Source organism: Arthrobacter sp. AG1021, assembly GCF_003633665.1.
GTDB classification, from domain to species: domain Bacteria; phylum Actinomycetota; class Actinomycetes; order Actinomycetales; family Micrococcaceae; genus Glutamicibacter; species Glutamicibacter soli.
Genome location: NZ_RBLB01000007.1, coordinates 342,146 through 572,831, shown reverse-complemented (window position 1 = coordinate 572,831; position 230,686 = coordinate 342,146). Strand labels below are relative to the sequence as shown.

Genomic DNA, 230,686 nt, shown 5'->3' with positions numbered 1-230,686 from the left:
CCGTCAAGGCCTTTTGCAAGTTCGGGTAAGGGAGTAATCTCTGGACATGGGAGTAGATTGGACCGCTCTCGAAGAGGCGATACGGGTTGCAGCCCTTCGACACGCGGCTGAAGTAATTGAGGCACACCCGGAGCAGACCTTTTATGCGATTGCCCTGCATGGGGTGAGCACCGAAGAGAGCGAAGCCATTGCGATGCCGCTGCTGGCCCTGAACTCGGTTCAGGCCCTGGCGCGCGACCGGGCCGCCGAATCCCGCGAACAATTGGTCGAACGCGGCGAAGACGTGGATGAGCCGGACGACTACGAGGACCGCCCCGACGCTGACGAGCACAACACCCTGGAACCTGAGCCGCCGGTTGCCGACGAGGATTCACTGGTGATTTCGGATGCAGAGAACGACGAGGAATCCGAGGACGACGAAGACGCGGACGACGGCGAGGATCTGGATGCGGTGCTCGCGGTCATCGAAGCGGATCTGGACGAGGACGACGCGGAGAGCTTCTACTCGGACAAGTGGGAGCCCAGCGACTGGCACTGGTCCTCCATCGACCTGTGCGAGGAACCCGCGGCCGGCATCTGGTCCGAGGCCCTGACCGACCAGGCATCCCGCGAGGGATGGGAACCGACCATCAAACGCTATTACCACTGCCTGGTGGCGGTGGCCCACTCGCTGCGCGACGAGTTGAACGAACGGACCTCGGTGGATCTGGTGTCCTACGTCGCCGACGAGGACCATGCGGAGAAGCTGCTGCGCCTGTGCCTGACCGATCAGCAGCTGGCTACGCATTTCCCGCAGCTGGGTGATCTGGTCCAGGGGCACTGACACGAACTGAGGGGCAACCGGCAGATTTCGCTAGAATAGGGGCGGCGGCCTTTCCGCCGCCCGCCCCATTCATTCTCACCGCCGGGAGAAAATTTTCGTGAGTAAGACCGTCTTGGACAAAGTCGCTATCCGCCGCGCATTGATTTCCGTCTACGACAAGACCGGCTTGGAGGAACTGGCCGCTGGACTGCACAACGCAGGCGTCCAGCTGATTTCCACCGGTTCCACCGCCAAGAAGATCGCCGCCGCAGGCATCCCAGTGACCGAGGTCGAGCAGGTGACCGGTTCGCCGGAAATGCTCGACGGCCGCGTCAAGACCCTGCACCCCATCATCCACGGCGGCATCCTGGCTGACCGCCGCGTGCCCGAGCACATGGACACCCTGGCCGAGCGCAACATCGGACAGATCGACCTGGTGGTCGTGAACCTGTACCCGTTCGTGCAGACCGTCGCCTCCGGCGCCGCGCAGGACGAGGTTGTCGAGCAGATCGACATCGGGGGCCCGGCCATGGTCCGCTCCGCCGCGAAGAACCACGCCGCCGTGTCCATCGTGGTCGACCCGAGCTTCTACCCGCAGGTCATCGAGGCAGCCGCAGCCGGCGGCTTCGAGCTGAAGACCCGCCAGCGCCTGGCCGCCAAGGCCTACGCGCACACCGCCGCCTATGACACCGCGGTCGCCACCTGGACCGCCAGCCAGTTCCTCGACGAGGACGGCGACGGCGTCATCGACTGGCCTGCCTACTCCGGCGTCGCCCTGCAGCGCGCCGCAGTGCTGCGCTACGGCGAGAACCCGCACCAGCAGGCCGCCCTGTACGTGGACGAGGCGGCCCCTGCCGGCATCGCCCAGGCGGACCAGCTGCACGGCAAGCCGATGAGCTACAACAACTACGTGGACGCCGACGCTGCGCTGCGCGCGGCCTTCGACTTCGACAAGCCTGCCGTAGCAGTCATCAAGCACGCCAACCCGTGCGGCGTAGCGGTGGCCTCCGAGGACGCAGCAGACCCGATTGCCGACGCGCACCGCAAGGCGCACGCCACCGACCCGGTGTCGGCCTTCGGCGGCGTCATCGCGGCCAACCGCACCGTCACCAAGTCCATGGCAGAAACCGTGAAGGGCATCTTCACCGAGGTCGTCATCGCCCCCGACTTCGAGCCGGAAGCCGTTGAGATCCTCTCGGCCAAGAAGAACATCCGCCTGCTCGCCCTGCCGGACGGCTACGGCCGCAACAGCAACGAGCTGCGCCAGGTCTCCGGCGGCATGCTGGTCCAGGCCGGCGACAAGATCGACGCCGCCGGCGATGAACCGGCCAACTGGACCCTGGCCGCCGGCGACGCCGCCGACGACGCCACCCTGGCGGACCTGGCCTTCGCCTGGCGCGCGGTGCGCGCCGCGAAGTCCAACGCCATCCTGCTGGCCAAGGACGGCGCCGCGGTGGGCATCGGCATGGGCCAGGTCAACCGCCTGGACTCCTGCAAGCTGGCAGTGGAGCGCGCCAACACCCTGGGTGTGAAGGTCGAATCCGGTGCGGATGCAGCCGGTGGTGCGGAGAACGCCGATACCGCGGCCTCCGAGCAGCGCGCCGTGGGCGCAGTCGCCGCCTCGGATGCGTTCTTCCCGTTCGCCGACGGCCTGCAGATCCTGATCGACGCCGGCGTCAAGGCAGTTGTCCAGCCGGGCGGCTCGGTCCGCGATGAGGAAGTCATCGCCGCCGCGAACGAAGCAGGCATCACCATGTACTTCACCGGTGCACGCCACTTCTTCCACTAGGAACCAATCGCGCCGTTCCGGGCGGTGCCGCCAACGCTTTGCGCGCTGGCTGCACGGCCCGCGGTGCTTAACCGAGCACTGCAGCTGGGGGAGCGCCGCCCGCAGCTGCAGTACAGTCATTGGTTCGGAAATGATGTTCGGCAGCGAGCAGTGCCGGAGCTTGGGCCAAAGCCGTGGAAGCGTTCGCGGGAAAAGCGCGACAGAGCACGGTGCGGCCGCTTATCCGGAACCCCGGAGTCGGGTCCGGAGCAGCCGAAACACCGTCCGTCCTGCCGTCAAAAAGCATCTTTTTTCTGCGGTTGGCGAATCCCCATTTCACCCCGTGATCATGGGGCAGGATCGCTGCCCGAGATGCCTGAATCCAGCCCGGAGAGGTCCAAAAAGCCCGGGATTTCAAGGTTTTCATAGTAAACTTGTACGCTATGGAATCTCACACGCCACGTCCGCACCCGTCAGGTACGGGATCGAAAGCGACCGAAAAGGGAAGTGAAAAAGACCCAAAACAACACCGGGAACGCAAGGGTGAACGCGTGCTCAAAGCCCTGCGCCATGCCAAGGAACCGTCCTTCGGCATCCATCCGGGATTGATCCCCGGCATCAGCGTTGAAGACACCGGAGCCACGTTCCCGACCCGCCGCGGAGTATTCATTTCCGCGTTGGTTGCCGTCCTCGCGGTACTGCTCTGGGCCATCATCGCCCCGACGAATTTGAACGAAGTCGGCGTGGGCATGCAGACCTGGGTCGTCACCCACTTCGGCTGGCTCTTCAACGTCATCGTCCTGGGCATCGTGCTGTTCATGCTGGTAGTCGGCTACGGGCCCACCGGCAAGATCCGCCTCGGAGCGGATGACAGCACTCCCGAATTTTCCACCACGTCGTGGATCTCCATGCTGTTCGCCGCGGGCCTGGGCATCGGCTTGATCTTCTACGGCCCGCTGGAACCGCTGAGCCACTTCAAGACTCCGCCGCCATCCACCGATGCGCAGGCAGGCACCAACGACGCGGTGCTCCCGGCGATGACCGACTCCTTCCTCCACCAGGCGACCTTCGCCTGGTGCATCTACGCCTTGGTCGGCGGCGCGCTGGCGTACGTCTCCTACCGTCGTGGGCGCCTGCCGCTGATCTCCTCCCTGTTCGAACCGGTGTTCCCAAACGGCAACAACCGCGTGCTGGGCAAGATCATTGACGTTTTCGCCGTGCTGGTGACTTTGTTCGGCACCGCGACCTCGCTGGGCATCGGCGCACTGCAGATCCGCACCGGTACGAGCATCGTCACCGGAGCGGAACTGGGCAACGGGTTCGTGGTCGTCGCGATCAGCCTGCTGACCGTCGTCTTCACCATTTCGGCGGTGGCCGGCATCAAGAAGGGCATCCGCCTGCTGTCCAACACGAACATGGCGCTGGTCATTTTCATGGCGATCTTCGTGCTGGTCACCGGACCGACCATGTACATCCTGGACCTGCTTCCGGCCTCGGTCATCGCCTTCTTCGACAACCTGCCGCAGATGCTCACGGTCTTCGCCAGCGAGGGCACCGTCGAGAAGGAATACCTGACCGCCTACACCACCTTGTACTGGGCCTGGTGGATTTCCTGGTCGCCGTTCGTGGGCATGTTCATCGCCAAGATTTCCAAGGGCCGTTCGCTGCGCCAGTTCGTTACCGTGGTGATGCTGGTTCCTTCGGCGATCTCCATGATGTGGTTCACCGTCTTCGGCGGCTCCGCCATCTGGATGAACCTCAACGGCCAGGACATCGAAATCCAGGGATCCGGCGAGAACGTGATGTTCGACCTGCTGGCCAACCTGCCGATGAGCCCGGTGATGTGGATCGTCGCCCTGCTGGCGATCCTGGTGTTCTTCGTGACCGCCGCGGACTCCGCGTCGAATGTCATGGGTTCCATGTCGCAGTCCGGCCGCCCGGTGCCGTCCAAGCCGGTCACCATCGTCTGGGCCGTGGCGTTGGGCCTGATCTCCATGTTCCTGCTGCTGGCCGGCGGGCGCAATGCGCTGTCCGGGCTGCAGTCGATCATGGTCACCTGCGCGTTGCCGTTCGCGATCATCCTGATCGGCGTCATGATTTCCTGGGGCATCGAACTGCGCAACGACCCGCTGATGATCCGCCGCCGCTATGCGCTGGAAGCCATCAAGGGCGGTGTCCGCCAGGGCATCGACGAGCACGGCGACGACTTCGTCTTCGGCATCTCCCAGGTTCCGGAAGAACTCGGCGCAGGGGCCGATTTCGACAGCGAGGACCCGGCGCTCACCGAGTGGTACACCGACAATGCTCCGGAATTCACCGGCGAGCAGCCACAGGTCGAGGCCGGTGGCCCGAAGCCTGCCGAGCTGACAGGGAAGGACGTGCAACCGAGCCTCGAAAAGGCAGAGGACGACGACGCCCCGGAAACGGTCAAGAGCTGACCTGATCCAAAAGTCGTTCCAATGAAGTCCACCGCTTTTCGGCGTTTGCCAAAAAGCGGTGGACTTCTGTGTTCCGATCCGGGGAATGCGCTTGGCGGCGTATTCCCAGCGCTATGCCAGCGTTCTACTGCGGCGTGATGGCAGCCTGCTTGAGGTAGACAGCCAAGCCACCTCAGTGTTAGGCGCCGCCGTTGAGCAAGGCGTGAGCGGAAAGGAAATTGTTCAACAACTACTTGCCCAGATTGTTCAACAACCTGTATTGTCTTGTGCGTTACATTAGTTCTGTGACAGCAGTCACCGCTACCGCAACGGATGAAATCATGTCTACTCCCGATTCGAAGCCTCAGGCTACGTCAAAAGCCCGGCGCACAGCGCTGCTGGGCGCCATGTTCCTCATGGCCACCAGCGCCATCGGCCCTGGTTTCATTACCCAGACCACTGAGTTCACCGTGCAAATCGGTGCGGCCTTCGCCTTCGCCATCGTCGTATCGATCCTCGTCGACATTGCGGTGCAGCTCAACGTCTGGCGCGTGATCGGCGTCAGCGGCCTGCGCGCCCAGGAGCTGGGCAACAAGGTCCTTCCCGGCGTCGGCTGGCTGCTGGCCGCCTTGGTCTTCATCGGCGGCATGGTGTTCAACATCGGCAACATCGCCGGCACCGGCCTGGGCCTGAACGCGATGCTGGGTGTGGACGCCAAGATCGGCGGTGCCATTTCCGCAGTGATTGCGATCCTGATCTTCCTGTCCAAGAAAGCGGGCATGGCGCTGGACCGCATCGTGCTCCTGCTGGGCGCCATCATGATCCTGCTGATGCTTTACGTCGCGATCGTCGCCGCGCCTCCGGTGGGCGATGCGCTGCGCAACGTGGTGCTTCCCGAGCAGGTCGACTTCCTGATCATCACCACCCTGATCGGCGGCACGGTCGGCGGCTACATCACCTATGCCGGCGCGCACCGCATGCTGGACTCCGGGACCACCGGCGTCGAGCACGTCAAGGAGATCTCCAAGACCTCGGTGCTGGCCATCATCGTCACCGGCATCATGCGGGTGCTGCTCTTCCTGGCAATCCTCGGCGTCGTTGCCGGCGGCGTGGCACTGACCAGCGACAACAAGGCAGCCGAGGCATTCGGCGCCGCGGCAGGAGATATCGGCCTGCGCTCCTTCGGCATCATCCTCTGGGCCGCCGCGCTGACCAGCGTCATCGGCGCCGCCTACACCTCGGTTTCGTTCATCACCAAGAGCACCACCCCCGAACGCACCCGCAACCTGATCACCGTCGGCTTCATCGCCGTCTGCGCCGTGATCTACGTCTTCCTGGGCAAGGCTCCTGCGACCCTGCTGATCTTCGCCGGGGCCTTCAACGGCCTGATCCTTCCGGTCGGCCTGGCCGTCCTACTCTGGGTGGCCTGGCGCCGCCGCGACCTGATGGGCGGCTATAAGTACCCCAAGTTCCTGCTCTTCATCGGCGCCCTGGCCTGGCTCCTGACCGTGTTCCTCGGCTACAACTCCCTGTCGGGGCTCTCGGCCCTGTGGAATGCCTAAGGCGGATTACCCATGGCAAACGTTCGAGACCTGAGCATCAGCGAGCGGGCGGCCCTGAGCCCCCGCGAAGCGCGCGAGTACTTCCGCCAGGGACAGGTGGTGCCCACCGCGGGCTTCAGCGCCGGCTACGCGCAGGCGAACCTGATCATCGTGCCGCAGGCACTGGCCTTCGACGTGCTGCTTTTCGCCCAGCGCAACCCCAAGTCCTGCCCGATCCTCGGGGTCCTGGAAGCGGGGCAGGTGTCCAACGAGCTGCTGGCCGGTGGCGACATCCGCACGGACGTCCCCAAGTACGTGGTGTACGAGAACGGCGAAAAGGTCGCCGAGCCAACGGATCTTGCCGAGTACTGGCGCGAGGATCTGGTGACCTTCATCGTCGGGTGCTCCTTCACCTTCGAAGCGGCGCTTATCGAGGCAGGCATCTCCGTGGCCCACATCGAGCAGGACGTCAACGTGCCCATGTACAAGACGACGCGGCGCAGCGCCTCGGCAGGATCCATGTCCGGGCCCATGGTGGTTTCGATGCGGCCGATTCCGGCCTCGCAGGTTGCCGACGCGGTGCGCATCACTTCCCGCTACCCAGCGGTGCACGGGGCGCCGGTGCATATCGGCAACCCGGAGGAGCTGGGCATCACGGATCTTGGCAAACCGGACTTCGGCGACGCCGTGCAGATCCCGGAAGGCTGCATTCCGGTGTTCTGGGCCTGCGGCGTCACTCCGCAGGCGGCGGTCATGGAATCGCGCCCGGCTTTGGCCATCGGCCACGCGCCAGGGCACATGCTGATCACTGACGTGAAGGATACGTTCTACCAGGTGCCATAGGCTCCAAATACGCAGCAAAGCCGCAGGCGGCGCACCCCATTGGGGATGCGACGCCTGCGGCTTTGCGTTCTGTATCGATCAGTCGACCGGCGCGGCAGAGCGCTGGGCCGCGCGCAGCTTCTCGGCCACTTCGATGGCGTCATTGCTCGGCGCATCGGACTTGGCATCGGGGCGGGCGATGAACAGGTACAGCGCACCGGTTCCTGCCACCACTGCAAGCCCGATCAAGACGATCCAGTCGGCCAGGACATCGCCGCTGGAACCGGGGACCGCGAGCAGCACCATGGCGAAGAGGCCGTAGGCCAGGGCCAAGATGTTGACCAGCATGCCGGCGGCGCCCAGCGAGAACGGACCTGCAGGCTTCCAGCCGCGAAGCCGCTGGCGCAGGGCTGCCAGCACCACTGACTGGAAGGCGACGTAGATGCCCAGAATGGCGAAGCCGGTGATCTGGGTCAGCAGGGTCTCCGGCCCGAAGTAGATGAATACGCACAGCAGCAGCGGGATGCAGCAGGCCACGAGCAGGGCATTGGACGGCACCTTGTTGCGCGGGGAGACCTTTGCGAGCCAGCGGTGGCCCGGCAGCATGCCGTCACGGGCGAAGGAATAGATCAGCCGGGATGCGGCGGCTTGCAGCGAGAGCACGCAGGACAGGAACGCGGTCAACGCAACCACCAGGAAGATCTTGGCGCCCACGGCGCCCAGCGAAGCTTCCAGGATGGCCGGGATGGGGTCCACGTCTTCGCCGTTGACGATTTCCTGGAGGTTCGGGGCTGCCAGCACGTAGCCGGTGAACGAGATGAGTGCCGACACGCCGCCGACCAGGATGGTCATCATCATGGCCTTGGGGATGCGCCGGGCTGGGTTGCTGACCTCTTCGGCGACGTCGCCGCAGGCCTCGAAGCCGTAGAAGAGGAACAGGCCGGCCAGCGCCGCGCCCATGAAGGCCACGCCGTAGCTCCCGTCGCCCTCAACACCCATGGAGTCGAAGAAAACGCTGAACGGTTGCTCGCGCTTGAAGACCAGCAGGTAGAAGCCCACGGCGATCACGCCGATCAGCTCTGCGGCCAGGCCGATGCGGGCGATGCGCGCGAGCATCTTGGTGCCGGAGAAGTTCAGCAGCAGGGCGATGAGCAGCATGGCCGTGGCGAACCAGAAGGTGGTGGCCTCGGTCAGCTCGACATTGAAGGTGCTGGCCACGAACCCGGAGCCGAACTGGGCCACCGAGGTGATGGTGACGATCATGGCCCAGATGTAGATCCAGGCTGCCATCCAGGCATAGCGCTTGCCCCAGAGCCTGCGGGTCCACGGGTAGATGCCGCCGTGGATCGGGTACTGCGAAACCACCTCGCCGAAGACCAGCGAGACCAGGAACTGCCCCGCGGCCACGATGAGGATCCAGAAGACCGAAGGCGGACCACCGGTGGCCATGGCCAGGGCGAAGAGCGAATAGACGCCCACCAGCGGAGACAAATAGGTAAAGCCCAGGGCGAAGTTGGCCCAAAGGGACATTGAACGGTCAAAGGACTGTTCATAGCCCAGGACGGCCAGATGGTTCCCGTCTTGGAGATCGTGTTGTGAATTCATGCAATCCTCGTTGCGAGCGTACGCAGAAGCTGCGTGTGAAGTGTGACACACCGAGAATAGCACTTAAAGATTCTATATAGAAGGTTTAATTTTGGCTGCGCACCACCAACAGGCTCGTACCTGTCACCACGTCCGAATTTTCAAGGGATTCAGGGGCAATCAGGGCACCCAGGCCGTCCCGCGGATCAGAGGAAGTGATCACCCGGCCGTGCGCGGAGACCAGCGCGGCTGGCCCGTCCAAGCCCAGCAGCAGGCGTTGGAGCGCGGGTTCGACATCCCTGACCCGAAGATCCAAACCGACAATTCCTTCGGCGCTGCCGGTGACCGGAATAGTCAGCGTCAGCACGTAGTCGCAGATGCACAGGTGATCGACGAACGGACCGGTGATATGCCGGCGTCCCGAGGAGTGGGGGACCGAATACCATTCAAGGCTGCGGTAGTCGCGAACATAGTCCGCGTACTCGCGCTGCTCCAGCTGCAGCCGATTGATTTCGGAACCGGCAGCGAACAGCGGATTGTCCTGCATCGGTGCCAGCCACCATTCGAACCGCATCTGCCCGGCGCTTTCGCCAATGTAGCCGGCGCCGACGATGCCGTTGGCATCATCCAGAAGCCATGGGCGCACCAGATCCTGGACGGTGGCGCCCAAGTGCTCGGCAGGTAGTTGCGCGATCTGGGTGTGCAGCGCATCCAAACGTTTAAAATACCGCTCGAACCATTCTCCAAGCTCGGCTGCGACGGCCATCAGGCCACCTCCAGTTCTTGTTTGCGGCTGATGAGCCAGGTGGACAGCAGCGTGAATGATTCCTGGCATGCGGCGCGGCCTGGCGCCGCATCGCGTGATGCCAGGGCCTGCGCCATGGCTCGGTCCAGTTCTGCGATCCGTCCGGCGAGCGCTTCATCGCGCAGACCCAGCCACATGAGCTGCCCGTACTGCGCTTGGAAGCCGATTTGCTCGCGGACCAGCCGCGGGGACTGGGACAGCACGCACAGTTCCAGCAGGAATCCTCCGTGGTCGCGGGCGGCGTTGGCCGGGGTCGAGAAATCCGCGCGGTCGAGCCAGGCTTCCAGGGCTTTCGCTTCGGCCGAAGTGCACACGTGGGTGGCCCGGTCGAGCGCACCGCTGGTGATGACGTCGAGGTAGACCGCGGCATCGAGCAATTCGGTGCGCGAGATGCCGCGCAGCCTGGAGGTCATCAACTGCTGGGAGGCATTGGGGGCTTCGGCGCGGACGAAGGAACCGCCTTCGCGGCCGCGGCGGGTTTCCAGCAGACCATCCTTGCGCATGTCCGCCAAGGCTTCGCGTGCCGTCACCACGGCAACACCGAACTTCTTGGCCAGATCCGTTTCGGTGGGCAGGCGCTCGCCGGGAGCCAGCACACCCAGCAAGATGGCATCCGTGAGCCGCTGGGCGACCTGCGCGGTGCGGGTGTCGGAGCTCAAGGGAGCGAAGACCGCCGTCCGGGAGCCCTTGGCTGGTGATGTCTGCTCCGTCATCAGGCCGCCTGTCGCCCGGGGCGGAAGGCGGAGTGGCGCTGGCTGGTCCGCCTCGTGAGTGCGCTGCGCATCTGTCGACCTCTCTGACGCTGGAATGTATCGGCTGTCCTTCTCCTGGGAGGGGAAAATATCCAGCCCAGGTTTGATCATATCGACAAGCGCTGGACGCCGGATTGCCAGCTGTGCCGCTGGGGCGCGTGGAAGCGGCGTCATGAATCCGTCATTGCGCTGTGAATCATGACACACTGGCGTGAATGGTGGACGGTTGGTCGCCATCACTTCTTGAACGTGAAAGAAACATCGGTCCATGGCGCAACAGGCAAAATATTGGTTTCCCGCAGCACTGTGCCTGCTTCTGGTGGGATGGGGAGCCAACCAATACGTCGCGCTGCTGGTGCATTACCGGCAGGACCACGGCTTCTCGGAAGTGCTGGTGACCTCCTTGCTGGGCATCTACGTGCTGGGACTGGTACCGGCACTGCTGCTCGGCGGGCGCGCCTCTGACCTGCGTGGACGCAAACGCCTCACGATGATCGCGGTGCTGATCTCCATTGCCGCGAGCCTTGCCTTGATGCTCTCGCACCTCGGTCCCTTGCCGCTGTTCGCCGGCAGGCTGCTGGCCGGCACGGCGACCGGCCTGGGCATGGCGGCTGCAACAAGCTGGGTCAAGGAGCTCTCCCAAGCACCCTGGGATCCGAACTCGACGGCCGGATCCGGGGCCCGGCGTGCCTCGCTGCTGACCTCCACCGGATTCTGCCTGGGCCCGGTGGCCGGGGGAATGCTGGTGGCGTGGGCGCCGATGCCGGATGTCCTTCCCTACGCAACTCACATCCTGTTGTGCCTGCCGGTCCTGATCCTGCTGCGCAAGCTCCCCGAAACCAGGCAACGCCAACTCCCGCAAGCCACGGCACCCGGTACCCAGACCCGGCCAATACCGGGCGGTGCGGCGCAGCAGCGCGGCGGCAAACGGTTCTGGGCGGTCATCGCACCCGCCGCCCCGTGGGTGTTCGCGGCGGCGACCATGGGCTTCGTGGTGATTCCGGAGATGGTTCCCGCCATGGGCGGTGCGGCACGCCATACCTACACGACCGTGGCGGTGGCGCTGACCATGGGATGCGGTGTGCTGATCCAGCCGCTGGGACGCAGGGTCGATACCGTCAACAGCGCCCGCACCCTGCTGCTGGGCGTCGCAGTGGTGCTTGGCGGCATGCTGGCCATCATCGGTGCGATCCTGCTCAACAGCCCGGCGCTCGGCCTGGGCGCTTCGGTGCTGCTCGGTTGCGGCAATGGCCTGTTGATGGTGGGCGGGCTGCTTGAACTGCAGCGCGCCGCGGGCCCGGACGAGCTTGGCTTGCTGACGGGCTTCTTCTACACCTTTGCCTACGCCGGGTTCCTGGCGCCCACGGTGATTGCCCTGGTGGCCCAGTGGGTCTCCAGCCTGTGGATCATGGGCGCCGTAGTGCTCTTGTGCCTGCTGTCCCTTGCCGTGGTTGCCGTGAATTCACGCAAGCACCTGCCCCGTGCGCTGGAGCGCATCGACTCCGGGGCCGCGCTCGCGGCTCCCGAGAACGCCTGAACGTAATCGGTGCCGGCAGGGCTAGTTGTCGTCGGAGTCCATCCGCTCCTCCAGATGGGAGAGCAGCTCGGTTTCCGCGACGTCCAGGTAGTTGCGCAGCGCGGTCGCGGCCTGCTCGCGCTCGCCGTCGCGCAGCATCTCGACCAGCGACGCATTGAGCTCGACGTAGTGCGAGTGGAAGTCCGGGGCATCGCTCATGGCGTGGAAGACCAATCGCATCTGGGCCAGCACCCGGGTCATCAGCTCCTGCAGCTGGGCGCTGCCGCTGGCGCGCACAACCTCCTCGTGGAAGCGCTGGTTGGCGGTCGCCATCGCCTCGATCTTCCCGGAGGCCAGGGCGGTGCGGGCCTTCTTGATGATCCGTTCAAGGGCTGGCACGTTGAGCTTCGGGCCCCAGTGCAGCGCCGCGGGTTCGATCATGCGGCGTACCGCATAGATTTCCTTGACATCGTCCATGCCCGGGGAGGCGACAAACACCCCGCGGTTGGGGATACGCGTAATGATCAGCTCGTTGCCCAGCACGGTGAATGCCTCGCGCAGCGTGTTGCGCGAGACGCCCAGGGCCTGGGCCAGAGCCTGCTCGGAGAGCTTCGTTCCCGGGCGCAGCTGCCCCTCGGCGATTTTGGTGCGCAGCACCGAGGCAACCCAGGCGCCGGTATGGGCGTGGGTTGCCTCCTCGTCCAGCGGGAGAGCACGAATCAGGTCATTCACGAGCATGCTTCCAATCTAATTCACCCTGAAGGACGCAGTGCAAAGCGTTAAGCGATGCGCCCCATGTCTTCCCCGCGGGAAATCATGGTTCCCGGGGTCTGCGCGCCCCGGGTGAAGGTGCCGGAGGCGTGCGCGGTGACGTTGGATTCCATTTTCATGGCTTCCAGCACTGCCACGGTGTCGCCGGCGGCGACCGCGGCGCCGTCCTCGGCCACCCACTTGACCAGGTTCCCGTTCATCGGGGCGTTCAGAGTGGCTGCGCTGGCGGCGGCCTCGACGTTGTCCGCGGCGGCTTCCATGGCGGCCCCGTGCCCGCCATGGCGGATGGAATCCACCAGCGAGGCCGGCAGTCCGATGTTCATGGCCTTGCCCTCGATTTCGATGGTGAGGGTTTCTCGTTCGGCGCCCGGCTGGGCGGCGGCGATTTCCGGGCTGGACGCGAGGTCCTCGGCGAACTCCGCCTCGATCCACGTGGTGTAGACCCCGTAGGCGTCATCCCGGGTGAACTCGGCGTTGCGCACCACGGCGCGGTGGAAGGGAAGCACCGAGGGCACTCCGGTGATGACCATTTCATCCAGGGCCTGCTTCGCGCGGCGCAGCGCCTGGGCGCGGGTGGCGCCGGTGACGATCAGCTTGGCCATCAGCGAATCGTAGTAGGAGGGGACCACCGAGTTGGTGCGTACTCCCGAATCCACGCGGATGCCAGAGCCGGTCGGGGCTTCGAAGCCGGTGATGCGTCCGGGACCCGGCAGGAAGCCGCGCGCCGGGTCCTCGGCGTTGATGCGGAACTCGAAGCTGTGCCCGGTCGGGGCCGGATCCTCGGTGAAGGACAGCGGCTGCCCGGCGGCGATGCGCAGCTGCTCGGCGACCAGGTCCACGCCGGTGGTTTCCTCGGTGATCGGGTGCTCCACCTGCAGGCGGGTGTTGACCTCCAGGAAGGAGATCAGCCCGTCCGGGGCCACCAGGTATTCAACGGTTCCGGCGCCCACGTAGCCTGCCTCCAGGCAGATGGCCTTGGCCGAGGAGTGGATCGATGCGCGCTGCTCATCGGTGAGGAACGGGGCCGGGGCCTCCTCGACGAGCTTCTGGTGGCGGCGCTGCAGCGAGCAGTCGCGGGTGCCCACCACCACGGCGTTGCCGTGCGCATCGGCCAGCACCTGCGCCTCGACGTGGCGCGGCTTGTCCAGGAAGCGCTCGACGAAGCATTCGCCGCGGCCGAAGGCGGCGGTCGCCTCGCGCACCGCCGATTCGTAGGAGGCCTCGATGTCTTCCATCGCGCGGACCACCTTGATGCCGCGTCCGCCGCCGCCGAACGCGGCCTTGATGGCCACCGGCAGGCCGAACTGCTCGGCGAAGGCACGCACCTGCGCGGCGTCGGCCACCGGGCCGTCGGTGCCCGGTACCAGCGGGGCTCCGGCGCGCACCGCGATCTCGCGGGCGGTGACCTTGTTGCCCAAAGCCCGGATCGCTTCGGGGGACGGGCCGATCCAGGTCATGCCCGCATCGATGACCGCCTGGGCGAAGTCTGCATTTTCGGACAGGAAGCCGTAGCCCGGGTGCACCGCGTCGGCGCCGGCGTGGGTGCCGATTTCGATGATCTTGGCGATGTCCAAATAGGTGTCGGCGCTCTGCGAGCCATTCAGCGCGTAGGCCTCGTCGGCGCGGCGCACGTGCAGGGCGTCGGCATCCGGATCCGAGTAGATGGCCACCGAGACCAGCTGGGCGTCGGTGCAGGCACGGGCGATGCGGACGGCGATCTCGCCGCGGTTGGCGATCAGTACTTTTTTCATGCGCGGGATTCCTTCACGGGAGTGCGGGTGCCGGGGTGGGATGTCAGTTCAAAGCGGATCAGCGAGCCCGGGGGCAGCTGGGCGGCGGCGGGCAGGTCTTCGTCGATGACCGTGGCGATCACCGGGTAGCCGCCGGTGACCGGGTGGTCGGTCAGGAACAGCACCGGAAGACCGGAGGGCGGGACCTGCAGCGAGCCCAGGGCCACGCCCTCGGAAGGCAGCTCGCCCGCGCGCACCCGTTCCAGCGGCCGCGCGTCGTCCTGGCCCAATTCCAGCCGGACGCCCACGCGGTTCGAATCCGCGGAGGCCTTCCAGAGCTGGCCGGTCAGCCGGGCCAGTCCCTGGGCGCCGAACCAGTCCTCGCGCGGGCCGGGGGTGATGCGCAGCGTGAAGACGCCGTGCTCGTCGGGAACCGGCAGCGGCGAGGGCTCGGGGTTGCCCACCACCTGCAGGCCGGAGACTTCTCCGACCGGCAGCAGCTGCCCAGCACGCAGTGGCGCGGGGCCGATGCCAGACATCGAGTCGCTGGAGCGGGAGCCCAGCACCTGCGGGACGTCGAACCCGCCGCGCACGCCCAGGTAGCTGCGCAGTCCGGCGCCGTTCGGGGTGAGGGCGAGCAGCTCGCCGTCGAGCAGCGCGAAGGGCGTGTCCATGGGGATCTGCCGGAATTCGTGGAAGTCGTCGCCGTCCACCGGGGTGATGTTCACGGTGGCGCAGGCTCCGGAGACCGCGAGCACCGCATCCCCGCGGGCGCGCAGGGTGAGCGTGCCCATCAGGTTCTCGATGACGGCTGCGCCTGGCTGGTTGCCGACCAGGCGGTTGGCCTGGGCGGCGGAGATGGCATCGGCCCAGCCGGCGGTGCTGACTCCCAGATCGCCCAGGCCCGGACGGCCAGCGTCCTGGATCAGCGACTGCAGTCCCGGATCCAGGATCTCCAGCTGGGCGGCGGAGGACGCCGGGCGCTCGGTGTCTGGGGCCGGTTCGGCGGCGGGGGCGTCCGCCACGGTCAATGCGGCGCGGCTGGGGATGAACTGCACGCGGTCCTGCGGGCGGATCAGCGCGGGGTTCTCGCGCTCAAGGTCCCACAGCACTGCATCGGTGTGGCCGATCAGCTGCCAGCCGCCGGGGGACTGGCGGGGGTAGACGGCCGAGTACTCTCCGGCCAGCGCCACCGCGCCGGCGGGGACCGCCTTGCGCGGGGTGGCGCGGCGCGGCACGTTCAGCAGCTGGTTCTCGCCGCGCAGGTAGGCGAAGCCCGGGGCGAAGCCACCGAAGGCCGCCCGCCAGGTCTGCTGGGAATGGGCGTTGATGACCGCCTCGGGGCTCAGCGAGGTCAGCCGGGCCACCTCGGCCAGGTCTTCGCCGTCGTAATGGACGGGCACAGTGATCAGCGAACCGGTCGCGGCCGCGGAGGACCCCAGTTCCAGGGTGCGCACGGTCTTGGCGATGGCCTGCGCGTTGGCCGCGCAGTCGGCCTTGATGAACACGGTGCTCGCCGCGGCGAGTACGTCGAGCTGTCCGGGCAGCGGGCTGGTGCGCAGCAGGGCCGACAAGCCCAGCACTGAATCCAGGTCCGGGAGCTCTACCAGCACCGAGCGGCTGCCGGCCAGCCGGGCTTCGCGCTGGCTCATGCAAAGCTCTTAATGCTCACGCCGGCGGATTCCAAGCCTTCGCGGACCGCGGCGGCCATGGCCACGGCTCCGGCGGTGTCGCCGTGCAGGCAGATGCTTTCGGCGGGCATGGTGATGGTGCTGCCGTCCACTGCCTCCAAGGTGCCCTCGGTGGCCAGACGGATCATGTTCGCGGTGACTGCCGCCGGGTCGTGCAGCACGGCGTTGGCTTCGCGGCGCGAGACCAGGGTGCCGTCCGGGTTGTAGTTGCGGTCGGCAAAGGCTTCGGCCACCCCGCGCAGCCCTGCCTTCTCGGCCTTGGCCAGCGCCACGGATCCGGGCAGCAGCAGCACCGGCAGGTCTTCGCCGAAGGCCTTGATGGCGTCCACGACGGCCTGGGCGTGCACCTCGTGGTGCACGATCGTGTTGTAGAGCGCGCCGTGCGGCTTGACGTACTTGATCTCCCCGCCGGCCGAGCGGGCCAGAGCCTGCAGGGCGCCGAGCTGGTAGAGCACGTCGTCGGCCAGTTCCGTGGCCGAGCAGTCAACGAAGCGGCGGCCGAATCCGGCCAGGTCGCGATAGCCCACGTGCGCCCCGATGGTCACCGAGGCGGCGACCGCGTCCTTGCAGGTTTGGCGGATGGTGCTGGGGTCTCCGGCGTGGAATCCGCAGGCGACATTGGCCGAGGAGACGGAGGTGAAGATGGCGGCGTCGTCGCCCATGCTCCAGTTGCCGAAGGACTCGCCGACATCGGAATTCAGGTCTATGAATGGCATTGTGATCCCCGTCTCGATAAATGTGTTGCTTACAGAATGCACCAAAAACCAAGATTGTTCAACAATCTCTCGTCGTATGGCGCTGGGAGCACCAAGGCTGGAAAGAGCATGGGAATTAGCAGGCTTCATGGAAACGGCCTGCCCGAACCCATAGCGTGGCAAAGACCTTGCTGTTCACCGTATCGCGGAGCACCGCGCGGGACAGCCGAAGGCATTCCGAAAGAATTCCAGGACGAAGGAGCACGCAATGACGACCGAATCAGCACATCCCACCAATCCGGAAGCGGACCGCCGGGACAAGGCTCCGGGGCAGACCTCGAAGCACCTGACCACGAGCCAGGGATCCCCGTTGACGGATACCGACCACTCCTTGAAAGTGGGCGAGCGGGGACCGATCCTCCTTCAAGACCACCATTTGCGCGAGAAAATCATGCACTTCGACCATGAGCGCATCCCGGAGCGCGTGGTCCACGCCCGCGGCGCCGGCGCCCATGGAAAGTTCGTCAGCTACGGCAATGCCGCAGACTTCTGCGTTGCGGATTTCCTGAAGCCGAACAAGCAGACCGATGTCTTCGTGCGCTTCTCCACGGTAGCTGGCTCCCGCGGTTCGATGGACACGGCCCGCGACACCCGAGGCTTCGCCACGAAGTTCTACACCGAGGAAGGCGTTTTCGACCTCGTGGGGAACAACATCCCGGTCTTCTTCATCCAGGACGGAATCAAGTTCCCGGACATCGTCCACGCGGTGAAGCCCGAGCCGGATCGGGAAATTCCGCAGGCTCAGTCGGCGCACGATACCTTCTGGGATTTCGTCTCCCTGCACACCCCGGCGCAGGCCCACACCATGTGGAACATGAGCGACCGCGGGATTCCGCGGTCCTACCGCATGATGGAAGGCTTTGGCGTGCATACCTTCCGCATGATCGGACCGGGCGGCAAGGCCTCCCTGGTCAAGTTCCACTGGAAGCCGAAGCTCGGTGTCCACTCGCTGACATGGGAAGAAGCCCAGCTGGCCGCAGGAGCGGACCCGGACTTCCACCGCCGGGACCTGGCTGACGCGATTGATGCCGGCGCCTATCCGGAATGGGAGCTGGGCGTCCAGCTTTTCGAGGATGACGGCACCGCGACCTTCCAGGGCATCGACCTGCTCGATCCCACCAAGTTCGTCCCGGAAGAGCTGTGCCCGGTGCAGCTGATCGGCAAGATGGTGCTGGATCGCAATCCATCGAACTACTTCGCCGAAACCGAGCAGGTTGCCTTCCACCCGGGCCATCTGGTGCCGGGCATCGACATCACCGATGATCCCTTGTTGCAGGCGCGCCTGTTCTCCTACCTGGATACCCAGCTGACCCGTCTGGGCGGGCCGAACTTCGCCCAGATCCCGATCAACAGCCCGAAGAACCCGGTCAACGACATGTTCCGGGATGGCTATCACCAGCACAATATCCATGAGGGCATCGCGCCCTACAAGCCGAATTCGCTGGACGGCGGATGCCCGTTCATGGCGGAGCTGGCCAACGGCCAGGAATTCCCGGCCTTGGAGTACCCGCAGGAAACCGCGGGCACCAAGCAGCGCAGCGAACCGGTGAGCTTCTCGGACCATTACTCCCAGGCGCGGCTGTTCTACCGCAGCCTCAGCGCCCAGGAACGCGACCATATCAAGCAGGCCTACAGCTTTGAATTGGGCAAGTGCGCGGATAACACGATCCGCGAGCGCCAGGTCCAGTGCCTGGCGGAGATCGACGCGGACCTCGCCGCCGCGGTGGCCAGCGCGCTCGGGCTGCCGGCGCCTGCGCCGCAGCAGGACATCGAAGATCTGCCGTTGAGTCCGGCCCTCTCCCAGGTTGGCGGCACCTGGCCGGTGGACGGACGCCAGATCGGGATAGTCGTCGGCTTGCCGGGCTACCCGCAGGACAAGGAGCTGGCCGAGGCGATCCGCGCCAAGGGGATGACCCCGCTGATTGTCGCGCCCCATGGCGGGAAGACCGAGTCGGGGATGGAAGTGGACCGGACCTATTTCACTACCCGCTCGATCGAGTTCGACGCGCTGGTGCTTGCCGGCGCGCTGCCTCCGGCGGCCGATGCGCAGGTTCCCCTGGACACCAAGGCGGGAGCCGGCGTGGACGTGCCGCAGTCGGCGGATCCCCGCGTGGTCCTGCTGGTGCAGGAGGCCTACCGCCAGAGCAAGCCGATCCTGTGCTTGGATGAAGCGGCCTATGGCGCGGTGAACGCCGCCGGGCTGCCAAGCGGCGATCCGGGCGTGGAACTGGTTGACGCGGATTCACTGCCCGGGGTCTTGGAGGATCTGGTCTCCCGGCACCGCGTGTGGGGCAGGTTCCCGGCCGAGGGCTAACCAGTCCTGCTGCACAAGCCAGCGGGCCGGCAGGTACGAATCTCGTACCTGCCGGCCCGCTGTCCGTTGCGAAGAAGCGTGCAACTCCTACCGCTGGGTCGAGTCCTTCTTCTGCTCGTCGTCGTCTTCGTGGCCGAAAGGAATCGGAGACGAGGTCGGGGAATCCGGGACGGTGGTGTTCTTGCCCTGCGGATCAGGGGTCTTGTCTGGTGCGACGGTTTCGTCGTGGTTGTTGCCCATGTTCTCTCCCTTGTCTTCGGTAGCGTGCCGACCGCTCAAGCTGCTCGGCCTCCGCCTGGGTTTGGCAGATGACCTAACCCTAGCGAGCTGCGCTTCACGAGGCTCCCAACCTTGGCGGAGGCTGGGAAACTGCCCGAGGTCCTCCCTCGGAGGGATGCGGCTACCTGCCCGTGGGCGCGGTGCCGCGTCCGATGAACAGCGAGAGAACCACCGTTGCGCTGGCCAGCACCGCGCCGATGAGGAAGGCCATGTGCGCGCCGTCGAACAGGGCCTGGACGGCGCTGGTTCCGGAAGCCTCCTGCGCGGTGGACAGCAGGGTCAGGACGGTGACGAACAGCGTAGTGCCGATCGCGCCGCCCAGCTGCTGGCCGGTATTGAAGATCGCGGAGCCATGGCCGAACAGGCGCGGATCCACCGAAGCCATGGCCGAGGACATCAACCCGGTCATGAGCAGCGCGAATCCGATGGAGAAGACCACGTGCGCGGTGGCGAACAGCCACAGCGGGCTGTCGGCGCGCACGCCCACATAGAGCCACTGGCCCAGGGCCAGCATGGCGGTTCCCGGGATCAATACCGGGCGCGGGCCGAAGCGGTCGTAGACGCGCCCGAAGACCGGGGAGGCCACCGCCTGGGCCAGCCCGCCCGGCAGGAGCATCAGGCCGATGGTCAGCGAGTCCAGTCCCCGCCCGGATTCGAGGAGGATCGGCACAACCATGAGCGAACCGAGCAGCGTGCCGAAGGCGATCATGATCAGGATCATGGCTAGCCGGAAGTTGCGCGAGGCGAAGGGAGCGAGATTCAGCAGTTCGCGCCCCTCGCGCGCCAGCCCCCGCTGGCGGCGGATGAACAAGACCAGGGACAACGCGCCGATGGCGAAGCTGGCGATGGCCATGGCGGGGTTCTGCGAGGCATGCTCGATGCTTGAAATGCCGTAGACCAGCAGGCCGAAGGCCACCGCGGAAAGGAGCACGGACGCTGCGTCGACGCGGGTTTTCTGCGCGCTGGCGGGAACCTTGAAGAAGACGGCGCCGAGAATGAGGACCAGCACCGAGATCGGCAGCATCATGGCGAAGATGTAGTGCCAGCCCCACGCGTGGACCACCGCGCCGGAAACGGTGGGTCCCACGGCCGGTCCCACGCCGATGACCACGGAGTTCAGCCCCATGACCGTGCCGCGGCGCTGTGCCGGCACCAGCCGCAGCGTGGTGGTCATGAGCAGGGGCAGCACAATGGCCGTGCCCAACGCCTGGACCATGCGGGCGGCCAGGAGCAGCACGAAGCTGGGAGCCAGCGCCGCGACGGCGGTGCCGATGATGAAGCTGATGATGGCGAACATGAACAGCGAACGGTGGTTGAAGCGCTGCAGCAGGAAGCCGGTCGTCGGAATCACCACCGACAGGGTCAGCAGGAATCCGGTCGTCAGCCACTGCCCCGTGGCAGCTGAAATCTGCAGGTCGTTCATGATGCCGGGCAGCGCCACGGTCAGCACCGTCTCGTTGAGGATCATCATGAAGGCGGCCAGCGCCAGGGCCGCGATGATCCCGGTCACCTGCCGGGTGGACAGCTGGGGGCCGGCCGGCGGCGCGCCCTGGGCGGTTTGGATGTGTTCGGTGGACACGGTTACCTCGTTCTTGAAGGGAAGACTCAAAAATTCTGTCATAGTCTGACACATTTAAGGGATGAATCTGTCAGAGTGTGACAGGAAATATGCTTGGATACCCGGGATACCATGGCGACAGGCAACCGAACGCGAGGAGTGCACGGTGGGAATCCGAGACGAACGCAAAGCCGCGACCCTGCAGGGCATCCGGTCCGCGGCCTTGGACATTTTGGAAGAGCAGGGCTTCGACGCGGTGACGGTGGGGCGCATCGCCAAGCGTGCCGGAATTTCCGAACGGACCTTTTTCCGTTACGTTCCCTCCAGGGAAGCGGCCATGCTGCCTGCCGAGCGCGGACTGTTTGAAGCGGTGGAGGGCTGCGACATCCCCGACGGCGCGGATGGGGCAAGCATTCTGCGCCTGCTGCTGGCCGCCTTCCGGAGCATGCTGCTGGAAGAAGTCCAGGGCAATGAATTCCGCCGTGTTTCGCGGCTGATGGTGGCCGAGCCGCGGTTGCTGCTGGTGGCCACGCGGCAGGAGCAGGAGCTGGTGGCCGCGGTTTCCGATTACCTGACCGGACGCGGGCTGCTCGCGGCCATGCCCGCGCTGCTGATCGGCGAAATGCTCGCAACCTGCTGGCGCGTGACCTGGCAGTGCTTCGGCCTGGCCGAGCGGTCCGGCGAATCCGCGGAGCCTGCCGGCATCTTCGATGAGGTGGCGGCATCGCTCGGCGTGCTGACGGCGCAGCTGGCCGAATAGCGAACATGGCGCTTGAGTTATCGACGATTAACTTAAATGTGACGAACTGCTCGTAGCCCCTCCCGCCCGGCGATTGGGCGAATTTTAGGGCTCTTTCGGCGTATTTTCCGGGACTGGAAAGTGTGGCGCGGAGCAAAATCGGGTAGATTTGGAACGTTGAGTTCAGGGCGGATAACCCCGCTTCCGCACGACGTTCAGGGAGAAGCCACACCTATGGCCAAGATTATTTACACCCACACCGACGAAGCGCCGATGCTGGCGACCCACTCGTTCCTGCCGATCGTGGAGGCCTTCGCCTCGACCGCCGGTGTGGAGCTGGAGACCCGCGACATCTCGCTGGCCGGCCGCATCATCGCCACCTTCCCGGACTACATCACCGAAGAGCAGCGCATCGGCGACGCCTTGGCTGAGCTTGGCGACCTGGCCAAGACCCCGGAAGCCAACATCATCAAGCTTCCGAACATCTCCGCGTCGATCCCGCAGCTGAAGGCCGCGATCGCCGAGCTGCAGGCTGCCGGCTACGCCCTGCCGGATTACCCGGACAACCCTTCCTCCGACGAAGAGACCGACGTCCGCGCCCGCTACGACAAGATCAAGGGCTCCGCCGTGAACCCGGTGCTGCGCGAGGGCAACTCCGACCGCCGCGCGCCGCTGAGCGTGAAGAACTACGCCCGCAAGTACCCGCACTCCATGGGCGCCTGGGCCGCGGACTCGAAGACCAACGTCGCCACCATGGGCGTTGACGACTTCGCCTCGAACGAGAAGTCCATCGTCATCGACAAGGACAAGTCGATCTCCATCCGCTTCGTCGGCGAAGACGGCGAAGTCAAGGTCCTGAAGAAGCCTTTCAAGGTGCTCAAGGACGAGGTCATCGACGGCACCGTCATGCACGTGGCAGCCCTGCAGGACTTCCTGAAGGCCTCCGTGGCCCGCGCCAAGGAAGAGGGCATCCTCTTCTCGGCACACCTGAAGGCCACCATGATGAAGGTCTCCGACCCGATCATCTTCGGCCAGGTCGTCAAGGCCTACTTCTCCGAGCTGTTCGACACCTACGGGGACGAGCTGGCGGCAGCCGGCCTGAACCCGAACAACGGCCTGGCCGCCATCCTCAACGGCCTGGACGAGCTCTCCGACGACGTGCGCGCCGGCGTTGAGAAGCTGATCGCCAAGGGCCTGGAAGAGGGCCCGGCAGTTGCCATGGTCGACTCCGACAAGGGCATCACCAACCTGCACGTCCCATCGGACGTCATCGTGGACGCTTCCATGCCTGCCATGATCCGCCTGGGCGGCAAGATGTGGGACGCCAAGGGCGAGACCGCAGACACCCTGGCCGTGCTACCCGACTCCTCCTACGCAGGCGTCTACCAGGCCGTGATCGAGGACTGCCGTGCCAACGGCGCCTACGACCCGACCACCATGGGCACCGTGCCGAACGTCGGCCTGATGGCCCAGAAGGCCGAGGAATACGGCTCCCACGACAAGACCTTCGAGCTGGCGGCCAACGGACATGTGCAGATCGTCGACGAGAACGACACCGTGCTGATCGAGCACCAGGTCTTCACCGGAGACATCTGGCGCGCCTGCCAGACCAAGGACGTCGCCATCCGCGACTGGGTGAAGCTGGCAGTGAACCGCGCCCGCGCCTCGCAGACCCCGATCGTGTTCTGGCTGGATGAGAACCGCGCCCACGACGCCGTGCTGATCGCCAAGGTCAACGAGTACCTCAAGGAGCACGACACCGAGGGCCTGACCATCGAGATCCTGTCCCCGATCGAGGCCACCAAGTACTCGATCGAGCGCATCCGCAAGGGCGAGGACACCATCTCGGTCACCGGCAACGTGCTGCGCGACTACCTGACCGACCTGTTCCCGATCCTGGAACTGGGCACCAGCGCCAAGATGCTGTCCATCGTGCCGCTGCTGGCAGGCGGCGGACTGTTCGAGACCGGCGCCGGCGGCTCCGCTCCGAAGCACGTGCAGCAGCTGGTGTCCGAGAACCACCTGCGCTGGGATTCGCTGGGCGAATTCATGGCACTGGGCGCTTCCTTCGAGCACCTGGCAGTCACCACCGGCAACGCCCGCGCACAGGTTCTGGCAGACACCCTGGATGCCGCCACCGGCACCTTCCTGCTGGAAGACAAGTCGCCGAAGCGCAAGGTCGGCGAGCTGGACAACCGCGGCAGCCACTTCTACCTGGCCAAGTTCTGGGCCGAGGAACTGGCCAAGCAGGACAAGGACGCCGAGCTGGCATCGGCCTTCGCCGACGTCGCCAAGGCACTGGGCGAGAACGAGGAAACCATCGTGGCCGAACTCGCCGAGGTCCAGGGCAAGCCGGTCGAACTGGACGGCTACTACCGTCCGAACGAGGAAAAGACCTCCGCTGTGATGCGTCCAAGCGCCACCCTGAACAAGGCTCTTGAACTGCTGACCCAGGCTGTTTCCAAGTAGCCCTCACCTGCTAAAGCCGCACGGCACCACCCCTTCGGGGATGGTGCCGTGCGGCTTTTAACGCGTCGCGGGTGCTTCTTGCGGCGGCGCGGAGAAGGGAGCGATGACCCCCGGCTCCGCCACTTCAGCGGCTCTGGCCAGCAGTGCCGCGACGATCTTCCTGTCCTGTGCTGGAGCGCGCAGGATCTTGCCCTTCTTGTGGCTGAAGTCGCGGTAATCAATGACGAGCAACGTCAACCCGTGCTGCGGAATCAGCGCCGCCTTGCGGGCATCATAGAGCTTGCGCTGCGCTCCGCGCAGCATGCCGGTGGTGGTCAGCTTGTTGTCGAAGAACGGGACGGGTTCCGAATGCTGCCGTTCGTGGTACTCCACAACCAGGCCGAGCTCCTCGAAATAGCCGTCGACCGGCAGCGCCTTGCGCGCCCCGGTTTTCAGCGACGGCTCGCCGCGCAACCAGTCGAAGGTCTGCTGTCCGACGTAGGGCAGGCCCAGCACCTCGGCGCACAGACCCAGAACGTAGTGCTCGTCGCGCTGCCCGGCCTTGTCCGGCACCGGCGATGCGTCCGGTTCGGGTAGAAAGCGCGGCGGCGCCTGGAAGCGTCGGCCGCTGCCCCACCCCAGTTCCCAGCCCTCGGCATCTTCGAAGTAGTCCGCATACGCCACCGGCAGCTCGCTGAGACGGGTGACTTGCGAGAGCAGCTGGGCATACCATCGCACGTAGTCCAGATTCCCGGTCTCGCCCGGGGTGCTGCGCTGCAGCGAGGGCAAGGCGGCGAGGATTGCTTCGGCGACGCTGATGCGGCTGACGTCCTCGGGGAACTGCACGTCGTTGTTGAAGACATTGCCCCCGGCCGTTGTGTAGAGGCAGGTCTCCGAGGCATTGTACGGGTCGCCGAACTTGTCCTCGGGATTCCATTCGGTGACGTTGAAGATGACGATGCGCCAGGCGGTTCCGGAGGCGTTGATGCCGGGCAAGATCCGCAGCCCGAGGTAACCCAGCCGGTGTAGCAGCCCGACCGCTTCGAGGATTCTGAGGGGAAGCTGCGAGTCCACTATGCTCCTTACCGTGGGGTGATGTCGATACCCCGATCATGCCACGGCGCCCCGACAACTCGAAACGCCCTCATAGGGCACCGGGGGAGAAGTTGCGGGGAAGCTCACATTCTCCTGCCCCGTACCTTGCAAAGACGGGGACAACAGGCGGCATTCATAGCTGATCGACAGATTGGAATCGGGGGACTCATTGGCCGTTCCCAGCCTCGGATACTAAACTCGGTTTGTTAGGCGTTTTTCGCGCTCACCGAATTCAGGAGAAGTATGGCTCTACGTGAAAATCCAGTGGTAGTCCGTGCCCTGCGTTTCCTCGGCGTCGGTGGGTTCTGCTTCATCGTGACCTTGGCCGTGAACTACGGCCTGAAGTACACCGTGATGGAAGACCACCCGACCACGGCATTCCTGATCGCCAACACCGTGGCGACCATCGTGTCCTACGTGCTCTCGCGCCAGTACACCTTCCAGGATCGCAATGATGCGCACCGCAAGCGCATCCAGGTCACCGGCTTCTTCGCGGTATCCGCGATGGGCATCGTGATCAACTCGGCTCCGCTGTACATTTCGCGTTGGGTCTTCGGCCTGCACTACCCGAACGTTTCCTTCCTGTTCCAGGAAGCCGCCGACTTCATCTCCGGACCGATCATCGGTACCGCGTTGGCGATGGTCTTCCGCTGGTGGGCCCTGCACAAGTTCGTCTTCCCGGATGTCTCCAAGAAGGAGCAGAAGGTCGAGCTGGCCGCCTAGCCCAGACGCCGCTTCGCGGGAATGTCTCCCGCAAGCCCTTGGATATTTGAAAAGCCGCCGTGCGGAAAGTTGGAAAACTTTCAGCACGGCGGCTTTTCGTTCTTCACCAGCGGGTGCACCATCTTGTCGAAGCGCTCGACTGCGCAGACCGAATCCGCGGGAAGGCAGGCTCCGCTCGCTGGCCGGCCTAGAGCCCGCGGCCTGCTTCCCATAAGTTGTCGGAGGTGCCGGTGAGCAGCGCATTCAGCGATACCGCCTGGGCATCGGTGAACGAGGCGATGTAGTCAACGATGGCCCGCGCCTGCCCCAGCCGCTGCACTTCGTCCGGGCCGGCCTGAAGGAACAGGTGCGGGGTGTTTTCGCGCAGCTGCCGGTATTCCTCCGTCGTAGCCTCCACCGAATCCAGCAGGCGGCGCGGGGCGCGTCCGGCGTCCTCGGGATCATTGAGCCAGATATGGAATCCTTCGGCGAGTGAGCGGATGATGCGGGTCTGCCCGCGCTGGTACACGGCCAGGTCCGGGCGCTCCAGCACAAAGCGCGCATGCACGAACTTCAACACGATTACGTCGTGCCAGGCGGCGTCGCCCAGCCGGACGTGGCCGCTGCGGATAGTCGGGGTGCGCTCCACTGTCACCGATTCCTGCAGCCGGTCGATCCAGCGCCGGGTGAAGGCGGTGACAGCCCGGTCCGCTTCCAGTCCGCCGTCGTAGGGGACCGAGAGCAGGCCTTCCACCAGGTCGTGGCCGACCCGCTCGACGGATTCCCGGAAGGCCTCCGCGTCCGCGATCCAGGGGTCCTTGGCGCGGGTACGGCGCCAGGTCAGCTCCAGCGCGTGGCCCGGGCGGCGGGCATCCAGCTCGGACTGCTTCAGGGAACTGAGCTGGCTGGAATGCTCCAGCCAGGCGCGCAGCTCGGCGGAGACGCTGGTGTACTGCAGCACCCCGGCGCGGTAGAAGTCGTCGAGGTCGTGCACCGCGTAGGCGATGTCGTCCGCGATATCCATGACCGAGCTTTCCACGGTCTGCTGGTGCTTGGCGATGCCAGGGAACACCGAGAGCACGTCCCGCATCTCGTCGGCATCCACGTCGTAGGCGGAGAACTTCAGCGCCCCGGCGGCGGGATCGATGCCCACCCCGCGCGGCAGCAGCTCCGGGGCCAGCGGGGCCAGGGCGCGCCACTCGTTGCGGGTCCACGGGTATTTCAGCACGGCGGCGCGCACTGCCCTGGTGAGGTTCATGCCGCGCGCGGTCGCGTCGCAGCTGTCCAGCGCAGTGAGGATGCGGAAGGTCTGGGCGTTGCCCTCGAAACCGTCCGGAAGCTTGAGCACGCCGCGGGCCACCCGGTCCAGCTCCTGCTCGCCCAGATGGCCGAAGGGCGGGTGGCCGAGGTCGTGGGCCGCCGCGGCTGCCTGCACGACCACTGGGTCGCAACCGCCCAACTCGCTGACTAGTCCTCTAGTTGCTTCGTCGACCGTCCGCAGCCGGATGGCGATGGAACGCGCCACCGCGGAAACCTTGAGCGAATGGGTCAGCCGGTTGTGCACCAGCGTGCCGGAGCCTGCCTGCGGGATCACCTGGGTGACCGAGGAAAGGCGGGAGAAATAGGGGGAGAAGCGGATCCGCTCGATGTCGACGCGGAATTCGTCCTCATTGGGGCCGCTTTGCTCGGCGATCGTCCGGTCACGGCCGCCGCCCTGGTGTGTCTTTTCCCTGATATCCATCGTAGGCACCAGCCTAGAGGACGCCGGGCGCGCCCGGGAGATTTTCCGGGCGGTTGCGTGTCTGCACACGGCTGCGGGGCCGTCCCCGAAGGGGCGGCCCCGCAAAAAGGAAGAGCTTATCCTTGGCTGGCGAAATGTTCATGGACGCCTACTGCGACCACGAGATCCTGCCAGGCCATGCCAGTGCCCTTGAAGATGTTCGGCCGCCGGGTGCTGCGCGCGACCTCGCCCCTGACCAGTTGGCTGACCGTTGAGAAACCGTCGCGGCCCAGCGTGCCGTCGGCAATGGCCTGGATGACGTCGCCCGCTTCGCGCAGGGCGGTCGCAGGGTCCTCGACGATGACAACCGAGCGGCCCATGAGATCCGCATCCAACTCCCGTGCTCCTGGTTCATGAGATCCCATCGCGACCACGCAGGCACCCGGCTGGACCAGGGCGCCGTCGAAGAGCGGTTCCCTGGCGCTCGTGGCGCAGACAACGATCTGGGCCTGGGCCACCTCGGCGGGATCCGCCGCGCGCGCCTGCAGCCCGAACTGCTTGGTCCGCTGGACCAGGTCCTCGATTCGCTGCTCGTTGCGGGCCGAGACCAGCGCCTGGCTGATGGGACGGATACGAGACATCGCCTCGATATGTCCCCAGGCCTGCGGGCCGGTGCCGAAGACCATGAGAGTGCACGCCCCTGCAGGGGCCAGGTGGTCGGCTGCAACAGCGGACATGGCGGGCGTGCGAAGCTCGGTGAGCATGGCGCCTTCCAGCAGCGCTTGGGTGGACAGCGTCTTTGAGTCCATCAGCAGGTAGGTTGCCTGGATGCGGGGCAGGCCGTGCTCCGGGTTCTCGGGCGCCACCGAGACGACCTTGATCCCGGACCAGTTGCCGATGGTGGCCGGCATTAGCAGCAGCTCTCCGGAACCGGCCGGCTTGCTGGTGCGGTCGGGGTCCGATGCGGGATCAAAACCGCCCGCCAGGGCGTTCTCCAGCAGGCGCCGCGCATCATCCGGGCTGACTGCTTCGCGGACCTGCTCCGTGGAGTACCAGGTCGGTGCGGTGCTTGCAGTGGTTTGCATTGGTTCTCACTTCGTTCTTCGGAATTTGCGGTTTTGCTAGTTTGCTGCGGGGTGGCCGGCCGGGCTGGCAGCCTGAGGTGCGGGGGCCGCTGCTTCGGGCTGGGGTGCGAAGCTGCGCGGTTCTTCCTTGCGCATGCGCGCAACGACATACCCCAGGCCGGCTCCGATCAGGGCTGGGATGATCCAGCCTCCGCTCTGGAGGAACATCGGAATGAATCCCAGAGTGCTGTCGATCTGCTCGACGAAGAATCCGGCGGATTTCACGGCGTCGAAGACTGCGATGAATCCGGCTCCGACCATCGCGCCGACGTAGACGGACTGGTATCCGGAGAAAAGTCGGTTGCACAGGACCAGCAGGATGAGTGTGATGGCCAGCGGGTAGAGGAACATGAGCAGCGGAATCGCGGTTTCCAGGACGGTTTCCAGTCCGAAGTTGGTGAAAAGCAGGCCTGCCGCGCCGAAGATGTATACCCACACGCGGTAGGAAATCGATGGCATGGTATTGCCGAAGTATTCGGAGACCGAGGACAGACAGGCGATATTGGTAGTGACGCCGGTCAGGAAGACGATCACGCCCATGGCGACAACGCCGGCGGTGCCCAGCAGGTAGCGCGAGGACTCGGCAAGCACTGCCCCGCCGTTGTCCAGATACCCAATGGCTTCCACGCTGGAGGCGCCGATCCATGCCATGGAGATGTGCAGCAGCGACAGGCCGATGACGGTGATGATGCCGGCCTTGATGAACACCTTGGTGATCTCACTCGGCTTGGTTACGCCCACGGCTCGGATCGACTGGATGAACACGCCGCCGAATACCAGAGCGGCCAAGGCATCCATGGTGAAGTAGCCCTCGGTGAAGCCCTTGAGGAAGGCTCCCGACAGGTATGGTTCCACGGGATCCTGCGGGGTTCCCATCGGGGTGACCAGGGACTTGCCGATGATGAGCAGCAGCAGGACCGAGAAAACGGGGGTGATGAGCTTGCCCAACCGGTTCACGAGCTTGCCGGTATCCAGCGACAGGTAGATTGTCAGCGCGGTGAACGCGGTGGAGAAAATCAGCAGGATAACTCGGCTTGCATCCGCTGAAACTTCCACGTGCGGCTTGATGGCGATTTCATATACTACTGAGCCGGTGCGCGGAATGACATACAGTGGGCCCAGCGCGAGGAACATCAAGGCGCAGAATCCGCGGGAGAACCAGGGATGCACGCGATCGGACAGCGGTTCCACACGCCCTCCGGCCCGGGCGAGGACGATGATGGCCAGCACTACGAGTCCAACACCTGTCAGCAGAAATGCCGACATGGGGACGAATGACGACCGTCCGGCCTGCTGCCCGACAAGGGGCGCGAAAATGATGTTGCCTGCGCCGAGGAACATGGCGAGGAGCATTAGTCCGATGGTGAATGTCTGCATCGGAGAAAGCTTGGTGTTCATATGTGTTTCCTTCGAGACTGATCTTGTGATCAGCTCTGCCAAAGTGCACGGGGCAGGCTGTGATCCACATCAAGTGTTGTGTTATATGTTACACAACACTTTCCGAATGCCAAGAAGGCGAGAAAAAGGCCGGAACGGCATGCGTTCCGGCCTGTGGGTTCCAGCTAGGCCTCTGAAGGTTCCGGGCGGTCGGCCCAGATGCCACGGCTGTGCGCCAAATGCTTGTTCATGAGTGCGGCAGCTCGCTCGCCGTCATGGGCGGTGATCGCCTCGAGGATTTCCAGGTGTTCGACTGCGGACTCGGTCAGGTCGCCGTGGTCTGCCAGCTTCTGCAACCCCTGCATTCGCGCCTGGTCGCGCAGCTGCTCGACCGTATTCACCAGGCGCCGATTTCCGAGGGTTTCAAGCAGGGCCTTGTGGAACATGCGGTCGCTTTCCAGGAATGCGCGGACATCGCCTGACTTGGCGGCAGAGATGATGTCCTCGGCAAGGAGGCGGAATGGCTCGGGATCGCGATCCCCGAATTTTTCCGCGGCTTCGTGCATCGCTGGAACTTCGAGCATGGTGCGAATCTTGAAGATTTCATCCAGATCCTGATCGGTCAACTGGGGTACTCGGAACCCCTTGTTCCGGATGACTTCTACGATCCCCAGGTTGGCCAGATCCATGACTGCTTCGCGGACGGGGGTGATGGAGACGCCTAGTTCCGCTGCGACCTTGACGACGCTTTCCACCTGCCCGGGGGCAATCTCGCCCATGACGATAGAGGTGCGAATCGCATTCCGCGCCTGCTCTCTGAGGCTGACGGCTCGGAGGGGAGCGTGGCTGCTTGTAGTCATACTACTTGTTTATCACGTTCGTTTGACGCGGCAATCATCCGCGAACCCTGCGATGCGTGAATCGCCGAAAAACTTAAATTTCGCAATGATGATGTGTAAGGTATAACACAATACTAAATTCATGAAGTGGGTGTCCGGCCGCTGATGCAGGCCATCACACGCATGGAGCGCAGCAACTTGAGGAGCACCTTCATGAGCCTTGAACGGGCGGACGTCGCAATTATCGGCGGCGGAATCATCGGATCCGGCCTGGCGAGTGCGCTCAGCAGGGAAGGGTTGGATGTCGTAGTCATTGATCCGCATCCCGGGCTGGGCTCATCCCTGGGAAATGCCGGATTAGTGGTCCCGAGCTACTCCACGCCGATGTCGACCCCCGGAAATCTCTGGGAAGGCGTCAAATCCTTCGGCAGCGACCATGCGCCGGTGACCTTCTCGCGCCCGCTCGGCCTTGAGACGCTGAAGTTCCTGGCAAGCTTCGCCGCCGCTTCCCGTCCGGGGCGGGTGAAGCGGGATACCGCCAAATTGCATTCGATGGCGACCCGGAGCCTTCAGCGCTATCACGAGCTCCAGGACAGCGGTCTCGATCTGGGGCTTACGGTTCAAGGCTGGTTGTGGCTGTCGACCTCCCAAGGCAATCGCGATGCCCTGCGCGGCGATTCCGAGCGCATGCAAAGCGCCGGAGCGAAATGCGAAGTGGTTAACCGCGCCCAGGCGGACGAGCTCCAGCCCGGCTTGGGCAGCGAGGTCTCCGGCGGGATCTGGTTCCCCGATGAAGCATTCCTTGATCCGGAGGCCGCATCACGCCGCTGGCTGCAAGACGCCATGGACCACGGGGCCAGGCTCATTCGTGCGGAGGTGACAGGATACCGGAAGCAAGGCGAGCGGATCACGGATCTCACGACCACCGCAGGCGATCTTGGCGCCAAGCAGGTAGTGCTCGCCACCGGAGCCGACAGCCGTGCCGCAGGCAGGCTGCTGGATATCCGGGTACCTGTCGAACCGGGCTATGGCTGGTCGGTCACCTTGTCGGATCCCCAGAACCAGCTGAATCGCGCGCTGATGGGGATGGAAGATCATGTGGTGATCAGCCCCATGCCGGGCCGTGTTCGTATCACCGGCGGCATGCGGTTCGGTGCGGCGTCGGGGCAGGATCCCGCCGATCATGACATTGCCAAGCTGCGGGAGCACGCGGCGGCAGTCGTTCCAGCACTCGCAGATTTGGAAGAGCTGACACGTTGGCAGGGCGCGCGCCCGATGACAGCCAGCGGCGTGCCGATCATTGAACGCCGCGGGTTCGACAACCTGGTGGTTGCCGCCGGGCACGGTCCGTTGGGTGTTACCCTCGCGCCGATTACCGTGGATCTGGCCAAGGAGTTGGTCACTGCCGGGTTGAACGCGGCGCGATCGCGCTAGTTCCTGTCGGTCACCACGTTGAACGGCTTCTTGCCAGCATGTATCCCGCGGATCTGTTCGATGGCCAGCTCGCTGACCAGCTTGAGGAACTCCCCGGTGTCCCCGGCCATGTGCGGGGTGATGATGCAGTTCGGTGCGGTCCACAACGCGTGGTCGGCCGGCAGGGGCTCGGGGTCCGCGACATCCAGCGCGGCGCGGATGCGTCCGCTGTTCAGCTCCGGCAGCAGCGCGTCGGTGTCGACGATGGGGCCACGGCCGATATTCACCAGCAGCGCGCCGTCGCGCAGGCGGGCAAGGAATTTAGCATTGACGAGTTTTTCGGTTTGGGCGGTGTGGGGCAGCGCCACAATGACAACGTCCGCCTGCGGCAGCAGGGCCACGATTGAATCGATCCCGTGGATGACGTTCCCATCGGGCAGGGATCTGGGCGTGGAGGCCACCGTGATGACCTGCGCAGGCTTGAACGGGGCGAGGCGCTCGGAAATGGCGCTGCCGACGCCCCCGGCGCCCAGCAGCAGAACCGTCGAGCCGTGCAGCGAAGAAGTCCAGGTCCGCTCCCATCGCCGTTCCCGCTGCTGTTCCAGGGCCTTGGGCAGTTCGCGCAGGCTGGCCAGGACCAGGGTCAGGCAGTGCTCCGCGGTGGCGTCTTCCACTGCGCCGCGGGAATTGGTCAGCGTGGCCTGCTCTGGCAGGTGCTCCAAGACCCACTCGTAGCCGATGGACAAGAGGTGCACGTGCTGCAGGCCCTTGATGCGTGCGACGCGGGCCCGCCGCTCGGGGTACACCGGTCGTTCGGTCACCAGCACATCGGCTTCCGGGGCATCGTGCGGATCATCGTTGATGTGCCAGAGGATCGGTTCGATTCCGGGAAGCTTCAACCCGTCGACGAGTTGTTGCCAGGGGACGAGAACACGCAGGGTCACGGAGCTTCCAATCGTTGGTGGGTACCTGGCTATTGTGTCTGCTGGGACCGCACGTGGACAAGCTGGAACGCCGGCAAGGAACCCAGAAGTCCAATTTCCGTGCTTTTGGCCTGTATAGAAATGATCCAGCGGATAGAATCTGGCCATGACCCAAACTTCAGAGCGTACTGGCAAAAAGGGCACGGCAGGTTCCACCGCGACGATGGTTGTCGGCTGGACACTGGTATTGATCGGCTTGGGCATATTCGTCCTGGGTGAACCGGTGGGCGGCGGACTGCTGGTGGTATCCGGGGCCGTGCTTCATGCGGGAGCAATGATTGCCGAGTCCGTCAGACGCTAGGCCTTTAAACAGTTCAGGCCCCGGGGCAATATCCCGGAGCCTGAAATGTAGGAAAGAGGTCTAGAGGTTAGTAGAGCTTATTGGCACCACCATCTGCCATGAGAGTCTGGCCTGTGACGTACTTGGCGTCATCCGAAAGCAGGAATGCGACAACCGGTGCGACGTCGGTCTCGGGATCGCCGAAGCGGCCCAGCGGAACCTTGGTCAGCGACTGCTCGTACAGGTCTGGGAAGGCCTGGCTCCAGGCCTTGACGCCGTCGGTCAGTGCCATTGGCGAAACTACGTTGACTCGGATGTTGTTGGCCGCCCATTCGTTGGCAGTCACGCGGGACAAGCCGCGGATGGCTTCCTTGGCCGAAGCATAGGCGGCCTGGGTCGGCTGGCCGACCATGGCCGAGCCGGAACCGAAGTTCACAATCGAGCCGCCGTTGTCCTTCAGGTGAGGGTAGGCGGCGAGCATGAACTGGCGGGTCGCCAGGAAGCCGGTGTTGAACGAGAGGTCCCAGGCAGCCTGGTCCAGATCCGTGAAAGGTGCCTGGCGCGAAGCGTGGGCGTTGTTGACCAGGCCGTTCAGTCCGCCGAAGTTCTCCACGGCTGCGGCTACGGCTGCATCTGCGGTTTCCTGCTTGCTGACGTCGCCGGCGATGAAGGCCAGTGAATCTCCGGCTTCTTCCTTGAGCTTGGCTCCCGCTTCGGCGTTGAGGTCCACTGCGACGACCTTGGCTCCGCGGCGCAGGAGCACACGTGAGATTGCTCCGCCAATGCCGGAAGCGCCGCCGGTGACAATGATGACCTTGCCTTCAAGCTGCATTCTGAACTCCCTTCGAGAATCGTGGCGATCCGAGGTAACTCATCTCGGATCGGTGGAGACAACCCCCTGAATAACTCCGAGTCTACTCGCTATATTCGACAGCTCGTAGAAAAGGTCACCTAAGTCAATCGTTCAGCTGACGGCGGAGCAAAACCCTTGCCCGATCAAGGTGTTTCGCGATTCAATTCAGAGGCGAATCGCTCCAACCTGTTGCTCCCGGTTTGCTAGGTCCTGGCAATCATCAGTTGGTGCAGGCTGTGGCACCTCGGCTGCGATTTCGATGCGGTGAAGTTCCGGGAACAGCAACAGCCTGATGGTTAGAGCAGCTGTTCGTTTTCCCGCACAAATTTCACCATGCTCCACTGATGTGAAACCGGTGTGGAGACCACCTAAAGGATTCTTCATGAAGCCCAGTCAAGCCGCCAATGGACCATTCGAGAATACTAGGAAATTTTATTTAGCGCCCGTCACTCGGACTTTTCGCCCAATTGGGCAACAAAACGTGCGATGCGCGCGGCTCTGGTCTTCGCGGTCTTGGCAATCATCAGTTGATGCAGGATGTGATAGCGCGGCTGGGACTTCAGCGATTCGAAGGCGGCTTTGGCAGTCGGATGCGCATCGAGGGTGCGTTGCAGGTCTTCGGGCACCTGGGCAGTGGCCTGCCCTTGGTAGGCGCGGTCCCACCTGCCGTCGGCCTTGGCCTTATCGATCTCCACCTGTCCGCGTGGGCGCATCCTGCCCTGCTCGATCAGCGCCTTCACGAACTGAGTGTTCTTTTCGGACCAGACTGAAGCTTTACGCCGGGGAGTGTAGCGCTGCAGGAATGTTGTTTCGTCGCGGCTGCGGCGCTGCCCGTCGATCCATCCGCTGCACAATGCTTCCTGCAGCGCGTCGGTAACCATCAGGGAGGTTGGTTCTGTGGTGCCCTTTTTGGCTACGAGCAGCCACACTCCGTCGTTGGTTTCTTCGTTTTCATCAAGCCAAGCACGCCATGCATCGACATCTTTGAGGATCAGCGGGTTGTCATAGTCCATGGCAACTATTGTGCTGCTTGGTATTTAAGTTGGAAAGCAAAACCATGTGACGAGGAGACAAGCAGGTGAGCTCTTTGCTGCAAAGCGAACATGTGTTTTCCTCAGATGTACCGGCTCCGGAGCGACTACTGCCGATCTGTGCTACGTAATCATGCCCGGGCTTGGCCCCTGCAAAGGGGCTAACGCGTGTCGTGGTAACTGTTTCGAGTTGTTTTAGGCTCCACATAGCCTTGCGCTAGGTTAGTTATGGAGTGTTGTACTCCGTTGGCATAGATTGCATGGAGAGTGTAAGTGGTTTCGGTTTCCGCGCCTACCGCTGGCGATATGAAAGTTTTATTGGGATCGGACACCCGCGTACGGGTAGCCGAACCGGCCTCTGTGTGGCGTGTTGACACACCAGCAATGGAGATGCGCCGATGACCGCCCAACTGAAAGCAATGCCAGGCCTACCGAAGCCTGGTGACATCGTCGAGGTTCGCGGTGCGAACTGGGCTGTCGCGGACGTCCGCGAACAGGGGCTGCCACGCAGCTCGGCTGACGATGGAACCCCTCAGCTTAACCACGTGATCGCGTTGCAGTCCCTAGCCGAAGACCGGATGGGTGAGGAACTCAACGTCATCTGGGAGCTGGAAGTTGGACACTCGGTCGCCCCGGATCAGGGTCTGCCAGAGATAATCACACCTGAGGGGTTCGATGATCCGAACCGGTTGGCGGCGTTTGTCGATGCCGTCCGTTGGGGAGCGGTGACTTCGGCGAATGAGGGAGCGTTCCAGGCGCCGTTCCGTTCCGGTGCAAATGTCGAAGCCTATCAGCTAGAGCCGCTACGTCGAGCCTTGCGGGCGCCACGTACCAACTTGCTTCTGGCTGACGATGTTGGCTTGGGCAAGACGATCGAAGCCGGACTTGTCATCCAGGAGCTTCTGCTGCGGCATCGCGCTCGCACGGTGATTATTGTGTGCCCACCGAGCCTGTCACTGAAATGGCAGGACGAGATGCGTGAGAAGTTCGGTCTGGACTTCGTCATTGTCAACTCCGAGGTGATGTCTCGAGTGCGTCGGACCCATGGCCTGAATGCCAATCCCTTCCGCCTGTTCCCGAGGGTGATTGTGTCGATGGCATGGCTGCCCGGGCTTCGGGCCCAGCGGTTGATGCGTGACGTCTACTCCGAGTCCGGCAAAATCAACAGTGCCCGCCAATATGCATTCGACGTGCTCGTAGTCGACGAAGCTCACCATGTGGCGCCATCGAGTCCGACGTCGCTTGGCGGCGCCCGGGGATATGCCGTGGATTCCCAGCGCACTGCCGCCGTCCGTGAACTTGCCAAGGTCTGTGAACACAGGCTCTTCCTATCGGCAACACCGCACAACGGGCACTCGGAATCCTTCACTGCGCTTCTGGAGATGATCGATAACCGCCGCTTCTCCCGCGGAGCCACGGTTGACGTCCAGGCGCTTAAGGAAGTAACTGTGCGCCGACTTAAGCGCGACATCAAAGAAAAGGGATTTAAGGCCCGCCAAATGGAGACGATCCATTTCGTGCCCTGTCAGGACGAGCAGGAAGCGTTCGAGACCCTTGACGGCATCTTGGAAGCGAGTGCTCGGGCCAACGGGCAGAAACGTTCCGGTGACATCGTCTCGATGCTGCTCAAGAAGCGGTTCCTGTCCAGCCCTTACGCTTTCGGGTCCACCTTGGCAGGCTATCGCGACGCTAACTCGGCGACCCAACAGGAATGGGATGACGAGGATGAGTATTATGCAGAGGTCCTAGGATCGGACCAATCGGATGAGGAAGAGGGCGGTGCTGAGCACCCAGAGTTCGACGCACTTCGTTATTCCAAAAGGACCGACCCGCTTGTGACAGCCACCCCGGAACAGATCTCACGACTCGTAGACTGGGGGCTGGGCTATCAGTCCAAGCCTGACTCCCGATTGAAGGCCTTGACCGGATGGCTAAACGCGATCTGCAAGCCCGACGGTCAGACATGGACTAACGAGCGCGTGGTGATTTTCACCGAGTACGCAGACACTCTGAATTGGATCGTGGAAAATCTGCGTCAGCGTGGCTACGACGAATCCCGACTTGCCACGATTGAGGGCTCTACAGACACCGAGGAGCGCGAGTTGACCCGCGCCCGATTCAATGCCGATCCCAGTCGTGAGCCCATCCGTGTCTTGGTTGCCACCGACGCGGCAGGTGAAGGGATCGACTTACAGTCATACTGCCATCGTCTGGTGAACTTCGACGTCCCGTTCAACCCGTCGCGGCTGGAACAACGTATCGGTCGAATTGACCGGTACGGGCAAACTGAGATTCCTCGGATATATCAGTTCCTGCCAGAAAAGACGGCTGGCACCTACGGGGCGGATATGGATTTCATGCGTCGCATCGCCGAAAAGGTCGCCACCGTTGCTGACGACCTGGGCTCGGTCAATCCGGTCATCGACGCCGATATCCAAAACCACTTCGGCCGAATCAAGGTCACCGCGCGGTCCCAGAAACTCAAAGATAATGACAACGCCATTATCAACAAGGCGATGGCCGGTGATCAGGAGGTCAACCGGGTTCTGACCGAGTTGGCGAACACCTACGACCTTCAGAAGGAGCGCATGCACCTGACGCCGTTCAACGCTCGACGCGTCATCGACACAGCGCTAGCTCTGACCAACCAGCCCACCCTGGTCGAAGAAGGCTCGCAGGACTATGACGCCGAGATTTTCCGCGTACCAGTCCTTGGACGTTCATGGCAAGATGCCATCAAGGGCCTGGATACCCGCCTTCAACCTGGGATGTACCGACCCATCACCTTCGACGACTCCGTGTTACAGGGAGGCATCGAGGACGTTGTCCATGTGCATCTTGGGCATGGCTTGATGCAGAAGGCCTCCCGTATTCTGCGCGCTTCGTTGTTCAGCACCGAGTCTTCCATCAACCGGGTGACCGCAGTCATCGTGCCCGGCCTTGAAGAATCCTGCGTCGCGGCGATCTCCCGTCTTGTGCTCGTCGGAAGAGGTGGACTGCGTCTGCATGAGGAAGTTTTCGTGACCGGTATCCGAGTCAAGGGACAACGTTTGGCGGAGGCCAAAGCAGATGCCCTACTCGAGCAGACCCTCGACTCAACTCACCTCAGTTTGGCCGACGAACACATACGAACTCGTCTGGCGCAAGAGTGGAACGGCGACAACGGACGGTTGCGCTCCCGCTTGGAGACAGAGATGCGTAACCGCGCGCTCAAGCACCAGGAATCGGTCACCGCGGATCTGGAGAAGCGCAGGGATGCAGACACCGAGCGGGCCAAGCAGATTTTCGCCAGCTTCCGCCGCAACTTGCAGGACTCCCTACGTGAACGGCGGGAGAACCAGCAGGAACTCGAAGGCATGCTTTTCGATCTCGACCCCAAGCAGGCTGAGCAGTACAGGCTGGACATTCGGTCGATGGAGAATCGTTTGGCCAACCTCGCCGAGGAAGAAACACGCGAGATTGCGGCTATCGCGGAGCGATACACCGATATCCGTCCGTTCGTATCAGCCGCGGCAGTGGTGTTCGCGCTGACCGAGCAAGACGCCAAGCAGGGAGAACTTTCATGAAGCCACACGGTACCCAGCGGCGAACTAGGGAACACCGGGACTGGCTCGAACTCGTCGACCGTGATGGCCCGTTTGTAGCTATCCCCGCAATCAAGCGCGTTTGGCCCCAGGGGATGCCCCAGCTTGGAGCGAGTTCGAAGGCTGCATTGCGCGACGCCAAGCCAGACTTCGATCGCGCTTGGGACACTTGGAACAAGGCACCTGCGGACGACGATGCGGCTGTAGGAGCTTACCGTGGTGCGCGAAACAAGTGGATCGATGCCGTGTTGCGTGACGTTGCCCGGTGGGATGCACATCTCGTTTGGGACGACGAGGAGCTCGGCGGGAGTCCGTCGCAGGGGCCGTCCGCGAAGACGACGGCCGGCATCAAAGCATCAGGGAAGTTCGTTCGCGATGGTGTTGCCGCTGCCCTGGTGATGGTCTTTGACCCGGTAGAGTCGCTGCGTGACCCGATGAACGATTCCTGGACCGCGAGCCCTATCGACCGGATGGATGCGCTCCTGCGCAAGTCCGGGCAAAAGGTCGGCGTGCTCACTGACGGACGCTGGTGGGCAATCGTCTGCGCCCAAGACGGAGTCATGACGGCCTCGGGCATTGTCGATGCTCAGACGTGGATTGAAGAGTCCGATGTCCGTGACGCCTTTCTTGAGCTCATCTCGCCTCAGCGCCTGGCTGGAGGCAACGAGAAAGACCGGCTGCCGGAGTTGTTCAAAGAATCGATTACTGCTGCGGAAGACATCACTGTTGCCCTGGGCACTCAGGTACGCCGAGCCGTCGAACTCTTGGTTACCGCGTTCTCCGAGGAAGCTTTCGAGGCACGGGAGGCCGGCTGGCCCGATCCGCTGCCGTCCGACCGTGAACTCGTCTACGAGGGAGCAGTTACCGCGATGATGCGAGTGGTGTTCCTGCTCTTTGCTGAAGAACGCTCGATGATGCCCCAGTCGCCCTTGTTTACCGAGGCCTACGGGGTCAGCGGTCTGCTGGATGATCTGGACAAACGCATGCGCGACGAGGGAGCTGAGGCTCTTGATGCCACGCATTACACGTGGCATCGTCTGTTGGCCACGTCCAAAGCATTGTATGGGGGAGTGACATCCGAGGATATCCGTCTGCCAGCCTATGGTGGATCGCTCTTTGACCCGGAACGCTTCCCATTCCTCACGGGCGTCGACGATCGTGGTGCCTTAGCAGTTGCCGTTAGCGATCGTGTCATGCTCGAAGTATTGCGTTCGGTGCAGTACGCAGTCATCGGCACGGGCAAATCTGCCGAACTCCGCCGAGTGTCCTTCCGCGACGTCGACGTTGAGCAGATCGGTTACATCTATGAGGGGCTGCTAGGATACACCGCCCAAGACGTCGACGAGATCGTTGTGGGTCTAGTCGGCAAGGACGGTGAAGAACCTGAAATTCCGCTGCGGGTTATCGAGCAACTCGCAGTAGCAAGCTCCAGCCCTGCCAAATTTGGTGCTGCGGTAATCGCGTGGGTCAAGAAGAATCAGCGGGCTGCAGAAACGAAATCGGCTGCTGCATTGGCAAAGTTGCTGAATGGAAAAGTCGAAGATGGCGAGCGTGCACTGTTGTCCGTGACCCGCGATGAGTCTCTACTTGCACGACTACGTCCATACGTGGGCATCATCCGTCGTGATCTTCGCGAGCGACCGGTGGTCATTCAACCCGGAGGGCTCGCAGTCGTAGAGACCCCGTCACGCGCTAACTCAGGAGCACACTACACACCTAAGTCGCTTGCCCAAGAAGTCGTGCGCCACGCACTCGAACCGCTAGTCTTCCAACCCGGTCCGTACCAGACCGCCGACGAGTCACAGTGGAAGCTTCTCGATTCCAATGAGCTTCTAGACCTTAAAGTCGCAGACATTGCTTGCGGATCGGGAGCGTTCCTCGTGGCGGCAGCTGAGTATCTGGCTGAGAAAGTACTTATAGCGTGGCATTCCGAAGGCGTTACAGGTTCCCCGCACGCGCTAGAGACCAAGGCCAGACGACAAGTTGTAGCCCAATGCCTGTACGGGGCCGACATCAATGGCATGGCCGTAGAGATGTGTAAGATCTCCCTCTGGCTTGTCTCCCTAGACCCCAAGCTCCCGTTCTCCTTCGTCGACGACAAGGTTCTTCACGGCAACTCTCTGCTTGGCATAAACGATCTCCGCCAGCTCGAGGCCGCGCACATCGATCCGTCCCGAGTAAAGGCGCTTTCGGACGGCTCGAGGTTTTCCGAGGGAACACTCTTTGGCGAGGGATCCGAGGCTCAAGGCATGGAGATGCTCGATGTCCGAGCGGTGATCCAGAAAGCTGTCAAGCTGCGGCAACGCTTGGCCAGTGAGGTTGACGAGAACGACCCTGCTCGCTCGAGTAGGACCAAGCGACGGCTCTGGAACGAGTATGAAGAACAGATTTCGCAGCTTGATGACGTTGCGGACGGCATAATCGCCGCAGGACTCGTGGAGGGTGGTAAACCGGGCAGGAAGCTTGATGAACAGTATGAAAATCTGAGGATCGCCATAGACCTTGCATTCGCTTCAAGCGGGGCAGGCACCGGTCAGATGCTTGAAGGCATTATTGAGCGAGGACTGACTCCAACGGTCGAGACAGACTACGAAAAGTGGAAGCCGCTACACTGGGCGCTGGCTGTTCCGGATGTCATGGAGCGCGGTGGATTCGATGCGATTATCGGGAACCCGCCATTCCTAGGTGGGCAGAAACTCACCGGCGCCATGGGTACGAATGTGAGGGACTGGTTCGTACATGTGCTAGCTCAAGGTGCCAGAGGGTCGGCAGACTTCGTTGCCTACTTCTTCCTTCGTGCCCTTTCCTTGCTTACAAACAACGGTAACCTAGGCCTAATCGCGACCAATACAATCGCCCAAGGGGACACTCGTCAGGTGGGGCTGGACCGCATGGTGGAATCAGGATTCACAATCATGCGGTCGGTCCAGTCGCGATCCTGGCCAGCGAAATCTGCCAATCTCGAATACGCTGCGGTTTGGGGGAGTACCGGGCTGGTCTCTGAATCAGCAGCCAGAGTCTCGGATGACATTGTGGTGCAGGCCGTATCCACACTTCTGGAACCTTCCGGCCGGACGATAGGAGATCCAGCGCGACTCGAAGAGAATCTGAACGTTGCTTTCCAAGGGTGCATAGTCCTCGGTAAGGGATTTGTCATCGAGCCCGAAGAAGCACACCAATGGATTTCCGATGACGCCCACAATGCCGAAGTACTTTTTCCTTATCTTAACGGTGAGGACCTCAACCAGCGGCCGGACAGTTCGGGCTCACGGTGGGTGATTGATTTTACCGGGCGCTCCGACCATGAAGCGGCGACCTTCAAAGAGCCATATCGAAGAGTTGTGCAAGAGGTGCAACCTGAGCGAAAAGGAAAGCCGAAATCTGTTAGCGATCTGCCATGGTGGCAATTCCTACGTACGAGAGGTGCAATGCGTCGAAGTATCGTGGAACTCGATGAGGTGTTGGCGATCGCACTTGTCAGTAAGAGCGTGATGCCTATGAGAGTACCTACTGGACAAGTCTTCAGCCACGCGCTTGGTGTATTCGCGACGGAGGATTATGCCGATCAGGCAGTTCTATCCTCATCATTGCATCAGATGTGGGCTATCAAGTACGGCTCCGGAATGAGGAACGACCCCCGCTACACTCCCTCCGACGTCTTCGAGACTTTTCCTCGCCCTCTGAACACCGAATGGTTGACCGAGGTAGGAAGGATGCTCGATACCGAACGTCGTGAAATCATGCTTCGCCGCGAACTTGGAGTGACGAAGCTGTACAACCTGGTCAACGACCCTGAAACTGCGTGCTCAGCCGATCCCGATATATCCCGCTTACGTGAGATTCATGTCGAGCTCGACAACGCGGTCATGGCCGCCTTCGGCTGGGAGGATGTCGCGCTCGACCACGGATTCCACACCTATCGCCAGATGGAGCGCTGGACTGTCAGCCCGTCGGCTCGGGTCGAAATCCTAGACCGACTCCTGGAAGAGAACCACCGTCGTGCTGGAATACAGGGGCAGGACGATTCATTTGAAAATTCAGAGGATAGTGATGGCGAATGACAGTTGAGTCTGGGGCCATCGGCCCGAAACGTTTACCTTTCCCGGACTACGACCTAACGAACAGGCCAGATGGATCATCGTGGACGGATCGTGAGAACCTCACCGACATTCTGGAACGTGAACTGCTCGGCCCGGCCCATGGGGATGATGAGCTCCTCGACGCCCAACCGGATGCCCTATACCTCGTGGGCCGCATTGCCCCAGCGAAACTTATCGGTAAGGGTGGAGCGACACTGGCTGAGGACGCCGAGAGCGCTGCTGACGAGGACGTTGTGCCGGTGGAAGAGACCGACCTCGGACGTGGAGTACCAGCCGTGCAAGAAAGTGAGACAGCCGGCTCCGACGATGAGGGTGCGGAGGACGTTCCGCTGCGTCGCGGCCTGATGATTCCAGCCTCGATGGGGTTGCGCTTTCAAGTTGGTCTTGACGTCGAGAACGTAGTGATCCGTGCAGAGTGGGGCACCTACCGCTCAGAGAAAACCGACGAGGTCACGGCATCGGGCCGGCAGAAGCGCAAGTACCGCCGTACCCAGCATGTGCACTCTGCAATCGTGCCGGTTGGTTCTTTACAGCCAGGCAAGACGGTGGACTTTCCACTTGAAGACTCGATCCTCATCCGCGTAGACGTCATGGAATTTGAAGACAAGCGCATCGTCGAAGCGGCACTGTGCAACGATCGAGAAACACCAAGACAGATACCGGTGGATGCCTGGCTCTACCAAACCAAACTCTACGTCGAGGCAGATACCAATGCTCCGCAGAAAGACGTCTTCTTGCCGGTGACGGACATTTTGGCGGAAGCTCGGCTGGATAGCCACCAAGAACTCGCCCGACTTCAGCTTCAGTACATGGATCGCTTGGAATTTTCCATCGGTCGCACCTGCTCAGCCGACTGGACCGTTGCTGAAGGGGAACGCCGAGCGACTCAAGTGCGGACCACCTGGCTGCCGATGTCCGAGACTCCACAAACCAAGGCGCGGGACATAGACGGCGCACTGCTTGACATGAAAGAGCTTGAAACTGCGAGCGCTACGGAGCTGGACGCCGGGCTTCGCCCGATTGTGGAAGGCTACCAGGGGTGGCTGTCAGGGCAGAAATTACTCGCCGCCCGGCTGCCAGCGCACCTTCAGGACGTCGCAGCCGAGGCGATCCAGGACGCCGGGTTGGTTGCCAAGCAGCTGGAACGCGGCCTCGATTTCCTGCTGGGTGATGCAGAAGCGCTACGGTGTTTCCGGTTCATGAACCGAGTGATGGCCGACCAGCGAGTGCAGTCCCAAGTGGCCGAACTACGTGCGTCAAACCCTAGACTCAGTCTAAATGCAGTCAAGTCGGAGGTCCTCGCCCAGGGACCAGACGCGCATTCATGGCGCACATTCCAGCTGGCGTTCGTGCTGATGCAGCTTGAAGCTCTTTCGCGCCCGGAGATCAAACGTCGCTCATCTTCCAAGGCCAAGGCCGAGCTCTTGTTCTTCCCCACCGGCGGTGGCAAGACCGAAGCTTATCTTGGTCTGGCGGCCTTTACCTTCGCGATCCGGCGCCGGCACGGTGTCATCGATGGAGTTGATGGACGGATCGATGGCAACGCGGGTGTCGCGGTCTTGATGCGGTACACGCTGCGCCTGTTGACCGCCCAGCAGTTCCAGCGTGCGACCGCGCTGGTCTGCGCAGCCGAGGTTGCACGGCGGGAGGACGATGCAACTTGGGGCAAGGAGCCGTTTCGCATTGGACTATGGGTCGGCACAGCGGTCTCGCCCAAACGATACGATGAGGCAGCTGAACAGCTTGCCGAGGCCAACGACGGACGCAAGTACGGACTGACCGTTTTGCAGTTGCAGAGGTGCCCATGGTGCGGGACTTCGATCGAGCCGAAGAACGTCAAGGGCGATGACGTACAACGGAGAATTCGTGTCTATTGCGGTGACGACTTTGGTGACTGCCCATTTTCCGAGGGCGCGCAGGGTAGCGCCGACGGGCTTCCGGTCCTGACAGTTGACGAAGAAATCTACAGGCTGGCGCCATCGTTCGTCATCGCAACAGTAGACAAGTTCGCCCGACTGGCTCGCGAAGGCGAGGCCGCAGCGCTCTTCGGGTACGTACGCAAGTGGTGCGAACGGCACGGGTATGTGCACGACGACCAACACAAGATCTGCAAGATCGACATCGGGGGTAAGCATCCAGCCATGAAAGGCAAGCCCGCTGCTTCTGTACGGGCAGTGGACAGGCTGCGGCCACCGGATCTGATCATTCAGGACGAGTTGCACCTGATTACCGGTGCGCTTGGTACTGCCGTGGGGGCATTCGAGCTGGCAGTTGACGTGCTGACCACATGGAAAGACGCCGACGGGAACCAAGTCCGTCCTTTGGTGGTGGCCTCGACCGCGACAGTGCGTAACGCAACGGAACAGATCAGGGCACTTTATGGGCGCCGGGTGACGATCTTCCCGCCACAGGTGCTGTCCGTGTCTGACACGTATTTCTCCACAGAGGTTCCTGTGACGCCAAAAACGCCCGGACGCCGTTACATCGGTATCAGCACCACGGGTGTGAGGTTGACCTCGGCCGAGATCGTGGTTGCCAGCACCCTGTTGTCGGCGGGCCAAGTGCTGATGGACCAGGCAAAACCACCCATTGCGGACAAGCCTGTGTCGGCTGACCCATACATGACTATGGTGGGCTATTTCAACGCCACGCGAGAGCTGGCGGGCATGGCTCGCTACATTGCCGATGACGTTCAGACAGCAGTCAAGCGGCGACGACCGGGAAAGAACTTCCCTCCCCGGTGGGGCACGCAGCCGACAGGGCTGAATGTCGCGGAATTGACCTCACGTGTCTCCTCTTCGGACATCACCGGAACCCTGGATCAGATGGGATCCGCCTTTGACCCGCGCTGGGACTCGACAGAGGGCAAAAAAGAACGTGCCCTAGAGTCTCGGGCCGCGCGGGAAGCCGGCAAACGTTTTGCCTATCGCACGCCTGAACCATTCGACGTTGTCCTTGCAACGTCGATGCTCCAAGTAGGCGTTGACGTCACCCGGCTTGGGCTGATGCTCATGGTCGGGCAACCGAAAAACACTGCCGAGTACATCCAGGCATCTTCCCGTGTGGGACGAGACGCCTCCAGACCTGGTCTGGTGGTCACACTGGGTAACTGGGCTAGGCCTAGGGATCTGGCTCACTTCGAGCAGTTTCGCCACTACCATGAGACCTTCTACTCGCAGGTTGAGCCTTTGTCCGTCACGCCTTACTCATATACGTCGATCGACCGCTCCCTCGATGGCGTGCTAGTTAGCGCGGCTCGTGTGTCGGACGCAAGCCGTGCCGAGGGTCTTTCTCCTGAACGCAGTGCTTGGCGAGTCGACGAGGCCTTGGACCGGCTCGACCAATTGATCGAACAGATCGTGGAGCGGGCCAAGATCGCCGGGGGAGAAGAAGCCGCACACGTGGTTATGGAACGGTTGAAGAACCGCCGTGACCAGTGGTCCAAACGACGTGCCTTCGTGCACACGAAGCATCACCAATTGGTGTACGAGAAGATTCCGGAGGGCAAAGGCGGGGAATTCAGCGCCCTGCTGCTCTCCCCGGAGAACCAACGGAGAGACGTTGGAACTGCGGATAGTCCACCATTCAGCGTGGCCAACTCAATGCGTGAGGTGCAGCCGGAAATTAATTTGCTTGTCACGCCAAAAAAGGAGAATCTCATGTCTGGGGAACTGCAGTACCAGCCGAAGTGGATGTCTGCCCCTACCCAGGATGGTGAATTCGATGACTGAACTTCTTGACTTGGACGAGGGATTGGACCCATTGGGAGACCTGGACTCAGGGGATTCCCAGACGGCAACGAAGAACCGCGCTAAAGTCGGTTCTGCGAGGCCTTCGTCGTTGTTGTACACCTACGGTCCTGGCGCCACGATGGACCTGCCGTCATTCACGATCATGCCAGCCGGATTGGACACTTGGGAAAAGATTTGGGCTCGTCGTGGCTCCGTGCCGACGGTTCCTGCGCCGCGTCTGTTGGACGCAGTCAAGGTGCATCTTGGACCGCAGGTATCAGAGCTTAGGCCGTTCCCATGGGCTCCGAAACCGACGTCACACAGCAAGGAAGGTGACGACTTGGGTGTGCCGGCGAGGGTGTTCCCACAGTGGCTGCGCTGCACCAACTGCGACATGCTCGCCCCACTCACCCGATACGCCTACCGCAATACCAACCCTTACAGGCCAGACCAAGCGCGGTTTGAACACGAGAAGTGCCCCGGTCGCAAGGGTAAAATCTCAAAAAAGCCGATGCCGGCTGTTCCTGCTCGGTATCTGCTTGCTTGCCCCGACGGACACCTCGACGAGTTCCCCTACGACTGGTGGGTGCATGAGGGGGCCCAGTGCACCGAAGCAAATATTCCTAGCTTGGCCATGCATGACCAGGCCTTGGGCAAGGGGGCATCGGCAACGATTGAGTGCCGAGCCTGCGGTCTGAAACGTCCGATGAATCAGGCTCAGGGTGAAGCTGGCGCTGCCAAGATTCCCCGCTGTCGTGGCCGTCACCCGCATTTGGGTTTGTTCGACAAGGATGGCTGCCCCAACGCCACCAAGCTCATGCTCCTAGGTGCCTCAAACCTGTGGTTCCCCGCAACCCTCTCCATCATTGTCATGCCTGAGGCAACCGCCAAGACCCATGAGACGATAGCAGCGGAACTTCTTAAAGTCGTAGGGCAAAAGCGCGTTGAGAAATATGGGAATAACCTCGAGAAATGGCGCGAATACCTGGACGAAGAAGAATCGCCGTTATTCGACCTCCCTGATGATGAGCTGGCAGCAGCAATCGCCCATCTGTTGGAACCGCCCCCCTCGGAGGAGGAACTTGCCGAACAGAGACGGAATTTCGATCCCGTCAGTCTGCTTGTGCCTGAATGGAACTTCCTACAACGAGATCCACTCGGCAAGTTGCACAAAGCTGATGAGCAAAGCGGCTTGGTACTATCTCCACCCGAGGGGGGAATTCACCCAGACCTAGTCGATCGGCACGTCACTCGCGTCATGGCAATCGATAAACTGCGAAAAGTCAACGCAGTCCTCGGTTTCACCCGCATTGACGAGATGGAACGCGCCAACGATATCGGCCAGCGTCTGGTCCGACTGACGCGCAGCGGCCACCCTACATGGACGGTAGCCACGGAAGATCGCGGTGAAGGCATCTACCTTCAGCTTGATGAAGAAGAAGTGGCTACTTGGGAAGCGAAGATTGAGTCGACCGACCTGTGGGAGGCCCATCGTGCCGCGCACGAACGCAACTTCAACGCCCGTTTCTCGGACACAGCCAAAGATGTCGGGCCCGAGACTCGATTCCGGCCTGCGCGCTACTGGCTGATACATACCCTAGCCCACGTACTCATCCGGGAGATGGCCATGTATGCGGGATACTCCGCGGCCTCGCTATCCGAACGGATCTATGCTTGGAAGGAAAACAAGGAAGAAAACCGTCCGGCTGCTGCGGGACTGCTGATCGTGACGACCGCCTCGGATTCCGACGGTACACTCGGCGGGCTGGTCCAGCTGAGCTCCCGTGTCAACTTGGAACGGGCTATGAGCCGAGCACTTGAACGCGCGCTTCGGTGCTCGTCGGACCCGGTGTGCGCGCACCGGACTCCGAAGGAACCCGAAGAGTTCCTTCACGGGGCCGCATGTCACACCTGCGCCATGGCTTCCGAGACCTCGTGTGAGCGAGCCAACCGCTTCCTCGACCGCAGATTCCTTGTCGATTTGCCTGGGTCGGTGGGACTTGGCTTTTTCAGCTGAGGGGTTCCAGAGCAGAGCAGACGCGTTACGCCACCTCGGAGTTTTGCTCACAGGAACTGAAGCAGGCTTGGTTGCAGAGGCACTGGAGGATGGGGAAAGCTTGACATCGGCCGTTGGGGCGATCGATGTAACCAAGCGATTAGAGGTCACTAGCATTCTTGCCGCTGTGGGCCTACGCTTCGAAGGGGACCTTGTGGCGGCGGTGCTGCGCGGTGTTGAAGGTGCCCGGTCCACGACTCGTGCGGTCGAAACGTTGTGGACATCGCCGGGCCATGTCTTTGGGTTGGGTGCATTGACGACATCCTTGGTGGCGTTGGTTGAGGGGGCTCAACGGTCAGTTGTGTGTTCGACTTTCAACTTCCAGAAGACTTCAGGCATGTGGACTGCGCTCCACGACGCCGCGAATCGACCTGGAATGTCAGTCCGCGTCTACATCGATGCGGAGGCCAACACTGGCGGAAAAGGTCCGAGCGCCGTTGACGTGGCGTGGTGGCTGTCTCCAGGCACAGTGCTACAAACAAAACGGTTCGGTGGCAAACCTGTCCGAAACCATGCGAAGTTCGTGTCCATCGACCACCGATTTATCGTCATCACAAGTGCAAACTTCAGCTGGAGCGCCGAGTATGGAAACGTGGAACTCGGCGTTGTCATCGACGATGAAAATCTGGCAGAGCGCATAGAAAATGAACTTTGCGCGGCCGAGCCGTACCTCTACGAGCGCCTGACAAGGGCCGAGCAACGGAATCGCATTCGCTGAGTACTCGGGAGCTGTTCGAGGTCAAGGAACGCTATGAAATCCCAGCGTTTCTATGACCTTAAAAGTTGCGTGCTTTTACACCGTAAAACTGATGAGTTTGATCTCTGGAATATTGGTTCTGTGTTGTGGCGACTTTCAGATGTCGAGCTGGAAATGTTCGCCGATCCGGTGCTACGTCACGGTCGATATGCGACTCCATAGCTCGTGCGACGTATATCGTGGATTTTCCAGCCTGCACGTGTTCGGTAACCTCACAGTGCACCCAGGCCTGAACGCCGTCATATACGGTTTCGCTGCACTCCAGCGTGCTCCAGGACTGGGCCAGGGGCAAATCTGTCGATGCCGCTGGTTGTGCCTAACTTAGCCACGCCGATGTCTTGGGCATCCAGAAAATGCACAACATGCCATTTCAGCGTTTGCGAGCGCTCCGGAGGCCGCGGACAGTGCGGAAATTGAGTACAGCAGTAGCGGCGGCTGCGCGCTCACTGATGCCACCAAGGACTCGGTCAGCGCCACCGGGCCCTGGCCTACATCGGTGGCGCCGCCACCGCGGTTTAAACGCAGGCGCCGACAAGCTCCTCGCGCAGCACGGCGGCTCCAGCGCTCAGCGCACTGAGCTTGGCCAGCGCCACATCACGCGGGAACGGCGCCATACCGCAGTTGGTGCTCGGGATGAGCTTGTCGGCATCCACGTACGCAAGCGCCTTGCGCAGGGTTTCCGCCACTTCGTCAGGGGTCTCGATCTGCTGGTTCGCCACGTCAATCGCTCCGAGCATGACCCGCTTGCCGCGCACCAGCTCCACGATCTCCAGCGGGACGTTCGATCGGTGGGATTCCAGCGAAATGGTGTCGATCGAGGAACGCTGCAGCATCGGGAAGGACTTCTCGTAGTGGCGCCACTGGGTGCCTAGGGTCGCCTTCCAGTCGTTGTTCGCCTTGATGCCGTAGCCGAAGCAGATATGCGCCACGGTCTCGGCCTTCAGGCCTTCGCAAGCGCGTTCCAGTGCTGCCACGCCCCAGTCGGCCACCTCGTCGAAGAAGACGTTGAATGCCGGCTCGTCGAACTGGATGACATCCACGCCTGCGGCTTCCAGCTCCTTGGCCTCCTGGTTCAAGATGGCGGCGAACTCCCAGGCCAGCTTCTCGCGGCTGCCGTAGTAGGCGTCGTGCAGGGTGTCCACCATGGTCATCGGGCCGGGCAGGGTCCACTTGATCTGGCGGTCGGTCAGCGTGCGCAGGAACTTCGCATCCTCCACGAACACCGGGGCCTTGCGCTCCACTGCGCCGACTACGCTGGGCACGTTGGCCTCGTAGCGGTCGCGGATCAGCACAGTCTGCTTGTTCTCGAAGTCAACACCTGACAGATGCTCGATGAAGGTAGTGACGAAGTGCTGGCGGGTCTGCTCGCCGTCGGAAATGATGTCGATCCCGCGCCGAGTCTGCTCCAGCACCGCGGCGCGCATCGCGTCCTGCTTGCCCTCGGCCAGCGCCGCCCCCTCAAGCTTCCACGGCGACCACAGGGTCTCGGTTTCCGAGAGCCAGGAAGGCTTGGGCAGGCTACCGACGATGGAGGTGGGAAGCAGGGTATTGGTCATAACTGGTCCTTTGAGTTCGTGAGGTGTTCAGGGGTGCTTAGGCGGCGGGGACAGCGTAGCCGGCGGCCCAGGCGTTCAGCAGTTCGCGGTTCGGGGTGATGAAGTGCTCTTCGGTGTACCTGCCCTGGCTTGCGCCCAGGCGGGTACGTTCCTCGCGGTCGTAGGAAACCTGGGTGCGCGAGAAGTCCTGCGCGCCAAGGCTTGGACGGTAGACCGCAGGAGCGGGGGAGTTCGCGTTGTAGATCTCCGGACGGTAGATCTTCTGGAAGGTCTCCATGGTGGCAATCGTGCTGGACAGCTGCAGGTTGGTGTAGTCGTTCAGCAGGTCGCCGCGGAAGTAGAAGGCCAGCGGGGCAACGGAGCCGGCGGGCATGAAGTAGCGCACGCGCAGGCCCATCTTGGCGAAGTACTCGTCGGTCAGCGAGTAGTCGTCCTGCTGGTATTCCAGGCCCAGCACCGGGTGGCTGTTGCCGGTGCGGCGGTAGGTCTTGGAGGTGGAGACGCTGATGCAGATCACCGGCAGCTGCTCGAAGCGCTGGCGGTAGGCCTCCGAATCAAGGAAATGCTGGAAAAGCCGGCCGTGCAGCTCACCGAAATCTTCCGGGACCACCGGCTTGCCGGAAGCGTCGGCAGTTGCCGGCAGCAGCACGCTGAAGTCGTAGTCCCGTACGTAGGAGGAGAAATTGTTGCCCACGATGCCGTGGGTGCTCGTCCCGGTGTACCGGTCCAGGATGCTGGTGTTCAGCACCTCCAGCAGCGGGAAGTCCTGCGCCCCCTGCGCCGAGTCGAAGTGCACGTTGGCGGAGATGATTTCCAGCTGGAGCGTGAAGCGCTCGCCGTCCGGATTGTCCCAGTGCATCAGGGAATTCAGGCGCCGGTCGATCATCGTCAGCGCGTTGCCCAGGTTCTCCCGGCGGTTCTCGCCGTGGGCCAGATTCGCGAAGTTCGTGGTGATGCGCGAACTCTCGGCTGGAGTGTAGTCCTGGTTGAAATCGGTGCTGGAAATGCTGAAGGTCAATGCGTCTGCCATGGCGGCCAATCTGTTGCTCATGGGCCTGGACAGGCCTGAATCAAGTGGATGCCTCCATCATGCAGGGCCTTTTTCGATATCGGGTAACTGGGGCTAACTATGGGTTGATATAGACTCAACCTATGGTTCAAAAGGCAAGCGGCCTGACGCTGCAACAGCTTCGCTACTTCACCGCGGTCGCAACCGAGGGATCGATCTCCGCGGCAGCCGACCTGCTCTACGTGGCCCAGCCGAGCATGTCCTCGGCGATGAAGGAGCTCGAAGCCCGTCTGGGGCGCACGCTGCTGGTGCGCTCGGCCAAGGGCGTGACGCTCACCGTGGAGGGTGCCGAGTTCCTGGGCTACGCCCGCCAGGTGCTCGAACAGGTGCAGCTGCTGGAACATCGCTACCTGGGCCGCCCGCCCTCCCGCCGCCTGCTGGGCATCTCGACCCAGCACTACTCGTTCTCCGTGGATGCGTTCGTGCGCATGGTCCAGGCCAGCGGGGCCGAGGAATACGAGTTCTCGCTGCGCGAGACCCGCACCGAGGAGATCATCGAGGACGTGCGCACGCTACGCAGCGAAATCGGCATCCTCTACCGCAACGACTTCAACCGCAAGGTCATCGACAAGCTGCTGCGCGAATCCCGGCTGGTGTTCCACCCGCTGTTCCTGGCAGATCCGCACATCTTCATCTCGCGCACCAACCCGCTGGCATCCCGCCGGCGCGCCACCTTGGAGGATCTCGAGGACCTGCCGCGGCTGACCTTCGACCAGGGCGCGAACAACTCCTTCTACTTCGCCGAGGAAATCCTCTCCACCCTCTCCAGCAAGCGCGAGATCAGGGTCTCGGACCGTGCGACCATCTTCAACCTCATGATCGGCTTGGGCGGGTACACGATCTCCACAGGCATCATCAGCGACGAGCTGGACCCCTCCATCGTTGCCATCCCGCTGGACATCGACGAGCGGATCGAGATCGGCTGGATCGACCACGCTGCGATTCCGCTGACCGAACAGGCCCAGCGTTACCTTGAGGAAGTGCGCTCGGTGGTCTCTGAGTTCGACGTGCACCTGCTGGGCTGAAACGTCATAGTGCGTCTTCAATTCGTCCTCACGCGACACATATAAACCCCTAATCCCTGGAATCCAGGGGTTTTTGCCTCATTTGGCGCGTCACAAAGGCCATACGGGGCCATGCCCAGCATGACGAAACCGCGACATATGACGGGCCGCGGCGCTGCATGAAGCGTCGGCCGCACTCCCGCTTGCGCCTGGCGGTGCCGGTGCCCAACCATGGAACTACCTACCCATCAAGAGCGACTAAGAGATCTGGCTCGTCGACGTCGCAGCAACCATCGGGAAACCGAAAGGTGCTAATGCCAGGAACGATGGAGCAGCTCCGAGCCGCGTGATGAACCGCGGCGCTGTGCCTCGTACCGTGATGTCCAGGCCGGTAATCGGTCTGGCGCCGGCGGTGCGCGGCACCGTGTTCGGTGCACTCTCTCGTGGACTACACAACGAGAAGGAGTACTGCCATGGCCCAGCCACGAGACCTCGCACAGCAGTCAACCGCGGCGATCCACGCCGGATACACCCCGAGCGGGGACTACCGACCGCTGACCGTGCCGCTGTATTCTTCCGCGGCCTACGAATTTCCCTCGCACGCGGATGCGGTGGAGAAGTTCGCGCTGCGCCAGACGGGCTTCACCTACTCGCGCACCGGGAACCCCACGGTATCGGTATTCGAGCAGCGCGCCGCGGCCCTGGAGGCCGGAGCCTTTGCGGTGGCCACCGCCACCGGCCAGGCCGCCGTGGCGCTGGCGCTGCTGGCGCTGACCCAGGGCCCGAAGCACATCATCGCCTCCAGCCAGCTCTACGGAGGCACGGTTGACCTGCTCACCGATTCATTCAACGACTTCGGCATCCGCATCAGCTTCGTGGACCCGGACGACCCGGCGGCCTGGGAGGCCGCCATTGAAGAAGACACCCGCGCGTTCTTCCTTGAATCGGTCACCAACCCACTGTCCACGCTGCCGGACCTGCCGGCGCTCAGCGAGATCGCCCACCGCCACAACATCCCGGTGGTCGTTGACAACACCTTGGCCACTCCGGCCAACTTCAGGCCACTGCTGCACGGCGCGGACATCGTAGTGCACTCGGCCACCAAAGCCCTGGCAGGCCACGGCCAGGCGCTTGGCGGCGTAGTCGTGGATTCCGGGACTTTCGATTTCTCGGACCCGGCCCGCTGGGCGCAGATCGCTGCGCCGCGGGCCCGCTACGCCGGCACCTCGCTGCTCGAACGCTACGGGGCCGGAGCCTATTCAATGCTGGTGCGTTCCAAGTTCCTGCACGACTTGGGCCCGACCCTGCCGGCGGCCAGCGCCCATGGCATCCTGACCGGCATCGAAACGCTGTCAGTGCGCACCGCCGCGGCGCAGCAGAACCTGCTGCTGCTGGCAAACTTCCTGCAGGCCCACCCCGCGGTGGCGCAGGTGCACCACCCCAGCCGTCCCGGGCACCCGCACTTTGAACGGGCCAAGCGCTTCTTCCCGCGCGGCACCGGCAGCGTGCTGGCGGTGGAGCTGCATGACGAGACCCTGGTTTCCGCGTTCATCGACAGCCTGGAGGTGATTGTGCTGGCCGCCAACATTGGCGACACCCGCACCATGATCGCCCACCCGGCCACCATGACCCACTGTCGTCTCTCCGAAACGCAGCTGGCCGACGCGGGCCTGAACCGCGCGGTGCTGCGGATCTCGGTAGGGCTGGAAGACCCCGCAGACTTGATCCGCGACCTGGACCGCGCGCTGAACGCGGCCCAGGCCGCGACCCGAGAGGAGAGCTTCGCATGAGCGGCTTCAATACGCTGGCGGTGCACGCCGGCCAGGAAAAGGATCCGCACACCGGTGCGGTGATCCCTCCGATCTACCAGACCAGCACCTTCATCCAGGACGGCATCAACGTGCTGCGTGCCGGCCACGAGTACTCCCGCGGCTCGAACCCGACCCGCAACGGGTTCGAAACCCAGCTCACCGCGCTGGAAGGCGGAGCCGCAGGCTTCTCCTTCGCCTCCGGGATCGCGGCGGAAGACGCGCTGCTGCGGGCGCTGCTCGCCCCGGGCGACCACATCGTGCTGGGCGCCGACGGCTACGGCGGCACCAACCGGCTGATCACCCGCCTGCACCACAAGTGGGGCATCACCGCCAGCGCCGTGGACATCACCAACCTCGATGCGGTGCGCGCAGCGCTGCGCCCGAACACCGCGCTGCTGTGGGTGGAAACCCCCTCCAACCCGCTGCTGGGCATCGCTGATCTGGCAGGCTGGGCCTCCGTGGCCGCAGAAGCCGGCGCGCTGCTAGTCGTGGACAACACCTTCGCCACCCCGTACCTGCAGCGTCCGCTGGAATTCGGCGCGCACGCGGTGGTGCACTCGACCACCAAGTACATCGGCGGGCACTCGGACGTGCTTGGCGGCGCGGTGATCGTGGGGGAGCACCTGCACCGCGGGCAGTCGCTGGCCGAGGCCGTGGGCTACCAACAGTTCGCCGGCGGCGCGGTGTCCGGGCCGCAGGACAACTACCTGGCCTCGCGCGGGCTGAAGACCCTGGGCCTGCGCATGGAACGCCACTGCACCACCGCCTCAACGCTGGCCGGATGGCTGGAGGACCGGCCGGATGTCACTCGTGTCTACTACCCGGGGCTGCCCGGGCATCCAGGACACGAGCTCGCCACCCGGCAGCAGCGGGACTTCGGCGGGATCCTCTCGCTGCAGTTGGCTGACGAGGCAGCCGCCCGCGCCTTCGCCGAGTCTATGGAGCTCTTCCAGCTCTCGGTGTCGCTGGGCGGGGTGGAATCCCTGGTCTGCTATCCGCGGGAAATGACCCATGCGTCGTTGATCGGCACCCCGCTGGAAATCCCTGCGAATCTGGTGCGGCTGTCGGTGGGCATCGAGGAAGCCGACGACCTGTTGGGCGACCTGGAACGCGGGTTCGCTGCAGCAGCAAAGGCGTCCAGGGCCGGCAGTATTCAGCACCAGAGCTTTGCTACCGCTTGATCTGCCGTCAGAAGATTGTCCGGTGGTCTTCCGCACCGGAAAGCTCGCGTCGACGGCAAATCGTTGGCACGGCTCAGTTAATTCTCTCCTGTGGTGCGCGCCATGCACGGAATACTGGGTTCCAAATGCGATGATCTCCGGTAACTGTGATTGGGGAACCAAAATGACAACTGCATTCCGGGAGCCGAACAGGTCGCAAAATCCAATGAAAACACTTGGCATCGCGGGTGCGGTGGACATGGTCGGTTTGAACATCACCGTGCTGGCCTTCTTTGCCTTGTGGCTGATTGCCGACAGCGCCGCCATTGGCCGCATGGAATCGGAATCCAGTATTGATCCGGGCCAGATGCTTCCGAACTCGGAATTGATGTGGTTGGCAGCGCACGGTTCCGTGCTGATGGTTGTCGTTCTGGATTTGCTGGCTATTGTGTTGCTGGTCAAGAACACAGGTGTCCTGCAGCATGCCGCCATGGAAAATAGGTCTCATGTCTCTTGAAGAATCCAATGACGTTGAAAGCCACTCGCGTGGGTACCGCAATCCTCAACGGAGGCCGGGGTAGGTCTGGGACGCTGAGAACGGCCAGCTAGCCATGTAGGGCGACCGGTTTACGGGCACCATAGCCATCCGCCGTTAGTGGTTCGGATGAGCGCAACGGACCCTCGGTAGTCCTAGCGTGGGTGTATGAAGCACATAACTCTGGAGATCATTAATGTAATTGATCTTCCTGCCGCTCCGATTTTCGTCACCATGTCGGTCGCTGGCGGCCTCGTGAAGTCCGAGAACGCCGTCGCCGTGGCCAATCCGTAGCTCACCGACCAGTGCCATCGAACATGAGTGACCTCTCATTCTTTGCGCGGTGGCAACACCTTGGAGCTAACGCCTGAGTTTCCTGATCGCCCAAGCTACTGTAGATCCAGCAAGGAATAGAAGCGCGGATGCTGTGAATAAGCGGGGGTAGGCAGAAGAATCCGGGACATCGGTCCTACTGCCTAGATCCGGCGTCAGTTCTCCTGCCACGTCTGCTGCAGGTGCTCTGCGATTCCGTCGGTTCTGGACAACTTTATTGAACACAGGGCCTATGGTTCCAACTAGCCAGATCAAACCACCCCCGGTGATACCGGCCGCTGCGGAGGCGAGGAAGAGCTTGCGCTGGACGTTTGTCTCCTCTTGCTGGTCGATGCCGGCTAACCGAAATCCCGCGCTGGTGTCAGCACTTCGAATGGGAAGCCTCCATGTGGGAGCAGTCGGGTCTACTACCTGTGGGCTTGAGATGGTCGGTACGTACTCGGCTGGGAGATCTCTGGGTTGGATGCTGACCACAGATTCAGTAGCTACCGACTGAATGTCCAGAAGGTCAGTGACAGCGGGCAATGTCATGGTAGCGATACGAGGGAAGGCATAGCGATGATGGGATCCCGCAAAGGCTTCAGTGGGCGCAGACGTATTGCCTTGGAGAGACACAGCCCAGCCCATACCAGCTTCTCCGATGGTCGTATCCCGGAAATCCGTTGGCCAGATACGGGTCATAACGCAGTCGTCATCAATTGAAAATTCGAGTCCGATCCCACTTACCCTCGGATTCGAATCCGTCGGCGGTATCGGAGGCGCAAATCTGAGCTCTTCGCCGTTGCTCGTCTTGCGCAGATGAACGTCCTTCATCGCTCCACAAAACCCAACCATCAGCTCCCCGGCTTGGTCTGGCGGCACAGCAGCGGCGCTATCTCCTTTCAGGACCATGTCGAATTTAGTCAGGTTCGGAGAAGGGTAGAAGCGCAAGTCAATATCCACGCGGACGGGCGCCGATGCTGATCCATGCTTCACGCCGACGAAAATCGCACCGGGCATATTCAGCTTTGGGACGGAAGTGAGGGCTGGCTCAGAAAAGTGCCATGCTCCGAAAGCAGACAGGGCAGTCACGAAGAGCGCTGCCACCATTTGCGTCTTTTCATACGTCTTCACCATCCAAGCAGTCTATGAGAACGCGCTTGATGTTGGGTCCCATTGGGTTGGGTACGTCATGACGTCGGAGTGATTGGCTTCCGCTCCTATGCTGAAGGGGGTCGTGTTACCGGCGGTATGCATCGCATGCCTCCTGCGAATGGGACGGCCCAGTTTATCAATCGATAACCGTCGGGAATGGTGGTCAAATGGGCCCCTACCGGCAGGCCAGATAGCGCCAGGGTTACAGAGATTTCCAGCCCGAAAGCGCCTGTGAAAGTACCCACGCGTGTGGTTTCTCAATTCTGTGTCATCGACTATCTCTGCGGTCGTAGCCATATGGAGGGGGAAACGATGCATCGGACGGTGACGGAGAATTTCAACATCTTAGGTCCGATCCGATTATCGTAGCCTTCAGTAGCGTAGTAGATAAAGCATTGGCTGGCGTCAGTCCATGATGAATTCATGGTAAGGCGTTTGGTGTTACCGGCATCAGAAGTCTTGTATTCCCTGGAGTGCAGGCTGGAGAAACCGGCCTGTGTCGGAAGCGCCGCGACGGTGAGGCCGCCGGTGGTCAGCGCTCGAGCGGCGGCAGGCATGGCAACACGTGCCAGATTTTGCAGTTCATGATGCCTCGCGGAACCGCCCCGGCGCGGGAAAGCCGGAACCGGCACGCAACACAACATGCAGTGATACGCCCCGTACTGACTGCTGTCGCAAGCTGGTGCCATCGGACGACCTGATCTGAACGAACCGCAAAAGTCGGGCGCGACTATGCTTCCCCTCGGGATAGTGGATGGTGAAGGGTGGGAACATGAGCGGAATTCTGAATCGGCTCATGGAGCAGATCGAACAGCACCTTGATGCCGAGATTGATTTCGGCCAGTTGCTGGCGGGCTCGGGTACCACCGTGTACCACGTGCGCCGCATGTTCTCTTCGCTGGCAGGAATGCCGCTGTCCGAGTATGTGCGCCGTCGGCGCATGACGGTGGCGGCTGCAGACTTGCTGGAAGGCCAGGATCTGCTGGGCCTTGCCGTGCGCTATGGCTACGGCTCGGCAGAGGCCTTCGGCCGGGCGTTCCGTGCGGTGCACGGTGCGGGCCCGGGCGATGTCCGCCGTGATGGCGGCCCCCTTCGAAGCCAACCAATACTCAGGTTCAGCCTGACCGTCGAAGGGAGTGTCCCCATGGATGCCCGAATTGTTGAACGCCCGGAATTCAAGCTGGTGGGCCACGCTGCCCGTGTGCAATTGATCCACGAAGGGGCCAACCCGCAGATCCAGGCCCATATCGCCTCGTTGCCAGTCAGCGAGCATGCCCGGCTCAAGGAGTTGGGCAACACCGGGCCGGCAGGCCTGCTCCAGGTCAGCGCGGATGTGGATGCAGACTACCGGGAGGGCACCGAGCTCACGTACCTGCACGGTGTCGCGATGCTGGATGGGAACGTGCCAGAGGACCTGGATGCCATCATGGTTCCCGCCGGGACCTGGGCGGTGTTCCGCACGTCGGGACCCTACCCTGCGGCCTTGCAGAACGTCTGGGCTTCCACCGCTACGCAGTGGTTCCCGTCGAACCCGTGGCTGCTGCGCGAGGGGCCGTCCATCGTGGCGGTGCTTGAGCGGTCCGAGGACTTCAGCACCGCCACCTGCGAGCTGTGGCTGCCCGTGGAACGCGGATAGGGCAGCCGGCCCGCCGCGGATCAGGAATTGGCGACCAGATGCTTGGCGGCCAGGCCCAGATAGGTGTCGGCGTTCTTCTTCAGTCCGGCGACCTCTTCCTCGGTCAGTTCGCGGCGCACCTTGGCCGGGACACCGGCCACCAGCGAACGCGGCGGAACCTGAGTGCCTTCAAGCACCAGGGCTCCGGCGGCCACCAGCGACTGCTCGCCGATGACCGAGCCGTTCATGATGGTGGCGCTCATGCCCACTAGGCAGCCGTCACCCACGGTGGCCCCGTGGACCACTGCGCTGTGCCCGACGGACACCCCTGCGCCCACGGTGCAGGGGTATCCGGTGTCGGCGTGCAGCACCACGTTGTCCTGCAGGTTGCTGCCTTCGCCCACGCGGATCGGCGCCGAGTCTCCGCGCACGGAAACGCCGTAGAACGCGCTGGAACGATCGCCCATCACCACGTCGCCGCTCAGGGTAGCGGTAGGGGCGGTGAAAACATCCTGCCCAACCTGCGGCGTATGGCTGTCGATGGTAATAATGTGAGTCATGGCACCACTGTAATAGGGGCGGATAGGACCCTGCGACTATTACGAGAAGACGATGGTTCGCTGGCCGTCCAGCATGACGCGGTGCTCAGCGTGCCACTGCACGGCGCGGGTCAGCGTGCGGCCCTCGACGCTGCGGCCCAGGGCCACCAGCTGCTCCGGAGTGCGTGCGTGGCTCACCTGAGTGACTTCCTGGTCGATGATCGGGCCCTCGTCCAGATCCGAGGTGACATAGTGGGCGGTGGCGCCGATCAGCTTCACGCCGCGGGCGTAGGCCTGGTGGTAGGGCTTGGCGCCCTTGAAGGACGGCAGGAACGAGTGGTGGATGTTGATGACCCGTCCCTCCATGCGCTGGCACAGCGAATCGGAGAGGATCTGCATGTAGCGGGCGAGCACCACGAGCTCGATGTCGTAGTCGTCAACCAGCTTCAGCAGCTCGGCCTCGGCCTGCGACTTGTTGGAGGGGGTGACCGGAAGGTGGACGAAGTCCACGCCGTAGAACTCGGCCATGGACTTCAGGTCCAGGTGGTTGGAGACGATGACCGGGATATCGATGGCCAAGGTGCCGGCGCGCTGGGCGAACAGCAGATCGTTCAGCGCATGCCCGGCCTTGGAGCACATGATCAGCGTTCGGGTGCGTGCGGTGGTGTCGTCCACGCGCAGCGACATGTGGAACTCGTCGCGGATGGGAGCCAGCGCCGCACGCACCTGCACCAGGGACTGCTCGGTTGCCACCTCGATGCGCATGAAGAAGGTTCCGGACTCGGGGGACTCGTATTGCTGGGACTCGGTGATGTTGCAACCGGCACCCAGCAGACCTCCGGAAATGGCATGGACGATGCCGGGACGATCTACGCAGGACAGGGTGACGGTGTACTTGTTCATGCATTGAGGTTAACCGTCTAATGCCCTGCGCGCACATTCGTCTCGGCCGGGTTACACAGCTATGCATCGGGAATGCTTGGCCATCAGTAGTTTTCCGTATCTGCTCGAAGTGGTTGATGCACCTTTGAAAACACCCTTGGCATTGATAGTTAGTACCGACCGGAACTGTGGCATGATGACTATAAATTTTGTCGCTTTCATTCTTGGGGAAACACATGAAGCTGCTGCATCGTTGCGCGTCGGTACTCGGCGTCGCCGCCCTGGTCATCTCAGGGCTCGTGCCCGCGGCGCAGGGTGCTACCAGCACCGCTGACTGCAACGAGTACACTGACGAGGCCAGCAGCGTCGTGGTGGGCCTGTACTGCAAAAACGTTGCATCGCTGCAGGAATTGCCGATGACCGGCGACATCCAGTGGATCGGCGTCGACACCAAGAAGGGGCAGGTGCTGGGCGGACTCGAAGTCCTGGCGGCCAACCCCCAGCTGCAACAGGTCCGGATCGACAAGGCTCCGCAGGAGGTGATCCCGGAACTTGCCAAGCTACCGGCGCTGGAAACCCTGTCCCTGGTCTTCCCCGAAGGGCAAAAGGTGCAGCTGGCAGGGCTGGGCAAGCTGTCCGGCCTGAAGGAACTGGAAGTGCTGGCGACCAGCCCGACCGACTACCGCTGGGCCAAGAACCTGACCAAGCTTCAAGTGCTGGATCTCGCCAGCTACAGCAGGCCAGAAATCGAGCTGAAGGTCGGTGACAGCGCGCAGATCGAACCGCTGGTCACGGTGGAGGGCACGGTGCTCACGCCGCGGGAGCGCTCCTTCTACGGACGAGTCCTGGACCAGATCAGCCCCACCGGCTTCACCGCGCACAAGGCCGGGTACACGGGGTTGAGCGCAGCCCTCACCGACGACGAGGCGGTGGTCCCGGGAATGCCGAACCTGACATCGGTCAGCTACGCAGCCAGCTGGCGGGTCGGCGTGCGCGACACCGCGAGGGTCGGCCGCATCAAGCTGAGCCAGAACCCGTCGCTGGAGGGCCACAACGCGGCTGTCGTGGGAGATATCCTGCTGGTCCCGCCGACCAACTACCCGTACTGGTCCCTGCAGTGGACCCGCAACGGGACGCCGATTCCCGGTGCGGTGGGGGAGACCTATGCGCTGGGGCGCGAGGACGTCAATACGGTGATTGCGCTGGACTACCAGACCACCTCGGTCATGCAGTTCGGCGAGGTGTGGGTGCCCGCGACGCAGGGCACGATCACCTACGGGGCGCCGATCGCCGCCACGGTGGCATCGATTGCCAAGCCGAAGATCAGCGGAGGCAAGATCGTCGGGCAGAAGCTCACCGCCGCCGTTGACGCGTCCTATTTCCCCGATTTCTCGCGCAGCTACCAGTGGCTGGTCGACGGCCAGATGATTTCTGGGGCCACGGCGAAAACCTATACTCCTCCGGCGTCCTATGCCAACCGCAAGATCTCGGTGCGGGCCACCCTCGACGCGGCGGACGGCGACTGGGTGCAGATGCAGGACAGCACCGCGATCAAGGTCGTCAAGGGCACGTTCACTGTGGCCAAGCCGAAGGTCACCGGAACTGCACGGGTCGGCTCAAAGCTCAGCGCCAAGGCCGCTGCACCGGCTCCCGCCGCCCAGTCCACCACATACCAGTGGCTGCGCAGCGGCAGGGCCATCAAGGGCGCCACCTCGAAGAGCTACACGCTCACGCCGGCGGACCAGAACCAGCGGATCTCGGTCTCGGTGAAGTACTCCAAAACCAACTACACCACCAAAACCGTGTCAAGCACGGCGACCGGCAAGGTCGCGTCCATCAAGCTGAAGGTCGTCAAGAAGCCGGTGATCACCGGGAAGAAGGCCACCGGCAAGACCCTGAAGGCCACTGCCGGCAGCTACAACACGAAAAACGTGAAGGTCTCCTACCAATGGTTGCGCTCGGGGAAGATCATTTCCAAGGCCACCAAACCCAGCTACAAGGTAACCAAGGCCGATGCGGGCAAGACACTGACCGTGTGGGTGAGCGCCTCGAAACCCGGCTACACCTCTCTGGTCACCACGCTGAGCAAGAAATAGCCCGGAAGCCTATGCCGGGACAGCCGCCAGGAACTTGCTGGCTGCAACCGCGGCCTTGCGCCCGGCACGGGTGGCGCCCAGCGTGGAGGCCGAGGCACCGTAGCCGACGAAGTACATACCCGGAAGCTCAACCGCGCTGACCGAATCCTCGGCGATCAGGATGCCGCCGGCTTGCGTGTGCAGGTGCAATGGGCGCAGGTGGTCGTGCGCATGGCGGAATCCGGTGGCCCAGAGGATGGCGTCGATTGGCTCGGTGCTGCCGTTCTGGAAGTGCACGCTGTGCGGGCCCAGGAAGTCGATCTTTCCACGGGAAACCAGCGCACCGGAGTCGATGGCCGCCTGCATCACCGGGTTCAGCATCAGTCCGGTGGCGCCCACCACCGACTTCGGCGGCAGGCCCGCGCGGGTACGCTCGTTGACCTCGCGCTCCACCTGGATGCCCCAGTCGGCGCTCGGCGTGCGCCAGTCCGGCTCGGATCGGGTGGACCACAGGGTGTCCACGCCGGCAGCGCGCAGCTGCACGATGAACTGGGTAGCGCTGGCGCCGCCGCCCACCACCAGGACGCGCTGGCCGGCGAACTGCTCAGGGCCGATGAAGCCATTGGTGTGCACCTGCGGGCCGCCGAAGCGGCCCGGATAGCTTGGCCAGTTGGGGTTGGTCCAGGTGCCGGTCGCGTTGATGATGCTGCGCGCTTGCAGCGTGCTTCCCTCGGCCAGCTGCACCGTGAAGATGCCGTCCTCGTGGGTGACCGCGAGGACCTCGGCGTCATGGCGCACCGGCAGGTTCTTCTCCCGCTCGTAGGCGCCGTAGTATTCGGAGACCACCTCTGAAGCGGGTCGGGTCGGGTCCTGGTTATCGAAGGGGAACTCGGGCAGCGAAGCCACCGCGTGGGTCTTGCCCAGGGTCAGCGTGCGCCAGCGGTGCTGCCAGGCGCCGCCCGGACCCGGATTGGCATCCAGCACCACGTAGTCCTCCCAGGGCTTCAGTCCCCGGCGCTGAAGATGGAATGCGGCGGACAGTCCCGCTTGCCCCGCACCGATCACGATGTTCTGGTAATACACTGCTGCCTCCTTACCCCTGTAACCGGTTCCGCAGGACCTTCATTCCGCGTGAGGCGGTTGTCACACGGGCTATGGCTGGGCATTGGATAGAATTGAACCCGTGACTGGCGTTTGGTGGACTACCACCGGGGAGCTAATCGTGGGAGCCGCGCGCCTGGGTTCGCACACCACCTGCCTTGGCAACAGGGCCCCTACGGAAGGATGAGCGTGAGCGCACGCATTCTCGACGGCAAGGCCACCGCGGCCACCATCAAGCAGGAACTGACCGAGCGCGTTGCCAAGCTGAAGGCCGCAGGCCACAGCACCGGACTGGGCACCATTCTGGTCGGCAACGATCCTGGCTCGGCCTGGTACGTGGGCGGCAAGCACAAGGACTGCGCCGAGGTGGGCATCGAATCCATCCGCGTGGACCTGCCGGAGGAAACCACCCAGGACGAGCTGCTGGCCAAGGTGCGCGAGCTGAACGAGAACCCTGCCTGCACCGGCTACATCGTGCAGCTGCCGCTGCCCAAGCACATCGACCAGGACGTCATCCTGGAAGCCATGGACCCGGCTAAGGACGCCGATGGCCTGCACCCGATGAACCTGGGCCGCCTGGTCGCCAACGTGAACCGCCCGATGACCTCCCCGCTGCCCTGCACCCCGCTGGGCTGCGTCGAGCTGCTGGCCCGCCACGACATCGACCTGAGCGGCAAGCACGTACTGGTTGTCGGCCGCGGCGTGACCATTGGCCGCCCGGTCGGACTGTTGCTGACCCGCCGCGACGTGAACGCCACCGTCACCCTGGCGCACACCGGCACCACCAACCTGGACGAGCTGCTGGCGCAGGCCGACGTCGTCATCGCCGCCGCCGGCTCGGCCCACATGATCAAGACCGCCAAGCCGGGCGCCATCCTGCTGGACGTGGGAGTTTCCCGCGTTGACGGCAAGGTCACCGGCGATATCGACCCGGCCCTGTACGAGGTTGCCAGCTGGATCTCCCCGAATCCGGGCGGCGTGGGCCCGATGACCCGCGCGATGCTGCTGAACAACGTGGTGGAAGCCGCGGAGCGCAACGCCGCGAAGTAGACGCGAAAAAACCAAAACCTACAGCCCGCCAGTTCATCACTGGCGGGCTGTCGGCTTTCTAGTATGCGCGCGTGGCGGTCTTTCCTGGACCTACAGCGCGTCCTGGGCTACGGGTTGCGCCGCGGTGCGCTTGTCGAATACCAGCGCCCCCACTTCCTGCTCGGCCTGGTTGCTGATGGACAGGTCGATGCCGCTACGGTCGCGGACCAGCGAAACCGCAACCAGTGAGATGGCGGTTAGCCCGATCAGGTACCAGGCCACCGCGTCCGTACCACCGGTCGCCTGCACCAGGGCGGTGGCGATCATCGGGGCGAAGGCGCCGCCCAGGATCGCACCGAAGGCGTAGGAGATCGAGACTCCGGAGAAACGCACCGAGGCGGGGAAAAGCTCGGAGTACAGCGCCGCCTGCGGACCGTAGGAGAAACCGAGCCCGACCGCGAACAGCGCAAAGGCCAGGTAAAGCAGCGGCAGGCTTGCGGTGTTGACCAGCCAGAACAGCGGAAAGATGCACAGCAGCTGGCTGACGAAACCGATCTGGTAGGTCCGCTTGCGGCCGATCTTGTCGGCCACCAAGCCGGAAAGCAGAGTGAAGACGAACCACATGACTGCGCCGAAGGACACGGCTAGCAGCACCTGGGTCCGGTTGAAGCCGACCGGACCTTCCGGATCGGTCATGTAGGCCTGCAGGAACCCGCCGGTGGTCATGTAGCCAGCGGCGTTGTTTCCGGCGAAGACCAGCGCGGCGATCAGCACCAGCAACCAGTGCTTCTTGAACAGCACGACGATCGGTACCCGGGTCTGGGCCTTCTTCTGGGCGATTTCCTCGAACACCGGCGACTCGTCGACCGAGCGGCGGATGAAGTATCCGACTATGACCAGCACGAAGCTCAGCAGGAACGGAACGCGCCAACCCCAGGCCACGAACTGCTCGCCGGGGGAAATCACGCCGGTCATCAGTGCCATCATGGCCGAGGCCAGCAGCATGCCCAGCGGAACACCCAGCTGCGGGTAGGCGCCAGCCCGACCGCGGCGGTTCGTGGGCGCATGCTCAACTGCCATCAGCACGGCGCCACCCCATTCGCCGCCCGCCGAAATACCCTGCAGGATACGCAAGAGCAGCAACAGGACCGGAGCGATGATGCCGGCGGTCTCATAGGTCGGCAGCACGCCGATGAGCGTGGTGGAGGCACCCATGAGTGTCAGCGTGAGCACCAGCATGGCCCTGCGGCCGATCTTGTCGCCGAAGTGACCGGCCAGGAATGCACCCAGCGGACGGAACAGGAAGGAGATGCCGACGCTGGCAAAGGAGAGCAGCAGGCCGATCTGCGAACCGGCGGGTTCGAAGAACAGGTGGGCGAAGACCAGACCAGCCGAGGTGGCGTAGATGAAGAAGTCGTACCACTCGATGGTGGTGCCGATGATGGTGGCAAAAGCGACTCGTCGCTGGCTGGCGGTGGCGCCGTGTTGCCGGGGAGGAACAGTACTCACGGGGTTACCTCTGAATGTGTGAACGAACAGTGCAAGTGCGAACCATCGGGCTCCTCGTGGGAGTGTCCGGTTCATGGCAGCCGTGGATCAGGCCGGGATCGGGGTGCTTCGGGCAAGCTCCTTCAAGGAGGCCGACGCTTCCAGCATGGACGTGGTGATTGGCGTCCCGCTGGAGAGGAGTTTTCGGGCGGAAATATGGTCCGCGGGACGGTTGACGGATTCCACGGCGGCCAGGACGCCGTCGCGGAACAGGGCGATGGAGAATTTGCCGGTGTTCGGCTCGCCCAGCAGCACCGCGTCATCGGTTGGCGCGGACAACCCGGCGATCTGCAGCCGGTGTTCGCCTTGGACGCTCCAGAACCAGGGAAGCTCGCGGTATTCGGTTGGCTGGCCGGTCAGGGTGAGCGCAAGCGCCCGGGCTTGGTCATTGGCGTTCTGCACGGATTCCAGCCGCGCCCGCTCCGAGGTCGCAGCCAGAGGGAAGTTTGCGCAGTCGCCCAGGGCGTAAATCCGTTCATCCGAGCTGCGCAGGAAAGCATCCACCAGGATGCCATTGTCGCAGGCCAGCCCCGAATCCGCCGCGAGCTCCGTATTGGGCAGGACGCCGATGCCGTAGACCACCAGGTCTGCCTCGTAACCATGTCCGGCAGTGGACAGGACCTGAAGATGACCATCTTGCGCTTCGATGCGCTCCACGCCTTCGTTGCAGCGCAGGTTGATGCCGCTGCCGCGGTGCGCCGCGGCAAACCAGACGGACAGCGGCTCGGATGCTGCGCGTCCCAGCGGGCGCGCGGCGAATTCCAGCACTGTGACCTCCAGCCCGCGCTTCCTGGCCGCAGCGGCGAACTCCAGTCCGATGAACCCCGCGCCGATGACTACCACGCGGCGCGCCTCGGCCAGCCGGCGCTGGAGAGTACGTGCATCATCCAAGGTGCGCAGGCCGTAAATTCCCGGCAGCTCGCTTCCGGCACAGCCAAGTGGGCGGTTGCGGGCGCCGGTGGCGATCACCATGCGGTCGTAGGACAGCTGGGTGCCGGTGCTGAGCGTGACGATGCCGGCGGCCCTGTCGATGGATTCGACCCTTGCCCCCGGGATCAAATCGATATCGTGCTCGGCGTAGAAGCTTTCCGGGCGCAGGGCCAGGGGCCCGGACGCGGCATCCGCCGCAACATAGTCCTTGGACAGCGGAGGGCGCTGATAGGGCAGTTCAGTTTCCTGGGTTATCAGGGAGAGCGGGCCCCGGTGTCCTGCCTCGCGCAGGGAAGCCGCCAGCTGCACTCCCGCGTGCCCGGCCCCGATGATGACGATGCGTGGTTCCATGGCTAGACCTGGTCGCTGGGCACGGTGACGCGCAGCTGCTGGGTGGCTCCACCGAGGCGGACCTGGCAGCCCAGTCGGCTGAATTCCGTGCGTTCTGCGGCTGTGCAGTCGAGCATTTCGTCTTCGTCCTCGGAGATGTCCGAAAGGCTTGCGGCATCCTCCGGCGCGACATAGACATGGCAGGTGGCGCACATGGCCTGTCCGCCGCATTCGCCGACGATTCCGGCAATGCCGTTGGAGACTGCGGCGCGCATGATGTTGCAGCCGTCAGTGACCTCGACCTCGGTAGCGGTGCCGTTGGGCTGTTCGAAAATAATGGTTGGCATTGAAAGCTCCTATACGAATGTGGTTACGAATCCCAGATGACCGGCATCTTGGTCATGCCGCGGAAGACCCAGCCGGCATCGATGCTGGCCGACTGCGGATCCAGTCGAAGATTTGGAAGGCTGCGGAACACTTCGGGAAGCGCTATTTGCGCCACCTGCGCGCGGGCGATCCAGGTGCCGGCACAGAAGTGCACTCCGCCGCCGAAGGCCAGGTGAGGCTTCTTTTCCCGGAAGATGTTGAACTCCTCGGGATCGGTGAAGACCTTCGGATCGCGGTTGGCCGCGCCGAGCACAACACCCAGACGCGCCCCGGCAGGCAGCTTGATGCCCTCCAGCACGAGATCCTGCGTGGTTTCGCGGGGATACATTCCGATGGGTGCCACCCAACGCACCGATTCCTCGAAGGCACGTGAAAACAGGCCCGGGTCCTCCAGCACTGCATCCAGCTGTTCCGGGTTGGAGAGCAGGGCCCACACTGTGGTGGCCAGGACATCGCGCGGTTCGTTGAGCCCGCCCCCGATGGTCATTTTCAGATTCGCTCGGATGGCTTCCAGAGGGATGGGCAATGACGCCAGATTCGAAAGCAACGACCGGTCCGGATTGGCAGCGAGGTAGGGGAGCATTTCATCGATGGCGGCGTCAACTTCCGCCGAGGATGCGGCAGCCTTGGCCCAGACCTCTGGATCATCCGCGTAGTTGCCTGTCCCGTCGATCAACGTCTGGCTCCAGCGCTGCATGTCCGCCTGCGTGGAATTGTGGAAGCCGCAAATGAGGCGAAGGTTCTCCGCGGTGTAGGGGGCCGCGTAGTCCCATACAAAGTCGGCGCCGGGGCCCTTGGCGACGAGCTGAGCCAGGTACTTTTCGTTGTTGGCAGCGAAGATGTCGTTCCAGTGCTTCTTGATGGTGGCCGGGCGAAGGGTTGCGCCGTAGGAATCGCGGTCGACCTGGTGCTCCGGGTTGTCCTTGCGCAGCATTGAATGACCCATCGAACGCTTCATCAAGGAATTGCGTTCGTCGGCGGAGAAGAGCGCCTCGTTTTGCTCGATTTCGTGGCATGCGCTGTACGAAGTCACCATGTACCGGTTCACTTCCGGTACCCAGTGCACCGGAGCTTCTTCGCGCATGCGCTTGTAGATCGGGAAAGGATTGGTGTAGAGGTCGGAGATTTTCACCCAATCCGCAACCGGAGCTTCGCGTCCTTCGCCAGTCGAGGTCTCGATAGCCGCGGGGACGGTCTGCGCTGACTGCGCCCCGGTGAACGGGCAGGTGGCCGGTGTCTGGGTCATGGGAATGTGCTCCTGGATTGAAAGGCTAACTTGGTATCAAGTGTGAGGCGGGACATAACCACGGGTAAAATGGTTATATTCGTTCAATATCCACGGTTCTAGTGAGGTTGCGTGCCGCGTTTTACCCTTCGACAGCTTGAATGCCTCGCCGCAGTCGGCCATGGCGGATCCATCGCGGCGGCAGCCGAGCAATTGAACCTGTCCGCCTCTGCAATCACAGGCGCGCTCAATGAACTGGAACGCATACTGAATACGCAGCTGACCATTCGTCGAAAAGCGCACGGGGTGAGCCTTACTCCTTCCGGCAAGTACGTGCTTGAAGAGGCCCAGGGAATTCTGCAGGCCTCCAGCGACCTACAGGAGATGGCCAATGGCGCAGGCACGCTGCTTGCCGGTCGGGTGCGGGTGGGCTGCTACTCTTCCCTCGCTCCCACCGTGCTGCCAGAGCTGCTGGCTGAATACAGTTCCAGATTCAACCAGGTGGAAGTCGACTTTTTTGCCGGGACGCAGCAGGAAATATTTCACCGGCTCGCCAACGGCATGCTGGACTTGGCCTTTGTCTACGACTTCGGCTTGCCCGAGGGAATCGAACGAACGGTTCTGTATACAACCGAGCCGAACGTGCTGCTTCCCTCGGACCATGAGCTCGCTCGGGCCCCCAAGGTTTCGCTGGCGCAGTTGTCGAAGGAACCGATGATCCTGCTGGATGTCCCGCCCAGCCGGGAGCACACCGAGGCACTATTCGAAGCGGCCGGGGTCAGCCCGTGGATCCGCTACCGAACTGCGGATTTCGAGGTCACCCGATCGATGGTCGCGAGGGGACTGGGCTACGCGGTCCTGGTTCAGCGGCCTGCAGCAGATGTCTCATATGAGGGTTTGCCCCTCGCCGTGCGCTCGATCCATCCGGTGGCCAGGAAAGTACGCATCACCATGGTCCGCTCCCTTGCAGTGCAACCGTCCAAGGCTGCAACTGCCATGCACTCGCTGGCACTGGAACTGTATTCCACCAAACCTGCCCGTAGCTGCCTCTGAGCCGATACTGCTAGAGGGATAGCAGCGGTACGCCGGAAATCGGGCGTACACGGCAGGGTGCGGCGACATCGACCCGGCCCTGTACGAGGTTGCCAGCTGGATCTCCCCGAACCCGGGCGGCGTGCGCCCGATGACCTGCGCGTTGCTGCTGAACAACGTGCTGGAAGCCGCGGAGCGCAACGCCGCGAAGTAGAAGTCTCGGGGTGAAAGCCGGCGGACGCCCCCGAGCGGGACCGTCAGCCAGCATTCATCCACGATCTTGGCAGGGTCGAAAAAGTTCTCCCCGTTCAAGCCAATGAACTGTAAGAACTTGTAGCTCGGGATTGGACGAGGAGCGTCGAGGTCAGCCTCCCCTAAGGGCGATGCCGCGCATCCGCCTACTACGCATGGGCGACGCAGCTCAGACAATTCATAGGCCCTGAGTTGGGTCTTTGCTGTGGCTTGCCGGACTGGATTCGGGAGGGACGGCGATTTGAGAGCATGCATGCGCCGAAGCCGACTGGTGGATTCTTGTCGGCATAGTGATTATTGCGAACGTCGAGACGCTGGCCAGCCATCATGCCGCTGGTGCCTGTTGCTGGCAGGCGGGAGTCGAGGGTTAAACACTGAAGCATCCCACGAGGACTGCGGGATGCTTCAGTGCGAAAGGGCTTCTTTCAGTTATAAACAAGACCAGATTAACATCCAGCGGGGCAGCTCAGTTCATAGGGTCTGGATTATCCAGCGAACGTTCAGCATCCGGTTTGCCCAACGCGCCCGGACGGGTGTTGTACGAGGTCTCGTAGTCCCTGTCGCTGCGCACATAGCACGGAATTTCAAAGGTGATCGCGCTGTGCGCCCAGTACCTGACCCGGAAAGTCCTCGCGCCTTCAGGCGTGCCTTTGGCGATGAATTGGCTCATCACTTGGCCCTTGGCTTCTACCGGTACATTCTCCAGAGCCGGATTTGGCACCGAGACGAACCAGAAGCTCAAGTCGTCGGCCGTGATGTCATAGATTGCAATCAGTACGGATCGTCCATGGACTGAAACGAGGCCCATCACATCATCAACGAGTTCGTGCGGCTCCGCCAGCACGATGGGCATTCCTTCCCTTCAGCCGTAGGAGGCGAGATGTACGCGGGCTTGGCGGGATCCGAGGATGTGTTTGACGTGATCGGCTGTTTGGGTTCGCAGTTCGTGGGTTGACATGGCTAACCTCCGCTCTGTAGCTCTTCCGGTATCTCCGAGGAACCACACCGCAATGAGTCAAAGTGGTTGTCCTGATGGCAAAGCAGGCCACGGATATTATCGCGGAGTGTCTTTTGGACTGTACGCGTCTTTCACTTTATTAGATACCCTTTGGTCATGGCCTGCAATGAATACCCCGTGAACATAGCGTTGGTATCCAGAGGTTGCCCAGACTCGAAATGCGCCGAGACCTTGGTCCTGGTAGTGCGAAGGCACGGAACAATGGCGTCTGCGGCGCAGGCGGACTCGCAGTAGGTAGCCGGACCAATTTGACCACGGAACGCAGGAATCTTGCTGCCCGTGCTCTTCGCAGGCTATCCATCTTACGGGACGCCTCGTCAGAGGCTACTCCGTACGACGGCACTGTCCGGATTGACGGTGGCACGGCTGGATCCCAAACCATTTCGACTGGCAGCCGTGCTGGAGCCCCGCAGCCGACCCCAAGCTCACACATTGGATACCTGCCGCGCTGGACCAAGCAATGCGCTGGACTCTCGGTCCGGGTCAATCCAAACGAGCCCAACTGGATTCGGAACATTTCAATTAGGCAGACGGAATTGCACGATGTTCACGCCGAGGACTGGTACCCGCCGACTTGGATAGAGCCTATGGTGCTACACAAGAACTGGATGATTCCGACTGCGATCGAAGAGGGCGGGGCTTCGCCCGCAAGCCTTTAGGGAGAGAACTCCGGTCCGATCCCAGCCCGTGCCTAGCACCATGAACTGATCGATGGAGCAGAGCAAGAGCCGGAATCGAAGCTTGATTACCTCGAATTAGCAGAGTTGCCCGATGTTGGAGTCATTCAACGTGTCGGCAGTGAGTAGCGGGTAGACGGCGTACGCTGCGCTTGCATCTGCGGGCAGGACGGGATTAAGTGGGCCACCGCGGTGTGCTTCCAGAATTTCACGCGAAATTCCATCACGCGGGATGAGCCGAGTTCGTGGAAGAACTCCCCTGTGGTGCACTTGGAAGGTGACGGCTGCTTGACTTTCAGCGCTGGCTGCGGCGTCGTGACATAAAGCAGCTGCAGTTCCTCTGTCTCGGGGTTGATCATCGCTACTAGGACATCACGTCCGTGGATGGAAACCATGCCCATCGCGTCGGTGAGTGATTCGTTCGGCTGGGTCATCACGATGGGCATGCCCGGCTCCCATCCATAATTCGACAGATGAGCTTTGCCTTCGCGGGTGGCGAGAAAATCAGCGACTCGGACAGCTGTCTGGGTTCTAGCGATTCGACCTGGCATTTAAGATACTTCCCTTTCCTGCACTGCTCATTTGATAAGTGATGAGGAGGTGGAAACCTCCGTAAGCGGAACTCAAAAATAGCCCCAACTTTCGACGCTGCCGCATCGGCGGGGCAACGGATACTGCACTGATTAGGCGATGCTCAGGTCCGATGGTGTTCCACCACGCCCAAAATCGAGACCGCCTGTTGGGGTTAGCGAAGGGGCGATGAATGGCTGTTCCAGCCAATCTTGCTGCGAATGCAAAGCTTCGTCCAGAGGTTCCGAGGGAAGCGCTAGGTTTTCTTTGCCGGCGACCGCAAATTGAAGATTGCGGACTTCGAACTGGATGCCCAGCGAGTTCTCCATTTGTGGCAGCAGCGTGTCATTCACGTATTGCATCAGCTCAGAAACATGGTCTTCGCTTTTCGCGGTGCATGCCAGATTCAAGACCAATTGATCCGGGGTCCCGGTGATGGTGCATATAGCCGAATGAACCGTATCTTTGCTCCGGCACGCGTGTGATCCGAAAGCGGCAATCTGCTGCATCCGCTCCGCCCATGCATTGGCAGGATGCGTCGAGGGATCTACTGGAACTGCTAAGGATTCTTTCATTATTCACTCCGGTATTGATAGCTGTTTCGTAGTAGAATATCTGTAGACAGGCTAACTATTAGCTAGGTTACATTATAATTTTTTGATTAGGCAAGCTGACCGCAGGCGATGGCGAGGAGGGGGCATCGGAAGGCACGAGCTATGAGTGCGTATCCGGCGGAGGGAATTCTCATGAGCAGTTATGGAGCAAGTGGATACTGGTACGACACGGCTACTACGGTGCCAGGGGCCGTTGATTTGTTGAACCTGATGCGCAGGTATCGAGAGTCGGAACGCAAGATGCGGGCCAAAACGCGTGGGTCCATGGGAATGAACGAAACCGATATGTCCGCTTTGCGCTTCCTGCTCGGTGAGCATCGTAAGGGGGTGATTCCGCGTCAACGGGATTTTGCCGAAGAGCTGGGCATCTCTAACGCATCCGTGTCGGTGTTGATAGACCGGTTGTGCCGCGACGGGTATGCCGAGCGCATTGTCCACCCTGCCGATCGCCGCTCGGTGGGGATTGTGCCCACCGAATACAGTGATTCCGAAGTTCGCGAAACCCTGCACAAGATGCATGAGCGCATGATGGATGCAGTGAACACCCTGACCGCTGACGAGCGGATTGGGGCGGCCAAGTTCTTGGCAGCCATGATCCGAAGTGTCGAAGCCGACGAAGCGGAAGAAATGCAGTCCCGCAAATCCGCGGTTGGTTTCTCCTCGTTGCCAGATCGGAAATCTGATAGGAATTCAGCTTCCTCGGCTTCGGATCATCTGCGGTAGTCCGAGGGTTGCATGGAGATTGGGAATCGACCGGACTCCCGCCGCCGCAGACCGGCGTGGAAGCCACCACATCCACCTGGGGTGCGACGTCGATTTCAGCTTCTACCGTATCGTACCTGATGAAAATCTGACGGTCGCCCTTCGTCTTAGGTTCAGGAACGTAGATTAGGAAAATAGTAAATTCAACTCGTTCTGGAAGAATGGAGTGATAGCTAATGCCACGTAAGCGTCTTGATGTTTCTCTCAGTCATGATGAGTTCGAAGATCTTAACAACGCTTTGGAAGACCATCGGGATGGGTTCAAGAGGATGGCGCAGGAGGCAATCAACGGTTTCGGCCTCGAGCCCGCCTACTGGACCGGTCGAGCCGAAGAAGTGGAAGGTCTTCGTGAGTCGGTGCACGAGCATAGTGCTGACGAACATGACGTTCCACCTGCGGATTCGGATCTTCCACGGGAGGCAGAATCGGCTCTGGATCTGGATCCCGAATCCGAGCCACGCAATTAATTGGTTCGGAATGCCTAATCATCCCATCCGTCCGACGCGGGTATTGTCTCAAGAATCCAACCGAAAGAGCGGTCCACCACATTGTGTGGTGGACCGCTCTACGATAGGACTAATTAGGCGCGCTTGCGGGTAAGCAGCCCCCAGATCACCAGAACAATCAGTGAACCACCGATAGCGAGCAGCCACGTAGAAAGGGACCAGAAGCGGTCGATTTCGACATCGAACAGCGCTGAACCGATCCAGCCGCCCACGACCGCGCCGACCACGCCGAGCAGCAAGGTCGCGAGCCATCCGCCACCTTGTTCTCCTGGCTTAATGGCCTTGGCAATCGCGCCGGCAATCAATCCTAAAATTATCCAGCCTAAGATACCCAACGAACACTCCTTCGATTAGCTTGCGGCTTGACTAGAACGAAAATGTCATAGCCTACTGGTTTTATAAGCTACTGCTTCGGCAAGCACGTGGCTCTAAACTGGATGATTCCTTATAAGGGCGCAGGTCAAGAGGAGCTTGAAACAATCCTCACAAGTACCGCATGCGGCGCTATGCGTCAATCTGTCTCGGCAGCTTGGGCCGACGGTGCCGTTAGCGAAGATCGCCCTAACTAAGCATGCAAATGAACGGTGTTTACGGACGATGGGTGGATCCGCGAACCCATGCCTTGAGATTTAGCGGAGGCCATCGTCGAACTATCGCCGGTTCCCGAGCTCATTTCCGGCAAAGCCGGGCAAAGAAAACCCCGCCCTAGCGAAACAAATTCGCTGGAACGGGGTTTTCGCCTAACAGGGGGTCAACGCTACTTGGAAACCTCTTGCGTCTGGGCTTCGACGGCGCGCTTGTCGAATACCAGGGCGCCGACTTCCTGCTCAGCCTGGTTGTGGAAGGACAGGTCGATGCCGCTGCGGTCGCGGATCAGGGAGACCGCGATGAAGGCGAGCACCACAACCACCAGCAGGTATACGGCCACGGCGGTGGTGCCACCGGTTGCCTGGACCAGCGCCTGGGCGATGGTCGGGGCGAAGGCACCGCCGAGGATCGCTCCGATGGCGTAGGAGATCGAGACGCCGGAGAAGCGCACAGAAGCCGGGAACAGTTCGGAGTACAGTGCCGCCTGCGGCCCGTAGGTCAGGCCCAAGCCGATGGAGAACAGGCCGAAGGCCAGATAGAGCGTGCCCAGCGAGCCGGAGTTGACCAGTGCAAAGACCGGGAACAGCGATGTGGCCAGAACCACGAAGCCGATCTGGTAGGTGCGCACGCGGCCGATCTTATCCGCCATGACGCCGGCGATCAGGGTCACGACCAGCCACACGGCGGCGCCGAAGGCCACGGCGATGAGCACGTCGGTGCGCTCCAGGCCGATCGGCCCCTCGGGATCGGTGGTGTAGGCCTGGAAGAACCCGCCGGTGGTCATGTAGCCTGCGGCGTTGTTGCCGGCGAAGACCAGCGCGGCGATGAGCACCAGCGGCCAGTGCTTCTTGAACAGGACGAGGATCGGGACCTTGGTCTGCGCCTTGTGTTCGGCGATCTCCTCGAAGACAGGGGACTCGTCCACGGAACGACGGACGAAGAAGCCAATGGCGATCAGGATGATCGAGACCAGGAACGGCACGCGCCAGCCCCACTCGAGGAATGCATCACCGGGGGAGATGACGCCGGTCATCAGCGCCATCATGCCGCTGGCCAGCAGCATGCCCAGGGGAACGCCAACCTGCGGGTAGGAGCCCGAACGGCCGCGCTTGCCTTCCTCGGCATGCTCGACGGCCATCAACACGGCGCCGCCCCATTCGCCGCCGGCGGAGATGCCCTGGATGATGCGCAGCAGCAGCAACAGGATCGGAGCCCACAGCCCGGCGGTCTCGTAGGTCGGCAGTACGCCGATCAGCGTGGTGGCAGCCCCCATGAGCGACAGGGTCAGCACCAGCATGGCGCGGCGGCCGATCTTGTCGCCGTAGTGTCCGGCCAGGAAGGCGCCGAGCGGACGGAAGAGGAAGGACAAGCCGACCGAGGCGAAGGAGATCAGCAGCGCGATGTCCTTGCCGGCGGGCTCGAAGAACAGGTGACTGAAGACCAGGCCTGCCGCGGTGGCGTAGATGAAGAAGTCGTACCATTCGACGGTGGTACCGATGACTGTGGCGAACGCGACGCGCCGTTGGTTTGCGTTCATGAAGTGGGCAGCTCCTTGGAGAGGTGAATCACTTCAGTGTGACACCACACATAGGTAAGGTAAACTTCAAATATCTGTAGAACTTCTGAAGGTTGGCTTATGTATTCGATGAGGCATCTTGAAATCATGGCCGAGCTTCCGGACCACCGGACCCTCGGTTCCGCCGCGGACGAATTGCGTATTTCCGAGTCAGCACTGTCCCAAGCGATTACCGCCATCGAGAAACTGGCCGGCGAAACGCTGTGCCTGCGGCGCAAGGCGCACGGCTTCACCCTGACAGCCTCCGGAGTGCATTTTTCGGCGATGGCCCGCAAAATCATCTCCGATGTTACGGAACTGGCGGCCACCTTCCCGCAGCAGGAAGGCGTGCTGCGCGGACCCGTGCGCTTCGGCTGCTTCGCCTCGCTCTCCCCGCACCTGATCCCCTCGACCATGCAGGGATTCGACCACCCGCAGGTGGAACTTTCGGTGCAGGTTGGCACCCATGAGTCGCTGCTTCCGGCGCTGCGCAATGCGGACCTGGATGTCGCCTTCGTCTACGATCTGGGCCTGCCTCCAGACATGGAAAAACAGGAGATCTACGAAACGCATATGCAGGTGGTGCTGCATCCGGAGCACCCGCTGGCGCGCCTGGAACGACCGCTGGAACTTGCCGACCTGGTGGACGAGCCGCTGGTGATGTACGAATCCGATCCGTCCACCGAATACGTGCTCCAGCTGTTCGCCGCGCAGGGCCTGAACCCCAAAGTCATCGCCGAGGTGCCGCAGATGATCCTGGTCTCCGCGATGGTCGGGCGAGGCTTGGGCTACGGCCTGCTGATGCGCCGCCCGAACAACGCCGAGATGTCCTTGGAGGGCAAGCCGCTGGCCTTCCGCGACCTGCATACCCCGGTGTCGCCGACCGCTCCCAGCTCCCTGAGCTCGGTCGTGGCGATCACCCCGCTCGGGGTCAAGGTGCCGGCCCGGGTGCAGGCGCTGATCGAGCACTGCCGCGAAGCCATGGCGGATTCCTGGTAGCCCTACCCAAGCGCCGGCGGCTCCCGCATAATGGGGCGCAGGAGGCATCATGATTGGCACATGGCAGGCATTGGTGATCGACTGCGAAGACCCGGACTCGCTGGCGGCGTTCTACGAGCAGCTGCTGGGCATGGTCCGCATCGACAACGACCCTGACTGGGTGAGCATCGGCGACGCGCCCGACCGGCCGGCCGTCGCGTTCCAAGCCGTCAGCCCCTATGTCGCGCCCGAATGGCCGGGGCATGTGCACCCGCAGCAGATGCATCTCGACGTCAGGGTCAAGGATCTCGATCTGGCCGAGGAGCTGGTGCTGAACCTCGGCGCCCGGAGCACCGGGCAGGGGACCAAGACCTTCCGTGTCTACCTCGACCCGCAGGACCACCCTTTCTGCCTGGTGAGCTGGTAGCCGCAGTATCGCAGCAGCGCCCATCCGCCGCTAGCTAGCCGCCGGCTCCGTAGGCGATCTTCGCCGCCTGCAGCCTGGTGCTCACCCCGAGCTTGGCAAGCACCGCCGACACGTGCGTTTTCACCGTGCTTTCCCCAATGCCCAGGCGCTGCGCCAGCTGCGGATTGCTCAGTCCCTCGCCGATTCCCTGGAGCACCTCACGCTCCCTGGCAGTGAGCCCCTCGGGCAGCACCGCGGGCGGCGCCGCGGCCAGCGCCCGTTCCATGACCCGGGCGGTGACCTGCGGATCCAGGACGGATTGGCCGCGGCCCGCCGCACGCACCGCGTCGATGATCGCCTGCGGCTCGGCGGTCTTCAGCAAGAAGCCGTGGGCGCCGGCCTGCAAGGCGCCAAAGAGGTAGTCGTCATCGTCGAAGGTGGTCAACACGATCACCCTTGTCTGCCCGGAAATCTGCGCGGTCGCCGCGATGCCGTCCATCACCGGCATACGAAGGTCCATGAGCACCACGTCTGGGCTGAGCGCCAGGACCATGGACACCGCCGCGGCCCCGTCCGCAGCCTCCCCGACAACTTCCAGGTCCTCTGCCGCCTGCAGCACCAGGCGGATGCCCAGGCGCACGGTCGAATGGTCGTCAACAAGCAGGATCTTCATGGATTCCATCCTGTAGCTGGGCGGCGGTGGGCAGGGTGACCTGAACCTGGAACTGGGGGACGGTGCGAATGTCGCAGCTGCCGCCTACGGCCTGGGCTCGGGTGCGGATGCTCTGCAGCCCGATGCCGCTGCCGAAGCCGTGTCCGGCATGCTCCGGGACCGGGTTGCTGGCATGGATCCAAACGCGGTCCGGCAGCTGCTCCAGACGCAAGCTCAGAGTGCTGCCCGGGGCGTGCTTGGCGTGGTTGACCAGCAGCTCGCGCACCGTGCGGTGCGCGGCGGTGTGCACGGCGGCGGGGATAGACTCGGGGTGCGGCACCGAGTACTCCAGCTCGATGTCTTCGGAAGCCTCGGCGACCAGCTGCGGCACGTCGGTCAGCCGCGCCGCCAGCGCCGGGGTCCCCGCATGCAGCATGCGCACCATCTCGCTCATTTCCTCCAGCCCGGTCACGCTTTCGCGGCGGATGGCCGCCAGCGGTTCGTTGCCCGGCGCGGCCGCCAGCGCCGCTCCGGAGAGCAGGGCGATGGAGGAGAGCCGGGCGGAGAGCACGTCGTGCATTTCGCGGGCCAGCGCGGTGCGCTCGGAAATCCGGGCCGCGTGGTGCTCGGCGCTCAGCCGCTCCGCCCGCGCCTCGGCGGCGGCGGCCAGCGCCGCGGAACGCTCGGCCTGCGAGGCGGAAAGGTCCTGGGCGGTGCGCACGTTCTGCGCCCACAGCATCGGGGTGAACAGGATGAAGCCGGTGAGGAACAGGCTCAGCACCACCTGCTGCGCTCGCTGTGTGGCATCCCAGGCAAGCACCGCCATCACCAGCGACACCAGGCACATGAGGGTGAACGAGATCCGGCGCAACGTCAATCCGCCGAGCAGGAAGACGCTGAAGACCGCCTCGAAGGCCATGAAGTATCCGGCAATGCTGCCCAACGCCAGCAATCCCAGCCCGGAGCCCGTCATCACCAGCACGGCGGGCAGCAGCCAGCGCCTTCGCAGCAGGACGGCCCCCAGGCCCAGCAGCAGCACCGGGAACCAGAGCCAGCCAGGCAGCCCGGAAAGCGGCGGGTTCACCACGCCGAAGGCGTGCAGCACCGCGGCAAGCAGCAGATACATCCCGGCCGTCTCCGGCTCGTCCTGGCCGCTGCCGATACGCCGGATCAACGTCGTCATGATTCCAGCATGCCCCATCCGCAGGGCCGCGCGGCATCCGCCTTAAGGGGGAGATCGAGCCGTCCTGCTGCCCGATACCCCTGCGCCGCGACCCGGGACAGGCTGGAAGCATGGACATCTTCACGAATGCCGCACCCGCCTCACTGGTGGTGCTCGCGCTGATCGACGCCACCAGCATCGGCACCCTAATCATCCCCATTTGGCTGCTGCTGCGCCGCGACTACCGCCGGGCGATTCCCCGGGTGCTGCTCTATCTCGGACTGCTGGCCGGCTTCTACTGGGCGATCGGTCTGCTGCTGCGCTCCGGCTTTCAGCTGGCGTATTCCCGGATGTCCTTGGACACCCCGGTGATGCGGCTGCTGGGGCTGGCCCTGGGGGCGGGGATGATCATCTGGGCCTTGACCTACCGCACCGACGAGCAGAAGCTCGCCGCGGCGCGCAAGGCCGGGACCGCAAGCGGCGAGACCGTCAACGCCGGCGGGCTGCAGGAAACCGCAACCGGCCAGCCGCAGGTTTCCGGGGCGCTGCGCCGGAGGCTGGGCACCGCACTGGATACCCGCACCGGGGTCGTGGCGCTGGCCTTGCTGGCGGGGCTGCTGGAGCTGCCCACCATGCTTCCCTACCTCGGCGCCATGGGCGTGTTGCAAGGCGCCGGATGGAGCTCCGGGGTGCAGGTGCTGGTGCTGGCCGGGTACTGCCTGGTGATGATCGCTCCGGCGCTGGTGCTGGTGGGTGTGCGCAGGGCGGCCGGGGACCGGATCGAGCATTGGCTGCAGGCTGCGGGAAGGAAACTAGGTCGCTACGCGCAGGAGACGCTGGGCTGGGTGGTGGGCATCGCCGGGTACTTCCTGATCAGGTTCAGTCTGGACGGGGTGCAGCTGCGCGAGCTGGTCGGCAGCGTGCTGGGATAGCCACGCTGTGGGCGAAAGGACAGCCGTGCGATTGGCCTGCATCCGGGGATGATGCGAGAATTGAAGGCATGGAACCTCTAGGCAGCAGCGCGAAGCAGGGTCGGAAAATCACCCTCAACGCATCGACCCTGGCAATGTCGGTCATGGTCATCGTCCTTCTGGTGGCGGTCATCTTCGCCGCCAATTCAAATGAGATCGTCGGCTGGTTCGTCGTCGTCATCTCCGCCGGTTGGCTGCTGCTCGCCGGGTTCATGATGTTCGGCCTCAAGCGCGGAGCGCAGAAGATCAACAACTCGCTGCGCGAAGCCACCGCCGCGGCCACCCCGCGTGCCCAGGCCGGCACCGTCGTGGTCGACGAAGCCACCAGCCAGCGCGACATGAAGCTGGACCACTCCTTCAAGATCGTCCAGGTCCAGGCCCGCGTCATCGCCGAGCAGCGCGAGCTGAAGAACTTCGAGTCGGAAGAAATGATCGACCGGGCCCTGGACACCATCCAGATGACCGCGAGCAACGCCCGGGATATGATCAAGCCGGCCAAGCCGCTTGACGGCGAAATCATCGGTTAACTTCAAACTTTTCGAGACGGCTCCGGCCGTCTCGATGTCTTTAAGGACCGCATGCATCTGATTCCCGTGGTCTATGTTGTGTTCCGGCGCGAGGACCGGATCCTGTTGCAGCAGCGCCGCGGAACCGGTTTCATGGACGGGCATTGGGCGTCCGGTGCCGCCGGGCATGTCGAGGCCGGGGAAACCGTGCAGCAGGCCGCCTGCCGCGAGGCATTCGAGGAACTGGGGTTGAGCATCGAGCCGGGTGGCCTGGAGCCGCTGGCCGTGCTGCACCGAGCCCCGAACCGCGTCGACTTCTTTTTCCAGTGCACCAGCTGGTCCGGCCAGCCCAAGCTGATGGAGCCGGACAAGGCCGCCGAGCTGCAATGGTTCGACCTGAAGGCGCTGCCTAGTCCCGTGGTCCCGCATGAATTGCATGTCCTGGGCCAGTTGTGCTCCGGCGTTCCGGGGATCGGATCGTTCGGCGATTTCACGCCGCCTGCCGGGCTGGACTAACCAGTACTCCAGACGATTCGCGCAGGCTGATGGGAGCTGCCCGCGCGGAGGGAGGCTACGTTCTCCGCACTCGGCGTTTCCCGGAGGGGCGCGAGTCGATCAGCGGGTAATCAGCACGCGAATTTTGTAAGCTGGAAGGGTGATACCAACCAGCGTGGAAATTCTGAGCAAGAACGCCGGCGCCCTGCGCGTGGCTTCGGTCAACGTCAACGGCATTCGCGCCGCCTACCGCAAGAACATGGCAGATTGGGTCGCCGCCCGCGACGTCGACATCCTGTGCCTGCAGGAAGTGCGCGCACCGGACAAGGTGCTGCGCGAACTGATCGGCGAGGGTTGGCACATCTTGCATGCCGAAGCCAAGGACAAAGGCCGTGCAGGCGTGGCAGTGCTCTCCCGCGTTGAGCCGGTGGCCGTGCGCGAGAACATCGGCGACGAGTACTTCGCCGACTCCGGACGCTGGGTGGAAGCGGACTTCGAGGTCAACGGGGAAACCTTCACCGTGGTCTCCTGCTACGTGCACTCGGGCGAACTGGGCACCCAGAAGCAGGAGGACAAGTACCGTTTCCTGCAGCGCATGACCGACTACCTGCCGGCCCTGGCGGCGGAAAAGGACCATGTGCTGGTGGTGGGCGACCTGAACGTCGTGCACACCGAGAAGGACATCAAGAACTGGAAGCCGAACCACAACAAGCGCGCCGGCGTGATGGATGAGGAGATCGCCTACTTCGACGGCTTCTTCTCCTCGGTCGGCTACAAGGACGTGGCCCGCGAACTGGCCGGAGACGTCCAGGGCCCCTACACCTGGTGGTCCTACCGCGGACAGGCCTTCGACAACGACGCCGGTTGGCGCATCGATTACCACATGGCCACCCCGTCGCTGGCCAGCAAGGCCATCAAGTCCCATGTTGACCGCGCCTCAGGCTACGACCTGCGCTTCTCCGACCACGCACCGCTGGTCGTCGACTACCAGTTTTAAGGAATTTTCATGACTAAGCCCCGCGTTCTTTCGGGCATGCAGCCTTCGGGCGACTCCCTGCACCTGGGCAACTACCTCGGCGCACTGGTCAACTGGGTCAAGACCCAGGACGAGTTCGACGCCTTCTTCTTCATCCCCGACATGCACGCCATCACCGTGCCCCAGGACCCGGCCGAGCTGCGCGCCCGCACGCGCAAGACCGCCGCCCAGTTCATCGCCGGCGGCATCGACCTGGAGAAGTCCACGCTGTTCGTGCAGTCCCAGGTGCCCGAGCACGCCCAGCTGGCCTGGGTGCTGAACTGCATCACCGGCTTCGGCGAAGCCAGCCGCATGACCCAGTTCAAGGACAAGTCGGCCAAGGGCGGCGCGGACGCGGCCAGCGTCGGCCTGTTCACCTACCCGGTGCTGATGGCTGCCGACATCCTGCTCTACCAGCCGCAGGGCGTTCCGGTGGGCGACGACCAGCGCCAGCACGTGGAGCTTGCCCGCGATCTGGCCAAGCGCTTCAACCACCGCTTCGGGCAGACCTTCACCGTGCCGGAGGCCTTCATCCCGAAGGAGGGCGCGCGCATCTACGACCTGCAGAACCCGACCTCCAAGATGTCCAAGTCCGCCGAGTCCCCGGCGGGCCTGATCAACGTGCTCGACGAGCCGAAGCTGATTGCCAAGCGCATCAAGTCCGCGGTCACCGACGCGGACACCGTGATCGCCTACGACAAGGCCGAGAAGCCGGGCGTCTCCAACCTGCTGGACATCCTGGCCGCCGTGACCGACCGCCACGTGCCGGACCTGGTCGCTGAATTCGAGGGCAAGATGTACGGGCACCTGAAGGTGGCAGTGGCCGACGCCGTGGTGGATCGCCTGGCTCCGATCCGCGCCCGCACCCTGGAGCTGCTGGACGATCCGGCGGAACTGGACCGCCTGCTGCTGGCCGGCGCCGAGAAGGCCCGCCAGGTTGCTTCCAAGACCGTGGCAGATGTCTACCAGAAGGTCGGCTTCCTGCCGCCGCTGGGTGTCTGACATGGATAACCTTGAACCCCGGTTCACGCTGGGCGTGGTGATCCCGGTGCCGCAGCCGCAGCGGGAGACCCTGCGCGCCTGGCGCCGGGAGTTCGGGGGAGCGGACACCGAGGTGATCGCTCCGCATATCACGCTGGTGTCCGGGTCCTACCTGAACACCTGGGAGAAGGCCGCCGCGCAGGTGCGCCAGGTGGCGGGCCAAACCGCGAGCTTCACAGTGCAGCTGGGCGCCGCGCGGACCTTCCGTCCAGCCAGCGAAGTGGTCTACCTGCCGCTGCTGGACGGGGCGGAGGAATGCTGGGCGCTGCACCGCGGGCTGCTCTCCGACGCGCTGCGCCACGAGTCGAATTTCGCCTACCATCCGCACCTGACCATTGCGCAGAATGTGGCTCCGGACCAGCTGGATGCCGCGCAAGCGGCGCTGCGCGGGATCGACCTTTCCTTCGCCGTGGAATCGATCCAGCTCTTCGACACGCGCGGTGGACAGTGGAGCCTGAGCGAGGAAATCAAGTTGGGCTGATAACCCAGCCATTATAGGAAAACGCCAACCCTTCGAGCTGGCGTTTTCCTATGCGCGCCGGCTGCGCGGCGGCGTCTGCGGTCAGGCCGTCTGAGCTGCCTTGCCGGCTTGGCCCAAGGCTTGAGCCCGCAGGATCTCGAACTCGTCGGCATTGATGGTACCGGCATCGAACAAGGCCTTGGCTTTGGCGATCTCGTCGCTGGGGCTGACCTGTGCAACGGTGCGGATGTAGTCCTCAACGGCGTTGGCATTGCCCACGGCAGCCTTGTGGGTTCGCTCAGCCATGCCCTGGCCGCGGGCGATGAGGTAGACCAGTGAAGTGATGAACGGGACGAAGATCAATAGCACGAGCCACAACGCCTTCCACCACCCGTTCAACTCGCGGTCGCGGAAGAGATCGGTAATGATCGAGAACAGGGCGATCAGATACGCGACGAAAACAAAGGCTGAAACAATTACCCAGATGATGTTCCAGAGTGAATTCCAGAAATCCATGACTTAGTCCTTAGAAGGTAGATACCCGATTGGCCTGAAAATTCGATGATTGAAGTTTCAGCAATAAATTTTCCCTTTTCCAGAATGACTCTTTTTTCAAGGGAAGGCAATCAATTCTGGAACCGTCGCCGAAAATTCACTAATTGTTGGTGAGTGGCCTGCGACGGGCCTTGGAGTTATTTTTGTCCGCTTGCTGCGTTGCGCTGGGCAATTCGTTTTTTCAAGAAAATGAGCGGCAGTAGCCAGCTGCCCAGTGTTGTGGTCGCCCAGACAATCAACGCCGCAAGAATCCAGGTGGTGAATCCATTGATGGTCAATCCATCGGGGAACAAGCTCGCGACAAAGAGCGCAGCCAAGGTGGAAATCAGGCCGAAACCGCCGATGGCCGCGGGAATATAGCGATTGGTCATGCGGAAGATGAATGGGCCGAGCAATGATTGGGCGAATGCGAAAACAAGCACCGCCACCAGGAATCCTTGCGATTCCAGATGGAAATCATCGAGCAGCCACATGCCTACCAGCAGTCCCAGTGCCGCCGTGGCCACATAGATTGCCGCGCGAATCAGAAAAATAACCATTAGAACTACTCCTTGGTGGGTACAGTAATTATCGAGGAAGTTAACGCGGCCATCACCACTTCACTTTCATGATCGCTGCCAGACTTCGGCAAAAGCAATGGCTTCACTCAGGGATTCTCCGACGTTCTCCCGGGCCACAAAAATGTGCTCCGGGCCCAAGACGCGAATGGCCCCGGTCGCGACGAACTGGTCAAAGGCCCCTTGGCTGAGTCCGGACAAGAGCAGGGTTCCGCCGGCCTCGGAGAGTTTTCTCGCGTAGGACTCCAAGGTCCGGATGAATGTGCTGCCGAGGTCTTCCTTGCCGCGCAGTCGAATCACAACCACCGCGCGTTCGCAACGGGTGGGGACCTGCGGAAGCTGCTTCTCGAAGCCGGGTGTCGCGGCAAAGAACAAGCTGCCATAGGGAACCAGGATGACCAGAGCTCCGGGTGCCAAGGTGGCGGGAGGTTCAACTTCACGCGGAAGGACCGTGCGGCTCTCGAATATCCAGCGTTTCACGACGATGCGGTTTGCCTGCCGGCAAATATGCAGGGTGATGGCCAGGCCGACGCCGGTCAGAACCGAGTACTGCAGCGGGATGAGCAGGGTCAGCACGAACGTCACGGCAATCACCGCCGCCTGGATGGGCCCGGTACGCCACACCATGAGCATGTCGTGGATCCTCAAGGTACGGAATCCCACCAGCATGAGCAATCCCGCAAGGGCCGGCATGGCGACCAGCCCGATGACTGGTCCGAGTGCCAGAATCGTGGCGGCGATGACCGCCGCGGCGACGAGGTTGGCCAGGGCCGACTTCGCTCCTGCGGCCCGAACGAGCGAGGTAGCAGACATGGAACCGCCGACCGGCATTCCCTGGAACATGCTTGCGGCCAGGTTGGCGACTCCTTGTCCCCGGAAATCCGCAGAGGGATCGGGAAAGCGCCCATCAGGATTGGCGGTGCTTCCGCTGATTCCCGCTCCCTGGACCAGCCCGACCAGCGCCAGTGACAGGGCGGGCAGGACTAGTTCCGGGACGAGTGAGATATCCGGCAGGCTCAGGCCTGGCAGGGTGCTCGGAACTGTCGCCAGCGAATGCAGCTGCGGCACGGGTTCAGCAAAGGGCAACAGCGCCAGCGCTGCGACCAAGGCGGACCCGATGATCACCGCGACAACCATGGACATTGCTCCCAAGGCAGTACGTTCGAGCCACAGCACCAGCAGGATTGTGATCCCTCCGACCAAGCACGCCGACCAGCTGACCTGCATCAGATGCAGCAGGGTGTCCACCGCCCGGGTTAGTCTGTTGTCGCCCTGGCTGTCGTAGCCGGTGAAGTTGTCCAGCTGCCCGAGCATGATGTTCAGCGCGACGGCGTTGACGAAGCCTATGAGTACCGCGGTGGGTATGTATCTAACCAGTGATCCCAACCGGGCCAGTCCCAGTCCCAGCATGATCAGACCCGAGAGCATGGCCAAGGTTGCCAGCGCCGCTGAGGATTGCTCCGGGTCGTGCGCTTGGGGGACATCTGAGACCACCACCGCCATTGCACCTGTGACTTGAACCGACATGAAGACCGATCCAGTGGTGAGGGCGCCTCCGGCGGTGCCCAGTAAATAACCGTAAAGCCCATGGACCGGATTCACTCCGGCAAGGAGGCCGGCGGCCAGCCCATCCGGAACACTATGCATGCCAAGTGCCAGACCTGCCTTCACGTCATGCCTGACGGTGGTTCGGTTGCCGAAGCGCCTGAGGTAGTTGCCCAAACTGCCTGGGGCTGGGTTGCTGTGCCGTTTCATGCCAACAGCTCGATTGCGTTGCGGTATTGCCCGAAGGCGGTCATCGCCAGGAAGACTGCGCCGAGCGTGCCGTTGTGCACGACGATCCACGCACGCAGTTTCAGCAGCCCCGGTTCAGCGCGGTTCCGGTTTTTGAAATGCCAGAACACAGGCAGCGCCATGGGGACAATGCATAGAATCAGGAACCAGGCCAGGACCATTGCCGAGGGCCCCGCTGGAACGTGGGCCAGCTCGACTTCAAGTGGTGCGGCAATGGCGCAGGAAACATTGATCGGGTTGAAAAGGAAGATGCCAGCGCCCAGTTGCACGGACCGTGCTGAGTTGAATTTGTCGATCTGCCGGTACCAAGCCGGCAGCTGGGGAATCGAATTAAGCACATCCTGGGGCGTCGCCGCGGCGAACATGTGGGCAAGCTTTCTGGGAGAGCGCTTGTAGGTGTACCAAGCGCCGATGAACATCACGGTGCCCAGCACGAGCCGCGTGATTGCGACCCAACGCCACGAATGTGCCTCGGAATTCGGCGCGAGCTTATTGAAGACCAGATAGGAAACCACCGTGACCGCGATGACCGCCGCGCTCCAACCAAGCAGGTACATGATCCCATTGAGGCGCGGCCGGCGGGAAAACAGCACAGCCAGCAACGCCAGGACGGCCAAGGGGCTCGCAACGAGTCCAAACATGATGGGCAATAAATCCCAGATGAGCTTAAACACCACGGCTCCAGGGGACCGCACCGTGCTGGTGCGCCCGCTCCAAGCTCTTGGTCCGCATGGCCCGCCGAACTCCTTGCAGCTAGCAGCTTCGGCCATGGGAACTGTTAATGCCCGGGCCCTTGATTCCATGGTCGTTGAAGTCACGCCCACGTGGAAGGTGCATGGCCTCAAATCATCAGCAGTTGATGATTACGCAGGGACAGTTAATGGGCAGGATTAGACCATGTTCGAGTACAGCGGGTCCATCCCGTTTGCCAGCCGCTTGGGGGCGCGGCTTACGCTCACCGTCGATGAAAAACCGACCTGGGTGCAGATCCCCGCCGGACGGTTTTCCATGGGTTCCTATGACTTCTACCCTGAAGAGGCTCCCGTGCATGAATGCCGGGTCGACTCGTTTCAGCTGACACGGGATCCGGTGACCAACGCGCAGTTTGCGCGTTTCGTTCGTGCCACGGGATATGTGACGGTCGCAGAGCGCGGTCTCAGCGAATTCCAATTTCCGCATCTGGATCCGTTGCAGCGTCTGCCCGGTTCGTTGGTGTTCACTGAAACTTCCGGACCGGTCGACCTGCGGGACTGGACGGCATGGTGGCGCTGGGCCAGGGGGGCGCAGTGGCGTCATCCGTTGGGGGAGGAGAGCGGCCTTGCCGGCCGCGAGTCGCATCCGGTGGTGCAGGTGGCCTACGACGATGCCGTTGCCTATGCAGATTGGATCGGTGCGCGGCTACCCAGCGAGGCGGAGCTGGAATATGCGGCCGGGGCGGGACGTACTCCCGACCCCTACGCCTGGGGGCCGGAGCTGGAGCTGGACGGTCGGCTCATGGCCAATACCTGGCGCGGTCGATTTCCCTATTTGAACAAGGGCTGCAACGGGTGGGTCGGCACATCACCGGTCGGGGTTTTCCCGGCCAATGCCTTCGGGCTCAATGATGTCATCGGCAATGTCTGGGAATGGACCAGCGACATCTACACCTCCTCCCATGCCGTCGCCGCTGAGGGCGAATCGTGCGGTGCAGGGCCTGGAGACGACGGTGCGGCCTGCCGTTGCTCCCCGAAAGCAGTGCCCACGCGGGAGAGCCCTGCTCCTCGGGCCATCGTTCAGCGTGTCTTGAAAGGGGGATCGCACCTCTGCGCCCCCGAATACTGCCTGCGCTACCGGCCTGCCGCCCGGTCGCCGCAGTATGAAGACACTGCGACTTCGCATATCGGATTCCGCTGCGCCAGATAGGCGCAATATATGTACATTTCGAGTACAAAAGATGCTGGAAGCACTCCTTCCGTATACGATTCCTGCTATGGAGCAATCGCCGTCCCTTGAATGGGCTACGCCGCCATGGTTCCTGACCACTGCGCCCAAACCGGCCGGTGCGATCATGGCAAGGACACGACTGCATGGCCTGCTCGAAGCCTGCATACACCGCAATGCGGTGACTCTTGTCAGCGCTCCGTCCGGATTCGGCAAATCGAGCGCGTTGTCCACCTGGGCAGCGCAGCGAACTTCGCCCCTGGGTTGGCTTAGCCTGACATGGATGTCTTCGATTGATGAGCGGCGGTTCCTGGGCGGGATTCTCGGAGCGCTGCAACGGATGCAGGGACAGCTGCGTCCGGCGGACCAAGAATTGCTGGGGAACCTGGCACCGGGCTCGTTGAGCGCCGACGATTTCCTGCATCAACTATGCCTGACCGGAGCCCAGCTCTCCGAACCCGTGGCCATCGTGATCGACGACGCGCACCTGGTCGATGCCCAGAGCTTGCGCCGGATGGCCGGAATCCTGTCCACGCACTCGGGATTCAACCTGAGACTTGTGCTTTCCGGCACCGATAACTTCGCCAAGCATTTCGCGGCAGAACTGCGCAACGGCAACGCCGTGCTCATCGGCCCTGAGGAGTTGTCCTTTACCGGGGAAGAAGTCCAAGAACACTACGGGCTGGCCCCGGAACAGGCCGCCGAGGTGATTTCCGAATGCTCAGGGTGGCCCATCGCAGTCCACCTGTCCATGCTCACACCGGAGCAATCTGCGAATACGCTGGACCTCATTTCAGCCTATCCCGCTGTAGAGAATTCCAGCGACGAACTCGTGCAGTACGTCCAGGAGGCAGTCCTGCGGCAACTCCCGGAGACCCTGCAGCAGTTCGTGCTCGCCACAACGTCATGCCTCCGTATTGATGCCGTTCTTGCGCAGCGGCTCAGCGGAATGCCCGAGTCGACCGCCTTGCTGGAGGAGTGCGTTGCACGGGGACTGTTCCTCGAACGGTATCTCGACCCCAATGCGGAAACAATGTACCGATGGTATGAACCCTTCGCCAAGCTGTGCCAGATTTTGCTCAAACGGCTCGACCCCGCCAGATCCCGGGAACTGAACAAGTCTGCGGCGTGCGCATTGCGCCACGAATACCCGTTGGACGCAATACACCACGCGTTGGATGCCCGGGACAGCCGAACATGCCGGGACATCATCCGCACGTATTTCTTGCGGATCCTTTGCGAATCAGGGGCCAGGCTGCTGAATGCCGCATGCCTGCAACTTGAACAGCTGGAGCCGCTCAGCGCCGACTTGCTGATGATCCGCGCCTGCGCATTGGATGCGATGGGGGACGGCACCGGCGCAGCGGTTCTGCAGCGAACCGCCGCTTCGATGCAGGCGATGACGCCGAAACAGGGCCCGCGGGAGCAAGCGATGGCCTTTTGCAGCTTGTTCCTGGCCCGCAGCTCGGTAGAACTCGGGCAGGCAGTTGATTGCGCCCGGGAGTTCCTGCCGAACAGCGACATTTCGCCGCAGGTCCGCGCCTACCAGCTGTTCTGCGTTGGGTGGAGCGAGCTGCGGTTGCGAAGGAATACGGCTGAAGCCGTACGCTTCTTGCGGTCCTCGATGAACGATGCAGAGGCTCTGAACCTGCCAGCCCTCAAACGGCTCAGCCAGTCCAATCTCGCGTTCGCCTTGAGCTTCGGAGGAGACTTCGTGTCCGCACGGCAGCTGACCCCGGAGCTGGCAACCGGTGATGGAGGCAGCGACCTGGGAGCCCACAATGTCGGCTGGAAATTCTACGACGGAGGCATCACCGCGTTCACCCTGGTGTATCTCGACTTCTGGCAGGGCCGCACCGACGAATGCTCGGCACACCTGGCCGAATTATTCCGCCTCGGTGGCCACGGATCGTCCTATCTGGCGCTCGGGTGCGTCTTCAACGCGTTGCTGGTCGCAGCGACGGGGAACTCGGCACGGATTCAGCAGGCCGCTGAGCAGATGGAACGGGTCAGCAGCAACGACCAGCACGGCGTGCCATGGGGATCCTACAAGGCCCTGGGCCAGGCGGCGCTGAAGTTCGCGGCCAATGACGTCGACGCCGCGCTGGCGTTGCTTGCACCGTACAAATATGAGCCGAACATCCCGGTGATGAGGGTCTGCGCCGCAGACATCTATCGGCGTGCCGGGAAGCTTGAAGAGGCATCGGCCTGGCTGTCCCAACTGCAGCCGCAGGAGATGGCCTCATATGTCGCGGTCTACGCACTGGTCGTTTCGGCTGCCGTGGCGCGCGAGCGGGGCGAACGGCCCGCCGCCCACGAGCAACTTGAACGTGCGCTGGATATCGCGGCTCCCGCCGGGATCGCGCTTCCTTTCACCCCCACCGACGACGTCCTTCGCAGGCTGCTGACCGAGCACGCGGCCTGGGGCACCAAGCATGAAGGCTTCCTGGCTCCGCGCATCGGCCAGCAAATGGGCATATCCCGGACGGCACTCATCTGCGCGCAACTCTCGTCCCGCGAAAAGGAAATCTTCGGCTATCTCTGCACCACCATGACAGCAGAAGAAATCGCCGCGGAGCTGTTCGTCTCGGTGAACACGGTCCGCACACACCAGCGTTCGATCTATCGAAAGCTTGGCGTCAACAGCAGAAGGGACGCGATCAGGCTGTCCGTGTGAACCTGGCTCTAGACCAACGGCACCTTGACGTCGCCCCCGCCTTCCAGCGTGATCCGGTCGCGCATCTGGTTCAGCGTGGGCTCGGCAACGAACCCACCGGCAAACAGCCCCTGGCCTTGTGCGAAGCCCTTGGCCTGTTCCAGCAGTTCGGTGGGTACGAAGCCGAAGACTTCTCCGACCTCCTTCAGGTCACGCGGCGAATTGACGCGCATCAATCCCAGGTTGTCGCACTGGGAAAGGACGTTGGGATGGATTTTGGTTGGTCGCTGTGTTGAAAGGAACAGCCAGAGGCCAAATTTTCGACCCTCGGCCGCGATCTGGATGAGCTGTTCGGTTAAGGCCTTCTCCACTGGGGTGACCGGATTCGGGGAACACAGGTTGTGTGCTTCATCGATCACGATCAAGATCGGCTTGCGGCTTTGGCGTGTGGCCCACAGGTGTTCAAGCACACCCAATGCCGCGACCTTGGGCTCCTCAGGATGGGCGAAGCCGCCCAAATCCATGACGGTCACCCGTGGCCGGGCATCGACGATGTCGCATGCAGAGGTTCCGCCGCGCGACCACAGATCCCAGCCGAGCACCTGGAGGTTCTCGATCCGGTAGGCCAATCTGACCTGTCCACTGTCGCCGGAAGCGCGAAGATTCGCGATGAATTCTGCATCGTCGAAACTGCGGGCTTCGCCTTCCAAGTGCAGCAGGGCATTGTATTCCTCGGCGTCCAACACCGGGTCCAAGCGGAGCACAGCGGCCTTTGCGGCTGCCGACATGTCGGTGAAGCGGATGTTCAGCCGCTCACCGTCCGGTGCCGTCGTATTCAGCACGTGCATGGAGGCATTGCGGATTCCCTGCGCTTCGTCCGGATCGGCCTCCGGACGGGTGCTGCCGAGCTTGGCGAAGTCCGCGTTTGGATCCATGATCAGCATCGGCAGCTGTGTGTGCAGTATCAGCTGTTCCAGAACCACGCCCAGCGCGTAGGTTTTTCCCGAACCGCTCTGCCCACACCAGAAGGTGTGCCGATTGAACTTCGAGGCATTCAGTTCCACCTGCCCGGTGGACTGGCCTACCCGCGTTCCAATTTTCAGTGCCTGCACGTGAGATGTCTCCTTCGGTTTTTACAGGAAGGTGCGTGGTGGAGCCCGCCCCTCGTTTAACGAGAATCTCACGGAGTTCGGCTTCAGTGGCTGGCCAACAGGGAATATTTCAGGCGCATCGGACAAAATCACCAACATTTGATGATGTGCACGAAGCGCGGAGTTCATAGATTGGAATAGGAACCAGCCTGCCTATGAAAGGTTTTTCGGTGAGCCGACAAATCGTGGATTTTGAGAATTTTACTCGTGCCGAATCCAACACCATGTTCGCTAACATCATCGCGCAGGCGGGAGGCACCGGGCGGTGGAGCCATGGGTTCACCCCGACCCCGGTCGAGAATCAGCCGATCGTCCGGATGAACCGCGACACGCTCTACAGCGCTGCCATCGTCGACATTTCCGAGGGTGCAATACTCAGCATTCCAGAGGTCGGCGAACGGTATATCTCGGTCATGATCGTCAACCAGGACCACTACATCAACCGGATCTTCCATGCTCCGGGCGAGCACAAGCTGACCATGGACGATTTCGATACCGAGTTCGTAATGGTTACCGCCCGCATCCTGGTCGACTCCGACGACAGCGCCGACGTCGAAATCGTCAACGACCTGCAGCGCCAGCTGGGGATCTCATCGGTCTCGCAGCGCGACTTCGAGCTGCCCGGCTACGACCCGGCATCGCTGGCAGCTACCCGCCAGACCTTGCTGGAGCGGGGCCGCGAGCTTCCCAGCCTGGACGGCTGCTTCGGACGCAAGCAGGATGTCGAGCCGGAACTTCACCTGATCGGCACGGCGCTGGGCTGGGGCGGCCTGCCCGAAACCGAAGCCACCTACATGAACGTTGACCCGGGCCTGCCAGCCGAGCATTTCCAGCTCACCGTTGGGGAAGTCCCGGTAGATGGATTCTGGTCCATTTCCCTGTATAACGCGCAAGGATACTTCGAACCGAACCCCCTTGGGGCCTACTCGGTCAACTCCGTGACCGGTGAGCGGAACGACGACGGCAGCATCACGGTCAACTTTGGTGGAGAACCCGGTACCCCGAACTACTTGCCCATCATGGAGGGTTGGAACTATCTGGTGCGCCTCTACCGGCCGCATCAAGAAATCCTCGACCACAGCTGGACGTTCCCCAGCATTTCGCACTAACCATCAATATCACTTCGAACACCCTAGGAATCATCATGAACAAGCACATCAAGTCGGCACTAGCCCTGGCCTTTGGCGCTTCCTTGGCTCTGTCAGCCACCGCTTGCAGCTCGTCTCCCGCGGAGAACGAAGCCGATGCCTGCACGGCGTACAACGATTTCGTCGCCGCTGTCGCCGGGGTGCAGGCCACGGTGGACGGATCGTCGAGCGTCGGTGAAATCCGCGAGGCTCGTGAAAAGGTCGCCACCACGTACAAGGAGCTCGAAGGAAACCTGGATAAGGTCTCCGCAGACCGCAAGCAGGCCCTGGCCGACTCCTGGGAGCAGCTGAATAAGAAGATCGAGGACCTGGATAAGGATCTGAGCGTTCCGGAAGCCAAGGCAGCGATCAGTGATGAACTGGCCGCGCTCAAGACTGCGCAGACCAGCGCCAATACCGATCTGAAGTGCTAGAGCGCTAAGTGCTGGCACTACTTGGAGAGCTCCTGCCATATGCCCTGACCATTGCCATCAGTCCGGTGCCGATCATCGCGGTCATTCTGATGCTCATGTCTCCGCGTCCTCGGGCGCTGGGGGCCAGCTATCTGGTGGGATGGATCCTGGGCATCGTGGCGGCTGCCGGCGTGTTCACCGCCCTGGCAGGGGTGTTGCCGGACGCTGGTGAATCCACGGACCGCAAGCCGGCCGTGGCGAGCATCCAGATCATCTTCGGTGTATTGCTGCTGCTCCTTGCCATCAAGCAGTGGCGTTCGCGTCCGAAAAAGGGTGACGAGCCGGAGCTTCCGAAATGGATGCAAGGTATCGACTCGATGAAACCCGGCATTGGGCTGGGACTTGGATTCCTCCTGGCCGCGGTGAACCCGAAAAACCTGTTGGTTGCGGCTGCTGCGGGGTTGGCCATAGGCCAGCAGGAGGCCAGCGGCGCCGTGACAGCGGCCGCGCTGGGGGTATTTACCCTGATCGCGGCGCTGACTGTCCTACTGCCCGTGCTGATCTTCCTGGTTGCATCGCAGAAGGCAACGCAGGTCCTGGACCAGATCCGGCAATGGCTGACAGTGAACAATACGGCCATCATGATGGTGCTGTTCGTGGTTCTGGGCGGGCAACTGCTGGGCAAGGGATTGGGCGGGATCTAGCTGGATCCCGGTCTGCCGAAAGGTGCCTGCGACATGTGACGCAGGCACCTTTCCAGTTAACCGCCGGCGCCGCGGCGGGTGGCGCCGGACGCAGTGCAGCGGCCATTGGAGGCATGCAAAAAGGCCCGAACCACACGGTTCGGGCCTTTGCTTCGCGTACTTAGACGGTGCGCGAGAGGATTGCCTGCTTGACCTCGGCGATGGCCTTGGTCACCTGGATGCCGCGTGGGCATGCTTCGGAGCAGTTGAAGGTGGTGCGGCAGCGCCACACGCCTTCCTTGTCGTTCAGGATCTCCAAGCGCATGTCGCCTGCATCATCGCGCGAGTCGAAGATGAAGCGGTGCGCGTTGACGATCGCTGCCGGGCCGAAGTACTGGCCATCGGTCCAGAACACCGGGCAGGAGGAAGTGCAGGCGGCGCAGAGGATGCACTTGGTGGTGTCATCGAAGCGCTCGCGGTCCTCGACCGACTGGTAGCGTTCCTTGGTCGGCTCGTGGCCCTTGGAGATCAGGAACGGCATGATCTCGCGGTAGGACTGGAAGAACGGTTCCATGTCCACGATCAGGTCCTTCTCCAGCGGAAGACCCTTGATTGCCTCAACGGTGATCGGCTTGGAGGTGTCCAGGTCCTTCAGCAGGGTCTTGCAGGCCAGGCGGTTGCGGCCGTTGATGCGCATGGCATCCGAACCGCAAATGCCGTGGGCGCAGGAACGGCGGAACGACAGCGAGCCGTCGTGGTCCCACTTGACCTTGTGCAGGGCGTCCAGCACGCGGTCGGTGCCGTACATGGTCAGCTTGAAGTCTTCCCAGTAGGCCTCTGCAGTGGTCTCCGGCAGGTAGCGGCGAACGCGCAGGGTGATGTTGAAGGTTGGGATCTCTCCGCCGCCACCAACACCGGCCTTCAACTCAATCTTTGATGGTGGTTCTGGCAGTTCGGTGCTCATTAGTACTTACGCTCCATTGGCTGGTAACGGGTGAAGACAACCGGCTTGGTTTCCATGCGGATGCCGGCGATGCCCTCGGTAGTAGCGTTGTGGTCGCGGTAGGACATCGAGTGGACCATGAAGTTCTCATCGTCGCGGTTCGGGAAGTCCTCGCGGTAGTGACCACCACGTGATTCCTTGCGGTGCAGCGCTGCGGTGGTCATGACCTCCGCCAGGTCCAGCAGGAAGCCCAGTTCCACGGCTTCGAGCAGATCCAGGTTGAAGCGCTTGCCCTTGTCCTGGATGGACACGTTCTTGTAGCGTTCGCGCAGGCTCTCGATGACCTCCAGAGCGCCCTTCAGCGAGGTCTCGTCGCGGAACACCTGGACGTTGGCGTCCATGATCTCCTGCAGGGCCTTGCGCAGCTCTGCGACGTTCTCGGTGCCGGTGGAGTTCAGCAGGCCGTCCAGCTGTGCGGTGACCAGGGCTTCAGGGTTCTCCGGCAGCTCGACGAAGTCAGCGGTCTTGGCGTACTCGGCGGCGGCGATGCCGGCGCGGCGGCCGAAGACGTTGATGTCCAGCAGCGAGTTGGTGCCCAAGCGGTTTGCGCCGTGGACCGAAACACAGGCGACCTCGCCGGCTGCGAACAGGCCCGGGATGGTGGTGTTGTTGTCCTGCAGGACCTCGGTCTCGATGTTGGTCGGCACGCCGCCCATGGCGTAGTGCGCGGTCGGGTACACCGGCACCGGGTCGGTGAACGGCTCGACACCCAGGTAGGTGCGGGCGAATTCGGTGATGTCCGGCAGCTTGGATTCGATGTGCTCTGGCTCCAGGTGGGTCAGGTCCAGCAGCACGTAGTCCTTGTTAGGACCGCAGCCGCGGCCTTCGCGCACTTCGTTGGCCATGGCACGGGCCACGATGTCACGTGGAGCCAGGTCCTTAATGGTCGGAGCGTAGCGCTCCATGAAGCGTTCGCCGTCCGAGTTGCGAAGGATTGCGCCTTCGCCGCGGGCGCCCTCGGTGAGCAGAATGCCCAGGCCTGCGAGGCCCGTCGGGTGGAACTGGAAGAACTCCATGTCTTCCAGCGGCAGGCCCGAGCGGAACGCGATGCCCATGCCGTCGCCGGTCAGGGTGTGGGCGTTGGAGGTGGTCTTGAAGACCTTGCCTGCGCCGCCGGAAGCGAAAATCACGGACTTGGCCTGGAACACGTGCAGTTCGCCGGTGGCCAGGTCGTAGGAGACGACGCCGGCAACACGCTTCTGCATGTAGGCGGTGCCGTCTTCGCGGAAGGCTTCTTCCTCAACCATCAGCAGGTCCAGCACGTAGTACTCGTTGTAGAACTCAACGTTGTGCTTGACGCAGTTTTGGTACAGGGTCTGCAGGATCATGTGGCCGGTGCGGTCTGCTGCGTAGCAGGCGCGGCGCACGGCGGCCTTGCCGTGGTCGCGGGTGTGGCCGCCGAAGCGGCGCTGGTCGATCTTGCCCTCAGGGGTTCGGTTGAACGGCAGACCCATCTTTTCCAGATCCAGCACGGCGTTGATGGCTTCCTTGGCCATGACCTCTGCTGCATCCTGGTCGACGATGTAGTCGCCGCCCTTGATGGTGTCGAAGGTGTGCCACTCCCAGTTGTCTTCCTCGACGTTGGCCAGTGCGGCGCACATGCCGCCCTGGGCCGCGCCGGTATGGGAGCGGGTTGGGTAAAGCTTAGTTAGCACTGCGGTGCGTGCACGCTGACCGGATTCGATCGCTGCACGCATACCTGCACCGCCGGCACCGACGATGACTACGTCGTACTGATGTACCTGCATTCTTGATGCTCTCTTTTCTACAAAAAACTGTCTGGCTAAAAGTTCGGCTCTAAAACGGGGGTTTTAGGGTTTTAGCACTGTGGCAGGGTGCTGCCCGCGACGCATGGGTCGAAGGTGAAGATCACCAGGGTGCCGAGCACAACGATGAAGATCGTCGCGACGTACAGGATGCCCTTGAGCCATGCTCGGGTCGAGTGCTTCTCTGCGTAGTCGTTGATGATGGTGCGCACGCCGTTGGTGCCGTGCAGCATGGCCAGCCACAGCATGGCCAGGTCCCAGAACTGCCAGATCGGGTCGGCCCACTTGCCGGCGACGAAGCCGAAGGAGATGGCGTTGATGCCGTCGCCAACGATCAGGTTGGAGATCAGGTGGCCGAAGATCAGGACGATCAGGGCCACGCCGGATAGGCGCATGAACAGCCATGCGAGCATTTCGAAGCTGCCGCGGGACTTCGGACCGCGCTTGTACTTCGGGTCGATGCGCTGGCTGCGTGGAGCAGGAATGGTGACGCTCATGGCTTAGTGTCCTCCAAATGCGAGGGAGAGATGGCGGATGGCGAAGCCTGCGAAGACGACGACCCACAGGATCATGACGCCCCAGAGCATCTGGCGCTGGTACTTGGTGCCCTGCTTCCAGAAGTCAACGAGGATCAGGCGCAGACCGTTGAATGCGTGGAAGAGAATGGCCGCGACCAGGCCGGTCTCGCCCAGTGCCATCCACGGGGTCTGGTAGGTGCTGATTACTGCGTTGTATGCATTGGCATCCACGCGCACGAGGGCCGTATCCAGCACGTGAACGAGTAGATAAAGAAAAATTACGACACCGGTGACTCGGTGTCCCACCCAGGACCACATGCCTTCATGGCCGCGGTATAGGGTGCCTGACGAAGTCTTCGACACTGAACTAACCTCCAAGGCTCGCAACGGCGCATGTGTATATTGCACACAATGAGATTTGACGCACTTGTGCGAGCGTTCCTTGTGCGAGTCTAAACCACTTGCCGGGTCTCAATCTATTTCGTGTCTCGATCCTGTGAGTATGTTCACCGAATAGTGTCGTCTATGCGGTAAAAGGCTCGCAAAGCCCGAATATTAGGTCATGCGGGCCTTGTCTATTTACCCTGCAGGTGTCGCTCTCAATACCGGTATTTCCCGGAGAATGAATTAGTCTGGAATGCGTGAATGCAGACCTATTAGCCCGATTCCACGGCGTGATTCCCGCCGGCGGAGTCGGTACCCGACTGTGGCCCCTTTCCCGTGCATCGGCTCCCAAGTTCTTGCACGATCTGACGGGATCGGGCTCGACCCTGATCCGCGCCACCTACGACCGCCTGGTGCCGCTGGCCGGCGACCGCATCATGGTGGTGACCGGACGCGCCCACCGCGGCGCCGTGGTCGCCCAGCTGCCCGAGCTGTGCGACGAGGATCTGGTCCTGGAGCCGGAGCCGCGCGACTCCGCCGCGGCCATCGGCCTGGCCGCCGCGATCCTGTCGCTGCGCGACCCGGAGATCATCATGGGCTCCTTCGCAGCTGACCAAGTCATCGAGCCTGTCGAGGTTTTCCAGGCGGCCCTGGGCGAGGCGATCCACACCGCCGCCAGCGGCAAGATCGTGACCATCGGAATCCACCCGACCCACCCCTCCACCGGCTTCGGATACATCAAGACCGGCGAGCAGCTGGACGTGGCCAGCGCCCCGAGCGCGCGCGGCGTGGTCGAGTTCGTGGAGAAGCCGGATGAGGACACCGCCCGCCGCTACCTGGCCAGTGGAGGTTTCCTCTGGAACGCGGGCATGTTCGTGGCCCCGGTGGGCCTGATGCTCAAGCACCTGCAGGCCAACGAGCCGCAGCTGTATGAGGGCCTGATGAAGATCGCGCAGGCCTGGGACACCGAGGCGCGCGACGAGGTCATGGCCGAAATCTGGCCGGGCCTTCCGAAGATCGCCATCGACTACGCGGTGGCCGAGCCCGCCGCCGCGGCAGGCGACGTGGCGGTCATCCCCGGCGTGTTCAACTGGGACGACGTGGGGGACTTCGCCGCCATCGGACGGCTGAACAAGGCCAGCGCGGATGAAGGCATCATCAATCTCGGTGATAAGCAAGTGCGCGTCTACGCGGACAGCGCCACCGGCGTCGTCTACTCGGACCGCCCGCGCGTGGTGGCCCTGGTCGGCATCGAGGACGTCGTGGTGGTCGACACCGCCGACGCGCTGCTGGTGACCACCAAGGACCATGCGCAGAAAGTCAAGCAGACCGTCGAGCAGCTCAAGGCCGACGGCGCGACCGAAGTGCTCTAGGCCTGCCCGCGCGCCGGCCTCCCGCAGCGTGCGGGAAGCCGGCGCGTGTCCAGTTTCACGAATAAATTGGCCAACCGGGTCGTGACCACACCGAAGGCAACTGCAGTCGGCCACGTCGGCCTGTGCTTCTGCTGTGCGGAACCGGGGTGGATCCTTGGCCGGTTGGTATGTTTGAAGTCATGACTACGGCCAACAGCGAGTCCGATTCATCCGATGCCGATACGGCACAAAACCCCGGGACGCCACGCACCCGGATCAACAAAGTGGTATTTTTCGGCTCAGCATCTTTGGTGCTGGGCATTGCTCTTTGGGCCATCTTCGACCGCGATTCGGCGGATCTGGCCATTTCCACCGCCGTCGACTGGATCGGCAGGAACTTCGGCTGGTATTACACGCTGATCATCGTCGCGGCGCTGCTGTTCGTGATCGCGGCAGCCGTCTCGAAGGTCGGCAAGACCCGGCTGGGCCCCGACCACGCCCGGCCCGCCTTCAACATGTTCACCTGGGCGGCCATGCTCTTCGCCGCCGGCATCGGCATCGATTTGATGTTCTTCTCCGTCTCCGAGCCGATTACCCAGTACCTGGCCCCGCCGACCGGGGAGGGATCCACCGTGGAGGCCGCGCGCCAGGCCATGGTCTGGACGCTCTTCCACTACGGCCTGCTCGGCTGGGGGCTGTACGCGCTGATCGGCATGGCCCTGGGCTACTTCTCCTACCGCCGCAACCTGCCGCTGTCCATCCGCTCGGCGCTGTATCCCATCCTGGGCAAACGCACCTCGGGCTGGATGGGGCACACCGTGGACATCGCGGCGATGCTCGGCACCATCTTCGGCATCGCCACCTCTCTGGGCATCGGCGTGGCCCAGCTGAACTACGGGCTGCACTTCATGTTCGGGATCCCGGAGAACCGCGGCTGGCAGATCATCCTGATCGTCATCGCCGTGGTCATGGCCACCATTTCGGTGCTCACCGGCGTGGAGAAGGGCATCCGCCGGCTCTCCGAGCTCAACGTCCTGCTCTGCGTCGCGCTGATGCTCTTCATCCTGGTCACCGGCGGCACCGCCTACCTGATGGACGGCATCATCACCAACGTCGGGGACAGCATCGCCCGGTTCCCGTCCATGGCGCTGGACACCTTCGCCTACGACCGCCCGGAATCCTGGCTGAACGGGTGGACGCTGTTCTTCTGGGCCTGGTGGATCGCCTGGGCCCCGTTCGTCGGCCTGTTCCTGGCCCGCATCTCCCGCGGCCGCACCATCCGCCAGTTCGTCACCGGCGTGCTGGTGGTCCCCTTCGCCTTCATCCTGCTGTGGATCTCCATCTTCGGCAACAGCGCCCTGCAGCTGGTGCGCTCGGGCAACGAGGCATTCGGCGAGGTCGCCATGAACACCCCGGAACGCGCGTTCTACAGCCTGCTGGAACAGTTCCCGGCAGCGCCGTTCACCGCAGCTGTCGCCACCTTCACCGGCTTGCTGTTCTACGTGACCAGCGCCGACTCCGGCGCGCTGGTCATGGCCAACTTCACCTCCCACCTGAAGGACCCGCAGGCCGACGGCTCCAAGCCGGTGCGGCTGTTCTGGTCGCTGGCCACCGGCCTGCTGACCCTGGGAATGCTCTTCGTGGACGGAGTGCCGACCTTGCAGGGAGCCACGGTGATCATGGGGCTGCCGTTCTCGTTTGTGCTGCTGTTGATCATGCTCGGCCTGTTCAAGTCGCTGCGCATAGAATCCGCGCTGGCCAGCAGCTACAAGAACACCATGCACGAAGCGCTGACCAGCCGGCTGGGTTCGGTGAACGACCGGCGCAGCTGGAAGCAGCGCCTGGCCCGCTCGATGACCTATCCGGGGCTGAAAGCGGCCCGGCGCTATCTGGACGAGGTTGCCCGGACGGCGCTGGACGAGGTGGCCGAGGAATTCCGCAGCCGCGGGGCGGACGTGGAAGTCACCCTCGAGCCGGTGCCGAACCTCCAGCTTCCCTCCCTGGACCTGCTGGTGGCCACGGGTGCCGAACGGCCGTTCAAGTACCAGGTCTACCCGGTGCAGCTGCCGGTGCCCCGGTATGCGCGTTCGGCTCCGGGCAACGACGTCTACTACCGCATCGAGGTGTTCTCCCAGGAGGGCAGCCACGGCTACGACCTGATGGGGCTGAGCAAGGAGCAGGTGATCGGGGACATCCTGGACCAGTACGAGGCGCACCTGGGTTATCTCGACGGGCAGCTGCAGGCCGACGAGCCCAGCCAGGTCAACGTCGAAGCGGTGATGACCACCCGCTGGGAATCGGACTTCGAGCACACCGTGCGCGAGGAGTCCTAGGACCCGGCGCGGCGGCCGGCGCAGCGTTGCGTCCCGCCGCGGCGCCGTGTCCCGTGTTTCGCGGTTGGCGGCCACATTACGGATAAACTGTCTTCCTCAGGCTCAAGACGCGTATTGTCGAAAGGTGTCTTCAGTGAGTGAATTAGGAAATTTAGGGTCGGTCAAGGACTGGACCGAGTCCTTAACGCCCGAGTTGATCGAGTTCCGCCGCGAACTGCACCGCAACCCTGAACTTTCTTTCGCTGAATTCCAAACCACCGAACGCATCCTTGAAGCCCTGCGCGCCGCCGGGCTGAACCCGGTGAAGATGGAACGCACCGGAGCCTACGTGGACGTCGGTGAAGGCCCCATCCGCCTGGCCCTGCGCGCCGACATCGACGCGCTGCCGGTGCTGGAGGAAACCGAGCTCGACTACGCCTCGACCATCGAGGGCATCGCCCACGCCTGCGGCCACGACATCCACACCACCGTGATGCTGGGAACCGCGCTCGCGCTGGGCCGCATCCAGCAGGCAGGACAGCTCGCGGGCCGGATCCGCGTGATCTTCCAGCCCGCCGAGGAGAAGCTTCCCGGGGGAGCGGTCTCGGTCATCGAGCAGGGAATCCTCGACGAGGTCCCGCGGATCCTGGCCCTGCACTGCGAGCCGCGCATCGACGCCGGGAAGATCGGCACCCGCATCGGCGCCATCACCTCGGCCAGCGACACCATCCGCATCGAGGTCAACGGCCGCGGCGGGCATACTTCCCGCCCGCACCTGACCGAGGACATCGTCTTCGCGATGAGCCAGATCGCCACCCAGGTTCCCGCCGTGCTCGGCCGCAAGGTCGACGTGCGTTCGGCCGTGTCGGTGGTCTGGGGGCAGATCCACGCCGGCAGCGCGCCCAACGCCATTCCCGCCACCGGCTACCTGGCCGGCACCATGCGCTGCCTGGACGGCGACGTCTGGTACGAAGCCGGGGAGCTGCTGGATGCAGCGGTGCGCCAGATCGCCGCGCCGTACGGGGTGGAAATCAAGCTGCAGCACACCCGCGGCGTGCCTCCGGTGGTCAACGCCCCGGCCGAAACCGCGCTGATCGAATCGGCGGCCCGCCAAGAGTTCGGGACCGATTCCATCGAGCTGACCCCGCAGTCCATGGGCGGCGAGGATTTCGCCTGGATGACCCAGAAGGTGCCCGGCGCGATGCTGCGCCTTGGCACCCGCACCCCGGGCGGCAAGATCTTCGACCTGCACCGCGGCGATTACGTGCCTGATGAGAGGTGCATTGCGGTAGGCGTGCGGATCATGTGCGCGGCCGCGCTGCAGGCAATCGACGCGGCGAACGGCATTCGGGCCAAATAACCGGAGAATTTGCCAATAATTTTTCGACTCCACTAGTCACACCGTGAATTGGCGAACTGACTTGGGCATTGACGTTAAGCGCTTGCCGTATGCCGCTCCGGAATTTAGCGAATTGTAATGTTTGCCGTCTTTACCAGTGACATATCTCCGATAGGCTATGGAGACGATGGGAACGTTCGCTCCTCTGAGGCGCGTGCGGTGGGCATCGGCAACGGCGCCCTGCGTGGGAAGAAAGGCCTCACGGCTCCCGGTTATCTCGCATAACTTTTTGGAGGATTAGATGCGCTTCGTATCGCGCAAGACCGGCATGGCCGCGGCCATGATCGGCATTTCTGCTTTGGCATTGACCGCCTGTGGCGCGGCCCCGGAAGAAACGGCCCCGAAAGCCGAAAACCCAGACTACACCGGTTGCATCGTCTCGGACTCCGGCGGATTCGATGACCAGTCCTTCAACGAGTCGTCCTACCGCGGCCTGAAGAATGCCGAGAAGGACCTCGGCATCAAGATGCAGGAGGCAGAGTCGAAGTCCAACGCCGACTTCGCCACCAACCTGCAGGGCATGATGAACAACAACTGCGACCTGACCGTCACCATCGGCTTCCTGCTCGGCGACGCCACCAAGAAGGCCGCAGAGGAAAATCCTGACAAGCACTTCGCCATCGTCGACTTCCAGTACGACGAGCCGATCAAGAACATCAAGCCGATGATCTACGACACGGCCCAGGCCGCCTACCTGGCAGGCTACGCCGCCGCCGCTTCCTCCGAGACCGGCACCGTCGCCACCTTCGGCGGCATCAAGATCCCAACCGTCACCATCTTCATGGACGGCTTCGCCGACGGCGTTGCCAAGTTCAACGAGGACAAGGGCAAGGACGTCAAGCTGCTGGGCTGGGACAAGGACAAGCAGGACGGCACCTTCACCGGCGACTTCGAGAAGCAGGACAAGGGCAAGCAGGTCACCAGCAACTTCATCGCCAGCGGCGCTGACGTGATCATGCCGGTAGCCGGCCCCGTGGGCAAGGGCGCAGGCGCCGCAGTCAAGGAAGCCAACACCGGCGGCAAGGACGCCAAGCTGGTATGGGTTGACTCCGACGGCTACCTGACCGCTCCTGACTACAAGGACGTCATGCTGACCTCGGTCATCAAGACCATGGACAAGGCCGTTGAGGACCTGGTCACCGCCGACTCCAAGGGCGAGTTCGACTCGACCCCATACATCGGCACCCTGGAGAACGAGGGCGTAGCCCTGGCGCCGTTCCACGACTTCGACTCGAAGGTCTCCGACGAGACCAAGTCCGAGATCGAGGCGCTGAAGGCGCAGATCATCTCCGGCGAGCTGAAGGTCGAATCCCCGTCGAGCCCCAAGTAAGGGTCTTGAGCCAATAACGTCACAGAGCGCGTCACCGCTCGCCGCAGCAGCGGTGAACGGAGACGCGCTCTAAGACTGCCCACTGCAACACACCGAACAATGAAGATGGTGGAATCGTGAAACTCGAACTCCGGGGAATCTCGAAAGCCTTCGGTTCTTTCTACGCCAACAAGGACATCGACCTGGTCGTCGATGATGCCGAAATCCACTGTCTGCTCGGTGAGAACGGCGCTGGAAAGTCGACACTGATGAACGTCCTCTACGGGCTGTACCAGCCCACCGAAGGACAGATCCTGCTGGATGGAAAACCAGTTGAATTCAACGGCCCGGGCGATGCCATGGCCGCCGGCATCGGCATGGTGCACCAGCACTTCATGCTGATCCCGGTCTTCACCGTGGCCGAGAACATCGCCCTGGGCGCCGAAGCGACCAAGGCCGCAGGCGTGCTTGACCTGCAAGTCACCCGCAAGAAGATCCGCGAGATCTCCGACCGCTACGGCTTCGACGTGGATCCGGATGCGCTGGTCGAGGACCTTCCGGTCGGCGTGCAGCAGCGCGTGGAGATCATCAAGGCGCTGGTCCGCGACGCCAAGGTGCTGATCCTCGACGAGCCCACCGCGGTGCTCACCCCGCAGGAAACCGACGAGCTGCTGGAGATCATGCGCCAGCTCAAGGCCAACGGCACCTCGATCGTGTTCATCTCGCACAAGCTGCGCGAGGTGCGCGCGGTCTCCGACGTGATCACCGTGATCCGCCGCGGCCAGGTCATCGACTCGGTCGGCGCCGAAACCAGCACCACCGAACTGGCAAACCTAATGGTGGGCCGCGCGGTGGAGCTGAACCTGAACAAGGAGCCAGCCACCCCGGGAGCGGCCCGCTTCCAGGTGCGCGAGCTGAGCGTGGTCAACGAGCTGGGCGCCACCACCCTGGATGCGGTCAGCTTCGACATCCACGAGGGCGAGATCCTCGCCGTGGCCGGCGTGCAGGGCAACGGCCAGACCGAGTTGACCGAGGCCATCCTGGGCACCCAGCCGGTGGCCGCCGGATCGATCTCGCTGGACGGCACCGAACTGGTCGGCAAGTCGGTCAAGCAGGTGCTGCGCTCCGGGTTGGGCTTCGTCCCCGAGGACCGCTCGGTCCACGGCCTGGTCTCGCAGTTCACCATCGAGGAGAACCTGGTCCTGGATCTCTACGACCGCCCGCCGTTCGCCAAGGGCATCTCGATGAACCTGGGCGAAGTGAAGAAGAACGCGACCAAGCAGATCGCGGACTTCGACGTGCGCACCGACAACCAGCTGAACCCCGCCTCCAGCCTCTCCGGCGGCAACCAGCAGAAGGTCGTGATGGCCCGCGAGCTGTCCCGAGACCTGAAGCTGTTCATCGCCTCCCAGCCCACGCGCGGCGTCGACGTGGGCTCCATCGAGTTCCTGCACCGGCGCATCGTCGCCGAACGCGACAAGGGCACCCCGGTGATGATCGTGTCCACCGAGCTGGACGAGGTCATGGAGCTGGCCGACCGCATCGCCGTGCTCTACAAGGGCCGGGTCAACGGCATCGTGCCGGGCAACACCTCCCGCGAGGTGCTGGGCCTGATGATGGCAGGCGTCAGCGCCGAGGAGGCCTTCGCCCAGGCAGACTTCGCCACTTCCGCCAACGAACCGGTGGAAGCCCAGCCGGTGCCGCTGGAGACCACCGAACCCAACGACACCCAGGAAGGAGAAGCACAGTGAGCGAGATCAAGGCACCTGTTCTTCCCGACCCCAAGAAACCGGGCAACGACCTGTTCAAGTCCATCACCCAGGGACCTGGACTGGTCTCCGTGCTGGGCGTCATCGTGGCGCTGGTCATCGGCGGCCTGCTGATCGCGATCACCGACGAGAAGGTCGGCGAGGCCGCAGGCTACCTGTTCGCCCGCCCTTCGGACTTCTTCTCCGCGCTGTGGAGCGCGGGCACCGAAAGCTACGTGGCGCTGTTCAACGGCTCCATCTACAACTCCTCGCAGGGCTTCGCCCCGCTGCTGGAAACCCTGACGGTCTCCACCCCGCTGATCTGCGCGGGCCTGGGCGTGGCACTGGCCTTCCGCGCCGGCATGTTCAACATCGGCGCCCAGGGCCAGCTGATCATCGGCGCCACCATGGCCGCCTACGTCGGCTTCGCTTGGCACCTGCCGGTGGTCGTCCACCTGCTGCTGGTGATCGTCTTCGGCCTGCTCGGCGGCGCGCTGTGGGGCGGTCTGGTCGGCCTGCTCAAGGCCCGCACCGGCGCCCACGAAGTGATCCTGACGATCATGTTCAACTACGTGGCGCTGTACCTGCTGGACTTCCTGATGAACACCGAGGCGTTCCGCCGCCCGGGCGAGACCAACCCGATCTCCCCGATCCTGGACGCCAACGCGATCTTCCCCTCGCTGCCCGGCTCACGCCTGCACCTGGGCTTCCTGATGGCCATCTTGCTGACCATCGGGGTGGCCTGGCTGCTGAACCGTTCCACCATCGGCTTCGAGTTCCGCGCCGTCGGGCACAACCCGGACGCCGCGCGGACCGCCGGCGTGAACGTGGCCCGCTCCACCATCCTGGCCATGGCCTTCGCTGGCGCGCTGGCCGGCGCCGCCGGCGTGGCGCAGGTGGCGGGCACCGAGAAGGTGCTCACCGCAGGCGTGGCAGGCTCGCTGGGCTTCGACGCCATCACCGTGGCGCTGCTGGGACGCTCCACCCCGTGGGGCACCTTCTTCGCCGGCCTGCTCTTCGGCGCCTTCCGCGCCGGCGCGGTCAACATGCAGATCACCACCGGCACCCCGATCGACATCGTGCTGGTTGTCCAGTCGCTGATCGTGCTGTTCATCGCGGCTCCTCCGCTGGTCAAGGCGATCTTCGGACTGAACCGCAAGAAGAAGCGCACCAGCGCTACCGAATCGATTAAGGCAGGTGCCAAGTGACCGCCACGCTTCCCTCGACGTCAGCGATCTCGGTGCTTCCGAGCAAGAAGACCCCGATCATCTTCAGCGTGCTGGCAGTCATCGTGCTGGTCAGCTTCGGCCTGCTGGGCAACTCGCAGACCGCGAGCTTCTCGCTCACCTCCGCCGGCGACGCGTTCTCCCTGCCCGACCTGGTCTTCCCGGGCCGCGCCTCGAACATCGTCATCGGCGTGCTGCTGGCGGCGCTGGCCGCCTACTCCTGGATGCTGCGGGCCAAGGGCCGGGTGCTCCCGGTCTGGGCCGTCGCGGTGGGCGCGGTGCTGTTTGTGCTCGCGTTCCTGATCTGGGTCGTCTCCGGCGCCAACATCAACTCCATCTCCCTGGCCAGCCTGCTGGCCGGCGGCGTGGTGCTGGCGGTGCCGCTGGTCTTCGGATCGCTCTCCGGAGTGCTCTCCGAACGCTCCGGCGTGGTCAACATCGCCATCGAGGGCCAGCTGCTGGGCGGCGCGTTCACCGCGGCCATCGTGGCCTCGGTGACGCAGAACGCCTTCGCGGGCCTGGTCGCCGCCGGCATCGCCGGCGCGGTGGTCTCCCTGGTGCTGGCGCTGTTCTCCATCAAGTACCTGGTCAACCAGATCATCGTCGGCGTGGTGCTGAACGTGCTGGTCTCAGGCATCACCGGCTTCCTGTTCACCACCGTGATGCAGGAAGACCCGGAGCTGTACAACTCGCCGGTGCACCTGCCGACCATCGCGATCCCCGGCCTGTCCGCCATCCCGGTGATCGGCCCGATCCTGTTCAAGCAGTCGGTGATCGGCTACCTGATGTACATCGCCGTGTTCCTGGTCTGGTTCGGCCTGTACAAGACCCGCTGGGGCCTGCGCGTGCGCGCGGTGGGCGAGCACCCGAAGGCCGCCGACACCCTGGGCATCAAGGTCAACCGCACCCGCTTCTGGAACGTGACCCTGGGCGGCATCGTCGCCGGCATCGGCGGCTCGTTCTTCACCCTGGTCGCCATCGACTCCTTCACCAAGGAAATCTCCGGCGGCCGCGGCTTCATCGCGCTGGCCGCGGTGATCTTCGGACGCTGGAACCCGCTTGGCGCGTTCGCCGCGGCGCTGCTCTTCGGCTTCGCGGACAACCTGCAGGTGATGCTCACGATCATCGGCACCCCGGTACCGAGCCAGTTCATGGCCATGATGCCGTACCTGGTGACGATCTTCGCGGTCGCCGGCCTGGTGGGACGCTCGCGCGGCCCCGCCGCCGTGGGCGATCCCTATGTGAAGGAATGACCCGTTCCCATGAATAACACCACCGCGCCGTGGTCGCAGCTTGAAGCTGCGGCCGCGGCCGCGTTGTCCAAGGCCTATGCACCCTACTCGAACTTCCGGGTCGGCGCCGCGGCGCTGAGTAGCGACGGGCGGCTGGTTTCCGGCTGCAACATCGAAAACGCCGCTTTCGGGGTGACCCTGTGCGCCGAATGCTCCATGCTCGGCGAGCTGTTCGCCACCGGCGGCGGCACGCTGGACTACTTCGTGTGCTTCGGTCAGCTCAAGGACGGCCCGCTGGAGCTGATCACCCCGTGCGGCCGCTGCCGCCAGCTGCTCTTCGAGCATCGTGGGCCCGACCTGAGGATCAAGACCGCCTCCGGGATCGTGGGCATGGACCAGCTGCTGCCCGATGCCTTCGGACCGCACAACATCATCGACTGACCAGAGAACAGAACGAAAGGCCCCACCCATGGCTGCCGAACAATTCAGCGCCGTCGAAGTCATCCGCACCAAGCGTGACGGCGGCGAGCTGAGCAACGAGATGATCGACTGGACCATCGACGCGTACACCCGCGGCGTCATCGCCGAGGAGCAGATGGCCGCGCTGAACATGGCCATCTACTTCCAGGGCATGCACCGCGCGGAGATTTCCCGCTGGACCAACGCCATGATCAACACCGGCGAACGCATGGACTTCTCCACCCTGGCCGACCCGGCCGGACGCGGCCTGGCGACCACCGACAAGCACTCGACCGGAGGCGTGGGGGACAAGATCACCCTGCCGCTGGCCCCGCTGGTGGCCAGCTTCGGCGTGGCCGTCCCGCAGCTCTCCGGCCGCGGGCTGGGCCACACCGGAGGCACCCTGGACAAGCTCGAGTCGATCCCGGGCTGGCGCGCGGAACTGTCCAACGAGGAGCTCTTCGCCCAGCTCTCCACCGTCGGCGCGGTCATCTGCGCCGCCGGCGCCGGGCTGGCCCCGGCGGACAAGAAGCTCTACGCGCTGCGCGACGTGACCGGGACGGTGGAGGCGATTCCGCTGATCGCCTCCTCAATCATGAGCAAGAAGATCGCCGAGGGCACCGGAACCCTGGTGCTGGACGTCAAGGTGGGCTCCGGCGCGTTCATGAAGACCGAGTCCATGGCCCGTGAGCTGGCCGAGACCATGGTGAACCTGGGCACCGACGCCGGGGTGAACACCGTGGCGCTGCTGACCAACATGGACACCCCGCTGGGGCTCACCGCGGGCAACGCGATCGAGGTCCAGGAGTCCGTCGAGGTGCTCGCCGGCGGCGGCCCGGAAGACGTCATCGAGCTGACCGTGGCCCTGGCCACCGAGATGCTCGCCGGCGCCGGCATCCGCGACGTGGACGTGCGTGCGGCGCTGAACGACGGCCGCGCCATGGACAAATGGCGCGCCATGATCTTAGCGCAGGGTGGCGACCCGGACGCGAAGCTGCCGGTGGCCCGCGAATCGCACACCGTGCTGGCCCCGGCCGAGGGCGTGCTGCTGAAGCTGGATGCCATGGACATCGGCTTGGCCGCCTGGACCCTGGGCGCCGGGCGCGCCCGCAAGGAGGACGTGGTGCAGGCCGGCGCCGGCGTGCGGCTGCACGTCAAGCCCGGAGCTCTGGTGCGCCGCGGGGAGCCGATCGCCACGCTGCTGACCGACACCCCGGAGAAGATGGAGCGCGCCATCGAACTGGTGCAGCGCTCCATCCTGATCGGCGCGGACAGCGACCGCCCGGACACGCGCTTGATCCTGGACCGCATCGCCGCGAAGTAGCCTGCCAAACCGCCAGCCGCCCCGCACGGGGGCGGCTGTCGGCATTTAACCCGGAGACGAACCGGGCGGAGGGAACTCATGGGATCCGCCGGGCGTTAAAAGATTCAACTCATCCCCGGGATGGAGAAGTGTCCGGTGCAAATCACGACCTCGGTAGGGTGCGCGCCGGCGGGATTCTGGTGGAGAATGAACTAAGAGCGCGGCAGCGAGCCACCGCGTGCAGCGAGGAAGCGATACACCCACCGATGGAATTGGTCAACGAAGCGATCATGCATGCGGCCACCGCATGGTGGATCCTGCCGCTGCTCTTTGCCTTCTGCCTCATCGACGGGGTCTTCCCCGTCGTCCCCTCCGAAACCTTCCTGGTGTCGCTGGCCGCCGTGGGCATCAGCACCGGAAGCCCCAACCTGCTGCTGATCTTCGTGATCGGCGTGTCCGGGGCGATCATCGGTGACCAGATCACCTTCCGCATCGGCCGGAGCATCGGCTACCGGCAATACGGGTGGATGCAAAAGGGCCGGGCCAAGAAGATCCTCGACTTCGCCACCCGCAAGCTGGAAACCTCCGGCGCGCTGCTGATCTTCACCGCCCGCTACATCCCGCTGGGACGCGTCGCGGTGAACATGACGGCCGGGGCCACCGGTTTCTCCTACCACCGCTTCACCTTTTTCGACGTCATCGGCTGCATCACCTGGGGCGCCTACTCCGTGGGCATCGGCGCGCTGGCCGGCAACTGGCTTTCGGAGAACAAGCTGCTGGGCATCGGCGTCTCAGTGGTCATCGCCGTGGTGCTCGGCTACGTCATCGACAAGATCGTCAGCCGGGTGCTGGAGCGGGTCCACCGCCGCAAGCTGCGCCAGCTGGCCGCGAAGCGCGGCGGGACGCTGGGAAAAGCTATCCAAACCGTGCCTCCAGGTGAGCAGCCGGAGATTTAACCTCCGGGGCCGGTAGCCGTCGACAAGATGTGTCCAGAACTTCAGCCGTGGTGGCTATCAGTCAGCCCGAAATGCGACTAGGCTCAATGGTGTGACTGAAGAAATGATTCATGCTGCCTACGATCCCGAGTTCGACTTCCGGGATCTGCCAAAAGTTTCTCTGCACGACCACCTCGACGGTGGTCTGCGCCCGTCGACCATTATCGAGCTTGCCGCAGAGGCTGGGCACGAGCTGCCCGCAACCGATGCCGAGGCTTTGGGCAATTGGTTCCGTGAATCGGCCGATTCCGGCTCGCTGCCGCGCTACCTGGAAACTTTCGAGCACACCCTTGCAGTAATGCAGACCCGCGAGGCCCTGATCCGCGTGGCCCGCGAGTTCGTCGAAGACCTGGCCGAGGACGGCGTGATCTACGGCGAAGTCCGCTACGCCCCGGAACAGCACCAGCGCCAGGGCCTGAGCCTGGACGATGTCGTGGACGCCGTGCAGGAAGGACTGGACCAGGCCTGCGAAGAACTGAACAGCGAAGGCCACCCGATGCAGGTCGGCCAGCTGCTGATCGCCATGCGCCATGCCGACAATGGCGTGGAGATCGCCAAGCTGGCGCTGCGCCACCGCGGTCACGGCGTGGTCGGCTTCGACATCGCCGGCGCCGAGGAGGGCTTCCCGCCTTCGCGCATGAAGGAAGCCTTCGACCTGCTGGCCGAGAACCTGTTCCCGACCACCGTGCACGCGGGCGAAGCCGCGGGCCTGGACTCCATCAAGGACGCCATCCTGGTGGGCCGCGCCCAGCGCCTGGGCCACGGCGTGCGCGTGGCCGAGGACATCGAGATCGAGTTCGGCGGCGTGGACGAGGACGGCGAGGAAGTCGGCGAGGACACCGGCCTGGTCTCGCTGGGCCCGGTGGCCAACTGGGTGCGCGAACGCGGCATCCCGCTGGAAATCTGCCCTTCCTCCAACCTGCAGACCGGGGCCACCGCCGAATTCGGCGAGGGCATCGAATCGCACCCGATCGACCTGCTGGTGCAGACCGGGTTCAATGTCACGATCTCCCCGGACAACCGCCTGATGTCCGGCACCACCCTGTCGGACGAGTTCGAGCTGCTGGTCGAGGCCTTCGACTACGACCTTGAAGACCTGCTGGACCTGACCCTGAACGCCGCTGAGGCGGCCTTCGTGCCGCTGGAGATGCGCGAACTGCTCGTCGAGTACATCAACGACTTCTACGACCACCTGCTGGACGGCGACGACGAAGATGACGACGATGAAGACTTCGATGACGAGGACTACGAGGAAAACTAGACTCGCCAGTTGCTGAGCACAACAGCACCAAGGCAGCCTGCCCGGATCATTCCGGGCAGGCTGCCTTGTTCAATCTCTAGATGTTCAATTTCTAGAACGGGTACTTCTTGGGAGTGCTCTGCACGCCCACCCAATGGTCGGTGGTGAACTCCTCGATGGCCCACTCGCCGTTGAAGCGGCCCAGTCCCGAGTTCTTCTCGCCGCCGAACATCACGTGCGGCTCGTCGTTCACCGGGATGTCGTTGATGTGCGTCATTCCTGCCTTGATGCCGCGGGCGAAGCGCACGCCCTTTTCGATGTCGCGGGTGAAGACCGCGCTGGACAGCCCGTAGCGGGTGTCGTTGGCCAATTCGAGCGCATGCTCTTCGCTGTCCGCCTTGGCGATGCCGACCACGGGCCCGAAGATCTCCTCGCGGAACAGCTCCATCTGAGGGGTCACGTCGGCGAAAACGTGCGGCGGGATGACCCGGCCCTGGATCGCCCCGGAGAGCACCTCGCGGGCTCCCTCGGCCCGGGCCTGCTCGATCTTGGCGGTGACGGAGGCCAGCTGCGCGTCGTTGATGACCGGGCCGATCAGGTTCTTGCGCTCCGCAGCATCGCCGAAGCCCAGGGTGGACACCAGCTGAGCGTACTTCTGGACGAACTCGTCGTAGACCGGCGCCTGCACGATGATCCGGTTGATCGCCATGCAGATCTGGCCCTGGTGCAGGAACTTGCCCAGCGCCGCGGCCTTCACCGCTTCCTCCAGGTCCGCGTCCTGAAGCACCACGAACGGCGCATTGCCGCCGAGCTCCAGGGCCACGCGCTTCATGTGCTCGCCGGTCACCGCGATCTTGCCGACATTCTGCCCGACCTCGGTGGAGCCGGTGAAGGACACCAGCGAGGGGGCCGGATGGGCGACGAAGTAGTCGCCGATTTCCGAGCCGGAACCGACCAGCACGTTCAGCACGCCGGCCGGCGCCCCAGCTTCCTCGAAGGCCTTGGCCAGGACGAGGGCGCCGGAGAGCGGGGTGTCGGAGGCGGGCTTGAGCACCACCGTGTTGCCCAGCGCGAGGGCCGGGGCCACCGAGCGGGCGGAGAGCAGCATCGGGAAGTTCCACGGGCTGATCACCGCGACCACGCCCAGCGGCTCGCGGTAGACGCGGTTCTCCTTGCCGGGGAAGTTCGAGGGCATGATCTTCCCGTGCACGCGGGACGGGAAGGTCGCCGCTTCGCGGATCGCGGCGATGGTGCCGCCCAACTCGATGTTGGCCTTCAGCTGCGCGGAACCCGACTCGGCGCTGAGCAGGGCCAGGATGTCCTTGTAGTTGGCCTGCAGGTAGTCGGCGGCCTTTTCCAGCACGGCGGTGCGGCCGGCCGGCGGCAGCGCAGCCCATGCGGACTGGGCCTCGGCGGCGGCCTGGTAGGCGGCGTCCACGTCAGCGGTGGAAGCCTGGCGGATTTCGGCAAGCACCGCATCCTCGAAGGGATTGGAAGAGGTCAGCGTGGAGGCGGAGGTGCCCTGTACCCACTGGCCGTTGATGAACAACGAGGAGGGCAGCTTCGCAAGGAAGGCTGGGCGTTCGGTTTCCTGCACGGTCATGGTCAGTCCTTTGGCTTGGAGGGTGAGGCTTAACGCAATGCTAGCCCGGATGTAATGCTCATTACAGGCGGCGGTGTTCCGGCCCCGTCAGGGGCCGATTCCGCGGGGATAGGATGAATGCATGCCCAGCGAGAGAACTTCCATGGACCACCTGATCCAGACCGTGCGCACCCTGCGCGAGAAATGCGCGTGGACTGCGGCGCTGACCCACGAATCGCTGCGCACCTACCTGATCGAGGAAAGCTACGAGGTCCTGGACGCCATCGGAACGGGGGACGCGCCGGCGCTCAAGGAAGAGCTGGGCGACGTGTTCTTCCAGATCCTGCTGCATTCGCTCATCGCCGAGGAGCAGGAAAACTTCACGCTGGAGGAGGTCGCCGCCACCCTGGACGCCAAGCTGCTGCGCCGCAATCGCCATGTTTTCGACGCCCAGGGGAATGTCCGCCAGGACGTCGTCAGCGACGTCGATGAAATCATCCGGGTCTGGGACGCAGCCAAGCAGGCCGAGCGGGGCGGCGCCCCGCGGGTGCGCCGCAACGCCGGCCTGCCTGCCGGCCTTCCTTCGTTGACCCTGGCGCAGAAGCTGCTTGACCGCCATACCAGGGCGGATTCCCCGGCTGCCGGGGAGCACCGGATCAGTCCCGAGGTGCGCGGCCGCGTGGTCGATGAACGCAGCCTCGCCGCCGAGCTGATGGCGCTCACGGCGCGCGCCGAACAGCTGGGCTTGGACGCGGAATCGGTGCTCCGCGACCAGCTGCAGCGCAGCTACGGGGTGAAGGCGGACGAAACATCGTCGCCCGAATCAGGTTCAAAGCGCTAGGCTAGAGACAGGCAACGGCGCCAACGGTCACTCAGCGACCGCTGGCTGGCCAGCCCATTGACCACCCCTTTCTACAAGGAGTCCATACTCATGGCATTGATTGACGCCATTCACGCGCGCGAAATCCTTGATTCCCGCGGCAATCCGACCGTTGAGGTCGAGGTCCTGCTCACCGATGGTTCGCACGGCCGCGCCGCCGTTCCATCCGGCGCCTCCACCGGCCAGTTCGAGGCAGTAGAGCGCCGCGACGGTGACAAGAGCCGCTACCTGGGCAAGGGTGTACTGGGCGCAGTCGAGTCCGTCATCGAGGAAATCGCTGACGAGCTGGAGGGCCTTGACGCCACCGACCAGCGTGCCATCGACCAGGCAATGCTGGACCTGGACGGCACCAGCAACAAGTCCAAGCTCGGCGCCAACGCCATCCTGGGTGTCTCGCTGGCCGTGGCCAACGCCGCCGCAGTCAGCGCGAACCTGCCGCTGTTCAAGTACCTGGGCGGCCCGAACGGCCACGTCCTGCCGGTTCCGCTGATGAACATCCTCAACGGCGGCTCGCACGCCGACTCCGATGTGGACATCCAGGAATTCATGATCGCCCCGCTGGGCGCCGAGTCCTTCTCCGAGGGCCTGCGCTGGGGCGTCGAGGTGTACCACAACCTCAAGGACGTGCTGAAGGAAAAGAACCTGTCCACCGGCCTGGGCGACGAGGGCGGCTTCGCGCCGAACTTGCCGAGCAACCGCGCGGCACTGGAACTGATCACCGAGGCCATCAAGCGCGCCGGCTACACCCCGGGCGAGGACATCGCCCTGGCCCTGGACGTCGCTTCCTCCGAGTTCTACGAGAACGGCGCCTACCAGTTCGAAGGCGAAGCCCGCACGGCCGCCCAGATGAGCGACTACTACGCAGCCCTGGTTGCCGACTTCCCGCTGGTTTCCATCGAGGATCCGCTGGACGAGAACGACTGGGACGGCTGGAAGACCCTGACCGACGCCATCGGCGACAAGGTGCAGCTGGTGGGCGACGACCTGTTCGTGACCAACCCGCAGCGCCTGGCCGACGGCATCGAAAAGGGCACCGCCAACTCGCTGCTGGTGAAGGTCAACCAGATCGGCACCCTGACCGAGACCCTGGACGCCATCACTCTGGCCCAGCGTGCCGGCTACACCACCATCACCTCGCACCGTTCGGGCGAGACCGAGGACGTGACCATCGCGGACATCTGCGTGGCCACCAACGCAGGTCAGATCAAGACCGGTGCCCCGGCCCGCTCCGAGCGCGTGGCCAAGTACAACCAGCTGCTGCGCATCGAGGAAGACCTCGGCGCCTCGGCAGTTTACGCTGGCAAGAGCGCGTTCCCGCGTTTCAACAGCTAATCACCAGCTAAAGCGAATAAGCTCGTCGGTAGTGGATACCGGCGGGCTTTTCGTTATTTAATGGAGATATCGCGGATTTTCCACGGATGTACCACTTGCAGAACACCATGGGGAATGGGGGAATATGGCCCAGCGACCACCGCGCATGCCACGAAGGAACACCCCTCACCAGGGACAGGGCAAGCCGCTGGAATTCCCGGAGGCCGCGAACCGCGCCGCCGCCGGCCAGGCGCCGGCCCCCGAGCCCGAACCGGCGACCGATGCACTGCATATCGTGCGGGACACCGAACGCCCCGCGTCCGCGCCGAAGGTCCGCAAGCTTCCCAGCCCCTCGCGGTCCACGCAGGCCCATTCCACGCCGGGTGGCTCCAAGCCCGGCAGCTCCAAGCCTTCGGCCGCCAAGCCTGCCGCCGGCAAACCGGTAGCACCGGCCGGCCGCCGCGCCAAACCCGAGGAACCGGGCGCCCCTGCTCCCCAGCGCGCCGCCCACCCCGAGGGTTCCAAGCGTCCGCTGCGCGAGCGCGCCAAGGAAAAGCAGAACGAGCGGCGCCGCGAAGACCGGGCCAAGTTCTCCATGGCAGTGCGCCGCAAGCCGGGCCAGAAGCCCGAGCCGCAGGCGCCGGTCCAGCAGGGCGAACCGGTGGCGGCCCACCGCTTCTCCGGACGCATCGCCGCGCTGATCGTGGTCTTCGCCTTCTTCGCGGTCATGCTGGTTCCCACGGTGAACTACTACCGCACCCAGATGGCCCAGATCAACGAGCTGCGCGCTTCCATCGCGGCGATGGAAGCCCAGCGCGACGAGCTGAAAGCGGAGATCGCCCGGTGGGATGACCCGCTGTACATCAAGCAGCAGGCCCGCGAGCGGATAAACTTGGTGATGCCCGGTGAGAAGCTCTACATGGTTGTTGGCGAGAAGCCCGAAGACCAGAGCGCCGAATCCGGCAACGGCAGCACCTACGAAGTGCGCCAGGAACTGCCCTGGGTCGATGCGCTCATCGACTCGATCACCCGTTCCGCAACAGACTGACCGACGACGCAAAGAGACGAAACGTGACTGAACAGCCCATCCGCGAAGCCCTGGACGCCGCCGGACGAGTACCCAGCGAGCAGGACCTGGACACCCTCAGCCGCCAGCTGAACCGTCCGGTGCGGGATGTGGTGGAAATCGGTGCACGCTGCGTGTGCGGCAACCCGCTGGTCGCCACCACCGCGCCGCGGCTTTCCTCGGGCATTCCGTTCCCGACGACCTACTACCTGACCCACCCGGTGATCACCTCCGCCGTGTCGCGGCTGGAAGCCGCCGGGCTGATGAACGAGATGAACGATCGCCTGGCCGCCGAGGCGCCGCTGGCCTCCGCCTACGCCGCGGCCCACGACTCCTACCTGGCCAACCGCGACGCCATCGGCGAGCGTTCGGGCACCGGGGCGGTGCCGGAGATCGCCGGCGTCTCGGCCGGCGGCATGCCGACGCGCGTGAAGTGCCTGCACGTGCTGGTGGGCCATTCGCTGGCCGCCGGCGAGGGCGTGAACCCGCTGGGCGACGAGGCGCTGGAAGCCATCGCGCAATGGTGGACCAAGGACAAGTGCTTCTGCGTGGGCGCCTGGGACACCGAGGGCCAGGCCCCCAGCCAGGACCGTTCGCGCCACGTGAAGACCCAGGAAAAGGTCGACCCGGCCGTCAAGCGCGCCGAACGCGCCGCGAAGCGCGCGGCCCGCGAGGCCGCGCAGAACGCCGGGGAGCAGAAGTAATGCGCGTCGCCGGTATCGACTGCGGCACCAACTCCATCCGCCTGCTGATCGCCGACGTCGCCGCGGATGGCAGCGAGCTGCGCGACGTGGTGCGGACCATGCGCGTCGTGCGCCTGGGCCAGGGAGTGGACGCCACCGGCGCCTTCGCCCCCGAAGCCCTGGAGCGCACCTTCGCGGCGGTCAAGGAATACAAGAAGCTGTGCGACGAGCACCAGGTCCAGGCCATCCGCTTCGCGGCCACCTCCGCCGCCCGCGACGCCTCGAACCGCGAGCTGTTCACCAGCAAGATCACCTCGATCCTCGGCGTCGAGCCGGAGGTCATCAGCGGCCAGGAGGAGGCCCAGCTGTCCTTCGCCGGAGCCGCCTCGGTGCGCGCCGGCAAACCCGGGCAGGTGCTGGTCATCGACCTGGGCGGCGGATCCACCGAGTTCGTGCTGGGCGACCAGAGCGGCCCGCTCGCGGCCGCAAGCCTGGACATGGGCTGCGTGCGCGTGACCGAACGCTTCCACCTCGATGGGCTGCGCTCGCGACAGAGCCTGGAATTCCTGGATTCAACCCTGCAGACCCTGGACGGCGTGGTGGACGTGAGCCAGGTCGACGCGGTGATCATGGTCGCAGGCACCTGCACCACCCTCACCGCGCAGGCGCTGGGGTTGAAGCAGTACGATTCCGCGGCCATCCACGGAGCCGAGCTGAGTTTCGCCCAGATGCGCCAGGCCACCGCCTCGATGCTCTCCTACACCCGCGAGCAGCGTCAGGCGCTGGGCTTCATGCATCCGGGTCGCGTGGACGTCATCCAGGCCGGGGCGGTCATCGTCGAGCGCATCCTGGACTACCTTGAGCGCGCCAGCGGACACCGCGAGATGCTGCTGGTCGCCTCGGAGCACGACATCCTCGACGGCATCGCGGCCTCTGCCGCGCAGCGCGCTTGATTACACCGCAGGCAAGACAGGGCAGGAGATGACCTTGAAACAACCAGTACGTTCCGGCCGCCCGGCCGGCGCGCGCACCGCCGTTTCGGCCCTGCTCGCGACCCTGCTGGCCTTCGCGTTCCTGCTGCCCAGCTCCGTGGCGCAGGCCGACGACATGCGCAACGCCGAATACTGGCTGAAGTCGCTGGGAGTTACCGAGGCGCAGAAGGAAACCAAGGGCGAGGGCGTGAAGGTCGCCGTCATCGACACCGGCATCGACACGAGCCACCGCGACCTGAAGGGAGCCGTGGTGGGCGGCGCCGACATGTCCGGGGCCGGGGGTGCCAAGGGCGATAAGCCCATCGGCGTGATGAGCGAGCACGGCACCCTGGTGGCCACCCTGCTGGCCGGCCGCGGCAACAACCAGGGGGAAATCGACCGGGTCACCTCAGAGAACCAGCGGTTGAAGTCGGCTTGGGAACAGGCCAAGAAGACCGCCGAGGAAGATGACAAGGACGTCCCGGAGGAACCCGAATACGAAAAGGTCCCGGCACTGACCGGCGGCAAGGACGGGGTGCTCGGCGTGGCGCCCAAGGCCGAGCTGCTGTCCGTGTCGCTGTGGATGGGCGACGGCAACCCGTCGGGCATTTCCGTGGAGCAGCAGATCCCCAAGGCGGTGAAGTACGCCGTGGACTCCGGAGCCAAGGTCATCAACATGTCCCTGGGCTCCACCAGCCCGGCCTGGCCCGAAAGCTGGGACGAAGCATTCAAGTACGCCGAGGAGCGCGACGTGGTTGTCGTGGCCGCCGCAGGCAACCGCTCCGGCGGCATGAACCAGGTCGGCGCGCCGGCCACGATCCCGGGGGTGCTGACCGTCGCGGGCGTCGACGAGAACGGCAAGGCCTCGCAGGACTCCTCCACGGAGGGCATCTCCATCGGCGTGGCGGCCCCGGCGGAGAAGCTGGTCGGCGGGCTGCCGGACAACGGCTACGCCCGCTGGTCGGGCACCTCCGGCGCGGCGCCGCTCGTGGCGGGCGTGGCGGCGTTGATCCGCTCCAAGTACCCGGACATGCCGGCGGAGCAGGTCATCAACCGCATCCTGAAGACCGCCAAGGACACCGGTGCCGACGGGGTCGACAACCTCTACGGCTACGGCATCATCGATGCGAACGCCGCGGTGAATGCGGACGTCCCGGCGGTCAGCGAGAATCCGCTGGGCACCATGGCCGAATGGATCCGGGTGCACCGCCGCAATACCGACCAGGCCTCGGACGTGCCCGACCCGGGCGTTTCCAAGGAGAAGTCGGATCTGAAGCAGGTGGCGGCTCCAGAACCGATCGCCCCGGACACCTCGACCCCGGCGCTGCAGCCGGTGCTGGTCATCGGTGGATCGCTGATCCTGCTGCTGGTGCTGGTCATCGGCGGTGTGCAGGTCGGCTCCAGGGCCCGGAAGCAGGCCTTGACAGCCCAAGTGCACTCGGCCAAGCTCAGCGACCTGCCGGTCGGCAAGCCCAATGAGGGACGCGACCTGTTCGACGATATTCCCGAGGACGAGAAGTAGATGATGACCCGGTGTCCGCAAGGACGCCGGGTCATTTGCCTCTTCATTGCTTTTCGTCCGCGGAATGCAGTTTGGAAGAAACGGGCGGGGCGCCCGGGGCCGGTGACGCCGGAAGCGCCCCGAAAGGCGCCGCGAATTCACCGGTGATCCTCTGGTGCCGGGGAACGGCGGCGATCCAGAGGACGAGCCCGATCAGCATTGCGGCAACTGCCAGCCCCAGCAGCGCCAGGTCGCTTTCGGTGGCGGGGCAGCCGGCGGAGCTGTCATCGATCTCCGGGCAGCTGCGCCAGGGCTGGAGGAACATGATCACGCTGGCGGCAGCTCCCAGCAGCGTCAGCAGGGCCGCCAGCCAAATCAGGAACCTTCGGAATACGCGCATGCGCCAACCATTGCACCTCCGACGCGCCTCGGCCGGGCGGCCCCACCGCGTGCCGTCCGCCAGCTTGCCGGGACGGCGCTTTCGGGCAGTGAAACAGCCGTGAAAAACACGGAATCCGCACCCTAATCACCGGCTGCCATGGCGAATGCTCCGCACCGTGGCCGGAAGGGGGATGGATACGTGATTAAACATACTCATTAAGTTAGTGAATATTTTCACTAACTCCGAAAATCCGCGTAGAATCGACAGTATGTCGATCATCGAAAGCTCCCAGAAGCGTCCTCGCATTCTCGTCGTTGGCGGTGGCTATGTTGGCCTGTACGTTGCGATGAATCTGCAGAAGAAGGTTAAGTCCCACGGCGGCATCGTCACCGTGGTCGACCCGAACCCATACATGACCTACCAGCCGTTCCTGCCGGAAGTTGCAGGCGGCCAGATCGAACCGCGCCACGTCGTGGTCTCCCACCGTCAGCACCTCAAGCACTCCGAGCTGATCAACGGCCGCGTGCTGAGCATCGACCACGCCAGCAAGAAGGCCGTCATCGCTCCGGTCAACGGCGAAGAGTACGAACTTGAATACACCGATGTCGTGATGTCCGCCGGTGCGGTCACCCGCACCTTCCCGATCACCGGCCTGGCCGAGCAGGGCATCGGCCTGAAGACCATCGAAGAGGCCATCGCGCTGCGCAACAAGGTTGCCGAGCGCATCGAGTCGGCTTCGAACATGACTGATCCTGAAGCCCGCAAGCGCGCCCTGACCTTCGTGGTGGTCGGCGGCGGCTTCGCCGGCATCGAGACCATCGCCGAGCTCGAGGACATGGCACGCCACCTGGTTAGCCTGAACGACCGCGTGCAGCAGAGCGAAGTCCGCTTCGTGCTGGTCGAGGCCATGGGCCGCATCATGCCTGAAGTGACCGCCGAGCAGGCCGAATGGGTTGTCGAGCACCTGCGCAGCCGCGGCATCGAGGTCCTGCTGAACACCTCGCTGGCCGACGCCACCGATGGCTACCTGCAGCTGATCAACATGGCCGACAAGTCCCCGGCCGACGCCTTCTACTCGGACACCCTGATCTGGTGCGCCGGCGTCATGGCCAACCCGATGGTCCGCTCCACCGATTTCCCGATCGAGCAGCGCGGCCGCATCGAGACCCGCACCGACCTGCGCATCAAGGACGCGAATGGCGATGCGCTGGAAGGCGCCTGGGCAGCCGGCGACGTTTCGGCAGTCAAGGACGTCACCGGCGGCCTGCCGGACGGCACCTGCGTGCCGAACGCGCAGCACGCCGTGCGCCAGGCCAAGCTGCTGGCAAAGAACCTGTACGCAGCCCGCTACGGCGTTGGCCGCATCAAGGAATACAAGCACAAGAACCTCGGCGCCGTGGCAGGCTTCGGCAAGAACAAGGGTGTTGCCAAGGTCGTCGGCATCAAGCTCAAGGGCTGGCCGGCATGGATGGCCCACCGCGGCTACCACGGCATGGCCATGCCGACCTTCGAGCGCAAGTTCCGCGTGGTCGGCGACTGGATGGTTGCCTGGTTCTTCACCCGCGACGCGCTGCAGCTGAACAACCTCGAAGCACCGCGCACCGCCTTCGAGGAAACCGCCAAGCCGAAGAAGTAGCACTTCGCGGCCGATGATCGAATCACGCGTTGGGGATCGCCTTGCAGGCGGTCCCCAACCTGCGTGCCGGGCAATTTCCCGTTTCCCGAATCGATCGCGTAGGATTTTAGAGTCCTGCCCCTATGGTGGAATTGGCATACACGGCTGACTTAAAATCAGCTGCCGCAAGGCTTGTGGGTTCGAGTCCCACTGGGGGTACCACATCTGAAAGCTCCGGACAGCCCGCAAGGGCGGCCGGGGCTTTTGAGCATCCGGGCACAGCGTCCGCTGCCGTTCGCCCGCCGTAAACCGGGATTTTCGCTCTCGGAGTAGAGAATTAAGGTTGTCAAAGGGTGAAATCATCCCTTTGACTGAGCAGATTCACAGCAATTATCAATACTGTTAAGAACAGCAATATTTCGTACTGCCTGCCTACTGACCAGACAACCTACGGGGGAATAATCTTGAGCGGCAACCCAATCTTTGGTTCGAAGAACCAGGCCGACGCATGGGCCACCAAGCCCGGTGCTCCGGTTGGATTCCGTGACACCGCCAACCTGAGCGCCGAGCAGCTGGACAACATGTACCAGCAGCCGGCCGCCACCAGCGCCGACATGGGTCGCATGACCATCGGCGACACCATCAACAAGACCATTTTCACCCTCGGCCTTGTGGTGATCGGCGCGGCCATTGGCTGGGTGGTTCCTGCCCTGATGCTTCCCGGCGCCTTGGTCGGTTTCGTCCTCGGCTTGGTCAACGCCTTCAAGAAGAAGCCTTCCCCGGCGCTGATCCTCCTCTACGCGGCAGCCGAAGGCCTGTTCCTCGGCGGCCTGTCGCAGTTCCTCGACGGTCTGTACCCAGGCGTTGCCATCCAGGCAGTGGTCGCCACCTTCGCCGTAGCCGGCGTGACCCTGGCCCTGTACCGCTCGGGCAAGTACCGCATGACCCCGAAGCTGAACAAGATGTTCATGGTCGCCATGATCGGCATGGTCGTCTTCTCGCTGCTGAACATGGTGCTCATGCTCACCGGCGTCGTCGACGGCATGTTCGGCCTGCGCAGCGCCGGCGGCGGGGCGCTGGGCCTGATCATCGGCGTGCTGGCGATCCTGCTGGCCACCTACGCGCTGGTTTCGGACTTCACCATGATCGAGGAACTGTCCAAGCAGGGTGCCCCGGCCATCATGGCTTGGCGCGGCGCCTTCGGCCTGACAGTGACCTTGGTTTGGCTTTACACCGAGATTCTGCGCATTCTGGCAATCCTGCGTGGCGACGAGTAGCCATATTGAATTAGATTTCGAGGACCAGTGCCCATATCGGGTACTGGTCCTTGTTTTTTGTCACAATTTGGACATGGAATCCATCGGCGTGCACTCGGCGCGGTAGCGTAGGGACATGAAAAGTAATCGGTTAGAGCGTCTGCGCCGTCTGCGAGGCAACCTGCCGACCCTGAAGTCCGCCCAGCCCGCCGTGGTCCCCGTCGAGTCGCTGGACCTGCGCACGGCCGAGGACCTGCCGTACGGGGTGCGCCTGGCGGCGAGCTGGGCCTGGCGCCTGCTGATCATCGTCGCCGCGCTGGGGGTGGTCTTCTGGCTGCTGTCCAAGGTCTCGCTGCTGCTGATCTCCGTCATGGTTGCCGCGCTCTTGACCAGTCTGCTGTCGCCGGTCGTCAAGATCCTGCACGCCAAGCTCGCGGTGCCCCATGGCTTGGCCGTGGGCATCACGCTGATCGGCTTCCTGGCCTTGGTGACGGCCGGTCTTTCGATCGCGGGCCAGCGCCTTGGCGCCGGGTTCGCCGACCTGTGGACGCAAGCGCTGACCGGCATCCAGCAGATCCAGGACTGGCTGTTCAACGGCCCCCTGCAGCTGACCAATGACGACCTGCAAACCGTGCTGGACGACGCCCTCACCGAGCTGCGCGGCAACGCAAGCAACATCCTGAGCGAAGCCATCAGCTGGGGCTCGGCGCTGGGCCAGATCCTCACCGGGGTCCTGCTGACGGTCTTCTGCCTGATCTTCCTGCTGCTGGATGGGCGCAGGGTTGGGCTGTTCCTGATCAACCTGCTGCCGCGCCGCGCCAGGCCCGCCATGGACGGGGCGCTGACCCGGGGCTGGTCCTCGCTGGTGCGCTACGTGCGGGTGCAGATGCTGGTGGCGCTGATCGACGCGCTGGGCATCGGCTTCGGCGCATTCTTCCTGGGTGTCCCGCTGGCCCTGCCGCTGGGCGTGCTGGTGTTCATCGGCTCCTTCATCCCGGTGGTCGGCGCGCTGGTCACCGGAGCACTGGCCGTGCTGCTCGCGCTGGTCTCCAACGGCTGGGTCAATGCGTTGATCATGCTGGCCATCGTGCTGCTGGTGCAGCAGGCTGAATCGCACATCCTGCAGCCGCTGATCATGGGCAAGGCCGTGAGCCTGCACCCGCTGGCCGTGGTGCTGTCCGTGGCCGGAGGCACCATGGTGGCGAATATCGCCGGAGCCCTGTTCGCCGTGCCGCTGCTGGCCGTGTTGAACACGGTCGTCAAGTACCTCTCCCGGCGCAGCTGGGAAGACGATCCATTCGTCGCGCAGAATTACGGCACGAATCTGGCCGGTGCCAGAGCCCCCGCATCCGACCTGGAAGCTGCGGCCACCCCAGCGGCTCCACCAACATCATCACCTGCGCCGACACCCCGGCTTCCCGAGCATCCCGAGGACAAGAATCATGAACACTGAAACCAAACTTCCGGTCAGCCTGGCGGATATCGAAGAAGCCGCGAAGGTCCTCAAGCCGGTTATCGCGCTCACCCCGGTCGAGCACTCCCGCGTGCTGTCCCAGCACCTGGGCGGCGAGGTCTACCTCAAGTGCGAGAACATGCAGCGCGCCGGATCCTTCAAGGTCCGCGGCGCCTACGTGCGCATGGCCAAGCTCAGCGAGGAGGAGAAGGCCCGCGGTGTCGTCGCCGCCTCGGCAGGCAACCATGCCCAGGGCGTCGCGCAGGCCGCCAGCCACCTGGGCATCAAGGCCCGCATCTACATGCCGCTGGGTGTCGCCCTGCCCAAGCTCACCGCAACGCGGGACCACGGCGCCGAGGTCGTCTTGTTCGGCGACACGGTGGACCAGGCCTTGGCCGAGGCGCAGCGCTTCGCGGATGAAACCGGCGCGGTCTTCGTGCATCCCTTCGACCACCCCGACATCATCGCCGGGCAGGGCACCATCGGGTTGGAGCTGCTGGAGCAGCTGCCGGAGGTGGACACCGTGCTCATGGGCGTGGGCGGCGGCGGGCTGCTGGCCGGCGTGGCCATCGCGCTGAAGGAACGCGCCCGCGAGCTGGGCCGCGAGATCCGCGTGGTGGGCGTGCAGGCGGAGAACGCCGCGGCCTACCCGCCGTCGTTGGCGGCGGACGCCCTGGTGCCGCTGGACACCGTGCACACCATCGCCGACGGCATCGCCGTGGGCAAACCCGGCCAGCTGCCCTTCGCGATCATCAAGGAGCTGGTGGACGACGTCGTCACCGTCTCCGAGGACGCGCTGGCCCGCGCCCTGGTGGTGCTGCTGGAGCGCAACAAGCTGGTGGTGGAGCCGGCCGGCGCCGTGGGCGTCGCGGCGCTGCTGGAGAACAAGCTGGAGGAGCACGGGATTAACCCGGCGACCACCGCGGTGATCCTCTCCGGCGGCAACATCGACCCGCTGCTGATGCTCAAGGTGATCCAGCGCGGCCTGTCCGCCGCAGGACGCTTCCTGACCATCCGCATGATGCTTCCGGACCGCCCAGGCGCCCTGGCGCAGATCTCGCGCATCATCGCCGAATCGGATGCCAACGTGACCCGCCTGGACCACACCCGCATCGGCGGCTCGCTGTCCATGGGCGACGTGGCGATCACCATCGATTTGGAGACCAAGGGCCACGAGCACTCCAAGATGGTGCTGAACAACCTGCGCGCCGAAGGATTCGACCCGCACATCACCAATACCGCAGGCGGCTCCGTCGCCTAGCCGGAACCCGCAAAAAGCCGCTGGCCGCCCCCGGAAGGGGGCGGCCAGCGGCTTATGGTCTTGCCTGGCGGGTGCTAGGCGGAGAACGGCTTGGCGGAGATGATCTCCACCTTGATGTCGCGGCCGTTCGGGGCGGCGTAGGTCAGCTTGTCGCCCACCTTGGCGCCGTGCACTGCCACGCCGATAGGGGACTGCTCGGAGTAGACCTCCAGGTCGGTGTCGCCGGCAACCTCGCGCGAACCGAACAGGAAAGTGGTCTCGTCGCCGGCGATGTTGGCCACGACCAGCATGCCCGGCTCGACAACTCCGTCATCGGCTGGAGCTTCACCGACATGCGCACGGCGCAGCAGGTCCTTCAGGTACAGGATGCGCGCTTCGGCCTTGCCCTGCTCCTCGCGGGCTGCGTGGTATCCACCGTTTTCCTTCAGATCGCCCTCGGAGCGGGCCTGCTCGATACGGGCAACGATCTCGGCGCGGCCCGGGCCGGAGAGGAAGGTCAGTTCATTATTGAGCCGATCGTAGGCTTCCTGAGTCAGCCAAACGATGGGTTCGTTGCTGTTGGTGCTCACGGTTGTACTTCCTTTGGTCAGTCGGGACCTCGCCGCACCTTCCTCAGGAAAGTGGAAAGCCACCTGTACGGTGGCCTCGACGAAGTCGGATTCGGTACGTTTGGCGGATGCCGCATTCCTACAGATGCAAGCAAAGACCCCGCCAGCAACATGTTCCGGTTTGTCTTTCCGGTCATGCGCCGATGCGGGGCGAAACGTATCTTTTCATCGATAGTAGTCGCCAAACCTGAATAAACCCAATAGTTTCAGCTATCAGGTGAGTCAACAGGGGAAATGTCAGCCTTTGAAGTCCTGCGGGACGACAGTGCATTCCTCGATCCCGGCGGTGACGGCCAGGTTGTCGGTGTGCAGATCCACGGTGAGCGTTTGCTTCACCACGCCGGTCTGTTCGCCCGGATCCAATACGATGGTCTTGAACCCGACGATGGCCTTGGTCTTGTTCATGGCGCGAACATCGCACTGCACCCGGTCCTTGGCGTTGTATTCAACGGCGATCGTCGCCTGGGCCATGGTGGGGGACTCGACGTCGAAACTGACGTCCTGGTAGGAAAGCGCGTCATAGTTCGAGGAAGCGAAATAGGCTGCGCCGGCGATTCCAATGACCAGGGCCGAACCGATCAGGATGTTGCGGTTCTTTTTCGACAGGTGGCGTTTCTTGGGGTTGTTGTAGCGAGCCGTTAAGCTTGGATCAGACATTGCGCGCCTTGCACCACTCTCTTGCCTTGGCGGTGGCCCGGTATTCAAGGGCCTTCCGTTCATTGGGTCCTGGATGTTAAGTCTACCGTTGACTTGCTCCGGGGAATAACGGGAGGTCGGACAGTGGTTGAGATAGAGGGCGGGCGCGAAAGCCCCGCGCGAGTGTACAAAGTGCTGAAGGAAGTTGACCAGTGGAGAACCACGTGATGAAAAAGATCGCCCCTTCCCAGGGCCTGCGGCTCATGGCGATCCATGCGCATCCCGACGACGAGTCATCCAAGGGCGCCGCGACCATGGCGGCCTACGTCGACGCCGGCGCCGAGGTCATGGTCGTCAGCTGCACCGGCGGCGAACGCGGGGACATCCTCAACGCGGCGGCCGGCGAGCTGGCCCACGCGCACCGCGACCTGGCCGGAGTGCGCCGCACCGAAATGGCTGAAGCCGCCGCGGTCCTGGGCATCAAGCACCGCTGGCTGGGCTACGTCGACTCCGGGCTCCCCGAGGGCGACCCACTGCCCGAGCTTCCCTTCGGCGCTTTCGCCCTGCAGCCGGTGGAGACCGCCTCGGCCGGCATCATCAAGCTGATCCGCGAATTCCGCCCGCACGTCATCGTCACCTATGACGAAAACGGCGGCTACCCGCATCCGGACCACATCCAGTGCCACAAGGTTTCCACCTTCGCCTTCGAGCACGCCGGAAACCCGGAAATGTACCCCGAGCTGGGCGACCCGTGGCAGGTCGGCAAGCTCTACTACGACCGCGCGTTCTCCCCGGAGCGCTTCCGCACCCTGCACTACGCGATGCTCGAGTCGGGCTACGAATCGCCCTACACCGAGCGCGTGGCCCAGTGGGAAGCCGACGAGGACAACCAGATGTTCAAGTGGGTTTCACCACACACCACGACCACCCAGATCCTGTGCGCCGACTACTTCTCCCAGCGCGATCAGGCCCTGCTGGCGCACCGAACCCAGATAGATCCCGAGGGATTCTTCTTCGCCGTTCCGGAACACGTCTATGCTGAAAGCTGGCCGTGGGAGGACTACACCTTGATTTCCTCCAAGGTGGCCACCGAACTGCCGGAGTCCGACCTGTTTGCCGGACTAAGATAGTTCCCAATACCTTCCAGCTGTAGAAATGAGTTGTCTGTACACCGTGAATGCGATTTACGCGTCCGTGATCCTGGCATCGACCCGCAATACCTTCGGCACCGAGAAGGCCAGCGACTACGGTCCCGGTTTCCTCGGCTTCGTCTTCACCGCCGTGATGGTTGTCGCCGGCATCTTCCTGATGCGTGACATGGTCCGTCGTGTACGCCGTGTGCGCTACCAGTCCGAGGCCGAGCAGCGCCAGCAGCAGATGATGGACGAAGGCGAAAAGCGCACGCTCGAAGAGCCGGACGAGCCGATCGACCCGAAGACCAGCGAAGACAAGTAGTCCGTGCTAGCTTGAAGTCGTGGCTCAGCGACTTTCAGGCTCTTCGAGCCAATACCTCAGGCAACATGCGCACCAGCTAGTGGACTGGTTCCCCTATGGGGACCAGGCCTTCGAACAGGCGCGCCTGCGCGATGTCCCGGTGATGCTCTCCATCGGGTATTCGGCCTGCCACTGGTGCCACGTGATGAGCCATGAGTCCTTTGACGACCCCGCCATCGCGCAGCTGCTCAACGAGCATTTTGTCGCCATCAAGGTGGACCGCGAGGAACACCCGCTGGTGGACGACACCTACATGATGGCCACCCAGGCGCTCACCGGCGCCGGGGGCTGGCCCATGACCATCTTCGCCCTGCCCGACGGCAGGGCCTTCCATGCCGGAACCTACTATCCGGCCGTGCCCCGGGGCAAGACCCCCTCCTTCACCCAGGTGCTCAACGCCGTGAATGAAGCCTGGGAAACCAAGCGCGACGGGCTGGCCGAACAGGCAGACATGCTCGCTGGCCACCTGGCGGAGCTCGGCGCCAGGCAGGGCGCCTTGTTGTCCCTGCATTCGGCGCTGCCCGCGCAGCAGTCCCAGGAAGCTGCAGTGACGCACTGGATCTCCGCCACCCGACCTGAGGGCGGCACCACGCCCGCACCGAAATTCCCGCCCACCTGGGCGCTGAAAACCCTGTGGCGCTCGGCGCTGGCCGGAGGCAGCCGCGGCGACGAGGCCTTCAACGCCGCAGCCACCACGCTGGAGGCGATCCTGCGCGGCGGCCTGCAGGACCATCTGGGCGGCGGCTTCGCCCGCTACTGCGTGGACGAGCACTGGTCGGTACCGCACTTCGAGAAAATGCTCTACGATAATGCCGGGCTGCTCTCGTTGTGCGCCCGCAGCGCCGTGCTCGCCGGGGAATACGCGCACGGCGCAGCCGGCGCCCAGCAGCAGCGCGCCGAAGCCCTTGCCGCAGCCGCCCGGGCCGCCGCCTTGGACACCGCCGAATTCCTGCGCCGCGAGATGCGTGTCGGCGCGGACGGCGGCGGGCCGCAGGCCCTGGCCAGCTCGCTGGACGCCGATTCGCCGCGCGAGGGGAAGAGCATCGAAGGCGCCTACTACACGTTCTCCCGGGCCGAACTGAACGCGGCCCTCGACGGGCTCGACGCCCTGCCGCCGAACCTGGTCCGGCTCGCCGAGGTCGCCGAGGATCCCGGGCGCTACTGCCTGTCGCTGGCCCGATTCCCCCATGCCGGGGAAGAGCCGCTGTGGAACCAGCTGAAACAGGAGCTCGGCCTGGTGCGGGCCACACGCCAGCGGCCCGGGCGGGACGCCAAGGTCATCGCCGGATGGAACGGACTGGCTATCGAGGCCCTATGCGAGGCCGGCGCCCTGCTGGACGCACCCGAATTGCTGGAGATGGCCGAGGAGGCCGCCACCGCGGTGTGGCAGGCGCATTGGGACCCCGAAACCCGCCGCTTGGCCCGGGTCAGCTTCGACGGGAAGGCCGAGCACTCCAACGAGGGAACCTTGCAGGACTACGCGGCGCTGGCCCTGGGATTGCTGGCCCTTGACTCCGCGCGGGGCAACGGGCCCTGGGCAGCGCGCGCCGATGCGCTGCTGGGACGCGCTGGCGACTTCGTCGATCCTGGGACCGGGGTGCCGCGCGATGCGGTGCAGCTGGATGCGCGGCTGAGCGCCCAGCGAGCGGCCGGCGCGGCGACAGTGCTGGATGACGCCATCCCGGCCGCCGGTGCGTTGTACGCCATGGCGCTGGCGCGCCGGGCGGTCACGGCCCTGGCGGACGGCGCCTGGACCGACGCCCAAGCCGCCGGCCTGGAGCGGGCGGGGGAGCTGACCGTGCATGCGCTGGCGCTGGCCACCGAAGTCCCGACCCAGGTCGCCACCGCGCTGGAAGTCCAGGCCGTGCTCAACGCTCCCGTGCAGTACGTGACCGTGGGCGGCGCGCAGCCGGATCAGCTGGCGCGGCTGCGCCGGCTGGGCCGGTCGATGCGACTGGAACTACGCGAGGAGAAAGACGCAGCGGGTCCCGCGGGGACGCTGCGCATCCAGGGATGCCGCAAGGAGCTGTGCCAGGCCCCGGTGGATTCGCTGGAGCGCTTCGTGCAAACCCTGCACCACCACTGAATCACCGCTTCCGCCACGCAAGATGAAGGGAACGGGCGGGCGGACACGGTAGATTTAGAATCTAGGGTTTTTGATTTCCAAGGAAAGGCAGGGCGCGGTGCAGCTTCCCAACCTCGCGTACCGTTTCTATGAACGGCGCCTGGCAAAGTCGCTTCCTGCCGACAAGCTGCCGCACCACATCGGCGTGATGGTGGACGGCAACCGCCGTTGGGCCAAGCTCGCTGGAACCCCGACGGTCGCCGGCCACCAGGCCGGCGCGGACAAGATCCTGGAGTTCCTGGACTGGTGCGAAGACCTGAACATCAAGGTCGTCACCCTGTACATGCTCTCCACGGACAACCTGAACCGCGAGCCGGGGGAGCTGCGCGACCTGCTTGAAGTCATCGGGTCCACGCTGGACCGGCTGGGAGAGACCAACCGGGTCAAGGTCCAGCAGGTCGGGGCCCGCGACCTGCTGCCGGCGGAGCTGGCGCAGAAGCTGGCCGCGCTGGAATCCGCAACGGCGAACCGCGGCGGCGTGCACGTGAACGTGGCCATCGGCTACGGCGGACGCCGGGAAATCCTGGACGCCATCAAGTCGCTGCTGCGCGATGCAGCCAAGGACGGGCGCACTCTCGAACAGGTCACCGACCAGCTGTGCACCGATGACATCGAGTCCTACCTGTACACCAAGGGACAGCCCGACCCGGACCTGGTGATCCGCACCAGCGGGGAGCAGCGCCTGAGCGGCTTTTTGACCTGGCAGAGCGCCTACTCCGAGTTCTACTTCTGCGAAGCGTTGTGGCCGGACTTCCGGCGGGTAGATTTCCTGCGCGCCTTGCGCGATTTCGCCGACCGCCAGCGCCGCTTCGGCACCTAGGAATCCGCGGTGCGGCAAATATTGGGAAAAACGTTGCCTACTCGTAACCCGACACGATGTTCGCTGCCCGGGGTTTGGGGCTATCGTGGGCACTAAGGCGGGGGCAAGCAGCCCCCGCTGAGCGAAGGGTTTCCCACTAGATGACCACAGCAGCGTTCACCGGTTTCACCGCCGGATTCGCCCTTGGACATCCGGTGCCGGGAGTCCCCACACATGCGTGGGGATTGCTCCCCACGCCGGAACCGAGAATAGGTGCGCTGCCATGACCCGAAATGCTGACGAGGCTGTCCGGACCTACGTGATCGATACGTCGGTGCTGCTCTCCGACCCGCGGGCGATGTACCGCTTCGAGGAGCACCACTTGGTGATCCCGCTGACCGTCATCACCGAGCTGGAGAACAAGCGCAAGGACCCGGAACTCGGGTACTTCGCCCGCCAGGCCCTGCGGCTGCTGGACGACCTGATTGCAAGCCACGGCGGGCTGTCCCGCGCGGTGCCGGTCTCCGAGCTCGGTGGCACGCTGCGTATCGAGCTGAACCACATCGCCGCCGAGGTGCTGCCGGTGGGAATGCGGACCGGAGAGAACGACACCCGGATCCTCGCCGTGGCCAAGCACCTGCTGGACCAGGGCCAGGATGTCGCCCTGGTGACCAAGGACCTGCCGATGCGCATCAAGGCCTCGGCCATCGGCATCCATGCGGAGGTCTACCGCAGCGAACTGATCACCTCCACCGGTTGGAGCGGAATCCAGCAGCTGGAACTGGGCGAGGACGCGATGGCTTCCCTTTACGAACGCGAACAGCTGGCCAACCTGCCGGAGATCGCCGACGCCCCGGTCAACACGGGTTTCGTGATCACCTCCCCGCGCGGCAGCGCGCTGGGGCGCAAGACGGATGCCACGACCTTGAAGCTGGTGCGCGGCGACCAGCAGGCCTTCGGGCTGCACGGGCGCAGCGCCGAGCAGCGCATCGCCCTTGACCTGCTGATGGACCCCGGGGTGGGCATCGTCTCGCTGGGCGGCAATGCAGGCACCGGCAAGTCCGCCCTGGCGCTGTGCGCCGGCATGGAAGCTGTCATGGAGCGCCGGGAGCACCGGAAGATCACCGTATTCCGTCCGCTGTATGCGGTCGGCGGGCAGGAACTGGGCTACCTGCCGGGCTCCGAAGGGGAGAAGATGGGCCCCTGGGCCCAGGCGGTCTTCGACACCCTCGGCTCCATCGTGTCCAAGAACGTGATCGACGAGGTGGTGGACCGCGGCATGCTGGAGGTGCTGCCGTTGACCCACATCCGCGGCCGGTCGCTGCATGACGCCTTCGTGATCGTGGACGAGGCGCAGTCCCTGGAACGCAATGTGCTGCTCACCGTGCTCTCGCGCATCGGGCAGAATTCAAAGGTGGTGCTGACCCATGACGTGGCCCAGCGCGACAACCTGCATGTGGGACGCCACGACGGCGTGGCCGCGGTGGTGGAGCAGCTCAAGGGGCACGCGCTGTTCGGGCACGTCACGCTGACCCGCTCCGAGCGTTCGGCCATCGCCGCGCTGGTCACCGAGATGCTGGACGGCCCCTACCTGGGTTAGCCGCGGCCGGCGTCCTTGCGCAGCTCCCACGGGATCGGTGCCCTGACATCGGTCAGCGTGGGAGCCGGGGCGGTGAACAGCGAGTCGATGTAGTACTCGTCGTGCGCCAAGACCTGCAGGCTGATTTCCGGAACCCGGCTGCCGGCATCCAGCACGCGCCGGTGCACGCAGATCCCGGTGTCCGCATCCAGCATGACCAGCGTCCTGGTTTCCGGCGGCACCAGCGCGAAGTCAGCCAGGCACGGCCGGTAGCTGTACCCGGCGGACAGCACCGCCGCCAGCGCCGGGCGCCCGGCGAACTCGGTCTCGGCCAGCTCGTGGATGTAGGTCGGATGGTCGAAGGCCAGATCCAGCGAGGCTGGCTCCGCGCCGGCAATCTCGAACGGGTCGAGCATCGTGGACAGGAAGGGCAGCGGCAGCAGGTCGCCGAACCCGGCGATCTCCGGGCGGCGCAGCACCAGCCGGTCGCTGGCGAAGACCGGGGAGGTCAGGCCGGCAGGCAGCTTCCACGAGGAGGCGGAGGCGGTGGCCACGTAATCGCGTCCGCGGTCGGCGGTGAAATGCTCGCGCTGGTAGACCGGCCGGCCGGCCTCGTCGAAGGCCGCGGCGGCCTCGCGCTGCCGCAGGATCAGCTCCAGGCGGCCTTCCAAGCCCCGGGCCGGGTCCTGGAACTCCTGCGGCACCTGGAAGGAGATGCGCACCGATGTGCTCAGCCAGGGCGCGGAGCGGGCCAGGGCGCGCACATGCCGTCGGGCGGCCGAATCGGGCAGCGGGTGTCCGGGGAAAAGCGGGGGTGCTGCTGGCTGGGTCATGACTCCAGTCTAGGAGCCGAAGCCGCGAATAGCACCGGTTGTGCACATTCCCGCCGGGCCCGCCGACACCGCCGGCGCCCGCGCCTATGCTGGAAGCATGATGGAGCACAGCACGGTGCAGATCCTGGCGGTCGCCCGGGAATCGTGGGCGACGGCGCTGCTGGTCGCCGCGCTGCTGCTTTGTTATGCAGGATACGGGTACGCGCTGTCCGCCGCGGATATCGCCGGGCACCGGCTGCCCAACCGGCTGGTCGCCAGGTGGCTGCTGGCCTCAGTGGTCATCCTCGCGCTGCTGGGCGCGGTCCGCATGGATTTCTGGCCGGTGCTGCGGGCCCTGTTCGGCATGGCGCTGCTGTGCGGCGGGTACCTGCTGGTGTCGCTGGTCTCCTCCGGGGCCATGGGCATGGGGGACGTGAAGCTGGCCTCCGTGCTCGGGTTGAACCTGGCGTATTTCTCCCTGCCCTCGCTGTTCCTCGCCACGCTGCTGGCCTTCGTCATGGCAGCGCTGTTCGTGCTGGGCGGGACGATCCTGCGCCGGCTGACCCTGAAGTCGGCGGTGCCCTTCGGCCCGTTCATGATCCTCGGCGCGCTCATTGCGCTGTGTGTGGCACGATAGGTTCATGCCTACCCCTGAATTCATCACGAATCTGAGAACCCATATCGGACACGAAATGTTGTGGCTGTCCGGGGTGAAGGTCGTGGTTTTCGACGAGGACCGGGTGCTGCTGGTGCGCCGTGCTGACAACGGCAAATGGACCCTGCCGGCAGGAATCATCGAACCCGGGGAAGAAGCCTCGCACACCGCAGCGCGGGAGGTGCTGGAGGAAACCGGGGTGGAATGCGAAATCACCGACCTGCTGGGCGTGGGCATCACCGCGCCGACCGTGTACCCCAATGGCGACCATGCGCAGTACCTGGACCTGGTGTTCAAGGCGGCGCACCGGTCCGGCCACGCGGTCCGGGGTGATGACGAGAACCTCGAGGTCGGCTACTTCCAGCTCGATGAGCGGCCGCAGCTTCCGCCGCTGCATGAGCGTGCCATCGACTGGGCGCTGAATCCCCGCCCGGGCGGCTACTTCGCCGCCTGACCGGTGCCGCGGCCGGCCCTCGGTCCCCACAAGGCAAAGAGCATGCCCCGCACCACGGTGCGGGGCATGCTCTTTTCCGAAACAGTTCAGATCCGACACCGGGTCAGCTGTTGCGCTGCTCCTTCGGGTCCTGAACCGGCACCGAACCGGAGTCCGGCTCGTCCTGCGTGGCAGCCTCCGGCCGGGCGACGCCACCTGACCGCTGGGCGGCCTCCACGGCTTCGGCTTCCTCGCCGGCGATGGCCTCGCCACGGGCCACCATGCCCGCCTGCTCGGAGAGCGGGACCTGCTTCAGGAACAGCGCCAGCCCGAAGGCCACGACCAGGAACGGAATCAGGTACCAGAACACCGGGGCCAGCGAGTCCGCGTAGGCGGTCACGATGCCGTCGCGCAGCGGCTCGGGCAGCTGCGAAAGGGTTTCCGGATCCAGCGTGGCGGTGGCCCGCCCGGCATCCTCGGGGTCGGCCCCGGCGCCGGAGAACACCTCCATCAGCTTCTCGGAGAGCCGGTTGGTGAACATCGCGCCGAAGATCGCGACACCCAGCGAGGCGCCGACCTCGCGGAAGTAGTTGTTGGTGGAGGTGGCCACGCCGACCATCTGCGGATCCACGGCGTTCTGCACCACCAGCACCACCACCTGCATGATCAGGCCCATGCCCGCGCCCAGGAAGAACAGGTACACGCAGATCAGCCACAGCGGGGTCTGCGCGGTCAGCGTGGTGAAGCACAGCATCGCGATGGCGGTGACCACGGTGCCGGCGATCGGGTAGCCCTTGTAACGGCCCGACTTGGTGATGGCGATACCCGAGTAGATCGAGGTGCCCATCATGCCAGCCATCATCGGCAGCATCAGCAGGCCGGAAACCGCCGCGGAGGTGCCCGAGGACATCTGCAGGAAAGTCGGGACGAACGCGATGGCGGAGAACATGCCGATGCCCAGGGTGAAGCCGATGGCGGTGGCATTGATGAAGACCTTGTTCTTGAACAGGCCCAGCGGGATGATCGGATCTGCTGCCTTGGCCTCGATCACCACGAACAACAACGCCGCGGCCAGCAGGCCAATACCCCACGCCCAGGTTTCCAGTGCGGCCCAGCCGTGGTCGGCGGAGCCGCCGAAGTCGGTGAAGAAGATCAGGCAGGTGGTGGCGATGGACAGCAGGATCACGCCCATCACGTCGATCTTCTTCTCGGCCTTCTTGTTCGGCAGGGTGAGCGTGAACCAGGCGATCAGGAAGGCGGCGACACCGATCGGGATGTTGATGTAGAACGCCCACTGCCAGGAAAGGTGGTCGACGAAGAAGCCGCCCAGCAGCGGTCCGGCCACCGCGGACAAACCGAAGATGCCGCCCAGCGGGCCCATGTACTTGCCGCGCTCGGATGCCGGAACGATGTCGGCGATGATGGCCTGCGAGAGGATCATCAAGCCGCCGCCGCCCAGGCCCTGCATGGCGCGGAACACCACGAAGGTCCAGAAGTCGGTGGAGAACGCCGCGCCCACCGAGGCCAGGGTGAACAGGGCGATGGCGATCAGGAACAGGTTGCGCCGGCCCAGCACGTCGCCGAACTTGCCGTAGATCGGCATGACGATGGTGGTGGCCAGCAGGTAGGAGGTGGTGATCCAAGCCTGGTGCTCCACGCCGCCGAGCTGGCCCACGATGGTGGGCATGGCGGTGGAGACGATGGTCTGGTCCAGCGAGGAGAGCATCATCCCGGCGATCAATGCCGAGAAGATGATCCAGATGCGCCGCTGGGTCAGTGCCAGCGGTGCATCACCCGAGGGCTTGCCGCGGGAAGTGGTGGTGGTCATGGCTGTCCTTGCAGGAGTTCTTGGTTTACGGGTTCGGCCGCGTCAGCGGCTGGGCGAGGATATTTCGGGCTTTTTCCATGTACTCCAGGAATTCCTCGGTGATCGAGCGCTCGCCGGAGCCCTTCACATAGCGGTCCACGGATTTCATGACTGCCAGATGCAGGATGTGGACCAGGACCACCAGCTGCGGGTCGTCGGGTTCCACGCCTTCGCGGGTGGCCATCAGCTGCAGGAATTCCGCTTCCTTTTCGGGACCGACCTGCATCATGCGCTGCAGCAGCTCGGGCTCGCGGTGGATGACGGAGAAGAAGCCGTGGGTGCTGACGATGGCCTGCTCGTCGTGCGTCAGCTGTTCCAGCGCCAGCTCGACCAGGTCGGCCAGCAGGGTGGAGGAGATCCCGGTGAGCCCCTCCGGGCGGGCGGCCATGAAGCGTTCCACGGCGCCCTCGGGGATCTCGTCGGTGTCGTGGCCGAAGACCGCGTCCAGCTTGCTGGGGAAGTAGTTGAAGAACGTGCGGCGTGAGATGCCCACGTGTTCGCACAGCTGCTCGACGGTGAAGCCGTTGTAGCCGTGCTCCGCCGTCAGCGTGCGGGCCTGCCGGGTGATCGCCAGCCGGGTCTTGAGCATGCGGTCGCTCAGATGAGGGCCCTTGCCCTTCGCCGCGGGATCATCTTTTGCACTATTCCCCATAAAGTGCACTTTTGCACTTTAATGCTGATAGTGCAAATAAGGTGACCGGATGCACACCGCCTTCGACAGCTGCCGGATCTGCGACATAGGCTCGGGGAATGACAAGTATTGAGCTCCGCCCGCCGACCGCCGCCCTGCATGACTCCTGGCTGAAGAGCTGGGACGAGTGGGGAACCACCGACCAGGACGGCGCCAGCGTCTTCTTCGCGCAGAAGTTCGGCTGGAACCTGCGCACGCTGCAGGGATTCGCCCAGTGGGTGCAGCTGCTCAACGATATGGGCGAGCCGGGCGCGGTGCCACCGGTTGGCTTCGCCGCGCAAAGCACGCTGTGGCTTGAGCGCGGGGGAGAGTACTTCGGGGCGGTGAGCCTGCGCCACGCCCTGGTGAACGACTTCCTTCAGAGAATCGGCGGGCATATCGGCTACGGAATCCGCCCATCAGCCCGGGGCCAAGGGCTGGCCAAGCTTGCGCTCGCCGGGGCGCTGGAGCAGGCCCGGGCGCTGGGCCTGCGACGCGTGCTGGTCACCTGCAATGGCTCGAACATCGCCTCAGCCAAGACCATCGAGGCCTGCGGCGGCGACATGGAGCGCATCGTGCCGCGGGAGGAAATCGCCGAGCCCTTCGGCGCGGTCGAGGACCTGCGCCGCTACTGGATCAGCCTGTAGCAGCGGACGGGCCGGGCTAGCCTGCCGGTAGCACCTGGCCCAGCACCCGCAGGGTGTTGCCGCCCATGATGGCCTGGATCTCCGCCGCGGAACGGCCGCGATCCATCAGCTCTTGGGTGACCAACGCAAGCTGGCTGGTGTCCCAGGCGACCTCGGTGGATCCGTCGAAGTCGCTGCCCAGCGCGGCGCTGTCCAGGCCTCCCACCGCGATCACGTGCTCGATGGCGTCCACCACCGCATCCACGTCCAGCCGGCAGACGGCGGCATCCCAGTAGCCGATGCCGATGACCCCGCCGGTGGCGGCCACGGCGCGGATCTGCGCATCGCTCAGGTTGCGGTTCACCTGGCAGGTGGCCTGCACGCCGCCGTGGCTGAAGACCACGGGCCGGGTGGCCATGGCCAATACCTCGTCAATGCTCTGGTTGCTGGCATGGGCGAGGTCGATGACGATCCCCAGCTGCTCCATGCGGGTGACCGCTTCGCGGCCCAGGTCGGTGAGCCCGCCCTTGGCCTCGCCGTGCATCGAGCCGGCCACTTCGTTGTCGAAGAAATGCGTCAGCCCGGCCATGCGCATGCCGTCGGCGAAGAGCACGTCCAGGTTCTTGAGATCTCCCTCCAGGTTCTGCAGCCCCTCGACCGAGAACAGCGCCCCGGTGACATTGGCGCCCTGGGCGCGCTGGGCCAGCAGGTCTTTCAGCTGGGCCTTCGTGGTGATGGTGCGCAGCGCCCCCTCGGAGCGCTGTGCGGCCTCGCGCAGCTTCGTGGCGTGGAAGCGCGATCGTTCAAACGGCGAGAACCAGGTCTTCGGAGGCTGCAGTTGGGCGATGCTCAGAAGCGTGATGTTGTCCGAATCCGCGCTGTTCGACTCGTAGTTCTGGCCCACCGGGGACTTGGACACGGAGGAGAAGACCTGCAGGGCCACATTGCCTTCCTGCAGCCTCGGCAGGTCGACGTGGCCACGGGTGGCGCGCTTGAGCAGGGAGCGATCCCACATGAGTGTGTCCGAGTGCATGTCCACGATCTGCAGCTTGCCATGGACGGCCTTCGCCTCGTCGCCGAGCTGAGGCAGCGCAGTGTCCGCCAGCTCGTTGTGGCTGCGTTCGACGATCCCCGGGGCGAAGATGAAAAACGCGGCGAGGGCGAGGACCAGGAACGACCCGAGGCCCAGTGCCAGTCGCTTGAACAGTGTGCGTGTGGTGCGGCTCATAGTGCCGAGACTAGCAAAGGGACCGGGCCGCGGGGAGGCTACGTCCCGGGAACAAACCAGGCGCGGGCGTGCTTGAAGCGAACAGCGTGCCCGGCAATCCCGAACGGGCGCAGATCGATCTTGTCCACCACTCCGACCGACGGTGCGGATGCGGGGCGCGGTCCTGCGAATTCTCCATCGCCCCGACCCACCTCGAGGGCGCAGTCGGCATAGTCGACGATGTCCACGGTTCCCCGCGTCGTTGCGGTTCCGGGGTAACCGGTGAAGGCGCTGCCGCAATACCCGACCACGAGCGGCGAGCTGCCGGTGAAGGCGTCTGACTGAGGCAGGCCGGAGAGTTCGTCCCAAAGCCACAATGAACCGGCCAGGCTGGCGAAATCCCTGGGCGAAAGCAGGTTGATCGCGTCAATTCCATGGATGGGGCAGTGGTTGCTGGCCGAGACGTCCGTGCTTTCGCGGATCTCCTCGGCGTCTTCCGGGAACATCTGCACCAGCTCAGCGACGCAGATGCACCTGTATTCGCTGGTATCCCGCTCGATATTGATCTGTCCGCCGGACGGTTCGTCCTCGTCCCAGACGAGTTCCACGGGGCCCGGGCCTGTCGGCAGCCGCCAGGCATAGCGGCCGACCAAGCCGCGGGCCAAGACGCCGAGCAGTGCACGAAGCAGCAGGACCGCCGCGAGTGCGGCCGCCAGCAGCGCGGGTATGGCCCACAGGTCGGATTCCGAGGCCTGGTCCAATGCGGCGGCGGTCAGTCCTTCTTCCGCGGCAAAAATGCGAAGGGTCCACCACCACAAGCCCGCCGCGAGGAGCCCGGCGCCAAGCCCCCACAGGCCTTCGGCTGCGGATCCCAGCAGCAGCTTGGTCCGTGCGCCGCGCTCCGGTGCAAGCCCGGTCCCTGCCGGCAGGGACCGGGCCAGCGCACGCACCTGCAGCGTCTGGCGGGCCAGGAGCGTGAAATCGAACAGCAGCCACAGCGCTGCCAGCAGCGTCCCGGCCCACCAGAACACGGCCTCGGGCGAGGAATCCAGGGTATGCGCCACGGCCGCAATGCCGAGCAGCAGCGGGGCCAGGCCCAAATTGAACTGGTGCAGGTACCAGCCGGCGAGGCTGAAAATCACGACCAGGCCGATGCTGGCCAGGCCCAGGACGTCGAGCAGCTGGAAGCCGCCGTCCCAGGCCTCGGCGTCCAGGTCATTCCAATGCTGGAAGCCGACGAAGATGCCAACCTTGGTGAGCAGCACCAGAAGCCAGGAAATCCGTTGGGCCAGCGCCCGGGGCGGCCTGCGTGTCACGGCGGCCCACTCGGCGCCGGAAGGCGCAATCTCGGTGTACGTCGCGGAACCTGCTGTGCTTGTCATTCCTTGATTTTGGCCTGCTGGCCGGTGAAGTCCAAAAGCTGTGGCGAGGGCGCGTCACGAACTGCCTGGCGGCGCGCAAAAGCCCGGCGTCGGCATGTGCCTGCGCCGGGCTTGAAGGCGGATCCGCTAGTGCTTGCCCACCATGGTGGAAACATCCAGCAGCGCATCCAGCTGCGCTTCAGTGACCTCGCCGCGCTCGACGAAGCCCAGCGCGACGGTGGCCTCGCGGACGGTGAGCCCGTTGGCCACCGCCTTCTTGGCGATCTTGGCCGCGTTCTCGTAGCCGATCAGCTTGTTCAGCGGGGTGACGATGGACGGGGAGGCCTCGGCCAGGAAGCGGGCGCGCTCCACGTTGGCGGTGATCCCGTCAATCATCTTTTCGGCCATGACGGTGGAGACGTTGGCCAGCAGGCGGATCGACTCCAGCAGGTTGGAGGCCATGACCGGGATGCCCACGTTCAGCTCGAAGGCGCCGTTGGTACCGGCCCAGGCGATGGTGGTGTCGTTGCCGATGACCTGCGCGGCCACCTGGATGGCAGCTTCGGAGATCACCGGGTTGACCTTGCCCGGCATGATCGAGGAACCCGGCTGAAGGTCGGGGATGGCGATTTCGCCCAGGCCGGTGTTCGGGCCCGAACCCATCCAGCGCAGGTCGTTGGCGATCTTCATCTGGGAGATCGCGATGGATCGCAGCGCCGCCGAGGCCTCGACCAGGCCGTCGCGGTTGGCCTGCGCCTCGAAGTGGTTGCGCGCCTCGGTGATCGGCAGGCCGGTGTCTTCGCGCAGGAACTCGATGACCTTTTCCGGGAAGCCGTCCGGGGTGTTGATGCCGGTGCCCACGGCGGTGCCGCCCAGCGGAACCTCGGCCACGCGCGGCAGGGCCGCCTGGATGCGTTCGATGCCGTAGCGCATCTGGGCCGCGTAGCCGCTGAATTCCTGGCCCAGGGTGACCGGGGTGGCGTCCATCAGGTGGGTGCGCCCGGACTTGACCACGTCGGCGAACTGCGCGGACTTGGCTTCCAGCGAGGAGGCGAGGGTTTCCAGGGCGGGGACCAGGTCGTTGATCAGCGCGGCGGTCGCCGCCACGTGCACCGAGGTCGGGAAGACGTCGTTGGAGGACTGCGAGGCGTTCACGTGGTCGTTCGGGTGGACCTCGGTGCCGCTGCCGGACTCCTTCAGCGCGCGGGTGGCCAGCTCGGCAATGACCTCGTTGGCGTTCATGTTCGAGCTGGTGCCGGAGCCGGTCTGGAACACGTCGATGGGGAAGTGGGCGTCGTACTTCCCGCTGGCCACCAGGTCGGCCGCCGCGATGATCGCTTCGGCGCGCTCTGCGTCGAGTACCTCCAGCGTGCGGTTCGCGTGCGCCGCCGCCTTCTTCACCTGGGCCAGGGCCTTGATGTGGGCCGGCTCCAAGGTCTTGCCCGAAATCGGGAAGTTCTCCACGGCGCGCTGGGTCTGGGCGCGGTACAGGGCTTGTGCCGGAACCCGGACTTCGCCCATGGTGTCATGTTCGATACGGAAATCGTCACTGTTGATCATAGGGTCAGCGTACGCCTGAACCGCCAGCGAAAGACAGGTTTCGGCGAAAACATCACAACCAACAGTGACGATGTCCGGAACAGGGAATAAGCCCTGTCAGAAGATGGTTTAGGCTCCTTGCCCGGAGCGCCTAGGCGACATCCAGGCCGAGGCTGGAAACCAGCTGCGCCTTGCCGTCGTCCAGGTGGTAGGCCACGCCTGCCACCGCGGTGCGGCCCTCGGAAATGGCCTTGGACAGGACGGTGGAGAGCTCCACCAGGCGGTCGGTGGTCTGCTTGACGTGCTCCACCACGGTGCCGTTGACATCGGTGATGCCCTGGCGCTCGGCGGCCTGGACCGAGGGGGCGATGTGCTCCACCAGGTCGCGCACGAAGCCCTTGGGCATGACGCCGCTGTTGCGGCTGTTGATGGCTCCGGTGACCGCGCCGCAGGAGTTGTGGCCCAGGATCACGATCAGCGGGACATTCAGCTCGTCCACCGCGAATTCGAGGGAGCCGATGCTGGCCAGATCGATGACATGGCCGGCGGTGCGAACCACAAACATGTCGCCCAGTCCGACGTCGAAGATGATTTCCGCGGCAAGTCGGGAGTCGGAGCAGCCGAAGATCACTGCGAAAGGCTCCTGGCCGGCGACCAGCGACTGGCGGCGGGCGCTGTCCTGGTTCGGGTGCTCGGTTTCGTCATTGACGAACCGCAGGTTGCCGTCGCGGAGCTTCGCCCACGCTTCGTTCGGGGTCATGGAATGCTGTGTGGTTTCTTGAGGCATGATTTGGATTCTATCCGGTGCAGTGTTCGGATATCGAATAAATGACGCGCCTCGGTGTCAAAAGTGAAGAAGCTACTTGGCGTCCGCGGAGACCAGCCGGGCCATCTCGAGAAGTTCAGCCTCGCCGGTGTCGCTGGACAGCACGAAGGTCGAGTCCTTCTCCTCGGAGATCAGGTAGGTCTTGGCATCCTTGGTGCGGACTTCCCATTGCACCCCGTCGATCTGCTTGCTGCCGGCAGGCAGCGCGGAGTCGGTGATCAGGGCGACCCAGGTCGGGTTCGAGTCGACGGCCTGGCGAACCCAGACGAATTTGCTGTCCTCGATGACTACGCCGAACTCCCAGTAAGGCACACCCTGGGCGGTGTTTGCCTGCCAGCGGGCGAAGTTCGCGTACTCGTCCTCCGCAAGCTCCGGGGCGAAGAGTTCGGTGCCGGCCATTTCCGAGGCGCCCTGCGCGGTGGCCTGCAGGTCCACGGTGGACTCGAAGGCCTTCTCGTTGGGGGTCGGATTGAGCAGGTAGAGGGGGATGAACACGGCGATGCAGAACGCAACCGAGATGATCATGCCCTTGAGCGTCTGGTTGGCACGCTTAGACTGCTTTTCCGTCAGCTGCGGCTTGTACGGAAGATCCGCAAAGGTAGCCTTCGGGTCGTTCAGGTCGCGGCGCGTCGGCTCATCGCTGATCGCGGGAGCGGTCCCGGCATCAGTCGCTGGGGTGTTGTTCTCAGTATTCTCGGGCTGCACGATACCCATTCTCCCCGAAGTTTCTGTGGATTTCGAACTACAGTGCCCAAGCCCACGTCGCAGTGTGCGCAGGATAGCTGCGACACAACATGCGTCGCAGAAAGCAAAGAGGATAGAATGGCAGTGTTTGCATAGGCGCAATGACTACGACTCAGTGATGGGATCTTTCGTGACCGAAAAGAACAACTACGCCCACCTATCTTCGCGACTGTCGGTAACCGACGCGGAGCCGGACCGTAACCTGGCATTGGAACTTGTCCGTGCCACGGAGGCGGCGGCTATCGCCTCCTCGCCATGGGTTGGATTCGGTGACAAGAACGCCGCTGACGGTGCTGCAGTGGATGCGATGCGCGGCCTGCTGTCCACCGTGAACTTCAACGGCGTCGTGGTGATCGGCGAAGGCGAAAAAGACGAAGCCCCCATGCTCTTCAATGGCGAACAGGTCGGCAACGGCTCAGGCGCCGAGTGCGATGTGGCAGTCGACCCGATCGACGGCACCCGCCTGACCGCCCTGGGCCTGAACAACGCCCTGTCCGTGCTGGCAGTGGCCGACCGCGGCAGCATGTTCGACCCGTCGGCAGTCTTCTACATGGAGAAGCTGGTGACCGGCCCGGAAGCCGCCGAGCTGGTTGACCTGCGACTGCCGGTGAAGCAGAACCTGCACCTGATCGCCAAGGCCAAGGGCAAGAAGATCAGCCAGGTCACCGTGACCGTGCTGGACCGCCCACGCCACGCCGACCTGATCGAGGAAATCCGCGAAGCCGGCGCGCGCACCAAACTGATCCTGGACGGCGACGTGGCCGGAGCCATCGCCGCGACCCGCGAGGGCACCGGCGTGGATGCGCTGATGGGCATCGGCGGCACCCCGGAGGGCATCGTGACCGCCTGCGCCATCAAGGCGCTGGGCGGCGTGATCCAGGGCCGCCTGTGGCCAACCGACGAGGCAGAGAAGCAGAAGGCTCTCGACGCGGGCCACGAACTGGGCCGCGTGCTGACCACCAACGACCTGGTCACCTCCGACAACTGCTACTTCGCAGCCACCGGCATCACCGATGGCGATCTGCTGCGCGGCGTCCGCTACAAGAACAACCGCATCCACACCCAGTCGATCGTGATGCGCGCCAAGTCCGGCACCATCCGCTTCGTCGAAGGCGAGCACAAGCAGGACAAGTGGGACGCTTACACCCGCTAGGCCCCTGACGGTCGCAGAACAGCTGGCCGGAATCGCATCGAGCCGCAGACTTCCGTGGAAGTCTGCGGCTCGATGCGTTTAATGGCGTGGCGGCGGGTGCCTGCCTAGCAGCGCTGCGCGCTGGCCGCGAACAGCCATCCGGAGCCCGGAGTCAGGCAGGTGGCGGTGGCGGGAAGCTCCGCGGCGGACAGGAAGACCGAGTCGCCCCGGCGCAGCAGCTGTTCGCCCTGCGTTCCGCGCACGCTGAACTCGCCCTGGGTGCACAGCAGGATGCCGGCCCCGTGCAGGTCCAGCGGCTGCGGGAGCGGGTCCCCGGCACCGCTGATCACCTGGAGCTGGAACTCGTCGAATTCCGGCTGGTACAGCAGGCTGGAGGTGCCCAGCGCCTGCGGGGCGAGCAGCGGGGGAGCCGAAGGCTGGGCGATGCTCACGTCCAGCAGCTCCGGGACGTCGATGTGCTTGCTGGTCAGGCCGCCGCGCAGCACGTTGTCCGAGTTGGCCATGACCTCGATGCCCAGCCCGCGCAGGTAGGCGTGCACGTTGCCGGCGGCCAGGCTGATGGCCTGGCCGGGTTCGAGGACAACCAGGTTCAGCAGCAGCGCCACCAGCACCCCGGCATCTCCCGGGTAGATTTCGTTGATCTCCACCAGTTGCGCGATATGCTCGCGTTCGCGAAGTTCCGGGCTGGCCTGGATGGTTGCGCAGATCTGCTGCACCACCGGGGCGACCCCGCCCGGGCGGGCCAGCACGAACTCCAGCGCCGCGGCCAGCGGATCCTCGCCGCGCAGCAGGCCGGACAACTGGGCGATGGCGCTGCGTGCCTCATCGGCCAGGGCCGGGCCCAGCAGCTCCAGATCCGCGAGGATTTCCTCGGGCCGGCGGAATCCGGACAGCGCGGTGAAATCGGTCAGCGCGTAGAGCATTTCCGGCTTGTGGTTGTCGTCCCGGTAGTTCCGGTCGGCGGCATCCAGCGCCTTGCCTGCGGCGTTTTCCAGGGCGTAGCGGGTCTTGGCCTGCTGCAGGGTCGGATGCACCTGGATGGACAGCGGCTGGGCCGCCGAAAGCACCTTGAACAAAAACGGCAGCCGGCCGAAGCGCTTGGCGACATCCGCGCCCAGCATGGCCGCGGGGTCGTGTGCGATGAGTGAGTCCAGCCCCTGCCCGGTGCCGGCCACCCGGCTCGGGCATCCCGGGTGGGCGCCGAGCCAGAGCTCGGCCTGCGGGCTTGTCGTATTTTCCAGCCCCAACAAGTCGGTGATCTGGCTGTCAGATCCCCAGTGGTAGTCCCTAATCGTGTTGTTCAGTTCGAACACGTCTTGTAGCCTTCGCCTTTCACAAACGGATGTGGATTGCCAGTCGGTCGGGGGGTCTTAACCGTTTACGGCACCGAGCATTCGTCGTTGTTCGCGGCAATCTGGGCGATGCGGGTCGTGTACCCCATCAGCTCCAGCTGCACCAGGTATTCCTCGGTGATCGGGCTGCCGTCGGGCTGCGTGAACTCCTCCTGCTCTCCGTTGGAGAGCTTCGGGGCGTTGTTCACGTCGGTTGCATCCTCGGGAGCCTCGGACTGCTCCGGAGCCTGCGAGGCCTCGGTGGTCTTCTTGGACTCTTCGGTCTTCGCGGACTCCTCGGTCTTCTTTTTTTCCTTCTTCGGGGCGTTCTGCTTGTCGATGATCGACTGGATGCGCTCCTGGATTTGGTCGAACTTCGGGTAGGTGGAGAATGAGCGCGGGAAGTCCGGGGCGCCCAGGGTCAGTCGGGCGAACGGGGTGGAGGACACCTTCTCGGCCAGCGATACGAAGGAGCCCAGCTGGCTGGCGGGAATATTGGTTTCCACCAGCTGCTCGCCGGCGGACATGATGCTGGTGAAGTTGGTCAGGATGGTCTGCGGGGTGAACTGCTTGATGATCGCCTGCTGCAGGCACTGCTGGCGCTTGATGCGGTGGTAGTCGTCGGTGAAGTCGCGAGAGCGGGCGAACCAGAGCGCCTGCTTGCCGTTGAACGTCTGCACTCCCGGGGCGAACCAGTGGGTGCGCAGGTTGGTGCCTTCCCACTTCTTGCCGTTGTACGGCACCCAGCCGCCCGAATCGATGGTGACCCCGCCCAGCGCGTCGACGAACTGGGAGAAGCCGGCCATGTCGACCATGACGTAGCCCTGGACCGCGAGGCCGGTGGTGCCCTCCAGGGCATCCATGGCCGCCTGGGCGCCGACGTTCTTCACCGAATCGGGGAACAAATCGGCGTGGTTGTCCTCGGCGTCGCGGTAGATGGCGTTGAACAGGCATTCGTTGCCGCAGTTGTAGCCGTCGGGCCAGGCCTTCTTCATAGGCGAGTCGTCCGCGAAGCGGGCGCCCTGGAAGTTGCGCGGCATGGAGATCAGCAGGGTCTTGCCGGTCTTCGCGTCGACGGACAGCAGGGCGACCGAGTCGGTGCGCACGCCCTCGCGGTTGTCGCCGGAGTCGGCGCCGAACACCGCGATGTTGTATCGTCCGTTCACCGGCTCGAAGGCCGGTCCAGCTTCGAAGACCTTTTCAATGGTCTGGCGTCCGGTGTTGACCAGCGACGCGCCGTAGATGAACAGGCCGCTGGTGGCGACCACTGCCGCCAGGGTGAAGACCGTTACGATCACGCGCATGCCCGGGGCGAGGATCTTCGGCTTGATGATCACCAGGGTGTTGATGAACATGATCAACCAGAGCACCGCCAGGGTGCCCAACACGATAACCAGCACCATCTGGAAGTTCGGGTGGGCCACCCATCCGAGGATGACCGACCTGTTGATGAAGTACAGGGCCGCCAGGCCGATGACGGCCAGCCAGCACAGCATGGTGACAGACACTGCAATGCGTCCCAGCTTGCGGTTGCCCGCAATCAGCTGGGCGCTGCCCGGGAAGAAAATGGTCAGAATGACCAGGATCAGGGCGCGTTTGCTGCGCTGCGGCGAGCTGATGCTCTCCGGATTGCGCAACGGATTTGGAGCGCGGTGACTGGCAGAACCCATGTACTTATATGACTTTCCCTAGGAGGCGAAATTCTCGTTCGCGACTTCTTCACGCAGCGATGCGCCCTTGGCATGGGCGGAATCGCGCAGAGATTCAGCGAACTGAAGCAACTTTACCTGTAACGACTCGGCCAGCTCGTCGGTTCCCGACGCAAGCATGCGCACTGCGAGCAGTCCGGCATTGCGGGCTCCGCCGATCGAAACAGTTGCCACGGGGACCCCCGCCGGCATCTGCACGATGGACAGCAGGGAGTCCATTCCATCCAGCTTAGCCAGCGGAACTGGTACTCCGATGACAGGAAGCGGTGTAACTGATGCAAGCATGCCCGGAAGGTGGGCGGCGCCGCCGGCTCCGGCGATGATCACGCGCAGGCCGCGTTCGTGGGCCTGCTTGCCGTAATCGATCATTTCGGTCGGCATGCGGTGGGCCGAGACGACGTCCGCTTCGAAGGGAATGCCGAATTCGGCCAGGGCCTGGGCGGCCAGGCGCATGACCGGCCAGTCCGAATCCGAGCCCATTACGAGGCCGACAAGAGGTGCTTCAGTCATAACGAAATTTTCCTTGGGTCAGGTGGTCAAACGCTGCCGCCCCCGCAGGGGGAGCGGCAGCGCTCTAGGTAACAGGCTAGGCGGTGGCGGGCACGCCGTCGCGGATCAACGCGGCAACGAGGTCGGCGCGCTGGCGAAGTTCATCTACGCTTTGCCCGGCGTTTGCCACCACGTTCACGTGGCCGATCTTGCGGCCCGGGCGCACCGACTTGCCGTAGGCATGCACCTTGACCTCGGGCGCGGCGGCCAGGGCCGCGGCGAACGCCGAGTACAGGTCCTGGTTGGCGCCGCCCAGGTAGTTCTTCATGACGGTGACACCCAATTCACGGGTTTCGCCCAGCGGCAGGTCGAGCACCGCGCGCAGGTGCTGCTCGAACTGGCTGGTGACCGAACCGTTCATGGTCCAGTGGCCGGTGTTGTGCGGCCGCATGGCCAGCTCGTTGATCACGAAGCCGGCGCCGACGCCGGGGGTCTCGAATAGCTCGGCGGCCATCACGCCGGTGACGCCGAATTCCTCGGCGATGCGCAGCGCGGCGTTGGCCGCGGTGCGGGCGGTGTGCTCGGAAATGTCCTGGGCCGGGGCGATGACTTCGTCGCAGACGCCGTCGACCTGGATGGTGTGGACCACCGGCCAGGCCTTGGCCTGTCCCGACGGGGTGCGGGCCACCATGGCGGACAGCTCGCGGGAGAAATCGACCTTGTCCTCGGCCAGCAGCGGGCCGTTCTCGAACCAGTCGGCCGAATCGCGGGCCTCGCCGGCGTCATCCAGGATGCGCACACCCTTGCCGTCGTAGCCGCCGCGCGGGGTCTTCAGCACGATTGGCCAGCCGATCTTGTCGCCGAAGGCGACCAGCTCGTCGACCGAGTCGACCTTGGCCCAGGCCGGGTTGGGCAGTCCGAGCTTTTCAATGGCTTCGCGCATGACCAGCTTGTCCTGGGCATGGATCAGCGCCGCCGGTCGCGGCTGGATGTTGACGCCCTCGTTGATCAAGGTGGTGAGGAACTCGTTGGGAACGTGCTCGTGGTCGAACGTCACCACGTCCTTGCCCTGGGCGAATTCGCGCAGGGTCTGCAGGTCCTTGTAGTCGCCCACCGGTGCATCCGGGACGCTGCGTGCGGCCGAGACGTCCGGGCCTTCGGCCAGGACATGAAGTTCAAAACCAAGGTTCAGGGCCTCAGGGGCCATCATTCGGGCTAGCTGCCCGCCACCAATTACACCAATTTTTGGAAAGCTCACCCTACTAGATTAGCGAACCAGCGGTGGATGCCTTGAATGGGGGAAGCCGGATGACTCGCTTTGTCCGGCCAACTATCAGGAATTCTCGCTAAAATGGCGGGATGTCGTCTCTGCGCTTGCCGCCGAGGGCGACGGTTAATACATAACCTGCGGGGCAGATCGCCCCGGGGACACCGAGCAGCCAGTGCCGCGAGGACGCTGGCTGCGACGCGGTGCAGGGCTGGCTGGAGGAAAATGTTCGAGCGCATCAGACTGAAAATCACCGGACTCATTTCGCTGCTCTGGCGCGAGGTGGCCAAGTTTGGTGTGGTCGGCGGCGTCGCGTTCATCATCGACTCCGGCATTTACGTCTGGCTGCTCCACGGCCCCATGAGCGATTCCCAGGTGAAGGCGAAGATCATTGCCGGCGTGGTGGCCACGCTGTTCTCCTGGCTGGCGAACCGCTTCTGGACCTTCCGCCACCGCCGCCAGGCCAATGTGGTGCGCGAGCTGGTGATGTTCCTGATCATGAACGCGATCGGCCTGGGCATCGCGGCCGCCTGCGTCTGGGTGACCAAATACTGGATCGGCCTGACCGACCCGACGAGCCTGTTCATCGCCGGTTCGGTGGTGGGCCTGGTGCTCGGCACCATCTTCCGCTTCTTCGCCTACCGCTTCTGGGTCTTCGGAGCCGAAATGGACCAGGAAGAGCAGTTCGCCCACGACCACGACCTGCTCGCACCATCCACGCACCAGGCGCCGGGCGGTGCGAAGCCGGCAACCGGCGCCGCGAGGTCCGGGGATTCGGATCCCGCGGACACCGGGAGCGTTCCCACCGTGGTCAACTAGCTGGCTGGATCAGGCCTCGGGAGAGTAGTCGGCGGTGATGCGCTCGCCTTCGCGCAACCGCTCGGTCGCTTCCACCCCGTCCTCCAGCAACACCAGGGCGTCCCCTGCGGCCCACTGCGCAATGGCGTAGGGAAGGAATTCCAGAACCGGCAGGCCGGCCCGCACCAGGATGGTTCCCTTGGCTTCGGCCGAGGTGGCGAACAGGGTCTCCAGGTCGATGCGGTGTTCGTCGCCGGCAATCGCGGTCGCCGCGCCGGATACGGAGGACGGGAAGAACTGGTCTCCAAAGGAGCGGACCGAAGCGTTGAAGTCCTCGGCCACCGGTCCCAAATCGCCGCCGAAGGATAGTGCGAGCGCTGCGGGGTCGACGGCCAGGATTTCGCAGGACGCGGGAATGCCTGGGTCGGTCGGGGTGGCGGTGACCCACAGGACGGCTTCGGCAGCGCGCTCATGCGAGGGAGCTACCAGGGTCGCCCCGTGGTGCAGCGAGGCCAAGGCCAGCACCAGCGACTTCCAATGCGTCGGCAGGTCGACCACGACCACCTGGTCTTCTTCGAGGTCGAAGGAGTCGGCCAGCAGGTTCGCGCTTTTCGCCACCCAGTTGTCGAACACCCGTCCCGATAATTCAATACGTTCTCCGCTGGCTCCGTACCAGGTGAGCCACGGCGAAGCCGAAGCCCGGTGGGGCGCCAGGAGGTTTTCCACGAAAGTGCCGGAAATCAAGTTGAAACTCACCTGTACCTTTAATCTTCTTAACTGAGAATTCGCCGGGAATTCAGGCAAGTTGCGACTCGCCCGGTTGATCTGCCCGTTTAGACGGCGTGTTGTGCCGAGAGTTTGCTGGGAAGTGTTCTTAGAATACCTTCCCCGCTTGACTCAGGCTTAGTTACAAAGATGTAATTAGATGGTGAGTTCGGCTCGCACCATCATTTTCGATATTTCGATGGAATAAATGAAGCCGAATGGATCGGGCGCTAGGATGCCCCGATCTTCTCAAACCAACGTGAAAGGTCAACATCACCATGGCGAAGCTGGAGCAGGGGTACTCCGAATTTTCGACCTCGGCTGTTGCGTCCGCCCAATACGGGCTCGAAGACGCACCGTCGGATTGGTTTGTCGATCCGCAAGCCGGAGAGTTCGCACGCCTTGCTGTCGCGGCGGACCTGGAGTCAGCCGCTGACAACTTCCTGAAGGACCACGAGACCGCTGAAACCGTCGAGGAGATTCCCTCGGCAGGTTCGTGGGCCCCGGAACTGGATGAAGACGACGAAACCCGCGAAGCGATCAAGGCCGTATGGCTGGGCGTCGGCGGGGAAGTGGATGAAGGCGAACTTGGCTGGCAGGCCCGCGCCCTGTGCGCGCAGACCGATCCTGAGGCGTTCTTCCCTGAAAAGGGCGGCTCGACCCGCGATGCTAAAAGAGTTTGCGGGGCATGTGTTGTACGTTCGGAATGTTTGGAATACGCGTTGAGCAATGATGAGCGCTTCGGCATTTGGGGAGGGCTCTCGGAGCGCGAACGCCGCCGTCTACGGAAACGAGCAATCTAATTCGCCCGCCAATTCATGTCACCGCCATCGTTGCTACGCACGATGGCGCTGACTTTTTACCACGCACTTTAGCCGCGCTGCGAAACCAGTCCCGGCCCATTGAACGTTTCATCGGTGTTGACGCATCGTCCACCGACGGCTCCTTGGAAGTCCTGAAGGCGAACCTGCCGTCGAACGCGGCCTTGGTCGTCGCGGATGAAGGATCGCTCGGCCTGTCCCTGGACACCGCGGTCGCCGAGCTGCCGCAGGCGCGCGAGGACCGCGACGAATGGCTGTGGATCATCCACGACGACTCGATGCCGGCTCCCGACGCGCTTGAATTCCTGACCCGCACGGTTGAAGCCTCCGAGTCGGTCACCATTGCCGGCTGCAAGCTGCTGGACATCGACAACCCCCGCCACCTGGTGGAGGTGGGCCTGAGCGTCGACCGCAAGGCCCAGCGGCTGACCATGATCGACACCGACGAAGTCGACCAGGGGCAGTACGACGGACGCAGCGACTACTTCGCCGTGTCCTCCGCCGGCATGTTCATCCGGCGCGACATCTTCGAGCAGCTCGGCGGCTTCGACCTGGCGCTGCCGGGCCGCGGCGACGACGTCGACATCTGCTGGCGCAACCGGCTGGCCGGCCACCGCGTGATCGTGGTGCCCGAAGCGAAGATCTACCACCAGGTGGAGATCGTCGAAACGCTGGCCGGCCCGCGCGAAGCCAAGCGCGCCGAGGTCTTCCAGCGGCTGAAGTACGCCTCCGGCCCCGGCCTGCCGTTCGTCTGGATCGGCATCCTGCTCGGCGGCATCGGCCATTTCCTGGTCTCGCTGCTGGCCAAGGACCCGGGCCACGGCTTCAGCCACCTGGGCTCGACCCTGCGCGGGCTGTTCTCCCCGGTGAAGCTCGGCGCCTCGCGCCGCAACGTCAAGCAGATCCGCACCGTGCCGCGCCGCCAGGTGCGCAAGCTGATGGTGTCGGGTTCGGAAGTGCGCGAATACCGCCGCAACCTGAACACCGGCCGCGAGGACTCGCAGGTCTTTGGCGACGGCAGCGGCTCCGAGGGCGCGCTGGAACCCAGCGGCGACAATTTCTCGGATTTCGTCTCCATCGCCCGGCCGCCGCGCACCACCGCGGTGCTCTCCCTGGTCTTCGCGCTGCTGCTCGCCGCCGCCGCCTCGCTGGTGGCCTGGCGTACGCTCTTCGGCGCCGGCGCGCTGTCCGGAGGCGCGGCCCGGCCGTTCTCCCAGACCCTGGGCGAGATCGGCGCCAACGCGTCCTCCTGGTGGCAGAACACCGCCACCGGCCTGAGCGCCGCCCCGGACAACAGCGATTCGCTGTTCTGGTTCTTCTCCCTGCTGACCCTGGACCACGCGAACCAGGCCTCGGTCTACCTGTACTTCGCCGCCATGCCGTTGGCGGCGCTGTCCGCCTGGTGGGGTGTGGGAGCGCTGAGCCGTTCGCGCGCCGTGCGCTTCATCGCCGCGCTGCTCTGGGCCTTGTCCCCGTCGCTGGTTTCCTCCCTGGCCTCGGGCCGGGTCGGCTCGGTGCTGGTGCACCTGATGCTGCCGCTGCTCTTCCTCTCGGTGCTGCGAGCCATGGATTCCCAGGTGGCCCCCGAAAGCCAAGGCGTGCGCGATGCCAAGCAGCGCACCACCTCGGCGTGGACCGCTTCGGCCTGCGCCGCGCTGATCCTGTGGGTCATCTCCGCCGGCTCCATGGCCTTCTTCCTGAGCGCAACGGTGCTGGTCTACGTGCTGGCCTTGGTTTCCCCGCACCGCTCGCGCACCCTGTGGTGGATCCCGGTTCCCGCACTGATCTGGAACCTGCCGCTATTGATCTCCGCGCTGGGCACCCCGCGTCTGCTGTTCACCGAGCCGGGAGCGCTTAGCGCGTTCTCCCCGGCCTCGCTGTGGCAGATGGCGCTGGGCTTCCCCGAATCCTTCGACGCCGCGGCCACCCCGGTGGGCTGGGGTTTCCTGCCCGAGGGCCCGTGGGCCCTGGTCGCCGCGTTGCTGGTCGGCGCCCCGCTGGTGCTGCTGGCGGTTTTCGGCACGCTGAGCAGCTCCGCCAGCGCGAGCGCCACCATGCGCCGCAATTCGCGCCGCCTGCTATGGGGCGCGGCCCTGTCGCTGGCCGCCGGATGGGCCGTCGGATTCATCCCCGTGGGGCTGGATTCGCACACCACCGTCAGCGCCTACACCGGCCCGTTCGTCTCCATGGCGTCCTTCGCGCTGCTGGCGGCCGCGGCCAATGCCAGCGCCGCGCTGCGCCGCGAAGACCTTCCGCGCGCCCTGCGGCTGCCCGGCGGACGCCCGGCGCTGGGCTTCATGGCGGCGCTGTCCACCGTGGCGATCCTCGCCAGCGGTGCGGTGCTGCTCGGCGCCCAGCTGAATCCGGCCAACCCGGATGGCACGCTCACCGCGCTGAACGCGCCCCAGCAGGTCGGCTCCTCGCAGGAACGCACCATCCCTGCCACCGCCTCCGACGCAGGCCGCTCCGATTTCCACGAACGCACCCTGGTGCTCAAGCCCCGGTCGTCCGGGGAAATCGACAGCATCGTGGTCTCCGGCAACGGCGAAAGCCTGGATACGCTCAGCCGCTATTCGCAGGTATCCACGCTGACCGGTTCGCTGCTGGACCCTGAACGCAACGAAAAGCCCGCCGTGGATGCCGTGCAGCGTGAAGCGGTGGCCATGCTGCTGTCCGAATCCGGGCTGGACGCCCGCGAGCAGCTGCGCGATTTGGGTGTCGGCTACGTGGTGCTGAACGAAACCGGCGAAGCGGTCTCCTCGACCGTCCGCCTGCTGGACTCCGCCACGGGCCTTGCCTCCGTGGGCCAGACCGACAGCGGTTGGCTGTGGCGCGTGGACTATTCCACCACCGAGGCCGCCCGGGGCGCGGGCTTCGCACGACTGGTCGCGGAAGACGGCACCGTCACGGTGCTGCCGAGCAACCGGGCCAAGATCCAGAACGTCCAGATTCCCGCCTCCGATTCCGCCCGGACCCTGGTGCTGGCCACCGCCGCCGACCCGAAGCTGCGCGCTTCGATCGACGGGCAGGCGCTGCGCACGGTGTCCTACCCGGAGGACTCGCAGCCCCGCTGGGCCCAGGCCTACGAGGTCCCGGCCTCCGGCGGAACCCTGGCGCTCAGCCACCGCGAACCGCTGGCCGTGCCGATGCTGGTCCTCAGCGGCCTGGTCCTGCTGATCACCGTCCTGCTGGCGATCCCGGCGCCGAGCACCCGCCGCCTGGCCAACTACCGAAACGACTCCTACCGGATCCGCGAAACCCAACGCGATCCCCAGGAAGTCGCCGACGGCGAGCAGGTGCTCGCCGCCGCGCAGCCCGGAGCCAGCCAGGTTCAAGAGGCCGGCCGTCCGCGCAGCCGCCGCGAGGCACGCGCCCAGGCCAGCCAGATTCGTGAAAACTTGACCCCGAAGCTCAGCGACCGCATTTCGGACGATGAGCCGGAGCAGGAGAAGAACCAGTGAGCGACCAGAACAACGAGAACACCCAGGGTTCCTCCGCCGAACCCCAGGTGCCTGCGGGCCAGCCCGAAACTCAGACTGGATCCGGGTCCACGCAATCCGCGCAGCCGCAGCCGGCGCAGCCCCAGGCGGTTCCCTCCGCGGTGCCTGCCGCGGCCCCGGTATCGGCCGCCGTCACCAAAGCCGAGCTGAAGGCCGCCAAGGCCAAGGCTAAGGTCGATGCCAAGCTGGCCAAGGTGCGCGAGAAAGAAGCGCAGATCCAAGCCAAGGCTGATGCCAAGGCACAGGCCAAGGCCGCGAAATCGAAGAAGAGCGAACCCGCGCCAACGGAACCGGCCAAGCCCGAAGCAGCCAGCACGGCCGCTCCGGCTGTTCCGGACGCCGATTCACGGTCTGCCGAAGCCAAGATTCCCGACGCACCGGCAGAACCTGCGGCCCCTGCCCCGGCAGCGAAGTCTTCTGCGGTGCCGTCCGTTGATGACGCCGCCCAGAGGCCCGCAACAGAGGTCCCCGCACAGGACAAGGCCGACGCCGGCTCGCTCCCGGAGCCTTCGGCCGATGCCGCAGCCAGCGCACCGCAGAAGAACGGCACTTCGCCCGCGCCGTCGACCACTTCTGCCGCCGCTGCTGCTGCCGCGGTGCAACCGGCGTCCCCGAACAAGCCAGCACCCGAGGCCGGGAAAGCGGCCGAGGCCAAGGCCGCCGAGGCAGCGCCGACGGCGTCCAAGAAAACCAAGGGCTCCACAACATCCGCAGAACAGGCCGACACGTCGGAAGCACCTGAGACGGCACAGAAGCCGCAGGAAAGCCCCAAGGCCGCACGCCGCCGCGAGAAGCTCGAACGCGCCCGCGCGGCCGCCGCGCGGGATGCCGAGCATTCACCGACCCGCCGGAAGACCGGCGCGGTGCTGCTGAGCCTGGCCGCGGTGCTCGCCTCGGGTGGACTGGTCGCGGCGGGCTCGCTGCTGGCCCCGAGCCCTGACACCACCACCCTTCCGGCCGCGGTGACCAGCCTGCCGGCCGGCGACGCGTTGAGCGTCTGCGCCTCGACCCCGCAGCTGCTCAAGGGCGTGGACGGGACCGATCCGCAGTTCGCGCCGGGCGCCAAGGAAATCTCCAGCAACCTGCGCAGCGTCGTGATCTCCGACCTGGCCAAGCGCATCCCGGGCTCCACGTTCTCCGCCCTGGGCGGCAGTTCCCGGCAGACCCTGACCGAACGCATCGACGACGCAGAGGCTTCCGAGTCGCGCAGCGCTGACGACCAGGGCCTGACCGGACGCTCGGCCAAGGTCAGCACCGTGAACAACGCCGACGGCAAGCAGCTCTTCGAGGTGCAGCCGCTGGGCCAGCTGCCCTCCATCGGCAGCACCCTGCGCAGCTACCAGGCCAAGGACGGCGACCTCGCCGGCCTGGCCGCGGCGAGCTGCCAGGTGCCTGCGTCGACCTGGCGCTTCACCGGGCTGCAGACCACCACCGGGTCCACCTCGGTGCTGCACCTGGCCAACCCGACCAGCACCTCGGCCCAAGTGGCAGTGGACCTGCGCGGCCCCGAGGGGCCGATCGACACCTCGACGCTGCAGAATGTGGTGATCGCCCCGGGCGAGCAGCGGGCCATCGTGCTCGGCGGCTACGCCCAGGACCTTTCGGCGGTGGCCGCCACCGTGACCAGCACCGGCGGCAAGGTGACCGGATATGTCCAGCAGGCAGCGCTGCGCGGACTCACGCCTTCGGGTGTGGACCTGGTCGCCGGGAACGCCTCGGCTTCCAACACCCAGGTGATTCCGGGGGTGTGGATCGACAACAAGAACAACTCCGCCAAGCTGTCCAAGGACAACAAGTCCCTGGTTCCGCAGCTGCACGTCGCCGCGGCGGGCGCGCAGGGCGCCGGCTACAAGGTGAAGGTGCTGGGCGCCGGCGGCGAGGTGGCGGCAAGCTTCGAGCGGAACCTGGCCGCGTCCTCCAACGCGACCTCGGTCCAGAACCTGGACCAGCTGGCCGGCGGCTACTACACCCTGGTGGTCGAGGCCGACGCCCCGGTCACTGCCTCCGTGAAGATGGTGCGCGGCGCCGACCCGAAGGACGCCTCGGACACCGCATGGGCGGTCAGCTCCAACCCGCTGGCAGGCAACCAGGTCATGCCGTTGTCCGCCAACGGCACCGGGAAGTTCGTGATTGCCGCGACTGACGCCGATTCCTCGATTGACGCGGTGGTCGTCGCCAAGGACGGCAAGCTGCAGAAGACGCAGAAGCTGAACATCAAGGCCGGGACGAGCACGGTCTTCGATCCGCGCGAAACCAGCGAAGACGCCCAAGCGGTGATCTTCTCCTCGGACGCCAACGCCTATATCGGCCAGGTGATCCTGGGATCCGAGCAGTCCATCGGCTGGGCCTCCATGCCGGCGGCGAACGCCGGGCGCGAAGGCATCGTGGTCAACGTCGGGGGATGAGATTCCCCTCCTGCAGCACAGGGCCTGGAACCGGCAACGGTTCCAGGCCCTGTGCTGTCTCGGGAAGCCGCCCGCCGCAGGGCGGGGGAGCGGGGCTAATCGCCGTCGCCGTCGCATTCGGCCGCGGCCACAACCAGGCATTCGAAGTGCGGGGGCTCAAGCAATGCCAGGCTTCCGGGCTGGCCGGTGTCCGCGCACCTAGGCATCCTGTCGCCCGGTGATGCTTCGAGGACCAGCTGCACGTCCTTGGCGGGTTGCGACCTGTCATCAGCGGGAATCGAAAAAGCCAGCTTGTCCATGACGAACCTTTCATCGGTTCATCAAGTGTAGGTTCCGCGCCGGCGCGCGCCAAGGCTTGGGTGCGTCAGAAATCCGGGTCTTCGGGGAAGTAGTCGGGATCGACTTCGCTCACCGGGATCATCCAGAGCTCGGATACCTCGTGCACCACGCACTGGTGCACCAGATCCACCAATTCCACCGGGCTTGCGGCCAGCTGCTCCAGCGGCAGCCGGAAAATCGTGATCTGGGCGCGGTCATGCGCGGTCGCCGTGCGAGAGCAGGACAGCGGCACCCGCTCGCCGGCGCCTTCGGCTTGGGAGAGCAGGGTATCGGAGGGCACCGGCTCAATGAGGAAATCGATTTTCAGCATCCGCGATTCCCAGCGTTCGGCCAGGCGCTGGGCGCTGGCCATGACCGCGTCGTCGAAGCGCTCGGGACGGTTGCGGTACGCCGGCAGGTGCATGGGAACCAACGGCCCGCGCCGGCCCCTGCCATGCCGGTTGCGGCGTGGCCCGCTGGGTTCATCCGGCAGTTTGGCGTTCATGCCTCCAGACTACCCCCGGGAACCCAATTGCCGGTCAACCGTCGCGGACGCGAGTAGACTGGAGGGCGTGGATGGTCTTCGTATTTGCTCTCGCCCAGCCTGCCGTGAAACGGCCCGCGCAACCCTCACCTACGTTTATGCGGATTCGACCGCGGTGCTGGGGCCGCTGGCGACCTATCCGGAACCCCACTGCTACGACCTGTGCGCGAGGCATGCCAACCGGTTGACAGTGCCCAGCGGGTGGAGCCTGATCCGCGGCACCATCCCGGATGTCATCGAGCCCGAGGACGAATTGAACGCGCTGGTCGAAGCCGTCCGTGAACCCCGGCCAAGGGATCGCGCCCCGCGCCATGCAGCCATCGCCGAGCCGGATGCCGCCGAATCGCGCGGCCCGCGCTTCGATGCCCGCGTGCGGCTGGCCATGCTGCCGGATGCCCCGGACAACCAGTAGCGCCGCACCACGCACCACGCCACGCGCCGCCCCGTAGCGGGCGCCCGCCGCTGCCAACGGACCCCGTGCGGGGAACCGGGCGGCGGCTTTCGCGTTTCCACGGCACGATAGGCGTCCTCGCGGAACTGCGCATGTGGCGCACCCGGTGGCCAAATCAGGTGTGGCTATGCGCTGGATGCGAGTTTCTGCTGGATATGCTAAAGGCGCGAGGCCTGTCACCACGCCCGCACGCCACCCCAAACATCACTTGATCGCGCAAATTGCAGGAGGACTCCTCATGGCTGAGGCTGCGAAGGACCCCGTAGGGGCCCCGGATCCCGGAACCACGCAGATGCCCAAGGCCTCGCTGAGCCAGAAGGCCGAAGAGCTGGCCGCTCGCCTGGAAGAGCACAAGAACAAGGCCCAGGCGGACGCGGCGGCCAAGGCCGCGGCCGAGCGCCGGGCCGCTGCCAAGGCCGTGATCAAGGGCGACGCTCCCGCTGCCAAGCCGGAAGCCGCCAAGCCTGAACCGGCCAAGCCGGCCGAGCAGCCGGCGCAGAAGCCTGCTCCGGCGAAACCTGCAGCTGCGGCCAAGCCAGCGGAATCCAAACCCGCTGCCGCCAAGCCGGCCGCAGCGGCGGCGCCAGCAAAGCCCGCGGCCAAGACCACCGTGCAGCCAGCGGTGAAGGCCGCGCCAGCCGCCGCAGCTGCTCCGGCGGCCTCCGCGAAGGCGGAAACCCCGGTGGAGGACGTCATCCGGGCGATCAAGCTGCCCCACGAAATCGCGGCGGAAAAGGCTGCGAAAGCGCAGGCCGCCCCAGCCCCCGCCACGGCGGCGGACGCCGTGGTCCCGCCGGTGTCCGTGGCACCCCAGAACGAATCCAACGCCTCCACCGCTGCTGCCGTGGCCCAGGCCCGCTCCCGCGTTTTCGGCAGCTCGGGCCCCGAAGAGGAGCCCTCAGAAGCCGCCATGAGGCGTCGCGTGGCCCGTGAGCGCGCCTTGAACTCCAAGCCCGCAATGGCCCGCCCGGCGCAGATCCTGGTTGCGGTGATCTTCCCGATCCTGACCTTGATCGCCGCCATCCGCCTGGTGGCTACCCCCGGATTCCTGGCCTTGTCCTACGGGCGCCCTGGATTCCCCGACGACATCTACGGGTTCAGCGCCGCCGAACGGCTGACCTACGGCAGCTACGGGGTCGACTACCTGAACAACTTCGCCGGCCCGGAGTTCCTCTCGGGGCTGGTGCTGCCCACCGGCTCGGCCATGTTCACCGCCGGGGAAGTCCAGCACATGGTGGACGTGAAGAACCTGATCGGATTCGCCTACGTCCTGGGCGCCTGCCTGGCCGTGCTGATGGTCATCGGCATCTGGTACCTGGCCAAGCGCTACGCCGGCGGCGTGCGCCGCGCGCTGTTCTCCGGAGCCATCGCCACCCTGGTGCTGATCGCCGCGCTTCTCGCCATGGCGTTCATGGGATGGCAGTCATTCTTCAGCGACTTCCACGCGCTGTTCTTCTCCGAGGGAACCTGGACCTTCAAGCTCAGCGACACCCTGATCCGCCTGTACCCGGAGCAGTTCTGGATCGATTCGGCCGCGGCCGTCGCCGGACTGATCCTGCTGACGGTGGTCATTGTGCTGATCTCCTGCTGGCCCACCGGACGCCGCCGCGAAGCGGCGCGCCTGCGCCAGGAAGCCCGCGCCTTCGGACTGGGCAACTAGGCCGCACGCAGGCTGCAAAGCACGGAGGCTGGCCCACCACGCATCGTGGTGGGCCAGCCTCACTGCTTTTGCGGGACAACGATTCCTAGCGCTGGTAGAGCTCATCGGCGCGCTGCGCGAAATCGCGCAGCACGTCCTGGCGCTTGAGCTTCAACGTGCTGGTCAGGTGCCCCGATTCCTCGGTGAACTCCACCGGAAGCACCACGAACTTGCGGATGGACTCGGCCTTGGACACGGTGGAGTTCGCGAGGTCGAGGTAGCTTTGCACTTCCTGGATCACCTGCGGGTTGGCCGCGGCCTCGGCCAGCGACATGGAACCGAGCCCCTTGGCCTTGGCCCACAGCACCAGCTCCTCCGGATCCAGGGACACCATGGCGGCGATGAACGGGCGGTTCTCGCCGACCAGCACGCACTGCGCCACGATGCGCCCGGCGCGGACCATTTCCTCCAGCGGGCCGGGGGAGACGTTTTTGCCGCCCGCGGTGACGATCAGTTCCTTCTTGCGGCCGGTGACCTTCAGGTAGCCGGCCTCGTCCAGCACGCCGGTGTCGCCGGTCTTGAAATAGCCGTCGGCGTCGAAGGCCTCGGCGGTGGCTGCGGGGTTCTGGTGGTAGCCGGCGAAGACGCCGATGCCCTTGATCAGGATTTCCCCGTCCTCGGCGATCCGGACGCTGGTGCCCGGGATCGGGCGGCCCACGGTGCCGACCCGGGTGCGGGTGGCCTGGTTGACGGTGGCCGGGGCGGTGGTCTCGGTCAGGCCGTAGCCTTCGACCAGCTGGATGCCTGCCCCGCGGAAGAAGTGCGCCAGTTCCTCATTCAACGCGCTGGCCCCGGAGATCGCGTAGCCGCACTCGCCCCCGAAGACCGCGCGCAGCTTCGGGTAGAGGACCTTGCTGAACAGCGCATAGCGGGCCCGCAGCCCCAGCGGCATGCGGGCCTTCTGCCCGCGGGCCTTGGCATCGCGGATCCGGGAGACCTCGATGGCGGTCTGCTCGGCCTTCAGGAACAACTCGCCCTTGCCGCTCGCCTCGGCCGTGGACAGCGCGGTGGTGCGGATCTTCTCGAACACGCGCGGGACTGCCAGCAGGAAGCCCGGCTTGATCGCTGCCATGTCCTGGGCCAGGGTGGCGGTGGAATTCGAATGCGCGATGACGGTCCCACCGTGGATGCAGGTCTGCTGGACGGCGCGGGCCAGCACATGGGCCAGCGGCAGGAACATCAGCGTGCGGCGGCGCTCGCCCAGGATGTCTTCCATGTGCGCCGCCAGATTGTGCGCCACCAGCGCGAAGTTCGCGTGGGTCATGTTGCAGCCCTTGGGGCGTCCGGTGGTGCCGGAGGTATAGACCATCGTCGCGGTATCTGACAGCTTCATCGACGCGCGGCGCTGCTCGATGAGCTGCTCATCGACCTCGTGCTGGTCGACCAGCAGCTTGTGCAGCCCTACCGAGGGGATCAGCTCCTTGTTCGACCCGTCGGAGCCTTCGAACATGTGGGTGATGACCGGTTCGCCCAGCTGGGCTGCGGCCTGGCGCACATGCGAGCGCAGCTCGTGGTCCTCTGCGAACACCACACGCGCCCCGGAATCACGCAGGATCCATTCAATCTGGAAGGGGCTGGAGGTTTCGTAGATCGGCACGCAGACGCCGCCGGCGAACCAGATGGCTTCCTCTGCCAGCGCCCACTCGTAGCGGGTGCGCGAGATGATGGCGACCTTCCCGCCGGGCTGCAGGCCGTCGGAGACCAGTTTCATGGCCAGGCGCTTGACGTCGGCCAGGAATCCGGCGGCGGTCACTTCATGCCAGGTGCCCGAGCGCTGGACCATGAACAGGGCCTGCCCGCCGGAGGCCGCGACGCGGTCCAGGAGCAGGTTGGTGGCGTTCACTTCTGGCGCCAGATCCGTCAGCTGCTCGACGTGCACTTCTTGCATGGAAGATGATTCCTTTGACATCGTTGGTGACGCGTTCCATAGGAAAACCGCGCCATTAGGTGGTGCGTGGGGCGCGGCGGCAGCGGGGGACTATCCCCAGTTGGGGATCCAGCGCAGCGCACGCCAGTACTCATCATCGATCAGCTCGCCGCTCCAGATCGGCCAGAACAGGGCGGAAACCAGCAGCAGAACTGCCAGGAACACGGAGACCGCGGCAACCCGGGGGCGTGTAGCCGCGCCCCGGCGAGGATCGCTGGAAATGAACTTCCCTATCATATACGTCAGCGCGAGGACCATGGCCGGAACCATCGGCAGGGTGTAGAAGAAATACATGGTGCGCTCGGGGTACATCAGCCAGGGCAGGAAGCCGGCGGCGCCGGCCGAGAGGATGGCCCCGGCCCGCCAGTCGCGGGCGCCGATCCACCACAGGATCAGCAGCAGCATGCTCAGCGAGCAGGCCCACCACATCACCGGGTTCGGCAGGTCGGTGATGACTTCGGTGCAGCGCGAGACGTCGCACCCGTTGACACCCTGGTCGTAGCCTTCGAAATAGAACATCACCGGGCGTCCGGCGAAGGGCCAGGTCCATGGGGAGGACTGCCAGCCGTGCGGGGATCCCAGGCCCGTGTGGAAGGTGTAGCCGGCCTGGTGGTATTCCCACAGCGAGCGCAGCGGCGCCGGCAGCCAGCTGATTCCCTCGCCCGGATGCTCCTCGGCCCAGTGCCGGTAGCGCCCGCCGCTGGTGGCGAACCAGCCGGCCCAGGTGGACAGGTAGGTCAGCAGGACCACCGGCATCATGGTCGCGAAGGCGTAGATGCCGTCGCGCGCCAGCGCGGAGCTGAACCACTTGTGGATGCCGGCGGTGCGCCGTGCGGAGAAGTCCCACAGCACGGCCATCACGCAGAACACCGCGACGAAGGAGAGCGCCGACCACTTCACGCCGACCGCGCAGCCGAGCATCACCGCGGCAGCCAGCCGCCACGGCCGCCACCAGAGCATGGGGCCGCGGGTCAGCAGGAAGTCGTCGGGCCGGTTGCCGGCGGGCACCGCGAGTTTTTTCGCCAGCGACAGCCTGCCGTGGGCGCGGTCCTTGAGCAGCGCGTAGAACGCGGCGCTGATGAAGAACATCAGGAAGATGTCCAGCAGCGCGGTGCGCGACATGACAATCGAGTGCCCGTCGACTGCCATGAGCAGCCCGGCGATGCCTGCCAGGTAGTGCGAGCCGAACAGCTGCCGGGCGCTGAGCGTGACCAGCAGGACCGCCAGGGTGCCGAACAGCGCGGCGGAGAAACGCCAGCCCATGCCGTTGAAGTCCCCGAAGAGCAGCATGCCCAGGCCGATCAGCCATTTGCCCAGCGGCGGGTGCACCACGAAGGATGGCTCGTTGGTCAGCCGCGGATCGCCGGCGATGAACTGCTCGTTGATGTCTTCTTCCCACTCGCGCTCGTAGCCGCTTTGCAGCATCGAGTACGCGTCCTTGACGTAGTAGGTCTCGTCGAAGATGAGCATGTGGGGGTGCGAGAGGTTGATGAAGCGCAGCAGCCCTGCAATGAGCGTGACCGCCAGCGGAATGATCCACATCAGCGGCCCCCGGGGAGCCGTCGCGGTCAGCAACCGCAGTTTCAGGCTCTCCAAGGTGAAGGCTTGGCGCGCTGATCGCACGTGACCGGTGTCCGGGGTTTGCAAGGCAGTGGGGCTCATCAAGAGTCATGCTACCGGCGCGCTTGGGAGAATGTGCGCTTTTCCTAATTCGCGTAGGCTAAAGAATGTGCAGAACTCAGAGAATGAGGGCGTCATCGTCCTGGGAGCCACCCCCATTGGCAATTTGTCCGACGCGTCACCGCGCCTGAAGGAAATCATGGTGAGCGCAGATATCATCGCTGCGGAAGACACCAGGAACTTCCACCACCTGGCCAACGCGCTGGGGCTGAAGATCAACGCCCGGGTCATGAGCTTGCATGAGCACAACGAGGCCCACAAGCTCTCCGAGGTGCTGGAGCTGGCCAAAACCGGAGCCACCATCCTGGTGGTCTCGGACGCCGGCATGCCCGCTGTCTCGGATCCCGGCTACCCGTTGGTGGCCGCCGCCCTGGACGAGGGAATCCGCGTCACCGCGGTGCCCGGCCCGTCAGCGGTGCTCACCGCGCTGGCCTTGTCGGGCTTGCCGACCGGCCGCTTCACCTTCGAGGGCTTCTTGCCGCGCAAGGCCGGCGAACGCCGCAAGCGCCTGGACGCGCTGCTGCACGAGGAACGCACCATGGTGTTCTTCGAAGCCCCGCACCGCGTCGCCGATTTCCTGGAAGCGGCGATCGAGGCCTTCGGCGCCGACCGGCAGGCGGCCGTGGCCCGCGAGCTGACCAAGAAGTTCGAGGAAGTCCGCCGCGACAGCCTGGGTGAACTGCACCGTTGGGCGTTGGAAGGGCTTCGCGGTGAAATCGTGGTGGTGGTGTCGGGGGCTCCTGAACCGGAAGCGGCCTCCATCGAGGACCTGCTGCCCAAGGTCGCGGAACTGGTCGACGGCGGGACCCGGATGAAGCAGGCAGTCGCGGACGTGGCGGAGCAGCACGGCGTGAAAAAACGAGACCTTTACGAGGCAGTCTTGGCTGAACGTAAGGAAAGTGAAATATAGGCGTCTTGGCGTAGGCTGAATGCACAATGAATCTGCGCTTTCGTAGTGCAACGGGCGATTTACAGCGCCAGCGTGCCGAGAATAGCGTTGGGATCAACGAAGATTAGCTTCATTTAGAGTTTCAGGAGATGTGCGTATGTCGATTACTGCTCAGCGCGAAGCCGAGTTGCTCGCCAAGGTGCCAACCGGCCTTTTGATCAACGGCGAATGGCGCGATGCCTCGGATGGCGGCACCTTTGACGTGCTGGACCCGGCCACCGGACAGAAGCTGCTGACCTTGGCCAGCGCCACCAGCGAAGACGCCATGGCCGCCCTTGACGCCGCCGATGCAGTACAGGCCGAATGGGCCCTGACCGCTCCACGCGAACGCGCCGAGATCCTGCGCCGCGCCTTCGACCTGGTCACCGAGCGCAAGGACGACTTCGCGCTGCTGATGAGCCTGGAAATGGGCAAGCCGCTGGCCGAGGCCTACGGCGAGGTCACCTACGGCGCCGAGTTCCTGCGCTGGTTCTCCGAAGAGACCGTGCGCCACTACGGCCGCTACATCACCACCCCTGAGGGCAAGAACAAGGTCCTGGTCCAGCACAAGCCTGTCGGCCCGTGCCTGCTGATCACCCCATGGAACTTCCCGCTGGCCATGGCCACCCGCAAGGTCGGCCCGGCAGTTGCCGCAGGCTGCACCATGGTGCTCAAGCCAGCCAAGCTGACCCCGCTGACCAGCCAGCTGTTCGCCGCCACCATGATGGAAGCCGGCCTGCCGGCCGGCGTGCTGAACGTGGTCTCCGGCGCTTCGGCCTCGAAGATCTCCGGCCCGCTGATGCAGGACGACCGCCTGCGCAAGGTGTCCTTCACCGGCTCCACCCCGGTGGGTAAGCAGCTGATGAAGGACGCCGCGGACAAGGTGCTGCGCACCTCGATGGAACTGGGCGGCAACGCGCCGTTCATCGTCTTCGAGGACGCCGACCTGGACGCTGCAGTCGAGGGCGCCATGGCCGCCAAGATGCGCAACATGGGCGAGGCCTGCACCGCTGCCAACCGCTTCCTGGTGCACCAGGACGTGGCCGAGGAATTCACCGCCAAGTTCGCCGCCGCCATGAAGGCGCTGAAGCCGGGGCGCGGCACCGAGGCCGACTCCACCGTCGGCCCGCTGGTCGAGGAAAAGGCCCGCGACGAGGTCCACGCACTGGTTGAGGCAGCCGTTTCCAACGGCGCCACCGCCATCGTCGGCGGCGCGCCGGTCGAGGGCCCGGGCTACTTCTACCAGCCGACCGTGCTGGCCAACGTAGCCAACGATGCCGAGATCCTGGGCCAGGAAATCTTCGGCCCGGTGGCACCGGTGACCACCTTCACCTCCGAGGAGCACGCCATCAAGCTGGCCAACGCTTCGGAGTACGGCCTGGCGTCCTACATCTACTCCAAGGACTTCAACCGCCTGTTCCGCGTGGCAGAGCAGATCGAGTTCGGCCTGGTCGGCTTCAACGCCGGCGTCATCTCCAACGCCGCGGCGCCGTTCGGCGGCGTGAAGCAGTCGGGCCTCGGCCGCGAAGGCGGCGCCGAGGGCCTGGCCGAGTACACCACCGTGCAGTACATCGGCATCGCCGATCCGTACGCGGCCAAGTAGGCAGCACCGGTAGAACGCCGACGGGCGGTCCCCTTGCGGGGGCCGCCCGTCGGCTGCTTTAAACCGTCCTAGCTCGCTGTGCTCCGGGCGGCCCGGGAATCGTCAAGCCGCCGCAGCCTCGCCGTCCGCAGGGACGCGGGGAAGAGCGCTGCGGCCAGCCGGGCGCGCAGCGGCAGGGACAGGTGCAACTGCGCGCGCACCGACTGCAGGTCGGGAACCAGCTGCTTTGCGGCACCGGGTTCCGGATGCCGGGAGGCGTAGAAGCTGGCCTGGATGGCAGTTTCCAGCCGCCGCAGTTCGGCATCGAGCCCGGTGAAATCGTCCCCGAGCCTGCGGGTGTAGTCGCTGACCGATTCCTGCTCCCCGGCCCGCCGTCCGGCATCGGCGCCGATGGCCTGCAACTCCACCCACAGCGCGTCGGCTGCGGGTTCGCCGCCGGCGGCGATCAGCATCTGGCGCTGCCTGGCCAGGTGCCGGCGCCGCAGCGGGGCCAGCGAGAGCGCCCCGCCGACCACGACGGCCAGCAGCGCCAGCGCCCGCCAGCCGTTGGCGGGTTCTCCCGGAGCCGCCTGCGGCGCGGCGGCCGGGGCGCTGGCCTCGGGCGATTCCGCGGGGCGCTGGGTGGCGCGGTCCGTGGGGACCTCCTCGTCGCCGAATTCCGCAGGCCCGGCGGTGCTGGTTTCCTGCGGGGCGTAGCTCGGCGGCTGGCCCTGCCCAGGGGTCGGCTCGAAGGGCACCCAGCCCAGCCCCTGGAGGTAGAGCTCGGGCCAGGAATGCGACTGCTGGCCGGTGACCGAATACCCGGTCAGCTTGGTGCCCGGCTCCAGCCTCGACTCCAGCTCGCTTTCGGCAGCGTCCTTGCCGACCTGAACGGTCTTGCCGTTGGCCTTGCCCGGCGCGTAGCCCACCGCGATCCGCGAGGGGATCCCCGCCTCCCTGGCCATCAGGGCCATGGCGGAGGCGAAGTGCACGCAGTATCCCTGCCGGCGTTCAAGGAAGGCTTCGACCACACGCTTGTTCGCGCCGTCGTAGCCTTCGCGCAGCGGGGTGCGCTCCGAGTACACGAACTTGCGCGAGCGCAGGAAATCCTGGATCGCCACGGCCTTCTCGAAGTCGCTGCCGGTCGAGTCGGCATCCGTGTAGGCCTCGTCCAGGGCGCCGTCCAGGGAGGTGCGCAGCGTATTTTCCGGGTCCTCGGGCAGCTGGCGGTAGACCTCGCCGGGCTCGTCCTGCGGCACCCCGCCGAAGAAGCCCAGATTGCGGGCCATCTGCGGGCTGAGGTCCAATTCCGAGTACGCCACCGAAACATCCCCGGTCGCCGCTACCGCATCGCCGCTGAGCCGGGCCACCGAGGATTCGGGGACCCAGTTCCAGATGCCGACGATGCCCTCCACGAAGTAGCTGCGGTTCGGCAGCGGCAGCACCGGGGAGGAGATGCCGTTGGCCCATTCAAGCCTTGCCACCTGTTCGTTGGCGTTGAAGGTGGTGAAGTCCTCCTGCATGGCGGTGTTGCCGAAGTAGGTGTCCTTGGGCAGCGCCTCGTTGGGTTCCCAGCGGGCCTGCGACAGGTCCTCGATGACCGAGGTGCGCAGGTACGGGGCCTTGTCCGAGCTGGTGTAGTAGCTGAGCACGGTGCTGCCGTTGTTGGCGCGCAGGTCCCGGCCCAGGGTCAGCAGCGGATCGACGTTGCTGGCCAGCAGGTCTCCGGATGGGCGGATGCCTTCCGGGAACATGCCCTTGCGAAAGCCCGGCATCCAGAAGCCGGCAGCCAGCATCGCCGCAATGCAGACCAGCGCGGTGGCCCCGAGGAATCCGAGCTGCCGCGGGGCAGGGAATTTCGGATGGGCCGGCGGCTGGCCGCCGCGGAACAGGTAGGGCAGCAGGGCCGTGTAGCCCAGCACCGCCGCGAGCAGCAGCGCCAGGTTCCAGATGCCGGCGCCTTCCTGCTTGAACAGCGAGGCGACCACCGGGGCGAAGCACAACGGGGCGATCACCAGCAGCGCGACCTTGCGGAAGCTTGCCAGCAGCTCGATGAGCAGGCTGATCGCCACCGCGCAGACCAGGATGGCGAAGGCCACGTAGCGCGAGTAGGCCACCGGCGGCACCTGGGTGGACAGCTGCAAGGCCGCCTCGGAGAGCACCGCGTTGAACCACTGGAATCCGGTGAGCGTGTACCCGGTGGACAGCATGGCTTCGTGCTGGACCAGGGCGACCAGCGCCACCAGCATGGCGACCGGGTAGGCGACCCAGCGCAGCCCGGTGATTCCGCGCAGCACCCCTGCGCTGAGGTGGATGGCCAGCAGCGGCAGCACCAGCGCCGGGAACCACGCCCGGCCTTCCACCACGCCGGTCAGCGAGGCGAATCCGGCGAGCACCGCCACGGCCAGGCAGAGCGCTGCCGCGGTGCGGGCCAGCAGGTTGTGGGTCATCGGCGCGGCGGGCGCCGGCCGCCGGGATTCGGGGTCCGGGGCCGGGAGGGCGGGGGAGTCGTGCAGGGTTGCGCTCATGAGACACCTCGCGCGTCGTCCAGGGAACCGTTGCCGTGCAGCAGGTGGATGTTCCATCCGGTGCGGGCCATCAGCTGCTGGACCTGCGCGTAGCGTTCGGGATGGGCGGCCAGCAGGAACAGCTCCACGTGGCGCACCGTGCGGGACAGGGCCGCCAAGGCGGCGGCCTGGTCGAGGCTCACCTGGCCGAGAATCATGATCACCGGTTCTTCGCGCATCGAGAGCAGCTCGCGGTGCAGATTCGCTCCGATCAGGTCCTGGGCCTGGTGCTGGCCCGGTGCGGCGGGCAGCGGACCGAGTTCGGCGCTGGCCAGGTGGAAGTCCTCGAAGCTACAGCGGGCGGCATGCTCGGAAAGCCGCAGGGATTCCCCGCCCACCAGCGGGCTGCCGTCCAGGTCCCGGAACAACAGCTGGTAGCCGCTGTCCGCGTAGCGCTGGCCGATGCTGCAGGCCAGCGACAGCGCGTTCTCGAAGCGGCGGCTGCTGGACAGTTCCGGGCCCAGACCCTGCGGGATGCCGATCCGCAGGTCAGCGCCGCCGGATTGCCAATGCTCCGCGGTGCGGTCAAGCACCATCAGCGCCTGGGCGGTGGCCACGTGGTTCTCCTGGCGCACCATGAGTTTCCCGTGGCGCGCGGTGGCCTTCCAGTGCACCTGACGGATCGAATCTCCCTGCTGGTAGTCGCGCGTGGCCACGTCGTAGTAGTCGGCGGTGGTGCTGCGGGAGAACCGGGCGTCGCCGGTGAGCATGCGTTCACCCAGCGAGGCGAAACGCGCCAGCGGGTGGATCTGGGCGCGCACCGGCACCGGCTGCGGCTGCCCGATGGACACCATGCCGCGGATCAATCCCAGCGGATCGGAGATCACCTGCCGGGCCGGGCCCAGCAGGTGGACGCCGCGCGAGCGGAACACCAGCTCGTAGTCGACCGCGCCGGGGCCCTCCAGCTCGGGTCCGGGGCCGAATTCTTCGGGCAGGGTTTCGCGGATGCGCACCTCGTCAGGGCATTCGAGGGTGACCAGCGCGGGCTCCGCCACGGTGGCCGCGGGGGAGTGCAGCGCCCGGCGCAGGCTGGTGGTGCGCCGGGCGCGCAGGACGAGCAGCCAGCTGGCAATTGCCAGCGCGGCCAGCCCGACGCCCAGGGCCATGAGCTCGTGGCGCCCCAGGACATAGGCCAGGGCGATCAGCCCCGCCCCGGCCCCCAGGGTGTACCAGCCGCGCGGGGTGAACAGGTCCAGATGCCACCGGCGCAGGGCTTCGGGGCCCGGCTCGGAGCGCGTCCAGGACAGGGCGTTGCGCGAGTCGAAGCGCTGGGGCTTGTCCATGGGCTCACCGCCTAGCTGACCGGCGTGCTGGCCAGCAGTTCCTGCACGACGGCCGCCGGTTCCACCCCGTCGGCCAAGGCCCGGCGGGTGAGGATCAGCCGGTGGCTGAGCACCATTTCCGCCACCGCGCGCACGTCCTCGGGCAGCACGTGGTCCCGCCCGGAGATCGCGGCGTGGGACTTGGCGGCGCGCACCCACTGCAGCAGCGCGCGCGGCGAAGCGCCCAGCTGCACCTGCGGGTGCTCGCGCGAGGCTCGCCCCAGATCCACCACGTAGGCGCTCAGCCGGTCGGTGACCGTGACGAGCTTGACCTGCTCGATCATCCGGACCAGCTCCTCCAGCTGCAGCACCGGAGCCAGCGACTGCAGCGGCTCGTCCCGGTGGTGGCTGCCGAGCATCGCCAGCTCGTCGTCCCGCCGCGGGTAGCCCATGGAAATCCTGCCCATGAACCTGTCGCGCTGGGCCTCGGGCAGGGCGAAGGTGCCTTCGGAGTCGATGGGGTTCTGGGTGGCGACCACCATGAACGGGCGCTGCAACGGGTGGGTGATGGAATCCACGGTCACCTGCTGCTCCTCCATGCATTCGAGCAGCGCGGACTGGGTTTTGGCGTTGGCGCGGTTGATCTCGTCGGCAATGACGATGTTCGCGAAGATGGGGCCCGGGTGGAAGGTGAACTCGTGGGTCTGCGGGGAATACACGGAGACGCCGGTGACGTCGCTGGGCAGCAGGTCCGGGGTGAACTGGATGCGGTGCACCGAACCGTCCACGCTGCGCGCCAGGGACTTGGCCAGCATGGTCTTGCCGACCCCCGGCACGTCCTCCACCAGCAGGTGGCCTTGGGCCAGCAGCACCACCAGGGCGTTGGTGACCGCTTCGGGTTTGCCGGTGATGACGGTTTGCACCGCTTCGAGGACGCGCTGGCAATTGTGCCTGAACGACGAGTCGAGCGAAGGCAACGTTGGGTTTGCGCTCATGCGCATCCTCCTGACGGGTTCAGCCTGTCCGCAAGGTCGTTGCGGACAGTCGAATCCTGATAGCTGTTGCACATATCGTATGGGGTTCTTTTATCCAGTAACAGACTCTAATTGCCCGAATCCGGCCCCGTCGGCTTCACCTGCGCGCGGGCGGGGTGAGAGAATGACTGGTGGGCCCAGCGCCCGGAAGACCAGCGGATGTGAAGGACCAGCGGTGCCAGCAAAGAACGAAGCGACGAACTCCGACGATATCTACGCCGGCATCCCCACGGCCTACCGCCCCGACGCCCAGCAGGCTGCGGCCGCGGACGGGGAGCGGGGCCGCTCTGGGACCAATGAAAAGGGCGGATCGAAGCGCAACCTGCGGTATCCCGAAGCGCCGGACCCGCTGCCGGTGGCGGTGGTGGACAACCACACGCACCTGGACTTCCTGGACGGAGAGGTCCGGGTCGAAGCCGCCGACGCGCTGGCCGCCGCGGCGGCCGTGGGGGTCAAGGGCCTGATCCAGGTCGGCTGCGACGTCGAGTCCTCCGAATACGCCGTCAAGGCGGCCAACGATTTCCCCAACGTGCTGGCTGCCGTGGCCATCCATCCCAACGATGCGGCGCGGCTGGCCGAACACGGTGCCCTGGATGGGGCCATCGCCCGGATCGAGCAGCTGGCCGCCGACGGGCGGGTGCGCGCCATCGGGGAGACCGGACTTGACTACTTCCGCACCGGCGAAGAAGGACACGGCGCCCAGGAATACTCTTTCCGCGAGCATCTGCGCATCGCCGTGGAGCAGGAAAAGGCCCTGCAAATCCACGACCGTGACGCACACGACGATGTGGTGCGGATCCTGAAGGATTCGACCCTGCCCGAGCGTGTGGTCTTCCACTGCTTCTCCGGCGGCGCCGAGCTGGCGCGGATCTGCAACGAGAACGGCTGGTACATGTCCTTCGCCGGGACCGTCACCTTCAAGAACTCGCACGAGCTGCGCGAGGCATTGAGCCTTGCCAAACCCGAGTTGCTGCTGGTGGAAACTGACGCGCCGTTCCTCACCCCGCACCCCTTCCGGGGGCGTCCCAACGCCAGCTACATGATCCCGTACACGGTGCGTTTCATGGCCGAAACCCGCGGCGCCCAGCTGGCGGAATTCTGCGCGCAGCTGGAGGCGAATACCCGCGAGGTGTACGGGGCATTCTAGACCCGTCGAATGTGTTGATGGCCATATGACTGTTGCTTGAAATATAACAATTCGGTTACGGTAGATGCAGATGTGTTGCACGACGGCGCCCAATTACAGGGCGGCTGGTTGACGCGCAGCCTGATCCTGGTTCCACAGCTTGGGAAACACGGCGCAGAAACTGAATGATAGACAGGCGGCCAAGCCGCCGGGCCGGACAGCATTTCCGGGGCACCTTCCGGAGCCCGGCCTACAAACGATGGGGATCTCACTACCGTGACTCACTTGCTCAAGAACCGCTGGGCTAAATACCTGGTCCAGGCGCTCGCCGTGGCCCTGGTGATTGCCGGCACCGTTTTCTATATCGCCGGCCAGAAATCAATCACCATCTCCGTCGATGGCGAGAGCAAGGTGGTTACCACCCGCGCCGCCACCGTAGCCTCCGTGCTCGAGCAGCAGGACATCACCCTGGATGAGCGCGACGAGATCTCCGTGGCAACCGACGCCCCGGTGGTCGACGCACAGAACATCGAGATCAAGCGCAACAAGTCGGTCCAGGTCAACCTGGACGGCACAGAACGCGTGGTGCACACCACCGGCATGACCGTCGCCGATCTGGTCGAGGAGCTCGACCTGGAAAAGGGCACCGAGATCTCCATGGATGAATCGCAGAACCTGGCCGCAGTCGCCAGCGACATCGAGATCATCACCCCGAAGGCAGTCACCCTGCAGGTGGACAAGAAGAAGACCGAGGTTTCGACCACCGCGCAGACCGTCAAGGAACTGCTCGCCGAGGAAAACGTCTCCCTGGGCAACGACGACGAGGTCAACGTCAAGGTCAAGAAGGACACCGAGAAGGACGTCGAGACCAGCACCAAGATCGCCGACGGCCAGCAGATCGAGGTCATCAAGGTCAGCATCAAGACCTGGGATGAGACCCGCGACATCGCCTTCGAGACCGAGAAGGTCAAGGACAAGAACCTGGCCAAGGGCAAGACCAAGGTGGAAACCAAGGGCGAAAAGGGCGAGCGCGAGCTGACCCTGCGCCAGGAGACCCGCAACGGCAAGAAGGGCGAGGAAGAAGTCCTGAAGGCCAAGGTCACCAAGAAGCCTGTTGCCGAGGTTGTCAAGGTCGGCACCAAGGAAGAAAAGAAAGAAGAGAAGAAGGAATCCTCTTCCAAGTCCACCAAGGCCCCGTCTGGCAGCGTCTCCTCGGCCTGGGCGGCCCTGGCCAAGTGCGAGTCCGGCGGCAACTGGTCGATCAACACCGGCAACGGCTACTACGGCGGCCTGCAGTTCTCGGCTTCCTCGTGGCGTGCAGTGGGCGGCACCAAGTACGCGCCGCTGCCGCACCAGGCAACTCCTGCCGAGCAGGTTGCCGCAGCCGAGAAGCTGCGTGCCAGCGGCGGCTGGGGCCACTGGCCAGCCTGCTCGTCTAAGCTGGGCCTGCGCTAAGCACCGCCCCGGACACTTCATTGAGCGCAACGCGCCGGTTCAGCGAACCGGCGCGTTGCGCTTTTTCCGCGCCCGACTCAGGCTGAACTAGAATTGAGAACGTGATGTCTAAGGAATCTTTGCCGCTGCTTGGGGCCACCGAAATCCGTCGCCTGGCCGATGAGCTGGGGATCCGGCCCACCAAGACCCTGGGCCAGAACTTCGTGATCGATGGGAACACCATCCGTCGCATCGTGGCGGCCGCCCACGTCTCCCCGGAGGAAACCGTGCTGGAGGTCGGGCCGGGGCTCGGTTCGCTGACCCTGGGCATCATGGACGCCGCCGACAAGGTGGTCGCCGTGGAGATCGATCCGCCGCTGGCCAAGCGCCTTCCGCAGACCATGGCCGAGTTCCGTCCGGGCCGTGAAAAGGACCTGACGGTGATCCTCTCGGATGCCATGAAGGTCACCGAGCTTCCCGGGGAGCCCACCGCGCTGGTGGCAAACCTCCCCTACAACGTCGCGGTCCCCGTGGTGCTGCACCTGCTGGAGCACTTCCCCTCGATCCGCCACGGCCTGGTGATGGTCCAGGACGAGGTGGCCGACCGCATGAGCGCGAGCCCGGGCAGCAAGATCTACGGCGTGCCGTCGGTCAAGGGCGCCTGGTACGGAACCATGCGCAAGGCTGGGGTCATCGGCATGAACGTCTTCTGGCCGGCCCCCAAGATCCATTCAGGCCTGGTCGGGTTCACCCGCGACAAGGACCGCAGCGATGCGCCGGACCGCAAGCAGGTCTTCGCGATCATCGACGCCGCCTTCGCCCAACGCCGCAAGACCCTGCGCGCAGCGCTCTCCGGCTGGGCAGGGTCCGGCATGCGCGCCGAGCAGATCCTCACGCTGGCGGGCATCGACCCGAAGGAACGCGGCGAGAAGCTGGATATCGACGGGTTCATCGCAATCGCCCGCGCCGCCGAGCAGGTCCCGACCGAACCGAAGCCAGAGTCCTAGGCATGGCCAAACAGCGAGTTATTGCCACTGCGCCGGGCAAGATCAATGTCTATTTCCGTGTCGGCCCGCCCCGCGAAGACGGCTACCACGAGGTCGCCAGCCTGTATGTCGCGGTGTCTCTGCTGGAGCAGATCGAAGCGACGCTGCGCGAGGATAAGGAACTGCAGCTGAGCCTTGAACCTGGTTCCGCGGTGGTTTCAGACCCGGAGAACTTCCCGCTGGGCGAGCACAACCTGGTGTACAAGGCCGCGCAGCTGCTGCGCGAGCACACCGGCTGCACCCTCGGCGCGAACCTGCATATCACCAAGCGGGTGCCCATTGCCGGCGGCATGGGCGGCGGTTCAGCGGATGCTGCGGCAACCCTGGTGGCCTGCAACGAGCTGTGGCAGACGGGCCTGGACCGCGAGGAGCTTGGGCGCCTCGGAGCCCGGCTGGGCGCGGACGTGCCTTTCGCGTTGATGGGCGGCGCGGCCATCGGCTTGGGGGTGGGGGACAAGCTCGCCCCGCTGCTGACCCGCGCCAAGACCCAGTGGGTGCTGATCCCCGCCAGCTACGGGCTGTCTACCCCGCGCGTCTACGCCATGCTCGACCGGTTGCGCAACGGGCAGGAGATCGCGGTACCCCAGGAAGTGGACCCGGATGTCATCGAGGCATTGATGCACTCGGACGCTCAGGCCCTGTCGCAGGTGCTCGTCAACGACCTGACCCAGGCCTCCCTGGCCCTGGCCCCGGAGCTGGGCACCGTGCGCGACTTGGCCGAAGGCGCCGGCGCGCTGCGGGCCATGGTCTCCGGCTCCGGCCCGACCCTGGCTCTGCTGGTGCGCGATGCCGAGCATGCCGAGCAGGTGCGGGCCCAGCTGGGCGATGAAGTGGGAGTAGCCACGCTGGCTGTCAGCGCTCCGGCGCCCGGCGCGAAGGTCGAGCTCTCCGAGTAACCTCCGGTTATTTTGCCCCAAGCTCTTGTCAGGCTATTGCCCGGCTCATAGGGTGAATCCTGAACCCGCAAAGTGAAGCACGTTCATTTTGCGATGCGGCAGTGAAGGATTCTGATGATCAACGGTCACGTCTCCCATTGGTGGGAGCACATCGGTCTGCCCGATCCTCGCCCTACCCTTACCGGCCACCACACCGCCGATGTGGCGATCGTGGGCGCCGGCTTCACCGGGCTGTGGACCGCCTACTACCTGGCCAAGGCGCAGCCGGGGCTGAAGATCATAGTGGTCGAGTCGCGCCATGTAGGCTACGGCGCTTCCGGCCGCAACGGCGGCTGGCTGACGAACACGGTGACCGGCGGCCGGGAACGCTACGTGAAGAGCCACGGCCCCAGCGCCGCCGAGGCGTTCCAGGAGGCCATGAACCGCACGGTCGCCGAGGTCATCGCCGTCTGCGAGGCCGAAGGCATCGAGGCGGACATCCAGCAGGGCGGCGAATTCGAGGTCGCCTGCACCCCTGCCCAGGAAATCCGCCTGCGCTCGCACGCGAGGTCCGAAGCCCAGTGGGCGCACACGGACACCAGGCTCCTCGAAGCTCCCGAGGCTTGCGCGAAAATCAACGTCGCCGGAACCCGGGCGGCGCTGTGGCACCCGCATGCAGCGCGCATCCACCCGGCGAAGCTGGTCAAGGCCCTGGCCGCGGTGGTCGAAAAGCTCGGCGTCACGATCTGCGAAAACACCCACGTCACCACCATTCGACCGCGCCAGCTGGAATTCGAGGGCGGAACGCTCAACGCTGAATTCATCCTGCGTGCCACCGAGGGCTTCACCTCCGGCATCAAGGGGCACAAGCGGCTGTGGCTGCCGATGAACTCCTCGATGATCGCCACCGAGCCGCTGAGCCAGGGCCTCTGGGAGGACCTGAACTGGAGCAGGGGAGAGGTGCTGGGCGACTTCGCCCACGTCTACATGTATGCCCAGCGCACCGCGGATGACCGCATCGCCATCGGCGGACGCGGGGTGCCGTACAAATTCGGCTCGCGTACGGACGCCGACGGCAAGACGCCGCAGGTGACCATCGACGGGCTGAGCGAGGTGCTGCACCGGATGTTCCCGCAGACCGCAACTGCCCGCATCGACCATGCCTGGTCCGGTGTCCTCGGGGTGCCGCGCGACTGGGCGGCCACCGTGGGCCTGGATCCGGCCACCGGCCTTGGCTGGGCCGGAGGCTACGTGGGCACCGGCGTGGCCACGACCAATCTCTCCGGGCGCACCCTGCGCGATCTGGTGCTGGGCGACTCCACGGAGCTGACCGCGCTGCCGTGGGTCAACCACCGCGTACGCCAGTGGGAGCCGGAACCGCTTCGCTGGATCGCCACCAAGGGGCTGTACGCCGCGTACGGCTGGGCCGACCGCAGCGAGTTGGACGGGCGCGGCACCACCTCGCCGATTGCCCGCATGGCGGACCTGGTTACCGGAAAGCCCTAGCGGGGACGCCTGTGGCGTGGATGGGCCGGAAGCGACGCCTGAGGTCAGCCGGCCTTCGGCTCGGGGCCGGCCATGTAGAGCAGCGCCCTGTCGTAGTCGCTGAGCAGGTCAATACGAGTGAGATTCTTGAACCGGACATTAACGACTTTGTAGTACCAGCGTGTGTTCGGATTGATCATGTGAATCCATGCTGATTTGCGGCGCAAATCTACAACCGTGCCAATCCACAACTTGTCCGGGGCTCGCTTTTCCTCGTAGAGCAGGATAAGCGGCGCGGTCGCAGAGGTTGTGCCGTAGATGCTCCCAGCAGAGCCCAGATCGATGTCGTCGAGGTTCAGCTGGGGTGCCGCCGGTGTCCGGGATTCAATGAACGGCATGAATTTGCGCTTGAGCTTCACCTTCTCGAGGTCTGCAATGCGCAGGATCATGTATCCGTTGAAGTACGCCCTGTCGCGCAATTTCACGAGCAGGACCCAGTCCTCGCCCAGCTTGCGGACGATTCCTTCCTCGCGTTCGTCCGGCGCAACACTGCGTGTGAGCCTCACTGGAATCTGCCCGTCGAGCGAATGGGCCAGCTTCCGCCGGATTTTTGATTTCGACTGTTCCTTGCTCACAATCCATCCGCCTTCGATGCGGCCTGTCCCATGCGCTTGACGGCTTCGACCAGGATCGGGCGGGGGAGCGCGAAGTTCATGCGAACGAACCCCTCGGACCCTTCGCCGCATTGGGCGCCCTCGACCAGTGCCACGCGGGCCTGGCTGAGGAAGAACTCGGCCGTTCGTTCGCCGTGCCCCAACGCCCTGGCATCCAGCCAGCCCAGATAGGTCCCCTCCGGCGGGAGCCAGAACACCCCGGGCAGATGCTCTTCCAGCAGCTCGGTGAGCAGATCCCGGTTGTCCCGAAGATAACCCAAGACCTGCTGGCGCCACGGTTCCCCGCTGTTGTACGCCGCGATGGTAGCCAGTTTGCCAGGCGTGGAGGCTCCATGACCGATGAAGAATCCCTTGTCCCGCCAGAGGTCCAGATCGGCCGGGTTGGAAAAGACCAGTTGCGCGCACTTGAGGCCCGGCATGTTGAATGCCTTGGTCGCCGAGGTTGCCGTGATGGCGTGCGCAGCAGTTTCCGGCGACAGCGAGGCATAGGGCACATGGGCCCCCTCGAAAACCAGCGAGGAATGGATCTCATCCGAGAAGACCCTGGCTCCCTGCTCCTGGACGACTTCCGACAGCGACTGCAGTTCCTGCCGCGTGTAGACCTTGCCGATGGGATTGTGCGGATTGCACAACAGCACCAGACCGCCGCCGTTCTGCAGCGCTTCGCGGATGCCGGACAGATCCATCCGCCATCCGGAGTCGCCGCGCAGCATCGGCACCTGGATAATTCGGCGGTTCTTGAGCGCCGGATAGGTCAGGAACGGCATGTAGGCCGGGGTTGGAACCACGACCGCGGCCTGCGGTTCCAGGAAGATGTCCAGCACGGCACCAAGCCCGGCCAGCACATCGGCAATTGGCGCGATGAAATCAGGATCGGGCGTCCAACCGAAGTTCCTGCCGTAGTAGTCGCTGGCCGCTGCCGCCAACTGCGCATCGAGCGCCGGAGGCGGGTAGCCGAAGAGTTCCGACTCGGCGTAGTCGCGCAGCGCTCGGCGGATGGGGGTGGCCAACGGGTAATCCATCTCCGCCACCCACGCCCCGATGGCGTGCTCATGGGCGGTCCACTTCAGCGATCCGTTGGCGCGCAGCTGCTCTTCGGTCAGCCCATCCCACTCAGCGGTAGACACGGAAGCCCACCCTTGCCGGGAGGTGTTCTCCCACCACCATCTCAACTTGTGCCCGCGCCTGGTCCTCGATCGAGTCAGGGCTCAAGGCCGCGAGGTATTCGCGGTGTTCGCTTAATGCGGCGATGGCGGCATCGATGTCCTGCTGTTCGATCTGGACGCAATGCGTCGGCGCCCCGTCGGCGAAAACAGCGATCATCTGCACTTCGGTATGCGGTGGATCGGTGAGTTCGGGGAAGATCCAGGAGTTGGCTGCGTCGGAGACCGCATCGAGAACGGCTCGGCCCACGGCCTGGTGGTCTGCTGAGTTCCGGTAGACGCCGCCGAAGGTGCGTTCAAAGTTCAGTGTGATGACCACATCGGGGCGGTGGCGTCGGATCGCTGCGGCAAAGGCGCGGCGCAACTCGATGCCGTTTTCCAACCTGCCGTCGGGCAGACCCAGGAATTCAAGCTCCTGAACTCCGACGTGGGTTATGGCCCGCCGCTGCTCTATTTCGCGCAGCGGTCCGGCCTGCGCCGGGGCCATGGTCTCGATTCCTGCTTCGCCGGCGGTCGCCAAGACGTAGGCTACCTCTTTGCCCTGCCGGGTCCAGCGGCTCACCGCCAGTGCGGTCCCGTACTCGGGGTCGTCGGGGTGCGCCATGAGCACCAGCGCCCGCTGCCAGTTCTCGTCGAAGACTTCCAACTCGGGTTCGTCGATTCGCGTGGTATCCATGGGCTCGATTCTTCCCCAAAGGGCTGCGCAATACCAGCAATGGCGGATACGCTAAACGGCATGGACTTGGAACTTGATGGAAAAATTGTGCTGGTTGTCGGCGGGACTGGGCTGATCGGCTCCGCGGTGGCCCGCTGCCTGCGGGCCGAGGGAGCGATCGCCATCAGCGCCGCACGTTCTGCCAGCACGGACCTGCAGCTGGATGCAAGCGATGAGCACTCGGTTCAGCGTGGCATCGCGCAGGTGATGGACATGCATGGACGGATCGACGGCTTAGTGCATGCCGCCGCACCCAGCGCCAGGACACTGGATCCGGCCGGGAACTCCGACCCGGCCCGTGTCATGGAAGCGGTGCAGGGAAAGGCTCTGGGGTTCTTGCGCATGGCCAACGCGGTGCTGCCGCATATGCGGGTAGCCGGCGCCGGACGGATTGTCGGGGTCTCCGGCCAGAATGCACTGGTGACCGGAAATATCGCAGGTTCGGTGCGCAACGGGGCGCTGATCACCATTGCGAAGCACCTGGCCGATGAGCATGCGGGGACAGGGATCGGCATCAATACCGTAAGCCCGGGAATCGTCAGCGAGCATCCGGCGACCTCGGTAGCGCCTGGCGGTTTCGGCGATACTACGCCGACGCAGGTCGCCGAGGTGATCGCTTTCCTGCTCTCGCCGCGGGCCGCGGGGCTCAGCGGTGAATCGATGGCGATCGGCCACCGGGTGCGCGGCGTTGTGTCGTTGTAGCAGCGAAAGCGGTCGTTTTTGGTGTCCCATAAGCCGAACCTTCTGTGGGACAACGTGAGTTGCCTATTCGTAGAGCGACGCTTTGGACTAAAAACACCTGATTGAGGTGACTGCCGTTCACTTCGCATCGTGGCAAAGAATTGATAAGGATGAGAAGATAAACCGCATGGCATTTCAGCTTGAATATATGCAAGACCCAGAGGCAGTCCGCCGCATCTTGAAAGCATTGCCGGAATGGTTCGGAGATCCGGAAGCGATCGAACAGTACGTTGTAGATGCAGGAAACGACGATTATCTGAGTATCGTCGCTCGCCAATCCGGAACCACGATTGGCGTGGCCCTTATCCGTCGACACTTCCCCGAGTCCGCAGAATTACACCTCGTCGCTTTGTCCCCCGAAGCTAGAGGTAAAGGAGCCGGACGGGCACTTATCGATAGGGTGGCAGCTGACCTTGCCAACGACGGGTGCGCATTGCTCTCCGTTCACACTGTCGGTCCGTCCTTCGATAGCGAGTCATACGCCGAAACTCGGGCATTTTACCGAGCTACCGATTTTTATCCTCTGGAAGAGCACCACAACCTCGACTGGGCGGGACCGACGCTTATTCTTGTCCGGCGGCTAGCATCAGTTTCATAAGACGAACCCTCTGCAGGACGAATATGAACGAGCAACCGCGGATTCGCAGAGCCCAGCCATGACTTGGCGATGACCGGACAATTGCGGCTAGGCGCCAAGGGCCAAATTCGGGTGCCCACCCGCTATTCATGGTCTACATTAGAACGACAGTTGACCCTGAACGCGTGAGGACACCACCGAATGAGAACATCAACGCTGGCCTCCTACCTCAGTACCGTTGACCACGGGAATCTGATTTACAACAGATACAGCGCCATCGACTTAAAGAACTTGGCCGAGCTAGGACCGCTGTGGTCTGTGGGTGTGTTTTACGCAAAGGTAACGAGCCTTCCGGCTGGATACGACTGGTCCCCGGTGACAGCCGTTGGGTTTCGGTGGCATGAATGTTGGGTCCCGGTGCTCCGGCAACCCCAGATCAACGACATCTGGATTTTCAACGCGACGCAGGATGCACTATCGACGCTGGACAGGAAGCTCACTAACAAAGACGCCCCTGGCGTGCTTGAGTTAGTCAGGCCTCGAATCTCGGCCGGTGATTCCTGGTTCATGCCATACTTTGAAGCTGACCGCGTTGGGATAGTGAGGTGTCCAGAGGTCGATTTTGCCGGAGCTGGAGCCTTTGGCCGCATTGAACGTCTGGAGTTCTCGGAGGTTTCGAGGGTGCGAAATCTCGCCCACTTCTCCGACCAAGGAGAACTGAACCTCCTGGTCCTCGATAACATCGAAATTCCGGATCCCGAAACTTTCTGGGACATTCAAGCCCAACGCATCGTCGTGAGGGGATACGGCAAGAACCTTCGGTGGTTGTACAAGATTTGGCCCGATCGACCTGATGATTGGGCTGATCGGGTCCGTCTCGGTGAAAGACTGGCTGCCGATCTAGACCCTGAGGGAAGCTCGGGGGATCTATTTGAGGGCTACTGCGGACCTGTTGTCGAAGGGGACTTTTCCGCTCAGGAGGCCGATATCGAAGCCACCGCGGTTGCACGCGAAGAAATCACTGAGCAGAGGTTCTGGCACATCATCGGCCGGGCACGGGAATCCTGTGACGGGGATGCTGAGGGTCTGGCCGAGGCACTGCGCGAAGAACTGCGCCAATCCACCCAGCAGGAGATCGTGGCCTTCGACCGGCTGTTCGCCCTCAAGACCCATGCCTTGTACTCCTGGGAGCTGTGGGGTGTGGCGTACTTGCTGCTAGGTGGATGCGGCGACGATGAATTCACCGACGTGCGCACTTGGGTCGTGGCGCAGGGTCGGGACTTTTACCACTCCTGTCTCGCGGATCCGACGCTGCTGGGCAACGGGCAACTCAAGGACTCGGCCGTGGTGATGGACGCGGAAGAGATTCGATACATCCCCGAGGAGATCTTCATGGAGATGACCGGAACCTCAATCGAGGAGCAATATCGCGACCAGCCCTCGGCATCGATGGCAGGGCAGGCCCCGGCTGGGATGCCCTGGGATGAGTACATTGGAGGGCTCGAAGCCCGATTCCCGCATATCCGTGCGCTTGAAGGATTGTGACTGCAGTTGACAGCTCTGGGAGGGCAGTTGATTCACCCGTCCGATAGCGGTTTCCGTGTCCCGCAGTCCAACCCTCTATGGGGCGAGAACTGTGCTTGTGCGGCATGGACATGAATGGCTGTAGCCTTGTGGGTACGACCGAGGCTTGGGTCGAAAGAAACCCGGTTACCGGCATGAAAATTGAAGGGCAACTATGAATACTGACCAGCAGCCTGAGCCTCCTAGCCCGCCCCATTTGGATAGAGAAAAAGTAGTTGAGCTAGTTTCCTACGCAGAGCGTAACGTCTTGCTGTTGCAGTGGGAGGAGCGCGAGCTCCGTAGGCTGAATCGCGATTCTTCAGATCTGTTGCCGATCATCCAGGGCTGGGAATTCATGTCCATTGCTCTTCGAGAATCCTACGATTTAGAAGAAACCGATTTTCCTCGGTAGATCTCGTAGCCCTGTTCCAATTCGGCAGATTTAGATGCTGGGTGACCTCTAAAGTTCGATTTCATGTCCATAAGAGGAACGCTAAGCGGGAACGCCGTTAAGGGATGGGGTGAACCTGTCCCCGCATTGAAGCCCCTGCCATGGTGCTCAATTCCCATCGCGCGCGTGTACAGGTTCTAGCGGCCCGAGTCTTTGTCATTGCGACTGCGTCGAATGAAAAACAGGGTCAGGGCAGTTACCGAAACGGCCAACAGGATCCAGACGGGAATTAGCCTTGCCCAAGTGGGAGCCTCGACCAGTATCAGGACTACGTTTGCAGCTGCGAAGGCAAGCAGAAAAAGCCCAAACGGCCACCACTTGATGGGTTTTCGCTGATGAGAATCCATAGCTAGTCCTGTCGATTTCGGAGGTCGAAAGTTGAATTCCTGGTGAGGACGGTTCTGGCTCAGACTGTAGCAGCTGCTCTGAATAGAAATGTCTCCCACAGCCTGTGCGTCGTTTTTTTATTTGTCACTGTTAGTCGTATGCCAGCAAGGAACCCCACCGAGTAGCTTCGTAGACGGTTGGGCAGGCTTCAACCTCGGTTGCACAAATGGCCCTGCGGCCGAGGCGGCGGGAAATTAGCGCGCGTCGACGAGAGAGTGCAGGGAACGCTTCGAGATATGGAGAAAGCAAAGGGTAGTAAGTACGCTCCCAAAGAGCAAAGCTAATGACAAGAGGTAGAAGAATCCCGTGTTGGTGGCAATGAATTGAACAAGGGGGTTTGGATTTCCAACTACATACCCCCCCATACGGGAACACCCACCCTGACTAAGTGTCAGTTTCCGAAGTCGTCAGCACTTCTGTCCACAGTCCTCAGCACTGAGCCGCACCGCCCGCAAGCGGAACGCTCTACGGGACACAGTTTAAGATACTGAAATAATTGGGCCGGCGGGTCGACGAAGCCAGAGTGTAGTGAACCCCTCGGCCATGCCTTCTTCGAAATCAAATTTGAAGCCACGTCGTTCGTAAAATGCTTGGGCTGTCGAATTTCCTTTCACAAATTCGATCCTTACATCGTGTGCGGGACCGATAGCAGTAAGAGCTGTGTTCATCAGTTCTGTGCCGATTCCGCAACCGTGGGCTTTCGGCACAACATAGATTTTCCATATGACAGGTTCGCCCTCAAACTGCCCTACAGTGAGAGTGCCCACAGCTTCGCCATTCTGAAAAGCAATGTACGTCGTATCATCGGCAATAGAAGCGCTTACCGAGTCGTGTGACCACCAAGTATTGAGGTTATCCATTACGAAATCTGGACTCGTAAAACTAAGATAGGTAGCTGGCCACGTAATAATCCCAATTGACCGGATGGTCGGCACATCATTAACGTTTGCTGGGCGAATCGATATGCTATTCATGACCCCAAACCTATCGGAGTATAGGTTGTTTATGGGGAATCTCAATGAAACACAAACGCCCCTGCTTGCCATTCCCTCAATTCCGATTCCACGGCACGTCGAAATAGCGCACTCTGCACCGCCTGTTGAGGAACTTGCGAGCGTTCTCCTTCGAAGCTGGAACAGTTGCGTCGTTCCGTAGGGGGTCTGTCCAGATTCGCGTTCCTGACCGTTCCGTAAGCCGGTCCTCATTCGGGACATAAGTCTTGTTGGCTTGGCATATTTTCGAATCTCCGGGTTTCCAAAGATTTCAGATTCCCGTATACCCCGCCCACAAAAATGCCCGGTGAAGGTGCCTTATGCGGATATCAAAGTTGGTGGGTTTTGGATGGGATCCAGTACAAACATGTCGTAGCTTATTTGCTGGAAATGCATTGGCCATTGACTATTTCGCTCGGCTGATTTCGACCGATTCTGCTTCAAGCGTGAAGTCAGTTTGCTCGGATTTCTTGCCATTTGCTTGAGCCGTCACAGTGTGCACTCCGGGGTAGTACTTGCGTGTCGTAATGGGCCTGAACGAATGGGTTTTGCCCAGGGTGACAGTCTCGCCTGGCCCGATTTTCCGTGTGGCAAGTTTGAATGTCTTGGCCCCATGGGAGCCATTCGCCCTCAGGAAGCCGACGCTGTAATCGATGGCAACGTTGGCTTCAGTGCCACCATGGTTCGTGACCTGTGTGCTGAATGCGATCTCACCGTTCCAGGGGATGCGGTCGCTGGCAAGCAGCGGCGCGGAGATCGAAAGATCGTCACCGGAAAAACCGAGGAGGGACAACGCTTCGGGGTGGCCCTGCTTGGCCAGTGTTCGCAATCCGTGCCGAAGCACCCACGCGGTGTTTTCGTCGGCGTTGCCAGCCCATGCGGTGGCCGTCTCGATGAGGGCTCCCGGATCAACCCGGCTGAGGTCATTGAGGTGGTTCGCGACCGATCGGCGAACGTATTCCGCGGGATCCCGGTAGCTGGCGTCGAGAATGGCGCGGGTCTCCCTGGGGTTGGCAACGAGCCAGGGGACACGTTTTGCCCAAGGAAGGTACACACGAGTCCCTTCGGTGGCCAGACGGCGAACGTGTTCGTTCTCGTGCTGTGTCCAGTCTTGCGCGTGCTGGAGCGCCCGTTCTGGCCGGTCGATAATCATCGCGCGGATCGCGAATTCGCAGGTCAGTCTGTCGGTCAGCAGGGCAAGGGTTTCCATGGCCGCATCGAAGTCTTCGATAGTTCCGGAATCAAGTGCCTTAGCGGTGATGAGCTCGGAAACTGGCCAGATCATCCATCCTGTGAGCAAGGGGTCGCTGAGCGCCTCGTGGATGATTGTCCTGGTGCTGGAGAAGTCCGCGGGAAGGTCTTTCAGCAAGGCGTTCCGGACGATATCAACTCGGTCCCGCAGACGCATGCCTGCGATGCGTCCCGCTGAATCATGGAGATGGTCCAGTCCGCTTCCGGGTGCAACGTCTTGCAGCGAAGTGCGCAATTGCGCAATCACGGTTGGGTTGATGAGTTCGTCCATGGATCCCATAGGTTGTCCTTCAAGTCCGCTTGCTAGGGGTGAGCTGCTTGGCCCGTCAGACGGCTGGCGGGCCGGAACGATCGAGGGGAATAAATTCGGGGTATTTCGTCTGCTTCCCGGCAGAGGCGGCGTACCACGCTTTGGCGATCAAAGACAGAAGCCTCCTGACTGTCGAATCGAGTGCCGGATTCAGCCAAGCCGTGAATACATGTACATGTCCTTACGTTCTCCACCAATTTCTTCCCAACTGCGCAGCAGACCTTCTCGCATGTAGCCGCAGTGCTCGGCTGTCTTCCATGAGCCTTCGTTCCAGGGCTCGACATAAAGTTCCAAACGATGAATATCTGGCAGCCCGAGCCCCCATCGAGAGATCGATTCCAAGGCAGCAGAGGCAATTCCTCGGTTGCGGTGCGACGGACCAACCCAATAGCCGATGCTGGCTCGGCCATGATTGGAGTTTTTCAGCCATAGTCCGATCTGGCCCAGCGCCTGATCCGAGTCTGCATCCGCGATGGCAAAAGAGTAGCCTGATCGTTCAACGAGTCGGTGGTGCTGCCGATCGATGAACTCGCTGATTTCTTTCCGAGTACCGTTGCAGGGAACTGTTGTGATCAGTGGAATCAGCGGATCAGAGGAAGCATCTTGAATCAACGGTGCGTCCCCTGCGTTAAACGGGCGAAGACGATAGCCGCAAGCATCTATGACAGGCTGAATCAACGGGTCCATCTTGAAAGACTAACTGGTCGATGGGGCTACTGGTTCCGCGAATCTTGCGGTGCGGCTCACAGATCATGCCTCGGGATGGAAACCAGTCGGCAGCATTTTCAACACATCATGGTTGGCAGGTCGATTGCACAAACGGGATCCGAGAGCCGAAAAGCCATTCGAAACTGACGGGATCGGCCTTGCCGCAGAGGAATGCTTCGAGGGATCAAGTTCCAGCTCAATGGGTCGTTTTCCCATGCCAATCGGTATGCGCCAACTGGGATTCGTACGCGACCAGCGCGCCGCAGGCATCGCAAACCGGCATCTGGATACCCCTGCCGCTCTGCGAGTACCCGTCATGGAGAGGCACGGAATCCAGGCCCAAAAATTCTCGAACACTTGATTTGATTCTCACGCTTCAAACCTAATGCACTGCACTGTAGCTCTCAGGAATTTGCGTGACGGTCAGGGCGGGATAGTCGATCCCCGCAATGCAATGAACAAGAATGACGCTAGACCGCAACCGGAAGGAAATACAACGTTGTCGGATCTGTGTCTCGAAGAGCGCCTGCTGCTTTTACACGGAGGTGAACCAGAAGGCTGCGACAAACTACCAATCGGATTTCATGAAGTTGGTAGGCGGGCAAGACATGTTGAGAATCCGCCTTCTGCAAGCTTGCCGCGAAGCAAAAGCAAAGCGATGGCTACCATCGAACGGTTGTCGAGCCTCACAATGGTTCTCAACTTTTCGCGTTCGGGGTAGCCATCGCTGCCCGAGCTAGGCCCGGCAAGTATTGATCAAGCTGGCTTCGGGATCAGCCGACGATCTCGGAGAGTTCAAGCCAGCGTTCTTCCAGCTCGTCAACCTGGTCCTGCAGTTCGCTGATCTCTGCGGTTAGCTTGCCCAGCCCCTCGTAATCCGACTGGTCATGGCCGGCCATCTTCTCGTGGATCTTGGCGATCTTGTCCTGCAGCTGGCCGACCTTACGCTCGTTGGCGTTCAGTTCCTTCTGTGCGGCGCGCAACTCGGCGCCACTGGGGCCCGCGGGCTTGGCCTGCTCGGTGCCGGATGACTGGGTGGGGTTGGAGCCCGACCCGGTACCCTGCGCGCTGCGCAGTGCCAGGTACTCGTCCACGCCGCCCGGGACGTGGCGGAAGTTCCCATCCAGGATCGCGTATTGCTGGTCGGTAACGCGCTCCAGCAGGTATCGGTCGTGCGACACCACGATCAGCGTGCCCGGCCAGGAGTCCAGCAGGTCTTCCAATGCTGCGAGCATGTCGGTGTCGACGTCGTTGGTCGGCTCATCGAGGATCATGACGTTCGGCTCGTCCATCAGGATCATCAGCAGCTGCAGTCGGCGACGCTGGCCGCCGGAGAGCTCGCGGACCTTGGTGGACAGGTGCGCGGAGGAGAAGCCCAGGCGTTCAAGCAGCTGGGCAGGGGTCAGGTCCTTGCCGTCCACGTTGAAAGTGGTGCGGAAACGGCCGAGCACCTCGCGGACCAGGTCCTCGCCGATCTGGTCAAGTTCGCGGAACTGCTGGTCCAGCACTGCCAGCTTCACGGTCTTGCCGCGCTTGATCTTGCCGCTGGAGGGCTCCACGGTGCCTGCAATCAGACCCAGCAGGGTGGACTTGCCCGCACCGTTGGCACCCAGCAGGCCGGTGCGCTCGCCGGGGCCGATGCGCCAGGTGAGGGGCTTGAGGATCTGCTTCGATCCGAAGGACACCGAGGTGTCCAGCAGGTCGATGACGTCCTTGCCCAACCGGCTGGTGGCCATGCGCTTGAGTTCCAGCGGGTTGCGCACCGGCGGTACGTCGGCGATGAGCTGGTTGGCGGCCTCGATGCGGAACTTCGGCTTGGCGGTACGGGCCGGTGCGCCGCGGCGCAGCCAGGCCAGTTCCTTCTTCATCATGTTCTGGCGCTTGGATTCGGTGACCGCTGCGATGCGGTCGCGTTCCACACGCTGCAGCACGTAGGCCGCGTAGCCGCCTTCGAAGGGCTCGACGATGCCGTCATGCACCTCCCAGGTGGTGGTGCAGACCGCGTCGAGGAACCAGCGGTCGTGGGTGACGACCATCAGCCCGCCGGAGTTCTTGGACCAGCGGTTGTTGATGTGCTCGGCCAGCCAGGAGATGCCTTCGACGTCCAGGTGGTTGGTCGGCTCGTCGAGGATCACAACGTCCCAGTCCTGCACCAGCAGGGCTGCCAAAGCCACGCGGCGGCGCTGGCCGCCGGAGAGCGTGCCCACTGTTGCTTCCCAGTCCAGGTCTGCGACCAGGCCGGAGATGATGCCGCGGGTACGGGCGTCGCCGGCCCATTCATGGTCGGCCATGTCGCCCACTACGGCGTAATGGATGGTCGAGTCCGAGTCCAGGGTGTCGCTCTGGTCCAGGACTCCCACGCGCAGGCCGTTGCGCTGGGTCACGCGTCCTGAATTAGGCTCGATCTTGCCCGAGAGCATGCCAAGCAGCGAGGACTTGCCTTCGCCGTTGCGTCCAACGAGTCCGATGCGGTCGCCGTCGGAAATGCCGATGGTCACCGAGTCAAAAACGACGTGGGTTGGATATTCCAGATGCAGGGCTTCGCCCCCGAGTAGATGTGCCACGTCTCCAGTTTACTTTCCGGGGCAAATCGAGACGCCAAACTGTGGGGGAACAGCCATATTCCAAAGTTGCCTCCGCACCGCGTGTGGAATAAAGCAGAGAATAAAAGTGAGTCTCAATACGGTGTTTTGCGATTTCACACAGCACCGCAGGACATGGCAGAATACATAGCGTGCTTGGCTGGTTTACCTGCTGACCACATTTTCCGCCCTGGTGTAATGGCAACACGCCAGCCTTTGGAGCTGTGCATTCTAGGTTCGAATCCTAGGGGCGGAACAACTTTCCAAGCGCCGCCGCCGCGGCGCTTTCTTGGTATCAAAGTTCGGTTGCCCCCAATCTGCGCGATAGACTGGATCAGGGGTTTTTCTTCACTGCCCAAAACCCCGAAGCGACCCGCAGGAGAAAAGCAACTTGAGCGATCAGGTCAACGCACCAGTAGCCGTTATCGTCCTCGCCGCCGGCGCAGGCACCCGAATGAAATCGGCGAAGCCGAAAATCATGCATGAAATCGCAGGTCGCTCCATGGTTTCCCATGCGTTGCATGCGGCCTCTGCGCTCGAACCCCTGAACCTCGTTGCGGTTGTCCGCCACCAGCGCGATCTGGTCGCCGAGCACATCCTGAACCAGTTCCCGAACATCACCATCGCGGACCAGGACGACGTGCCGGGCACCGGCCGCGCAGTGCAGCAGGGCCTCGAAGCCATCGACCCGCAACTTGAGGGCACCGTCGTGGTGACCTACGGCGATGTGCCATTGCTCACCAGCGAGGTGCTGCAGGAACTGGTCGCCACCCATGAGTCCAACGGCAACTCGGTAACCGTGCTGACCACCGAGCTGGACGATCCTTCCGGCTACGGCCGCATCCTGCGCGACGCGAACGGGGACGTCTCCGGCATCCGCGAGCAGAAGGACGCCTCGCCTGAGGAACTGGCAGTCAAGGAAATCAACTCCGGCATCTACGCCTTCGACGCGCAGATGCTGCGTTCGGCACTGACCGAAGTCACCACCGACAACGCGCAGGGCGAAATGTACCTGACCGACGTGCTGGCCATCGCCCGCTCCCACGGCGGCCGCGTGGCCTCCTCTCGGATCGAGGACCGCTGGCAGATCGAGGGCGCCAACGACCGCGTGCAGGTCTCCAACCTGGCCCGCATCTACAACCAGCGCAAGAACGAATTCTGGATGCGCCAGGGTGTCACCATCGTTGACCCTGCCACCACCTGGATCGACGCCGAGGTCATGATCGGCCAGGATGCCACCCTCAAGCCGGGAACCCAGCTGCACGGCGAAACCATCATCGGCGCTAATGCGACGGTCGGCCCGGACACCACCTTGACCAACGTCGTGGTTGGCCAGGGCGCAACCGTCAAGCGCAGCGACGCGACCGACTCGCGTATCGCCGACGGCGCGTCCGTGGGACCATTCGCCTACCTGCGTCCGGGCACCGACCTGGGGGCCGACGGCAAGATCGGCGCCTTCTACGAAACCAAGAACGTGACCATTGGTCGCGGCTCCAAGCTCTCGCACCTTGGCTATGCCGGGGATGCTGAAATCGGTGAGTTCACCAACATCGGTTGTGGCAACATCACCGCCAACTACGACGGCGAAAAGAAGCACCGGACCAAGATCGGTTCGCACGTGCGCACCAGCTCGAATACCGTGTTCGTCGCCCCGGTTGAAATCGGGGACGGGGCCTACACCGGTGCCGGTGCAGTCGTCCGCAAGAATGTCCCGGCCGGTGCCCTGGCGCTGTCCGTGGCCCCGCAGCGCAACACCGAGGGATGGACGTTGGAAAAGCGTCCGGGTACCTCTTCGGCAGACGCCGCGTTCAAGTCCTCGCTGAACACCTCGGCCTCCGAGTAGTTCCGCGACGGATTTTATTTCCTCAGTACACCTCATACGTGATAGCGAAGCGAGCGAGAAAGCATAACAATGAGTGAAATCCGCCATAACGTCAACAAAGAGCTGGTGCTTGCCAGCGGACGTGCGCACCCGGAACTAGCTGACGAGGTGGCCAAGGCCCTCGATATCGAGAAGCTGCCACTAAATGCCTATGACTTCGCCAATGGCGAGATCTACGTGCGTTCGGACGAATCGGTCCGCGGCAAGGACGTGTTCCTGCTGCAGTCCTACCCGGCCCCGTTGAATAACTGGCTGATGGAACAGTTGATCATGATCGATTCGATGAAGCGCGCTTCCGCCCGCCGCATCACCGTCGTGGCGCCGTTCTACCCGTACGCCCGCCAGGACAAGAAGGGCCGCGGCCGTGAGCCGATTTCGGCACGTCTGGTTGCCGACTTGTTCAAGACCGCAGGCGCCGACCGCGTGATCTCCTGCGACCTGCACACCGCGCAGATCCAGGGCTTCTTCGACGGCCCGGTGGACCACCTGTTCGCCTTCCCGCTGCTGGCCGACTACATCAAGTCCAAGGTCGATGTGGCCAACGTGACCGTGGTTTCCCCTGATACCGGCCGCGTGCGCGTTGCCGAGCAGTGGGCAGAGCGCCTGGGCGGTGCCCCGCTGGCGTTCGTGCACAAGTCGCGTGACTTGACCGTGCCGAACCAGGCCGAGTCGAAGACCGTGGTGGGCCAGGTCAAGGGCCGCACCGCGATCCTGATCGACGACATGATCGACACCGGCGGAACCATCGCAGGCGCAGTGCGCGTGCTGAAGGAAGCCGGCGCCAAGGACGTCATCATCGCCGCAACCCACGCAGTCTTCTCGGATCCAGCCGCGCAGCGCCTGGCCGAGTGCGGGGCCACCGAGGTTGTTGTCACCAACACCCTGCCGATCCCTGAAGAGAAGCGCTTCGAGAACCTTACCGTTCTTTCGATCGCCCCGCTGCTCGCTCGCGCGATCTCCGAGGTCTTCCACGACGGTTCGGTCACGAACCTCTTCGACGGCCGCGCCTAGCAGCCCTCGTTTCGCAAGCTTTCGGCCGGCGCCCTTCGGGGGTGCCGGCCGAAAGCCGTTAAACAATTTGTTCCATGCAAATGTAAATGTCGTGTCGAACTGCGCCAGTCAACCGAACTGTCCGAAACAAAGGAGAGCGCCGAGAAGTAGGGCTTATCAGAATCAGATTAGATAGTTTAGGATCCAATGAATATTACTTTGTACCCGTGGATGATTACTGTCGGTGTAATTCTTTTTCTAACGCTTAAGACGTTGGTTCAAGGCCGCAAAGAGTTCAAGAAGTTTATTCCAGGATTGTGGCTTCTAGTAGGTTTCGTCCTGTGGGGTCCCGTTGGCATGTTGGGATGGACGTGGAAAATGGGAGAATCATATGAATATTTTTTCGATATCCCGTTTGCCCTGAACTTTGCACTAATCGTGTTTACACGGTTCGACCCGATGGGAGTCTTCTCAGGTGAAGAAGCCCTCGATGGAACCTGGTTAAAGAAAACAGTTGATGGCAAGTTCATCTACTGGATTATTGAGGGTTGGGTCTGGCTCGGGTTTGCGTTCGTCTTTTTTCCCCTAATGATGAGCATATTTAGAAGCTCATTATGACCACCAGTAGTTGTTTGCCGATCAATGGCGAGTTATTGTGCTCATCGCGGTTTTTACCGTTCCTGAGGAGCTCACTCCAAAATATGGCAGTTGCCTGCATGCTCAGACAACCGCCATCTTTTTGCTATGCTCCCTAGCTGGTGCCGGGACCGGTGACAGGCTGTCTGGGATACGTCATAGAGCGCCGGCCTCAGCCCAGGGTCGAGTCATCGGACAGCGTTTCCTGCAACGATTTCTCGATCAGTACGCGCAGGATCCCCTGATCCACCGACGAAAGCCGGGTCAGATAAAGGCAAGCTTTGCTGCTTCGGTGCTTGCCGAGCTTCTCCAGCAGCTCCGGCCAACGTTCGGCGAAGCCGGAAACCAGATAGATGGTGTGGTTGCTCGGCCCCGGTGCGAATGCCAGCAGCGGGGCGATGCCTCCGTGCCCCGAGTCGTAGCGGTACTCGTACTGGCCGAAACCCAGGATTCGCCCTGCCCAGACCACCGGCTCGGCGCCGGAGATCTCCTTGAACAGCGCAAGCAGCTCATCTGCCTCGGCGCGCCGGGGACCGGTTGCCCGGTCCAGCACCGGGGCGACCGGAAGATCGGAAGGGGACATTGCGGGCTGCTTGGTGGCCATGGGATTCCTTCCTGCACCGTAGGGTAGCTGCAGCTGGTTGCGGAGAACTGACTCAACGCTACCTGCAAGCTCCGCAGCCTACAGTGTTCTGGGCGACAGATTTTCGTACACGCGCCCCCGACTGCTAGAATTATTCACTGTGCCCAGGCGAGGGAACCACCAGCGATGGTGTGACCGTTATCGACAAGGCCGGAAAAGCTCTTTCATCTCCTAGATGTTGGTTGCTTCCCGAGTCCACGCAAGGGCCTAAACGAAGCAATCATTTCCTAAGGAGAATCATCATGGCATCTGTCAACCTTGACGCCGTTGTACGCACCGATTTCGGCAAGGGCGCTGCCCGCCAGGCCCGCCGCGCAGGCCAGATCCCAGCAGTCGTTTACGGTGCAGGCTCCGAGCCACAGCACGTTCTGCTGCCAGCACAGGCCACCACCCTGGCCGTTCGCGACCGCGGCGTTGAGCTGGTCCTGAACATCGAGGGCACCGAAGTGAAGACCACCATCAAGGACATCCAGATCCACGCGCTGAACCGCACCGTTGATCACCTGGACCTGCTGGTCGCTGCCTAAGCATTGCGATAAGGCATTTAGCTAAGCATCATGAGCAATGACACTTGGCTCGTAGCCGGGCTCGGGAATCCCGGGCCCGGCTACGCTGGCAATAGGCACAATATCGGGCAGATGGTGCTCGACGAGCTGGCCAACCGCGCCGGCTCGAAATTCAAGACCCACGCATCGCGCGCCCAGATCGTCCAGGGCCGCATGGGCGTGGGCGGTCCTCGCGTGGTCCTGGCCAAGCCGATGACCTACATGAACCTCTCCGGCGGCCCCGTGAGCAATCTGGCGAAGTTCTTCGGCATCGGGATTGAGAACCTGATCGTGGTTCACGATGAGATCGATATTCCGTTCGATACCATCAAGCTCAAGCGCGGCGGGGGAGAAGGAGGCCACAACGGCCTGCGCGACATCTCCAAGGCCATGGGCTCCAAGGACTACTTGCGCGTGCGCACCGGAGTGGGCCGCCCGCCCGGACGCATGGACACCGCCGACTGGGTCCTGCAGGACTTCTCGAAGTCCGAAAAGCAGGTGCTGCCATTCTTGATCGACAACGCGGCCGACGCGGTGGAGTTGTTGATGTCGCAGGGGCTGGAAGCAGCCCAGGGCAAGTTCCACACGGCCTGAAAACTTTCGGGAATGCTCCGGACCAACCGGTCCGGAGTTTTCCATATCCGCTGCAGTCCAGCGCAATTCAGCGCGGCCGGGGCACATGCCCTGAATGAGGAGAATTCTTCTCCGTTTCCCTGTTATTGTTTTTGAGCATATTAGTCTTCGCTGACCAGCAGGAAGTTATCAAGCAAAGCGAGTGATACCGGTGCCCTCACACCACACCCCTCAAGACCAGTCTCTGCAGCTCGAGCGCCGGAACAACGGTGGGCTGCCGCGGGGCGAGAACGGCTTGCCGCTGAACGGCGCCCAGGCCTTCAGCGAGTCCTCGGAGCGAGTCGTCGCCTACCTCAACGCGCATACCCCGCTGGCCGACTGGTCGGTGTCGCGCGTGGTGCACGGGGAGCAGGTCCACGTGCATGTCCATCAAGAACAACTGCTGAGTACCGGGGCGCGAATCGACTGGAACGAGTCGTTCTGCAGCCGCATGGCATCCGGTGCCGCTCATGTGGTGCGCGATTCCCGCGCCGACCCGGATTACTCGGACCTCGGCGCCTCCGAATATGTGGGGGCCTATGCGGGCTATACCATCAGCGACGACCGCGGCGAGATGTTCGGCGTGCTGTGCGGAGTCCGGCCCGAACCGCTGTCCGATGACGAGCAGCTCGACGAGCAGCTGTTGAACCTGCTCAGCGAGCTGCTGTCCACGCAGCTGGAGCTGGCGCGAGGCATCGACCGGGAACGGCGACGGATCGAGATGTCCGAGGCGCTGGCGAACACGGACGCGTTGACCGGCCTGCTCAACCGCCGTGGATGGGACGCCATCGTTGCCGATGCCCAAGAGCGGCTGGAGAGCTTCGGCGATGCCGTGGCAGTCGCCATTGTCGACCTCGACGGACTGAAGCAGGTTAATGACACCCTGGGGCACGCTGCAGGCGATGACCTGATCGTGCGTGCCGCCCGGACCTTGAGGGAAGCAGGCACGACCGCCTGCCATGTAGCCCGATATGGCGGGGACGAGTTCACGATCCTGGCCAACGGGGTTGTTCCGTCACAAGCCGCAACATTCTTCGAGACCTTCGACGCGGCGCTGGAGTCCGCCGGCATCGCGGCATCCTGCGGTTTCGCTGCGGCGGAGCCGGGACTGGCCAGCCTCGCGGACTGCTTGTCCACGGCGGATCGCATGATGTATCAGCGCAAGCACGGCGCGAGGTAGCTCCGGCATCCGGGCGAATTCGGGTCTCTCGGGCGACTGGCGCGGATTCCGCCTTCGTTATGGCTAGGGCCCTTCGAGACTTCAACTGGCACGTCTTTGAGGCGAAACTTACTAAGGACTAACTTAGGTGTGCAACGGGGTCCGGAGTGGAATAATTACCTAATGTACCTATTGCCTAATCGCATTGCAGCCGGATCTGACGGCGGAGTGCGCGGCGATTCATGACGAGAATTCGGAGGACCCGTGCACACCATGACTGGTCAGACTGGAACGGCCGAGGCGCTTACCGCCAACGAGGTGGCACGCATCAAGGCGGACTTCGAGATCCTTGAGCACCAGGTCAACGGTGCCGATATCGTGTACCTCGACTCAGGCGCCACGAGCCAGAAGCCGCGCTGCGTTTACGAGGCTGAACAGCACTACTACGAAAACGCCAACGCGGCGGTGCACCGCGGTGCGCACACCCTTGCCGTGGAGGCTACCGACCTTTTCGAACAGGGCCGCGAAACCGTGGCGAAGTTCATTGGCGCCAAGACCAACGAACTGGTCTGGACCTCGAATGCCACCGAAGCGCTGAACCTGATCAGCTACTCGATGTCCAACGCCTCGCTGGGACGCGGGGGAGAAGCCGCCGCGCGGTTCCGACTCGGCCCGGGCGACGAGATTCTCACTACTGAACTTGAGCATCACGCGAACCTGATCCCGTGGCAGGAGCTCGCCTTCCGCACCGGCGCGACCCTGCGCTACGTGCCGATCGCAGAGGATGGCTCGCTGCGCTACGACCTGATCGATTCGCTGGTCACCGAACGCACCAAGCTAGTGGCGTTCACCCATGTTTCGAACGTCTTGGGCACCATTACCGATACCCGTCGCTTCGTGGACGCCGCCCGGAAAGTCGGCGCCCTGACGGTGCTGGACGGCTGCCAGTCCGTTCCGCACCTTCCGGTGGACGTCAAGTCCCTGGACGTGGACTTCATGGCCTTCTCCGGGCACAAGATGCTCGGCCCGACCGGCATCGGCGGCCTCTATGGCCGTGAAGAGCTGCTCAACGCCATGCCGCCGTTCCTCACCGGTGGATCCATGATCACGGTGGTGGACATGGAGCACGCGGAATACCTTCCAGCTCCGCAGCGCTTCGAAGCCGGAACCCAGCGCATCTCCCAGGTCCATGGTCTCGCCACGGCCGCCAGCTACCTCGACGAGATCGGCATGGACCGCATCGCGGACTGGGAAGAGCACTTGGGTGAGCTGCTGTACCAGGGCCTGTCAGCCCTGGAAGGCGTGCGGGTCTTCGGCCCGGCCGATGCCAAGCGGATCGGCACCGTTCCCTTCGAGGTCATCGGAGTGCACCCGCACGACGTAGGCCAGTTCCTGGACTCGCGCGGCATCGCCGTGCGCGTTGGCCACCACTGCGCGCAGCCGCTGCACCGCGCCCTAGGTGTCACCGCGACCACCCGCGCCAGCACTTATCTGTACAACACCGAAGAAGACATCAAGGCCCTGATTGAGGCAGTCGCTTCGGTGCGTGAGTATTTTGGAGTCTAAAATGAACGAACTCGATCAGCTGTACCAGCAGGTCATCCTCGACCATTCAAAGCGCCGCATCGGTTCCCCGCTCGTGGAACCGGAGGGCGGCCACCGCCACGGTGAATCGCACCAGCACAACCCGATCTGCGGGGACCAGATCCGCGTGCGCGTGGAGCTGGAAGGCGAGAAGTTCACCGCCATGAGCTGGGAAGGCGACGGCTGTTCCATCTCCATGGCCTCAGCCTCCGTGCTCAGCGAAATGCTCCCGGAGCTGACCCGCGAAGAGTTCCTGGACAAGCTGGATCTCTTCCGGGAAATGATGCGCTCCAAGGGAACCATGACCCCTGATGAGGAGGTCCTGGAGGATGCGGTGGCCTTTGCCGGGGTGTCCAAGTTCCCTGCCCGCGTCAAGTGCGCCATGCTGGCCTGGGTGGCGGCAGAGGTCGCCATGCTGGAAGCAGCATAACAACACGCTGAGCCAAAAAAATCTCTGGTTCCGCCCGAGGGCGGAACCAGAGATTTTTCGCGTTGCAATCCAGTCAGGGACTAGTTGTCCTCACCCTGCTGGTAGACATCCGGGATGCCGTCCTTGTTGTCGTCGCGGGACTCGCGCGCCGCGATCTCCTTGTAGCGGCGGTTGCGCGGAATCAGCCACAGGGCGCCGAGGATGGCGGCGATGAACGAACCGGCCAGGATGGCCACTTTAGCGTGCTCGTAGTGCGCCGACTCCAGGCCGAAGGACAGCTCGGAGACCAGCAGCGAGACGGTGAAGCCGATACCTGCCAGCAGCGTCACGCCGAACAGGTCGCCCCACTTGGCGTCCTTGTCCAAGGATGCCTTGGTGAATTTGGTCAGCACCCAGGTCGAGCCCATGATGCCGATCGGCTTGCCCAGCACCAGGCCTAGTACGATGCCCCAGAAGACCGGGTCGGTCAGCAGCCCGCCGCTGCCTGATTCCGGGGAAATCACGGTCACGCCGGCGGCGAAGAACGCGAAGACCGGGATGCAGAAGCCAGAGGACAGCGGACGGAAACGGTGCTCGAACTGCTCGGCCAGGCCGATGCCTTCGCGTCCGTCGGTGCGCTTGACCGGGACGCAGAAGCCCAGGATCACGCCGGCGATGGTGGCGTGGATGCCGGATCCGAAGACGAAGATCCAGGTGACGATGCCCAGCGGCAGCAGGATGACCCAGGCGGCCCACAGGCGGGTGGCGAAGAACTTCGCCAAGGTGCGGGCCAGGACGGTGAACAGGATGATCGGAATCAGGGACAAGGCCAAGTAGGCCGGCTTCAGATCGTCGGTGAAGACGAACGCGATGATCACGATGGCGATCAAGTCGTCAACCACTGCAAGGGTCAGCAGGAAAATGCGCAGCGCGGTCGGCAGGGACGAACCGATGACTGCGAGCACCGCGACGGCAAAGGCGATATCCGTTGCCGTGGGGATGGCCCAGCCCTGCATCAGCTCGCTGCCGAAGCCTCCGGAGGCTGCAGCCACGATCACGAAGATGATGGCCGGGACGGCCACGCCGCCGAACGCCGCCGCCACGGGAACCGCGGCGGTCTTGACGTTGCGCAGGTCGCCGATGACGAATTCCTTCTTCAGCTCCAGACCGGTGAGGAAGAAGAACACTGCCAAGAGGGCATCGGCCGCCCAGTGGCCGATGGAAAGATTCAGGTCGACCCCGAAGAGGGTGGGGCCGAAATGGAAGTCGCGCAACGCGAAATAGGAATCGCGCATTGGGGTGTTGGCCCAGATCAGTGCCAGCACTGCGCCGACAATCAGGACCAGGCCGCCGACGGTCTCCTTGCGCAGGATGTCGCCGATGCGCACGGATTCGCTATAGCTCGGCCGGGAAAATAGGTTCTTTGGGGAACCCGAAGAGGGAGTGTTGGTCATGCGTTGTACTCGCTTACTTCGTTAAATGAACATTTCACGCCGACCAGACTTCCCGGCACACCGTATTCAACCCTAACGTAATTCACGTCCCAAAACGCAGACGCCCGGAGGCCTGGCGAAAAATCGCAGGTCCGGGCGTCTGTGTCGGGCGTCATAATCGACGCTGTCGAGGCTACTTCGAAAGCCAGGCGTTAACCTGCGAAGCCTGCAGGTTCAGGGCCTTGCCGAGGTACGGCTCGGCTGCCGAGGCGAGCTTGCCGCCGATGAACGGAATCGATGAGGAGACTTTTCCCTCAATCGCGAATTCGGTGGTGTCGCCCTGGGCGGTCAGCTTCTCGCTGCCCGACACCGACACCGGCACACCGGCGACATCGATCTTCACGCTGGCCGAGCGGTTGCCTGCGGCATCCGGGGCGCTCCACTGCTCGACCTGGGTGACCTGGATCGAGGCGCCGACGAACTTGCGGGCGATGTCCGGCACGCGGTCGGTAGGCATGGCGCGAACGGTGGTCAGGGTGAAAGCTCCTGCGGTGTCGCCGCTGACGGTGAAGTCCTGCAGGGTGCCGTTGGCCAGCGAGGTCAGGTGCTCAGCGAAGCCGCGGTCAGCCAGCGTGGCGATGACCTGGTCGGCCGGATGGGCGATCTGCGTGCTTGCGTTCAATGCCATGAATGGGTATCCCAATCTAGAAATCTGGGCGGCCGGGAGAACCGGCAGCTGCCGGTCCCGGGTACTGGACACCATTAACCCTATCTGTTCACCTCGATTAGGTAGGCTAGGAAGGCATCAAAACAACATATTGGCATTTAGCCGGCCGCGGAATCGTTTTGCGGTCGGTGTTCGTGGTGTCATACCGGGCTGAACGCCTCGTGCGCGTTGGCCCCTAACCTGCCCGAGAGGACACGAAAGCCGCATGAGCCTAGTTGGACTTCATGATTTCCTGCGCGAGGAATCGTCATTCCGCCGTATCCGCCAAGGTGCATCACAAAGCTTTTCGACCCGCAGCGAAGAGCTGGAGATCGCGGCGCCGCAGGGCATGCGCTCGATTCTCGGAGCCCACGTCAGCCAGGGCCTGTCCGAGGGACACGAGCGCGCGGTCACGCTGATCGTCACCGCGACCGGCCGAGAGGCCGAGGACATCTCCGCGTCGCTGGCCGCCTACCTGCCGTCCAAGCACGTTGCCGAATTCCCTTCCTGGGAAACCCTGCCCCACGAACGGCTCTCCCCGCGCAGCGACACCGTGGGCCGCCGCCTGGAAGTACTGCGCCGGCTGCATGACGGGGACCCGGACCTGAAGATCATCATCGCGCCGATCCGCGCCGTGCTGCAGCCGCTGGTGGCGGGGCTCGGCGAGCTGCGCCCGGTCACCCTTGAACTGGATGCCGAGCCCGGCTTCGACACCGTGATCCGGGACCTGGCCGCGGCGGCCTACGCCCGGGTGGACATGGTGACCCACCGCGGCGAATTCGCAGTGCGCGGCGGCATCATAGATGTCTTCCCACCCACCCTGGAGCATCCGGTGCGCGTGGACTTCTTCGGCGACCAGATCGACACGATGCGCTACTTCTCCATCGCAGACCAGCGCTCCCACGAGGGGGCCGGGCCGAGATCGATCACCGCGACCCCGTGCCGTGAAATGCTCATCACCCCCAAGGTGATGAGCCGCGCGGCGAACCTCAAGGCCAGCTTCCCGGCCGCCACTGAAATGCTCACCAAGATCGCCGGAGGCATCGCGGTGGAAGGCATGGAGTCCCTGGCCCCGCTGCTGGTGGACAAGATGGTGCCGCTGCTCTCCCTGCTCCCCGAATCCTCCATCGCACTGGTCATGGAGCCCGAACGCGTGCGCGCCCGCGCCCACGACCTGAACGAAACCAACGCCGAGTTCCTGGCCGCGGCCTGGGCCTCGGCCTCGGACGGAGCCAGCGCCCCGCTGGATTTGAGCACCGCCGAAGCCGGGCGCAAGCTCGAAACCGGCGATTTCGCTTCGCTCGCCCAGACCGTCGAGCACGCGCGCCAGGCCAAGGTCTCCTGGTGGGCGGTCACCTCGCTGGGCTCCGACGAGGAACTGGACCTGGGCGCTGCGACCATCCGCGTCCCGGCCCGCGAACCGCACGGCTACCAGGGCGATATCGAAGCGATGATGGAATTCATCGCCTCCCGGGTGGCGGACGGCTGGCGCCTGGTGGTTGCCACCGAAGGCCCCGGCCCGGCCGCGCGCCTGTCCGAGCTGTTCGGCGAATACAAGATCCCGGCCCACCGCGTGGAAGACCTCTCGGCCGAGCCCACCGCAGGGCTGATCGAAATCACCCAGGCCGCCGCCGGTCGCGGGTTCGTGTTCGAGGAGCTTAAAACCGGTTTGCTGACCGAGGCGGACCTGCTGGGACGCTCCAGCGCCTACCCGAACCGCAAGTCCCGCAAGCTCACGGTCAAGCGCAAGCGCAATGCCGTGGACCCCTTGAGCCTGCAGGCCGGGGACTTCATCGTCCACGAGCAGCACGGCATCGGCAAGTTCGTGGAACTGGTGTCCCGCAAGGTCAACGGCGCCGGCAAGGACGCCAAGCGCGAATACCTGGTGGTCGAATATGCCTCCTCCAAGCGCGGCGCGCCAGGGGACCGGCTTTTCGTCCCGATGGACCAGCTGCACATGATCACCCGCTACGTGGGCGGCGAGGCCCCGGCGCTCTCCAAGATGGGCGGTTCCGACTGGGCCAGCACCAAGTCCAAGGCCCGCAAGGCGGTCAAGGAGATCGCCGGAGACCTGATCAAGCTGTACTCCGCGCGCATGGCCAGCCGCGGCCACGCATTCGCCAGCGACACCCCGTGGCAGGGCGAACTGGAGGAGGCCTTCGCGTTCATCGAGACCCCCGACCAGCTCACCGCCATCAACGAGGTGAAGGCGGACATGGAAAAGGAAATCCCGATGGACCGGCTGATCTCCGGCGACGTGGGCTTCGGCAAAACCGAAATCGCGGTGCGCGCAGCGTTCAAGGCCGTGCAGGACTCCAAGCAGGTCGCCGTGCTGGTGCCCACCACGCTGCTGGCCTCCCAGCACTACCAGACGTTCACCGAACGCTACTCGGGCTTCCCGGTCCGTGTGAAGACGCTCTCCCGCTTCCAGACCGCCAAGGAATCCAAGGAAATCCTGGCCGGGCTCAAGGACGGCAGCGTGGATATCGTGATCGGCACCCACCGGCTGCTGTCCAAGACCGTGGAGTTCAAGAACCTCGGCCTGGTGATCATCGATGAGGAGCAGCGTTTCGGCGTGGAGCACAAGGAAGAGCTCAAGAAGATGCGCACCAACGTGGACGTGCTGGCCATGAGCGCTACCCCGATCCCGCGCACCTTGGAGATGTCCCTGACCGGCATCCGCGAAACCTCCACCCTGGCCACCCCGCCGGAGGAGCGCCACCCGGTGCTCACCTATGTGGGTCCGCGCAGCGACAAGCAGATCAGCGCCGCGATCAAGCGCGAGCTGATGCGCGACGGCCAGGTGTTCTTCGTGCACAACCGCGTCTCCTCCATCGACCGGGTCGCCGCGGAACTGCGCGAGCTGGTTCCCGAGGCGCGCGTCGAGGTGGCCCACGGCAAGATGAGCGAGTCGCGGCTTGAACGGATCATCCAGGACTTCTGGGAGAAGAAGTTCGACGTGCTGGTCTCCACCACCATCATCGAAACCGGCCTGGACATCTCCAACGCCAATACGCTGATTGTCGACCGCGCGAACAACTACGGGCTCTCGCAGCTGCACCAGCTGCGCGGACGCGTGGGCCGCGGCCGCGAACGCGCCTACGCCTACTTTCTCTGGGACGCGGAGAAGCCGCTGGGCGAGGTGGCCCTGGAACGCCTGAAGGCCGTGGCAGCGCACAACGAGCTGGGCTCGGGCTACCAGCTGGCCATGAAGGACCTGGAGCTTCGCGGCGCCGGCAACCTGCTCGGCGGGGAGCAGTCAGGCCACATTGCCGGGGTGGGCTTCGACCTCTACCTGCGCCTGGTCGGCGAGGCAGTTGCCGACTACAAGGGCGAGGGCGAGGAAGAAGCCACCGAGATGAAGATCGACCTGCCGGTCAACGCGCACCTGCCGCACGACTACGTGCCGGGGGAGCGCTTGCGCCTGGAGGCCTACCGGAACATCGCCTCCGCGGAATCCAGCGAGGCGTTGGCCGAGGTCCGCGAGGAGCTCGAAGACCGCTACGGCAAGCTGCCGCTGCCGGTGGAGAACCTGCTGCGCGTCGCGGCCCTGCGCATCCGCGCCCGCGCGGTGGGTCTGCACGACATCCAGCAGGTCGGCAACCACATCAAGCTGTCGCCGGCGAAAATCGAGGACCTGCCGGCCAGCCGCCAGGTGCGCCTGGAACGCTTGTACCCGGGTTCGGCGAACAAGCCGGCGCTGAACTCCATCTTCATTCCGAAGCCGAAGACCTCCCCAGTCGGGGGTCGGGACCTGGCGGACGAAGCCATGCTGGACTGGGCGGAGAACCTGGTCTACGCGATCTTCGAACCGACCCCGGCAGCTGCGGCCAAGGGCTAGCGAGTTTCGGGCAGATGCCTGTTCCCTAGCTCCTGCGCGTAGCGGCGCACCGGTCCAGCATAAAGTTGCAGGGCCGGTGCGAGCGCCGTCAGAGCGGTTTTCAATGCTGCCGACGCTTCTGCGGCGTCGAACAGCGCGAGTGCCATGAATGCCTGTGCATCGGCATGCAGCGGGTCGTCGGGCCCGATGTCCTGGAGCACTGCGACCGCCGGTCCGGGTTCACCAATATTCCTCAGGCTGCTGGCGAGCTGGATTCTTGCCTCGCTGCATTTGGCAGGGCTCAGCGTCCCGCTCTCCAGAGCCATCCGGTACAGCGGTATCGCTTGTTCCTCCTCGCCGAGGTAGTCGTGCAGGCTGGCGCGTTCGAATGCCGCATGCCCGGCAGGAATCCCGGACTCCACAAGGAGCTCCAGCTCCACACCCAGCGTCATGGCGTCTTTGCTCGGGGCTGCTTGCCAAAAGCCATCGATCCGATGTTGCCAAGAATCCATGATCAACTCAGTCCCTGCTGCGCACATGCTGCGCCAAGGCGACGGTCGAGGGGGCCGGCAACGCGCCGTGGAAGTTGGCGGGGCGGGGTCCGCGCAGCGTGCGCAGCGCATAGACGATGACTACCAGATCCACGACTTCCTGCAGCAGGGCTCCGGTCACGGCCGGGATCACGCCAGTGGTGGCGACCAGCATCAGCCCCACGCTCAGGCCGATGCCGATCCAGATGGCGCTGTGCGCGACACTCAGGGTGTAGCGGCTGATGGCCATCACCTGGGCCACGGGTTCCAGCGAATCGCGCAGGACCACCGCGTCGGCGGCCTGGCCGGCAGCGGTGGAACCGCGCGAACCCATCGCCATGCCGATGTCCGCGGCGGCCAGCGCCGGGGCGTCGTTGGTGCCGTCGCCCAGCATGAGCACCGGCCGGGGCTGCATGTCCTTGAGCAGCTGCACCTTCTGTCCCGGGCGAAGCTCCGCTTCGACCTTGCCGATGCCCACCTGGGCGGCGACGCCGTGCGCGGTCTGTTCCACGTCGCCGGTGAGCATGACCTGGTTTTCCACGCCGTGGTCGCGCATCCAGCGCAGCACCGCGGAGGCTTCCGGACGCGGGGCATCGGCCATCAGGAGTGCGCCGGCAAACTTTCCGTCCACCGCGACGTAGGCGGCGGATTGCCCGGGTTCAAGCTCGACCCGCTGCAGGGACGGGTCCAAGACGGCGATGAATGACGGCTTGCCCACGGCTACCCGGCGTCCGTCCACCAGGGCGCTGACGCCGTTGGTGGCGACTTCCTGCGCGTCTTCCGCCGGGAGCAGCGGCAGCCCGCGGTCGGTGAGCGCCGCAATCAGGCCCGCGGCCATGACGTGGGTGGAGAACTGCTCGGCGGAAGCCACGAGCTGCAGCAGTTCATCGGGGTCCTGCTTAGTCTGGATGCCCACCAGCGCGGGCCGGCCCGCGGTCAGCGTGCCGGTTTTGTCGAAGGCCGCGCTGCGTACCCTGGCGAGCTGCTCAAGCACGGCGCCGCCCTTGACCACCACACCCTCTGTGGAGGCACGGGACATGCCGCCCAGGAAGGCGACCGGCACGGCAATCAGCAGGGGACAGGGGGTGGCGAGCACCAGGACCTGGGCGAAACGCACCGGATCCCCGGACACCGCCCAGGCGATCCCGGCAATCAGCAAAGAAAGCAGGGTGAAGGGGATCGCGAACTTGTCGGCCAAACGCACCACCGGCGCCTTGGAATCCTGGGCCTGCCGCACCAGCGCGATGATCTGCTGGTACTGGCTGTCGCCGCTGCGCCGCAGCGCCTGCAGGTACACGGCCTGCGACCCGTTGACCGACCCCGACATCACCTCGGAACCCCTGGAATGGACCACCGGAACCGGTTCTCCGGTCAGCGAGGACTCGTCGAAGCTTCCAGCCTCGGAACGCATCAGGCCGTCAACCGGCACCAGCTCGCCGGGGCGCACCAGCAGCAGGTCCCCGACTTCCACCTGCTCCACCGGGACGTCGGTGACGTCCTGGCCGGATTCGTCGGCGGCGAGGTGGGCCTGCAGGGGAGAACGGTCGAGCAGCGCGGAGAGCTCACTGGTGGCCCGGCGCTGGGCGAAGTCCTCAAGGGCCTCGCCGCCGGAAAGCATCAGCACGATGATCAGGGACGCCAGGTACTCGCCGACCAGCAGGCAGGCGATGATCGCCACAAGGGCCAGGATATCCAGCCCGTAGCGGCCGCGCAGCAGATCCTTGACCATTCCCGAGCCGATCCACAGCACGGCGACCGCGATGGCAGTCCACGCGATCCACCGGCCGGCGGTGTCCATGCCGGCCAGGACCGCGGCACCGGTGGCCAGCAGGGCGATGACCGCAACTGCCAACAGCGGATAGCGTCGAATCTGTTGTCCCAGCTTCACGATCTCTCCCTATCGACTGGTCAGCGCCTGTGAACCGAATGATCTCACCATAGCAACGATGGCCGGTACGGAGTCGGGATAAGTTCGTCGATGAAGTTCAACGGGCCAGTCGTGGCGGAAATGTCAGGCGGCTCTTCTAGTCCGTCTGGGAGTCGTGGCCGGGATCCTGGTCCTCAGCCATCCAGCGGTGGTTCGTTGGCTTCGCTGAACCCTTGATGAGCTTGTAGACCACGATGGCCAGAACCACGGTGACAATCAGTGGGAAGACGTAGAAGACTATGACTTCAAAAGCGTTGGGTATCAATGGATTCATGGTTCCTACACTACGGGCCGGAATGCCGACCGCGCCGGAACCCGTGCCCCAGACCGGGGCCGAATGCTGCTTAAAGCAACAGCGGGGAGGCCCGAAGGCCTCCCCGCTGTGATGAAGCATTTTTACTTCTGGAACTCCGAAGCGGAGGCAACCAGTTCCTCGGCCTTGTCGCCGCGGCCCATGATGTGCATCGGCACTGCGAAGGCGATGATGGTCAGGCCGAAGCAGAGGATGGACGGGATCCAGGCGTTTTCAAAAGACCAGAACGACAGTGAGTACAACGCGCCTGCGAAGACTGCGAAGAAGATAACGAAGGCGACCAGGTTGCCTGCCAGGCGACCTTCACCGGAATGGGCAGTGTTCTTGCCGTTCGAGTACACTTTTGCTCCTTGTTGGCTTTCGGTGCGGCTGCCTAGTAGCTGGAACCGCTTTGCTCTCCCTCTAGGATAGCAACTCCTGAGCTGGAACCTAGCCTTGTTGCACCGGCTTCGATCATTGCACGCGCGGTTTCCAGGCTGCGCACGCCGCCCGAAGCCTTCACACCCATCTCGGGGCCGACAGTGCGGCGCATCAGGGCCACGTCTTCCACGGTGGCGCCGCCGGTGGAGAAACCGGTGGAGGTCTTGACGAAATCGGCACCGGCGGCCTTGGCTGCTTCGCAGGCCAGGACCTTCGCGTCCTCGGTCAGCAGGCAGGTCTCGATGATGACCTTCAGGATCGCTCCGCCCTCGTGGGCGGCCTGGGCGATGGCGAAGATCTCATTGACCAGTGCGTCGCGGTCCCCGCGCAGTGCGGCGGCGATGTCGATGACCATGTCGATCTCGTTCGCGCCGTCGGCAACGGCCTGGGTGGTTTCGAACACCTTGGTGGCGGTGGCGGAGGCGCCCAAGGGGAATCCGATCACCGTGCAGGTCAGGACGTCCGAGCCCTCCAGCTCGCGGGCGACAGTCGAAGTCCACACCGGGTTCACGCACACGGACTTGAATTCGTACTTCTTGGCTTCCTCGCAGATCGCCACGATCTGCTCGCGCGAGGCGTTGGCCGCCAGCAGGGTGTGGTCGATGTAGCCGGCGATGTCGCGGGCGCTTAGTTCAGTCATGATGTCCTCGAATTGTTGGTGCCGCGTTCTGTGGCGGCAGGTATTAATTGGCGTTCAGGTACGCGGCCAGTTGTTCCTTGATGGCCAGGACCTGGGTCGTGGCATCGAGGCGCGCCTGGGCGACCTGTTCGATGTCATCCACCGGCTCGATGGTTTCCAGGTAGCACTTCAGCTTCGGCTCGGTTCCCGACGGGCGGATGATGACCCGCGCACCGGAGAAGGTGTGCAGCACCATGGCATCGGTGGCCGGGAGCTTCTCGGAGCCCTGGGAGAGGTCGGTGACCTCGCTGACCGCGGATCCGCCCAGATGCTCCGGGGGATTGGTGCGGATCTTGTCCATGAGCACTGGAATCTGCGCTAGGTCGGTGAAGCGCAGGGAGAGCTGGTCGGTCACGTGCACGCCGTGGCGGGCTGCCAGCTCATCCAGCCGCTGCGGGATGCTGCTTCCGGCGGCCTTCAGCTGCGCGGCCAGGTCTGCGAGCATCACGCCGGCGGAGATGCCGTCCTTGTCGCGGACCAGATCCGGGGCGACGCAATAGCCCAGCGCCTCCTCGTAGCCGAAGCCCAGGTTCTCCACGCGGGAGATCCACTTGAAGCCGGTCAGGGTTTCCTCATGCTCGCGCCCTGCATCCTTGGCGATGGCAGCCAGCATGCGCGAGGAAACGATCGAATTGCCCAGCTTGCGGCCCTCGGGCAGGCGGGTGGCCAGGTGGTCGCCCAGCAGCCAGCCCACTTCGTCGCCGCGCAGCATGCGCCAGGCGCCCTGGTCCTCCACTGCCGCGGCGCAGCGGTCGGCGTCCGGGTCATTGGCGATCACCAGGTCCGCCCCGACTTCGCGAGCCAGTTCCAGCGACAGGTCGATGGCTCCCGGCTCCTCGGGGTTGGGGAACTTCACGGTGGGGAACTCGGGGTCCGGATGCTCCTGCGCGGCGACCATGTGCACGTCGCTGAATCCGGCGTTCAGCAGCGCCTGGCGCATGGTGTGCCCGCCCACGCCGTGCATGGCGCTGACTACCACACGCAGCTGGTCGCGGTCCGGCTGCGCTTCGATGACCGGGCCGACGGCGGCCAGGTACTCGGCTTCGATGTCGCCCTCGGCGCCCGCAGCGGGCAGCACCAGCCATCCGGAGTCCGCCTGCGGGATTTGGGAAGCCGGCTGCTGGTGGTCGATCAGCTCCGCGATCCGGGCGTCGACGGGGGAGACGATCTGCGCGCCGCGGCCGGCGTCGTTAGAGGCGCGGCCGCCGATGTAGACCTTGTAGCCGTTGTCGCGCGGAGGGTTGTGGCTTGCGGTGACCATGACGCCGGCTTCCGCGGCAAAGCGGCGTACCGCCCAGGCCAGCACCGGGGTGGGCAACGGCGCCGGCATCAGCAGCACATCGAAGCCCGCGGCGGTGAATACGGCGGCCGAATCCCGGGCGAATACGTCCGAGTTGTAGCGGGCATCGAAGCCGATGACCACTTTCGGGGTGTAGGCCCCGTCGGCCTGCTGCTCAAGGAAGCGGGCGATGCCCGCTGCGGTGCGCAGCACCACGACGCGGTTCATCCGCATGGGGCCTGCGCCCAATTCGGCGCGCAGCCCGGCGGTGCCGAATTCCAGCACCCCGCTGAAGCGGTCGGACAGGTCCTCCATTGCCGCGGCGTCGGTCCCCGCGCGGGAAACCAGCTCCTGCAGCTCGGTGCGGGTCGCCTCGTCCGGGTCCGCGTCCGCCCAAGCGGTCGCGGTCTCCAGCAGCTGGCCCTGTGCGGATACGTTTTCCATTCTTCTCCCTGCCTAGTTCTTACTCACACGCGCGTTACGAAGCGGCGACCGGTTGGCCGCCGCCCCGGCCCGGGCCTAGAGGCGGGCGATGATCTGCGCCAGGAGCTTGGAAATGCGCGGGCCGGCGGCCTGGCCGGCTTCGATGACTTCCTCGTGGCTCAGCGGCACCGGGCTGATGCCGGCAGCCAGGTTGGTCACCAGGGACATGCCGAAGATCTCCATGCCTGCATGGCGTGCGGCGATGGCTTCCAGCGCGGTGGACATGCCCACAAGGTCGGCGCCGATGCGCTTGGCCATCTGCACCTCGGCAGGGGTCTCGTAGTGCGGGCCGGTGAACTGGGCGTACACGCCCTCGTCCAGGGTGGAATCGACCTCGCGGGCGATGCCGCGGATGCGCGAGGAGTACAGGTCGGTCAGGTCGACGAAGGTCGCGCCCTCCAGCGGGGAGGCAGCGGTCAGGTTGATGTGGTCGGAGATCATGACCGGGGTGCCCGGGGCCCAGTTTTCGTTCAGGCCGCCGCAGCCGTTGGTCAGCACCAGCTGGGTGCAGCCTGCAGCCGCCGCGGTGCGGATCGGGTGGACCACCGCGCGCACGCCGCGGCCTTCGTAGAAGTGGGTGCGGGCGCCGAGCACCAGCACGCGCTTGCCGGACTCGGTCAGGATCGAGGAAATGGTGCCCTTGTGGCCTGGGACCGCGGCGGCGTGGAAGCCTGGAATCGTGGTGGCGTCCAGCGTGTGGGTGGTTTCGCCGACCAGCTCTGCGGCCTGTCCCCAGCCGGAGCCCAGGACCAGGGCGATGTCATGCTTTGCTACTCCGGTCTGCTCGGCGATCGCCTGGGCAGCCTCGGCAGCGAGAACTTGTGGGTCATTATGCATATCAGTCACGTGAAATACGCTACCGTCCACAAGGCGCTTTGTCAGGCGAAACCAGTGCTTCACAACCAAAATCACGCCCGGGGGCCGACGGCGGCGATGTGCGCAATATCCGCCCATGGTGAACAATAGGAAGCGTGAGCGCAGAACGTAGGAATGAAGCAACCCGATTGGTAATTCTCGGCGGCGGTCCCGGCGGCTATGAAGCGGCCATGGGCGCGGCCCAGCTGGGAGCCAACGTCACCGTGGTGGAACGTGCGGGCATGGGTGGTTCAGCCGTGCTGACCGACGTTGTGCCGTCGAAGACCCTGATCGCCACCGCGGACGCGGTGCGCCGCGTCAAGCACGCGGAGACCTTCGGCGTCCACGTGGACGGACTGGATTCGGCAGTAACCGACTTTTCGGTGGTCAACCACCGTTTGCTGGCCCTTGCCAAGGAGCAGTCCGGCGATATCCGCACCACCCTCGAACGTGCCGGCGTGCGCATCATCATTGGCGAAGGCCGCCTGGTGGACAACCGCACCGTCCAGGTTTCCCGCCCCGACGGATCCGAGCAGACCGTCGAAGCCGACGCGATCCTGTTGTCGGTCGGCGCCCATCCGCGTGAGCTTCCGACCGCGAAGCCGGACGGGGAGCGCATCTTCAACTGGACCCAGATCTACAACATGAACGAGGTGCCCGAGCACCTGATCGTCATCGGTTCCGGTGTCACCGGTGCCGAGTTCGCCTCCGCCTACAACCTGCTGGGCGCCAAGGTGACCTTGGTCTCCTCGCGCGACCGCGTGCTTCCAGGCGAGGACGCGGACGCGGCCGGCGTGCTGGAGGACGTGTTCAAGTCCAATGGCGTGAACGTCGTGGCCCAGGCCCGCGCCGAAGGCGTGGAGCGCAAGGGCGACAAGGTCTTCGTGACCCTGGCCGACGGCCGCGTGCTGGAAGGCAGCCACTGCCTGGTCGCAGTGGGTTCCATTCCCAACACCGAAGGCCTGGGCCTGGAAGAGGCCGGCGTGCAGCTGACCAAGTCCGGACACATCCAGGTCGACGGCGTATCCCGTACCACCGCCACCAATATCTACGCCGCCGGCGACTGCACCGGTGTGTTCGCGCTGGCTTCCGTCTCCGCCATGCAGGGACGCATCGCCGTCGCCCACCTGCTGGGCGACTCGGTCAAGCCGCTGAACCTCGACCTGGTGGCCTCCAACATCTTCACCTCCCCGGAGATCGCCACCGTCGGCGTGACCCAGCGGGCCGTGGCCGAAGGCAAGTACCAGGCCAACATCATCAAGGTCGACCTGAACACCAATGCCCGCGCGAAGATGATGAACGTGGACCAAGGCTTCGTCAAGATCGTTTCCCGCAAGGGGTCCGGAACCGTCATCGGCGGCGTGGTCGTGGCGCCGCGCGCCAGCGAACTGATCTTCTCTCTGGCTCTCGCCGTGCAGAATTCGCTGCATGTGGATGACGTGGCTGAGACCTTCACGGTCTACCCGTCGCTCTCCGGCTCGTTGGCCGAGGCGGCACGCCGCCTGCATCGCCACAGCTAAGCGCCGCATGCGCAGAGCCGCCGTTCTTCCAACTTCCGGAGGAGCGGCGGCTCTTCTCGTTTGTGACCTCGACTAAAACTGACTTGTTGCCAGGCTCTTCCTAAGACGCCATTGCTCTGATATTGGAGTATGCGAATACATTACAAATCGTGCCGGATTCGAGGGTATGCGTATTTTCGCAAGTGGGATGTCGAATAAAGGGTTAGAGATTGACGCAATCGAATGAGTTGTCCAAATGCTGGACATGGATATCCGTATGCTGAGCACCCGGGCATAGGATTGTTACATTCGATTCTCGCTCATCACTAAGGAGACGCCTCCATGTCGAAGGCCAACCCCGCGGTAGCGCCTAAGGAGAATACCCGTGGCCGGGTGCTGTTCGCCAGCATGATCGGCACCACGGTCGAGTTCTTCGACTTCTACGCGTATGCCACTGCATCTGTGCTGGTTTTCCCGGCCCTGTTCTTCCCAAATGCCACGACGATCAATGCGATCCTCTCCTCGTTCGCCATCTTCGGCGTGGCCTTCCTGGCCCGCCCGCTGGGCTCGGTCGTCTTCGGCCACTATGGAGACAAGCTGGGCCGCAAGGGCACCCTGGTCGCGTCCCTGCTGCTGATGGGCATCTCCACCTTCCTGATCGGCTTCCTGCCGCCGGCCCAGGGCATGTGGACCGTGCTGGCCCCGCTGGCGCTGGTGCTGCTGCGCTTCGCCCAGGGCCTGGCGCTGGGCGGTGAATGGTCGGGCGCCGCGCTGCTGGCCACCGAGAACGCCCCGAAGAACAAGCGCGCCGTCTACGGCACCTTCCCGCAGCTGGGAGCCCCGGTCGGCTTCATCATCGCCAACTTGATGTTCGTCTTCTTGCAGACCTCGCTGACGCCAGAGCAGTTCATGGCCTGGGGCTGGCGCATTCCGTTCTACTTCTCCGCAGTCATGGTCATCATCGGCCTGTGGGTCCGTCTGAAGCTGGTTGAATCGCTGTCCTTCCAGAAGGTGGTTTCCCAGGACAAGGTCCTTAAGTCGCCGTTCAAGGCGACCATGAAGCACCATTGGCGCCCGGTTGTCGCCGGCACCTTCATCATGGTGGCCACCTACGTGCTGTTCTACCTGATGACTTCCTTCACCCTGACCTACGGCACCGCCCCGGCCACCGAGGAAGCGGCCCGTGCCGCGGCCGAGGCCAAGGGCAAGGTCTTCGACGCGGCAGGATTCGTTCCGGGCCTCGGCATCGACCGTCCGGTCTTCCTGACGATGCTGATCATCGGCGTGGTGTTCTTCGGCATCTTCACCGTGGCCTCCGGCCCGCTGGCCGAGAAGTTCGGCCGCCGCAAGTTCCTGATCTGGGTCACCGTGGCCATCCTGATCTTCGGAGCCGGCTGGACGCTGTTCTTCGGACCGGGCCAGGGCGCCGCCATGGTGGGCCTGATTGTCGGCTTCACCCTGATGGGCCTGACCTTCGGCCCGATGGCCGCCTACCTGCCGGAGCTGTTCCCGTCGAACGTCCGCTACACCGGTTCGGCCATCGCCTACAACATGTCCTCCGTGATCGGCGCGGCCCCGGCCTCGTTCGTGGCCATCGCACTGTGGAACGCCGGTGGCGGCAACACCGTGGGCGTGGGCATCTACCTGGCCATCGGTGCAGTCCTGACCTTGATCGCGCTGTTCATGACCCGGGATACCTCGGACGTGGACATGGAAGAGTTCGTCGAGTAATTCGTCGCGGCTTCGCCTGATAAACAATCGAAAGGCCCGCATCAACCCGTTGGGGTTGATGCGGGCCTTTCGCCCGCTTAAGCAGGCAATGCCCCGCCCTGCAACTCGGTTCCATGCATACAGCGGTATTTCCGCTGGGACAAGGCCTCGGACCGGCAGCCCTTACAAACCACCTTCGAACGTGGAAGCATGGCAGTGTCGCGCCAAACATCCAGAAGTGAGGATCCAGCATGAGAATCGCAGTGGCCGGAGGGACCGGCGTCATCGGCGAACAAGTTGTTGAGCAGGTTATTGCTGCAGGGCACGAACCGGTTGTATTGTCACGCGCAGCGGGATGCGACCTGACCAATGAGCACTCGGTGCGGCAATGGCTTGTCGACTGCCCCGCGGTGATCGATGTTTCAGGATCGTCCACCACCAGTGCCTCGGCCTCCATGCGCTATTTCACGCAGTCCACCGCCAACCTCCTGATCGCCGGACGCGAGTCCGGAGTGGAAAACCATGTGGCGCTGTCAATCATCGGCGCGGCTCAGATCGACGCCGGCTACTATGCGGGCAAGGCGGCGCAGGAGCGGATGCTGCGCGTCCTGCCCGGCGGCTATACCTTGCTGCGCACCACCCAGTTCCATGAATTCGTGGGACAGAACATCAACAGAATGTCGGCTGGACCGGTCCAGGTGGCGCCCAAGATGCGCCTGCAGCCGATTGCCGGCAGCGAGGTGGCGCAGGCACTGGTTGAACTGGCGGTGCAGCCAGCAGCGGGAATCGTGCAGGATCTGGCAGGCCCCAAGGAAGAATGGATGCCGCAGCTCTTCGCCCAGTATTTGGCCAAGCAGAACCAGTCGCCTAAAATCATCGAAGTGCCCTTGCCCGGCGCAATGGGCAGGGCTATGCGCGACGGCGGGATCCTGCCGGGGCCTGGAGCCAGGCTGGGCACCGAAACCTATACCGAATGGTTAGGCAGGCAATAGCAGGCGTGGGTGGTGAACTAACGAATCGCAGGTCGGCGAAGAACCGCTACCAGTCCGATGACAGCAACAAGTGCAGCAATCCCGCTGGCCACGTATAAGGGCTCTTCCAAGGCGAAAGCGGCGTCGGAGTTCCAATCGTAGAATGTGTCGCCGACGGAGTTCATGTTTCCGAAAGAGAAGGAGAAGTATGCCGGAGCTCCCAGCGCGATTATCGCTCCCCAGGAAGTCAATGCCGCCCAGTTTGAGGCAATGAACCGGCGCTGGGAAACGAGGAATCCCCAACCCAGCGCCAACACTACGCCCAACGACGCGAAGACGATTCCTCCGTTCTTCGAGTAATTCTGCTCGGCCCGGCGCATTTCAGCGACAGTTTCCTCTAGCGGCAATTCACTTGCAGCGGTGACAGCCCAATCATTCATCAAGAATGCACCGAAAAAAGCTTGCACGCAGATGACGACCACACCAAAAATAATCACGCCGATTCGCATTTTTTCAGTCTAGCGGGAGTCCGAACGGTCAAGGTTACTTGTCGCAGACACGATTTGGTTGCAGTCCCTAAAGAGGCCGCTGCGGAGAGGCAGTGGCTGCCATCAGAGACGGTTGGCGTTTTGGTCCGCGCCGCCGGGGGTCTCGGCCCGGAGTCGCCCGACATGCCATGTCCGCCGTGGCGGGCGGCTTTCCGGGATACACAATGTTCCGTGGTCAGGCAACTACTCTGGCTTCATGGACTACATGACGCCCAGCAAGACGCAGCGCGCCTTGCTCGACAAGCTCATCGCCGCGGCTGAACCCGGACTTGCCGCTGCCCTGCAGAGCCAGTTCGAGGGAGCCTTGGTAGCCCCGGAGGAACACTGCTCGGAATGCTTCAAGCTGAAACCCGCCAATCGCAGTGTCCGTTTGCCCCGAGGCGTTGGCCGCCCGGTGTCCTTCGACATAGCTGAAACCGCGGAGGCGACGACGGCTGTGGACGTCCTGCTCTGGCATGAGGGCGGTTACATCGAGTCAGTGGAGATCAGCTGGGTGGGCGATGCGCACCCGAAGCTGGAAGACATCGATCTGGAATCCCGTTGATACGCAACGGCCGCCGCGACCCGAAGTTACCGGGTGGCGGCGGCCGTTGCGTGAGCTGCCGGGAGCTCCGGCAGCGCCAAGCGTTTTACTTTTCGTCGCTGATCGTGGCGATCACGGCGCCCGACGAAAGGGTTTCACCCGGGGTGACTTCCAGACCCGAGATGATGCCATCGCGGTGTGCGGTGATCGGCTGCTCCATCTTCATGGCTTCCAGCACCACAATCAGGTCGCCCTCGGAAACCTCGGCGCCGTTGTCCACGGCAACCTTCACGATGGTGCCCTGCATCGGGGAGCGCAGCTCGGCGCTGTTGCCGCCCGCGGCCCCGGCTGCCTTGCGGCCCGGCTTGCGCTTCTTCTTGGCTGCGGTGCTCTTCTCCGCGCCGTTGGAGGATGCCGAGCCCAGCGATGCCGGCAGGGTCACCTCCAGGCGCTTGCCGCCCACCTCGACGGTCACCGAGGTGCGCTCGGTGTCCTGTTCCTCGGCCTGCTCGGTCGGGAACGGATGCGGGGCGATGAAGGTGTCGAATTCGGTCTCGATCCAGCGCGTGTGCACACGGAACGGGCCCTCGGCCGGAACGAAGGCCTGGTCGCTCATGACGGCGCGGTGGAACGGCAGCACGGTGGCCATGCCCTCGATCTGGAATTCCTCCAGAGCGCGGCGGGCGCGGGCGGCGGCGATCTCGCGGGTCGGGCCGGTGATGATCAGCTTGGAGATCATCGAGTCGAAGTTGCCCGAGACGCTCTCGCCCTGCTCGATGCCCGAGTCGACGCGCACGCCGGGGCCCGACGGGAGGGTCATCTTGGTGATGGTGCCGGGGGTTGGCATGAAGCCGCGGCCTGCGTCCTCGCCGTTGATGCGGAACTCGAAGGAGTGGCCGCGCAGCTCGGGGTCGCCGTAGCCCAGCTCTTCGCCGCGGGCGATGCGGAACTGCTCGCGCACCAGGTCCATGCCGGCGACCTCTTCGGAAACCGGGTGCTCGACCTGCAGACGGGTGTTGACCTCCAGGAAGGAGATGACCCCGTCCTGGCCCACCAGGAATTCGCAGGTGCCGGCGCCGGAGTAGTTGGCCTCGCGCAGGATGGCCTTGGACGACTCGTACAGGCGGGTGATCTGCTCCTCGCTCAGGTAGGGGGCCGGAGCCTCTTCCACGAGCTTCTGGTTGCGGCGCTGCAGCGAGCAGTCGCGGGTGGACACCACCACGACGTTGCCGTGCACATCGGCCAGGCACTGGGTTTCCACGTGGCGCGGGGCATCGAGGAAGCGTTCGATGAAGCATTCGCCGCGGCCGAAGGCCGCCACGGCCTCGCGGACTGCGGATTCGTAGAGCTCGCCGATTTCCTCGCGGTTGCGCACGACCTTGATGCCGCGTCCGCCGCCGCCGTAGGCAGCCTTGATGGCCAGCGGCAGGCCGTGCTCGTCGGCGAAGGCGTAGACTTCCTCGGCCGACTCGACAGGATCCTTGGTGCCCGGGACCAGCGGCGCGCCGACTTTCTCCGCGATGTGGCGCGCCTTGACCTTGTCGCCCAGCTTGTCGATGGCCTCCGGCGATGGGCCGATCCAGGTCAGGCCGGCATCGATGACCGCCTGGGCGAACTCGGCATTCTCCGAGAGGAAGCCGTAGCCCGGGTGGATTGCGTCGGCGCCGGAGCGCTCTGCCGCATCAAGGATCTTCTCAATGCGAAGGTACGATTCAGCAGCGGTGGTGCCGCCCAGCGCATAGGCCTCGTCGGCCAGGCGCACGTGCAGGGCATCGCGGTCGGAGTCTGCATAGACGGCAACCGACTCGATTCCCTCATCGCGGGCGGCACGGATAATGCGCACTGCAATTTCGCCGCGGTTGGCGATAAGTACCTTCGTCAATGGATTCATCATGAACCTTGTCTTCAAAAATTGGGGTTTCTCATCTAGGAGCCTATCGTTTTTGTGGGAACTATATGTAGTTAACCGCTCAAACCCGGGTGTTTGGCCAGAAACTTTGGAGGATTCCTACAAAATGTGCCTGCTGATGGAGAAAGCGTCGGTCAATGATTAATTGACGCCTACAACAACAGGTTTCCGCCCGTCCCGGTCCCTGCGAGTTCAGGCGCGGGCACGGTGGCGGCGCACGGCAGCGCGATTCGCGCAGCGCACTGAGCAATAGCGCTGGCGTCCGTTGCGGGTCATGTCTACCACGACGTTGGTACACGGGGAAGCTTCGCAGCGGTGCAGGCGATGCATGCCGCGCGTGGTCAGGTGCAGCGCGGTGCCGGTGCAGATGACCGATCTGAGTACTTGGGGCATGCTTTGGCCATCGTCGCGGTAGTGCAGATGCCAGCCCTCGTTGTCGTGGTCGACCAGGCGCGGATAGGCGGCGGCCGAAGCCAGTTGGGTGTTGAGCAGCCGCGCGCGCTCCAGGTCCGAGGGTGCATCGACCACGGCAAGCCAATCGTCAATCACCGAACGCACCTGGGCATGGTCGTCGGGCAGCCGCGGGAAGGGCATAGTCATGCCTACCTCGCGGGTGCGTTCCTCGATGCCGTCACGGTCCGAAGGCCAATGATTGGCCAGGGAAGACGCGAGCAGGACGGCGTATTCTCCGTAAGGGTTGAGTTGCATAAGGATATTACACCATGCTGAACTCATGACGAACACAGCCAAGGCAGAACAGCCGGAAACCTTGAACCACCGCGCATGCGACGAGCACAGCTGGGAAGTCGAATCCCGGCACTGGACTTCCGAAGGCGAGGTGGTCTACACGCAATGCAGCGCTTGCGTTACCCGCCGCATGCAGCTGCGGCCAGTTGCGCAGCAATTATCGATGGGCAGCCATGAATTGCGTCTATAACTCGACGGGACGCGCCGGCGCCCCGGCCTGCTAGCGCGTCACGACGTGCGGAATGAAATTCGCGAAGTTGTCGGTGATCGGCCCGTGGCTTTCGCGGATGGCCAGCCCCGAAGGCTCGCCGTCGATCATCCAGACGCCCAGCACCGTGCTGACATCCTTGCGCTCGTCCTCGCGGTGGAAGACCGGCGGCAGGGCGAGTTCCTGGAGGATGAACCCTTCCTCGCCGTAGCCCTGTACCTCGCCCAGGGTGAGTTCCCCGTTGGGGCTGTGCAGGGTGATGTCCGCGCCTTCCCGGCTGAGCAGCGGTTTGCGCACGTAGCCCAGGCGTTCCAGATATGACGGCTGCTGGCCCTCGAACCAGGCAGGCAGCAGGTACTGCGAGCGGTCCGGGTCGTTGCCGAAGAGCTTCCACAACACCGGCAGGATGGCCTTGGTGCTCCACAGCATCTTGTAGGGCGGTTCGATCCAGATGGTGCCGCCCTGGTAGGAGGCGCCGTTGAACCCGGAATCAAGCATGTCGTTGAACAGGGCATCGGCGTGCTCGCTGTGGACCATGTGTTCCCACGGGTAGAGCTTGAAGATGACCTGGATAGCCGGTCCGTCTTCCCCGGCGCGGTAGCGCCCTTCGCCGTCTACCCACAGGTTCTCGATATAGATGGTCTCGGTACGGTAGCCGGCCGCGGCGCAGGTGTCGCGCAGCACCAGCGTATTCATCTCATCCTCGTGGGAGGTGTCTTCCGCGCTGCAGGCGAAGTAGACCGTGGGCATGCTGCCGATCTTGCGGGTAATCAATTCCAGGTTGCGCTGCCAGGCGACAACGAGGTCCTCGTACATGTTGGTCCACTGGGTGGCGCCGAGGTTGCGGTTGTCCTCGAACCATTGCCACTGCACGAGGGATTCGACCAGCGAGGTCGGGGTGTCGGCGTTGAACTCGTAGAGCTTCGGGATGCGCTGGTCTGCTTCCGGATGGTCCAGTCCGCCGAAGCGGAAGTCGAAGCGTCCGTACACCGAGCCGCAGGCAGGCTCCTCGTTCCAGCTGTCGATGATCGCGCGCATGGCGCGGCGGGGAATACCGAATCGTGCAAGGTCGGCGGCGCCTGAGGGGGAGAGCAGGTAGTCCCCGGCCTCCTCCAGCATCGCGAAGACCGATGCCGAGGCGCGGTGCAGGACCTCGATTTCCTTAGGCGACAGCTCGTAGTAGGCGTCATCGCGCCAATAGCGGTAGAGCTCGGGAGACGTGCTCACCCGATCCTCATGGGTGTAGACCAGCCCGGCCGCATTGACCTTGGCAAGGTAGTCCGGGCGGGCGGTAGTCATTTTGCGCTGCATCGTGCTTAGCCTCCCGAAGACCCGCCGCCGAAGCCGCCCGAATGGCCGCTGCCGCTGTTCTGCTTGGAAGTCGAGTTCTGCTTGGAGGGCGAGCCGAATCCGGCCGGCTTGCCGGTGGACGCCGAGTAGCCGTTGCGCACGGTGCCGGACAGGCCTGCCTTGCTGCGGGCGGCCGCATCATCGGAGCGGAAACGCTGGGTTGACTGCGACGGATCGAGCTTGGTGCCCGGGCGCAGGCCGCCGACGTAGCGGCCGATCATGAAGAACATCAGCGCGGTGCCGATTCCGGGCCCGTGGTGTTGCGTGGAAGTCTGCTGGGCGTCATCGCACTGGGTCTCATCGACAATGACATTGTCTTCATCCACGCAGTACACCGTGTCCTCTGCGGCCGCAGTGCTGGGGTCTGGGGTGGACTCGAAACCGGAGTCGCTGCCGCAGCTGGTCAACACCAGCGCCGCAGCGGTGGCTACCGCTGGCAAGGTGAATCGTCGTTGGACGTTCAAGATCTAGGTACTTTCTGAAGGGAATAGGATTCCTACAGCCATGCTATCTAGTTCAGGCAGCAGGTCGGTGCAATGACAGCACTTGCCGCCGCGCGCAACTACCGGGACTGCTCACACCGGGCCGCAGCTAGACGCCGACACCTGGAGCCGATAACCGCTGCCTGCGGCCGGGGGATACCCGGTGATTGTTCCAGCAACCAGCCGCCAACGAGGTAACGATTCTGACTCGTTTTCGAGCAATCAAACGCTGTCCTCACGCTCTCCGATAGGCTCTGGTCAACGGGAACTAAGGAGCATGCCTAGTGAGAATCCGTTTTCTTGGCCCGGCCCTGCTGCCCGGCATGAGCGTCGCAATGCTCTCCGGCTGCGCAAGCGGTTCGGGCATTCCCGCCATCCACCAGCAGGCGCAGGAAGAAGACCGTTGGCCCGGCGACCAGGCATTGCTTTCCGACAGCGGCATGGCCGTTGACACGTCCAGGCTGCTGGCCAGCCACAATGACTTGGACTACTACGTCGCCACCTCCGAAGACCAAAAGATGGCATGCCTGTTCAAATTCGAGCACGCTGATCCCAGTGAAGGGGCGATGGGTGGATGCGGCGGGCTGGGCGGAACAGATTTTATCGTCGAATTTTCAACGCCCGAGGGCCACACGGCACTCGTGCGCAATGACGCCGAGATCCGCAATTACGAGTCCAAGGGATAGCAGCAAATCCACGAGAACATCTTCATCAAGGGTCCCTGACCGAACCACAAAGCGGAGCCTGCCACGAAGAATTCGTGGCAGGCTCCGCTTTGTGGTGATCTAGCTGGATGCTACTTCCAGAGGTCGATGATCTGCACTCCCGCTTGGCCCAGCAGGGCGCGAAGCGTGGAAACGTCCAGCCCCACAACGTTCTGGAAATTTCCCTCGATTGACTCGATGAAGGAAGCCGCCAGTCCGTCAATGGTGAATGCCCCGGCGCAGGGCAGCGGCTCCCCGCTGGCCACGTAGGCTTCGATCTCCGCCTCGCTGACCTTGGAAAAATGCACCACGGTGGAGGAGATCCGGCCCTGGGCCGCCTCCGGGTTGGCCGTGTCGATGAGCCAGTGGCCCGAGTGCAGGACTCCGGTCGAACCGCTCAGCTGCTGCCAGCGCTCGCGCGCCACCTCGGGAGTGTGCGGTTTGCCGTAGGCCACGCCGTCCAGCTCGAACACCGAATCGCAGCCGAGCACCAGGGTGCCTTCCCGGTGGTCAGCGGCTGCGACATCCTCCGCCTTGGCCTTGGCCAGCAGCAACGCTGTTTGCGCCGGAGTCCGCGGGCCGAGCTCGTCCACTGCGGACTGGAGCACTGCATCCTCATCGACATTCGACACCTGGGTATCGAACGCCAGACCTGCATCGGTGAGCACCTTCTTGCGGCCCCAGGACGCGGAGGCGAGCAGCAAGCGCGCCGGAGTCTCTACGACTTCACTCATACGGTGACATCCTCCTTGGCGCCGGCGGCGCCGCCATGCGGGTTGTTGTTGTCCTCGGCCTCAAGCATGGCGTTCAGCTTGGAGCCTTCCACGTCTACATCCGGCAGGATCTTGTCCAGCCACTTCGGAAGGTACCAGGCTTTGTCGCCGAGCAGGTGCATGAGCGCCGGGATCAGCGTCATGCGCACCACGAAGGCGTCGAAGAGCACACCCACCGCCAGGGCGAAGCCCAGCGGGCGGATCATGGACAGGTGCGAGAACACGAAGCCTGCGAACACCGAGATCATGATCAGCGCGGCGGCTGTGACCACCGGGGCGGCCATGGAGAATCCGGAGCGCACCGCGTCGCGGGCAGGCTCGCCATGGGCGAAGCGCTCCCGCATCGCGGAGACCAGGAAGACTTGGTAGTCCATGGCCAGCCCGAACAGGATGCCCGTCAGCAGGATCGGCAGGAAGCTGAGCAGCGGGCCGGGCACGTTCACGTCGAAGACGCTGCGCATCCAGCCGAACTGGTAGACCATGACGCTGGCGCCGAAGGCCGCGGCCAGCGACAGCAGGAACCCGGCGGTGGCCAGCACCGGCACCACCACTGAACGGAAGACGAGCAGCAACAGGATCAGCGACAGGCCCACCACGATGGCCAGGTACGGAATCAGCGCCTCGGTGACCTTCTCCGACACGTCGATCTGGGCGGCCACTTGGCCGGTCAGCGAGATCGTGGCGCCGGTGGCGTCATGGACCTTCGAGTAGTCCGCGCGCAGCTGGTGTACCAGCGCCTCGGTGGCTTCCGAGGACGGGCCGTCGGTCGGGATGACCTGGATTGCTGACAGCGTGCGGTCCTCGGTCATGGTCACGGGGATGGCAGCCACCACTCCGTCGTAGTCGCGCAGCATATCCGCCACGTCCAGCGACATGGTGTCGGCGTCGCGCTGCGACAGTCCTTCCGGCAAGTCCGCGAGGACCAGCAGCGGGCCGTTGTAGCCGGCGCCGAACTTGTCGCTGGTCTGCTCGAAGGCCTGGAAGGCCTGCGAGTCGGCCGGCTCGGCACTGCCGTCCGGCAGCGCGGTGCGCATCTGGGCCGAGGGCAGGGCGATGGCGCCGAGCACCACAACCACCAGCAGGACGGCCGGGATGGCCACCTTGGTCACCGTGCGCACCCAGCGCGAGGAGATCGGTTCCTTGATGGTCGGGTTCTCCGCTTCGGCGGCGGCCTTGGCGCGGGCCCGCTTGGAGACCAGCCGGTTGCCGGCCAGCGACAGCAGCGCCGGCAGCAGGGTGATGTTCAGCAGCACCGAGCAGAGCACGGTGAACGCGGCCGAGAGGCCCAGCACGCTCAGGAACGGCAAGCCCGGCACGGTCAGCGCGGCCAGCGCGATGATCACGGTCAGGCCGGCGAAGACCACCGCGTTGCCGCTGGTGCCCACGGCGCGCGCGATGGATTCGCCCACGTCCATGCCGCCCAGCAGCTGGGACCGGTGCCGGTGGATGATGAACAGCGCGTAGTCGATGCCCACCGCGAGACCCAGCATGAGCGCCAGCGCGGGGGTAATCGAGGCCATGTCGATCAGCGAGGAGAACGCCAGGGTGGTGCCGACGCCGGCGCCGACCCCGAGGATGGCCAGCAGCAGCGGAAGCCCCGCGGCGACCAAGGTGCCGAGCATGACCAGCAGCACGATTGCCGCAATCACCACGCCGATGATTTCTGCTGCTCCGAAGATCGAGGAGATATCCTGGATGATCTCCTTGGAGAACAGCACCTCGACGCCATTGGCCTGCGGGCCGGCGGCGATGGCGGTGATCATGTCGCGCTCGGAGGCGGTCAGCGCATCGGTCTGAACCTTGAAGGTCACCTGCGCGACGGCGGTGCTGCCGTCTTCGGAAACGAAGCGCATGCCGTTGCTGGAGTTGACCTGGCGGGAAGCGAACTCTAGTTCGGCCCGCCCCGATTCCAGGTCCTTCCCAGCGGTGGCAATGTCCTTTTCCGCCTGCTCCAGCTCGGCGGATTTTTCCTTGATGGTCGCTTCGCCTTCTTCAAGCTTGGTCTTGGCCGCGGCCAATTCCGCCTTGCCTGCCTCGAACTCCGCCTTTTTCTGGTCGAATTCGGCCTGGCCGGCGTTCAGCTTCGATTGGCCGGCACGCAGCTCGGCCCATCCGCTATTCAGCTTGGCGCGGTTGGTGGCAAGCTCCGACTTGGCGGCGTCCAGCTGGGACTTCGCACCGGTCAGTTCGGTCTTAGCGGACACCAGCTTGCCGCGGTTCTTGTCCAGTTCTGCCTGGCCGGTTTTCAGATCGGCGGCGCCGGAGTCCAGCTGCTTGCGGGCGGCATCCAGCTTGGCCAGCCCGCCCTGGGCGGCATTGACCTGGTCAAGGGACCCTTGGGCTTGGGCGATGCCTTCCTTTGCTTGGTCACGTCCGGCAACGGCTTCTGCCTTCTTGCCTTCCGCTTCCTCCCGTCCGGCGGTGAGCTGCTCCAACATGCCGGTGTACTTGCCGATATCGGCTTCATTGTTCTCTGCCTTCGCCTGGTCCAGCAGCTTCTGAGTCTGGACGATCTGGGTGCTTAGCCCTGCTATGGCAGCCTCTGCCTGCTTGATCCCGGCTTCTGCAGCCGCCAGGCCTTGTTCGGCCTGCTTCAGCCCGGCGGTGGCCTGCTTCTTTCCTTCTGAGAGCTGCGCTTCGACCTTGTCGCGAGGCTGGCCCTGCAGGATGGCTTCCATCCCTGCGGCGTAGTCCTTCTCTCCGGAGTCGATCTTGGCCTGCGCCGCGTCGAGTTTCTTTTCGCCTGCCTGGAACTGCTCCAGACCCTTGTCGTACTGCGCGCGGCCGGCGTTGTATTCCTTGAGACCGGTGTCGTACTTCTTCTGCCCGGCATCCAGCTGGGCCTGGCCGCTGGTCAGCTGCGCTTCGGCCTGCTGCAATTCGGCGCGTCCGTTGGCAAGCTGCGCCGCTGCGGCATCGATCTGAGGCTGCCCCGCGGCGATCTGCTCCTGGCCCTTGTTGTACTCGGCCCAGCCATCGGTGATGCCCTGCTTGGCATCTTCCAGCTGCTGCTTGCCATCGGCGATCTGCTGCTTGCCGTCATCCAGCTTCTTCTGGCCGTCGACCAGCTTCTGCTGCGCCTTGTCCAGTTCCGGCTGCGCGTCATCGAGCTGCTTCTGCAGCTTGAACGGGCTCGTGGCATCCACGACCTGCGGGTGCAAGCCCAGCTGTTCCAAGGAGTCGGCAATCGACTGCTTTTGCGCTTCGTTCAGCGGTTTGCCCGAGCTTTCACGGAACACGATGGAACCGGAGCCGCCGGCAAGATCCGGAAGCTCGTCCTTCATCCGGTCCAGCGTGCGCTGGGTTTCGGTGCCCGGGATGGTGAAGCTATTGGACAGCTGCCCCATGAAGAGGCTGGCGGAGACGCCGATGAAGATGAATGCGGCCAGCCACATCGCGATGACGCGGTAGTGGTGCCGATGAGCCCACCGTGCGAGGCGGTAAAGCATTGAAGCCATGGGATTAGTCTTCCTGGAGTGGTAGCGCGGCGGTGGTGGGCAGGGCGGCGAACCCCTCATTGAGGGTCTTCATCGCCTGGGTGATCAGGTGGTGGAACTCGGCAATCTGCTGATCCGACAGTTCCATGGGCGATCCGTTGGGATTGGGAAGCCGTTCGATCCATTCATCGAAGGCTGCCTGCCCCGCACCCAGGATCGCGTGGGTGAACACGCGGATGGAGAAGCTGTCCGCCTGCGGATAGCGGCGGGCCACCCGCTCGATGACATCGGTGGTGGCGATCTGCCATTCATCCATATTGGTCGGATAACAGCCGGTAGGGGAATCCGCCTTGAGGTAGGCGCCGAACAAGGCGACTTGGCCCAGCAGTTTGGCTACCTCGTCGGATTTCAGCGCCAGCACGATGGCCTCGATCAACGGCAGAGTATCGGTCAGCTCGTTGATGGACTCGACCATGGTTTCCAGCACCGCATGCAGCGGGTAGGACAGGATCGCGTCCACCGTGGGGAAATAATTGAACAGCGTGCGCCGGGAAATCCCGGCGGCCTCCGCGATCTGGGTGGCGGTGATGCCGGCGCCATGCCCTTCGTGCAGAAGCCCCGATGCGGCGGCGACGATCGCCTGCAGGGTGGCTTGCTTGTTTTTTTCGCGGCGATTGCCGACGCTGAGGGAAGTCACATAGTTACACTACGTGCAAAGTTGCACTCTGTGCAAAACAAAAATGAGTGCACCGCGCAGTGCGGCACTGATGGTTTCGGCTATTCCGTGGTGCGGTTGCCGGTCTGAACTGGATTGGGGGCTCCAGCCATTGCACGCGCTGACAAGCCGGCCAGCCGCTCCAGCGGACCGCGTCCCAGGAAAATGGCCCAGAGGGTGCTTCCGATCAACAGCGCCATCATGGTGAGGGGCAAGGACGTATCCGACATGAGCATGCCTCCGGGCCCGGCAGCAATAAAATAGCTGACCAGATGGGCGCAGTAGGAAGTCAGCGGCATCGAGCCCATGGCGGCCACGGGCAGAGCTATCCATCGCAGCGGCGCAGCAACCAGAAGACACAGGCCGAGAACGATGAGGGCGAACCCGCCCGAGCCGATAATTTCCGCAGTGGCGCCGGAGTGCGGTTCTGCGCTGAAAAATGCCTTCCATGCGGAGGCCCCGATTTCTTCGGGGCTGATTGTCTGCGCAAGCCCTGTCCAGCCCATGCCGGAGAAATACGAAGCATCGTAGGAGGAGCTATCGGGCCATTGGCCTGAAGAAAGCTCCGGCTCATCCATGCTTTGCCGCTCGGGGATCTCCTCCGGCGGCACGCAGCTCACGTAGGAACCGGGCACGCCTTCACAGTACATCCCGCCCAGATCGAGTTTCTCTGCCGGCACATACTCGGGCATTGGCATGCTGGAATCACCGATCAGGTCCTCACCGTCAAAGCTTTCTTCCAAGAATGGCGTGACGGATCCCGGCGCGGGGATGATGGCTGCACCATAGCCGATGAATGCCAGCACCATTCCCGCGGCCAGGAGCTTGCCGGCCGTGGCTGCTGAGGCAAGTCGGAATTGTCCAATGGCCATCCCCGCAAAGATCAGCGCCAGCCAGGCGGCGGCCGAGTAGATGCCGAAGAACGTCAGCATGGCTCCGGGGGCGGAGGGTTCCAAGAGGACGGTCTTCAACACTGCTAGTGTGGCGGGGCCCAGCACAGCGCAAATAACCGACAACACCAAGAGTTTGCCTGCGCTCCAACGTAGAAAGGGTATTGCCGCTACGTAAAGCACTCCGTAGATCGTCAAGATCACCGCGATGGGAGTGTTCAGCAATTCTAGGACCAGGCCAATGGCAAAGATGAAGGCGCCTCGACCCAACATGGCAAGCCTGATCTGGGGGAGCTCAGCAGCCGAGGGGCGCGACCTGCCTCCTGTCATGAGGCTGATGGAGATGCCTGCCAGCAGGGCGAAAAGGAGAGAAGACCGGCCGTTGGCCAACGCGCCCCAGGTGCCCGGTGTGAACAAGTCGACTTCTTCGGGCATATCAAGGTGCGCGACGACCATTCCCAGAATTGCCAAGCCGCGAGCCAGGTCCAATCCCATGACACG

Annotated in this window: 197 protein-coding genes, 2 tRNA genes, 2 pseudogenes and 1 riboswitch (1 of these 202 only partly in view); of the genes and pseudogenes, 107 read left to right on the top strand and 94 right to left on the bottom strand. The window is 64.0% G+C overall.

The window, feature by feature from the left end; translation table 11 throughout:
* Window positions 1–163 precede the first annotated feature (163 nt).
* From DFO58_RS08045 to DFO58_RS08025, 5 genes are all read left to right on the top strand, one after another.
* Window positions 164–823 (top strand): hypothetical protein, encoded by a 660-nt coding sequence (locus tag DFO58_RS08045; protein ID WP_220668537.1) that lies wholly within the window; start codon window positions 164–166, stop codon window positions 821–823.
* A gap of 97 nt (window positions 824–920) precedes the next feature.
* Window positions 921–2,591: a bifunctional phosphoribosylaminoimidazolecarboxamide formyltransferase/IMP cyclohydrolase gene (purH, locus tag DFO58_RS08040; protein WP_053797421.1), complete on the top strand. Its 1,671-nt coding sequence runs from the start codon at window positions 921–923 to the stop codon at window positions 2,589–2,591.
* A 530-nt stretch (window positions 2,592–3,121) separates the two neighbouring features.
* A complete protein-coding gene (locus tag DFO58_RS08035; RefSeq protein ID WP_286163523.1) occupies window positions 3,122–5,008 on the top strand; it encodes a BCCT family transporter in 1,887 nt (628 codons plus the stop codon).
* A 320-nt stretch (window positions 5,009–5,328) separates the two neighbouring features.
* Window positions 5,329–6,549, top strand: a complete 1,221-nt coding sequence (locus DFO58_RS08030; RefSeq protein WP_120990109.1) for an NRAMP family divalent metal transporter — start codon at window positions 5,329–5,331, stop codon at window positions 6,547–6,549.
* A gap of 12 nt (window positions 6,550–6,561) precedes the next feature.
* On the top strand, window positions 6,562–7,371 hold the full coding sequence (locus tag DFO58_RS08025; protein WP_120990107.1) for a putative hydro-lyase: 810 nt from the start codon (window positions 6,562–6,564) through the stop codon (window positions 7,369–7,371).
* 78 nt (window positions 7,372–7,449) lie between these two features.
* On the opposite strand, the gene DFO58_RS08020 is transcribed toward DFO58_RS08025, so the two are convergent.
* The 3 genes from DFO58_RS08020 to DFO58_RS08010 form a co-directional block, all read right to left on the bottom strand.
* On the bottom strand, window positions 7,450–8,955 hold the full coding sequence (locus tag DFO58_RS08020; protein WP_113606851.1) for an amino acid permease: 1,506 nt from the start codon (window positions 8,953–8,955) through the stop codon (window positions 7,450–7,452).
* An 85-nt stretch (window positions 8,956–9,040) separates the two neighbouring features.
* The gene (locus DFO58_RS08015; RefSeq protein WP_052772252.1) at window positions 9,041–9,700 is read right to left on the bottom strand and encodes a cache domain-containing protein; all 660 of its coding nucleotides are present in this window, start codon (window positions 9,698–9,700) and stop codon (window positions 9,041–9,043) included.
* A complete protein-coding gene (locus DFO58_RS08010) occupies window positions 9,700–10,452 on the bottom strand; it encodes a GntR family transcriptional regulator (protein ID WP_053797429.1) in 753 nt (250 codons plus the stop codon). The genes DFO58_RS08015 and DFO58_RS08010 overlap by 1 nt, the downstream gene beginning before the upstream one ends.
* A gap of 307 nt (window positions 10,453–10,759) precedes the next feature.
* On the opposite strand from DFO58_RS08010, the gene DFO58_RS08005 reads away from it, so the two are divergent.
* Window positions 10,760–12,028, top strand: a complete 1,269-nt coding sequence (locus DFO58_RS08005; RefSeq protein ID WP_120990103.1) for an MFS transporter — start codon at window positions 10,760–10,762, stop codon at window positions 12,026–12,028.
* A 21-nt stretch (window positions 12,029–12,049) separates the two neighbouring features.
* Here the strand turns inward: DFO58_RS08005 and DFO58_RS08000 are convergent, their stop codons facing one another.
* The 4 genes from DFO58_RS08000 to DFO58_RS07985 are packed head-to-tail and all read right to left on the bottom strand — an operon-like array spanning window position 12,050 to window position 16,915.
* Window positions 12,050–12,745, bottom strand: coding sequence for a GntR family transcriptional regulator (locus DFO58_RS08000; protein WP_120990101.1), 696 nt, complete (start codon window positions 12,743–12,745; stop codon window positions 12,050–12,052).
* Between the two features lie 41 nt (window positions 12,746–12,786).
* Window positions 12,787–14,529 (bottom strand): biotin carboxylase N-terminal domain-containing protein, encoded by a 1,743-nt coding sequence (locus DFO58_RS07995; RefSeq protein ID WP_120990099.1) that lies wholly within the window; start codon window positions 14,527–14,529, stop codon window positions 12,787–12,789.
* Complete coding sequence (locus DFO58_RS07990; RefSeq protein ID WP_120990097.1) at window positions 14,526–16,160, bottom strand: carboxyltransferase domain-containing protein; 1,635 nt, start codon at window positions 16,158–16,160, stop codon at window positions 14,526–14,528. The genes DFO58_RS07995 and DFO58_RS07990 overlap by 4 nt, the downstream gene beginning before the upstream one ends.
* Window positions 16,157–16,915, bottom strand: coding sequence for a 5-oxoprolinase subunit PxpA (locus DFO58_RS07985; RefSeq protein WP_047118348.1), 759 nt, complete (start codon window positions 16,913–16,915; stop codon window positions 16,157–16,159). Before DFO58_RS07985 ends, DFO58_RS07990 begins: the two co-directional genes overlap by 4 nt.
* 247 nt (window positions 16,916–17,162) lie before the next feature.
* Between DFO58_RS07985 and DFO58_RS07980 the strand changes: the two genes are divergently transcribed.
* Window positions 17,163–19,268, top strand: a complete 2,106-nt coding sequence (locus DFO58_RS07980) for a catalase (protein ID WP_120990095.1) — start codon at window positions 17,163–17,165, stop codon at window positions 19,266–19,268.
* 87 nt (window positions 19,269–19,355) lie between these two features.
* Here DFO58_RS07980 and DFO58_RS18205 read toward each other — a convergent pair whose 3' ends face one another.
* Window positions 19,356–19,547 carry a hypothetical protein gene (locus DFO58_RS18205; protein ID WP_147407228.1) on the bottom strand — a complete coding sequence of 64 codons (192 nt, stop codon included), beginning with the start codon at window positions 19,545–19,547 and terminating at the stop codon, window positions 19,356–19,358.
* Window positions 19,548–19,668: 121 nt separating this feature from the next.
* A complete protein-coding gene (locus tag DFO58_RS07975) occupies window positions 19,669–21,126 on the bottom strand; it encodes an MDR family MFS transporter (protein WP_286163522.1) in 1,458 nt (485 codons plus the stop codon).
* A gap of 145 nt (window positions 21,127–21,271) precedes the next feature.
* Between DFO58_RS07975 and DFO58_RS07970 the strand changes: the two genes are divergently transcribed.
* Entirely contained in the window at window positions 21,272–21,865 is a 594-nt protein-coding gene (locus DFO58_RS07970; RefSeq protein WP_183043137.1) for a TetR family transcriptional regulator, read from the top strand.
* A 213-nt stretch (window positions 21,866–22,078) separates the two neighbouring features.
* Complete coding sequence (locus DFO58_RS07965; RefSeq protein WP_120990089.1) at window positions 22,079–24,313, top strand: NADP-dependent isocitrate dehydrogenase; 2,235 nt, start codon at window positions 22,079–22,081, stop codon at window positions 24,311–24,313.
* Window positions 24,314–24,370: 57 nt separating this feature from the next.
* On the opposite strand, the gene DFO58_RS18440 is transcribed toward DFO58_RS07965, so the two are convergent.
* Window positions 24,371–25,366: a hypothetical protein gene (locus DFO58_RS18440; RefSeq protein WP_183043136.1), complete on the bottom strand. Its 996-nt coding sequence runs from the start codon at window positions 25,364–25,366 to the stop codon at window positions 24,371–24,373.
* A 264-nt stretch (window positions 25,367–25,630) separates the two neighbouring features.
* Here DFO58_RS18440 and DFO58_RS07955 point away from each other — a divergent pair, with 264 nt between their 5' ends.
* On the top strand, window positions 25,631–26,110 hold the full coding sequence (locus DFO58_RS07955; RefSeq protein ID WP_120990087.1) for a GtrA family protein: 480 nt from the start codon (window positions 25,631–25,633) through the stop codon (window positions 26,108–26,110).
* A 187-nt stretch (window positions 26,111–26,297) separates the two neighbouring features.
* On the opposite strand, the gene dgt is transcribed toward DFO58_RS07955, so the two are convergent.
* The 4 genes from dgt to DFO58_RS07935 form a co-directional block, all read right to left on the bottom strand.
* A complete protein-coding gene (gene dgt / locus DFO58_RS07950) occupies window positions 26,298–27,830 on the bottom strand; it encodes a dGTP triphosphohydrolase (protein ID WP_120990085.1) in 1,533 nt (510 codons plus the stop codon).
* A 116-nt stretch (window positions 27,831–27,946) separates the two neighbouring features.
* Window positions 27,947–28,894: an ornithine cyclodeaminase family protein gene (locus DFO58_RS07945; protein WP_120990083.1), complete on the bottom strand. Its 948-nt coding sequence runs from the start codon at window positions 28,892–28,894 to the stop codon at window positions 27,947–27,949.
* Window positions 28,895–28,930: 36 nt separating this feature from the next.
* Window positions 28,931–30,331: a branched-chain amino acid transport system II carrier protein gene (gene brnQ / locus DFO58_RS07940; RefSeq protein WP_120990081.1), complete on the bottom strand. Its 1,401-nt coding sequence runs from the start codon at window positions 30,329–30,331 to the stop codon at window positions 28,931–28,933.
* 164 nt (window positions 30,332–30,495) lie between these two features.
* Window positions 30,496–31,170, bottom strand: a complete 675-nt coding sequence (locus tag DFO58_RS07935; RefSeq protein ID WP_120990079.1) for a GntR family transcriptional regulator — start codon at window positions 31,168–31,170, stop codon at window positions 30,496–30,498.
* A gap of 192 nt (window positions 31,171–31,362) precedes the next feature.
* Here DFO58_RS07935 and DFO58_RS07930 point away from each other — a divergent pair, with 192 nt between their 5' ends.
* Window positions 31,363–32,583: an FAD-dependent oxidoreductase gene (locus DFO58_RS07930; protein ID WP_183043135.1), complete on the top strand. Its 1,221-nt coding sequence runs from the start codon at window positions 31,363–31,365 to the stop codon at window positions 32,581–32,583.
* Here DFO58_RS07930 and DFO58_RS07925 read toward each other — a convergent pair.
* Complete coding sequence (locus DFO58_RS07925; protein ID WP_183043134.1) at window positions 32,580–33,506, bottom strand: 2-hydroxyacid dehydrogenase; 927 nt, start codon at window positions 33,504–33,506, stop codon at window positions 32,580–32,582. The two genes, DFO58_RS07930 and DFO58_RS07925, sit on opposite strands and share 4 nt — an antisense overlap.
* A gap of 145 nt (window positions 33,507–33,651) precedes the next feature.
* Here DFO58_RS07925 and DFO58_RS18435 point away from each other — a divergent pair, with 145 nt between their 5' ends.
* Complete coding sequence (locus DFO58_RS18435; protein ID WP_181728049.1) at window positions 33,652–33,846, top strand: hypothetical protein; 195 nt, start codon at window positions 33,652–33,654, stop codon at window positions 33,844–33,846.
* 67 nt (window positions 33,847–33,913) lie between these two features.
* Here DFO58_RS18435 and DFO58_RS07920 read toward each other — a convergent pair whose 3' ends face one another.
* From DFO58_RS07920 to DFO58_RS07915, 3 genes are all read right to left on the bottom strand, one after another.
* A complete protein-coding gene (locus DFO58_RS07920) occupies window positions 33,914–34,657 on the bottom strand; it encodes an SDR family oxidoreductase (protein ID WP_053797442.1) in 744 nt (247 codons plus the stop codon).
* 186 nt (window positions 34,658–34,843) lie between these two features.
* Entirely contained in the window at window positions 34,844–35,062 is a 219-nt protein-coding gene (locus tag DFO58_RS18200) for a hypothetical protein (RefSeq protein WP_147407227.1), read from the bottom strand.
* 62 nt (window positions 35,063–35,124) lie between these two features.
* Window positions 35,125–35,691, bottom strand: coding sequence for a YdeI/OmpD-associated family protein (locus DFO58_RS07915; RefSeq protein ID WP_120990073.1), 567 nt, complete (start codon window positions 35,689–35,691; stop codon window positions 35,125–35,127).
* Between the two features lie 416 nt (window positions 35,692–36,107).
* Between DFO58_RS07915 and drmD the strand changes: the two genes are divergently transcribed.
* The 6 genes from drmD to DFO58_RS18430 are packed head-to-tail and all read left to right on the top strand — an operon-like array spanning window position 36,108 to window position 50,099.
* Entirely contained in the window at window positions 36,108–39,275 is a 3,168-nt protein-coding gene (drmD, locus tag DFO58_RS07910; RefSeq protein WP_120990071.1) for a DISARM system SNF2-like helicase DrmD, read from the top strand.
* Window positions 39,272–43,354 carry a DNA methyltransferase gene (locus DFO58_RS07905; RefSeq protein WP_120990070.1) on the top strand — a complete coding sequence of 1,361 codons (4,083 nt, stop codon included), beginning with the start codon at window positions 39,272–39,274 and terminating at the stop codon, window positions 43,352–43,354. Before drmD ends, DFO58_RS07905 begins: the two co-directional genes overlap by 4 nt.
* Complete coding sequence (gene drmA, locus DFO58_RS07900) at window positions 43,351–47,124, top strand: DISARM system helicase DrmA (protein ID WP_120990068.1); 3,774 nt, start codon at window positions 43,351–43,353, stop codon at window positions 47,122–47,124. Before DFO58_RS07905 ends, drmA begins: the two co-directional genes overlap by 4 nt.
* Entirely contained in the window at window positions 47,117–49,141 is a 2,025-nt protein-coding gene (gene drmB / locus DFO58_RS07895; RefSeq protein ID WP_120990066.1) for a DrmB family protein, read from the top strand. The genes drmA and drmB overlap by 8 nt, the downstream gene beginning before the upstream one ends.
* Window positions 49,098–49,898: a DISARM system phospholipase D-like protein DrmC gene (gene drmC / locus DFO58_RS07890; RefSeq protein WP_353616381.1), complete on the top strand. Its 801-nt coding sequence runs from the start codon at window positions 49,098–49,100 to the stop codon at window positions 49,896–49,898. Before drmB ends, drmC begins: the two co-directional genes overlap by 44 nt.
* A gap of 33 nt (window positions 49,899–49,931) precedes the next feature.
* A complete protein-coding gene (locus DFO58_RS18430; RefSeq protein ID WP_183043133.1) occupies window positions 49,932–50,099 on the top strand; it encodes a hypothetical protein in 168 nt (55 codons plus the stop codon).
* Between the two features lie 353 nt (window positions 50,100–50,452).
* On the opposite strand, the gene DFO58_RS07885 is transcribed toward DFO58_RS18430, so the two are convergent.
* Both DFO58_RS07885 and DFO58_RS07880 read right to left on the bottom strand, forming a co-directional pair.
* On the bottom strand, window positions 50,453–51,493 hold the full coding sequence (locus DFO58_RS07885; RefSeq protein ID WP_120990062.1) for a methionine synthase: 1,041 nt from the start codon (window positions 51,491–51,493) through the stop codon (window positions 50,453–50,455).
* Between the two features lie 37 nt (window positions 51,494–51,530).
* On the bottom strand, window positions 51,531–52,523 hold the full coding sequence (locus DFO58_RS07880) for a putative oxygenase MesX (RefSeq protein WP_120990215.1): 993 nt from the start codon (window positions 52,521–52,523) through the stop codon (window positions 51,531–51,533).
* 122 nt (window positions 52,524–52,645) lie between these two features.
* On the opposite strand from DFO58_RS07880, the gene DFO58_RS07875 reads away from it, so the two are divergent.
* The 5 genes from DFO58_RS07875 (at window position 52,646) to DFO58_RS18760 (ending at window position 57,366) form a co-directional block, all read left to right on the top strand.
* Window positions 52,646–53,587, top strand: coding sequence for a LysR family transcriptional regulator (locus DFO58_RS07875; protein ID WP_120990060.1), 942 nt, complete (start codon window positions 52,646–52,648; stop codon window positions 53,585–53,587).
* A 221-nt stretch (window positions 53,588–53,808) separates the two neighbouring features.
* Window positions 53,809–53,899, top strand: a riboswitch (SAM riboswitch).
* Window positions 53,900–54,039: 140 nt separating this feature from the next.
* The gene (locus DFO58_RS07870; protein WP_120990058.1) at window positions 54,040–55,356 is read left to right on the top strand and encodes an aminotransferase class I/II-fold pyridoxal phosphate-dependent enzyme; all 1,317 of its coding nucleotides are present in this window, start codon (window positions 54,040–54,042) and stop codon (window positions 55,354–55,356) included.
* Window positions 55,353–56,558 (top strand): cystathionine gamma-synthase, encoded by a 1,206-nt coding sequence (locus DFO58_RS07865; RefSeq protein ID WP_047118385.1) that lies wholly within the window; start codon window positions 55,353–55,355, stop codon window positions 56,556–56,558. Before DFO58_RS07870 ends, DFO58_RS07865 begins: the two co-directional genes overlap by 4 nt.
* Before the next feature lie 163 nt (window positions 56,559–56,721).
* Window positions 56,722–57,054, top strand: a complete 333-nt coding sequence (locus tag DFO58_RS07860; protein ID WP_147407226.1) for a hypothetical protein — start codon at window positions 56,722–56,724, stop codon at window positions 57,052–57,054.
* A gap of 186 nt (window positions 57,055–57,240) precedes the next feature.
* Window positions 57,241–57,366 carry a hypothetical protein gene (locus DFO58_RS18760; RefSeq protein ID WP_286158850.1) on the top strand — a complete coding sequence of 42 codons (126 nt, stop codon included), beginning with the start codon at window positions 57,241–57,243 and terminating at the stop codon, window positions 57,364–57,366.
* 66 nt (window positions 57,367–57,432) lie between these two features.
* On the opposite strand, the gene DFO58_RS18195 is transcribed toward DFO58_RS18760, so the two are convergent.
* Window positions 57,433–58,521 carry a hypothetical protein gene (locus tag DFO58_RS18195; RefSeq protein WP_147407225.1) on the bottom strand — a complete coding sequence of 363 codons (1,089 nt, stop codon included), beginning with the start codon at window positions 58,519–58,521 and terminating at the stop codon, window positions 57,433–57,435.
* 790 nt (window positions 58,522–59,311) lie between these two features.
* On the opposite strand from DFO58_RS18195, the gene DFO58_RS07855 reads away from it, so the two are divergent.
* On the top strand, window positions 59,312–60,175 hold the full coding sequence (locus tag DFO58_RS07855) for an AraC family transcriptional regulator (RefSeq protein WP_120990056.1): 864 nt from the start codon (window positions 59,312–59,314) through the stop codon (window positions 60,173–60,175).
* A 20-nt stretch (window positions 60,176–60,195) separates the two neighbouring features.
* On the opposite strand, the gene DFO58_RS07850 is transcribed toward DFO58_RS07855, so the two are convergent.
* A complete protein-coding gene (locus DFO58_RS07850; protein WP_120990054.1) occupies window positions 60,196–60,714 on the bottom strand; it encodes a gamma carbonic anhydrase family protein in 519 nt (172 codons plus the stop codon).
* Between the two features lie 39 nt (window positions 60,715–60,753).
* Window positions 60,754–61,596, bottom strand: coding sequence for a formyltetrahydrofolate deformylase (purU, locus tag DFO58_RS07845; RefSeq protein ID WP_047118389.1), 843 nt, complete (start codon window positions 61,594–61,596; stop codon window positions 60,754–60,756).
* Window positions 61,597–61,811: 215 nt separating this feature from the next.
* Between purU and DFO58_RS07840 the strand changes: the two genes are divergently transcribed.
* Window positions 61,812–63,671 carry a hypothetical protein gene (locus DFO58_RS07840; RefSeq protein ID WP_120990052.1) on the top strand — a complete coding sequence of 620 codons (1,860 nt, stop codon included), beginning with the start codon at window positions 61,812–61,814 and terminating at the stop codon, window positions 63,669–63,671.
* A gap of 9 nt (window positions 63,672–63,680) precedes the next feature.
* Here DFO58_RS07840 and DFO58_RS07835 read toward each other — a convergent pair whose 3' ends face one another.
* Complete coding sequence (locus DFO58_RS07835; RefSeq protein WP_286163519.1) at window positions 63,681–64,733, bottom strand: NAD(P)/FAD-dependent oxidoreductase; 1,053 nt, start codon at window positions 64,731–64,733, stop codon at window positions 63,681–63,683.
* 201 nt (window positions 64,734–64,934) lie between these two features.
* Here DFO58_RS07835 and DFO58_RS07830 point away from each other — a divergent pair, with 201 nt between their 5' ends.
* On the top strand, window positions 64,935–65,801 hold the full coding sequence (locus DFO58_RS07830; protein WP_120990050.1) for a bifunctional methylenetetrahydrofolate dehydrogenase/methenyltetrahydrofolate cyclohydrolase: 867 nt from the start codon (window positions 64,935–64,937) through the stop codon (window positions 65,799–65,801).
* Between the two features lie 90 nt (window positions 65,802–65,891).
* Here DFO58_RS07830 and DFO58_RS07825 read toward each other — a convergent pair whose 3' ends face one another.
* From DFO58_RS07825 to DFO58_RS07810, 4 genes are all read right to left on the bottom strand, one after another.
* Window positions 65,892–67,289 carry an MFS transporter gene (locus DFO58_RS07825; RefSeq protein WP_286163518.1) on the bottom strand — a complete coding sequence of 466 codons (1,398 nt, stop codon included), beginning with the start codon at window positions 67,287–67,289 and terminating at the stop codon, window positions 65,892–65,894.
* A gap of 87 nt (window positions 67,290–67,376) precedes the next feature.
* Window positions 67,377–68,609 carry an FAD-dependent oxidoreductase gene (locus DFO58_RS07820; RefSeq protein ID WP_120990046.1) on the bottom strand — a complete coding sequence of 411 codons (1,233 nt, stop codon included), beginning with the start codon at window positions 68,607–68,609 and terminating at the stop codon, window positions 67,377–67,379.
* Window positions 68,610–68,611: 2 nt separating this feature from the next.
* Window positions 68,612–68,935: a 2Fe-2S iron-sulfur cluster-binding protein gene (locus tag DFO58_RS07815; protein ID WP_047118393.1), complete on the bottom strand. Its 324-nt coding sequence runs from the start codon at window positions 68,933–68,935 to the stop codon at window positions 68,612–68,614.
* 23 nt (window positions 68,936–68,958) lie between these two features.
* Entirely contained in the window at window positions 68,959–70,221 is a 1,263-nt protein-coding gene (locus DFO58_RS07810) for a cytochrome P450 (RefSeq protein ID WP_120990044.1), read from the bottom strand.
* Between the two features lie 111 nt (window positions 70,222–70,332).
* On the opposite strand from DFO58_RS07810, the gene DFO58_RS07805 reads away from it, so the two are divergent.
* Window positions 70,333–71,253: a LysR substrate-binding domain-containing protein gene (locus DFO58_RS07805; RefSeq protein WP_047118394.1), complete on the top strand. Its 921-nt coding sequence runs from the start codon at window positions 70,333–70,335 to the stop codon at window positions 71,251–71,253.
* A 61-nt stretch (window positions 71,254–71,314) separates the two neighbouring features.
* Window positions 71,315–71,446, top strand: a pseudogene (locus DFO58_RS07800) (bifunctional methylenetetrahydrofolate dehydrogenase/methenyltetrahydrofolate cyclohydrolase); the annotation flags it as partial.
* Window positions 71,447–71,950: 504 nt separating this feature from the next.
* On the opposite strand, the gene DFO58_RS07795 reads toward DFO58_RS07800, so the two are convergent.
* The 3 genes from DFO58_RS07795 to DFO58_RS07785 all read right to left on the bottom strand — a co-directional run bounded on the left by DFO58_RS07795 (window position 71,951) and on the right by DFO58_RS07785 (window position 74,324).
* Window positions 71,951–72,337 carry a hypothetical protein gene (locus DFO58_RS07795; protein ID WP_120990042.1) on the bottom strand — a complete coding sequence of 129 codons (387 nt, stop codon included), beginning with the start codon at window positions 72,335–72,337 and terminating at the stop codon, window positions 71,951–71,953.
* A 949-nt stretch (window positions 72,338–73,286) separates the two neighbouring features.
* Window positions 73,287–73,625, bottom strand: coding sequence for a hypothetical protein (locus tag DFO58_RS07790; RefSeq protein ID WP_047118396.1), 339 nt, complete (start codon window positions 73,623–73,625; stop codon window positions 73,287–73,289).
* A 237-nt stretch (window positions 73,626–73,862) separates the two neighbouring features.
* Window positions 73,863–74,324 carry a hypothetical protein gene (locus DFO58_RS07785; RefSeq protein ID WP_147407224.1) on the bottom strand — a complete coding sequence of 154 codons (462 nt, stop codon included), beginning with the start codon at window positions 74,322–74,324 and terminating at the stop codon, window positions 73,863–73,865.
* A 171-nt stretch (window positions 74,325–74,495) separates the two neighbouring features.
* On the opposite strand from DFO58_RS07785, the gene DFO58_RS07780 reads away from it, so the two are divergent.
* Both DFO58_RS07780 and DFO58_RS18190 read left to right on the top strand, forming a co-directional pair.
* Window positions 74,496–75,086: a MarR family transcriptional regulator gene (locus tag DFO58_RS07780; protein WP_120990211.1), complete on the top strand. Its 591-nt coding sequence runs from the start codon at window positions 74,496–74,498 to the stop codon at window positions 75,084–75,086.
* A 215-nt stretch (window positions 75,087–75,301) separates the two neighbouring features.
* Window positions 75,302–75,592, top strand: a complete 291-nt coding sequence (locus DFO58_RS18190; RefSeq protein WP_147407223.1) for a hypothetical protein — start codon at window positions 75,302–75,304, stop codon at window positions 75,590–75,592.
* A 113-nt stretch (window positions 75,593–75,705) separates the two neighbouring features.
* Here the strand turns inward: DFO58_RS18190 and DFO58_RS07770 are convergent, their stop codons facing one another.
* Window positions 75,706–75,966, bottom strand: coding sequence for a GlsB/YeaQ/YmgE family stress response membrane protein (locus tag DFO58_RS07770; protein ID WP_053797467.1), 261 nt, complete (start codon window positions 75,964–75,966; stop codon window positions 75,706–75,708).
* A gap of 422 nt (window positions 75,967–76,388) precedes the next feature.
* The gene (locus DFO58_RS07765; RefSeq protein WP_120990036.1) at window positions 76,389–77,756 is read right to left on the bottom strand and encodes an MFS transporter; all 1,368 of its coding nucleotides are present in this window, start codon (window positions 77,754–77,756) and stop codon (window positions 76,389–76,391) included.
* A gap of 108 nt (window positions 77,757–77,864) precedes the next feature.
* On the opposite strand from DFO58_RS07765, the gene DFO58_RS07760 reads away from it, so the two are divergent.
* Complete coding sequence (locus DFO58_RS07760; RefSeq protein WP_286163517.1) at window positions 77,865–78,773, top strand: LysR family transcriptional regulator; 909 nt, start codon at window positions 77,865–77,867, stop codon at window positions 78,771–78,773.
* 49 nt (window positions 78,774–78,822) lie between these two features.
* The gene (locus DFO58_RS07755; protein WP_053797469.1) at window positions 78,823–79,179 is read left to right on the top strand and encodes a VOC family protein; all 357 of its coding nucleotides are present in this window, start codon (window positions 78,823–78,825) and stop codon (window positions 79,177–79,179) included.
* A 34-nt stretch (window positions 79,180–79,213) separates the two neighbouring features.
* On the opposite strand, the gene DFO58_RS07750 is transcribed toward DFO58_RS07755, so the two are convergent.
* Complete coding sequence (locus DFO58_RS07750; protein WP_120990033.1) at window positions 79,214–79,831, bottom strand: response regulator transcription factor; 618 nt, start codon at window positions 79,829–79,831, stop codon at window positions 79,214–79,216.
* A complete protein-coding gene (locus tag DFO58_RS07745) occupies window positions 79,812–80,993 on the bottom strand; it encodes a histidine kinase (protein ID WP_183043132.1) in 1,182 nt (393 codons plus the stop codon). The genes DFO58_RS07750 and DFO58_RS07745 overlap by 20 nt, the downstream gene beginning before the upstream one ends.
* Window positions 80,994–81,103: 110 nt before the next feature.
* Here DFO58_RS07745 and DFO58_RS07740 point away from each other — a divergent pair, with 110 nt between their 5' ends.
* The 6 genes from DFO58_RS07740 (at window position 81,104) to DFO58_RS07715 (ending at window position 85,481) form a co-directional block, all read left to right on the top strand.
* A complete protein-coding gene (locus DFO58_RS07740; RefSeq protein ID WP_120990029.1) occupies window positions 81,104–81,904 on the top strand; it encodes a GAP family protein in 801 nt (266 codons plus the stop codon).
* A gap of 68 nt (window positions 81,905–81,972) precedes the next feature.
* Window positions 81,973–82,470, top strand: a complete 498-nt coding sequence (locus DFO58_RS07735) for a hypothetical protein (protein WP_120990027.1) — start codon at window positions 81,973–81,975, stop codon at window positions 82,468–82,470.
* Between the two features lie 51 nt (window positions 82,471–82,521).
* Window positions 82,522–82,965 carry an NUDIX domain-containing protein gene (locus tag DFO58_RS07730; RefSeq protein WP_120990025.1) on the top strand — a complete coding sequence of 148 codons (444 nt, stop codon included), beginning with the start codon at window positions 82,522–82,524 and terminating at the stop codon, window positions 82,963–82,965.
* Between the two features lie 163 nt (window positions 82,966–83,128).
* Window positions 83,129–83,941, top strand: a complete 813-nt coding sequence (locus DFO58_RS07725) for an exodeoxyribonuclease III (protein WP_047118612.1) — start codon at window positions 83,129–83,131, stop codon at window positions 83,939–83,941.
* 9 nt (window positions 83,942–83,950) lie between these two features.
* The gene (trpS, locus tag DFO58_RS07720; RefSeq protein ID WP_120990024.1) at window positions 83,951–84,961 is read left to right on the top strand and encodes a tryptophan--tRNA ligase; all 1,011 of its coding nucleotides are present in this window, start codon (window positions 83,951–83,953) and stop codon (window positions 84,959–84,961) included.
* A gap of 1 nt (window position 84,962) precedes the next feature.
* Window positions 84,963–85,481 carry a 2'-5' RNA ligase family protein gene (locus DFO58_RS07715; protein ID WP_053797475.1) on the top strand — a complete coding sequence of 173 codons (519 nt, stop codon included), beginning with the start codon at window positions 84,963–84,965 and terminating at the stop codon, window positions 85,479–85,481.
* An 81-nt stretch (window positions 85,482–85,562) separates the two neighbouring features.
* On the opposite strand, the gene DFO58_RS07710 is transcribed toward DFO58_RS07715, so the two are convergent.
* The 4 genes from DFO58_RS07710 to DFO58_RS07695 all read right to left on the bottom strand — a co-directional run bounded on the left by DFO58_RS07710 (window position 85,563) and on the right by DFO58_RS07695 (window position 89,040).
* Entirely contained in the window at window positions 85,563–85,976 is a 414-nt protein-coding gene (locus DFO58_RS07710; protein WP_053797476.1) for an SHOCT domain-containing protein, read from the bottom strand.
* A 176-nt stretch (window positions 85,977–86,152) separates the two neighbouring features.
* A complete protein-coding gene (locus DFO58_RS07705) occupies window positions 86,153–86,554 on the bottom strand; it encodes a phage holin family protein (RefSeq protein ID WP_120990022.1) in 402 nt (133 codons plus the stop codon).
* A 66-nt stretch (window positions 86,555–86,620) separates the two neighbouring features.
* Window positions 86,621–88,327: a SulP family inorganic anion transporter gene (locus tag DFO58_RS07700; RefSeq protein WP_120990020.1), complete on the bottom strand. Its 1,707-nt coding sequence runs from the start codon at window positions 88,325–88,327 to the stop codon at window positions 86,621–86,623.
* Window positions 88,324–89,040, bottom strand: coding sequence for a GAP family protein (locus DFO58_RS07695; protein ID WP_183043131.1), 717 nt, complete (start codon window positions 89,038–89,040; stop codon window positions 88,324–88,326). The genes DFO58_RS07700 and DFO58_RS07695 overlap by 4 nt, the downstream gene beginning before the upstream one ends.
* 223 nt (window positions 89,041–89,263) lie before the next feature.
* Here DFO58_RS07695 and DFO58_RS07690 point away from each other — a divergent pair, with 223 nt between their 5' ends.
* Entirely contained in the window at window positions 89,264–90,268 is a 1,005-nt protein-coding gene (locus tag DFO58_RS07690; protein WP_120990016.1) for a formylglycine-generating enzyme family protein, read from the top strand.
* Window positions 90,222–92,963, top strand: a complete 2,742-nt coding sequence (locus tag DFO58_RS07685) for a LuxR C-terminal-related transcriptional regulator (RefSeq protein ID WP_120990014.1) — start codon at window positions 90,222–90,224, stop codon at window positions 92,961–92,963. The genes DFO58_RS07690 and DFO58_RS07685 overlap by 47 nt, the downstream gene beginning before the upstream one ends.
* Before the next feature lie 8 nt (window positions 92,964–92,971).
* Here the strand turns inward: DFO58_RS07685 and DFO58_RS07680 are convergent, their stop codons facing one another.
* Entirely contained in the window at window positions 92,972–94,054 is a 1,083-nt protein-coding gene (locus DFO58_RS07680; protein ID WP_120990011.1) for an ATP-binding protein, read from the bottom strand.
* 263 nt (window positions 94,055–94,317) lie between these two features.
* Here DFO58_RS07680 and DFO58_RS07675 point away from each other — a divergent pair, with 263 nt between their 5' ends.
* Genes DFO58_RS07675 through DFO58_RS07665 form a run of 3 tightly spaced genes read left to right on the top strand, consistent with a single transcriptional unit; the run spans window position 94,318 to window position 96,337 of the window.
* Window positions 94,318–95,202 (top strand): DUF1214 domain-containing protein, encoded by an 885-nt coding sequence (locus DFO58_RS07675; RefSeq protein ID WP_220668535.1) that lies wholly within the window; start codon window positions 94,318–94,320, stop codon window positions 95,200–95,202.
* 35 nt (window positions 95,203–95,237) lie between these two features.
* Window positions 95,238–95,654 (top strand): hypothetical protein, encoded by a 417-nt coding sequence (locus DFO58_RS07670; protein WP_120990007.1) that lies wholly within the window; start codon window positions 95,238–95,240, stop codon window positions 95,652–95,654.
* An 8-nt stretch (window positions 95,655–95,662) separates the two neighbouring features.
* Window positions 95,663–96,337 carry a GAP family protein gene (locus tag DFO58_RS07665; RefSeq protein WP_120990005.1) on the top strand — a complete coding sequence of 225 codons (675 nt, stop codon included), beginning with the start codon at window positions 95,663–95,665 and terminating at the stop codon, window positions 96,335–96,337.
* A 160-nt stretch (window positions 96,338–96,497) separates the two neighbouring features.
* Here the strand turns inward: DFO58_RS07665 and DFO58_RS07660 are convergent, their stop codons facing one another.
* The 4 genes from DFO58_RS07660 to sdhC form a co-directional block, all read right to left on the bottom strand.
* Window positions 96,498–97,280 carry a succinate dehydrogenase iron-sulfur subunit gene (locus tag DFO58_RS07660; RefSeq protein WP_053797483.1) on the bottom strand — a complete coding sequence of 261 codons (783 nt, stop codon included), beginning with the start codon at window positions 97,278–97,280 and terminating at the stop codon, window positions 96,498–96,500.
* Window positions 97,280–99,067: a succinate dehydrogenase flavoprotein subunit gene (gene sdhA, locus DFO58_RS07655; RefSeq protein ID WP_047118409.1), complete on the bottom strand. Its 1,788-nt coding sequence runs from the start codon at window positions 99,065–99,067 to the stop codon at window positions 97,280–97,282. The genes DFO58_RS07660 and sdhA overlap by 1 nt, the downstream gene beginning before the upstream one ends.
* A 71-nt stretch (window positions 99,068–99,138) precedes the next feature.
* Window positions 99,139–99,582 (bottom strand): succinate dehydrogenase hydrophobic membrane anchor subunit, encoded by a 444-nt coding sequence (locus tag DFO58_RS07650; protein WP_047118410.1) that lies wholly within the window; start codon window positions 99,580–99,582, stop codon window positions 99,139–99,141.
* 3 nt (window positions 99,583–99,585) lie between these two features.
* Window positions 99,586–99,966 (bottom strand): succinate dehydrogenase, cytochrome b556 subunit, encoded by a 381-nt coding sequence (gene sdhC / locus DFO58_RS07645; RefSeq protein ID WP_082123805.1) that lies wholly within the window; start codon window positions 99,964–99,966, stop codon window positions 99,586–99,588.
* Between the two features lie 278 nt (window positions 99,967–100,244).
* Between sdhC and DFO58_RS07640 the strand changes: the two genes are divergently transcribed.
* The 11 genes from DFO58_RS07640 (at window position 100,245) to DFO58_RS07590 (ending at window position 114,583) form a co-directional block, all read left to right on the top strand.
* Window positions 100,245–101,360: a mannose-1-phosphate guanylyltransferase gene (locus DFO58_RS07640; protein ID WP_120990003.1), complete on the top strand. Its 1,116-nt coding sequence runs from the start codon at window positions 100,245–100,247 to the stop codon at window positions 101,358–101,360.
* Window positions 101,361–101,539: 179 nt separating this feature from the next.
* On the top strand, window positions 101,540–103,672 hold the full coding sequence (gene betT, locus DFO58_RS07635; RefSeq protein WP_120990209.1) for a choline BCCT transporter BetT: 2,133 nt from the start codon (window positions 101,540–101,542) through the stop codon (window positions 103,670–103,672).
* 133 nt (window positions 103,673–103,805) lie between these two features.
* Complete coding sequence (locus DFO58_RS07630; protein WP_120990001.1) at window positions 103,806–105,011, top strand: amidohydrolase; 1,206 nt, start codon at window positions 103,806–103,808, stop codon at window positions 105,009–105,011.
* Between the two features lie 280 nt (window positions 105,012–105,291).
* A complete protein-coding gene (locus DFO58_RS07625) occupies window positions 105,292–106,380 on the top strand; it encodes a BMP family ABC transporter substrate-binding protein (protein WP_047118415.1) in 1,089 nt (362 codons plus the stop codon).
* Between the two features lie 116 nt (window positions 106,381–106,496).
* On the top strand, window positions 106,497–108,110 hold the full coding sequence (locus tag DFO58_RS07620; protein WP_120989999.1) for an ABC transporter ATP-binding protein: 1,614 nt from the start codon (window positions 106,497–106,499) through the stop codon (window positions 108,108–108,110).
* 50 nt (window positions 108,111–108,160) lie between these two features.
* Window positions 108,161–109,315 carry an ABC transporter permease gene (locus DFO58_RS07615; RefSeq protein WP_231736110.1) on the top strand — a complete coding sequence of 385 codons (1,155 nt, stop codon included), beginning with the start codon at window positions 108,161–108,163 and terminating at the stop codon, window positions 109,313–109,315.
* Window positions 109,312–110,586, top strand: coding sequence for an ABC transporter permease (locus tag DFO58_RS07610; protein WP_047118418.1), 1,275 nt, complete (start codon window positions 109,312–109,314; stop codon window positions 110,584–110,586). The genes DFO58_RS07615 and DFO58_RS07610 overlap by 4 nt, the downstream gene beginning before the upstream one ends.
* 9 nt (window positions 110,587–110,595) lie before the next feature.
* A complete protein-coding gene (locus DFO58_RS07605; protein ID WP_047118419.1) occupies window positions 110,596–111,006 on the top strand; it encodes a cytidine deaminase in 411 nt (136 codons plus the stop codon).
* Window positions 111,007–111,034: 28 nt separating this feature from the next.
* Entirely contained in the window at window positions 111,035–112,348 is a 1,314-nt protein-coding gene (locus DFO58_RS07600) for a thymidine phosphorylase (RefSeq protein ID WP_120989997.1), read from the top strand.
* Window positions 112,349–112,593: 245 nt separating this feature from the next.
* Window positions 112,594–113,283 (top strand): DedA family protein, encoded by a 690-nt coding sequence (locus tag DFO58_RS07595; protein ID WP_047118421.1) that lies wholly within the window; start codon window positions 112,594–112,596, stop codon window positions 113,281–113,283.
* 91 nt (window positions 113,284–113,374) lie between these two features.
* Window positions 113,375–114,583 carry an adenosine deaminase gene (locus DFO58_RS07590; RefSeq protein ID WP_120989995.1) on the top strand — a complete coding sequence of 403 codons (1,209 nt, stop codon included), beginning with the start codon at window positions 113,375–113,377 and terminating at the stop codon, window positions 114,581–114,583.
* A 91-nt stretch (window positions 114,584–114,674) separates the two neighbouring features.
* On the opposite strand, the gene DFO58_RS07585 is transcribed toward DFO58_RS07590, so the two are convergent.
* Window positions 114,675–116,165, bottom strand: coding sequence for an aldehyde dehydrogenase family protein (locus tag DFO58_RS07585; protein WP_120989993.1), 1,491 nt, complete (start codon window positions 116,163–116,165; stop codon window positions 114,675–114,677).
* A gap of 121 nt (window positions 116,166–116,286) precedes the next feature.
* Between DFO58_RS07585 and DFO58_RS07580 the strand changes: the two genes are divergently transcribed.
* The 6 genes from DFO58_RS07580 (at window position 116,287) to DFO58_RS07555 (ending at window position 122,577) form a co-directional block, all read left to right on the top strand.
* Window positions 116,287–116,985, top strand: a complete 699-nt coding sequence (locus DFO58_RS07580) for a MazG nucleotide pyrophosphohydrolase domain-containing protein (RefSeq protein ID WP_120989991.1) — start codon at window positions 116,287–116,289, stop codon at window positions 116,983–116,985.
* Between the two features lie 90 nt (window positions 116,986–117,075).
* Window positions 117,076–118,356 (top strand): phosphopyruvate hydratase, encoded by a 1,281-nt coding sequence (eno, locus tag DFO58_RS07575; protein WP_053797492.1) that lies wholly within the window; start codon window positions 117,076–117,078, stop codon window positions 118,354–118,356.
* A gap of 124 nt (window positions 118,357–118,480) precedes the next feature.
* Window positions 118,481–119,383, top strand: coding sequence for a septum formation initiator family protein (locus DFO58_RS18755; RefSeq protein WP_286163516.1), 903 nt, complete (start codon window positions 118,481–118,483; stop codon window positions 119,381–119,383).
* A gap of 23 nt (window positions 119,384–119,406) precedes the next feature.
* Window positions 119,407–120,105, top strand: a complete 699-nt coding sequence (locus DFO58_RS07565; RefSeq protein WP_120989989.1) for a DUF501 domain-containing protein — start codon at window positions 119,407–119,409, stop codon at window positions 120,103–120,105.
* Entirely contained in the window at window positions 120,105–121,037 is a 933-nt protein-coding gene (locus DFO58_RS07560; protein WP_113606797.1) for a Ppx/GppA phosphatase family protein, read from the top strand. The genes DFO58_RS07565 and DFO58_RS07560 overlap by 1 nt, the downstream gene beginning before the upstream one ends.
* A gap of 154 nt (window positions 121,038–121,191) precedes the next feature.
* The gene (locus DFO58_RS07555; protein ID WP_286163530.1) at window positions 121,192–122,577 is read left to right on the top strand and encodes a S8 family serine peptidase; all 1,386 of its coding nucleotides are present in this window, start codon (window positions 121,192–121,194) and stop codon (window positions 122,575–122,577) included.
* Window positions 122,578–122,620: 43 nt separating this feature from the next.
* Here DFO58_RS07555 and DFO58_RS07550 read toward each other — a convergent pair whose 3' ends face one another.
* Window positions 122,621–122,956 (bottom strand): hypothetical protein, encoded by a 336-nt coding sequence (locus DFO58_RS07550; protein WP_120989985.1) that lies wholly within the window; start codon window positions 122,954–122,956, stop codon window positions 122,621–122,623.
* 250 nt (window positions 122,957–123,206) lie between these two features.
* Here DFO58_RS07550 and DFO58_RS07545 point away from each other — a divergent pair, with 250 nt between their 5' ends.
* The 5 genes from DFO58_RS07545 (at window position 123,207) to ilvA (ending at window position 128,523) form a co-directional block, all read left to right on the top strand.
* On the top strand, window positions 123,207–124,574 hold the full coding sequence (locus tag DFO58_RS07545; RefSeq protein ID WP_047118429.1) for an FAD-dependent oxidoreductase: 1,368 nt from the start codon (window positions 123,207–123,209) through the stop codon (window positions 124,572–124,574).
* Window positions 124,575–124,690: 116 nt separating this feature from the next.
* A tRNA-Leu gene (locus DFO58_RS07540) sits at window positions 124,691–124,775 on the top strand.
* Between the two features lie 242 nt (window positions 124,776–125,017).
* Complete coding sequence (locus DFO58_RS07535) at window positions 125,018–125,830, top strand: Bax inhibitor-1/YccA family protein (RefSeq protein ID WP_181728046.1); 813 nt, start codon at window positions 125,018–125,020, stop codon at window positions 125,828–125,830.
* 115 nt (window positions 125,831–125,945) lie between these two features.
* Window positions 125,946–127,262, top strand: coding sequence for an AI-2E family transporter (locus DFO58_RS07530; protein WP_053797496.1), 1,317 nt, complete (start codon window positions 125,946–125,948; stop codon window positions 127,260–127,262).
* Window positions 127,252–128,523 (top strand): threonine ammonia-lyase, encoded by a 1,272-nt coding sequence (gene ilvA, locus DFO58_RS07525; protein ID WP_053797497.1) that lies wholly within the window; start codon window positions 127,252–127,254, stop codon window positions 128,521–128,523. Before DFO58_RS07530 ends, ilvA begins: the two co-directional genes overlap by 11 nt.
* A gap of 74 nt (window positions 128,524–128,597) precedes the next feature.
* Here the strand turns inward: ilvA and greA are convergent, their stop codons facing one another.
* Entirely contained in the window at window positions 128,598–129,092 is a 495-nt protein-coding gene (gene greA / locus DFO58_RS07520; RefSeq protein ID WP_047118436.1) for a transcription elongation factor GreA, read from the bottom strand.
* 276 nt (window positions 129,093–129,368) lie between these two features.
* Window positions 129,369–129,788 carry a DUF4307 domain-containing protein gene (locus DFO58_RS07515; protein WP_047118437.1) on the bottom strand — a complete coding sequence of 140 codons (420 nt, stop codon included), beginning with the start codon at window positions 129,786–129,788 and terminating at the stop codon, window positions 129,369–129,371.
* A gap of 206 nt (window positions 129,789–129,994) precedes the next feature.
* On the opposite strand from DFO58_RS07515, the gene mca reads away from it, so the two are divergent.
* The 5 genes from mca (at window position 129,995) to DFO58_RS07490 (ending at window position 135,785) form a co-directional block, all read left to right on the top strand.
* Window positions 129,995–130,897 carry a mycothiol conjugate amidase Mca gene (mca, locus tag DFO58_RS07510; RefSeq protein WP_053799331.1) on the top strand — a complete coding sequence of 301 codons (903 nt, stop codon included), beginning with the start codon at window positions 129,995–129,997 and terminating at the stop codon, window positions 130,895–130,897.
* 25 nt (window positions 130,898–130,922) lie between these two features.
* Window positions 130,923–131,222 carry a hypothetical protein gene (locus tag DFO58_RS07505; RefSeq protein WP_147407221.1) on the top strand — a complete coding sequence of 100 codons (300 nt, stop codon included), beginning with the start codon at window positions 130,923–130,925 and terminating at the stop codon, window positions 131,220–131,222.
* Between the two features lie 19 nt (window positions 131,223–131,241).
* Window positions 131,242–133,347 (top strand): DUF255 domain-containing protein, encoded by a 2,106-nt coding sequence (locus DFO58_RS07500; RefSeq protein WP_120989983.1) that lies wholly within the window; start codon window positions 131,242–131,244, stop codon window positions 133,345–133,347.
* A gap of 97 nt (window positions 133,348–133,444) precedes the next feature.
* Window positions 133,445–134,206: an isoprenyl transferase gene (locus tag DFO58_RS07495; protein ID WP_047118439.1), complete on the top strand. Its 762-nt coding sequence runs from the start codon at window positions 133,445–133,447 to the stop codon at window positions 134,204–134,206.
* 262 nt (window positions 134,207–134,468) lie between these two features.
* Window positions 134,469–135,785, top strand: coding sequence for a PhoH family protein (locus tag DFO58_RS07490; RefSeq protein WP_120989981.1), 1,317 nt, complete (start codon window positions 134,469–134,471; stop codon window positions 135,783–135,785).
* On the opposite strand, the gene DFO58_RS07485 is transcribed toward DFO58_RS07490, so the two are convergent.
* Window positions 135,782–136,597, bottom strand: coding sequence for a hypothetical protein (locus tag DFO58_RS07485; protein ID WP_120989979.1), 816 nt, complete (start codon window positions 136,595–136,597; stop codon window positions 135,782–135,784). The genes DFO58_RS07490 and DFO58_RS07485 overlap by 4 nt on opposite strands.
* A 97-nt stretch (window positions 136,598–136,694) precedes the next feature.
* On the opposite strand from DFO58_RS07485, the gene DFO58_RS07480 reads away from it, so the two are divergent.
* Both DFO58_RS07480 and DFO58_RS07475 read left to right on the top strand, forming a co-directional pair.
* Window positions 136,695–137,213 (top strand): A24 family peptidase, encoded by a 519-nt coding sequence (locus tag DFO58_RS07480; protein ID WP_147407220.1) that lies wholly within the window; start codon window positions 136,695–136,697, stop codon window positions 137,211–137,213.
* Window positions 137,214–137,217: 4 nt separating this feature from the next.
* Complete coding sequence (locus tag DFO58_RS07475; protein ID WP_047118441.1) at window positions 137,218–137,685, top strand: NUDIX domain-containing protein; 468 nt, start codon at window positions 137,218–137,220, stop codon at window positions 137,683–137,685.
* 103 nt (window positions 137,686–137,788) lie between these two features.
* Here the strand turns inward: DFO58_RS07475 and DFO58_RS07470 are convergent, their stop codons facing one another.
* Both DFO58_RS07470 and DFO58_RS07465 read right to left on the bottom strand, forming a co-directional pair.
* Window positions 137,789–139,492, bottom strand: coding sequence for an MDR family MFS transporter (locus DFO58_RS07470; protein WP_120989975.1), 1,704 nt, complete (start codon window positions 139,490–139,492; stop codon window positions 137,789–137,791).
* A 25-nt stretch (window positions 139,493–139,517) separates the two neighbouring features.
* The gene (locus DFO58_RS07465) at window positions 139,518–140,183 is read right to left on the bottom strand and encodes a TetR/AcrR family transcriptional regulator (RefSeq protein WP_120989973.1); all 666 of its coding nucleotides are present in this window, start codon (window positions 140,181–140,183) and stop codon (window positions 139,518–139,520) included.
* Window positions 140,184–140,281: 98 nt separating this feature from the next.
* On the opposite strand from DFO58_RS07465, the gene DFO58_RS07460 reads away from it, so the two are divergent.
* Window positions 140,282–140,848, top strand: coding sequence for a GNAT family N-acetyltransferase (locus tag DFO58_RS07460; RefSeq protein WP_120989971.1), 567 nt, complete (start codon window positions 140,282–140,284; stop codon window positions 140,846–140,848).
* Between the two features lie 16 nt (window positions 140,849–140,864).
* Here DFO58_RS07460 and DFO58_RS07455 read toward each other — a convergent pair whose 3' ends face one another.
* From DFO58_RS07455 to DFO58_RS07435, 5 genes are all read right to left on the bottom strand, one after another.
* Window positions 140,865–142,055: a dipeptidase gene (locus DFO58_RS07455; RefSeq protein WP_120989969.1), complete on the bottom strand. Its 1,191-nt coding sequence runs from the start codon at window positions 142,053–142,055 to the stop codon at window positions 140,865–140,867.
* Between the two features lie 38 nt (window positions 142,056–142,093).
* On the bottom strand, window positions 142,094–143,416 hold the full coding sequence (locus tag DFO58_RS07450; RefSeq protein ID WP_147407219.1) for a hypothetical protein: 1,323 nt from the start codon (window positions 143,414–143,416) through the stop codon (window positions 142,094–142,096).
* 126 nt (window positions 143,417–143,542) lie between these two features.
* Window positions 143,543–144,955, bottom strand: coding sequence for a class II fumarate hydratase (locus DFO58_RS07445; RefSeq protein WP_047118447.1), 1,413 nt, complete (start codon window positions 144,953–144,955; stop codon window positions 143,543–143,545).
* Window positions 144,956–145,085: 130 nt separating this feature from the next.
* Entirely contained in the window at window positions 145,086–145,721 is a 636-nt protein-coding gene (locus DFO58_RS07440) for a carbonic anhydrase (RefSeq protein WP_082123811.1), read from the bottom strand.
* Between the two features lie 72 nt (window positions 145,722–145,793).
* Complete coding sequence (locus DFO58_RS07435) at window positions 145,794–146,465, bottom strand: DUF4245 domain-containing protein (RefSeq protein ID WP_183043129.1); 672 nt, start codon at window positions 146,463–146,465, stop codon at window positions 145,794–145,796.
* A gap of 157 nt (window positions 146,466–146,622) precedes the next feature.
* Here DFO58_RS07435 and glpX point away from each other — a divergent pair, with 157 nt between their 5' ends.
* Window positions 146,623–147,657, top strand: coding sequence for a class II fructose-bisphosphatase (gene glpX, locus DFO58_RS07430; protein WP_047118450.1), 1,035 nt, complete (start codon window positions 146,623–146,625; stop codon window positions 147,655–147,657).
* Between the two features lie 104 nt (window positions 147,658–147,761).
* On the opposite strand, the gene manA is transcribed toward glpX, so the two are convergent.
* From manA to DFO58_RS07410, 4 genes are all read right to left on the bottom strand, one after another.
* On the bottom strand, window positions 147,762–148,970 hold the full coding sequence (gene manA / locus DFO58_RS07425) for a mannose-6-phosphate isomerase, class I (protein WP_120989963.1): 1,209 nt from the start codon (window positions 148,968–148,970) through the stop codon (window positions 147,762–147,764).
* A gap of 65 nt (window positions 148,971–149,035) precedes the next feature.
* Entirely contained in the window at window positions 149,036–150,658 is a 1,623-nt protein-coding gene (locus tag DFO58_RS07420) for an LCP family protein (protein ID WP_047118452.1), read from the bottom strand.
* 18 nt (window positions 150,659–150,676) lie between these two features.
* Window positions 150,677–151,207: a 5-(carboxyamino)imidazole ribonucleotide mutase gene (purE, locus tag DFO58_RS07415; protein ID WP_053797509.1), complete on the bottom strand. Its 531-nt coding sequence runs from the start codon at window positions 151,205–151,207 to the stop codon at window positions 150,677–150,679.
* Window positions 151,208–151,283: 76 nt separating this feature from the next.
* Window positions 151,284–152,444, bottom strand: a complete 1,161-nt coding sequence (locus DFO58_RS07410; protein ID WP_053797510.1) for a 5-(carboxyamino)imidazole ribonucleotide synthase — start codon at window positions 152,442–152,444, stop codon at window positions 151,284–151,286.
* A 234-nt stretch (window positions 152,445–152,678) separates the two neighbouring features.
* Between DFO58_RS07410 and DFO58_RS07405 the strand changes: the two genes are divergently transcribed.
* Window positions 152,679–153,272 (top strand): GtrA family protein, encoded by a 594-nt coding sequence (locus tag DFO58_RS07405; RefSeq protein ID WP_047118455.1) that lies wholly within the window; start codon window positions 152,679–152,681, stop codon window positions 153,270–153,272.
* Window positions 153,273–153,281: 9 nt separating this feature from the next.
* Here the strand turns inward: DFO58_RS07405 and DFO58_RS07400 are convergent, their stop codons facing one another.
* Complete coding sequence (locus DFO58_RS07400; protein WP_146955898.1) at window positions 153,282–154,007, bottom strand: TIGR03089 family protein; 726 nt, start codon at window positions 154,005–154,007, stop codon at window positions 153,282–153,284.
* Window positions 154,008–154,294: 287 nt separating this feature from the next.
* Between DFO58_RS07400 and DFO58_RS18750 the strand changes: the two genes are divergently transcribed.
* From DFO58_RS18750 to DFO58_RS07385, 3 genes are read left to right on the top strand one after another with little or no spacing between them, the layout of a single operon-like run.
* A complete protein-coding gene (locus tag DFO58_RS18750) occupies window positions 154,295–154,819 on the top strand; it encodes a WhiB family transcriptional regulator (RefSeq protein ID WP_082123812.1) in 525 nt (174 codons plus the stop codon).
* Entirely contained in the window at window positions 154,765–158,298 is a 3,534-nt protein-coding gene (locus DFO58_RS07390; protein WP_120989961.1) for a glycosyltransferase family 2 protein, read from the top strand. The genes DFO58_RS18750 and DFO58_RS07390 overlap by 55 nt, the downstream gene beginning before the upstream one ends.
* Window positions 158,295–160,742 carry a DUF5719 family protein gene (locus tag DFO58_RS07385; RefSeq protein ID WP_120989959.1) on the top strand — a complete coding sequence of 816 codons (2,448 nt, stop codon included), beginning with the start codon at window positions 158,295–158,297 and terminating at the stop codon, window positions 160,740–160,742. The genes DFO58_RS07390 and DFO58_RS07385 overlap by 4 nt, the downstream gene beginning before the upstream one ends.
* A gap of 95 nt (window positions 160,743–160,837) precedes the next feature.
* On the opposite strand, the gene DFO58_RS07380 is transcribed toward DFO58_RS07385, so the two are convergent.
* Together DFO58_RS07380 and DFO58_RS07375 are read right to left on the bottom strand one after the other, a co-directional pair.
* Complete coding sequence (locus tag DFO58_RS07380) at window positions 160,838–161,041, bottom strand: hypothetical protein (protein WP_120989957.1); 204 nt, start codon at window positions 161,039–161,041, stop codon at window positions 160,838–160,840.
* A 65-nt stretch (window positions 161,042–161,106) separates the two neighbouring features.
* The gene (locus DFO58_RS07375) at window positions 161,107–161,565 is read right to left on the bottom strand and encodes a metallopeptidase family protein (RefSeq protein WP_047118458.1); all 459 of its coding nucleotides are present in this window, start codon (window positions 161,563–161,565) and stop codon (window positions 161,107–161,109) included.
* A gap of 67 nt (window positions 161,566–161,632) precedes the next feature.
* Here DFO58_RS07375 and DFO58_RS07370 point away from each other — a divergent pair, with 67 nt between their 5' ends.
* Both DFO58_RS07370 and DFO58_RS07365 read left to right on the top strand, forming a co-directional pair.
* Window positions 161,633–162,016 (top strand): DUF3499 domain-containing protein, encoded by a 384-nt coding sequence (locus DFO58_RS07370; protein WP_053797515.1) that lies wholly within the window; start codon window positions 161,633–161,635, stop codon window positions 162,014–162,016.
* Window positions 162,017–162,293: 277 nt separating this feature from the next.
* Entirely contained in the window at window positions 162,294–163,715 is a 1,422-nt protein-coding gene (locus DFO58_RS07365) for a TIGR01906 family membrane protein (RefSeq protein WP_120989955.1), read from the top strand.
* Between the two features lie 85 nt (window positions 163,716–163,800).
* On the opposite strand, the gene DFO58_RS07360 is transcribed toward DFO58_RS07365, so the two are convergent.
* Window positions 163,801–165,642 (bottom strand): AMP-dependent synthetase/ligase, encoded by a 1,842-nt coding sequence (locus DFO58_RS07360; protein WP_047118460.1) that lies wholly within the window; start codon window positions 165,640–165,642, stop codon window positions 163,801–163,803.
* 90 nt (window positions 165,643–165,732) lie between these two features.
* Window positions 165,733–167,343, bottom strand: coding sequence for a phospholipid carrier-dependent glycosyltransferase (locus tag DFO58_RS07355; RefSeq protein WP_120989953.1), 1,611 nt, complete (start codon window positions 167,341–167,343; stop codon window positions 165,733–165,735).
* 31 nt (window positions 167,344–167,374) lie between these two features.
* Here DFO58_RS07355 and rsmI point away from each other — a divergent pair, with 31 nt between their 5' ends.
* Together rsmI and DFO58_RS07345 are read left to right on the top strand one after the other, a co-directional pair.
* Window positions 167,375–168,271 carry a 16S rRNA (cytidine(1402)-2'-O)-methyltransferase gene (gene rsmI, locus DFO58_RS07350; RefSeq protein ID WP_120989951.1) on the top strand — a complete coding sequence of 299 codons (897 nt, stop codon included), beginning with the start codon at window positions 167,375–167,377 and terminating at the stop codon, window positions 168,269–168,271.
* Between the two features lie 136 nt (window positions 168,272–168,407).
* A complete protein-coding gene (locus DFO58_RS07345) occupies window positions 168,408–169,892 on the top strand; it encodes an NAD-dependent succinate-semialdehyde dehydrogenase (protein ID WP_047118463.1) in 1,485 nt (494 codons plus the stop codon).
* Between the two features lie 68 nt (window positions 169,893–169,960).
* On the opposite strand, the gene DFO58_RS07340 is transcribed toward DFO58_RS07345, so the two are convergent.
* The 3 genes from DFO58_RS07340 to DFO58_RS07330 are packed head-to-tail and all read right to left on the bottom strand — an operon-like array spanning window position 169,961 to window position 174,695.
* The gene (locus DFO58_RS07340; protein ID WP_183043128.1) at window positions 169,961–172,399 is read right to left on the bottom strand and encodes a DUF3488 and transglutaminase-like domain-containing protein; all 2,439 of its coding nucleotides are present in this window, start codon (window positions 172,397–172,399) and stop codon (window positions 169,961–169,963) included.
* Complete coding sequence (locus DFO58_RS07335; RefSeq protein ID WP_120989947.1) at window positions 172,396–173,721, bottom strand: DUF58 domain-containing protein; 1,326 nt, start codon at window positions 173,719–173,721, stop codon at window positions 172,396–172,398. The genes DFO58_RS07340 and DFO58_RS07335 overlap by 4 nt, the downstream gene beginning before the upstream one ends.
* A gap of 11 nt (window positions 173,722–173,732) precedes the next feature.
* Entirely contained in the window at window positions 173,733–174,695 is a 963-nt protein-coding gene (locus DFO58_RS07330; RefSeq protein ID WP_082344653.1) for a MoxR family ATPase, read from the bottom strand.
* Window positions 174,696–174,909: 214 nt separating this feature from the next.
* Here DFO58_RS07330 and DFO58_RS07325 point away from each other — a divergent pair, with 214 nt between their 5' ends.
* From DFO58_RS07325 to DFO58_RS07305, 5 genes are all read left to right on the top strand, one after another.
* Window positions 174,910–175,881: a TatD family hydrolase gene (locus DFO58_RS07325; RefSeq protein WP_286163515.1), complete on the top strand. Its 972-nt coding sequence runs from the start codon at window positions 174,910–174,912 to the stop codon at window positions 175,879–175,881.
* Window positions 175,882–176,136: 255 nt separating this feature from the next.
* Window positions 176,137–177,315: a resuscitation-promoting factor gene (locus tag DFO58_RS07320; protein WP_120989943.1), complete on the top strand. Its 1,179-nt coding sequence runs from the start codon at window positions 176,137–176,139 to the stop codon at window positions 177,313–177,315.
* Window positions 177,316–177,419: 104 nt separating this feature from the next.
* Window positions 177,420–178,301 carry a 16S rRNA (adenine(1518)-N(6)/adenine(1519)-N(6))-dimethyltransferase RsmA gene (gene rsmA, locus DFO58_RS07315; protein ID WP_120989934.1) on the top strand — a complete coding sequence of 294 codons (882 nt, stop codon included), beginning with the start codon at window positions 177,420–177,422 and terminating at the stop codon, window positions 178,299–178,301.
* Window positions 178,302–178,303: 2 nt separating this feature from the next.
* The gene (locus DFO58_RS07310; RefSeq protein ID WP_120989932.1) at window positions 178,304–179,236 is read left to right on the top strand and encodes a 4-(cytidine 5'-diphospho)-2-C-methyl-D-erythritol kinase; all 933 of its coding nucleotides are present in this window, start codon (window positions 178,304–178,306) and stop codon (window positions 179,234–179,236) included.
* 114 nt (window positions 179,237–179,350) lie between these two features.
* Window positions 179,351–180,721 (top strand): FAD-binding oxidoreductase, encoded by a 1,371-nt coding sequence (locus tag DFO58_RS07305; RefSeq protein ID WP_120989930.1) that lies wholly within the window; start codon window positions 179,351–179,353, stop codon window positions 180,719–180,721.
* Window positions 180,722–180,765: 44 nt separating this feature from the next.
* Here the strand turns inward: DFO58_RS07305 and DFO58_RS07300 are convergent, their stop codons facing one another.
* From DFO58_RS07300 to DFO58_RS07290, 3 genes are read right to left on the bottom strand one after another with little or no spacing between them, the layout of a single operon-like run.
* Complete coding sequence (locus DFO58_RS07300; RefSeq protein WP_120989928.1) at window positions 180,766–181,335, bottom strand: hypothetical protein; 570 nt, start codon at window positions 181,333–181,335, stop codon at window positions 180,766–180,768.
* The gene (locus DFO58_RS07295) at window positions 181,332–182,501 is read right to left on the bottom strand and encodes an aminotransferase class I/II-fold pyridoxal phosphate-dependent enzyme (protein ID WP_120989926.1); all 1,170 of its coding nucleotides are present in this window, start codon (window positions 182,499–182,501) and stop codon (window positions 181,332–181,334) included. The genes DFO58_RS07300 and DFO58_RS07295 overlap by 4 nt, the downstream gene beginning before the upstream one ends.
* Window positions 182,488–183,213, bottom strand: a complete 726-nt coding sequence (locus DFO58_RS07290; RefSeq protein WP_220668534.1) for a PIG-L family deacetylase — start codon at window positions 183,211–183,213, stop codon at window positions 182,488–182,490. Before DFO58_RS07290 ends, DFO58_RS07295 begins: the two co-directional genes overlap by 14 nt.
* A 60-nt stretch (window positions 183,214–183,273) precedes the next feature.
* Between DFO58_RS07290 and DFO58_RS07285 the strand changes: the two genes are divergently transcribed.
* The 4 genes from DFO58_RS07285 to DFO58_RS07270 all read left to right on the top strand — a co-directional run bounded on the left by DFO58_RS07285 (window position 183,274) and on the right by DFO58_RS07270 (window position 186,545).
* A complete protein-coding gene (locus tag DFO58_RS07285; protein ID WP_120989925.1) occupies window positions 183,274–183,954 on the top strand; it encodes an SDR family oxidoreductase in 681 nt (226 codons plus the stop codon).
* Between the two features lie 106 nt (window positions 183,955–184,060).
* A complete protein-coding gene (locus DFO58_RS07280) occupies window positions 184,061–184,591 on the top strand; it encodes a GNAT family N-acetyltransferase (protein ID WP_220668533.1) in 531 nt (176 codons plus the stop codon).
* Between the two features lie 180 nt (window positions 184,592–184,771).
* Window positions 184,772–186,115, top strand: a complete 1,344-nt coding sequence (locus DFO58_RS07275; protein WP_120989922.1) for a DUF4240 domain-containing protein — start codon at window positions 184,772–184,774, stop codon at window positions 186,113–186,115.
* Between the two features lie 193 nt (window positions 186,116–186,308).
* Window positions 186,309–186,545, top strand: a complete 237-nt coding sequence (locus DFO58_RS07270) for a hypothetical protein (RefSeq protein WP_047118475.1) — start codon at window positions 186,309–186,311, stop codon at window positions 186,543–186,545.
* A 905-nt stretch (window positions 186,546–187,450) separates the two neighbouring features.
* On the opposite strand, the gene DFO58_RS07265 is transcribed toward DFO58_RS07270, so the two are convergent.
* The 4 genes from DFO58_RS07265 to DFO58_RS07250 all read right to left on the bottom strand — a co-directional run bounded on the left by DFO58_RS07265 (window position 187,451) and on the right by DFO58_RS07250 (window position 192,796).
* A complete protein-coding gene (locus DFO58_RS07265; RefSeq protein ID WP_183043127.1) occupies window positions 187,451–187,945 on the bottom strand; it encodes a GNAT family N-acetyltransferase in 495 nt (164 codons plus the stop codon).
* A gap of 424 nt (window positions 187,946–188,369) precedes the next feature.
* A complete protein-coding gene (locus DFO58_RS07260) occupies window positions 188,370–189,485 on the bottom strand; it encodes a DNA alkylation repair protein (protein ID WP_286163514.1) in 1,116 nt (371 codons plus the stop codon).
* A 189-nt stretch (window positions 189,486–189,674) separates the two neighbouring features.
* Window positions 189,675–190,211, bottom strand: coding sequence for a GNAT family protein (locus DFO58_RS07255; RefSeq protein WP_120989916.1), 537 nt, complete (start codon window positions 190,209–190,211; stop codon window positions 189,675–189,677).
* Between the two features lie 794 nt (window positions 190,212–191,005).
* Entirely contained in the window at window positions 191,006–192,796 is a 1,791-nt protein-coding gene (locus DFO58_RS07250) for an ABC-F family ATP-binding cassette domain-containing protein (protein WP_120989914.1), read from the bottom strand.
* A gap of 202 nt (window positions 192,797–192,998) precedes the next feature.
* Here DFO58_RS07250 and DFO58_RS07245 point away from each other — a divergent pair.
* The 4 genes from DFO58_RS07245 to DFO58_RS07230 all read left to right on the top strand — a co-directional run bounded on the left by DFO58_RS07245 (window position 192,999) and on the right by DFO58_RS07230 (window position 196,304).
* Window positions 192,999–193,070: transfer RNA gene (locus DFO58_RS07245), tRNA-Gln, on the top strand.
* A gap of 135 nt (window positions 193,071–193,205) precedes the next feature.
* The gene (glmU, locus tag DFO58_RS07240) at window positions 193,206–194,657 is read left to right on the top strand and encodes a bifunctional UDP-N-acetylglucosamine diphosphorylase/glucosamine-1-phosphate N-acetyltransferase GlmU (RefSeq protein WP_120989912.1); all 1,452 of its coding nucleotides are present in this window, start codon (window positions 193,206–193,208) and stop codon (window positions 194,655–194,657) included.
* Window positions 194,658–194,726: 69 nt separating this feature from the next.
* Entirely contained in the window at window positions 194,727–195,707 is a 981-nt protein-coding gene (locus DFO58_RS07235) for a ribose-phosphate diphosphokinase (RefSeq protein ID WP_047118482.1), read from the top strand.
* A gap of 186 nt (window positions 195,708–195,893) precedes the next feature.
* Complete coding sequence (locus DFO58_RS07230; RefSeq protein ID WP_120989909.1) at window positions 195,894–196,304, top strand: hypothetical protein; 411 nt, start codon at window positions 195,894–195,896, stop codon at window positions 196,302–196,304.
* 190 nt (window positions 196,305–196,494) lie between these two features.
* On the opposite strand, the gene DFO58_RS07225 is transcribed toward DFO58_RS07230, so the two are convergent.
* Window positions 196,495–196,926 (bottom strand): DUF1801 domain-containing protein, encoded by a 432-nt coding sequence (locus DFO58_RS07225; protein WP_120989908.1) that lies wholly within the window; start codon window positions 196,924–196,926, stop codon window positions 196,495–196,497.
* Window positions 196,927–197,207: 281 nt separating this feature from the next.
* Here DFO58_RS07225 and DFO58_RS07220 point away from each other — a divergent pair.
* From DFO58_RS07220 to sufU, 5 genes and pseudogenes are all read left to right on the top strand, one after another.
* Window positions 197,208–197,480: pseudogene (locus tag DFO58_RS07220) on the top strand (50S ribosomal protein L25); the annotation flags it as partial.
* A gap of 42 nt (window positions 197,481–197,522) precedes the next feature.
* Window positions 197,523–198,104 carry an aminoacyl-tRNA hydrolase gene (gene pth / locus DFO58_RS07215; RefSeq protein ID WP_120989906.1) on the top strand — a complete coding sequence of 194 codons (582 nt, stop codon included), beginning with the start codon at window positions 197,523–197,525 and terminating at the stop codon, window positions 198,102–198,104.
* 190 nt (window positions 198,105–198,294) lie between these two features.
* The gene (locus DFO58_RS07210; protein ID WP_147407218.1) at window positions 198,295–199,302 is read left to right on the top strand and encodes a GGDEF domain-containing protein; all 1,008 of its coding nucleotides are present in this window, start codon (window positions 198,295–198,297) and stop codon (window positions 199,300–199,302) included.
* 252 nt (window positions 199,303–199,554) lie between these two features.
* Window positions 199,555–200,847: a SufS family cysteine desulfurase gene (locus DFO58_RS07205; RefSeq protein ID WP_047118626.1), complete on the top strand. Its 1,293-nt coding sequence runs from the start codon at window positions 199,555–199,557 to the stop codon at window positions 200,845–200,847.
* 1 nt (window position 200,848) lies between these two features.
* Window positions 200,849–201,295, top strand: coding sequence for a Fe-S cluster assembly sulfur transfer protein SufU (gene sufU, locus DFO58_RS07200; protein WP_047118486.1), 447 nt, complete (start codon window positions 200,849–200,851; stop codon window positions 201,293–201,295).
* 80 nt (window positions 201,296–201,375) lie between these two features.
* Here sufU and nhaA read toward each other — a convergent pair whose 3' ends face one another.
* On the bottom strand, window positions 201,376–202,728 hold the full coding sequence (nhaA, locus tag DFO58_RS07195) for a Na+/H+ antiporter NhaA (RefSeq protein ID WP_053797534.1): 1,353 nt from the start codon (window positions 202,726–202,728) through the stop codon (window positions 201,376–201,378).
* A gap of 172 nt (window positions 202,729–202,900) precedes the next feature.
* The gene (locus tag DFO58_RS07190; RefSeq protein WP_047118488.1) at window positions 202,901–203,395 is read right to left on the bottom strand and encodes a DUF2505 domain-containing protein; all 495 of its coding nucleotides are present in this window, start codon (window positions 203,393–203,395) and stop codon (window positions 202,901–202,903) included.
* A gap of 244 nt (window positions 203,396–203,639) precedes the next feature.
* Between DFO58_RS07190 and mfd the strand changes: the two genes are divergently transcribed.
* A complete protein-coding gene (mfd, locus tag DFO58_RS07185; RefSeq protein ID WP_120989902.1) occupies window positions 203,640–207,254 on the top strand; it encodes a transcription-repair coupling factor in 3,615 nt (1,204 codons plus the stop codon).
* On the opposite strand, the gene DFO58_RS07180 is transcribed toward mfd, so the two are convergent.
* The 7 genes from DFO58_RS07180 to DFO58_RS07155 form a co-directional block, all read right to left on the bottom strand.
* Complete coding sequence (locus DFO58_RS07180; protein ID WP_183043126.1) at window positions 207,251–207,745, bottom strand: tetratricopeptide repeat protein; 495 nt, start codon at window positions 207,743–207,745, stop codon at window positions 207,251–207,253. The genes mfd and DFO58_RS07180 overlap by 4 nt on opposite strands.
* A 7-nt stretch (window positions 207,746–207,752) precedes the next feature.
* Window positions 207,753–209,651: a heavy metal translocating P-type ATPase gene (locus DFO58_RS07175; protein ID WP_183043125.1), complete on the bottom strand. Its 1,899-nt coding sequence runs from the start codon at window positions 209,649–209,651 to the stop codon at window positions 207,753–207,755.
* Between the two features lie 136 nt (window positions 209,652–209,787).
* The gene (locus tag DFO58_RS18420; protein ID WP_183043124.1) at window positions 209,788–209,964 is read right to left on the bottom strand and encodes a hypothetical protein; all 177 of its coding nucleotides are present in this window, start codon (window positions 209,962–209,964) and stop codon (window positions 209,788–209,790) included.
* A gap of 122 nt (window positions 209,965–210,086) precedes the next feature.
* Window positions 210,087–210,344: a hypothetical protein gene (locus tag DFO58_RS07170; RefSeq protein WP_053797537.1), complete on the bottom strand. Its 258-nt coding sequence runs from the start codon at window positions 210,342–210,344 to the stop codon at window positions 210,087–210,089.
* Between the two features lie 32 nt (window positions 210,345–210,376).
* A complete protein-coding gene (deoC, locus tag DFO58_RS07165; protein WP_120989897.1) occupies window positions 210,377–211,063 on the bottom strand; it encodes a deoxyribose-phosphate aldolase in 687 nt (228 codons plus the stop codon).
* 43 nt (window positions 211,064–211,106) lie between these two features.
* A complete protein-coding gene (locus tag DFO58_RS07160; protein ID WP_120989895.1) occupies window positions 211,107–212,825 on the bottom strand; it encodes a phospho-sugar mutase in 1,719 nt (572 codons plus the stop codon).
* Between the two features lie 75 nt (window positions 212,826–212,900).
* Window positions 212,901–213,701 carry a purine-nucleoside phosphorylase gene (locus DFO58_RS07155; protein ID WP_047118493.1) on the bottom strand — a complete coding sequence of 267 codons (801 nt, stop codon included), beginning with the start codon at window positions 213,699–213,701 and terminating at the stop codon, window positions 212,901–212,903.
* Window positions 213,702–213,835: 134 nt separating this feature from the next.
* Here DFO58_RS07155 and DFO58_RS07150 point away from each other — a divergent pair, with 134 nt between their 5' ends.
* The 3 genes from DFO58_RS07150 to DFO58_RS07140 all read left to right on the top strand — a co-directional run bounded on the left by DFO58_RS07150 (window position 213,836) and on the right by DFO58_RS07140 (window position 217,920).
* Entirely contained in the window at window positions 213,836–215,239 is a 1,404-nt protein-coding gene (locus DFO58_RS07150; protein WP_047118494.1) for an NAD(P)H-quinone dehydrogenase, read from the top strand.
* A 321-nt stretch (window positions 215,240–215,560) separates the two neighbouring features.
* Window positions 215,561–216,949, top strand: a complete 1,389-nt coding sequence (locus DFO58_RS07145) for an MFS transporter (protein WP_047118495.1) — start codon at window positions 215,561–215,563, stop codon at window positions 216,947–216,949.
* Between the two features lie 230 nt (window positions 216,950–217,179).
* The gene (locus DFO58_RS07140; protein ID WP_120989893.1) at window positions 217,180–217,920 is read left to right on the top strand and encodes an SDR family oxidoreductase; all 741 of its coding nucleotides are present in this window, start codon (window positions 217,180–217,182) and stop codon (window positions 217,918–217,920) included.
* A gap of 17 nt (window positions 217,921–217,937) precedes the next feature.
* On the opposite strand, the gene DFO58_RS07135 is transcribed toward DFO58_RS07140, so the two are convergent.
* On the bottom strand, window positions 217,938–218,408 hold the full coding sequence (locus DFO58_RS07135; protein WP_120989891.1) for a hypothetical protein: 471 nt from the start codon (window positions 218,406–218,408) through the stop codon (window positions 217,938–217,940).
* A 235-nt stretch (window positions 218,409–218,643) separates the two neighbouring features.
* On the opposite strand from DFO58_RS07135, the gene DFO58_RS07130 reads away from it, so the two are divergent.
* Window positions 218,644–218,991, top strand: coding sequence for a hypothetical protein (locus DFO58_RS07130; protein WP_047118499.1), 348 nt, complete (start codon window positions 218,644–218,646; stop codon window positions 218,989–218,991).
* Between the two features lie 85 nt (window positions 218,992–219,076).
* Here the strand turns inward: DFO58_RS07130 and DFO58_RS07125 are convergent, their stop codons facing one another.
* Both DFO58_RS07125 and DFO58_RS07120 read right to left on the bottom strand, forming a co-directional pair.
* Entirely contained in the window at window positions 219,077–220,861 is a 1,785-nt protein-coding gene (locus DFO58_RS07125; RefSeq protein WP_237562230.1) for a biotin carboxylase N-terminal domain-containing protein, read from the bottom strand.
* A gap of 210 nt (window positions 220,862–221,071) precedes the next feature.
* On the bottom strand, window positions 221,072–221,587 hold the full coding sequence (locus tag DFO58_RS07120; RefSeq protein ID WP_120989889.1) for a CGNR zinc finger domain-containing protein: 516 nt from the start codon (window positions 221,585–221,587) through the stop codon (window positions 221,072–221,074).
* Between the two features lie 25 nt (window positions 221,588–221,612).
* On the opposite strand from DFO58_RS07120, the gene DFO58_RS07115 reads away from it, so the two are divergent.
* A complete protein-coding gene (locus DFO58_RS07115) occupies window positions 221,613–221,816 on the top strand; it encodes a hypothetical protein (protein ID WP_113606745.1) in 204 nt (67 codons plus the stop codon).
* Between the two features lie 30 nt (window positions 221,817–221,846).
* Here the strand turns inward: DFO58_RS07115 and DFO58_RS07110 are convergent, their stop codons facing one another.
* Window positions 221,847–223,133 (bottom strand): glutathionylspermidine synthase family protein, encoded by a 1,287-nt coding sequence (locus DFO58_RS07110; protein WP_183043123.1) that lies wholly within the window; start codon window positions 223,131–223,133, stop codon window positions 221,847–221,849.
* A gap of 17 nt (window positions 223,134–223,150) precedes the next feature.
* Entirely contained in the window at window positions 223,151–223,648 is a 498-nt protein-coding gene (locus DFO58_RS07105) for a hypothetical protein (protein ID WP_147407217.1), read from the bottom strand.
* 302 nt (window positions 223,649–223,950) lie between these two features.
* On the opposite strand from DFO58_RS07105, the gene DFO58_RS07100 reads away from it, so the two are divergent.
* Window positions 223,951–224,352, top strand: coding sequence for a hypothetical protein (locus DFO58_RS07100; RefSeq protein ID WP_120989883.1), 402 nt, complete (start codon window positions 223,951–223,953; stop codon window positions 224,350–224,352).
* 110 nt (window positions 224,353–224,462) lie between these two features.
* Here DFO58_RS07100 and DFO58_RS07095 read toward each other — a convergent pair whose 3' ends face one another.
* The 4 genes from DFO58_RS07095 to DFO58_RS07080 all read right to left on the bottom strand — a co-directional run.
* Window positions 224,463–225,104: a nucleoside triphosphate pyrophosphatase gene (locus tag DFO58_RS07095; RefSeq protein WP_113606741.1), complete on the bottom strand. Its 642-nt coding sequence runs from the start codon at window positions 225,102–225,104 to the stop codon at window positions 224,463–224,465.
* Window positions 225,101–228,601, bottom strand: coding sequence for an MMPL family transporter (locus DFO58_RS07090; protein ID WP_120989881.1), 3,501 nt, complete (start codon window positions 228,599–228,601; stop codon window positions 225,101–225,103). The genes DFO58_RS07095 and DFO58_RS07090 overlap by 4 nt, the downstream gene beginning before the upstream one ends.
* 4 nt (window positions 228,602–228,605) lie before the next feature.
* The gene (locus tag DFO58_RS07085; protein ID WP_120989879.1) at window positions 228,606–229,277 is read right to left on the bottom strand and encodes a TetR family transcriptional regulator; all 672 of its coding nucleotides are present in this window, start codon (window positions 229,275–229,277) and stop codon (window positions 228,606–228,608) included.
* An 80-nt stretch (window positions 229,278–229,357) separates the two neighbouring features.
* On the bottom strand, window positions 229,358–230,686 hold the 3' portion of the coding sequence (locus tag DFO58_RS07080) for a heparan-alpha-glucosaminide N-acetyltransferase domain-containing protein (RefSeq protein ID WP_147407216.1). It continues 93 nt past the right edge of the window; only the last 1,329 of its 1,422 coding nucleotides appear in the window; its start codon lies off the right edge, out of view — the gene reads right to left on this strand; the stop codon is at window positions 229,358–229,360.

What these genes read in the sequence shown, in the direction of transcription:
- DFO58_RS08030 (WP_120990109.1), top strand. Translation starts at nt 5,329, where the DNA reads ATGTCTACTCCCGATTCGAAGCCTCAGGCTACGTCAAAAGCCCGGCGC.
- DFO58_RS08025 (WP_120990107.1), top strand. Translation starts at nt 6,562, where the DNA reads ATGGCAAACGTTCGAGACCTGAGCATCAGCGAGCGGGCGGCCCTGAGC.
- DFO58_RS08020 (WP_113606851.1), bottom strand. Translation starts at nt 8,955, where the DNA reads ATGAATTCACAACACGATCTCCAAGACGGGAACCATCTGGCCGTCCTG.
- DFO58_RS08015 (WP_052772252.1), bottom strand. Translation starts at nt 9,700, where the DNA reads ATGGCCGTCGCAGCCGAGCTTGGAGAATGGTTCGAGCGGTATTTTAAA.
- DFO58_RS08010 (WP_053797429.1), bottom strand. Translation starts at nt 10,452, where the DNA reads ATGACGGAGCAGACATCACCAGCCAAGGGCTCCCGGACGGCGGTCTTC.
- DFO58_RS08005 (WP_120990103.1), top strand. Translation starts at nt 10,760, where the DNA reads ATGGCGCAACAGGCAAAATATTGGTTTCCCGCAGCACTGTGCCTGCTT.
- DFO58_RS08000 (WP_120990101.1), bottom strand. Translation starts at nt 12,745, where the DNA reads ATGCTCGTGAATGACCTGATTCGTGCTCTCCCGCTGGACGAGGAGGCA.
- DFO58_RS07995 (WP_120990099.1), bottom strand. Translation starts at nt 14,529, where the DNA reads ATGAAAAAAGTACTGATCGCCAACCGCGGCGAGATCGCCGTCCGCATC.
- DFO58_RS07990 (WP_120990097.1), bottom strand. Translation starts at nt 16,160, where the DNA reads ATGAGCCAGCGCGAAGCCCGGCTGGCCGGCAGCCGCTCGGTGCTGGTA.
- DFO58_RS07985 (WP_047118348.1), bottom strand. Translation starts at nt 16,915, where the DNA reads ATGCCATTCATAGACCTGAATTCCGATGTCGGCGAGTCCTTCGGCAAC.
- DFO58_RS07980 (WP_120990095.1), top strand. Translation starts at nt 17,163, where the DNA reads ATGACGACCGAATCAGCACATCCCACCAATCCGGAAGCGGACCGCCGG.
- DFO58_RS07965 (WP_120990089.1), top strand. Translation starts at nt 22,079, where the DNA reads ATGGCCAAGATTATTTACACCCACACCGACGAAGCGCCGATGCTGGCG.
- DFO58_RS07955 (WP_120990087.1), top strand. Translation starts at nt 25,631, where the DNA reads ATGGCTCTACGTGAAAATCCAGTGGTAGTCCGTGCCCTGCGTTTCCTC.
- dgt (WP_120990085.1), bottom strand. Translation starts at nt 27,830, where the DNA reads ATGGATATCAGGGAAAAGACACACCAGGGCGGCGGCCGTGACCGGACG.
- DFO58_RS07945 (WP_120990083.1), bottom strand. Translation starts at nt 28,894, where the DNA reads ATGCAAACCACTGCAAGCACCGCACCGACCTGGTACTCCACGGAGCAG.
- brnQ (WP_120990081.1), bottom strand. Translation starts at nt 30,331, where the DNA reads ATGAACACCAAGCTTTCTCCGATGCAGACATTCACCATCGGACTAATG.
- DFO58_RS07935 (WP_120990079.1), bottom strand. Translation starts at nt 31,170, where the DNA reads ATGACTACAAGCAGCCACGCTCCCCTCCGAGCCGTCAGCCTCAGAGAG.
- DFO58_RS07930 (WP_183043135.1), top strand. Translation starts at nt 31,363, where the DNA reads ATGAGCCTTGAACGGGCGGACGTCGCAATTATCGGCGGCGGAATCATC.
- DFO58_RS18435 (WP_181728049.1), top strand. Translation starts at nt 33,652, where the DNA reads ATGACCCAAACTTCAGAGCGTACTGGCAAAAAGGGCACGGCAGGTTCC.
- DFO58_RS07920 (WP_053797442.1), bottom strand. Translation starts at nt 34,657, where the DNA reads ATGCAGCTTGAAGGCAAGGTCATCATTGTCACCGGCGGCGCTTCCGGC.
- DFO58_RS18200 (WP_147407227.1), bottom strand. Translation starts at nt 35,062, where the DNA reads ATGAAGAATCCTTTAGGTGGTCTCCACACCGGTTTCACATCAGTGGAG.
- DFO58_RS07915 (WP_120990073.1), bottom strand. Translation starts at nt 35,691, where the DNA reads ATGGACTATGACAACCCGCTGATCCTCAAAGATGTCGATGCATGGCGT.
- drmD (WP_120990071.1), top strand. Translation starts at nt 36,108, where the DNA reads ATGACCGCCCAACTGAAAGCAATGCCAGGCCTACCGAAGCCTGGTGAC.
- DFO58_RS07905 (WP_120990070.1), top strand. Translation starts at nt 39,272, where the DNA reads ATGAAGCCACACGGTACCCAGCGGCGAACTAGGGAACACCGGGACTGG.
- drmA (WP_120990068.1), top strand. Translation starts at nt 43,351, where the DNA reads ATGACAGTTGAGTCTGGGGCCATCGGCCCGAAACGTTTACCTTTCCCG.
- drmB (WP_120990066.1), top strand. Translation starts at nt 47,117, where the DNA reads ATGACTGAACTTCTTGACTTGGACGAGGGATTGGACCCATTGGGAGAC.
- DFO58_RS18430 (WP_183043133.1), top strand. Translation starts at nt 49,932, where the DNA reads ATGAAATCCCAGCGTTTCTATGACCTTAAAAGTTGCGTGCTTTTACAC.
- DFO58_RS07885 (WP_120990062.1), bottom strand. Translation starts at nt 51,493, where the DNA reads ATGACCAATACCCTGCTTCCCACCTCCATCGTCGGTAGCCTGCCCAAG.
- DFO58_RS07880 (WP_120990215.1), bottom strand. Translation starts at nt 52,523, where the DNA reads ATGGCAGACGCATTGACCTTCAGCATTTCCAGCACCGATTTCAACCAG.
- DFO58_RS07875 (WP_120990060.1), top strand. Translation starts at nt 52,646, where the DNA reads ATGGTTCAAAAGGCAAGCGGCCTGACGCTGCAACAGCTTCGCTACTTC.
- DFO58_RS07870 (WP_120990058.1), top strand. Translation starts at nt 54,040, where the DNA reads ATGGCCCAGCCACGAGACCTCGCACAGCAGTCAACCGCGGCGATCCAC.
- DFO58_RS07865 (WP_047118385.1), top strand. Translation starts at nt 55,353, where the DNA reads ATGAGCGGCTTCAATACGCTGGCGGTGCACGCCGGCCAGGAAAAGGAT.
- DFO58_RS07860 (WP_147407226.1), top strand. Translation starts at nt 56,722, where the DNA reads ATGACAACTGCATTCCGGGAGCCGAACAGGTCGCAAAATCCAATGAAA.
- DFO58_RS18760 (WP_286158850.1), top strand. Translation starts at nt 57,241, where the DNA reads ATGAAGCACATAACTCTGGAGATCATTAATGTAATTGATCTTCCTGCC.
- DFO58_RS18195 (WP_147407225.1), bottom strand. Translation starts at nt 58,521, where the DNA reads ATGGTGAAGACGTATGAAAAGACGCAAATGGTGGCAGCGCTCTTCGTG.
- DFO58_RS07855 (WP_120990056.1), top strand. Translation starts at nt 59,312, where the DNA reads ATGAGCGGAATTCTGAATCGGCTCATGGAGCAGATCGAACAGCACCTT.
- DFO58_RS07850 (WP_120990054.1), bottom strand. Translation starts at nt 60,714, where the DNA reads ATGACTCACATTATTACCATCGACAGCCATACGCCGCAGGTTGGGCAG.
- purU (WP_047118389.1), bottom strand. Translation starts at nt 61,596, where the DNA reads ATGAACAAGTACACCGTCACCCTGTCCTGCGTAGATCGTCCCGGCATC.
- DFO58_RS07840 (WP_120990052.1), top strand. Translation starts at nt 61,812, where the DNA reads ATGAAGCTGCTGCATCGTTGCGCGTCGGTACTCGGCGTCGCCGCCCTG.
- DFO58_RS07830 (WP_120990050.1), top strand. Translation starts at nt 64,935, where the DNA reads ATGAGCGTGAGCGCACGCATTCTCGACGGCAAGGCCACCGCGGCCACC.
- DFO58_RS07820 (WP_120990046.1), bottom strand. Translation starts at nt 68,609, where the DNA reads ATGGAACCACGCATCGTCATCATCGGGGCCGGGCACGCGGGAGTGCAG.
- DFO58_RS07815 (WP_047118393.1), bottom strand. Translation starts at nt 68,935, where the DNA reads ATGCCAACCATTATTTTCGAACAGCCCAACGGCACCGCTACCGAGGTC.
- DFO58_RS07810 (WP_120990044.1), bottom strand. Translation starts at nt 70,221, where the DNA reads ATGACCCAGACACCGGCCACCTGCCCGTTCACCGGGGCGCAGTCAGCG.
- DFO58_RS07795 (WP_120990042.1), bottom strand. Translation starts at nt 72,337, where the DNA reads ATGCCCATCGTGCTGGCGGAGCCGCACGAACTCGTTGATGATGTGATG.
- DFO58_RS07790 (WP_047118396.1), bottom strand. Translation starts at nt 73,625, where the DNA reads ATGCCCATCGTGATGACCCAGCCGAACGAATCACTCACCGACGCGATG.
- DFO58_RS07785 (WP_147407224.1), bottom strand. Translation starts at nt 74,324, where the DNA reads ATGAAAGAATCCTTAGCAGTTCCAGTAGATCCCTCGACGCATCCTGCC.
- DFO58_RS07780 (WP_120990211.1), top strand. Translation starts at nt 74,496, where the DNA reads ATGAGCAGTTATGGAGCAAGTGGATACTGGTACGACACGGCTACTACG.
- DFO58_RS18190 (WP_147407223.1), top strand. Translation starts at nt 75,302, where the DNA reads ATGCCACGTAAGCGTCTTGATGTTTCTCTCAGTCATGATGAGTTCGAA.
- DFO58_RS07765 (WP_120990036.1), bottom strand. Translation starts at nt 77,756, where the DNA reads ATGAACGCAAACCAACGGCGCGTCGCGTTCGCCACAGTCATCGGTACC.
- DFO58_RS07760 (WP_286163517.1), top strand. Translation starts at nt 77,865, where the DNA reads ATGAGGCATCTTGAAATCATGGCCGAGCTTCCGGACCACCGGACCCTC.
- DFO58_RS07755 (WP_053797469.1), top strand. Translation starts at nt 78,823, where the DNA reads ATGATTGGCACATGGCAGGCATTGGTGATCGACTGCGAAGACCCGGAC.
- DFO58_RS07750 (WP_120990033.1), bottom strand. Translation starts at nt 79,831, where the DNA reads ATGAAGATCCTGCTTGTTGACGACCATTCGACCGTGCGCCTGGGCATC.
- DFO58_RS07745 (WP_183043132.1), bottom strand. Translation starts at nt 80,993, where the DNA reads ATGACGACGTTGATCCGGCGTATCGGCAGCGGCCAGGACGAGCCGGAG.
- DFO58_RS07740 (WP_120990029.1), top strand. Translation starts at nt 81,104, where the DNA reads ATGGACATCTTCACGAATGCCGCACCCGCCTCACTGGTGGTGCTCGCG.
- DFO58_RS07735 (WP_120990027.1), top strand. Translation starts at nt 81,973, where the DNA reads ATGGAACCTCTAGGCAGCAGCGCGAAGCAGGGTCGGAAAATCACCCTC.
- DFO58_RS07730 (WP_120990025.1), top strand. Translation starts at nt 82,522, where the DNA reads ATGCATCTGATTCCCGTGGTCTATGTTGTGTTCCGGCGCGAGGACCGG.
- trpS (WP_120990024.1), top strand. Translation starts at nt 83,951, where the DNA reads ATGACTAAGCCCCGCGTTCTTTCGGGCATGCAGCCTTCGGGCGACTCC.
- DFO58_RS07715 (WP_053797475.1), top strand. Translation starts at nt 84,963, where the DNA reads ATGGATAACCTTGAACCCCGGTTCACGCTGGGCGTGGTGATCCCGGTG.
- DFO58_RS07710 (WP_053797476.1), bottom strand. Translation starts at nt 85,976, where the DNA reads ATGGATTTCTGGAATTCACTCTGGAACATCATCTGGGTAATTGTTTCA.
- DFO58_RS07705 (WP_120990022.1), bottom strand. Translation starts at nt 86,554, where the DNA reads ATGGTTATTTTTCTGATTCGCGCGGCAATCTATGTGGCCACGGCGGCA.
- DFO58_RS07700 (WP_120990020.1), bottom strand. Translation starts at nt 88,327, where the DNA reads ATGAAACGGCACAGCAACCCAGCCCCAGGCAGTTTGGGCAACTACCTC.
- DFO58_RS07690 (WP_120990016.1), top strand. Translation starts at nt 89,264, where the DNA reads ATGTTCGAGTACAGCGGGTCCATCCCGTTTGCCAGCCGCTTGGGGGCG.
- DFO58_RS07685 (WP_120990014.1), top strand. Translation starts at nt 90,222, where the DNA reads ATGAAGACACTGCGACTTCGCATATCGGATTCCGCTGCGCCAGATAGG.
- DFO58_RS07675 (WP_220668535.1), top strand. Translation starts at nt 94,318, where the DNA reads ATGTTCGCTAACATCATCGCGCAGGCGGGAGGCACCGGGCGGTGGAGC.
- DFO58_RS07670 (WP_120990007.1), top strand. Translation starts at nt 95,238, where the DNA reads ATGAACAAGCACATCAAGTCGGCACTAGCCCTGGCCTTTGGCGCTTCC.
- DFO58_RS07660 (WP_053797483.1), bottom strand. Translation starts at nt 97,280, where the DNA reads ATGAGCACCGAACTGCCAGAACCACCATCAAAGATTGAGTTGAAGGCC.
- sdhA (WP_047118409.1), bottom strand. Translation starts at nt 99,067, where the DNA reads ATGCAGGTACATCAGTACGACGTAGTCATCGTCGGTGCCGGCGGTGCA.
- DFO58_RS07650 (WP_047118410.1), bottom strand. Translation starts at nt 99,582, where the DNA reads ATGAGCGTCACCATTCCTGCTCCACGCAGCCAGCGCATCGACCCGAAG.
- betT (WP_120990209.1), top strand. Translation starts at nt 101,540, where the DNA reads ATGACTACGGCCAACAGCGAGTCCGATTCATCCGATGCCGATACGGCA.
- DFO58_RS07625 (WP_047118415.1), top strand. Translation starts at nt 105,292, where the DNA reads ATGCGCTTCGTATCGCGCAAGACCGGCATGGCCGCGGCCATGATCGGC.
- DFO58_RS07605 (WP_047118419.1), top strand. Translation starts at nt 110,596, where the DNA reads ATGAATAACACCACCGCGCCGTGGTCGCAGCTTGAAGCTGCGGCCGCG.
- DFO58_RS07600 (WP_120989997.1), top strand. Translation starts at nt 111,035, where the DNA reads ATGGCTGCCGAACAATTCAGCGCCGTCGAAGTCATCCGCACCAAGCGT.
- DFO58_RS07595 (WP_047118421.1), top strand. Translation starts at nt 112,594, where the DNA reads ATGGAATTGGTCAACGAAGCGATCATGCATGCGGCCACCGCATGGTGG.
- DFO58_RS07585 (WP_120989993.1), bottom strand. Translation starts at nt 116,165, where the DNA reads ATGACCGTGCAGGAAACCGAACGCCCAGCCTTCCTTGCGAAGCTGCCC.
- DFO58_RS07580 (WP_120989991.1), top strand. Translation starts at nt 116,287, where the DNA reads ATGCCCAGCGAGAGAACTTCCATGGACCACCTGATCCAGACCGTGCGC.
- eno (WP_053797492.1), top strand. Translation starts at nt 117,076, where the DNA reads ATGGCATTGATTGACGCCATTCACGCGCGCGAAATCCTTGATTCCCGC.
- DFO58_RS18755 (WP_286163516.1), top strand. Translation starts at nt 118,481, where the DNA reads ATGGCCCAGCGACCACCGCGCATGCCACGAAGGAACACCCCTCACCAG.
- DFO58_RS07560 (WP_113606797.1), top strand. Translation starts at nt 120,105, where the DNA reads ATGCGCGTCGCCGGTATCGACTGCGGCACCAACTCCATCCGCCTGCTG.
- DFO58_RS07555 (WP_286163530.1), top strand. Translation starts at nt 121,192, where the DNA reads ATGCGCAACGCCGAATACTGGCTGAAGTCGCTGGGAGTTACCGAGGCG.
- DFO58_RS07550 (WP_120989985.1), bottom strand. Translation starts at nt 122,956, where the DNA reads ATGCGCGTATTCCGAAGGTTCCTGATTTGGCTGGCGGCCCTGCTGACG.
- DFO58_RS07545 (WP_047118429.1), top strand. Translation starts at nt 123,207, where the DNA reads ATGTCGATCATCGAAAGCTCCCAGAAGCGTCCTCGCATTCTCGTCGTT.
- DFO58_RS07530 (WP_053797496.1), top strand. Translation starts at nt 125,946, where the DNA reads ATGAAAAGTAATCGGTTAGAGCGTCTGCGCCGTCTGCGAGGCAACCTG.
- ilvA (WP_053797497.1), top strand. Translation starts at nt 127,252, where the DNA reads ATGAACACTGAAACCAAACTTCCGGTCAGCCTGGCGGATATCGAAGAA.
- DFO58_RS07515 (WP_047118437.1), bottom strand. Translation starts at nt 129,788, where the DNA reads ATGTCTGATCCAAGCTTAACGGCTCGCTACAACAACCCCAAGAAACGC.
- mca (WP_053799331.1), top strand. Translation starts at nt 129,995, where the DNA reads ATGAAAAAGATCGCCCCTTCCCAGGGCCTGCGGCTCATGGCGATCCAT.
- DFO58_RS07505 (WP_147407221.1), top strand. Translation starts at nt 130,923, where the DNA reads ATGAGTTGTCTGTACACCGTGAATGCGATTTACGCGTCCGTGATCCTG.
- DFO58_RS07490 (WP_120989981.1), top strand. Translation starts at nt 134,469, where the DNA reads ATGACCCGAAATGCTGACGAGGCTGTCCGGACCTACGTGATCGATACG.
- DFO58_RS07485 (WP_120989979.1), bottom strand. Translation starts at nt 136,597, where the DNA reads ATGACCCAGCCAGCAGCACCCCCGCTTTTCCCCGGACACCCGCTGCCC.
- DFO58_RS07480 (WP_147407220.1), top strand. Translation starts at nt 136,695, where the DNA reads ATGATGGAGCACAGCACGGTGCAGATCCTGGCGGTCGCCCGGGAATCG.
- DFO58_RS07475 (WP_047118441.1), top strand. Translation starts at nt 137,218, where the DNA reads ATGCCTACCCCTGAATTCATCACGAATCTGAGAACCCATATCGGACAC.
- DFO58_RS07470 (WP_120989975.1), bottom strand. Translation starts at nt 139,492, where the DNA reads ATGACCACCACCACTTCCCGCGGCAAGCCCTCGGGTGATGCACCGCTG.
- DFO58_RS07465 (WP_120989973.1), bottom strand. Translation starts at nt 140,183, where the DNA reads ATGGGGAATAGTGCAAAAGATGATCCCGCGGCGAAGGGCAAGGGCCCT.
- DFO58_RS07460 (WP_120989971.1), top strand. Translation starts at nt 140,282, where the DNA reads ATGACAAGTATTGAGCTCCGCCCGCCGACCGCCGCCCTGCATGACTCC.
- DFO58_RS07455 (WP_120989969.1), bottom strand. Translation starts at nt 142,055, where the DNA reads ATGAGCCGCACCACACGCACACTGTTCAAGCGACTGGCACTGGGCCTC.
- DFO58_RS07450 (WP_147407219.1), bottom strand. Translation starts at nt 143,416, where the DNA reads ATGACAAGCACAGCAGGTTCCGCGACGTACACCGAGATTGCGCCTTCC.
- DFO58_RS07445 (WP_047118447.1), bottom strand. Translation starts at nt 144,955, where the DNA reads ATGATCAACAGTGACGATTTCCGTATCGAACATGACACCATGGGCGAA.
- DFO58_RS07440 (WP_082123811.1), bottom strand. Translation starts at nt 145,721, where the DNA reads ATGCCTCAAGAAACCACACAGCATTCCATGACCCCGAACGAAGCGTGG.
- glpX (WP_047118450.1), top strand. Translation starts at nt 146,623, where the DNA reads ATGGGATCTTTCGTGACCGAAAAGAACAACTACGCCCACCTATCTTCG.
- DFO58_RS07420 (WP_047118452.1), bottom strand. Translation starts at nt 150,658, where the DNA reads ATGGGTTCTGCCAGTCACCGCGCTCCAAATCCGTTGCGCAATCCGGAG.
- purE (WP_053797509.1), bottom strand. Translation starts at nt 151,207, where the DNA reads ATGACTGAAGCACCTCTTGTCGGCCTCGTAATGGGCTCGGATTCGGAC.
- DFO58_RS07405 (WP_047118455.1), top strand. Translation starts at nt 152,679, where the DNA reads ATGTTCGAGCGCATCAGACTGAAAATCACCGGACTCATTTCGCTGCTC.
- DFO58_RS18750 (WP_082123812.1), top strand. Translation starts at nt 154,295, where the DNA reads ATGGCGAAGCTGGAGCAGGGGTACTCCGAATTTTCGACCTCGGCTGTT.
- DFO58_RS07380 (WP_120989957.1), bottom strand. Translation starts at nt 161,041, where the DNA reads ATGGACAAGCTGGCTTTTTCGATTCCCGCTGATGACAGGTCGCAACCC.
- DFO58_RS07375 (WP_047118458.1), bottom strand. Translation starts at nt 161,565, where the DNA reads ATGAACGCCAAACTGCCGGATGAACCCAGCGGGCCACGCCGCAACCGG.
- DFO58_RS07365 (WP_120989955.1), top strand. Translation starts at nt 162,294, where the DNA reads ATGGCTGAGGCTGCGAAGGACCCCGTAGGGGCCCCGGATCCCGGAACC.
- DFO58_RS07360 (WP_047118460.1), bottom strand. Translation starts at nt 165,642, where the DNA reads ATGCAAGAAGTGCACGTCGAGCAGCTGACGGATCTGGCGCCAGAAGTG.
- DFO58_RS07355 (WP_120989953.1), bottom strand. Translation starts at nt 167,343, where the DNA reads ATGAGCCCCACTGCCTTGCAAACCCCGGACACCGGTCACGTGCGATCA.
- rsmI (WP_120989951.1), top strand. Translation starts at nt 167,375, where the DNA reads ATGTGCGCTTTTCCTAATTCGCGTAGGCTAAAGAATGTGCAGAACTCA.
- DFO58_RS07345 (WP_047118463.1), top strand. Translation starts at nt 168,408, where the DNA reads ATGTCGATTACTGCTCAGCGCGAAGCCGAGTTGCTCGCCAAGGTGCCA.
- DFO58_RS07340 (WP_183043128.1), bottom strand. Translation starts at nt 172,399, where the DNA reads ATGAGCGCAACCCTGCACGACTCCCCCGCCCTCCCGGCCCCGGACCCC.
- DFO58_RS07335 (WP_120989947.1), bottom strand. Translation starts at nt 173,721, where the DNA reads ATGGACAAGCCCCAGCGCTTCGACTCGCGCAACGCCCTGTCCTGGACG.
- DFO58_RS07330 (WP_082344653.1), bottom strand. Translation starts at nt 174,695, where the DNA reads ATGAGCGCAAACCCAACGTTGCCTTCGCTCGACTCGTCGTTCAGGCAC.
- rsmA (WP_120989934.1), top strand. Translation starts at nt 177,420, where the DNA reads ATGTCTAAGGAATCTTTGCCGCTGCTTGGGGCCACCGAAATCCGTCGC.
- DFO58_RS07310 (WP_120989932.1), top strand. Translation starts at nt 178,304, where the DNA reads ATGGCCAAACAGCGAGTTATTGCCACTGCGCCGGGCAAGATCAATGTC.
- DFO58_RS07305 (WP_120989930.1), top strand. Translation starts at nt 179,351, where the DNA reads ATGATCAACGGTCACGTCTCCCATTGGTGGGAGCACATCGGTCTGCCC.
- DFO58_RS07290 (WP_220668534.1), bottom strand. Translation starts at nt 183,213, where the DNA reads ATGGATACCACGCGAATCGACGAACCCGAGTTGGAAGTCTTCGACGAG.
- DFO58_RS07285 (WP_120989925.1), top strand. Translation starts at nt 183,274, where the DNA reads ATGGACTTGGAACTTGATGGAAAAATTGTGCTGGTTGTCGGCGGGACT.
- DFO58_RS07275 (WP_120989922.1), top strand. Translation starts at nt 184,772, where the DNA reads ATGAGAACATCAACGCTGGCCTCCTACCTCAGTACCGTTGACCACGGG.
- DFO58_RS07270 (WP_047118475.1), top strand. Translation starts at nt 186,309, where the DNA reads ATGAATACTGACCAGCAGCCTGAGCCTCCTAGCCCGCCCCATTTGGAT.
- DFO58_RS07265 (WP_183043127.1), bottom strand. Translation starts at nt 187,945, where the DNA reads ATGAATAGCATATCGATTCGCCCAGCAAACGTTAATGATGTGCCGACC.
- DFO58_RS07260 (WP_286163514.1), bottom strand. Translation starts at nt 189,485, where the DNA reads ATGGACGAACTCATCAACCCAACCGTGATTGCGCAATTGCGCACTTCG.
- DFO58_RS07255 (WP_120989916.1), bottom strand. Translation starts at nt 190,211, where the DNA reads ATGGACCCGTTGATTCAGCCTGTCATAGATGCTTGCGGCTATCGTCTT.
- DFO58_RS07235 (WP_047118482.1), top strand. Translation starts at nt 194,727, where the DNA reads ATGAGTGAAATCCGCCATAACGTCAACAAAGAGCTGGTGCTTGCCAGC.
- DFO58_RS07230 (WP_120989909.1), top strand. Translation starts at nt 195,894, where the DNA reads ATGAATATTACTTTGTACCCGTGGATGATTACTGTCGGTGTAATTCTT.
- DFO58_RS07225 (WP_120989908.1), bottom strand. Translation starts at nt 196,926, where the DNA reads ATGGCCACCAAGCAGCCCGCAATGTCCCCTTCCGATCTTCCGGTCGCC.
- pth (WP_120989906.1), top strand. Translation starts at nt 197,523, where the DNA reads ATGAGCAATGACACTTGGCTCGTAGCCGGGCTCGGGAATCCCGGGCCC.
- DFO58_RS07205 (WP_047118626.1), top strand. Translation starts at nt 199,555, where the DNA reads ATGACTGGTCAGACTGGAACGGCCGAGGCGCTTACCGCCAACGAGGTG.
- sufU (WP_047118486.1), top strand. Translation starts at nt 200,849, where the DNA reads ATGAACGAACTCGATCAGCTGTACCAGCAGGTCATCCTCGACCATTCA.
- nhaA (WP_053797534.1), bottom strand. Translation starts at nt 202,728, where the DNA reads ATGACCAACACTCCCTCTTCGGGTTCCCCAAAGAACCTATTTTCCCGG.
- DFO58_RS07190 (WP_047118488.1), bottom strand. Translation starts at nt 203,395, where the DNA reads ATGGCATTGAACGCAAGCACGCAGATCGCCCATCCGGCCGACCAGGTC.
- mfd (WP_120989902.1), top strand. Translation starts at nt 203,640, where the DNA reads ATGAGCCTAGTTGGACTTCATGATTTCCTGCGCGAGGAATCGTCATTC.
- DFO58_RS07180 (WP_183043126.1), bottom strand. Translation starts at nt 207,745, where the DNA reads ATGGATTCTTGGCAACATCGGATCGATGGCTTTTGGCAAGCAGCCCCG.
- DFO58_RS18420 (WP_183043124.1), bottom strand. Translation starts at nt 209,964, where the DNA reads ATGAATCCATTGATACCCAACGCTTTTGAAGTCATAGTCTTCTACGTC.
- deoC (WP_120989897.1), bottom strand. Translation starts at nt 211,063, where the DNA reads ATGACTGAACTAAGCGCCCGCGACATCGCCGGCTACATCGACCACACC.
- DFO58_RS07160 (WP_120989895.1), bottom strand. Translation starts at nt 212,825, where the DNA reads ATGGAAAACGTATCCGCACAGGGCCAGCTGCTGGAGACCGCGACCGCT.
- DFO58_RS07155 (WP_047118493.1), bottom strand. Translation starts at nt 213,701, where the DNA reads ATGCATAATGACCCACAAGTTCTCGCTGCCGAGGCTGCCCAGGCGATC.
- DFO58_RS07145 (WP_047118495.1), top strand. Translation starts at nt 215,561, where the DNA reads ATGTCGAAGGCCAACCCCGCGGTAGCGCCTAAGGAGAATACCCGTGGC.
- DFO58_RS07140 (WP_120989893.1), top strand. Translation starts at nt 217,180, where the DNA reads ATGAGAATCGCAGTGGCCGGAGGGACCGGCGTCATCGGCGAACAAGTT.
- DFO58_RS07135 (WP_120989891.1), bottom strand. Translation starts at nt 218,408, where the DNA reads ATGCGAATCGGCGTGATTATTTTTGGTGTGGTCGTCATCTGCGTGCAA.
- DFO58_RS07130 (WP_047118499.1), top strand. Translation starts at nt 218,644, where the DNA reads ATGGACTACATGACGCCCAGCAAGACGCAGCGCGCCTTGCTCGACAAG.
- DFO58_RS07125 (WP_237562230.1), bottom strand. Translation starts at nt 220,861, where the DNA reads ATGAATCCATTGACGAAGGTACTTATCGCCAACCGCGGCGAAATTGCA.
- DFO58_RS07120 (WP_120989889.1), bottom strand. Translation starts at nt 221,587, where the DNA reads ATGCAACTCAACCCTTACGGAGAATACGCCGTCCTGCTCGCGTCTTCC.
- DFO58_RS07115 (WP_113606745.1), top strand. Translation starts at nt 221,613, where the DNA reads ATGACGAACACAGCCAAGGCAGAACAGCCGGAAACCTTGAACCACCGC.
- DFO58_RS07110 (WP_183043123.1), bottom strand. Translation starts at nt 223,133, where the DNA reads ATGACTACCGCCCGCCCGGACTACCTTGCCAAGGTCAATGCGGCCGGG.
- DFO58_RS07095 (WP_113606741.1), bottom strand. Translation starts at nt 225,104, where the DNA reads ATGAGTGAAGTCGTAGAGACTCCGGCGCGCTTGCTGCTCGCCTCCGCG.
- DFO58_RS07090 (WP_120989881.1), bottom strand. Translation starts at nt 228,601, where the DNA reads ATGGCTTCAATGCTTTACCGCCTCGCACGGTGGGCTCATCGGCACCAC.